The following is a 230,686-nucleotide window of genomic DNA, read 5'->3' as shown; positions in this document are numbered from 1 at the left end:
AAACCCGTACGACATCCCATCGGAGAAATGTCGATAATTTCAACGCCATCACCGTTTAAATGGTCGCGCATAAAGCCAGCAAACAGGTGCTCTAGCGTATGGATGCCACGCTCTGGCATGACTTCGATGTTCGGACGACAGAAGCGCAGGTCAAATACCGTGATATTGTCGCCATGAGGGGTTTTCATGGTTTTAGCGACCCGAACTGCGGGTGCGGCCATACGGGTATGGTCAACGGTAAAGCTGTCTAGTAACGGCATAATGCCACCTCCTCATAGAAAAAATTCATTTTTTCTCGTTTCCGAGAACTTTTCCTTTTTATGCGAGTCTGACTTACTGAAAGACGCGCATTTATTATCATCATCCCTATTAGAGATGTTTATTTGGCCACAGTTTCTGTGGCCTTTTCTTTTTAATGCGTCGCCAGATAGTCGTCAAAACTCATCGTATCTTCAGACTCAATCTGACGTTGACGCTGCCAGGAGTTCTCACTCGCAGCAGCCAATTGTTCTTCCGTCAACACCTGCAGCGGCTCACTGCTGAGCATTTTGCGGTATTCTTCCGCTAAATTCAGCCCCACGCTACCATTGCCTTCTTGCTTCATCAACGTTAATAGTCGACCAGAGAACGTCGTTTCTGGATCGTCAAAACCAACAAGCAGTTCATCACATACCTGCTGATAGTGCGGTTGATTGTTTTCAGCGTCCAGCACTTCTGCAACGCGACGTAAATCCGCAAACAGAGATTTCCCCACCTCAGCAATCGGCTGCTGGATGGTTTCACACCGCATCCCCACCGTTTGCCCAGGTTTACGCCCTTCCAGAATCACTCGGTTCCAGTTTTTACGCGTACACAGTAGCTCATCCGCGCTCATTTCCGGTGCATCTGCCAGCGCACACCAGATCAGGAATAAATCCAGGAAACGCACCTGACTTTCACTCACTCCTGTCGGAGAGAACGGGTTGATATCCAGCGAGCGCACTTCGATATATTCAATTCCGCCACGCAGCAATGCATCAGATGGCGTTTCACCCGCACGCGTCACACGTTTCGGACGAATCGGCGCATAGAGCTCATTCTCAATCTGCAAGACATTCGTATTCAATTGTAGATAACGACCATCCTTCTTCATACCAACCTGGGCATATTCCTCAGACGGCGTTTTTATCGCGCGCTTTAATGCGGCGACATAGGTATCAAGATCGTTAAACGTAATTCCCAGATTACTCTGTGATTTATTGGTGTAGCCTAGGTCACTAAGCCGTAGAGAGGTTGCATAAGGCAGATAAAGCATGCCTTTTTCCGTACGCTCAAACGGCAGTGCGGTTTCCCGCCCTTTTAGGAAAGAAGAACAGATCGCCGGAGAAGCACCGAACAGATAAGGGATCACCCAGCCAAAGCGGTAATAGTTGCGGATCAGCCTGAAGTATCCCGCAGAAATGGCTTTTTTCCCGCTCTCTGCATCAGCGACACCCTCTCGCGCTTGCCAGAATGACAGCGGAAGGGAGAAGTTATAATGCACGCCGGAAATAGTCTGCATCAACGCACCATAGCGGTTTTTCAGCCCTTCACGATAAAGTGTCTTGAAGCGCCCAACATTTGATGAGCCATACTGCGCCAGCTCGATATTTTGCTCGCTGTCGATAAAGCACGGCATGCTCAATGGCCACATCCGCTCATCGCCCAGATTGCGGGAAACGTGACGATGAATATCGCGCAGAAACGTCAGCAGGTGATCGACATCTTTGTCGACTGGCGTAATGAACTCCAACAGCGCTTCAGCAAAGTCTGTCGTGATCCACGGGTGTGCCAACGCCGAGCCCAATATTTCCGGGTGCCCTGTTGTAGCAAGATGTCCGTTTGCTGTTACGCGCAATGTTTCGCGTTCAATTCCACGCTGAATACCCTTCACTGCTAGTGGGTGTTTTTCCAGCCAAGAAAGTGCTTCTGAAATGTCCGGGATCAAATCGACCTCCCGTTGTTAAAATGTAATGGTTGTAAGCATAATTGAAACTCAGCAGCACTCACCAGTTCGCATTGCAATCTGGTTAAGGCCACCACGCCATCCCCTGCAACGTTATACCTGCCAATACGATATACCGCAGCGCTTTTCCAATACCGATGAAAACCGCCGATTGCATCCAGGGCATGCGTAGCCAACCCGCTAACACGCACAATAAATCGCCTACTACCGGCACCCAGCTAAATAACAACGCAGCGCAGCCATAGCGCTGTAACCAGCGCATGGCCACCGAATACCCAGCTTGTTGTTTTGGCTGAGGGAGTAAGCGCCCTATAAAAATATTTGTTAACCCGCCCAGCGTATTTCCTACCGTTGCCACAGCAATCAACAGATAGGGTTTTGCACTGTCAGCAAGTAATAACGTTACCAGCAGCACTTCCGAACTGCCAGGCAACAGTGTTGCACTGAGCAGGCTACTCCAGAAAAGAGAAAAAACAGCCCAGAATTCACTCACAATGTACGGACGTCAACCACGGCCATGTTAGCGCGTTTAGCGGCTTCAATGCCGTAGTCAGCATCTTCAAACACGATACAGTGTTCTGGTGCGACAGAAATCAATGTAGCGCAACGCAGAAAGGTATCGGGGAAAGGCTTATGCTGCATAACATCATCAGCCCCAACGATTGCATCAAAATAATCATGCAGCCCTAAATGCGTTAGCAATCTATCAGCCATGCCATGCGTGCTACCTGTGCCAACTGCCATCGGACGCCGTCCGCGATAGTGCTTAACAACATCAATCAGCGGCAGTGGTTTTACGGTATCCAGCAGCATCTCCTCAACCACAGCGGTTTTTTCCGCCGCGAGTTGGTGAGCATCAATATCAGCTTGATGACTGTCGATAATACGCTGTGCAATACGCCAGGTGGGCGAGCCGTTCAATGCGGTCATGGCACTGGCATCATATCTCATACCATATAGGGCAAGAACCTGATCCCACGCTTTATGGTGCGTTGGTTCGGTATCAAGCAGGGTGCCATCCATATCAAAGATCAGCCCTTGATAGCGATCGTACATCATGACTCCATGATCACTGAAAAGAGAGCTTACTTTATCGTAAAGTGAAAACGTTGTCGCTTATTCAATAACCTTATAAAAAACAGGTTATTACCTCCATAGGAGTAGACAACCTTCATTTATTCGTCGGCTCAATATCAATATAGGCAAGAGAGAGGCAAGAATTAATACACGGGAGTAATGAGAAAAATATCATTCTGATATCAGCAGAACAGAAGGCTGTGCCATCAGAGCGCGAAAATAGGGTAGAGAGCGGTTGCTAAAACAGAAATGGGGCATCGGAGGAAATTATCTGGCTTGCTTAGTACTTCAGGACGTTGCTAAAACAAGATTACTCTACGCTTATCGATTAACTAAGGTAAGAGTTTTATTTACATCAAAATATGGTGCATCCGGGAGGATTCGAACCTCCGACCGCTCGGTTCGTAGCCGAGTACTCTATCCAGCTGAGCTACGGATGCAGAGTGTGGTGCAGAAATAATGGGGTGAGCAATTAAACGAGATACTTAAGAATGGTGCATCCGGGAGGATTACTCGGCTTCGCCTCGCCCTTCGGGCCGTTGCTAAAGCAACGTTTTCCTCCCTTGTACTTATAGGCCGCGTAGGCTGATTATAAGAACAAGATAACAACCTTATCCATATCGAAATATGGTGCATCCGGGAGGATTCGAACCTCCGACCGCTCGGTTCGTAGCCGAGTACTCTATCCAGCTGAGCTACGGATGCATTGATAATTCTTCATCTGCGACAAAACTTGCTTTCACTAATACTACTTGCCTTGCAAAGGCAGTATTTAATGGTGCATCCGGGAGGATTCGAACCTCCGACCGCTCGGTTCGTAGCCGAGTACTCTATCCAGCTGAGCTACGGATGCATATTAAATGGCGGTGAGGGAGGGATTCGAACCCTCGATGCAGCTTTTGACCGCATACTCCCTTAGCAGGGGAGCGCCTTCAGCCTCTCGGCCACCTCACCTTACATTACCTGATTCGCTACTAAGAACTTCTTGTTAGTGCTCACCGGTACTGCGTGGCGCACATATTACTTTCCCAGACTTATAAGTCAAACAATTTTTCCCACCTTGTGTTCGTTTGAACAATTCGCATCCAAGACGCGCACTTTCACAACAAAAAGTCTATTTTATCGACAGAAAAACAGGCGGTTACCTTGCCAAAGGAAGCGCACAGTAAAAATGGATATATCGATAAATGTGTGGGGGAAAAGCGGGAAATAACAAGTGCGTCCCGCGAACACGAGACGCATTGTCAATCAATATGACGTTGGTTGAGATTTTTCGGCCTGAATACGCTGATAGATCTCTTCACGGTGGACAGAAACCTCTTTAGGTGCATTAACACCAATACGCACCTGGTTGCCTTTCACTCCTAATACGGTAACCGTTACCTCATCGCCGATCATGAGGGTTTCGCCAACTCGACGAGTCAAAATAAGCATTCTTTGCTCCTTGAAAGATTATAAAGAGTCGGGTCTCTCTGTCTCCCCGCCATTATCCATCATGTGCCGTGAAAACGTAAACCTAGACGATGGTATAACCACACCATCACACCCCGGTTTGTCACTACTTGTTAGTTTAGTCGATATCAGTAGCTTGTGCTTTTGTTATCACAACAACAGAACTGAGCATGTAAAGCTTCAGAATATCTGAAGGTAACACACTTTCTATCCTACTTGCCGGATCCTTTTCCGCAGACAAAAACGCCACAACCAGAAAGTTATGGCGTTTTTGTTGGATAACGCAAATAAAACGTTATCTGTCGTTTATAGCTTAGCAGCAACCCAAGATTCAACGCTTGCCAGCGCAGCAGGCAGTGCTGACACGTCTGAACCACCAGCCTGAGCCATATCTGGGCGACCACCGCCTTTACCGCCAACCTGCTGGGCAACAAACCCAATCAGTTCACCGGCTTTTACACGGTCAGTCAGATCTTTCGTTACACCAGAAATCAAGCTAACCCGGCCTTCTGCCGCCGTTCCGAGAACGATAACAGCAGATCCAAGCTGATTCTTCAGGTCGTCAACCATCGTGCGCAGCAGTTTAGGATCCACGTTGTCCAGTTGCGTGACCAGCAACTTCACACCGTTAACCTCTTTTGCTTTGCCAGACAGCGACGAGCTTTCCTGCGCCGCTTGTTGAGCCTTAAACTGCTGAAGCTCTTTCTCCAACGCGCGGGCACGATCCAGAACAGAGCGTACCTTATCCGTCAGGTTGTGACTATCCCCTTTCAGCAGTTGCGCAATGTCTTGCAAAACGTCGCTCTGGCGATGCAACGCAGACAACGCATTCTCACCCGTGGTCGCTTCAATACGACGCACGCCGGCAGCAGTGCCTGATTCAGAAATGATCTGGAACAGGCCAATATCACCGGTACGGCTTGCGTGCGTGCCCCCACAAAGCTCAATGGAGAAATCACCCATCGTCAGAACACGGACATGGTCATCGTACTTCTCGCCGAACAGCGCCATTGCGCCCTTCGCTCTCGCATCATCCAGCGCCATGACATCCGTTTGCACGGTAAGGTTACGGCGGATTTGCGCGTTGACGATATCTTCAACCTGACGAATCTGCTCAGGCTTCATCGCTTCCGTATGTGAGAAGTCAAAACGCAGATAGCTATCGTTAACCAGAGAGCCTTTCTGTGCGACGTGATCGCCCAAAACCTGACGCAGCGCGGCATGCAGCAAGTGCGTCGCAGAGTGGTTCAGACGAATGCGATCGCGGCGTTGGCTATCAACGTTTGCCTCGACACTGTCGTTAACACGCAGCGTACCCTGAGTCAGTTTACCGACGTGACCAATTGCCTGACCGTATTTCTGAGTATCCTGAACAGCAAAGCTGACGCCCGCATTTTTCAGTTCACCCTGGTCGCCAACCTGACCACCGGATTCACCATAGAATGGCGTTTCGTTCAGAATCACAACCGCTTCATCACCTGCCGCAATCTGATCAACCGCGTTTCCATGGTGATAAATCGCAATAACCTTCGCTTGCTGCTGCGTTTTTTCATAACCGCAGAACGGTGTGTTTTCATCCACACGGATGAGGCTGTTGTAATCTACGCCAAATCCGCTGGCTTCACGCGCGCGCTGGCGCTGCGCCGTCATTGCGGCTTCAAAGCCTTCTTCATCGACTTTCAGGCCGCGCTCGCGGCACACATCTGCCGTGAGGTCGACAGGGAAACCATAGGTGTCATACAGGCGGAAGGCGGTTTCACCATCCAGCGTATCCCCTTTCAGGTTTTTAATTTCTTCGTCCAGCAGAGACAAGCCGCGTTCCAGCGTGCGGGCAAACTGTTCTTCTTCCGTCTTCAGCGCCTGCTCAACCACAGACTGCTGTTTTTTCAATTCTTCAGCCGCTGGCCCCATGACGTGAATCAGCGGCGCAACGAGTTTGTAGAAGAAAGCATCCGTAGCGCCCAGCATATTACCGTGGCGCGCAGCGCGGCGGATAATACGGCGCAGAACATAACCACGGTTTTCATTAGATGGCATCACGCCATCGGCAATCAGGAACGCACAAGAGCGGATATGGTCAGCGATAACACGCAGCGATTTGTTGGTTAAATCCGTCGTTCCGACGGCTTTCGCTACCGCATCAATCAGCGTTTTGAACAAATCAATGTCATAGTTTGAATTGACGTGCTGCAAGACGGCAGAAACGCGCTCTAACCCCATGCCGGTATCGACGGAAGGTTTAGGCAGTGGCAGCATGGTGCCGTCAATCTGACGGTTGAACTGCATGAACACCAGGTTCCAGATTTCGATATAGCGATCGCCGTCTTCATCAGGGCTTCCCGGCGGGCCACCTGCGATGTGCTCACCGTGATCGTAGAAAATCTCGGTACATGGACCACACGGCCCCGTTTCACCCATCTGCCAGAAGTTATCAGAGGCGTAAGGTCCGCCTTTGTTATCACCAATACGAATAATTCTTTCGCGCGGCACGCCAACTTCATCAGCCCAAATGTCGTAGGCTTCATCATCCGTTGCGTACACCGTTACCCACAGTTTTTCTTTCGGCAGATTGAACCACTGAGGAGATGTCAGCAATTCCCATGCATAGCGAATCGCATCATGCTTGAAATAGTCACCGAAGCTGAAGTTACCCAGCATTTCAAAGAAGGTATGGTGGCGTGCGGTATAACCTACGTTTTCCAGGTCATTATGTTTACCACCGGCACGTACGCAGCGCTGCGAGGTCGTCGCTCGGGCATAGCTGCGTTTATCCAGACCGAGGAACACATCTTTGAACTGGTTCATACCCGCATTGGTGAATAACAATGTCGGATCGTTGTTCGGCACCAGAGAGCTGCTATCAACAACCTGGTGTCCCTTACTGTGGAAAAAATCGAGAAACGCTTGACGGATCTCAGCGGTGCTCTTGCTCATAATTGTCCTGGAATCAAGCTAGAAGAACAGATCGCGGGCAAGGTTAGTCCAGCATGCTGACGTTACCGAGCAACTCACGAACAAAAAAGTGGGAATAAGATAAATTTTCTTCGATGGGAAGTAAAATCCCGTGTGCGTTCAATCTGAAAAATTCGTATAAATTGACTGGATTTCTTCATGAAAGAAGCCACGATAAAGCAGATATCGCTGATGTTTGACTTTGTCTTTCCATTCATCGGACAGAGGATGCCCGAATTTTCGTTCCACAACCGATTTCGCCAGTGCACACCAATCGATATCACTCTCGTTTAATGCTGTGGCTAACGTTGTCTTATCGATTCCTTTCTGGCTTAGCTCCATTTTGATCCGCTGGGCACCATAGCCTTTGCGGCTCCGGCTGCTGATATAGCGGCGAGCATAGCGCTCGTCATCCAGCCAACCGTGTTCCTTGCAGTAAGCAATAGCCGCTTCCACATCTTCTGCCGCAGCTCGGGCTGTGGCTTCGTCTGCCTCATCTTCTGCTTTTGCGCTTTCTGACTTATATAAATACGCCGCACATTTGCGGCGTATTTCGGTTTCACTATAATCGCGAACAGAAAGCACATTCATCGCATAGCGTAATGGTTTATTCATCCATCTATCCGCTGAAGTGCCCTGTCACAATCCATTCAGCCACCATTAAAACTCTTCGTTGCCTTCACCAGCGAATTCATCTTCGTCATGGCTATTTCCAGCGGCGGCTGGCGTCAGTTCATTGCCTTTGTGCAGCAACATTTCACGCAATTTCTTGTCCAGTTCCGCAGCAATGGCCGGGTTCTCTTTCAGGAAATTACAGGCATTCGCTTTACCCTGACCAATCTTGTCGCCGTTATAGCTATACCAGGCACCGGCTTTTTCGATCAGCTTGTGTTTCACACCCAAATCAACCAGCTCACCGTGGATATTGATGCCTTCGCCGTACAGAATTTGGAATTCAGCCTGTTTGAACGGTGCTGCTACTTTATTTTTCACGACTTTCACGCGGGTTTCGCTGCCGACCACTTCTTCGCCTTCCTTGATAGCGCCAGTACGACGAATATCCAAACGAACAGAGGCGTAAAACTTCAGTGCGTTACCACCGGTAGTCGTTTCAGGGTTACCGAACATCACACCGATTTTCATACGGATCTGGTTAATGAAGATCAGCAGCGTATTGGCTTGCTTCAGGTTACCCGCCAGTTTACGCATAGCCTGACTCATCATACGAGCAGCAAGCCCCATGTGGGAATCACCGATTTCACCTTCAATTTCGGCTTTCGGCGTCAGTGCTGCAACGGAGTCGACGATGATAACGTCAACAGCGCCAGAGCGCGTTAGTGCATCACAGATCTCCAACGCTTGCTCGCCAGTATCCGGCTGAGAACACAGCAGGTTATCGATATCTACACCAAGCTTTTTCGCATAAATCGGGTCCAGCGCATGCTCAGCATCGATAAACGCACACGTTTTACCTTCGCGCTGAGCGGCAGCAATAACCTGTAAGGTCAGTGTTGTTTTACCGGAAGATTCTGGGCCATAAATCTCAACGATACGCCCCATCGGTAAACCACCGGCACCCAAAGCGATATCCAGAGATAAAGAGCCTGTAGAAATGGTTTCAACATCCATTGAGCGATCCTCGCCCAACCGCATGATAGAACCTTTACCAAATTGCTTTTCGATTTGACCCAGTGCTGCCGCAAGTGCCTTTTGTTTGTTCTCATCAATAGCCATTTCTGCTCCTGTCATGCGGCGTAAAGCTGCTCTCTCTACGCGGCTGCTTAATCATGAATTGCCGAATAATTACTGACATTATACTGTATGCGCATACAGCATCAAGGTTATTTTTTCAGAAACGTGTCGAGCAACGTTTGCAGCGCAAAATGAACAGATTGCAGGCGCACCGCGTTTCTGTCTCCACTGAACCGCATTGTCCGGGCGAATGCCCCACCCTGTTTGTCGGTGAAACCAAACCACACCGTGCCGACAGGCTTCTCTTCGGTCCCCCCGTCTGGCCCGGCGACGCCGCTTACCGATATGGCAAAATCGGCATCGGCGGCCTGTAAAGCCCCTGCGGCCATCTCATTAACGACAGCTTCACTCACCGCGCCATACCGTTCCAGTGTTTCTGCGTTCACATTCACCAGACGCTGCTTGGCCAGATTGCTGTATGTCACAAAGCCGTAGTCAAACCAGCCAGAACTACCTGCGATATCGGTAATAGACTTAGCCAGCCAGCCTCCGGTGCAGGATTCCGCACATGTCAGCGTGGCACCACGCGCCTTCAGTTTTTCGCCCACCAAAGCACTTAACCGCAGAATGTCAGCTTCCGTCATTGCCGCCTCATCTTAATCAAGGATTGTTGGGTCAGGGTAACACTTTTCCCTGAAAAAGACGCTCCGCTGCGCGGTATGCGAAGCGCATAGCAAAGAAGATGAAAAAGGAATGAAAACCGAAGAAGAGCGAATAAAACGCTGCCGAATAATCAGGGAGACAATAGCACGACGCTAATAGAGTAGTCGGCTGGCAGGAATACAGAGGGAATAGGAGTAATTAATAATGATTGAGCAATTTACATACAGCCAGCGCAACTGGTGCATCGCCAGTCCTGCTTATTTATAGCCTGAAAGAAATATCTGAAATAACACTCTTCGATAGGGACATTATTTTCTTCAAAGCTATCGGCCAGCCAGTCGATATTTTCCAGAATCCAATCATCTTCATCGAGTCCGTCCCGGTACATTTCATCATCAGGATCGATGATAGAATAGATCCCCATCGTTCCCATATGATTTTCTTTATATTTTTCCGGCAACGTGAAATCTTTTTCTTGATAAGATATTAACCAGTGACCATGGCAAAGCAGGTTGCCATTACGGCTCCACTTAGCAACAAATGGATTGCTCATATTTATTCCCACCAGCATAAAAGCTGATTATAAACGTATCACGAAACATTTATAAAGTAAATCACCTCACAATTCATATATTATTTATAGGACAGAGCGCATGGATAAATATCTATTACATCTTAGTAGGTATAAATCCATTAAGAATAAATTGATAAATATCAATTTATATAAAATAAAATATCAAAACAGAGAAATATAAATAAAAAAGCCCACTAAAAATAGTGGGCGGGGTACAACGATTATTGTTATGTAAAAACCCTAGTGTTTTGCGGCACGTCATTCGGCTTCTGTCTGATGCTTACAGTACCAAATGAACATTAGCTCAACATTAGGTGCGCAAAAATCCTAGTTATTGCTACGATAGTCTACGCCAGCACAATCCACGCACTCCCCTGCTTTGCTTCGCTGGCCGATATCAGTCAGAATGGCGGACATATGCCCATAAAGGGGTAACAATCCATTAGGGAGGATGACGGGTGTTTCCCTCTTTCTTAAGAAAAATCGCAGCGAAAAACGGTAGTTATGCTAATGAAATCAGCAACAGTATTACTATCAATCGCCCAACAGAACGCTTGTTTGATCTTTGGCGCAAGCCGGAAACATTGCCGATCCTGATGGGGCATTTTGCCCATATCGAGATACTGAACTATACCGACTCCAACTGGCGGATTAACACGCCGATTGGCGCACTCATTGAGTGGCAGGCACGTATTATTGACGAAAAAACAGGGGAGTATATCCACTGGCGTTCGCTGGAAGGGGCGCGGGTTCCCAATGAAGGCCGACTTTCTTTTCGACCTACTGAGTCGGAAGGCGGTACAGTCGTAACGCTGACGATTCGTTACAATCCACCGGGAGGCTTGATCGGGAAAAAGATCGGCCAAATGTTTGATATGTTTTCTCGCGACATGCTGACCAAGACACTCTATCGTTTCAAAAAATTAGCGGAAGACGAGTTGGTATAAGACGCCCTGGCGACGGGTCATCATTGACCATTTTCCTGAACTGACGAGCGCCCAATAAAGAGGTACGTAGAATGCTGGAATTGATTAAAACTGTTGGCCTTGGTCTAGTGCTAATCCTGCCACTTGCAAACCCACTGACAACGGTAGCGGTATTTTTGGCTATGTCCGGTAACATGAGTCAGGGGGAACGAAATCGTCAGATCTTTCAAGCATCGCTCTACATCTTCATTATTATGACTGTGGCGTACTACGCGGGACAGATCGTGATGCATACTTTTGGGATTTCCATTCCTGGGTTACGCATTGCTGGTGGGCTCATCGTAGCATTTATTGGCTTTCGCATGCTTTTTCCCCAGGAAAAGCCAGAACATTCGCCTGAAGTTAAAAGCAAAAAAGAAGAAATTAACGACAGTTTTTCCGCCAATGAAGTCAATATTGCCTTCGTTCCGCTGGCAATGCCCAGCACCGCAGGGCCAGGGACGATTGCCCTCATCATTAGCTCTGCCTCACAAATCAAGAGCGGCGTCGATATTACGCCATGGGTTATTACTGTTGCCCCTGTACTCACCTTCATATTAGTCAGCCTGATCGTCTGGCTCAGCCTAAAAAGTTCTGGCCTGATTATGCGTCTGATTGGGAAAAGCAGCATTGAAGCCATTTCGCGGCTGATGGGTTTTTTGCTGGTTTGTATGGGTGTGCAGTTCATCATTAATGGCACACTGGAGATCGTGCACTCCCTTCATTAAGCTGAATGAAGGCTGAGATATCAGTACACTGCCAGATAACCAAATTAACGTCTATAACTTTGAATGGCGAGAATGTATTCGACGGCCGTAAGAGATGTTCAACCCGTGCACATAACAACAAAGATGACTTTTTGCTTACCTAGCGGAAAATAGGTGCGGTCGATAATGAAAGTAAAAAAACAGTTCTCAGCCAATTTACGTTCACTCATTTTATCCCTCGCGATTATCAGCATGATGATTACGCTAACAAATGCCTATATCGCCGTTTATAACGTACAGAAGAAGCTCATTACCGATCAGATACTGAGTTCAAACCTTAACTATTCGTCCAAATTGGCTGCCACCACCGAAAGTTTTTTATCTTCCGCACAGCAGGAGCTGGCCTATAGCGCCACATGGATTGCGAATAATTTCAGTAATGATAATGTACTGCTGGAGAAAAGCGAGCAGGCATACCATATGAGCCAAAGCTTTAATTCTATTTTTGTTGCAGACGACCAGAACCGTATACGCGCGGTTTACCCAGCATCACTCAATCTGAGAGGAAGCACGCTGGCCTCAGATGCCAGCAAGCTGGCGTTGACGGAACAAAGGCCGTTAATCAGCCAGCCTTATGTCTCCATGACAGGGAATTTACTCGTATTGGTTTCCTCCCCCATAAAAGATAAACAAGGTAATTATCTTGGCTACATCGGCGGAACGATTTATTTAAAAAGTAAAAGTGTGCTCAATGAGTTTATGAATACCCATTTTTATAACGACTATTCCAGCGTCTATGTCATCGATAAAAACGGTATTGTTCTCTATCATCAGGATAAACAGTGGGTCGGCAAATCCATCAGCGATGAGAAAATCAAAGCTGCCTTTCAGAACAAAAAAAGTGGAACGCTCGCTATACCCGATATGCTAGGCGCTCCATCGCTGGCTGGCTTTGATACGGTTAAATCATCTGGCTGGGTGATCATTACCTTACACCCTTATCAAAATGTTATTGATTCAATTAACGGCGTCATGCGATCTGTCTTATATGAAGGTGCGCCCGTGATGGCATTAACACTTATTGCACTCACTCTGCTCGCTTTCTCTATTGCCAATCCCTTGCGCTTGCTGGCCGTTTCTGCCAGTAAAATGGAGGAGCCAGACGTCATTGAAAAAATCAAGAAAGTCCCTTCCTGGTATTTTGAGGTTGACCAGCTAAAGCGCGTCATTCTTTTCGGTACAGTGCTCTTGCACAAGCGGATTGGCAAACTGAGTTTGCTGGCGCATACCGATCCGCTCACCGGATTACTTAATCGCCGTGGTATCTATGAAAATGTTGAACTCATTCTGTCAAAGAGTAATCAGGTTGCGGCCATCGTGATCGATATCGATCATTTCAAACGCGTGAATGATACCTACGGGCACAATGTCGGTGATGACGTTATCAGGCTGTTGGCTAAAAACATAAAACAAGGATCGCGGGAATCCGATCTGATCGGTCGTACCGGAGGGGAGGAGTTCCTCGCGCTCTTGTCCGATACGGACATAAAGCAAGCAGCCGAAATTGCCGAACGGCTGCGTAAAAAAGTCGAAAAAATGCCGCTGCCCATTCCTGAAAACATCACAATTTCATTAGGCGTCACCTGTTTTATTCCGGGAGAGGAGCAGATCGATAGCGTTTTGAAAATCGCGGATGATGCCCTTTATCAGGCTAAGCATGAAGGCAGAAACCGAGTCGTTACCAAAATAGTCCCCGACAGTTCAATCAAGAGCGAGACAGAATAAGCACACTCAGCACCAATCCAGCTCGCTGAAAATCAGGCAAAAAAAAACCCGCACAAGGCGGGTAAGGTCATTCTAATGACAGGGATGGTTAACTACACAACACTCACAGAGATGTGAGGTACTGACAAGGGATGCAAGGACTATAGCAAGCCAAATGTATAGTATTGTCATCGGCAAGTAAGGTTAATCTACCGGTTGTAAAACAACATTGGCGAAATTTCCCAGCCGCCATATCTGGCTATTTCAGCCTGCTTTCCTTCGATTGCAATTAGGCTTTTTGGATTTTTATCAGCGCAGCCAGCAGCGCCACGGTGGTCAGAACGCTGGCAAGCCCCCCAACCATCAACCACCCCCCTTGATGCCATGCGGCCATCGCAACCGAGGAACCCGCCGCGCCGCCCAGAAACATCCCGCCCATGAATACGGTATTGATCCGGCCTCTGGCCGCTTCACCGAGTCCATAAATCACATGTTGATTGGCAATTAACGCACTTTGCACGCCGAGATCGAGCAGGACAACGCCGATAATCAGGCCAATGACGGAATCAAAACCGATGAATATTCCCCATGAGAGCAGCGTCAACAGCGATCCGGCAATCACAACCGGGCGGCTGCCGGCTCTATCAGCCAGTCTTCCCGCCAGTGGCGCCGCAAAAATGCCCACGACACCAATCACGCCGAACAGACCCGCAGCGGCAGCGCCCATGTGAAAGCGTCCACTTTCCAGATACAGAGCAAGCACGCTCCAGAACGCGCTGAACGATGCAAACAGCAGCGCCTGAATCAACGTGGCTTTACGCAACGTGCGTTCATCCTGCCACAGCGTTACCAGTGAATGCATCAGCTCACGGTAACGAACAGTTTGGTTCGATGGTGAAGCCGGTAACATTCTTCCCATTGCCCACGCGCCCGCCAGCGCCAGCGGCACGCTCAGCCAAAACATCGCCCGCCAGCCTGCGCTTTCCGCCACCAGGCCCGCAATCGTGCGACTAAGCAGAATCCCACTTAGCAACCCACTCATGACCGTTCCGACAATCGCACCGCGCTGCTTCGCATCGGCCAGTGCCGCCGCAGCCGGAACAATCTGCTGTGCAGCGGTGGCACCAAAACCAATAATCAACGAGGCACTTAACAAGGCAAAAGCCGATGTCGACAACGCAGCAAATGCAGAGGCCAACGCCAGCAGCAAAAATTGCCACACGATCAGCCGACGCCGATCGAACTTATCACCGAGCGGAACCAGCAGTAGCAGTCCCAAGGCGTAGCCCAACTGCGTCACGGTTGGGATCAGCGAAACCGCCCCGCTTGACGTAAAACTTTCGCCGATCACGCCCAGCATCGGCTGGTTGTAATAGATATTGGCAACAGAAATACCGCTGGCTGCCGCCATCGAGAAAATCAATACTTTGCTGGGAACCTGCCGCGCTCTGACATCGGCTTCGCTGGATAATGTGCTCATCATCATACCTATTTGTGTGTTTCCTGCCGGAAATCGGCAAACAATGAGCAGAGCATAAGACGTCATACTCATTCCCAGTAGAGAGGCAAGATGAATATCAGCTATTCCAAATAGGAATACGTCAGGAGAAAAGACGCTGAACGAAATCGGTAAAAATTCTGGCGCGAGCTGATGTCATGCGGCCTCCGGGGTAGACAGCCCACAGATCCATCTTACCCAGCGACCATGAATCCAGCGCGGTGACGACCTGCCCGCTCTCAAGCTCTGGAGCAAACATCCACTCGGAAGCGATGGTCAACCCTACACCGGACAGCACCGCTGCACGTACGCCTTCCGCCGCAGAAACACGGATACGCCCATTGGGGAATACCGTGGTCTGTGTTCCATCCCGAGAAAAAATCCAACGATCGGTTCTCTCTCCCTGCAAATAAATGACGGCAGGATGCGCAGCCAGTGCATCAGGAGAAGCAGGCATGCCATGAACGGCAAAATAATCGGGTGTCGCTAAGAGGCGCATGGAACACGAGGCCAAACGCTGGGCGATCAGGCTTGAATCCTTCATTTCACCCAAACGCAGTGCTACATCAATTCCTTCAGCAATCAGATCGATCGGACGATCGTCCAGAATGACATCAATATTTAGCTGCGGATGTTCTGCCATGAACTCATAGAGTCGCGGCATAATGTGCAGTCTGGCAAAGGTGACGGGTGCACAGATGCGTAGCCGCCCAGACAGCGCAGCGCTCCCGCTAACCACATGCTCTTGGGCATCCCTCAGTACCTTTAATGCGGGGGAGATTTGCTCATAAAAACTCTGCCCAGCTTCTGTCGGTGTCAGCCCTCGGGTAGAACGGAGCAGCAGAGGCGTTGCCAGCTGATTTTCAAGCTGCATAATCGCTTTGGAAACCGCAGGCTGCCCAATACCGAGCCTGCGAGACGCAGCGGAAAACGAACCCGTTTCAAAAACGCAGATAAAAGTTTCCAGCGCGCTCAGGCGATCCATGATTTCTCTTCCGAAAAAGGGGTTTCACTGCATCATACCGTAATCCGGCGAGGATAAGGCGGATCCACACTGCGCCCTTCCTTTCCCTGTTATCACCATCGTCAGGCACATTCACTTTACCGCCGACCGTATCAGGTATTACTCTGATGGCATGACTTGTCATGACCGGGCTAGCAAATTTTTGCTGACTTTTTCAAAATCTTACGAGGCGATGCATGAAACTTTTCATTTACGAACACTGCCCATTCTGTGTCAGAGCCAGAATGATTTTTGGTCTGAAAGATCTGCCTGTTGAGCAATCCGTCATTATGGAAGGCGACATCGACACGCCAACACGCATGGTGGGCCGCAAAGTGGTACCTATCCTGCAGAAAGAAGATGGCAGTTTCATGCCAGAAAGCATGGATATCGTCCACTATGTCGACAGCAAGCAAGCGCCATTAATCGCCGACAAACCAGTTGATGCCGAGATTGAAGCCTGGTGTAAATCCGTTTCCAGCGCGGTGTTTAACCTTGCGATCCCTCGCTTCACAAAAGCCGACTTCAAAGAGCTTTCCACGCCAGAGGCGCGTCATGCCTACATTCTGCGTGAAGAGAAAGCCTTCGGCGATCTGGATGCACTAATAGCAAAAACGCCAGAGCTGATTGCGGAAGTGGAGCAAAAACTCGATGCGCTGGAGCCGCGTCTGGCAAACGTCAGCGCCATTTCCACCACCGATTTTATTCTGTTCCCGATCTTACTATCGCTCACGATCGTGAAAGGCGTGCAGTTTGGCCCTAACGTCCACGCCTACCTTGAGCGTGTCTCAACAGCCAGCAAGGTTGCCTTGCTGACCGATAAGGCGCTGTAAAATAAAAATATATACCCTAAATAATTCGAGTTTCAGGAAGGCGGTAAGGGAAGGAATCCCGATGAGCTTACTCAAGTAAGTGATTCGGGTGACTGAACGCAGCCGACGCACATGCAACTTGAAGTATAACGGGTATAGAAACAACAAAGGAGCGGCTTATAGCGGCTCCTTATTTTTAACAACGTTCGGATAACGTGGTTCATTTACCAACGACGATCAGGATTATTGATCCTTGGGATTGAGCTCACATCCTTCTACATCGTGATCAGGCTCGATCACGGAATACGCCTGAGTATTTTTCGTTTTCTTTATCAGGAAAGGCTTCCTTGAAAAGTAACTCCCAATGTGAGCATCATCCACGAAACAGGCAATGATCTCTTTTTCATTCTCCGAGATAATACGCAGTGAATACGTCCAACTGCCATCTTTCTCCGTTGCGTCCGCCCAGCCTTTTTCCTGGCTAAAAACATAGTCACTGGTATCTTTCAGCAGCGTCCCCTTGGGAAAATGTCTCGGCCCAAAAGAACTGCGGAAAGTGGTCACATCCAAATGCTTCAGCACCGTCAGCACATCCGTTTTGGTTGCCGAAAAACCGGTCTGGGGCATTATCAATACTGAAAAAATCACGGCCAAAAATAGTTTCATTTACTGCCCCCCTGGGATAGAACATCCGTGCGTGTATTCTATTTTAAAAACATGATCTGCAATAGCGTTATGGGACACGGTTTCACCCCATAACGCGTGACCGATTTCAGCACGTTATTACGATGAAATAATGGCTAAACGCGAAGCAGAGAAACATCCTTACCTGATGTTATACCGCCCTCCTTTAGCGGACATTCATTTGGAAGGGATAGCGCATTCACTTCGGCCTTAATCAGAGCAAGCGCATCATGGCTTGCATAATCTGCCTGAATCCACCTTGCACGCTGTAAATAACCAGGATCCTCCAATATCTCAATAACAGACTGCTTAATCTGCTGTTCACTCGGCGTACTGGTTTGCAGGTTAATCCCACATTTGGCAAATACTACACGCGCAGCACCTTCCTGCTTATCTTCCCCAACACCGGCCACAATTAAGGGAACGCCATCTTTCAGCGCAGCATTAATCGAACCGTATCCGCCATTGCTGATGACGATCGACGCCCTTGGCAGCCAATCGTCATAAGAGAGGAAGCTCACCACTCTGGCATTTTCAGGCAAGGAGGCTTGCAGCGAATCAACCGAACGCCCCCCAGTGGTCGCCAGCACTCTGACAGGTAAGTCAGCTAATGCGCGCAGCGTTGGCCCAATGAGCTGCTGGAGATCGACATTCGCCAATGTGCCTTGTGAAACGATAATCAGTGGCCGCTTGTCGTCCGGTGCCCACCATTGCGGAACACGTTCTGCTGCCGCGTGGTGGGATAATGGCCCAATAAATCGTACACTTTGTGGCAAATCATCACGCCGATACTCAAGCTCAGTGGTGGATAACTGTAAGAAACGATCGCAACGGCCAATCAGTGTATCCATAAAAGGCTGTTCGAGAGGCTTTCCTCCCGACTGCACCATCGCATGATTAAACGCGTGCTGAACCTCGCTCATCAATCCCCGCGTTTCTTCATCGACCAGTTGTTCATGGCTCAGGTCAGGCGGCAACAATTTGGGAGGAATACGAGGCCCATAGAAAACAGAATCTCGCGTCGAATAGGACAATGGCGTAACACCTATTACGATGACGGGCGGCCGCTCTCTGGAGAACAGCAGCGGCAAGACACCATAAAAACAGTTTTCAACGATGAGCAAATCGGCGCGGGTCTTTGCCAATGCGTCACGTAGTTGGCTATCCAGCAGTGGAATCGGGGCCGCAAAGAAATCTTTCAGAGCCAGAGCCATCTGCGCGTTACCCGGCGGCAACATCGCGCGTTGGGGGAAATGCTGCTCAAGGTGCCGGTAGTCGAAATCAATGTCATCGCTAAAAGGGATAAACCCGACGCCAGCCGCTTCCGCCTGCTCACGAAACAACGCGCCGCTAAACAGCGTGACATCGTTCCCTTGCTCAACCAGATAGCGAGCGATAGTCAGTAAAGGGTAAACGTGCCCCGGCGTCGCCATCGCCGCCATAAGAATATGTGCCATGATACTTTTCCTTATGCTGCGTTATCGATGCAGGTATTCACACAAATCGGGGTGCCCTGAATATGCACGCGCTGGAGGTGGCGTGCAGAATGCGCCGTAAAGGCTTCACGGCCATGCAGCAGCGAGAAATTGTCGGCTATCACAACATCTCCCTGTAACCATTGATGCGCATAGTAATAACGGGGATCGTACAAATGCTGCCGTAACGTCTGGCTAAATGCGTTTTGCGTTTCCGGCGTAACATTGTGGTATTCGAGCGCATGCTGATTAAGGAAACGCTCCCCTTCGGTTGGCGGTTCGTTATAACGCATAATCTCACCCGTGCCGTTGGGATGCGGGATGACCAATGGAGACGTGACTTCACCACCGTAATGCACAACGGCTTTAATACGGTAAGTGATTGAAACACGCCGCCACTCATCGACTAATTGTGCATCAGCCTCTGCCAACAAACGCGTGGTATCGACAAACGTGGTACGCCCGCCTTGATCCTGCCCCGGCGCAGAAACGCAGTGAAACAGTTGAAATTCGGGGATGGTTGGTTTGTACATACCGTCCCAGTGCAGCGGCACATAGCTGTTATCAAAGATGTGATCCTTGGTATCCGCATGCTCCTTGACGTCCAGCACAGCCCCGAAAGGCCACATCATGATTTCCCCCCAGTGCCCGGCATACTCGGTCAACGTTTCAGGATCGGAAAACCCAGAAGAGAACCCACGCAGTACCAGAAGATGATATTCGCGGGCGAGCTCACGCAATGTATCAATCGGTAGTGTGGCAATGCTCTGCCCCACTTCAACTGGCGTCAGCAGCGCGCCAAAAGGGGAAAGCGATTCGATGCGACAGTTCATGCTATTTTCCATCGTGTATATTTCTTTATAAGATGACAATCTCGATGTCTCGGTGAACGATAACGCTTATGCCATATCAGGCTGCTTAACTAAGTAATGGCTAGGCGTACCGCGGATCTCCACAACCTCACCGTCCAACTGCTGTGCATCGGCATTCTTCATCAGCACAAACTGCCCATTAACATTGGCGGCCACACCATGCCAGGGCGTCAACCAATCGTCCTTCGTGGGCATCATATGAATACCTAGCTTCAGGCTGTCCGAAGGCTGAGGGTGAATAGACAACCGGATGGCATCTGGGAATTGTTCAGCAAGCAGATTGCCCCACGCCCAGCTGCGTTGAATAACGCCACACGCGCGTTTTTTGGCATCCTTCTGTAACGCCGCATTAGAGCCGGTATAGTCAGGCCGCAGGCTATCCTCATAGAGAAAGCGGGTTATTGAACGATAAAGCTGCAAGCCTTCTTCGCTCTGCATGAGCTGCGCCTTGATCTCCTCTTCTGATTCGGCGTAATCCTCAACCAACCGCTGGCGAAGATGATCATAGTCAGCAGTTAGTGGCGCCATATTCTCTACGTCCTTAAGATTAAAGACGCTGAGATGAACGGCACCCAACTCATGCAGTAAATTTTCAATCTCATCCTGATAGATGTTAATCGTTTCGTCGCTAGTCCCAATCAGGTCACCGAATACATGTCCATCCGAGCAAATACGGATGTGCGCTCCTGCCGGATAATAAAGCTGAATACGCTGGCATAGTGAATTCAGAAAGATCAGGGACAAACGCTCCGCCATATCCGGTACTCTACCCAGCACTTTATAAGGGTTCGGAGATTTAACTGGAAACGCAGGAAGAATGAGTTCAATTTGACGCCCCTTTTCAACAAACGCTCGAATTCTGGGTAATTGAACCTGAGTCACCTGGGACTCTTCTTCACTAATTGATTTAATCGACTGGGTAAATCTACGCCGATATTGAATTAACTCACTTAATATTAGCGATGAAACTAATTCATTATTCATCATATACAAAAAAACCTCATTACTTTACATTAATTTAAAAAAGGGAAATAAACTACATAGCAGTGGCGTAGAAACAATAGAATAAAATCTTTACGCGAATACAAAAAAAATACTGAATAACATATTCAGTATTTTTATTTACACTGCTAATGATTAAATTCGATCATAAATAAATATAACAAGGATTAAGAAAGTAATTATTAAAAATGAGGATAAGTAACGATACAGATTGATCTCTTCCCTTTTTTCAGTATCGTACGCCGCGTCCCTAATTATTTTTCCCCCCCGGCGAACTCCGCTTCCGCATTGTAGTGATAGCGCAGGTCGCTTCAAGCAGGTTATCGAACGCCCCGTAGCGGAACGGGGAGCGCTGCCCCAACGCATCCGTAATCGCCGTCAGGTTACCTTCCACATCGTAACCAAACTACGTCTCGCTGCCGTCTTCGCACACCACTTTCGACGGTGACTCGCGTACACCGTCATACTCCCAGCGCCGCACCTGCACGCCCGCATCATGCCCGGCTGCATTGTCATCACCACGCAGGATATCCGCGCACTCTGGCAAGACCTGCAAGCGCTGAGCATCGCGCCATTCGATGAACGTGCTGCCGCAAGCTGGCTGAACCGCTTTCCCGGCGGGCTGAGCATGGAGAGCGCACGATGAGCATAAGATACGCTTTCCAGCACGGCGACCTGCCGGAACTGACGCTGACGGGCCACGAACTGGCGCAGGCGGGTTTTACCGCCCATACCCTGTTCCGTATCCACCTTTACCGCAACGGGCTGATACTCACACGACTGGATGAGGATACTGATATTGCTGCGCTGATGGCGGAACTGGACGGCAACGAAGCGGAAGGCGCGGATTGGGTGGGGGATGACGGCACATTAACACTGGCAGGCGACTGGCTCACCCTGAGCGGGTTACTCGGCCAGCCGTTAATAATTGACGTGCTGCCCAGCAGAATAACGATTCGGGCAGAACAGGGGACTGTGCTGGCGTAATAATACCAACCGCTAAAAATAAAATAGCCGGAAGGATCGTCAGATCGCTTCCGGCTTTTATTACCTAACCTAGTTTAAACTCACCTATAACCATCGAGATAATGGACTTTCTTGTAGATGCTTTTCCAATAAGTCTTCATCGATGATTTTTTTCTCAATAACAGGACGGAGAATTTCCTCCAAAATTTCAAAGTCCTCTTGGCATCCCGTATTCTCTAAAAGAATTTCAAATGCGTTATCAACAAATGACATTTCACCACGAGAGTTAGCATCAATAATAAAATCAACTAGTTCTGATTTTATTCTCTTATTTTCAAAATATTCCTCATCATCGGAGGAATATTCTTTCTCGTAAGATGAAGCTAACTCTTCAGACAGATACACTAGACGGGAATTTAAATCATTAGTCATTCTATTATCTCATATGCGCCGGCGGGAATACCGTTTTTAATCAGTACTTCTCTATCTTTCTTAGCGTACCTTGCTGCTTTACCACTCAAGCCCCCTCCGTCGCTAACATCGATAATATTTTCATCAGGTATTTTTGATAAATCTACTTTTATCTTGCAACCATTCCTATTATAAAAATCGGCGGTTTTTTCTTTTTTTGTTGTTGATATTAATTGCGTATCTAATTTCCCATTACTCACATGCTCTTGTGCTGAATAATCAGCACACGGGTTTTTAGGCTGAATATCTTTACCTGCCTTAGCCTGAGCTTTTTGTTCTTCGGTCAATCCCCGATAAGTTGTCCCCGTATGCTTCTTATCAGTTTGGCTTCCTTCCTTCGGCGTCAGCCCCAGCGGATCTACCCATTCTAATGGGTTGTGGACGTACGCCTGCGGCCTTATCCCCCCACCCAGCCCTATAGGGTCATAGGGACGATCCTGATACAGTCGTATTTCTTAGCGCACTTAACCCATTGAAACAAAATGCTTTTCAGGCAGAGTTTTCGGCCCCCCCCCGTAACCCGCCCCCTGACACGCACTTTTGCCCGGACACGCTACCGCCATGCTGTGACTTCCCTGTCTGCCTGTGCCACATCATAACAGCGACGGCAGCCGCTGCCATTAGTCGTTTTATTAATGAACTGGGTTTTCTCGCGGCGCTAATGGCTAAACTCGACGATAACGAGACAGAAGGAGCGAACTGGGTAGGACAACGGCACGTTAACACTGGCAGGCCGCTGGCTCGAAGAGTCGGGATTTATCACCGGGATGCCCGTTACCGTCACAGTTGAGTGGGGAAAGATTACTATTGAGCCGCAGATTAATTTATAGCGATTGACCACTAATAAAATAAAAAAACCGGAAGGATCGCGTGATCGCTTCCGGCTAAAACTCAATCAATAAAGACAAAACTTTCTTCAGCTAAACAATTAGCCTTTCTGTATTCAGATTCCCATTCCCAATATCCATCAGGTTCATCTTGACTGACCCCATTCTTCCAATATAAATCACCATATGCTATCAACATAGCCCAATGGTACTCAATCTCATGACTACACAGCACAACTGACATATAGCTATTAGTAGCATTTTTTATTAATTGGCTAGAATGAACTAAGTAGTCACTTTCCTCTTTGGTCTTTCCAGTATATTTAAAAACCACAGCAATTATTACTTCGCACCAAGTATGATAATTAAATATAACTTCATCACCGGTTTCATTATCACAAAAAGTCAAATTATCAGATATATTCACATCGTCTATCATAATATTAGTCTCTATAATTTAAATCTGTCGAATAGTCTTGCTGCTTCATCAGAAAAGATAGCAAATTGGCTGCCTTTACTTGTCGGAACCTTTCCTCTTTTCACTGCACCTGGATTACCCAACATCGGACCACTCACAGCATCATGACTATGGGAAAGAGTCCCAGCTCTGCCTTGAGTCACAAAATCAGCCCATTCACCATTGGCTGAGCTGAAATCTTTGATATCAAGTTTTTTGAGTTCAGAATTCGGAATATCAAACTGGGCGATCGTAGGGTGATCGCGTAGTTTTGACCATTCTTCCGCTTGAACTTTGTCTGTTGTTACATAAAAGCCGCCTTGACCTGCTGGGTTAAAATCTAAGTTTGCCCGACCTTTTGAAGGATCTATAGGGCCTTGTATATTCCCGGCATGATAAAAGGTTGTGACGCCTTCTTTTTCCGTTAACCCGAGCGGATCAACCCAAATGAGCGGGTTATGAACATAGGCTTGTGGCCTTATTCCCCCACCCAGCCCTATCGGGTCTGGCGACAGGTACTGTCCGCTATCCGCATCATAGTAACGATGCCGGTTGTAGTAAAGCCCCGTTTCCGCGTCATACAGCTGTCCCTGATAGCGCAGCTCACAGTACACTTCCTCGTTCGCTGCATCGCCCAGGTAGCGCCGCAGCGGGATAGGCCGTCGCTCTTCACGGTGTGCCCCCCACAGCCCTTGCTCGCCACGCCAGCGGATTTCCCCTTCCTCGCTGCACAGCTCTCTCGCCGTTCCCGTCAGGTCGGTCACGATGTAGTGCAGTTGCGTGCTGTCGCCCTGTGCCTCCACCTGCGCCAGCGGCCGGAAACTACCCGGCTCGTACACCCACTGCACTTCCCTTGCGGCACTACCATCTGCATAGTACTGCTGCTGACCGATAAGCTGGTCACCGTCCCACCGATACGCCACCCGCGCGACCGCCAGCGCCGAAGGAGCCTGTCCCTCGCGCACCTTGCTGACTCTGCGACCAAACGCATCGTAACGATAGCGCCACCGCGCCCCGTCCGGCAGACTCACCCGTACCAGACGGTCCTGCACGTCCCAGTTAAAGTGCGTGTCCTTCGGCCTGAATCCCGGCCGCGTTTCCCGCTTCATCGCCAGACGCCCGCAGTCATCATACCGGTACTGCGTATGGCCCCGCTCCACCACTCGGCCTGCTGCATCGTACCGCGCCGACGCCTGCACCACCGCATCCTGCACCTTCAGCGTCTCACCCAGCCCCGGCGCTATCTGCGACATCTCGCACAGGTTCTGTTCGCTGTCGTAGCCAAACAGCCGCGCCTGACGCCGCCGTCCCTCATCGCGACGCTCTGCCGTCACCTGGCCTGCCCCGTTCAGCCGGAACGCCTGCTCGCCCCAGTGGCTGTCGCTGATACCCGTCAGACGGTCCAGCACATCGTACTGGTAACGGCGCTCCAGCACGTCATTCACCCGGCCGTCCGCCCCTTCGAGCGCCTGACGCCGGAAGAATATCGGCTGATGGCCGAGAAACCGGAAATCTCAAAAAGTGTGTGGAACTAAAAGCGGTCTACTTACAGCACAACGGCAAGCCCAACCCGCCCTCCGCCATCAACCTCAAAGGCCGCTGGCTCGAAGAGTGTGGCTTTATCACCGGGATGCCCGTTACCGTTACGGTGGAAAGGGGGAGGATTATTGTTGAGACGCAGATTAATTTGTAGCGATTGACCACTAATAAAATGAAAAAGCCGGAAGGATCGAGTGATCGCTTTCGGCTATAAAATAAAACCTATTATAGGTTTAATAAAAAATCATGTAATTACATTAAATTTCTTATTTCCACTGAGAGAATTCAAAAAAGATTGACAAAAAACGTCATCCTCATCAAAAGATATGATACCAAAACCGATATCACCATGAGGATATATCGCCAATTTTAACTTCAAATTAACCATAAAAAAAACCTGGCCTAACACACCTCCATGCCCCATAATTAACTTACAAACATCCATGAAATTATTATTATCAAAATGCAGACTTAATGAAGATGCTGACAACAGAGCATCACCATATAAGTAACTTTCAAAATCATCATTTAGTGATTTCAAATAACCATTAACCTTAGAATCATTATACAACCCTCCATATTCATTTATTATACTCTCATCACGTTCCCTTTCATCATCAAAAGATAAGGCTGACAGAGCAAAAAAACCCTCCCAATATGGAGAAAAAAAATCACTCACTATTTTTATAGACTCATCAATTAACGACAGTGAAAATGATGAGTTTCTTTCAAAACAACCAACCCATTTATTTGATGAACTAAATGAACTGAAATTAATATTAGTCAAATGAAAAGAATCACTTGTCAATTTTAATGATTTTTCCATCACTCATCCCCACGGTAATTTTTTTACTTGGGGTAGGTGCATTCTTTCCTATCCCAACCTTCCATTCTCCTAACTTATCACTATGAGTGGTATTACTTTTACTCCATATTTCTCCTGTATTTTGATTTTTATAATCCCCTCCCCTTATCTTTGTAAAATCCTCAGGATGTGATGATGGAGTTCGAACAATATCGCCAACCTCAGCAGAATTAACCTTTTTCTTTGGATTATCTAAATGGCTTGTACCTTTACATCCAGATGCAGCCAGTCCCAGCGGATCTACCCACTCTAATGGGTTGTGGACGTACGCCTGAGGTCGAATGCCACCGTGTAAACCTATAGGGTCTGGCGACAGGTACTGTCCGCTATCCGCATCATAGTAACGATGCCGGTTGTAGTAAAGCCCCGTTTCCGCGTCATACAGCTGTCCCTGATAGCGCAGCTCACAGTACACTTCCTCGTTCGCTGCATCGCCCAGGTAGCGCCGCAGCGGGATAGGCCGTCGCTCTTCACGGTGTGCCCCCCACAGCCCTTGCTCGCCACGCCAGCGGATTTCCCCTTCCTCGCTGCACAGCTCTCTCGCCGTTCCCGTCAGGTCGGTCACGATGTAGTGCAGTTGCGTGCTGTCGCCCTGTGCCTCCACCTGCGCCAGCGGCCGGAAACTACCCGGCTCGTACACCCACTGCACTTCCCTTGCGGCACTGCCATCTGCATAGTACTGCTGCTGACCGATAAGCTGGTCACCGTCCCACCGATACGCCACCCGCGCGACCGCCAGCGCCGAAGGAGCCTGTCCCTCGCGCACCTTGCTGACTCTGCGACCAAACGCATCGTAACGATAGCGCCACCGCGCCCCGTCCGGCAGACTCACCCGTACCAGACGGTCCTGCACGTCCCAGTTAAAGTGCGTGTCCTTCGGCCTGAATCCCGGCCGCGTTTCCCGCTTCATCGCCAGACGCCCGCAGTCATCATACCGGTACTGCGTATGGCCCCGCTCCACCACTCGGCCTGCTGCATCGTACCGCGCCGACGCCTGCACCACCGCATCCTGCACCTTCAGCGTCTCACCCAGCCCCGGCGCTATCTGCGACATCTCGCACAGGTTCTGTTCGCTGTCGTAGCCAAACAGCCGCGCCTGACGCCGCCGTCCCTCATCGCGACGCTCTGCCGTCACCTGGCCTGCCCCGTTCAGCCGGAACGCCTGCTCGCCCCAGTGGCTGTCGCTGATACCCGTCAGACGGTCCAGCACATCGTACTGGTAACGGCGCTCCAGCACGTCATTCACCCGGCCGTCCGCCCCTTCGAGCGCCTGACGCTGCAGCAGCCCCGTCGGGCTCCACTCGTGGCGCAATGCAAATCCGCTGCCGTTAGTGCGCCGCTGCTCTTCTCCCGCTGACGTGTGGCTGAACTGCAACGGCTGATGGGAACCAATGCCCAGCGACGACAGCCGCCCCGACTGCCACGCCAGTTGCAGCGGCGCCAGTATCCCTTCGACCACGGCACGCTGGCCGCCTGCATCGTAACCGCTCTGCACCGCCTCGCCGTTCACCGTTTCCGACGTCACCTGACCCGCCCGGTTATAGGCATATTCCACCACCGCATCCGGGCTGGCGGCTCTGGTCAGCCGGCCCGCCACGTCATACGCCAGTTCGGTAATGCCGTCGGTTTCCCCGTCCGCTTTCCGCGCCGTGATACGCGTTATCCGCCCTGCCGCATCGTGCTCGTAATGCAGCGCGCTGCTATCCGGCGCAGTACGCTGCACCAGACGGTCTGCCACATCGTACTGATACCGGTACACCCGCCCGTCGTAATGCCGCTCCTCATTCAGCCGACCGCTGGAGTCAAAGCCGTACGTCCAGTCCCGTCCATGACTGTTCGTTACTCCGGCGAACTCCGCTTCCGCGTTATAGTGATAGCGCACCGTCGCCCCCAGTGGGTCGGTCGCTTCCAGCAGATTATCAAACGCCCCGTAGCGGAACTGGTAACGTTGCCCCAGCGCATCCGTCACCGCCGTCAGGTTACCTTCCACATCGTAACCAAACTGCGTTTCGCTGCCGTCTTCGTACACCACTTTCGACGGTGACTCACGCACGCCGTCATACTCCCAGCGCCGCACCTGCACACCCGCTTCATGCCCGATATGCCGCTCCGTCAGGCGGTCAAGGTCGTCATACCGGAACATCACCGCCGGTGCATTATCCCGCTCAAGGCGGCTCAGCAGGCCACGGCGGTTATAGTGATAACACTGCAACACGCCATCCGGGCCTATCACCGTCGACAGTTGCCCTGTTTCACCGTAACGATACAGCCACTCGCGCCCTTCCGGGTCGTTCACTTCAACAACCTGCCCAGCAGCATTACGCTGGTAATGCCATTCGCTGCCCAGCGGGTCGATATAAGCCAGCAGTTGTCCGTTATCGTCATACGCGTAGTGATGTGTCGCGCCGTCGGGCAGGGTAACCTCGGTCACCAGCCCCCAGTCATTGCGCTGATACGCCGTGCGGCCCCCCAGCGGATCAGTCTCTGCCACCAGTTGGTTGTCCACCCACTCGAATTGGGTCTCACCACCGTCCGGCGTACGCTTTGACAGAATATTATTACGCTCATCGCGCACATAGCTGGTCACCCCACCAAATCCGCTGTGGTAATGACTGGTCAGAGTATCATCGTCATATTCAAAGTGCCCCGGCCAGTAGCCTTCCGAGGTTCTGTCACGTATTACACGGCCTTTTTTATCGTAGTCGTGCTCAACCCAAGTCAATGCTAAATCCGACCAGCGTACCAACCAACCTTCAGGAGAATAACGATAATCAAAGTTACGCCCCTCGTCTGCCCGTACGCTCAGTAAATATCCATTTCTGTCATAGGTATAGCTAGCCAGTGTTTTCAAAGGCTTGCGATTAGCATCACATAACGTTAAACAAGTAATGCGCTGACGACGGGTTTCCACATGAATCAAGCGCTTATCAGGCAAAGCCACCCAGCGTAATACGCCAAACTCCCAAATCAGCGAGATCTGGTTATCCTGGCGATCTTCTATGGATGTTAGGCATAATTCCATCCCTCTGGCGTGCTCAAACCGATAATGCAAACCACCTGCATATTGCAGAATCAACCGCCCCTGTTGGCGGGTCAATCGCCACTGTGGGTTAGATGGCGAACGGGTACATTCCCCCTCGACAGGCAAAACAAATATCGCCTGATTGAACTCACCGTCAGTCAGTGTCACCACACCTTCTTCAAGTATCAGGCTCATATCCCAATTACTACGCCATAGTGATCCTAATAAACCTGACTTCCTCTCACCACCAGACCGGTAATAACGCTTCATCGCCAGCGGTAAAATACCAGCTAGTTGGAAATCAGTACGCCACTCCACCATATACCCCGTGGCCATATCGACTGGTTCACCTTCACCTTGGCATTTATTTGATGTAGAGCAGGTCTTTCCATCTGCCGTGCTAGCCGTAGATGACGTATGGCCGGGAGTGCCATCAACATCTGATGGAGTTTTATCTGCAACTTTAATTTCAGGTTTTGCCGCCTTATCTTTACCTACCGCTGTTCCAGATTTTCTGGTAATAATTTTCCCAATAAACGTATTAACTTTCTGGATAATCCCATCAATAATTTCTTTAAATTTATTAATTAGTTTTTTAATAACCCCACAAATTGCCGAAAAGCTATCTTTTGCAAATGCAATAATCCAACTTTTTGCTGAACTTGTGGCGTTATTCACCATCAGTTCAATAGCCGTAATTATTTTATTGAGAAGATTTATAGCCTCTTTAGCCTCTTTATTAATTTTTTCCGCGAAGTCAGTTAACCATCGAACAATATTACCATTAGATATATTTCTAATTTCACGAACAGCCAACTGAACAGCTTGATTATCTAACGCACTTTTTTCTAATGCCTTCATTGCACGGAAAATAGATTTACCCGCAATTTTTAACGCATGTCCAGGACCAGGAATAACACCTACAACATTCAGTGCACCTTCAGCAAGGAAGTAGTTATCCTCTAGGTTATCTGGTTTTTTATAGGCGGCCCAACACCACTCACCAATAAAATAAACATCGGGTGCCTGACCAACAACAGGGATAAAACCGAGAATGATTTGACAAAGCAGCAAAACCGCTGTTTCTGTTGTCTGATCGGCAACCTCTGCCGACAAGCTATGGTGAATTTTATTAATTGCCCGTTTGAATTCACGATCCCCTGCATTAATTTGTTTTTTTAATGTTTGAAAACGGTCATAGGCTAGTTGATATTTATCTTCTACATTAGAAAAAAATCGTCCCCCCCATGTACTATCATCAACATTCACTTCATCATAGCGTTCACTGTCCTCGGTGTCGTACTCTACAATCCCTTTTTTATGCAGTAGCAAATAAAGTGTGAAATATTCCCCCGCTAACGCTGCATGAGCGGGATTAGATTGAAGGACTGGATTATTCTCTACGGTATCAGGGGAAGAAAAATCATCTGAACCTTCCTTAATATCAAGTTGATAAGTACTACACGCCATATTTTGGACTTTAAAGTAACCATTTTCATCCGTTTGTCCGTCGGTTTTATTCCCCTTGCTATCGGTTAAAACAAAAGGGGCATTTGGCACGGGATCCCCTGATGAGTAAACATACTGAACAAAGGTTTCACACGCACATTCTTTACATCCCCCTTGAATAATTTTATCCGTTGAAAACTCTTTTTTCGCTGCGGCACCACTTTGGTGTAATGAAGCCTGTTTATCCTGACTCATGAAATGACGTCCTTTTTATTTTATGCTTCGTCCAGGTGGTCAATGGCTGCCTGATACAGACGATCCATACGGCTTTGCGTGCCAATGTATTCAGGCTGTATCAGAATATTTTTTGCCCAGGGCTGATGCATGAATTCCGGCGAGAGTTCTGTCGCCAATGCCAGCCAGCGCACGATATCGCGGTCGTTGTTAAAGCCGTTGTTTTTCGCCTGTTCCGTCTGCTGATGGGTAAACGCCTGTAGTTCATCATCAGGCGCGTGTTGCCAGTCAGCATGGTAAGCACGCAGATGTTCCCTATAGCGCGCCAGATTGTGATGTCCGTAAGGCACCATGATGGCTTGCCATTGTTCGTCACTCAGTTGGCGCGGCAGGATGTCTGGAATAGAGTGTGGTTCGCGGGCAGTGAGATTTAAGGCACGTACCGCGCCGTCAGGGGAAATGTCGCAGAAGCTGGCTATTGGGCCATAGAGTGCACAGGCTTCTTGTGCGGAGCTGGCGGATAATAGCTGATTCACCACCTGCCAGTCCCCCACGCGCAGGATGGCATTCTCCCCAGAAGGTGAGGTCACCAGGCTCCACTGTCGCAGATGCTTTGTAACCTCAAGCAGTTGATCGAGCGGTGAATATGCCTGCATAAACCATTCCAGCTGTAGACCCATTCCCCAGCCAAGCTGGGTGACAATGTGTTCTTTCACCTGCGACCAGTTAGCGGCATGAAGCGGGATGCAGTAGGGTGACACCGAGGCATGAACGCGCCCTGCCTCACCCCAGTACAAGCGCGTCTGTTCCAGGCTGCCCCCCCAGCGTTCGGCCAGCCACGGCACAGCATCGTTCATCGACGCTTCGGCGATAACAAAACAGCCGCCCTGAGCGATACGCGTTTGCCAGACAGCGTCATCTTCCGGCGTCAATTCAAGGAAAGGTTGCGATACACTCACAGCGTGACCTCCGTTATGTCAGGTAACTCTCCCCGCATCCAACTGGGGCGATGGTAATTAAGTTGCACGCTCTCAATGCGTTCAGGTTCGGATTTAAAAATCCGAATACTGTCCGCAATCGAATAGCGCTCTGTCAGATGAATAAAGATCGGGTGCAAATAAAATTCACTACCGAGTACCCAGCGATGAGCGGACCAGGCTTCACACTCCGCTTCGCTGGCTTTGGGATAATATTTTCCTGCTAATGCAATGCCGCTAATAAAGCGTTCTTTTACTATTTCGATGTCCAGTGGAAAAACACATTTCGCGCTGACAAAAAGAAAGAGTTCATTTGCCAACCGGTGTAGGCGATTGTCATTAGCGAGAAGATAATATTGATAACGCGTTAAATTAATTTGATAGTCTTTCTTAATTTCGTTCTTATTTTCGTTATTCATTTCCTGTTGTGCGAATAGCTGATACTCCCCATGTTCGCTACTCACTATGGGTAAATACATATTATTCAGCGAGCCGAGAAAATCCGTTTGAGCAGCACGATCCAGAGTAGGCCACCAGGCCGATAAAACCTCTGGTGCATAGCTACGAAATAGCGCTCGTGTGCCATCAGGCCAAAGACAGGAAATGCGCTGCTGCCAAAAATCAGCCATCTGCTGCAATGTCAGTTCGCCATGCATGAGGATCACGCCACCATGCCGCTCCGGCTGTGTCTCAGTCAGCCAGTGCAGCAGTGTTTCTCCTGGTTTGCCTTCTTCTATTTTCACCACAAGAGGCGCCCACATCTGCCAGTTTTCGGCATCCTTGCCAAAATGCAGCTGCTGCCATATATCTGACGCCGCAGGTTGAAAAGCCTGCCAATATTCAGGTAATTTGGGATAGCTCAACGGCGAGATAATAGCGAACAACGGCGCATTAAACTGGCTGATTTCAAACAGGGTATAACCGTTTGCCATCATCGTTATTTGCCTGTAAATAAATGAAATGAAATTTAATACGATGAGCGTGTATTCATCACAGCAGCAACGACCCAATAATCACGTAGACTATCGGGTCGAGACATGCCGTTTATTTTTATAACGTAAAATGAATAATAAAACGGAGAGTCAAAATAAAACTAGACTGGCAATCCTTTTTCCCAACGATCCCGAACTTCAGCAGGTGACAGCGGTGGGAATTTAACGCCGCGATCCAGTAACAGCTGTTTTACCTTTAGTGCCCAAGGGTAGTGAGGCGATTTAGGAGACATAATGGATAAGCTGTCTTCAACACTCCAGGCTAAGCTAGCCCCCGTAGCCGAATAGGTATTAACATTAGCGCCCTGCTCAATCAGCCAATAGGAGATTTCATACTGGTTAAGATAAGCAGCATAGTGAGCGCTATTGGTTTTTTGCTCATCAGTTAAATTGACGTCAGCCCCACTCGCCACAAGTAATTTTATATCGGCCCAGCGTTCTTCGTTAATGGCACTAAATAGTGCTGGTTGTCCAAGGCGCCCAATTGCATTCGGATCGCCCCCCGCATCCAGAATAATGCGAAGCCAGTCTGGATCTTTAACACCAGATACTCGGTTCACCGCACTATCACCAGATCCATCTTTATAATTTGGATCGGCACCCAATTTAAGCGCCAGCGTGACGGCCTTTTTATCCTGCGTTTCATAAATCAGCCACAGCAGCGGCGTCACCCCTTCTTTGCCCTGAATATTCAGGTTAACGCCCTGCGACAGCTGATAACGCGCCGCTGCTTCGTCACCTTTTTGGATACTCTGCAATACCGCCACCACGGGTGGCTCAAAAAGTTCACTCGCCCGCATACTGTGTCCTCCTGCCTGACAAGCGGTTAACAATCCCAAAATAACGACGCCCAACCATTTTATACGTGCCAACCATTGCATTATATTCCCCTGAATGTATTGGTTATCTTCCCGATATCTTCCTTTTTCTGGCTTTCAATACCCGCGATAACCTGATCCATACCGTGCCGAGCAATCGGCGAGCCGCCAACTGCGGGAAGCGCCATCATATCACCGCTTGCTTTCGGCAAGCCCCCTCCCAATAGTTTTGCAACACCGATGGCTCCCCCAAGAACCGCACCAGCAGCGCCACCAATCAATGCCCCTGCGCCAGAGAGTAGGCCAGGAATCAAGGCCTTACCGTAGGTTTGCGCCATGGTTAATACCTCACCATCCACCGCCTGCGTCTTTATTAATGATGCGGTTTTCGCTAGGTCAGCGCCACCAACACGCGCCACTGTATTGGTATGCAAGCCAGCAGCATTAAAGGTATAGCCGGGTAACCCAGTCACACCAACCCCAGCAGATGCCAAACCACCACCTAATGAATGCCCGACAATTACAGGGGGTGGAGAAATCGCTTCCTTCACTTGCTTCGCTAAATACATCGCTTGCTTGTATTGTTCTGTCTCCAGCCCCATTCCTTGCCCTGCGTTGGTCAACCAGTCTTTCACTCCCGTCACCGCATTGTTCGTTCCCCGATAGGTCAGCATCGTTTCACCGTTAATCGCAGACTTGAACAAAGCAGAACCAAACCCTGAATCAGGGTCCATAAATTTTGCCCCTTTAAGGCTCGGTAATAGACTCGTATCCAGAATATCCAGCCCGACCGGCGCCTTAGGCAGTTTATCCAGCACGCCTCGTCGGAATTCATCGACCGAATACACATACTGGGCCGCCTCCGCACGTAAAATGCTGTCGTTGTTAAACGCCAGCCGCTTTGCTGCATCAGCTAGTCCCGGCAGCGTCGCTGCTTCAGTCGCCAACTTGGCACGCGCCAGATAGCGATCTTTACGTTGAGCAACGGAGAGCAGGTCATCAAGAATGGGCAGCTCGGCGACCGAAGCCCACTCCATTAACGTCGGCAATAGCATTGGCGTCAATGCCAACAGAGGCGCGCGACTTTTTGCCGATTGTTCGGCGCACGGTTTCACCGGGGATTGATAGGGTGAATCGCCAATGATCACATTCCCACTGCCAGCAGCAACCGAGCCGCCGCAGCCGATCGCATCACCAATACGCGCCGCCAGCTTTCCGTTGATGATGACCGTACCAGAACCCGCGGATATCGCACGGTTGTGCACACCGTGAGGCATATTGGGGCAAGGGCAGGCATGGAGCAAAACCCCATCGCCTTTACGGGCCGCTGGTTTGCCATTGATGATGACATCACCGCTGCCTTCGATAATCGGGGTGGCAGGGAAACAGCCGTGACCCGCACAGCTATCCCCTAAACGTGCAGCACCTGGCATAGTTCCTCCTTAACGTCTGTCTGGCGCATCCGGCAGCGTCGGCTTCGTAGGATCTTCTGGCGTAATGGATACTGGCGCAGTCCCTACACCCGCCGCACCGCCATCATTGATCTTCACAATCGTCCCAGAAATTGTGACACCCGCGCTATCAATCTTGATAAAGCCACCAGGTGCTTTGATGGTCAGAGCCTGCCCCGCTTCCAGCACGATATCCGCGGCTTTCAGATAGCTGTCCGTATTGACCAGAATACGCTGGTGCGCCCCAATCAGCGTCTCTTCAGAGCCAGACATCGTGGTCTGACGACTCCCTTCGATACGGGTAATTTCTCCCCCGCCGATAAAGCGCTTGAAGGAAGAGCCAATCTTCTGAATAAAACTCCGCCCAATCTCCTGATGATGATCCTGACCAATGTTCTCAAAATCATCTTTCCCTATCGTTCGATGGCGGTGGCGATCGACCCGCTGGAACTGATCCTGAGTCACGCTGAGGTGCTGATCGCGCCCCACGCTCTGTCGATGAATGTTGTTGATGACACCATCCATATCTTTCTGCGCGTGGTAATAAATTTGTTCACGCGTCGCCTCATCTTCAAACCGCAGTTCGTTGAAGCCACTGCCTTTATGGGTATCAGTACGCAGCGTGGTACGCGTTTTGTGTGCGGGTAAAACATACGGCGTCGGGTTGGTCGCGTGAAAGGTTCTGCCTGTCACAATCGGTTGATCCGGATCGCCTTCAAGGAAGCTGACGATCACTTCATGGCCGATGCGCGGGATCGCAATCATTCCGTACTGGCCGCCTGCCCAGCCTTGGCTGACACGCACCCAGCAGGAGCTCTGGTCGTTACTCGCGCCGTATCTGTCCCACGGGAATTGCAGTTTCACTCGACCGTACTGATCACAGTAAATCTCTTCTCCCGCCGGACCGACAACGGTGGCGATTTGCGGGCCGTCCACCATCGGTTTGTACGGCATAGCTGCACGCCACGTCGTCGTGCCTTTCACCACCGCAAAGCTGTTGCTCATGGTGGTCGGTTCGCCGCCGCTTTCCTCTTCCAGCGCCTGCGGCTGCTGCCCGACGTGCGTCACGCTCACCGTCTGCCACACTGCATTCAGCGTCGCATTCGGGTGCTCCGTCAGGGTAAACGTGTTGCCCGGCATCAGCCCCGCGCAGTTGGATTCCCCTTCGCTCGTCACCGCCCCTGAGCGCAGCGCATCCAGCCGGTAGCCGCTGAACGCCTTGCCGCTCGGGTCTTGCTTATAGCGCCCCGGATAGTCGTAGTGCTGATAGCTTTCGCGCTGGTGCTCTAGCTCACTGCTCATCTTCTTGTGCGACAGCCCGTAAGCCGGTGTCTTGAAGTTGTAGTCTTTCAGCTCGACTTCCGCCGTGCTGACCCGCTCCGCATAGTGAAAGCGACGGACATATTCGCCCTCGCTCAGCCCCTGCGTCGCCAGATTGAAGAACAGCTCGGGGCCTTTGGTCAGCGCACCCGCATCATCGGCAAACACCACCCGGTGTTTTCCCTCTTCGTATTCGTGGAAGAAGTACAGCCCTTCCTCGGCGGCCAGACGGGTGATAAAGGCTAAATCGCTTTCCCGATACTGCACGCAGTATTCGCGTGGCGCGTGCTCATGGCGCAGCGCAAAGGCGTAGTCGGTAATGCCCGCTTCTTCCAGCAGCGCACCGATAATCGCTTCCGGCTTTTGTGCCTGAAAGAGACGGGCGTTGGTGCGCAACCCCAGTCGCCACAGCGCCGGACGCACTTCCGCCTGATAGCGTGTGCGCCGGAATCCGGTATCGCCCTGCGTGAAGCCACTGATAATCCCGCTGACCCGACGTTTTAGCTCGCCCTCATACCAAATCATCAGCTCGCACGGTTGGTCCAGCACCGCGCCGAAATCGACATCCGGCAACGCGCTCGCCAGACTCAGCGACAGGCTGAAAGGCCGATTCAGCCCTTCATCCAGCCTGAAATCCACCACCGCAAAGGTGCCTGCCTCCAGAGCGCCGACCTTTACGGTGAACTGCAATCCTGTGCTATTTGCCACCTGCCTTCTCCTTTTTCCTTCGCCATGGCTACCGCACGCCCCCGCTCCCGTTGGAGCGGTACGTCGCTATCCTAATTAAAATGAAAACCTGCGTTGTGGTCTGAGCCTGCTCACATCACAACTCACGCCAAAGAAAAAAACAGAAAACCCGGGACAAGCCCGGGTTAGAAACAGAAAGATTACGCTTCGACCGGCGCACGCCAGTCATCAGAGCCGGAGGTACCGGCAACGGTGTGCTCCCAGTCAATTTTGCGGTAGGCCAGCGACACTTCAATCAGTTGGGTGTAGTCCAGCTTGGACGGGTCCTGACAGTGTGGCATTTTGCAGTCGATATCCACGATGGTGGCATCGGTCAGGATGGTAGAGAAGAAGTGCTCCTGCTTACCTTCCACCGAGGTGCGATACCACTTCAGGGTCGTGGTTGGCAACATTTCACCAGTAGACAGTGCGTTGTACAGCAGCGGGACCGCTTTGTTCAGTGCGACGGTGAATTTGAACGGCTTGTGCACACGCTGGCCGGATGGCTGACCGGACTGCGGGTCGGTTGGTACGGTAACCACGTGTTTGAATTCCTGCACCAGCATTTCATCTTCGTGGCCTTCCACATAGATGTTGCCGACAGAGTCAGAGGTGAAAGCACCCGCGGTGATGTTGCCCTGAGTTTTACCTTCGATGCTGATATAGCATGGAGTTGGCATAGTCTTGCTCCTTGTTGTTGAACGAGTTGAATAACTTCACGTTCTGTATAGCAATCCACATGCCAACTTTTATCTTGTTGTTTTTAATAAGAAATGACTTAACTAAAATTTTCCTTAAGCCAAATTTGAGCAAGAAGTTGCGCAGACCTCGCGAAAAAACGGCATCCATTGCGCAAAAAGTGATTTCAACCAGAAAGTGAGCAAAAAGTTGCGCAGAATGCGCAGTTATGCTGAAAGTTTGAGTTAGGTATTAATTAATTAAATATCTTGCCTATTAATAAAGCTATAATTAATAGAAATCAGTCTATTTTAGGTGATAAATAAATCACATGATTATTATGTGTATGCAAGCACTCACTCACATCAGGGCAAAAAACGCACACCTGAAAATTGAAATTATCGTAAAAAAAACGGGCGTTGCTATCACGCAACACCCGCCTGTTTATTGCCACTATAATCCGACCAGAACGCAACGATCTGCCAGTACTGCTTTAGCTATTTCTCACCAGCGAGTTACCATCGATGAGCCACCACCGTTATTCTGCTTTTCCCGATGACCAGTGCATCGCCAAGCGCTGCCCAGCTTTGATTTCATCGGGCTGCATGGTCGCTTCCAGATCGTTACGCGCATGAATGGCTTCACTCATCCCCTCCGTCGCTGCCATCGCGTACCAGGCGTAGGCATGAATACGATTGCGGGATGCGCCTAATCCATCCTGACGCATCATCCCCATACGATACTGAGCCATGCGATTACCGTCATTCGCCGCCAGACGATACTGCTTCATTGCTTCGACATAATCCTCTTTTCCGCCTTGCCCCAGCCGCAGCATCTCGCCATAGGCTAGTCGGGACTCAGTGTCTCCTGCTAATGCCGCTTTAGCATATTCTTCACGCGCACGCGCGAATTCGCTCGCTTTAAATAACCGCTCACCCAGTTCGCGTTGCGCCCGGATATAGCCCGCAGAGGAAGCCTGAACCAGATACTGTTCGCGCTTTTCATGCGTTGTCTGGCTCTGACTGAGCAAATAATCGGCCTCGCCCGATCCGCCAGATGCGGCGCGATCCAGCCAATAACGCGCCTTTTGCTCATCCCAAGGTAAGCGCTTACCTTCGCGGTATGTTTTGCCTAGCCAAAGCTGTGCTTCTGCATCACCTGATGACGCGGATTTTTGATACCAGTTCAACGCATTCTCGCCATCTTCGTGTCGGGCCATCCACAGCTGCGCTTGTGCCTGCCCCAACGTCGCCGCGCGGAAATACCAGCGTTCGGCCAGATCGCGACGGATCACCACGCCTTTACCTTGCTCATAGCGCTGCGCTAACTGGTATTGCGCATCCCGATTACCCAGTTCGGAGGCCTTCAGCAACCACGACACGGCATCTTTTTCTCCGCCCGCATGCGTTGCGTGCCACTGGGCGACAATCAACTGCGCGGGGGGATAACCATTTGCCGCAGCGGATTCAAAAGCACTCAGGCAGGCCGCCACCAGCTTTCCTTGATGCTGAACCTGACAGTCCATACCGAGCCGATGCCCCGCTTCGCCATTTCCCAGACGTGAAGATGTTGTCCACCACTGGCGAGCGAACGGGCTGTTCTTGGGCGCGCCCAGCCCGGCCTGATACCAGTCGCCTACCTGAAGCGCAGCGGCGGCTCGCATTTCCTGATTACCCGGAAGTTCAGACAGGCCAGACGCCTTCTGCATCCACTGCATCGCCTCGGTGTACTGCGAGCGCGTAGCTAGCGTCTTTGCCAGCTGATATTGCGCCTCACCGTTTCCCCGGTTCGCCGACACCACCAACTCCGATTCAGAGAGCGACGTCACGGGTGCCTGACATGACGCCAGCCAACAGGCTGACAGGACTATCACTAATTTTTTGTATTTCATCATGTGCTCAGCGGTTTTTCCCTTCACGACAATCAGCTGGCAGAATTACTCTGCTGCAAACGGAACAAGCGAACGTTGAAGGCGCGCAGTTCGTCTTCCATCGCGCGTAGCTCCGCTGGCGTCAGCGGCTGGCTCTTGGTTTTACGCGCCTCAAGCTCCCGCAGCCGTATCCCGAAGGGAACGTCCGACATCAGGTCTTTTTGCATATCGTAGAGCTTTGATTTCAGATAGGAAATCGTCACCGTCCGGCGCTGGCGTTCCAATTCCAGTAGTTGCTGTAACGTCTCGTTGACTCTGGCACGAGCCTGTTCGTAACCCAGCGTTTTCGGCTCATCACCCTGCTGACGTTCAAGCGCAATCTGCCATTGGCGCTCCATCTCCTTCACCGCAAGCGAATCGGGATAGAGTTGCTGCATCACGTTTTTCAATCCGTTGCCGTATTGATACAGATAGAAAGGCGAGGCATTTTTCACTTGTTCCAGTTGTGCCTGATAGCGGTTGATCAACTCGCCTTCCATGCCCTGCAATTTCTGCTCGCCCAGAGCAATACGTACCCGGCGAATGTCATTATGATCGGGGGCGGCAGGCAACGCGTAGGCTGGCTGTTGCAGTAACGCCAGTGCATCGGCTTTTTGTTCCTGCCAATACTGCCAGCCTGTAATGGCTGCGACAGGCAACGCGCAGGTCAGCAGTCCGGAGACAAACCAGAACCACGCAGGCTTCTGCTTTTTATGCGCCTCAATTTTCAATACCGTCGGTTTCATTTGCCCTTTCTCCCGTCCGATGAGAATGCTGCCCGCAGGCAGAGCAGCCTGACCCGAGCCTGATGAACCACCGCTTTGCACCGTCGCGCTGGGTTCCATGTCTGAATGAAAAAACACCATGGGTGGAATCTGCATATCCTGCTTTTTCAATTCTTGGTCGTCCGACACAATGACAATCTCAGTTTCATCAAACAAATGGGTATAGCCCTCAACGAAGTGCAGCAGATTCTCGACGCGAGGGATGCGGCTCAAACCCGAGTTATGCAGCTTTTCACTCATCAGTTGCAGCGCACGTTCGCAACGGTAAACCAGCCGCTTGTGTTCATGGCTAATAGCGTACTGCCGCACCACTTCGCTGATACGGGCAATAAACCAATCCAGCATCTCGATACGCGCCCGCTCCTGATGCAACGGTGGCCAGAAGTTATCCCACTGCGTCACGATCAGGTTCGCCAAAAACTCACAGCTTTCCGTGAACCCCGTCAATCCCGCCAGCCGTGAGCGGGCCAGCGTAAAGTAGATCGCGGTTTGGAGATCCACGCCCTGCTTTTCAAAGATGGTGGTGGCCATATCATGCACCAGCATCCAGTCCACATCAGGACGAGACGCGTGACTCAGCTTGTTAATTTCCGCCCGAAGTGCGTCAAACTCCGGCAGCATCCGTGGATCCCGGCCCACTTTCAGAGCCTGTTGTGCATCTTGCATATCACATCATCCAGCAATAGGGAGCCTGAGCAGGCTCCCGAGAGTTAATTAATAAAGTGAGTCAGGCAGCGTGAACTGGCTAAACAGACCACCGGCAAACGGGTTATGGCTGGCGTCGGTGTACACGCGATACGTCATCGCGCCGTTCTCCAGCGAGAAGCGCACGTCAAAGGTGTTCTCATTAACCTGCGTCAACTGGTCGCTATTGATTAACCGGAACATCGCCCACGGCCCGCTAAAGCTCAGACTGCGCGGTGAACGTTCACGATCGTCCGGCACCAGCGTCAGCTTGCTCTCGGCACCGTCGCGCATACTGTTTGGCCACACCAGTGGCGTTTTCTGGCGACGACCGTGGCTGTATTCCAGCAGTTGTCCGTCCAGATTCAACACGCTGCGGCGTTTATTCGCCGTCAGTTCCAGCGGTTCCAGAACAAAATGCACTTCTAGGCTGCCCTGCGCATTAAACAGGGTCTGGCGAATGCGGGTCGCGCGTTCAAGCTGTTTCACCAGCTCTGCCTGTAGGGGCGATGCCATGCCTTCTTCCAGCATGCCGCTTTCCATCATCGCCTTGAGGTTGGTTTGATAGAAGCTGTCCAACGTCCCGCCAGTCATGAAGAACATTTCCATTTCTGATAGCGGCACATCCTTGTTCGATGACGGGTCGAAGGGGTAACGATCCGCCAGCTTCTCATTGAATGGCGTGACGACTTTATCCAGCCATTCCTGATTCAGCGACGACATCGCCAGCCCGGTCACCAGACTCGCGCTCTCTCCGGCTAATTGCCCTACCCAGCGATCCAGCGGCGCGGGAAGACTGCGGGCATATTGCTGTAAGGCGAACACCGGATCGGCAAACTTATTCCCCTGCCGCGCCTGCACCGCTTTCAACGCCGCCTGCCCCGGATCGGTCGCGTTGACGATCTGATCGAGATAGTGATAGAGATCGGTCAGCTTCTGATTGACCTCTTGCACCAGCGGCCCCTGCTCACCGCGTCCGCTCAGCGCCGCATTGATGGTCATAAACGGACGACCAGTACGCGTGTTAATACTCTGCGCCGTGTCGTTATCATCATCAGATAGCTTACGGATACGAGTGTTATCACTCACCGTGGTCAGCACACGCTGGAAGGGCTGATCGTTGCCGGTAATATCAGTGAGAATATCGAGCGCCTGCTCCGGCGTATCGAGCGTCTGCACATCAATGTTCGCCAGCACTTTTTGCCACTGGTTGATGTAATCCGTAATGTAGCGGTCATTCACCTGACGCAGAATTTCCCGCCGATCGGCCTCGCTGAACTGTGCACGTTCACGCTGTCCCAGCACCCAGGCATCCAGCGCCGTCAGCTCTAACAGCGCTTTGTCCTGCTTGAGGTAATAATCGCTAAAGCCGGGATACGTCAGCAGCCGAGGCACGCTTCCTGCTTTGTCATTACGTAGGGAAAACACCGGATCAAAGGTCGGCCCGACTTCATCACGAATGGCTAAATCTGGCGGGAGCACCTGCGTCGCCTTCATCACCAGGCTCTGATAAACGCGCTGATACATCGGCAGCTTGCTCAGTTCCTGCTGGGCCAGCGTAATCGGCTGATTAAAGGGTGCAAAAGTGCTGATCGCTACCGCATCTTTTTGCTCACGTGCCTTGTGCCAATCGGTGTGCTCAAGGGCGTAATCCAGATGCTGCATCAGCTGTTCCTGCACGTTGCCCTGTCCGGGAAATGCCTTCTGCCAACGCTGCGCCATAAACTGTTCAACCAGCGATTTATTGCGCCCTGACGCATCATCCAGCATCCGCATCACGCGCAGAATCGTCAGCTTTTGCTCACTATTGGCCGGTGCCTGATTCAGATCTTCCAGCAGCCCTTGCATCACCGCAGGGAGAAAACGCTGGTTCAGCATTTGCAGATAGGTGCCTTCAACATGAGGCCCAATCTTGTCGCCCTGATACAGGCCAAGGTCGGCCAGCAGCGGCGTGCGCTCATGGTAATTACCAAAGGATAAGGTCGCATCGCGAATCAAATTCAGACGCGGCAACTGCTGATAGCCGTAGCCCTGCTGACCTTCCAGCTCATTGGTACCGATAAAAGCCTGAGCTTTCGTCAGGACGTTACGTCCGGCTTCTTCATTGACCCGGTAGAAATGGTGCCAGCTGCCAATCAGCGCCAGACTGGCGAGTAGCATACAGCCGACGCCGATACTCAGCCGACGTCGACGATACAGGCTATGCAGCCGGTTTTCGCCCGCTAGACTGGCCTCAGGGAAAATGACGTCAGGGAAAAGGCGCTGTACAAAGAACGTATTCGATTCACCGCGCAGCGCAGGGTTAATCGGCTCGGGCAGTTGATAACGTCGGGAAGCCGACTGCGCAAAGGCATCGAACGGCACCCCTTGTTGATAGACAGAGCTGACGTAGACGCCGCGAATCAGGAACGCGCGATCCTCGCCCGTCGCTAACGTTTCCGTCAGCACGTCCATCACGTAATCTTTCACGCCAGCCAGTTGGCGAACGAACGAGAACAGCGAATTGCGCACACTTCTGTCCGATTGCGTCAGCAGCATGTCTGGCAGGTTGTCATTCAGGTGCGTGACCCACTCGTCCCAGAAGCGTTCCAGCTCTTCTAACCAGCCTTTACTGTTGCTCGCCTGCGGAGTAAACGTGACCCCTAATACCGCCTGACGCGCTTCACGGTTCAACTGGCGATAAACCTTGTCGAAGCCGCTCAGCATATCCAACCGGGTCAGCGCGATATACACTGGTAAGCGTGTATTGATGTTGACGGAAATTTCCTGCAGGCGGGCGCGCATGACCTGCGCGTAGGCTTTGCGATCTGCGACGCCAGCCTGCGCCAGCCAGGAGATATCTAGCGTAAGTACCAGACCGTTGAGCGGCTGGCGGCGGCGGTTTTCACTGAGCCACTGTAGCAAGTGCTGCCACAGACGAGCATGACGCTGCCCGAGTGAATCGCCCTCCAGTTCAGGCTGGGCAAGTAGCTGTCCGCTGGGGTCCCAAATCACCGCGGATTCCCCGACCCAACTGCTCACCTGCTGGCCTGCCGCCACATCTCGCAGCTCCGCATCCAGCTTCGGATTCATTTTGTTTGCCGGATTGGCGCGATGGATCAGGCTGCTTTTGCCACTGCCCGCCAGACCAATCGTCAGATACCAGGGCATCGCATACAGTGCTTTTTTACCCAACTGGGTCTGAAACGCCTCTAGCCAGCGATCGAGAAACGTCTGCTGGCTATCGACAAACCCCTGTAAGGGATCCTGCTCAATCACCTGCTGTTCATGGCGTTCCGCCCGCATCTGCTGCACGCGACGCCAGACCAGCCAGGCGCTGTAGGAAAACGCCAGCCACAGCCAGACCAGCGTGAACACCACACGGCCCCAGATTCCCTGCAACGGACGGGACTCGCCCACCGTCAAACGCGGCCCCAGCCACCAGGCCAGAACTAACACGACAACCCACAGTAGCACGCCCAAAAGCAGCCAGGAGGGTTTCAGTTTAGGCAACTGCTTGCGTAGAAAGGTTATGATTGTTTTAAACATAAGTGACCATTCACTCCGAATGTCTTATTTTTTGCGGGATGCCGCCAACCGCTCCACGCGGCTGACCATTCCCGGTTCCCATTGCATCAGGCCCAATTGTTGGCTTTCCTGCCACATGTGCTGATAGTGCTGTGCTGCCAATGACTTCATCCCTTCTTCGGCGAGTAAATCCGCCAGTACTAACTCGGCATAAAAGCGATCGCGAGGCTCTTTCATGCGACGCATGCGCTCATCCAATAACACCATCGCCGCCCCGATGCCTTTTTCATCCCGACAGGCCGCCGCCTCTGTCACCAGATCGTCCTGTCGTGCACCGCCACCGCCGCGAACCGGCTGGCTGGACTGCAACCACTGACTACACTTCCCCGTCAGAAAAGGTGCGCCATCGCTGAACGCCAGCTCACGCAGCTCAGGCACACGCTGAATAAACGCAGAAAGCTCTTCGGCAATCGCATTGGCGACGGAAACGTGTCCCAGCCGTGAGGCCACCGAGGCGGACAACATGTGGCCATCAAACCAGTAAGGTGCCAGCACCAGACTTTGTTCTATGCGTTCCCACAGCGCCAAATCAGCCTGAGCCAGCGCACTTTGGTATTCATCCACGCGGTCTGACGAGACGGGGGCCAACTGAGTTTTATTTCCCTTGGACGACATCGGCGGTGTGGCAATGCCGGACCAGATAGCGTGGCGTCGCAGACGGTAACCCATCGGTGAATCGGGATGGCGCTCAACCAGCAGCGCCGCGACGTTCAGTTGGGTTTGCCGCCAGCTGCGCTCGTCGGATGAATTAATCTCCACCGAACTGACGGGCGTCGAAGCAGCCCTGGCGCTGGTTTCACTCCCACCAGAGCTACCGCTCTCTGCTGGGGTCGGTTTTGCCGTCTGATTCGCCTGTTCCTGCGCCTGCTGTCGCTGTCTAGCGCGCTTAACGCCCTGCACCAGCTCATCCATCAGCGCCGCTTTGTCGCTCGCCAGTTCGCCCCAGCGGGCCGCCACCTGCTCAGTTAATTGCTGTAATTGCTCCAGCTCTGCGCTGGATGCACTTTCTGCAATACGAGGAAGTACGCTCTCAAAACGCCGAACAATCTGGATCATCAACTTCTGTTTCTGAACCGGACTGGCAGGCCACGCGGTTACCCAGTAACTCTCCAGCCAGCTGTCCAGCAGCATCAGCGCGGTGGAAAACGGTGTTGCTTTAGCTGGGTGTTGTAAGCAGCGTAATAGCTGCACCAATACCCGCATGTCTTTGGTTTTGCTTTCCAGTAACGTCAGGCAATACCCCGCCACCACGTTAAGGTCGACCTGGTTATGCGCCAGCGAGCCAAGTTTGACCAGCTCCGTTTCTACTTTTTCCCAGAGCGGATCGTCAGCCAATACTGCCGCACGCAACCGCTCATCCGGTAACGAGGTTTGCAGGCGTTTACACCAAGGATGTGCATGCATAAACGCCTCCTTTACCAGTGACACTGCTGACGCAGCGGCGCTACTGCTTCGCCCAGCCCCGCGAGTTCGATACGCAGTGCGTGACCGTCCGTGCCGTTAAGCACCAGTTCGCGATGCCCAATCCAGCGCTTTAACGCATCAATCGCGGGCAAGCCGCGTCCCGATTCCAGCAGCAGCCCGCGATTGCGGATAAACCAACTGTCGGACACCGTTACGCCATCCAACTGTGCCGTGACGGACTCCCCTTTCCAGGGTTCGCTGAGCGTTAAGCGCAAGTGCGTAATATTGCTGGCGCAGCTAATCACCAGCGTATGACCATCAGCCAGTGCGCGGGTGAGCGTCATATCGCCGCTGTCCGCTTCACGTCCCAGTTGAAACGCTCCGCCAGCAGCCGCATTATCTCCCCGTGGGGACAGCGTACCGGTGCGCTCAGCTTCCCGGCCCAGCGCGTCATAGCAAGCGAGCCGGATCTCCGAAGCCGTTTCATTCTGGCACTGTTCCCATAATGACTGCCAGGCAGGATCGGGGGTCGCGGCGGTTGCCAACAGTAAGGGTGCCATCGTCAGAAACATCAATTTACCTCCAGCTTCTGGCATTTGTGGTCGAGGGTACGTTTAGGGATATTGAGGCTATCGGCCACCAGCAGGCGGTTGCCTTGAAACTGCCGTAAACGCGCCTCAATCACAGCGGCTTCATACCGCTGTGTGGCGATACGTAAATCGTGGATATGCTGATAACGATCCTGTTCCTCAGCTGTACTGCTCGTCAGCCGGTCACGCAATTCGGGGGGCAACGATGTCAGGGACAGCGCTTCACCGTCCAGCGTATGCGCACAGGCAACTTCCAGCAGGTTACGCAACTCCCGCACATTGCCGGGGAAATCGTATCCCACCAGTTGGCGCAGGAAAGCTCGGCTCAAGGATCCAACGTGTTTTTGTTGCTTATCGGCAAACTGACCGATGAAGTGTTCACACAGCAGGCGAATATCATCCGGCCGCTCACGCAGCGGCGCGACCTGCAACAGGCACTGGCAGAGGCGATGATAGAGATCCTGCCGGAATACCCCGTCAGACACCTGCTGTTCCAGCGGCTGATGCGTCGCCGCAATCAGACGAAAATCAGAATGAACCTCTCTTTCCGCACCGAGGGGACGGAAGCTGTGCGTTTCCAATACTCTTAACAACTTGGCCTGCATGGACTGCGGCATATCGCCGACTTCATCCAAAAACAGGGTTCCGCCGTTGGCCTGCTCGACCAGACCAATTTTGTTGCTTTGCGCACCGGAGAACGCCCCCTTCTGATAGCCAAATAGTTCGCTTTCAATCAGGTTTTCGGGGATCGCGGCACAGTTGATGGCAACAAAGGGTTTGTCGGCCCGTTCGGAACACTCATGCAGCAGGCGCGCCACCACTTCTTTCCCTGAACCGGTTTCGCCCTGGATCAGCACCGAAAGCCGGTGTTTTGCCGCCTGATAGATCTGCTGATGCAGCGCTTTAATGACGACAGAGCGACCAATTAGCGTGGCTTCTACCCGCTTTTTCTGCTCACGACGGCTCAGCCCTTCATCCTTAATCTGGCGGAGCGAATCTCTCAGTGCGACCTGTTCCCGCCGGGTGTGTGCCAACTCACGCAGTAGCATAAGCTGGCGGCAAAACACCTGTGCCAACTGTTCGCACTCACCCTGCTGATGCAGCGTTTGCAAGCGCGTTGGCATATCCAACAATGCCAGCACCGCCAGCGGCTTGCCGCTGTCCGACAGCAGCGGCAGCGCGTGAAGCCCGCAATTCGTCCCAACAGAGACCAGCATTTGCCGAAACTCGCGGTGCTCAATGCGAGCTCCACCATAGAGAGAATCCCAAGTACGTGCCTGATTCTTATGCAACGCATAAGCCAGCGGGTGGCTAAAATCATCCACTCCCAGATTCAACGCCACTGGCGTCTCATGCACTCGTCCTTGGCAGGTCAGCAGTCTGCCGCTGACATCCACCATACCCAGCAGCATCCCTTGAGGCTGCCAGGCGACCTGCATCGTCTCTAGCAGCCAGTCGCACAGACCGGCCTCATCATGCTGTCGGGTGAGTGCGAGCGCCAGTTCGAGGGCATGTTGCATACTCAGCCCTCCACCTCAGTCTGGAACTGGCCGGCTTCGACACGGAAATGAATACGGCTGACGGGTTGCCCCGCAGACAGTCGTTGCAGTAGCTGTAGCGAGACAGGTGGCAGCAATGCGCCATCAATCACCGACTCGAGCATACGAGCCCCGTTTTCGCTGCGGTTCGCCAACCGAAGAATCTCCTCCGGCACCTCATTCTCAATAATCACTTCTGCCCCAAAGCGCTGTTGCAACAGAGAAATCAGACGCGACAATTTGCCCTGCACGATCTCGACTAGGGTGGCATGTGCCAGTGGCAGATAAGGGATGACTTCCATGCGGGCTAACAGCGCAGGTTTGAAGAAGGCTGCCAGCTCAGGATAGAGCGCATCCAGCAACACATCCGCCTGATCGGCATAGTTCACGATAGTCTGGAAGCCGAGGTTGGACGTCAGGAAGAACACCACGTTGCGGCAGTCGATGACTCGGCCTTCACCATCAGCCAGTTCACCTTTATCAAACGCCTGATAGAACAGGTTCAGGACATCCGGGTGTGCCTTCTCCACCTCATCCAGCAGCACCACAGAATACGGTTTCTGGCGGATGGCTTCGGTCAATACACCGCCTTCACCAAACCCGACGTAACCGGGAGGTGAACCGATCAGGCGTGAAACCGTATGCTTTTCCTGATATTCGGACATATTGATGGTGGTCAGATAGTTGCGTCCGCCAAACATCAGGTCGGCAATCTGGAGCACGGTTTCCGTTTTACCGACACCGCTCGGCCCGACCAATAGGAAGGCCCCCAGCGGACGTCCCGGACGACGAAGATCCGCACGCGCGGTCAGCAGGTGTTTATGCAATTGAGCAATTGCCAACTGCTGCCCTTTAATTAAATCCCCCAGGAATTCAGGCAGGCGCGTGACGACATCCATTTCACTCTGTGAGATGCGATTCAGCGGCACGCCGGTCCACTCGGCAATAACGGCCGCAATCTGCGTTTTATCAACGTGAGGGGAAACCAGTACAGAGGCGTGTTGCAGTGCTTCCAGCGCCTGTTCACAGGCCGCCAGTTCTGCCGCCGCCGACACCGCATCAAAATCGACAGACTGCTCTTCATCCAGCAGCCCCGTGCGCAGTTCAATCACGCGCTGAACCTGTGTTTTCTGCTGCTGCCAATCGGCTTCCAGCTGTGCCAGTTGCACCGCACCAGCTTCGCGGGCGTCACGCAGTTCGGCTAAGCGTTCTTCGGTATTGCCCAGACCAATACGCGCCTGACGCTCAAGCTGGGTGATTTCCATTTCCTGCTGATGTAGGCGCGTCTGTAGCTGGCTGACCGCACGCGGTGGCGTCGTCAGATTAATGGCTACGCGCGCGCTGGCAGTATCCAGCACGTCGATTGCCTTATCGGGCAGTTGACGACCGGAGATGTAACGCGCCGACAGCTGCGCGGCCGCCTGAAGCGCGTCTTCATCAATCAGGACGCCGTGTGCTTTTTCATAGATACCGCGCAGCCCACGCAGGATAACCGTGGCTTCTTCCGCGTTTGGTTCACCGACTTTGACGAGCTGGAAACGGCGGGAGAGCGCGGCGTCTTTCTCGACGTATTTTTTGTACTCGCTCCAGGTCGTGGCCGCGATGGTGCGCAGTTCACCGCGCGCCAGTGCAGGCTTGAGCAGGTTGGAAACGTCTAACCCACCGGCCTGATTGCCTGCCCCGATGAGCGTATGCGCTTCATCGATAAACAGAATGATCGGGCGCGGCGCATCCTTCACTTCCTGCATCACGCCTTTGAAGCGTTTCTCAAATTCACCTTTAACCGAGGCACCGGCCTGCATCGCCCCCAGGTCGAGGGTAAGCAGTTCCACATCCCGTAATCTTTCCGGTACGGCACCCGCAACAATTCGCAGCGCCAGCCCTTCGATCAGCGCACTTTTACCGACGCCCGCTTCCCCGACCACGATCGGGTTGTTTTTACGACGGCGGGACAGAATGTCGATCATCAGATCGATTTCATGATCGCGGCACAGCACCGGATCCAGTTGCCCTTGTCGGGCAGACTCCGTCACGTTTTGGGTATAGCGAGAGAGTTGCGTGTTCGCCGCAGCAGCCTGTTCAGCCGTGGCGGATTGCACCGCGACTTCCGTTTCCACCGAATCCTTTACCCACTCATCAAACTGCTGGCGTAAAAGCTCACGGTTAATCTGCGCCAGCGGGCGGGATACCGCACCTGCCACATAGCGATTGGGCGTCAGCAGCAGGACCAGCAGCAAGATGCCGCTGCGCAGGCGTACGTGTTGAAACTCAGCCGAGGCCAGCAGCCAGCTATCCTGTAACCACTCCACCAGCAGAGGAGAGAATGAGGGATAGCCCGCGTCAAATTCTTTATCCATGGAGGAAGGCAACAGCAGCGAAGACAGCTCGTCCGCATCCACGCCCGCACGCTTGAGGATCTGGCGTACATCGCACAGCGGCGTTTCCAGCATTTTCATCAACAGGTGCTCAATACGGATTTCCGCACCCTGATGTTGAATACAGAGTGCCGCCGCTTCTTCCAGCATATGACGGCACACGGGGTTGAGTCGTTCAACCAGTGTCGGCAGTTCAATTCGAATCACGGTGTAGCTCCTGTTATTGTAATAATTCTCCCAGTTGACGCAGTACGTCCTGGGTTTGATGAGTTAGCTGATAGCGGTACAGGCCGAAGGCGGCCACCAGAACCACGCACACGCCGACAAACAGCGTGCGCAATGACACCTGTCTACGCAGCTGGTAGCGCGAAGCCTGCTGCCCCAGATTCAGGTGGAAAACCGTTGGCGAATTCGCAGGATCAGGGCGCAGGGTGTCATGCAGCTTGCTCACGACGCGGTTCAGTTCTTCACGCCCCTGTGTCATCACCCGATAGCGCCCTTCAAAACCCAGACAGAGACAAAGGTAGATAAACTCCAGAATGTCGCGATAGCGGGTTGGGTCGTCCAGCAGCTTCTCCAGCAGGACAAACACTTTTTCGCCCCCCCAGGTCTCATTGTGAAAACGGGTCAGCAGGGAGTGTGCCGACCACATGCTTTGCCCGCCCCACTCCCTCCCCATCACGGCTTCATCAATGAAGGTGCAGAGAATGTAGCGGAAAGACAAAATCACACCGTTTTCATAGCCATGAGAATGCAATTCCTGCTCAATGGCTTGAATTTCAGACACCACGCGCTGATAGAGATCCTCTACGCCCCCATAGGCAGAAAGTTGGCGGACCCGCTCTACCATGCCCAGCAGCGGCGTGACTGCATCCACCATCGGGTTAATACTTTGTCCACGCAGGCGGAACCAGTAGTCAGAGTCCATATCCATTTGTCGGGCATGGTCAAAAAGCAGATCGCCCAGTTGCTCATTTTTAATCACTTCGATGCTCATCTCTTCCTCTCCTGACTACTGACCACGAATAGCCCAAAGCTGCATATCCAGTTCCGGGAATTCGCCGGCAATGTGGAACGCCAGCGTGTTGCCAGACACCAGCACCTGCCAGGCAGGGCTTTGTCTATCCAGTTGGAAATAGCTGTAACCTGCGTGATAAGGCAACTGACGCGGCGCGACCGGCAGTGGCAGCAGCGGGATGCCAGGCAATTGCAGACTGATCAGTTCGCGGATCTTCTCGCTGGAGGCAATCTTCGTTTGTTGCAGCAGCTGTTTACGCAGATGCTCCTGTGGCATACGCGCACGTACCGCCAGTACAAACTCGGCGCTGGCCATCAATTCCGCATCGCCAACCATTGCCACCATCACGCCATACGGCTGTTTCTTCAGTTGGATGGAAACGGCGCGCGGCGACAGCACGGTGCTCAAGGCTTGACGCAGCGCCATCATCAGTGGCTCAAAACTGGCCTGCTGATGTTCGTGGCGATAGGCGGGGAACTCCGGCGGCAGACGCGACTCATCGGTAAACGTCATCAGTTCACCACACAGCTCAACCAGCGTTTCGTGCAGGCGTTCAGGGTGCAACGTGCCAAGGCGCGCCAGATGCGACAGTTTAGGCTGAGCGCGGTTAAGCAATTGCAGCATCATAAATTCGGCCACGTCCGCCACACCCTGTTGCCCCGGTGCGGCAATACGCTGCGCCAGACTGCGTGCGCGCTCTGCTACTAAACCGGCAGATTCACCCAAAAAGCGTTTTAAGGTGGGGATCGCGGTAACGCTGATGCTGCATGGCATAAAGTTAGGATCTAGGATCAAACCGCCGTCAGGGCGTTTATCCAGAATATTGGCAATCGCCAGCGAGGCATAGGCGCTGCGATCGTCACGATCGAGCATCAGGCGCAGGCTGACCTTGCCGACTTCCAGAGAAACGATGTCGCCGCCGTCGCTGTGCAGATCGCGCACGTCATGCCGGTGCGATTGCAGGCGGCTGGCGATCCCCTGTCCCGGTTGACCGACTTCACTGACGCCATTTACCGCCAGCGGCAACGCCAGATACACTTTCTGGTTTGCCAGCGCGACATCGGTAATCTCCAACGGCAGCGGCAGAGCATCATCACCCGGAATATTGAACACGGTGCCGTCAGGCATCACTCCGCTAGCGTTAACCAGCGCGATACGACCAAAATTGAGGTATTCCTCATTAATCGCCAGCGACTGCAAGCCATAGAAATAATCACTGAGGGCGCTGAGACGCGCGTGCAGTGCGTAATCGGTGTGTCTTTGCTGCTGTTGAAAATGCTGCGGTTTAATGAACAGGCCTTCCCGCCAGATAATGCGATTGCGACTCGACATAATTATTCTTCTTCTTGGTCTTTTTTGATTTCGACTTCATCCCTGCGCAGGTGCACGAGGATCTGATACGTCTGCCCGGTATTCTTTAGCTTGATAACTTTGCGCCACTCGGCGCTTTCCGAATCCGCATAGCGCGCCACCACGCCGAGGTAGTGCACCTTTTCATCCAGCGCTTCGGGCGGCAGATATTTGAACTGCCCTGGCAACAGCGTGTAGTCCTGATGGCTGAGGTAATTCTTGGCTAACGCTTTTTCGATATCCGTCGTGATCTGGTCGTAATCGGTGGCTAACAGACGCGAATCTTCCGCCAATAGAACCAGTTGGAATTCGATAGGGGCGGCTTCACCGCTATCGTTTGGGTTAACATCTGGCTCCGCCAGCAGGCTGAAACCCACGGTAGAAGGCTGATGATTGTTGCTGCCCACCTGAATATCGGGATTCGCCGCAACCTGCGCCATTTTTCCCAGCGTGGTACACCCCGACAGCAGGAACATCAGGGAACATAAGCACAGAGCCCGCAGCATTATTTTTGCTCCTGCTGTTGACGCACGGAGCGGTCATACGCCTGCACATACACCTGATGGAACAGTTTCTGGAATCCCTGCTGGCGCGGCGACGTTAATTCACGGTAGTAGTGCTGATACATCTGCCACGCCCAGCCGTCATCCGCTGCCAACGGTTCGCCGCTGCGGCGATAGTGCTCAAAACGGTTAAGCAACGCGACAGGCGAAAAGGCCTGAAGAATGTTTTCCAGCGCCACGGCGATCGCCTGCTGGTTCGCGATGTGATGCACTCGCACATTGTTCAACACTTCTTCCACCGCGGCGGGTGCAGACAGGTGCACAGGGCTTTTCCCTTCGGCAAACAGCACCGACAGCGTATCCGCATAGCCTAGCCCCAGACGCAGTGGGTTATCTTCAATCGGGCGTAAATGCGTGTCCGCCATCGCCGACTGTTCCGTCTGTAATGCCAGCAGGCCTTCAACCATCGCGCGCAGGCTTTTCCCCATTTCTTCCAGCATTTCACGTAGTCGCGCATCATCGCCCGGCTGAAGCGACAGCCCCAACCCACGCATCAGCGGAGCCAGAGAAGTACCATCGCTATACCCTTCCAGCCCTTCTCCCGCGTACGGTGTATTGATGGTCGGTAATTCGACAAATTTTTGATCCATGGTGTCCTCAGCAGAAGAAAAAGAAGAAAGAGAGGTCGTGAACGAGGCTCCGACCGTCTCACTGTCTGATGGCAATAGTGATTGGCTCTGTTCTTTCTGTAGCGCCCACAGCGGGTCATTCAACACGACCGTCGGGTCGGCGAGATCCGTAGAGCACCTTTTTTTATCTTCACTTAACCAGCCGCCCAGCACATCGTCCGTGTGTTGCCCTAATACCTGATCGATATCCTGTTCCGTGGTGGGATCGCCGATGTAAACGCCAAGCCGGAAAGGCCCAATCACCAGCTCATCGCCGTGCGACAAAATAACTTTGCGATCTCGCCCAATCGGCGACAGCGAGCCGTTAATAAAAGATTGACCGCTCAGATCGCACAAACTGAAATAACCATCGGTCATTTCGATATGTGCATGTGCAGGGACCACCGAGCCCAGCCTATCTCTTAGCTGCCACTGGTCTTTTTCCGACGCGCCCAGCGTGCCACCACGATGATCGAACTGGTGCTGCACCTGAGAATTGATATCGAGCTGCTCACTGTTGAGCACAACCAACGTGAGTGGATGGATTACGTTCACATTTACTCCTGCACACAAATCGTCACATAGGGATCCGCGGGTGGCTGCCCGAGAAAGCTGCTCCATCCCAATCGGCTGCTTTGCTCACTGCCCAGGCTTAAGCCCTTGGCTTCACCTTCCGCAAAGCCAAGACGCAGATCCCAGGCCAACTGATCGCGAAGAATGAAAGAGACAAAACGCACCAGCGGCTGAAAATGCTCGCCGTTGGGCAAAAAGCTGAGAAAGCGGCTAAAACTGAGATTGCCGACCTTGAGCAAAAATTTACCCGCGCAGTCATTTACTTTGTCACCGATAACAAAATCACCGCCCAGCATCATGTTTGCTTTGCCCAGACGGTTCTGCTGCCCTTCATCAATGGGCACGCGGCGGTGCTGCCAAGCCATAACAGCAACGTCATCTAGGTCAAAACAGTGAATAACCAAACCTGCGACCACTTCCGGGGAACGGCTGGGGCTGGCGAGTACCCCAGCGTAGGAAAGCATCTTGGCGCGGTTAACCGGCAGGCTATCGCGTACGGCATCATTCCCTAGCCCCACAAGTGCAAACATCAGACGGGAGAATCCATCTTCACCCTCATTTTGAAAGCGGACGTGATAGCGGTATTTCCGCCATGCGCGGTGCAATAACGTGAGTAAACGGTGATGAAAGAAATCGAGAAACACGCCCAGCTTCTGTTCGCCTTGCGCGTACTCCCAGGCTAGCTCTTCAAGGTAATAGCCAGGCATCGGTGACTGACTGCCGTGCAGACCCAAAAATGCAACCTCCAGTTCCTGACGTCCCTCATCATCGCGTCCCACCTGCAAGACATCGCTAGGGTGAAAACCGATGGAGGCCGTAGAACGGAAGCGCAGACGCTCCTGTTCAGGACGAAAATCCAGCGCTTGTTCCAAATCCACGCCTTCCATTTGGTTAAGTAACTCCACCAATTGGAAAAAATTAAAGCGAGAGACATCCTGACGGAACGTCACATCATTGAGTGTTGACCTATCTGTACCGGCCATCGGTAGCGCTCCTTGTTATCGATGTTGACCACTTCCAACAGGTGGAAAGCATTGACGCTGGCGTATAGCGAGAAGAAATGCGCCAGCACCGTGCTAAACAGATAGAGTTCTCCTTCACTGGAGAACGCGGATTGCCGTACTGACAGAATTGATTTCAAACCGCGAACCGGCATCCCCTGAACCAGACGATCGATAGGGGTGGTTTCGATAGAGTCGATACCCGCTAGACGCTTACGCGAGGCTTGCTCTGCCTGCTTATCGTGCAGCGCTGGGAAATCGTAAGTTCGCAGAATCTGTACCAGCGCATCACGCCGCAGCAGTGACACATAGTTCAAAGACAGGTTGGAGATCAGCGTCCAGTGCAGACTCCCATCCATCGCAGGACGCAGCGGTCGCGTCGGCCGAACCAGATTACGGAACGTTGCGAAAGACGGGGAATTCCCTGTTGGCACGCAGATCGCCCCAACAGACAACTGTGCTGCACGCGATCGATTGGTACAGGTCAACGTCACCGAGATCGATTCATCCAAATCAATCACTTCCTGCTCATCACCGCGGACAAAAGAGAGCATGTGATCAAAACCATTGCCGTTCACCGCTTCTCTTATCCGAATACGGTAATAGAGCGCCAGCCGCCCTTTGGCTCGCTCAATTTGGTGTTGAAAGCTCTCAAAAGGCTGGTACGTGCGCGGAATACCGCGAGCACGGCCTGAATTCCCTTCAACCCAACCCTCAACTTTATCCACAGAGAAAATTTCAAAGCTATCCGCGTCACGGTAGCTGGCCTTCAACGGATAATCCGTCTGGCGCCCGCTGAGGTTGATCGGTTCGCTATCATGCTGGAAGAGATTGATCGCAGGCACGCAGTTGAGCATGAACGAATCAGGACGGATCTTCAGTTCCGCCGGCAACGGACGATCAAAGCAGAAATGTAGGCGGAATTCGGTTACTGTCAGCGGGAGATCAGGCCATACTGCGCCAGCGAGTTGAAAAAAGAGAAAACTTTCAGGAAAACAAAAATATTCCTGCAAGATACGATAGCCCGAATAAACGTTACCGGGATACGGCAATAGCGCATCTTCACGCTCAAAGCCGACCGTCTTCAGCACATTGGCTTCCTGACGGAAGCGTTGCCCATCGACTTCTAGCTCAATATGCGACAGCTGGCTGGCGATCCAGAAATAGAGTTCGTAGGCCGTATAGGTATCACCGCCCAGATAAAAGCGCAGTTTGTCGAGTTGCAGATCGCTTAGCGATAGCGGGCCATGTAGCCCAATATCCAGCGTAATGGTAGAAAGATCGTTACCGCTTTGTACCTTGATCTCGCGGATATCCGCTGGGTAAATCCAGGCATCGTGACAGGTCTGAAAGTGGCAGACCACATCGTCAATCGGCAGGCTGTCGAGCTCACAGCCGCGTTCAACAAACGCGGGCTGCGCAATCGCGCCGGGGAGTACCGAAAACTGCATAATTGTCATGCTCGGTACGGGCCGCAGGTAATTAGGCCAAAGCATGCCCAGCAGACCGTGTGTCAGTTCCGGAAACTCATCCTCGATCTTCGCCCGCAGGCTTCCTGTCAAAAAGGCGAACCCTTCTAGCAGACGCTCGACGTCTGGATCTGTGGTTTGTTCTGACAAAAATCGGGCAAGCTCAGGGTGCGCCTTGGCGAATTCACGCCCTTGCAGGCGCAAGTAGGTCAGCTCATCCCTGAAAAAATGTTCCAGTGACATAATCAGATCATTCTGTAATGGCGGTGGCTATCCATATGGATATTGAAAGAGGCAACCTGCTCCAGATCTTCCAATCTGACCCGGGCGGTAACCTGAAACGACATCTCCATCGGATTCGATAAATAGTCCGACGTGTTGACGTCCACATGAACAATTCGAGGTTCAAAGCGACAGATGCACTGTCGGATCGCCTCCCGGATTTTCCCTCGAATATCCGCACCACCTTGCGTCGCGTCATTAAAATCAATCACGCCAAGCTCAGGTGCGCTGCGGCAATTTCCGGGCCGGGTGTTGAGCACATTGTCCAGTTGACGCTTAACAGACTCGATCAGTGCTTCAACGTCCGTTTCAGGGGAGGAACGACGCTCCTCCCCACGGATACGATCAAACAGACTTGCCGCGTTTCCCCTTTCCCAAGCAGAAAGAGACGGCATGAGTCTTATTCCTTATCCAAACGTCCTACCAGCGACAGCTCAAAATTCGCGCCCATGTACTTGAAGTGCGGGCGCACAGACATGGTGACCTGATACCAACCTGGTTCTCCTTCTACATCCAGCACTTTGATTTGTGCGGCACGTAGAGGACGACGGCTACGAACATCTGCCGGCGGGTTTTCCTGATCGGCGATGTACTGTTTAATCCAGGTATTCAACTCACGCTCAAGATCCTGACGCTCTTTCCATGAGCCAATCTGTTCACGCTGCAGCACTTTGATGTAGTGCGCCAGACGGTTGATGATGAACATGTACGGCAGTTGCGTACCCAGCTTGTAGTTGGTTTCCGCTTCTTTGCCTTCTTTGGTGTTTGGGAACACCTTCGGCTTCTGCACCGAGTTAGCCGAGAAGAAGGCCGCATTGTCGCTGTCTTTACGCATCGTCAGCGTGATAAAGCCTTCTTCGGCCATTTCATATTCGCGACGATCGGTGATCAGGACCTCAGTCGGGATCTTGGCCTGAAGTTGGCCCATGGCTTCATAAACATGCACGGGCAGGTCGGTAATCGCACCACCACTCTGCGGACCAATGATGTTCGGACACCAGCGATATTTCGCAAAGCTGTCCGTCAGCGCCGTTCCCATCAGATAGGCGGTATTGCCCCACAGATAGTGTTCGTGATTGGTGCTGATATCTTCCTTGTAGTTGAAGCCCTTAATCGGGTTCTCTACCGGGTCATAAGGCAGGCGAGCCAAGAAGCGCGGTGCCGTCAGCCCCAGATAGCGACCATCTTCGGACTCACGCAGTGAACGCCATTTCGTGTAAGCCGGGCCTTCGAAAACGGACTTCAGATCTTTGATAGAAGGCAGATCGGTGAAGCGATCCACGCCAAAGAAGGTCGGAGCAACGGAAGAGATGAACGGCGCATGCGCCATCGCGCCAACAGCGCTGACATACTGCATCAGCTTGATATCTGGTGAGCTTTGCGTCAGCGCATAGTCACCAATTACGCCACCGATAGGCTGGCCGCCGAACTGGCCGTAACCGCTGGAATATACGTGCTTATAGAAGCCAGACTGTGAGATTTCAGGGGCGAATTCGAAATCCTCCAACAGCTCTTCTTTCGTCGCATGCAACACCAACAGTTTGATGTTTTCACGGAAATCAGTGCGATCAACTAGAAGTTTCATAGAACGCCAGGAAGATTCCAGTTCCTGTAATTCTTTAGCATGCAGAATAACGTCAATCTGCTTGCTGAGCTTTTTGTCCAGTTCGACGATCATGCTATCGACCAGCGCTTTGTTCACGGGTTCTGCTGCGTTACCGCTATCAAGAATGTTAGCGACCAGCGCGGCAATACCCTGTTTAGCCACGCTGTAGCCTTCATCAACTGGGCTGATACGCGCTTGAGCCATGATGTCATCAAGCAGCGACCCAGAAGCGCTGGCAGCGCCTGCCTGAACCTGTTCTTCAATTATTGACATATTTATTTCCCTATTTCGTCAATTATTCGGCGGGTTTTACCAGATCGAGCTCTTTCAAAAGCTGCTCTCTGGCTTCTTCGCTGGACAACAGATCCTGCAAACGATTACGGAATGAGGGAATATTGCCGAGGGGGCCTTTCAGCGCGACCAATGCCTCACGTAAATCAAGCAGCTTACGCAGTTCAGGCACTTGCTGGGCGATGCGGTCAGGGGAGAAATCATTCAGACCACCGATACTCAATTTCACTGGCAGATCGTCCTGACTTTCTTCTTCAAGGCGATTGGGTACACTGAAATTCAGTTCCAGATTTGCTTCTTTCATCACGGAGGTAAAATTGTTTTTATCGATCGATACCGTCTGACGCTCTTCGATCGGCGTTTCCTCTGTGCGCCCTTTCATATTTCCCACGATCATCAGCGTCAACGGCAATTCTATTTCCGCCTGCTGACCACCAGTGGCCGGAACATATTTGATATTAATACGTTCCTTTGGTGCGACAGATGCACCATCAGTTCCTTTTGCCATGTGTCTATACCAACGTAAGGGCACTCGGGCCCGGAGAAGTAAAGCCGATTCCTACCAAAACTCCACCATAATCAATAAGAACGGCAGCGATTCGGCAAACAAATAGCACATTTGTTTTTCGACCAGCGAGATGAAATAAATTAAAATCGAATTAAAAAGCCATAATAAAACCGCAATAAAACAGTAATGTTACGATTTATATCGGTGTAAAAGAGTCACACCAAGAAGGAAGTTAAATACATTCACATTTTGAGTTTGGATCATACACACAACACAAACGCATGGTCAATGCTTATATAGCAGAGCAAGTAAACAAAACCACTAAAACAAAAAATACAATAAAAACAAAATCATAAATTAAAACCAAGTAAAAATAACCATAAGAAAACAGAATAAATCAGTGAGTTTCAATTAACGGAAAAGAAATATGTTTTGTGCCTTTTAATTTCGTTAATAACGAAATACTTAATACGCTAACAGAAATAAAAATCTATATTTACCTTGTTCATTTTAATTTAATAAGGAAATTTAATCTCTATTTTTTACTTTTGACAGAACAAATACCTATATCACTTAAAGAAACTATTTATTTGTTAAGGTATAAATATTAGATAATTTAGCAATCATTTATTTTTTAATTAAAATTTTCAGTTTTTTATACTACAAAATATAGCATAATAAGAATTGTTATCTAAATTATACAATTTATAATTATTTCATAACAAAAATTATCAACAATGGCAGTGAAATGAGCTTTTCAACGACGATTTCTGGTCAAAGAAATGGCCATTTTAGGCAGGAAAATATTCAGGCTACATGTGAGCGTAACAAAGGGGGGAGTGCCTTTATTATTTGATATTTGATGTACAACCAGACCTGTTGAAGTACGTACATGGCCTACGTTAATATTCATTTTCCCTAGGTTTTGTTAAACGGCATGACCCTCGGGCCTTCATTGATAAATGCATGTTCTACTAATCGGATGCACCACCTTTTTTGGTTTTCCGCTGGTCTACATTTTTCTTCGCACCAGAATCCATCTCACACAAATAATAACAGCATAAACTATATTAAATATAATTATTCGAATGATGAACATACTATAATAGCAGCTATTGATTCACTGACTAAAAAATGCAGAAATTACCCTTCCCATAAGGAAAAAGGATTTATGGGGCAGGATTATGGACAACATTAAGGAGTGAATAATGGCAAATTTGATCTATCTGAAACTCACCGGCATCAAACAAGGTCTAATCTCTGCGGGCTGTTCAAGTGCAGACTCGATTGGTAACAAGTATCAGATCGCTCATGAAGATGAGATTTTTGTTTATGAGTTAATGAATAGAATAACTCGACAGGATAATGTTGCTCTCAATCCCGTAGAAATAAGAAAGCCGATAGATAAAGCCACCCCACTTATTGCCCAGGCATTAGGCGATAACGAAAAACTAACCTGTGAATTTCTGTTTTACAGGACATCACAATCCGGTGGCAACGAACTCTATTTTAAAATGGTGCTGAGAGATGCGGTTATCAATGACATTCAGTTTTTCTATCCTAACTCATTGACACATAATGAAACCCAGCCACAGGAAAGTATTTCGTTCAAATTTGCATCAATCGAATGGGAGCATGTGGTAGCAAGAACCAGTTCTTTCCTCTTATGGACTGATTCGACTTACTAATACATAATTGATGGGCGATAGTGTTAAAATGTCTCTACGCCCTATCAAACACAATAAAATCGGGATAAAAAATGAATGATCAGGAAATGGAAAAAGAACTTTTAGAGAATGGTTTCTCTCAGAAAGATATTAACTTCATGAGAAAAATAATCTCTCGTGGTGAGGATAGTGAAGAGACACTACAAAATCTGACTCATACATTACGAGCACGGTTCTATAATGGATGCTTTTTGTTTATTGTTATAATTTCTGCATTTACCATTAATTTTATTTTTAATACACCGGTTGATTCAGTTGAATTCTTTGTTTATTTTTTTGTCATGATGCTTTCTCTTTTTTTAGTTTATCACATAGGGCCAATGAAGTTGGCGTATAAATCATATAGACTAATAAAGGCGAAGAAATATGAATGACCAAGAGATAGAAAAAGAGCTCTTAGAAAATGGTTTCACTCAGGGGGATGTTAATTTCATGAGGAAAATAATCTCTCGTGGTGAAAATAGTGAAGAGACATTATTGATGTTAACACACACGTTAAAAAGCAGATTTCACACTGGATGTTTTTTATGTATCGTTCTAATCACTATACTTATAACAACCCTGATTATAAAATATGACATTATTGTCATCTCGGTATATTTTTCATTCACACTTATTTTTGTTTTTCTCGTCTATTATATTACCCCAATGAAATTAGCATATAAATCCTACTCCTACCTAAAGAGAAAGGGTAAAATGGGCTAATCCAGCCCATAAAATTAAAAAGAATCATCTTTGTATATATCAGACATTATACGTATCTTATTTCCAGCCCCGACCATCTTCAACATCAACGATGCTCTACTCATCGTATTTATTTTTCTATAATAATCGCTGGGAATATATCGAAAAAGCCGCCAAGCATCAGGTTTCAGCGTTAATTTAACAATACCATAGAATGAGGTAACAAGATCGACTGAATGGTAAGCCAGCAAACCTGATTTTTTATCGAACCCCAAAAATTCTGCTGTACGTATATAGCCAGACTTCATAAATCCTACTGAATCCTCACGCCCAGTAAGATGGAAAATATTCTCACTAAGTGAACTTGCTCCATTTAGAGCAATATGTGCCCCAATAAATCGACCTAAATAACCAGTCGCAGCATAAGCTATTCCCACTCCAGAAAAAATCTGGGCACCACCAACAATCACACCGATTGCATTTATTGTATAACCAATTTCCTTCTCTCTTTTCTCCACGTTGATGGTAATAAATACCTTGGCTTTTTCAAGAGAAAACATTGTTCCCTGTTTTTCAATATTAGCACATTCTTCCTTTATGTTATTAATCGCAACCTGACATTCTGATGAACTACTGGCATTTCTAACAATGTCCAGATTCCCATTAGAAAAACGCCGAATTTCATCCTCAAATTTTGCTTTAAGAAAAAGATCGTTAATATGGCGGGATGATACAATTCTGGCCGTTTTCATTAGATCAAACGCGGCGGCCTGAGCCATAGCCAAAAAATATTGATTATTAACGCTATTTCTATTTAGGTAGTTGTCCATATTTCGCATCCTTGACGTTAAAGAACATTGATAACCATTAATACCATTCCCTTGGTTATCTGTTCTGCTAATCAGCTAACTTTCAGCCCTTCGGCTCAATCCGTTGCTTTCTCAATTCCTGACAAGCCAGTTGTTCGAACCCATTGCCGAGACTAACACCTTATTTTGCTACTCCAATCTTACCCTATGGTTGACAGCGGCATTAAGCAGAAATATCGCCCATTATAAGTTCAATAACATTGATTGTTCCCCGATTTTACTTAATCCTCATCTTATTGACCCTATACCTTTTCCAGGCAAACTTGCGAGCCGCCTCGCGCGTTCGAGCAATAGTGGAAAAATCGGATACGCATCCCTGTCTCAGTCTGGTAACGTCGCCATGACGTCAAATCGCAGCCATCAATGGTAAGATAGCGCATTCGCGGGTGATGTTTTTCATCTGCCAGCCAGTATACTTCTGGCATTCCATTTCAATGCTCAGGTGACGCGCCATCAGTAAGGTTTGCCATCAAACCCAGTGCCATCACCTGAACGAACAAAAGCGTTAAGACTGAGTAAAATCAATATGAAAGATTCTACCGACAAGGATTTCATTGCCCACACACCAATGATGCAGCAGTACTTTAGGTTAAAGGCTGAACATCCGGAAATCCTGCTGTTTTACCGCATGGGCGATTTTTACGAGCTGTTCTATGACGATGCCAAGCGGGCTTCCCAACTGCTGGATATTTCGCTGACGAAGCGCGGTGCCTCCGCTGGTGAACCGATACCGATGGCTGGCGTTCCTCACCATGCCGTTGAAAACTACCTTGCCAGATTGGTGCAAATGGGTGAATCCGTCGCTATCTGCGAACAGATTGGCGATCCAGCCACCAGCAAAGGTCCGGTAGAACGCAAAGTTGTACGTATCGTCACGCCAGGAACCATCAGCGACGAAGCGCTATTGCAGGAAAAGCAGGATAACCTGCTGGCAGCGATCTGGCAGGACGGACGGGGATTCGGTTATGCCACTCTGGACATCAGTTCTGGGCGCTTTCGTGTCAGTGAACCCGCCGATCGTGAAACCATGGCGGCCGAACTGCAGCGCACTAACCCAGCGGAATTACTCTACCCCGAATCCTTTGAGTCCATGGATTTGATAGAAACTCGTCATGGGCTTCGCCGCCGTCCGCTGTGGGAATTTGAACCTGATACGGCACGCCAGCAGCTCAATCTGCAATTTGGTACCCGCGATTTGACCGGCTTTGGCGTAGAGCAGGCGAAGCTTGCGCTACGGGCAGCCGGATGCCTGCTGCAATACGCGAAAGACACCCAGCGCACCTCGCTGCCGCATATTCGCGGCATTACGATGGAACGCCAGCAAGACGGCATCATCATGGATGCAGCCACCCGCCGTAACCTTGAACTAACGCAGAATCTGTCCGGCGGGGTGGAAAATACGCTGGCCGCTGTGCTGGACTGCACTGTGACGGCAATGGGCAGCCGAATGCTGAAGCGCTGGATTCATATGCCCAGCCGCGATATTGAGGCGCTCAAACAGCGCCAGCAGGCTATCAGCGCGTTGCAGGACATTACGCCCGATCTACAGCCCTCTCTGCGACAGGTCGGCGATCTGGAGCGTATTCTGGCGCGGCTCGCGTTGCGCACGGCACGCCCACGCGATCTGGCACGTATGCGCCATGCGTTCCAGCAGTTTCCCGATATTCGTGAACAACTTGCGCCGCTGGATACCGATTCCGTGCGTCGTCTGGTCAGCCTGATTGGGCAATTTGATGAGCTACGTGATTTATTGGAACGCGCGGTTGTCGAAGCACCGCCCGTGCTGGTACGTGACGGCGGTGTTATCGCACCGGGCTACCATGCAGAGCTGGATGAATGGCGCGCGCTGGCTGACGGTGCCAGCGATTATCTGGATCGTCTGGAAATTCGTGAACGTGAAAAGCTGGGGCTTGATACGCTGAAAGTCGGCTTCAACGGCGTGCACGGTTATTACATTCAGGTCAGCCGTGGTCAAAGCCATCTGGTGCCGATTCATTATGTGCGCCGCCAGACGCTAAAAAATGCCGAACGCTATATCATTCCCGAGCTAAAAGAGTACGAGGACAAGGTCCTGACCTCGAAGGGCAAAGCGCTGGCGCTGGAAAAAGCGCTCTACGATGAGCTCTTCGATCTGCTGCTGCCTCATCTAGCCGAGCTTCAGCAAAGTGCAGCCGCGTTGGCCGAACTGGATGTTCTGACGAATCTGGCCGAACGCGCCGATACGCTGAATTACGTCTGCCCGACGCTGAGTGATCAGCCTGGCATCAAAATCACAGGCGGTCGTCACCCTGTCGTCGAACAGGTGCTTCGTGAACCGTTTATCTCTAACCCTCTGTCACTGGCGCCACAGCGTCGCATGCTGATTATCACCGGCCCCAATATGGGTGGTAAAAGTACTTATATGCGTCAGGCCGCACTGATTGTGCTGATGGCGCATATCGGCTGCTTTGTGCCTGCGGATCAGGCTGTCATTGGCCCCGTCGACCGTATTTTCACTCGTGTGGGTGCCGCAGACGATCTGGCCTCTGGCCGCTCTACCTTCATGGTAGAAATGACGGAAACGGCGAATATCCTGCACAACGCCACGGAAAACAGTCTGGTACTGATGGACGAAATCGGCCGCGGAACCTCAACCTACGACGGCCTGTCGCTGGCATGGGCCTGCGCCGAGAATCTGGCGAACCGCATCAAAGCGATGACGCTGTTTGCAACGCACTACTTTGAACTGACTACCCTGCCAGAAAAAATGGAAGGGGTGGTGAATGTCCATTTAGATGCACGCGAACACGGCGATACCATCGCCTTCATGCACAGCGTACAAGATGGCGCAGCCAGCAAAAGTTATGGCCTTGCCGTCGCCGCACTAGCTGGTGTCCCGAAAGAAGTGATTAAGCGCGCACGCCAGAAACTGAAAGAGCTGGAAACGTTATCGAATAATGCGTCATCCAGTCATATTGACGGCGCGCAGCTGGCGCTGCTGAGCAATGATGAGCCGTCACCGGCGATTGAAGCGCTGGAAGCCATCGATCCTGATGCACTCACGCCACGTCAGGCACTGGACTGGCTGTATCAGCTAAAGAAAATGCTCTAACGTGTAATGATAGATACAAAAAAGGCACTGAAAATCAGTGCCTTTTCTTTTTAACGCTGTATCAATCTATCTGCGTATCGCAGTTTGCCCGCGCGTTCATACGTGCTTTATCGCTGCTGTTAGGGACCACCGCTTTCACCATCTGCCCTTCTTCCATTGATGGAATCACGGCAAAATGCGCGGTAAAGGAAACCAGTACCGGTTCACCTCCCGACGCCGTAGTACGAAGATACAGTCTTTCAAGCACGGCATTACTCGCTACCACAAACGTTTTCCCTGTCGCGCAGTCAGAGAAGGTCGCAGCATCCGCCAGATAGCGGTACATGCCTTTCATCGACATCGGCGTATCCGGCAATGCCTGCTCGGTTGCCGTCAGTTGGCGAGGGAGAGAAGAATTGATGGGCAAGCCTTGTTGATCCAGCATTTCAAGGGAGTTATCAACCGGGCGGAAGTAACGTTTTTCGCCCGCGCTATCTGTCAGCACCAGCTTGTCTGCGGTACGCCGCCATTGTCCATAGGAAGCAAACGTGTTGTCGCCCTCTCGCGTCGTTTGATACTGTTCACGCAGAACAAAAGTCCCGTCTTTTTCCAAAAACAGTGACGTATCAATCCCTCCGCAATCCGCACAGGGTAAAACGCCACGATAACTTTGCGCCATTGGTTTAAGGGGTTCTTCCTGAACTTGTGAACGGGTATGACACCCAATCAACCCAGAAACCCCTGCAATCAACAGCACACCGATAGCCAGTTTTTTCATCATTATTTTCCTGCCGTCTCTGCCCTGTTTTTATCGTTCTTACTCAACGATCTGGAATATATCCAATCCGTTATCATCCCTGAGTCTGAGGAATTTTCCACTCAGAAAATGCTATTTCCAGACTATTCTTATCGTCAGACAACCAGATCGTGCCTTCCTGTATCGTTGCCTGCAATGCCATGGTGCGTTGAACCAGTCCGGCAAGCTGAGCCAGCTGATTATCATCCAAAAAGCGGATAGCCAGGTTCTTGTACCCAGAAACCTTGCCCGATATTGCGCTCCACCAAACCTGTGCCGCACGCTCGCTATAGGCATACAACACGACGGAACGCGACTGATTGCAGGCTTTCTTGAGCCGTTTTTCATCCGGCAGACCTAGCTCAATCCACAGTTCCAGCTCCATCGTATCGTTACGTCGCCAGATTTCCGGCTCGTCATCTGCGCTGAGTCCTTTGGTAAAGCGCAGGTTTTCATCAGCATGGCAGATCCACGCTAAAAGCCGCAGCATCATACGCTGCTCAGTTTCAGACGGATGCTGCGCTATCGTCAGGTTCACGTCGTGAAAAAAATTCCGATCCATATCGGCAATATTGATTGCTGCTTTGTAAACCGTTGCTTTTAATGCCATCAGTGACCTCGTATTTATTCCCTCCTAGTTTACTTGAGTTAGCGCCATCCTCACAGTAAAGGTGATATCTGCCACGTAACCGATAGATTAGGCCTCTAAGGACTACTGATATCCTGTTAGTGCCTATGCTATAGTCGGTTTGATAAATAGAGTTTATCTTCGTAGGCTTACAACATCGCGCACCACAGCTAGTGATGATGCATGAATATCTACCGAGCTAAGCTTTCAAGGGAGGATATAGTGCAAGAATACTGTGAATTAGTACGTCGCTTATACGCAGAGATCGCCAGTGGCGATCTGGGCTATATACCCGATTCGCTGGGTTGTGTTTTGAAAACCCTGGATGGCATTGCCGCGAATGATGCGTTGCCATCCTCCGTCAGGGAACAGGCCGCTTTTGCCGCCGCTAACTTATTGGTGAGTGATTATGTCAATGAGTAATGAATATCAACCCATCAACTGTGATGATTACGATAGCCTGGAAGCCACTTGTCAGCAGAATTTGACGCTGACGCTGGAACTACGCAATGGTGAAGTTGTGACCGGTAAAGCCAATGATATGATCTCACGTAAGCAGGTCGAATATCTGGTGATTGAAGCCTCAGGCACAACGCGCGAGCTGCGTCTCGACCATATCGTCAGTTTCAGTCATCCTGAAATCGGGAAGGTCGTCGTCAGCGAATCCTGACAGACTTCTCCTTTCATTCAGCGGCAAACGCTGAACAAATGCTTCCAAAACGGACAACGCAGGTTGTCCGTTTTTATTTTGGGCCTGCCAACTTCAGCTTTTCCCTCAGTCTTTCTTTTCCCAAATCATGTGCCATATCGGCTGGTTCTCTTTCGCCTGCCCTTCTCGCGTGACAAATCGCCCCACCGCCGCAATCAGTTGCTCGTTGTAAAACACCAGCGGTGTACGGTCACGCCACCAGGGCGGAACATTCAGTTCCTGCCAGAGCTTTTTGATTTGCCGTCCGTGGGCTCTGCCAACAATATGCACGGTTCCACTGGTCGAAAAGCGAATACTCACCGACTCACCGTTTTCCGGTGCACGAATCGCCACACCGCTATCGGCCAGCGACAGCGTGCCCAGATTATCAGGTAGCGACAACGGGCATGACGGCGATTGCCACGGGATAATGCGGTCTTTGAGTGACGGCATCAGCGGCAGCAGATAGAGATACTGACGAAAACGGCGGACCTGCATCTGATTCAGTTGCAATACCGGCTCCGCATCCTGACGGCTTGTCGCAACCTCATCCCAGAGCCGTTGTAGCTGTTCACGCGCAGGCATCGTTGATCCTTGCTGCGCCAGCCAGCGCCGCAGTAGCGCAAAACGACGCACCGGGCTCAGCGGTATCAGACCGTCAATGCTCAACGCACCATCCGGCTGACATAGCGCCTGCAATGATTCCTCCAGCAGCTCATCGAGCAGTTGTTCCTGTTCGGCACAAAGCTGGGCGCTACGTGCCACAGCAGAGGGGAAATGCGGCCAGCGCTGCGTCAATCGCGGTAAGATCTGGCGACGTAGAAAATTACGGTCGAAACGCTCGTCCTGATTACTGTCATCTTCGATCCAGCCAAGCTGCTGCCGCTGTGCGTACGCTTCCAATTGGAGGCGAGAAATACCTAACAGCGGGCGCACAAGACGATGATGACCCAGCATACTTTGAGCCGCCATCGCAGATAACCCGGCAGGCCCGCTGCCGCGTTTAAGCGCCAGTAAAAAGGTTTCGCTTTGGTCATCCAGATGTTGCGCCGTCAGCAAGGCTTCGCCCTCTTGCAGATGCGCTTGCAAAGCCTGATAACGCGCCGTTCGGGCAGCGGCTTCGATACCGCCGTTCTGCGCCTCAACCTTCACCAGCAGCGAGGCAAACGGCACCTGCCAGCGTTCACACTGCCGACAACAATGTTCAGCCCAGCTATCGGCCAGCGGATTTAAACCATGATGAATATAAGCCGCACGAATGGGTAGCCCAGAACGCTGACGCAGGACCACCAGCAAATGCAAGAGCACGCTAGAGTCCAGACCGCCGCTGTAGGCCAGCAGGATCGACTCGCATCCGGCCGTTTGCGTCACGATCGTCTGGAGTAATCCATCATCAGGTTCGGTGCAATCCACGGTATCAGATCTCATACAGTTCTAAAGGCAAGCCGTCAGGATCGGAGAAAAAGGTGAAGCGCTGTTGCGTTTCAGGATCGATCCGTACGGGTTCACAGATAACGCCAGCCTGTTCCAGCGAGGCGACAGCTTGTTCAATGTCAGCCACCGCAAAAGCCAGATGGCGTAGTCCACAGGCTTCCGGACGGCTCACGCGCGCAGGTGGATGGGGGAAAGAAAAGAGCTCAATGGTATAGCGCCCATTCAGCGAGAGATCTCCTTTCCACGACTGCCGCGCTTCACGGTAAACCTCGTTATTCAACGTAAACCCCAGCACATCACAGTAAAACGCCTTGCTGCGTTCATAGTCAGAGGCAATAACCGCAATGTGATGGACATCGAGCAGCTTCAGCATGCTTCAAACCCTCATAGCAAAAAATCCGCTGTCATTTCTGACAACGGATTTTCAGAGTAACGCCAGAATCACCTGATTGATAATACATCAATCAGACAATCACCTTATCAGCAATAGCCACTGTACTTAACAGTAACCATAATTCATCAAACGCTGATAACGGCGGTTCAACAGCTCTTCTTCTGTCAGGCCGTCGAGGTCGAGCAGGTCGGCCAGCAGCTGTGCTTTCAGAGACTCTGCCATCGCTGGAACGTTACGGTGCGCCGAACCCAACGGCTCAGGGATCACGGTATCGATCAGTTTCAGCTCTTTCAGGCGCGGCGCAATGATGCCCATAGCTTCCGCCGCCAGCGGCGCTTTATCTGCACTCTTCCACAGGATAGACGCACAGCCTTCCGGTGAAATAACCGAGTAGGTGCTGTACTGCAGCATGTTGACCTTGTCACCCACGCCGATAGCCAACGCACCACCGGAACCACCCTCGCCGATAACGGTACAGATGATTGGCACACGCAGCGTCGACATTTCACGCAGGTTGCGCGCGATAGCCTCAGACTGACCGCGTTCTTCTGCGCCAACGCCCGGATAAGCGCCCGGCGTGTCGATGAAGGTGATGATCGGCATCTTGAAGCGATCGGCCATTTCCATCAGGCGCAGCGCTTTGCGATAGCCTTCCGGTGCAGGCATGCCGAAATTACGGCGAATCTTTTCTTTGGTTTCACGTCCTTTCTGATGACCAATGATCATCACCGGACGCCCATCCAAACGGGCAATCCCGCCGACAATGGCTTTATCATCGGCATAGGCACGATCGCCAGCCAGTTCATCAAAGTCGGTAAAGATGTGCTTAATGTAATCAAGCGTATAAGGACGTTGCGGATGGCGCGCTAATTGCGCAACCTGCCAGGCACCCAAATCGGCGAAGATTTTGCGCGTCAATTCAACGCTTTTCTCACGCAGGCGCTGGACTTCTTCGTCCAGATTAATATCTAATTTTTCGTCTTGACGGCTGACTGAGGTCAGCGAGTCAATTTTCGCTTCCAACTCTGCAATCGGCTGCTCAAAATCAAGAAAATTCAGACTCATAGTATTCCTATATTAGTCAAATTCCAGTTCCACCTGCTCATTACCCACTAATGCACGCAGCTCGTTCAGTAGCGCATCGGCAGGCGTTACACGCCATGCTGCGCCGAAACGTAGTCGGGCGCGCGCATCTTCACGCTGGTAATAGAGATGCACTGGGATCGTCCCCGATCGATGGGGTTCCAACGATTGACGGAGACGGTTTAATAGCTGGTCATCAATTTGCCTGTCAGTCAGCGAGATAGCAAGCCCACGCGCGTATTTTTCCCGCGCTTCACTGATATCCATTAACTCTCGGACGGTCATTTTAAGCCCGCCGCTGAAGTCATCAAAGCTGACCTGTCCACTGGCGATAAGGATACGGTCTTTCTCAAGTAAATGCTGATATTTTTCCAATGCATCGGTAAACAACATTATCTCAAGCCGACCAGAACGATCATCCAATGTACAGATACCAATACGGTTGCCCCGTTTGGTGACCATGACGCGAGCCGCTAACACCAGCCCAACGGCAGTGGTCATTTTGCCCCGATCCGTCGGATGCATATCTTTCAAACGCACGCCACCGGCATAGCGTTCAATTTCCTTAATATATTGCGTGATCGGGTGACCGGTCAGGTACAGCCCCAACGTCTCCCGCTCACCATCCAACACCACCTGCTCCGGCCACGGCGGCATGGTGCTGTAGGATTGCTCAACCTGCTCAGGCGCATCGGCCAGCACACCGAACATATCAACCTGACCGATGGCTTCCGCTTTAGCATGCTGGTCGGCAGCCTTCAGCGCATCAGGCAATGAATTCATCAGCGCGGCACGATGCGGCCCCAAACGGTCGAATGCCCCAGACATAATCAGCTTTTCCAGCACGCGGCGGTTCAGTTTCTTAATGTCGGTGCGCGCACAGAGATCAAACAGCTCTCTAAAATAGCCGCCCTGATTACGCGCTTCGATAATCGCCTCAATCGGGCCTTCACCGACGCCTTTAATCGCACCGATGCCGTAAACGATCTCACCCTCGTCGTTAACGTGGAAATGATACAGCCCGCTGTTAATGTCTGGAGGCAGAATTTTTAACCCCATCCGCCAGCATTCATCAACCAACCCTACAACTTTATCCGTGTTGTCCATATCGGCTGTCATCACCGCCGCCATGAATTCTGCCGGATAGTGCGCTTTCAGCCACAGCGTTTGGTAAGACACTAGCGCATAAGCAGCAGAGTGAGATTTATTAAAGCCGTAACCGGCGAATTTTTCCACCAGGTCGAAAATCTTAACCGCTAGTTCACCGTTCACACCGCGAGATTTGGCACCGTCTTCAAAACCACCACGCTGCTTCGCCATCTCGACCGGGTTCTTTTTCCCCATCGCACGACGCAGCATGTCCGCGCCGCCCAGCGTATAGCCCGCCAGAACCTGTGCGATCTGCATGACCTGTTCCTGATACAGGATAATGCCGTAGGTCGGCTCCAGCACAGGCTTGAGTGACTCGTGCTGCCATTCGATATCAGGATACGAGATCGCTTCACGACCATGCTTACGGTCAATAAAGTTATCTACCATGCCGGATTGCAGCGGGCCGGGGCGGAACAGCGCCACCAGTGCGATCATATCTTCAAAACAGTCGGGCTTAAGGCGTTTGATCAAGTCTTTCATGCCGCGCGATTCAAGCTGGAATACCGCGGTGGTTTCCGAGCGTTGCAGCATGTCGAAGCTTTTCTTATCTTCGAGCGGAATCGCCGCAATATCAATCGGCTCCAGCCCTTGCTTAGCGCGACGGGCGTTAATCATCCCCAGCGCCCAGTCGATGATGGTCAGCGTACGCAGGCCGAGGAAGTCGAACTTCACCAGTCCGGCATATTCCACGTCGTTCTTATCAAACTGGGTAACCGGGTGGTTCCCTTCCGCATCGCAATACAGCGGCGCGAAATCGGTAATCTTGGTGGGGGATATCACCACCCCGCCCGCATGTTTACCAGCGTTACGCGTTACCCCTTCGAGCTTGCGCGCCATATCGATGAGGGCCTTAACTTCCTCATCGGCTTCATAAATTTCCGGCAATTGCGGTTCGGCGGCAAACGCTTTTTCCAGCGTCATACCCGGATCGGGCGGCACCAGTTTTGAAATGCGATCGACAAAGCCATAAGGGTGCCCGAGCACGCGCCCGACGTCACGAATCACCGCTTTCGCCGCCATCGTACCGAAGGTGATAATCTGCGATACCGCATCACGCCCATACATTTCCGCGACGTGATCGATGACCTTGTCGCGTTTTTCCATACAGAAATCGACGTCGAAGTCAGGCATGGAGACACGTTCAGGGTTAAGGAAGCGTTCGAACAGCAGGTCGAATTCCAGCGGATCCAGATCGGTGATTTTCAGCGCGTAGGCCACTAACGAGCCCGCACCGGAACCACGTCCCGGCCCAACAGGCACATCGTTATCCTTCGACCACTGGATAAATTCCATTACGATCAGGAAGTAACCGGGGAACCCCATCTGGTTGATAACGCCCAGCTCAATATCCAGACGCTCATCATATTCAGGCCGACGCGCAGCGCGCACTTCCGGATCGGGGAACAGGAATTCGAGACGCTCCTCCAGCCCCTTTTTCGAGCACTGAACCAGAAAATCTTCCGTACTCATGTCGCCCGTCGGGAACTGCGGCAGGAAATATTCGCCCAGACGAATCGTTACGTTACAGCGCTTGGCAATCTCAACGCTGTTCGCCAGCGCTTCGGGGATATCCGCAAAGAGCTCGCACATTTCCTCTTCGGAACGCATGTACTGCTGCGGGCTGTAATTACGTGGACGTTTGGGGTCATCAAGCGTGTAGCCGTCGTGAATCGCTACGCGGATTTCGTGAGCGTCAAAATCATCGGTGCTGATAAAACACACTTCATTGGTCGCCACCACGGGTATCCCGTGCTTCGTCGCCAGCTCGACGGCCGCGTGCAAATAGCTTTCTTCATCGGGGCGGGACGTGCGGATCAGTTCCAGATAGTAACGCTGGGGGAAGTGTTCCTGATAGAAGGCCAGACACTGTTCGGCCTGCGTCTGGTTACCGCGCAGCAAAAATCGACCGACATCACCACGGCGACCGCCAGACAGTAAAATCAGCCCTTCCTGATGCTCAATCAGCCAATCCCGGTCAATCGTCGGCCCGGCAGGGCCATAACCGCGTTGATAAGCATGGGAAATCAGCAGCGTGAGATTCTGGTAGCCAGCATTATTCATTGCCAGGACGGTAAGATGCGCGAGCTCATCACCCAATTCGTCACTTTCGACACAGAAATCTGCGCCGATAATGGGCTTGATTCCTGCGCCATGCGCGCCGCCATAGAATTTAACCAGCCCACACAGGTTGGTAAAATCGGTAATCGCCAGCGCTGGCATGCCGAGTGCCGCCGCTTTTTTTACCAGCGGACCGACTTTGGCCAGCCCATCGATCATGGAATAGTCACTATGAACACGCAGGTGAACAAAACGTGGTTCGGCCATCTCCAGATCCCAGAATTTATCGATTAGTCAGCATGGCAACGACACGCTTACGTGCGCACGCCATACCGAGAGTTAATGATGATGTTTACGCCAGACCTAAAGCACGTTTGACTGGCGCGAAGCTCCGACGGTGAAACTCAGTGGCACCCAGTGCGGCCAGTTTCTCCAGATGAAAAGCCGTTGGATAACCTTTGTGTTGGGCAAAACCATAAGCGGGGAAGCGTTGATCCAATTCGACCATCTCACGATCGCGAGTCACTTTCGCCATAATCGAGGCCGCGCTGATTTCTGCCACACGGCTATCCCCTTTAACAACCGCCTGAGCGGACATCGGCAATGCCGGGCAACGGTTGCCGTCAATGAGAACAAAATCAGGCACGATAGCCAATCCAGCCACCGCACGCTGCATTGCCAGCATCGTAGCATGCAGGATATTCAGTTGATCAATCTCTTCCGGTTCCGCACGGCCAAGGCTCCACGCCAGCGCCTTCTCTTTGATTTCATCATAGAGCGACAGCCGACGTTTTTCACTCAGCTGTTTGGAATCCGCCAACCCGACAATTGGCCTGGTTGGATCAAGAATCACCGCAGCCGTTACGACCGCGCCAACCAGAGGGCCACGGCCCACTTCATCAACGCCAGCGATACAGGTCGCCTGCGGATAGATAAATATTTCACTCATGGTTTTATTGGATGGTTTTACTAACATGGCTTTACTAATTCCAGTACCGCCTGAGCCGCCTGCTCATCGGCGTTACAGCGAATCTGCTGATGCAAATCCACAAACGTCGTGCGTAGCTCAGCCATTTCTTCCGTATCGGCAAACAGCGGCAGTAGCGCAGCAGCCAGCTTATCCGGCGTACAATCGGTCTGTAGCAATTCCGTCACCAGCTCTCGCCCAGCCAGCAAATTCGGCAGCGAAACCCACGGCGTTTTGACCAAGCGCTGTGCCAGCCAGAAGGTAAAAGGCTTCATGCGATAACCGACAACCATCGGGCATTTCGCCAGCATGCACTCCAGCGCCGCCGTACCGGATGCCAATAGTGCCGCATCACTGGCAATCATGGCTTCACGCGCCTGCCCATCCAGCAGATGCACGCGCAGATCGGGCGCCACGCTACTTTTTATCCGCTCAAATTGTTCACGCCGCTTGCTGTTGACCAGCGGAACCACGATTTCCAGATCGGGAAAATGCTGGCGCAGTAGCACAGCCGTATTGAGAAAATCTGCGCTAAGCATTTCAACTTCTGCACCGCGACTTCCCGGCAGCAGAGCCAGACAATGCACATCAGGCGCAATACCCAACGTCGCACGTGCAGCCAGCTTATCGGGATGCAGCGGCATCGCATCAGCCATCGTATGGCCGATAAAGCGACAAGGGACATTGAAACGATCGTAAAACGCTTTTTCAAAAGGCAAAAAAGCCAGCACCAGATTGGTCGCTTTACCTATTTTGAAAACGCGTTTTTGCCGCCATGCCCATACGGACGGGCTGACGTAGTGAATAGTATTGATACCGCGCTGCTTGAGGTTCCCCTCTAGCGTGATATTGAAATCAGGTGCATCAATGCCCACGAAGACATCAGGTTGAAGTTCGCTAAAGCGCTGGGTTAAATCCCGCCGAATTTTCAATAGGCGAGGAAGCCGTTCAAGCACTTCCACAATACCCATGACAGCCAGCTCTTCCATCTCGTACCAGGCTTCACAGCCTTCGGCCTGCATACGCGGCCCGGCAACACCGACAAACCGCGCATCGGGCACCTTTTCTTTTAGCGCCCGGATCAGGCCTGCGCCAAGGATGTCGCCGGAAGTTTCCCCGGCGACCAGCCCAATAGTCAAAGGACGTGATGACATGGATTAACGAATGATGCCGCGAGTAGAACGGGCAAAGAAATCGGTAAACGCCTGCACCGCCGGGTATTCAGCCGCCAGCGCTTCAATTTCCGGTTTCACTTCGTCCAGCGTTTTACCGCTGCGGTAGAGAAGCTTGTACGCGTTACGGATCGCGTGCAGGGTTTCTTTTTCGAATCCACGACGCTTCAGGCCTTCAATATTCAGGCCAAACGGCGTGGCGTGGTTACCCTGAGCGATAACATAAGGCGGTACATCTTGCGCCACACCGGAGCATCCACCAACCATGACGTGAGCACCGATGATGCAGAACTGGTGTACAGCCGTCATCCCACCAATAATCGCAAAATCATCGACGGAAACGTGGCCGCCCAGCGTCGCGTTATTCGCCAGAATACAACGGCTACCCACTACGCAGTCATGTGCGATATGCGTGTTGATCATCAACAGGTTATCGCTACCGACTTTAGTCAACCCGCCGCCCTGTGTCGTGCCGCGGTGAATCGTGACGCTTTCACGGATGCGGTTACGATCGCCAATCTCAACGCGGGTCGGTTCCCCAGCATATTTGAGATCCTGATTCACTTCACCAATTGACGTGAACTGATAGATTTCGTTGTCGCGACCAATTTTAGTGACGCCATTGACGACGACATGTGATTTCAGCACCGTCCCCTCACCGATCTCAACCTGAGAACCGATATAGCAGAAAGGGCCAATATGAACGCCAGCACCAATAATGGCACCGTCTTCAACAATCGAACTAGGGTGAATAAAGGCGGTTTGATCAATCACGTTATCAGGACTCCCGACGGCGAGCACACATCATTGACGCTTCACAGGCCACTTCGCCATCAACTTTGGCAACACCTTTAAAGCGCGCAACGCCGCGACGCTCTTTGATGAATTCAACTTCAAGGATCATTTGATCGCCTGGCTGTACCGGGCGCTTAAAGCGCGCTTCGTCAACAGCGGCGAAATAATACAGCTCACCCGGTTCCAGTTTACCTACGCTTTTAAACGCAAGAATACCGGTAGCCTGAGCCATGGCTTCCAGAATCAACACGCCGGGAAAAATCGGTTTACCCGGGAAATGCCCCTGAAAGAAGGGTTCGTTGAAAGAGACGTTTTTCACCGCCCGCAGAAACTTCCCTTCTTCAAAATCCAGTACCCGATCAACCAGCAAAAACGGGAAACGGTGCGGTAATAATTCTAAAATCTCTTCAATATTCAGAGTATGAGTGTCAGTAGTCAAAATACTCTTCCTGTCCATAAAAAACTGATGCCATCAACAACACGGCCTGCGCAGACCCTAAATTAGGTGTCTTCAGGCAGGCCGCAAATAAAACGCGAGTGATTAAACGTTATCGACTTTTCGTTCAACGGCTTTCAACCGTTTGCTTATCTCATCAATATTCATCACCAGCGCTGCAGTTTTGCGCCACACTTTGTTGGGTTGCAAAGGAATGCCCGAAGAGTATACCCCAGGTTCTGTGATTGGTCGCATGACCATCCCCATTCCCGTTACCGTCACTTTATCGCAGATCTCCATGTGCCCGTTAATCACGCTGGCACCACCGATCATGCAATAACGACCAATTTTCAAGCTCCCCGCCATAATGACGCCACCCGCGACCGCGGTATTGTCGCCAATCACGACGTTGTGCGCAATCTGACATTGGTTATCAATGATAACACCATTGCCAATGACCGTATCATCCAACGCACCACGATCGATGGTTGTGCTCGCGCCAATCTCAACCCGATCGCCAATTCTGACCGTCCCCAACTGCGGGATCTTCACCCAGTTGCCGCGATCGTTGGCATAGCCAAAGCCGTCAGAACCGATCACCGTTCCCGACTGGATCAGGCAATGCTCACCCAGCTCAACGCGGTGATAAATCGTCACATTTGCCCATAAGCGAGTACCGGCACCAATGCGGGCATCTTTGCCGATAAAGCAGCCGGGGCCAATGACAACACCATCACCCAGCTGTGCACCAGATTCGATGACGGCATTTGCGCCAACGGACACGTTCTGGCCCAGCGTCGCGCCTGGCGAAATAACCGCACTCGGCGCAATATCGGTTGCTGGCTGCGGCGTCGTATCCAGCAGTTGCGCCATACGCGCATAGGTAAGATAGGGATTCTTCACTACCAGCGCCGCAACCTGACAGTAAGGTAAATCCGCTTCCGTCAGCACGACCACTGACGCTTGCGTCCCGGCCAGTTGCTCACGGTAACGACTGTCGGAAAGAAACGTAATTTGCCCAGTTTTTGCTGAATGCATAGAAGCAACACCGGTGATGACGATATCGCCATCACCGTGTAATTGTGCATCCAACTGTTGAGCTAACGCGTCCAGTCGAATTGAATACATGTATTATTTAACCTGTTTCAGCACATCGGCAGTAATGTCTTTAGCATTGGCGACATACGCAACGGCGTTAGCGTCAATCACAACATCATAACCTTCTTTGGTTGCAACGGCTTTCACCGCATCCTGAATACGGCTCAGGATTTTGTTACGTTCTTCAGTCTGACGGCGACGGTTGTCCTGCTCAAAAGCCTGCGCTTTAGTAGAGAACTGCTCGCGCTGCGCCATGACGTCTTTTTCCATTTTGCTGCGATCGCTCGCTTTCATGGTAGAGCCATCACGCTGCAGCTTCTGCATCTTGGTCTGTAAATCGTTTTCCATCGATTGCAGTTCAGAAGCACGGCCTTTGAATTCGTTTTCCAGCTGTTTGCCAACGGTTTCGCGCTGCGGCAGCTGTTGGAAAATGCTGGAGACGTTAACAACGGCAATTTTGTCAGCAGCCTGAACGCTGGCTGAAGCAGCCAATGCTAAACCGAGGCCTGCGGCACATAACCACTTTTTCACTATAAACTCCTCAACCTAACCTAATTTGTGTCTTAACACTTTAATTATGAGCATCGCGTCATGACATGAACGGTTTATGTTCAACCATTCATGTCCATGAACAACAATGCGACATTCCCTGCATACGACCTATTGACGTCACACTACCAAGTTTTGCCAATGTTAAACTGGAATTGTTCCGACTTGTCTCCATCGTACTTTTTAACCGGCTGGGCATAGGAGAAGACCAATGGCCCAAGCGGAGACATCCATTGTAACGCGATACCGCTGGAAACACGGAAGTTGCTCGCCTTGCTGTAATCCGGTACGCCTGCGTCAATCGTTTCCTGTGTATTTTTCCAGTTGGTATCCCATACCGTACCGCCATCCACAAAGAAGGAAGTACGTACGGAGCTCGCGTATTTATCACTAATGAACGGCGTCGGCACGATCAGTTCCGCACTCAGCACGGCCATCGCGTTACCGCCCACGGCATCGTCCAGATTGGTTTTATCAATCGGACAACCAGAATACGACGTTGCACCCACAGCACAGTTGTAATACGCCGCTTTAGGACCAATCGTATTCGACTGGAAGCCACGCACCGTGCTCGACCCACCGGCATAGAAGTTGTCGTAGAACGGCACTTCTTTACTCCCGATGCCATCGGCAAAACCTGCACGCGTACGGCCCATTACCACCCATTTACCGCTGTCGGTTAACGGATAGTAACTCGCCGAATCAAACGTCAGTTTGTAGTATTCGTTATCCGAACCCGGCACGGCGATCTTGGCATTCGCAGACGCACGCGTTCCTTTGGTTGGGAAGTAACCACGGTCCAGATTGTTATACGACCATCCAGTATTCAGGAAGAAATCGTTCGCTTTGAAATCTGCACTAGATTTATTGTTAGTACCAGCAACAACCTCTGGATTGACCCCCACGGAATCCAGATAACGCCACATCGCTACCTGCGGTCTCATATCCGACAGATCGTTATGTACATAATCCAGACCGACACGCAGTGAGTTATTCTCGTTAATCGGGAAGCCCAAGGTGCTGCCAACGCCATAGCTCACGTTGGTGTAGTCAGACAGATCGGCGTCAGACGCCTCAAACTTGTTATAGAAGACACGACCACCGAGGCTAACACCATCAACGGTAAAGTACGGGTCGGTCAGTGACAGTTCGACATACGTCTGGTAGTCATTTTTAGTCCCGCTGATGCCAACGGAGTTACCCGTTCCCAGCCAGTTGTCCTGCTGGACCCCAGCCTGGAAGCTCACGCCGCTTTCTGTACCGAAACCGACACCAAAGTTGAATGTACCCGTATTACGCTCTTTGACTTTATACGTTACATCAACCTGATCGGCCACGCCGGGAACGCGCTGCGTTTCTACATCAACGCTTTCAAAGTATCCCAGTCGGTTTAAACGCTCTTTGCCCTGCTCAACCAGATCGTTGCCTAACCAGGCACCTTCCATCTGACGCATTTCACGGCGCAGAACGGAGTCTTTAGACGTGTCGTTACCGTCAAAGCGGATATGACGCACATAGAAACGGTTACCGGCATCAACGTTGATGTTTAATTTCACCGTCTTGTCTGCGTCATTGATTTCCGGCTGAGTGACCACGCGTGGATAGGCATAACCATAACGACCCAGCAGTTTTTTGATGTCCTCTTCCATCCGGGTCACTTTCGTCCCGTTGTAGAGTTCACCCGGCTCAATCTTCGTTAATCCTTCGATTTCCGCAGAGTGACCAGCCAGATTACCTTTCACCGCTACGCCAGACAGCTTGTACTGCTCGCCTTCCGTCATATTGATGGTGATATAGATACCTTTTTTATCCGGCGTCAAGCTCACCTGCGTGGAATCGATGTTGAAACGCGCATAGCCGCGATCCAGATAGAAACTCCGTAGGGTTTCCAAGTCACCAGACAGTTTTTGTTTCTGGTATTTACGATCGCCCACCACGTTCCACCACGGCACTTCATCACGCAGTTGGAAACGGGAGATCAATTCGTCGGAGCTGAACGCTTTGTTACCGACAATATTAATCTGTTGGATCTTGGCGGAAACGCCTTCTGTGAAGACCAGTTTCAGGTCTACGCGGTTACGCGGCAGTGGCGTGACGACGGCTTTAACCGACGCACTGTACTTACCCACGCTGTAGTAGAAATCTTCCAGCCCTTTTTCGATGTTGGTGAGCGCAGTGCGGTCTAACGCTTCACCGACGCGCACGCCGGAGGCCTCCAGGTTTTCTTTCAGCATGTCGTCTTTGACTGACTTATTGCCAGAAAACGTGACGCTGGCGATGGTTGGACGTTCTTTCACCTGCACAATCAACGTTTCGCCATCGCGCAGGACACGAACATCTTCAAAATTTCCGGTCGCAAACAAGGCACGGATGGTGTTACCGATATCATCGTCACCGATGGTATCACCAACGCGGACAGGCATACTGAGTAATGCCGCCCCGACAGCAACCCTTTGCAGGCCCTCAAAATGAATATCCTTCACTACGAACCCGTCTGCACCGTATACGGTTGCGCTGCTAAACAGCAGCGACGCTATGAGCAACTTTTTGATCGCCATCGTTGTTATGCGTTTTTCCTAACCTAATCCCGCGCCTAGAGACGAGAGAAATCATTGAAAAGTGCGAGTCCCATTAACAACATCAGCAACACTGTACCAATGCGATAGCTAACGTCCTGCACACGCTCAGAAACCGGCCTGCCTTTCAATTTTTCAACCGCAAGAAAGAGCAGGTGTCCACCATCCAATACCGGCAGAGGGAATAGATTGATAATCCCCAAATTGACACTGATTAAGGCCAAAAACATGAGGTAATAAATCAATCCATAATCTGCTGACATTCCTGCGCCCTGAGCAATCGAAATGGGACCGCTCAGGTTGTTCAGCTTAACATCACCCATAACCAGTTTCCCTAACATACTGACGGTCAATTTCATCAGTTGCCAGGTTTTATCTGTTGCTTGGTAGATCGCGCTGAACGGCCCATACTGGCGCACAGTCCTGTATTCTTCAGGCAGTGGCGTCACGCTTGGCATTACGCCTGCCAGCCCTTCAACTCTGCCACTTCCCACAGATTTGCTGTCTGGCGTTAACATCAACGGCACCGTTGAGCCGTTGCGCTCCACCTCCAGAGCAATAGATTGCCCGGGGTTATCACGCACAGCGATGACAAAATCACGCCATTGCGCTAGCGCCTGCCCGTCGACTTTAACGATCCTATCTCCGACTTGCAAACCTGCTTTTTCCGCCGCCGAATCGGCTTGTACCTGATGCAATACCGGCTCGATTTGCGGACCACGCGGGATAATCCCGAGCGAAGCAGCAGGATCTTGCTTATCAGGCTCAAACTGCCACTCGCGCAAATCCAGCGTTTTCTGGACGACACGGTCGGAGCCTAAAGGTGCAGTTCCGATCACGACATCGCTATCGCCGATTTTACCGATCAGCGCCAGACGCGCGGTATCCCAATCAGGCGTTTCGATACCATCAACGGACTTTAGTTCCGTTCCCACCGACATTTCCGCCTGCGCCGCGATGGAGTTGGGCAGTATTTCACCCACGACTGGACGCACACCCGGTACGCCAATAATAAACACCAGCCAGTACGCCACAATCGCAAACAGAAAATTGGCAATCGGCCCAGCGCTGACAATAGCCGCACGTTGCCAAACCGTTTTACTGTTAAATGACTGGTGACGGAATTCTGGCGCGACCGTATCGACACGCTCATCCAGCATCTTCACGTAGCCGCCAAGTGGGATCAGCGCAATCACGAATTCTGTACCGGTACGATCGCGACGCCGCCATAGCGCACGTCCGAAACCGACTGAGAAGCGTTCGACCTTCACACCACAGCGGCGCGCTACCCAGAAATGTCCAAATTCATGGACAGTGACCAGCACACCCAGTGCGATGATAAACGCGGCAAGATTCCAGAGAAAACTCAGCATAAATAGCTCTACCGCTTTATTCTAAGCCACTTTAAACAGCAGCAGCATCAGGCAAGAGAACACAGGAACCGCAGCCGTCAGGCTGTCGATACGATCGAGCACGCCACCGTGCCCCGGAATCAAATGGCTACTGTCTTTGATGCCCGCCTCGCGTTTGAACATACTTTCCGTCAAATCACCCAACACCGAGGCCAGCGCAGCAGCAATAGAACAAATCAACAACGTTGCTGGCGCTACCGTTAACGGCGCATAAAGGCTAAACAGCACAGAGATAAGCGCCGAGGTTGCCAGACCACCGAGAAAGCCTTCCCAGGTTTTGCCCGGTGAGACTTTTGGCGCGAGTTTACGCTTACCAAACAGTTTACCGAACATGTAGGCACCGCTGTCAGCGCCCCACACTAGCAGCATGACGTACAGCAGCCACCAGGCACCAGCGAATGGATTAATCGCGTAATTATAATGGCGCAACGCGACCATGCCCCAGAAAAACGGCACGATCGTCATAATACCGAACAACAGTCGCAACATACGAGAATGACGCCAAAATGAGGCGGAAATTGGATAGAATAGCACCAACAGCAGCGCGACACCCCACCACACCAGTGATGACCAGAGCGCGATACTGATTTGCGGAATATGGACGGAATAATGGTAGGCCGGGAGTGATAACAGCATCAGCGCCAGCAAGAAACCACACAGGATCGCGAGCCACAGACGTTGACCATAAGAAGCAAACCCCGCAAGTTGACCCCATTCCCATGCCGCCAACATACAAACAGCCAGCGTAACAAGCGCGAATCCCAGAGGAGGCAGCAAGAAAAGTGCTGCAATCACAATTGGGATCAAAATAAAAGCAGTAATCAGGCGATACTTCAGCAAAAGTTCCCCCTAGGATGCATCAGCATCGATAGGTGTTGTTCCCCCGAAGCGGCGCTCGCGTTGTGCAAAAGCATTCAGCGCACCTTCAAAGACTTGTTCATCGAAATCAGGCCAGAGGACATCAGTAAAGTAAAGTTCAGCGTAAGCAATTTGCCACAGAAGAAAATTACTGATGCGGTGTTCCCCACCGGTTCTGATCACCAAATCAACCGGAGCTAGATCGTTCAGACAGATGTACTGACATAATGACGTTTCATTAATGCTATCAGGCAGCAGCATGCCTTCCTGCACCTGCTCTGCAAGTTGTCGTACTCCCTGAATAATATCCCAACGGCCGCCATAATTCGCGGCAATATTCAGTGTGAGTCCCTGATTCTTTTCTGTCAGCACTTCTGAACGACGGATTCGCTCTTGTAAACGAGGACTAAAGCGGCCAGTGTCACCAATCACACGTAAGCGAACATTGTGCTTGTGCAGGCTTTTCACTTCGCTGTCCAATGCCCGAACAAATAGCTCCATGAGTGCGGAAACTTCCTGCGCCGGTCGGTTCCAGTTTTCACTGCTAAATGCGTAAAGCGTCAATGCATCCAGCCCTTGGCTCACTGCAAAACTGACTGAACGTCGCACAGCCTTTACACCAGCCTGATGGCCAAAAATCCGCATTCTCCCCCGGCTTTTCGCCCAGCGACCATTGCCATCCATGATAATGGCAACATGCCGCGGCCCCGCGAATGGCAGATCGTTAGTATTCTTTTGATTATCGGACGGCATAACGCGTACTTATTTCCTCAAGCAAGAAATACAACAGTTCTTCCGTAACATCAGACCCCGTTAGCGCAAAAAAAGCCGTGAACGATCACAGCTTAGATTCACAGTCAATTAAACAAATTTCGCATAATCAACTATTGAGTGGCGCAGACTATACCACCTCCACCGCACATGAACAAATTGTGCCACAGGTCTATCAGGCTATCGCACGTTGTGTGTCAAAGTCTGTACTGCAGCCTGTCTGGCCCAGCGGTCAATGAACAAAACATCATCAACGCTGGCGGGTTCTGGTAATGTAAGCTGTTCAATGACATGCCGATTTACTGTCGCGATATCCGTAAAGCGAATCTGCGACTGTAAAAATGCCGCTACCGCAATTTCATTTGCAGCGTTCAATGCCGTCGTGGCCGACTGACCATGATTACAGGCATCAATTGCCAACTGTAAACAAGGATAGCGCGCATAGTCCGGTGCCAAAAATGTCAGCGCGCCAATTTGGCAAAAATCTAACGCTTTTGCACCCGAGGCCACGCGTTCAGGATAAGCCATCGCATGAGCAATCGGCGTACGCATATCAGGTGACCCCAACTGCGCCAGAACGCTGCCATCACGGTAACGCACCATCGAGTGAATCACCGACTGCGGATGAATAATCACTTCCATCTGTTCGGCAGAAGCATTAAACAGCCAGCGCGCTTCGATATATTCCAGCCCCTTGTTCATCATCGTGGCAGAATCAACCGAAATTTTTCGCCCCATGGACCAGTTTGGGTGCGCACATGCCTGATCTGGAGTCATGTCTGCCAGCATCGACATCGGTGTTTCACGAAATGGCCCACCAGAACCGGTCAGAACAATACGTTCGACACCATGCTGCGACAATGCAGCGTAGCCTAATTGACGCTGAATTTGCTCAGGTAAACTCTGAAAAATCGCATTATGTTCGCTATCAATCGGTAAAAGCTGTGCGCCACTTCGCGCCACAGCGTCCATAAAGAGACGTCCACAGGTAACCAGTGATTCTTTATTCGCTAACAAAACCTGTTTTCCGGCATGGATGGCCGCCAGCGTCGGCAATAGCCCTGCCGCCCCCACAATCGCGGCCATGACCTGATCGACGCCATCCAATGCAGCAAGTTCACACGCGGCCTGTTCTCCCGCCAGCACTTCCGTTTTGCAACCGTATTCCGCCAACTGCTGGCGCAAAGCTGTTGCTGAGGCTTCATCAGCCATTGAGGCATAGGCCGGTTGGAAAGTGAGACACTGCTCCAGCATCAGCTTGACGTTGTACCCGGCGGATAGCGCACGTACAGCAAATTTATCGGGATTGGCTTTAATCACTGCCAGAGAACTGACGCCAATAGAGCCAGTGGAACCAAGAATTGTCAGTTGCTTCATTAAAAATGCTCTGAATAACCGGATTTAATGACAGGAAGGTACACGAATCTGGGACGATTACCATGATATAAAAATAAAGCGCCGCCGAAAAAAGAGGGCAAGCCCATAGATTTCCTGCGACGCAATACTCAACGGGCTGATTAAAACTCCATCAGCTCCGCTTCTTTTTCTGCCAGTGCGACGTCTACTTTCTTGATGAAGTTGTCAGTCAGTTTCTGCACGTCGTCCTGAGCGCGACGTTCTTCATCTTCACTGATCGCTTTATCTTTCAGCAGCGCTTTCAGTTTGTCGTTAGCATCACGGCGCACGTTACGTACGGAGATACGGCCCTGCTCTGCTTCGCCACGAACTACTTTGATCAGGTCTTTACGACGCTCTTCCGTCAGCGGTGGCAGTGGAACACGGATTACGGTGCCAGCAGAAGACGGGTTCAGGCCGAGATCGGAGGCCATGATCGCTTTCTCAACCGCAGGGCCAAGCGAACGATCGAATACCGAAATCGCCAGCGTGCGGGAGTCTTCTACGACAACGTTAGCAACCTGACGCAGTGGCGTTGCGCTGCCATAGTATTCAATATGAATGCCATCGAGAATGCTAGGTGACGCACGGCCGGTACGGATTTTGCTGATCTGGTTTTTAAACGCTTCAACACATTTGTCCATGCGCGTTTCAGCATCTTTTCTGATTTCATTAGTCACGTTGTGAACCCTTGAAAACTGGTTGCCTGGCAGGCCATGTCAGTACATGACCCGGTGAATAATTAATGCCAGCGCGCGGCTGGCGTATAGAGCAATACTGAGAATATATTACCCTATAATCGGGATTAGCCGTTATTACTGACTAATCAACGTCCCTTCTTTTTCACCCATGACAACGCGACGCAGTGCGCCAGGCTTGTTCATGTTGAAAACACGGATTGGTAAATTATGGTCGCGCGCCAGCGTGAACGCGGCAAGATCCATGACTTTCAGCTCACGTTCTAACACGTCTTGATAAGTTAGCGTTTCATACATCGTCGCTGTAGGATCTTTCACTGGATCGGCAGAATAGACGCCATCGACTTTTGTCGCTTTCAATACGACATCCGCTTCAATCTCAATGCCGCGCAGGCAAGCCGCAGAATCTGTGGTGAAGAAAGGGTTGCCTGTTCCAGCGGAGAAAATCACTACGCGGTTATTACGCAGCAGGCTAATCGCTTCTGCCCAGCTGTAATTGTCACAGACGCCATTCAGGGGAATGGCAGACATCAGACGAGCGTTCACATAGGCACGGTGCAACGCATCACGCATTGCCAGACCATTCATGACGGTCGCCAGCATTCCCATGTGGTCGCCCACAACGCGGTTCATACCCGCTTTAGCCAGACCCGCGCCACGAAACAGGTTACCACCGCCGATAACCACACCGACCTGAATGCCTAACTCAACCAGTTCTTTCACTTCCTGAGCCATGCGATCCAGAATGCTCGCATCGATCCCAAAACCTTCAGTTCCCTGTAAAGCTTCGCCACTGAGCTTCAGCAGGATTCGTTGATAGACGGGTTTTGCATTGGTTGCCATGGTGTTCTTATCCTACAGGCTGTCGTCGTATTGGGGGGTTGTAAAAATCAAAACTATTCCACCCGGCCCCTATCTGAATGCAGGAAACCAAGTGAACTAAAACTCTTTGGGCTGGATAAAAAGGAACCGCCAACTGGCGGCTCTTTTTTTGCTATTAAGACTGCTTACTCATTGCTGCAACTTCAGCAGCAAAGTCAGTCTCAACTTTCTCAATACCTTCACCCACTTCGAAACGGATGAAGTTAGTCACGTCAGCGTTGTGCTCTTTCAGCAGTTGACCAACAGACTTGGCTGGATCCATAACGAAAGGCTGACCCGTCAGAGAAACTTCACCGGTGAATTTCTTCATACGGCCTTCAACCATTTTCTCTGCGATTTCTTTCGGCTTGCCAGACTGCATCGCGATTTCCAACTGAACCTGGTACTCTTTCTCTACCACTTCAGCAGACACGTCTTCTGGCTTAACGAATTCAGGCTTGCTTGCTGCAACGTGCATAGCCAGGTGTTTAACCAGCTCTTCGTCAGCGCCTTTAGCGGCAACCAGAACACCGATGCGCGCACCGTGTTGGTAGTTACCCAGAACTTCGCCTTCCAGAGCAGAAACGCGACGAATGTTGATGTTTTCACCAATTTTCGCAACCAGTGCAACACGCTCTTCTTCGAACTGTGCTTTCAACACGTCAACGTCAGTGATTTTGCCTGCAACCGCAGCGTCCAGCACTTTGTCAGCAAATGCCTGGAAACCACCGTCTTTAGCAACGAAGTCGGTCTGGCAGTTAACTTCCAGGATCACAGCGTAGTGACCGTCGATCTTAGTCTTGATCACGCCATCAGCAGCAACATTACCTGCTTTTTTCGCCGCTTTGATCGCGCCGGATTTACGCATGTTTTCGATTGCCAGCTCGATGTCACCGTTAGCTTCAACTAGCGCCTTCTTACATTCCATCATGCCCGCAGCGGTACGCTCACGCAGCTCTTTTACCAGGGATGCGGTAATTTCAGCCATTCTAAAATCCTCGGAAGATTTGTTCTGCCTGGTCGTCACGACCAAACAGCTTTAAAAGTGAAAAAGGGGCCATAAAAAGGCCCCTAACCAAACTAGTACTACCTGGTTAATAAGGGCTCAACGAGCCAGACTTATTATTCAGCTTCTACTAAGCCTTCTTCTGCCTGCACAGCCAGATCTTGAGAACGGCCTTCGCGGACAGCAGTAGCAACAGCGCTCAGGTACAGGTTAACTGCACGGATTGCGTCATCGTTACCAGGGATGATGTAGTCAACGCCATCTGGATCGGAGTTGGTATCAACCACTGAGAATACCGGAATACCCAGGTTGTTAGCTTCTTTGATTGCGATGTGCTCGTGATCGGCGTCGATAACGAACAGCGCGTCTGGCAGACCGCCCATATCTTTGATACCGCCCAGGCTGTTTTCCAGCTTGTCCAGTTCACGAGTGCGCATCAGCGCCTCTTTTTTGGTCAGCTTGTCGAACGTGCCGTCTTGAGATTGGGTTTCCAGATCTTTCAAACGTTTGATGGACTGACGAACGGTTTTCCAGTTAGTCAGCATACCGCCCAACCAACGATGGTTCACGTAGAACTGATCGCAGTTGTTGGCCGCATCTTTTACCGCTTCGCTTGCTGCGCGCTTGGTACCAACGAACAGAATTTTGCCTTTGCGAGAAGCAATTTTGCCCAGCTCAGCCAAAGCGTCGTTGAACATTGGTACAGTTTTTTCAAGGTTGATGATGTGAACTTTGTTACGTGCACCGAAAATGAATGGCTTCATTTTCGGGTTCCAGTAACGGGTCTGGTGACCAAAGTGTACGCCAGCCTTGAGCATATCGCGCATGGAAACAGTTGCCATGATTACCTCTATTAATTAAGTATGGGGTTATGCCTCCACATGTCCCATTGCGCCGACCCCATCCGGTGAAACACCTCAGGAGCACCCCGGCGAACGTGCCGACATGTGTGTGTTATTTACACAAAGTGAGTTTAGTCGATGTCGTTGAATATCGTATAACCGATATCCAGCCGGATCATCGGCGCGCTTTATACCATAAATCCCCCAGCGACACCAACATTTGTTATTCAATCGTCCACAAATCAGAATGATAGTTTGGCAAGCCAACGGCATGGCTGGTAACATAAGTTATTAGTTATCGCTCTTAATTTTTGTGCTTAACAGGCACCTGCGGACAATCATCAATGGCAATTTCAATTAAAACTCCTGAAGACATCGAAAAAATGCGCGTAGCTGGCCGTCTGGCTGCCGAAGTCCTGGAAATCATCGAACCCCACGTGGTACCGGGCGTGAGCACTGCCGAATTAGACAGAATCTGTCACGATCACATCACCAACAAGCAGCAGGCCATTTCTGCTTGTCTGGGCTACCACGGCTTCCCGAAATCCGTCTGCATCTCCATCAATGAAGTGGTGTGCCACGGCATTCCTAGCGAAGAACGCATTTTGAAAGACGGCGATATCGTCAATATCGACGTCACCGTAATCAAAGACGACTTCCACGGCGATACGTCAAAAATGTTTATCGTCGGCAAACCCACCATTTTGGGTGAGCGCCTCTGCCGCATCACGCAGGAAAGCCTTTATCTGGCGCTGAAAATGGTTAAGCCGGGCATTCGCCTGCGTACGTTGGGCAAAGCGATCCAGCAGTTTGCTGAAGGGAATAACTTCTCAGTGGTGCGTGAATATTGTGGTCACGGCATCGGCAAGGGCTTCCACGAAGAGCCACAGGTTCTGCACTACGATGCTGACGACGGTGGCGTGGTGCTACAGGCGGGAATGGCATTTACGATCGAGCCTATGCTCAATGCTGGTGATTACCGTATTCGTACGATGAAAGACGGCTGGACGGTAAAAACCAAAGATCGCAGCTTGTCGGCACAGTACGAGCATACTATTGTGGTAACCGATAACGGCTGCGAAATAATGACGTTGCGAAAGGATGACACAATCCCCAACATCATCACGCATGAACAGTAAACACGAAGCCGGCAGACGCCGGCTTTTTTTATGGCGTGCAGAAAGCACGCCCCCTACGGGCCGTCGCAAGCGACGTTGAAAAACGCGCTCTGCGTTTTTTTATGGGCTGCGCTATGACAGATAACCACTTTTCGCCAGACAGTACGCCACCTGACGCGTCCTCATCAAACAGCCCTACAGATCCCATTGCACCCGCGCAGTTGCCCGCGTCACCGCTGACCTACGCGGATGACATGCTGAATTGCCAAGTGCTAAAACAGCAGTTGGAGTTATTCCAGCTTTGGCTCGGTTCAGAATTCCGTTCCGGTGTCAGCGCAGAAAAGCTGATTGATGCCAGAACCTTGTTTATCGATCGTCTGTTGCAGCGGCTGTGGTATTTCTACGGTTTTGAAAATATTGCCCAAACGGCACTGGTCGCCGTAGGCGGATATGGCCGTGGTGAACTACACCCACTTTCCGATATCGACGTGCTAGTCTTAAGCCAGACGACGCTGAGTGAGGAACATTCCCTGCACGTCGGCCAATTCATCACCCTGCTATGGGATCTGAAACTGGAAGTCGGCCATAGCGTCAGAACGCTAAAAGAGTGCCTACAGGAAGGACACGCCGATATTTCCGTCGCAACCAATCTGATCGAATCGCGCATGATATGCGGCGACGTCGCTCTGTTTCTCACGCTGCAAAAGCACGTATTCAGTGATGAATTTTGGCCATCCTCCACTTTTTTTCCGGCCAAAATCGCCGAACAGCAGGAACGCCATCAACGCTATCACAGCACCAGCTATAATCTGGAGCCTGATATCAAGAGCAGCCCAGGTGGACTACGTGATATTCACACGCTGCTGTGGGTTGCAAGACGTCACTTCGGCGCGACCTCGCTCAACGAAATGGTGGGTTTCGGCTTTCTAACCGAAGCGGAGCGTAAAGAGCTGAACGAATGCCAAAGCTTTTTGTGGCGCATCCGCTTCGCCCTGCATTTGATCCTGCCACGTTACGACAACCGACTTCTGTTCGACAGGCAGTTGAACGTCGCACAGCTGCTGCAATATCAGGGCGAAGGCAACACGCCAGTCGAGCGCATGATGAAGGATTTCTACCGTATGACGCGTCGCGTCAGCGAGTTGAACCAGATGCTGTTGCAGCTCTTTGACGAAGCGATTCTCGCGTTGGATGCGAGTGAAAAGCCTCGTCCGATTGACGATGAGTTTCAGCTACGCGGCAATCTGCTAGATCTGCGCGATGAAAACCTGTTTATCAAAAAGCCGGAAGCCATCATGCGTATGTTCTACCTGATGGTCCGCAACCGCGATATCAGCGGCATTTACTCCACCACGTTGCGCCAGCTGCGCCATGCTCGTCGCCATCTCGCCAGCCCGCTTTGCACCATCCCAGAAGCGCGCCAGCTGTTCATGAATATTCTGCGCCATCCGCATGCGGTAAGTCGTGCGCTGTTGCCAATGCATCGCCACAGCGTGCTGTGGGCGTATATGCCGCTGTGGGGAAACATCGTCGGTCAGATGCAGTTCGATCTGTTTCACGCCTATACGGTGGATGAGCACACGATCCGCGTTCTGCTCAAGCTGGAAAGCTTCGCAGACGAGGATACGCGACCACAGCATCCGCTGTGCGTAGAGCTCTACCCTCGCCTGCCCCAGCCCGAATTATTGCTACTGGCTGCGTTGTTCCACGATATCGCGAAAGGCCGCGGGGGCGATCACTCTGAGCTGGGCGCGCAGGATGTGCTGGAGTTTGCCACATTGCACGGGCTGAACTCGCGCGAAGCGCAGTTGGTTTCCTGGCTGGTGCGCTGCCACTTGCTGATGTCCGTCACCGCACAGCGTCGTGACATTCAGGATCCCACCGTCATTCAGCAATTTGCTACAGAAGTGCAAAGCGAAACCCGTCTGCGCTATCTGGTCAGCCTGACAGTTGCGGATATCTGTGCCACCAATGAAACGCTGTGGAACAGTTGGAAACAGAGCCTGTTGCGTGAGCTCTATTTCGCTACCGAGAAGCAGCTGCGCCGCGGAATGCAAAATACCCCAGATTTACGCGAACGTGTCCGCCACCATCGGTTGCAGGCGCTGGCGCTACTGCGCATGGACAATATTGACGAAGAAGCGCTGCACCATATCTGGAGCCGCTGTCGAGCCGATTATTTCCTGCGCCACTCGCCAAACCAGCTAGCCTGGCACGCACGTCATCTGCTGGAGCACGACGTCAACAAACCGCTAGTGTTGATCAGTCATCAAGCCAGCCGTGGCGGTACAGAGATTTTTATCTGGAGCCCAGACAGGCCTTATCTTTTCGCGGCGGTTGCCGGTGAGTTAGATCGACGCAACCTCAGCGTGCACGATGCGCAGATTTTTACCAGCCGCGACGGCATGGCGATGGATACGTTCATCGTGCTGGAACCGGACGGCAGCCCACTGGCGCAGGATCGGCATGAAATGATACGCCACGCACTGGAACAGGCGCTGACACATCGGCACTATCAACACCCGCGCGTGCGCCGACCATCGCCCAAGCTACGCCATTTCAGCGTGCCAACCGAAGTTAACTTTCTGCCGACACATACGGACAGACGTAGCTACATGGAGCTCAGCGCACTCGATCAACCTGGGCTGCTGGCACGTATCGGTGAAATTTTTGCCGATCTCAACCTGTCGCTGCACGGCGCACGCATTTCCACAATCGGCGAGCGGGTAGAGGATCTTTTCATTCTGGCCGATAGCGACAGACGGGCATTAAAGCCAGATTTACGCCTTAAATTGCAAGAACGGTTGACAGAAGCCCTTAACCCAAACGATAAAGTACCATTGAGTTAATTTTTACAATCAGGAAAGAGAAATCAGGATGCACCAACAATTACAGAACATCATTGAGACGGCTTTCGAGCGCCGCGCTGAAATCACTCCGGCAAACGCAGACACCGTCACGCGTGAAGCCGTCACTCAGGCTATCAACCTGCTGGATAGCGGCGCCCTGCGCGTTGCAGAGAAAATCGACGGCCAATGGGTTACCCACCAGTGGTTGAAGAAAGCCGTGCTGCTCTCTTTCCGTATTAACGATAACCAACTTATCGAAGGCGGAGAAACACGCTTTTTCGACAAAGTACCCATGAAATTCGCTGACTATGATGAAGCGCGTTTCCAGCGTGAAGGCGTGCGCGTAGCACCGCCGGCCAGCGTGCGTCGCGGTGCCTATATCGCACGTAACACCGTGCTGATGCCGTCTTACGTCAACATCGGTGCTTACGTCGATGAAGGCACCATGGTCGATACGTGGGTAACCGTAGGTTCTTGTGCTCAGATCGGTAAAAACGTTCACCTGTCCGGCGGCGTCGGCATCGGTGGTGTTCTGGAGCCTTTACAGGCTAACCCTACCATCATCGAAGATAACTGCTTCATCGGTGCGCGTTCTGAAGTTGTGGAAGGCGTTGTCGTTGAGGAAGGTTCCGTCATCTCCATGGGCGTGTTCATCAGCCAAAGCACCCGTATTTACGATCGTGAAACTGGTGAAATTCACTATGGCCGCGTCCCGGCTGGCTCCGTTGTGGTTTCCGGCAACCTGCCGTCCAAAGATGGCAGCCACAGCCTGTACTGCGCAATCATTGTGAAGAAAGTGGATGCGAAAACCCGCGCGAAAGTGGGAATCAATGAGTTATTACGCTCCATCGACTAAACTAGAAACGGCGGGTTAATCACCCGCCGTTTTTTTATGCTCGAACGATAAGTTATTTATATGTTCCCTAAATACTTCGGTATGGCGGGTATAAACAGCGTAGGTTCTCGCTGGCATGATAATCAGGACTATCTAAAAACCGAGAAGGTGACGCTATGTATGACAATCTAAAAAGCCTGGGCATTACCAATCCCGATGATATCGATCGCTATAGCCTGCGTCAGGAAGCGAACAACGACATCCTGAAGATCTACTTCCGTAAAGATAAGGGCGAATTTTTCGCTAAAAGCGTGAAGTTCAAGTATCCGCGCCAGCGCAAAACCGTCGTGGCAGACAACTCAGGACAGGGCTACAAAGAGATCAACGAGATCAGCCCAAATCTGCGCTATGTGATTGATGAATTAGACAAGATCTGTCAGCAGGAACAGGTTGAAGTCGATCTGAAGCGCAAAATTCTTGACGATCTGCGTCATCTGGAAAGCGTGGTTTCCAACAAAATTACCGAAATCGAAGCGGATTTAGAGAAGCTGACCAAGAATCGCTAAACGCGATTATCTCAACAGGCCGCAAACGAAAACGGGAGCACGACAGGCTCCCGTTTGTCATTTCAGCACGGCATCACTGCGCATCAACCAAATCAGCCCATGCTTCAACCCACGGGCATGAAATCACTTCTGGCTCTGGATGCTCGACGGCATCAACGTCCAAAACATCACCCAGACGCTTAGCACCGATTTCCTGCAATAAGGCATCGAACAGATGACCGCCCGCGCAGAAGTTCGGATAACTGCTGTCACCCAGCGCAATCACGCCATAGCGCAGCGCGGGCTGGTAACCACCGTTTTCACGCAGTGCGGCGTAAAGCGGAACAATAGAATCAGGCAACTGGCCTTGTCCCGTCGTCGACGTGACAACTAAAACCGTCTGCTCGCGGTAGTCCAGCCAGGATTCCAGTGTCGCGTCTTCAAAGACCTTAACCTCGTGGCCACGATCCTTGAGGATATTTTCGGCTTCTTCGGCCACCAGCAATGCATTCCCGTAGACTGTACCAACAAAAATACCAATCTGCGCCATGCTTCTGACTCCCTTTTTAATTCGATATGTTTGATATAAAAGTAATACGGCAGTAATAAGACAGAGATTACTGCTCGACGAAATGCTCGCTATCCTGACCTGAGTCGGCAGGAAACTCAACCCCTTCAAACTCAGGGAGAATCCCCTTCCAGCCAAACTGTGTCATCACGCCCTGCCACGGCGCATCCCAACGCGCCTGCAACGTCAATGGCTGCCCGCTCACAGGATGATTCAGTTGCAACTCGCTGGCATGCAGCATGAGTCTGCCGCAGGAGAAGTGCGATTCCATGCCGCGATTGTGTCGCAGGTCGCCGTGCGCGGTATCGCCAATAATCGGATGGTGGATATGTGACATATGGCGGCGGAGTTGGTGCTTGCGCCCGGTCTGTGGCTTCAGCTCCATCAGACTGTAGCGGGCTGTGGGGTAACGGCCGATGGCGACCGGCATCTCGACCTGCGCCAAAGAACGGTAATGCGTGACGGCAGGCTGCGGCGCCTTATCAGGATTGGTAAACTTGTCGGCGATCTTGTCCAATTCTTCGGTGAGCGCATAGTCGATCACGCCATCATCCAGCACATAGCCTCGTACAACGGCATGATACATTTTCTGCATCTGGTGCGATTCAAACTGCTGGGATAACGTACGCGCCACCTCGCTGGACAGCGCGAGCAGTAACACGCCGGATGTCGGCCTGTCGAGGCGATGAACGGTATACACGTGCTGGCCGATCTGATCGCGCACGGTCTGCATCACCACGACTTTTTCTTTGCGATCCAGCCAGCTACGATGGACTAACCAGCCGCTGGGTTTATTGACGGCAACCAGATGCTCATCCTGATAAATAATCTCAAGCATCGTGCACTGCGCCATCCTGTACATCGGGGGTGAATAGCTCATCGAGCTGCTTGATACGCAACAAAACCGCCGCGGTCTCTTCTGGCGACCCTTCCAGCGCTTCTTCAAAATAAGGCAGTAAAACCAGCTCCGCGGGCAGTGCCAGCTCGCTGTCCAATAAGGCATGCATACGTGGCAAAAAGACCCACTGCAACCACTCTTCGGGTTTCATGGTATCGAGGCTGAAAGGCTCCGTGCTGTTAAACGCCTCCTCTTCCGGCGGGACAACCTGCCAGAAAGGGCTTTCCCTCAATGCGCGCTCAATATCGAATAATGACTGACGAACCTGGTTCTCTCTGCTCATGCGGTTTCTCGCCCTTGACGCCAACAGTAATGGCGGCAAAGCATAGCACTGATATCAACCTGACCCAATCGTCGTATTTGGGTCATGCAGTATCGGCAATAGCACCAGTTTCAAACCTTTACAGGCAAAAAATTGGGGGTACTGATTGCTCAGTACCCCCGGTTCGTTTTATAGCTATCCCGCTACACATTTGCATCCCTGCTCATCCGTGAAAACTTTTCCTTTTTGGTCGTCCTAACCCACAATCCTTGCTGGCGTCCCACTTTCTTCCTGACGTTTCCATCCTGTATCTTCCGTGATTCAATCCCTTTAGGCTCCTGCCCCACCGATATTCCTAATCGGCTCTCGGTCTCCTTCCTGGAGGTGTCCCTGATTTCATCCTGAAATCATGTTTCTTCCTGAAAACCGTTCTTCTTCCTGAAAACTGTTTATCTTCCTGAAAACAACGCTTCTTCCTGAAACGACTGTTTCTTCCTAAAACAGTGTTTATCCTTAAAACAGCGTTTCTTCCTAAAACAATGCCTCTTCCTGAAACAATGTTTCTTCCTGAAAACAACCCGAGTGCAGTAACGTTATTTTGTTACCTATAGTAACGGTTACACACACTGTAACCGGTTACTAACTTAAGTAATAAGATGTATTAATTGTCAGCTTTCAGCAAGGGGTAATTGACAGTGTTTCTCAACACCCCATCAGTGACACTGCGGATTTTTATTATAATTAACTAATTAATAATGAAAAAATTAAAATGAAACATATTTTCAACATTAAAGATAAGACATTTCTTACAGAGAATGTAAGAGATCTCTCACAAAGCCGAAAGTGAAATTCGATTAACCATTAGACCGCTAATGGATTAAGGCCAGAAAGAAACACCGCCAGCGTTGGCGCTAAGGTCTGACGCTTTTTCGTGCCGAATTCTTCCAGGATGATTTCCCCGGAAATATTACACAGCGACACCATGGTCAGCTCTGAATCAGTCGTTGCTAAAAACAGCGTCGGCGTGAGTTTAAGGCGCTTCTGCGTTAATAAATGGCCAATCAGATTCTCCTGCATCCGGGTGAAATCCTCTTCGCTCCATACCTGCAACAGCTGGCACGATAGCGAATCAAACTGCGCCGCCATATCCCCGGCATACTGCGCGGTGTAAAAAGCATGAATATCAGGATGCAGGCTGATTTCCAGCGCACGTTCCACACCATCCAATGCGGCTGAAGGAACAAAAGGCTGTGGCAACCAGTGAACCGTATCGTCATGATTTTCGACAATACACGGGGAAGGTATGCCGTAAAGTGCTTCACTGGCAGGCAAATGCCCCTTTTCCTGCTGCCAACAGGCAACATAGCGCTGGGTAAACGCCGCCAGTGCTGAAACAACCTCATGTTCCATAATTTTTCTCATCACTCTTTTAGTCAGGTTACACTATTCGCCATCACGCTTATCACATCAAGGTAACAGCATGTCCGTCTATGACAAGCATCAGGCCCTGAGCGGGCTGACACTGGGCAAACCCACTCCCTATCATGACCGCTATGATGCCGCACTTCTGCAACCCGTGCCACGTAGCCTGAACCGCGATCCACTCGGCATTTACCCTGACAGCCTGCCGTTTCATGGCGCGGATATCTGGACGCTCTATGAGCTTTCCTGGCTGAACAATCGCGGCGTGCCTCAGGTGGCCGTGGGTGAAATGCATCTCAATGCGGAAAGCCTGAATCTGATTGAATCAAAAAGTTTTAAGCTGTATCTGAACAGCTTTAATCAGACGGCATTCGACAGTTGGGAAAGCGTACGCGCAACGTTAGCCAAGGATCTGGCGCATTGCGCACAGGGAGATGTCAGCATCACGCTTTTCAAACTCAGCGAGCTTGAAGGCCAACCGATAGCAGGATTCACAGGCAAGTGCATCGACGATCAGGACATTCAGATCGACAGCTACGACTTCAGCGCCGACTATCTGGCGACCAACGAACAGGACGCGCCAATCGTTGAAGAAACGCTGGTCAGCCACCTGCTGAAATCCAACTGTTTGATCACCCATCAGCCCGACTGGGGCTCGGTACAGATTCACTACCGCGGCAAGCGCATCAACCGTGAAGCGCTGCTGCGCTACATTGTCTCGTTTCGTCATCATAACGAATTTCACGAACAGTGTGTGGAACGAATTTTTAACGACATCATGCGCTACTACCAGCCGGAAAAACTTAGCGTGTATGCCCGCTATACCCGACGCGGCGGGCTGGACATCAATCCGTGGCGCAGTAACACCGCGTTTAACGCGCCAAATGGACGCCTGCCGCGCCAGTAACTGGCCGATGAGTCGCAGGCTTGCACGGATATATGCGTGGCGTCACGCAAGTTAGGCCGATGCCTGCCGCCAACATTGGAAAAAATGATGGCAGCGCGTTAAGGTGGTGTGCCAGACAACAAAAGATCCATAACGTCTGAACGGTGCTCAAGTAGGTTTCATTTAGGCTCGCGGTATTTAACGCATGCGCGTTCCGCGTGGTGTCTTAAATGAATGACATTCGTGCCGTGCTGCTGAACGTCGAGCGTGTAACAACGGAACGTGCTCTCGGCAGCCAGCATGGCATCGCGAATTATATTGCGTTTCAAGGAGCAAAATTGATTACACATATCAGCCCATTGGGATCGATGGATTTGTTATCGCAGTTGGAAGTGGACATGCTGAAAAGCACAGCCAGCAGCGATCTCTACCGTTTGTTTCGCAACTGTTCCCTCGCCGTACTGAATTCCGGTAGCCAGACAGATAACAGCAAAGAGCTGCTGTCTCGTTATGAAGATTTTGATATCAACGTGCTGCGCCGCGAGCGCGGCGTCAAACTGGAATTGGTGAACCCGCCGGAAGACGCCTTCGTTGACGGCAACATCATTCGCGCCTTGCAGGCTAACCTGTTCGCCGTATTGCGCGACATTCTTTTCGTCAACGGCCAAATCGCCAGTGCAGGTCGCTATCAGAACCTGAATCTGGAAAATTCCGCCCATATCACCAATTTGGTGTTCTCTATCCTGCGTAATGCCAGAGCGCTCCACGTCGGGGAAGAGCCAAATATGGTGGTCTGCTGGGGCGGCCACTCGATTAATGAAATCGAATACCAGTATGCTCGCAAGGTGGGCAGCCAGCTCGGCCTGCGTGAACTGAATATCTGCACGGGCTGCGGTCCAGGCGCGATGGAAGCGCCAATGAAAGGTGCCGCCGTCGGTCACGCGCAGCAGCGCTATAAAGAAGGACGCTTCATCGGCATGACCGAACCGTCCATCATTGCCGCCGAGCCGCCTAATCCGCTGGTCAATGAACTGATTATCATGCCGGATATCGAAAAGCGTCTGGAAGCCTTTGTCCGTATCGGACACGGCATCATCATTTTCCCCGGCGGAGTCGGAACGGCAGAAGAGTTCCTCTATCTGCTGGGCATTATGATGAACCCAGAGAATAGCGAGCAGGTGCTGCCGATTATCCTGACCGGGCCGGAAGAAAGCGCAGACTATTTCCGCGTGCTGGACGAATTCATTGTTAGCACGCTGGGCCGTCAGGCGCGCCGTTACTACTCGATCATCATTAATGACGCCGCAGAAGTCGCCCGTCAGATGAAGAAAGCGATGCCACAGGTGAAAGAAAGCCGCCGCCACACGGGCGATGCTTACAGCTTTAACTGGTCACTGCGCATCGCACCCGACCTGCAACTGCCCTTTGAGCCGACACATGAAAATATGGCTGACCTCAACCTGCATCCGAATCAGCCGGCTGAAGAGCTGGCTGCCGCGCTGCGCCGGGCGTTCTCCGGCATTGTGGCTGGTAATGTGAAGGAAGTCGGCATTCAAGCAATTGAGCAACGTGGACCGTACAAAATTCACGGCGACCCGCAGATGATGAAAAGCATGGATACGCTGCTGCAAGGTTTTGTCGCACAGCAGCGCATGAAGCTGCCCGGCAGCGCCTATATTCCCTGCTACGAAATCTGCGCCTAACGGTTCAGCGCTCGGTCATACCTATGTGGGGAAGCTCTGCTTCCCCCTCTTATCACATCAGGAATTACGCGATGTCCGTCCATTTGCTGATTGTTGACGCGCTCAATCTGATACGTCGCATTCATGCGGTACAAGATTCACCCTGTATCACGGCATGCCAACATGCGCTGCATCAACTCATACAAAACAGCCAGCCTACGCACGCGGTGGCCGTCTTTGATGATGAAGATCGCGATACCAGCTGGCGTCACCAGCTCCTGCCGGACTACAAGGCAGGACGCACGCCAATGCCGGAGAATCTGAAGCAGGAACTCCCGCAGATTAAAGCGGCCTTTGCCGCCGTTGGCGTAGCCAGTTGGCATAGCCCCGGCAATGAAGCCGACGATCTTGCGGCTACGCTGGCCGTCAAGCTGTCATCCGCAGGTCATCAGGCAACGATCGTGTCGACTGACAAAGGATATTGCCAGCTACTGGCACCACACATTCAGATCAGGGATTACTTTCAGAAACGCTGGCTGGACCTGCCGTTTATCGAACAGGAATTTGGTGTGTCACCGCAGCAACTTACTGACTATTGGGGGCTGGCAGGCATTAGCAGCAGCAAGATTCCAGGCGTCGCAGGCATCGGCCCTAAAAGTGCCGCACAGCTTTTACAACAGGCGGGGAGTCTGGAGGCGCTGTATCAACAGTTGGATACCGTACCGGAAAAGTGGCGTAAGAAGCTGGAACAGTATAAGGAAATGGCGCTGATCAGTCGTCAAATCGCGACGCTGCGTACCGATTTAACGCTTAATGGCAATCTGCAGCAGCTGAGGCTGCCGGTGCAGAATAGCGCCCCGCCGCATTCTCACTAGCGGATAAATAAGGATGCGTACCTGAGTGACCCCAGATACGCATCAGCACGATACTACCGCTCGTCGCGACGGCCAGGAACCGCGCTCCAGAAACGACGAACATGCACCGTGATTTCTTCACGGTCATGGTACAAATGCTTGGCATGCACTTCGGCATTAATCCCATTTTCGCTCAGGCGCTCACGTAGCACGGCCAGATTCTGCGACACTTCTTCATAGCGCTTCTTCATCGGCAACTTCAGGTTGAATATCGCTTCACGACACCAGCCCTTGATTAGCCAATCGCTCATCAGGCTGGTGACTTTCGCCGGCTTCTCCACCATATCGCACACCAGCCAATACACGTTATTACGCGGTACTTCGAAGCGGAAACCATCCGCCTGATGGTGCATCACCTGTCCGGTATCCATCAGGCTCGGTGCCATTGGTCCGTTGTCTACCGCATAAACCATCATGCTGCGTTTAACCAGTTGGTAAGTCCAGCCGCCGGGGCAGGCACCTAAATCCACCGCGTACATGCCGCTGCCCAGACGCTCATCCCACTCGTCCGCAGGAATAAAGACGTGAAACGCTTCTTCCAGCTTAAGTGTCGAACGGCTTGGTGCATCGGGAGGGAACTTGAGGCGTGGAATACCCATATAAAACGGTGAATTGTTATTGCTATAAGAGTAACCGGCATAGCAGCAGCCGGGCGCAATAAACAACACATGCAGCACCGGACGATCCGCTTTTTCATAACCCAGCATAATCTTATTTTCGCGCAGCGCCGCACGCAGCGGCACAGTGAATTTGCGGCAAAACTTCATCAGCTCTTTGCTTTCATTGGTGTCGGGAACTTCGACGCGCAGCTCCCCCGCTCGCTCAATGGCTCCCGTTAGCATACCCACGATTGGCGTGATGCGGTCTTCCGGCGGCAGATCGCGCAGCAGTTCACCGCTCAGGAACATCTGGCGGGCAAAAATCAACTCATGAAACGGCAGCGTTTTTACCAGACGTTCGGCATCTTCATGCTGATAGCATTCAAACACGACATAGCCACTGTTCTCTTTTACTCGCGCGAAGCCAAAGGCATTATGCTCCGTGGCTTTTTCCGTTATTTCCGCCGCACACTCTTTCTCAAACCCAGAGCGACAATACAAAATGACTTTATTCATGGCGTTTAGCCTTTCTCTTCAGACGCAGTGCGCCAATCAATATTAATATCCACCCCACCAGAAAACAGGCTCCGCCAATCGGCGTCACATAAACCCACAGTTTCAGGTGAGAAAGCGCCAGACAGTACAAACTTCCGCTGAAGAGTACCGTTCCCAACGCCAGAAAAACGCTGCTCCAGTAAAACCACAGATTGGTTCGCTGTTGCATCGCAACCGATAGCGCCAAAATCGCCAGCGTGTGAAATGCCTGATATTCAAGGCCGGTATGTAGCCAGCCCAGCTCCGTTGTGCCCAGCGTTTTGCTGAGAACGTGAGAGCCAAACGCACCTAGCGCGACAAAAGTGAAGCCGCTGATAGCAGCAAACACCAGCATGAAACGACTATTCATCGTAGTTACCTATAATCGTTATTACCTATAAACGAGGTTGCTGACAAAGACCGACGTTTTCATTCTGCAAATAGATCTGTCATCAGTCTGAAACGTAGTTACCTACGTGGGTTATTCGGTCAATCCCTCTTCGACAACCAGTGACACGGCGTCAGCGCGTGCCGTTGTCATAGCGGAAGCGAAATTTTTCCTGTTCGCTGGCTGCCCGCGCCAGAATCCAATGGCGAAAGGCGGCTATTTTACCCAGTTCTGCCTGGCTGTCATGACATACCAGATAAAAAGCATTCCGGCTGACCAGCACATCGTTAAACGGACACACCAGTCGCCCGGCTTCGATTTCCGTTTGTGCCATCACATTATTCGCCAGCGCCACGCCCTGCCCGTGAATCGCCGCCTGCAACACCATCGCACTGTGGCTGAAAATCGGCCCTTGCTGCACGTTAATCTGCACGCCAAGCTGGCGCGTATAGGACAGCCAGTCACGACGCGACGCATCGTGCAGCAGCGTATGTGCCACCAAATCATCCGGCGTTTTTAACGGGTGATTCCCCGTCAGCAATACGGGCGAGCAAACCGGCAGCAGATATTCGGCATACAGCTTTTCAACCCGCAGCCCCGGCCAGTTTCCCCGACCGTAGAAAATCGCGACATCCACATCATCCGCCAGACGATCTTCATCGCGATCCACGGCCTGAATACGCACATCAATCCCTGGATAGTCGGAATTAAAACTTGAAAGACGCGGCACCAGCCAATGAATAGCAAAGCTAGGCAGCAGGCTGACCGTTAACGCACCTTTGGCGCTGCGGGATTGCAACTTACGGGTTGCCTCATTCAAAGAGGAGAAGATCTCTTTGATATCAAGATAGTAACTTTGCCCCTCTTCCGTCAGTAGCAGGGAGCGATTACGACGGCGGAATAATTTAAGCCCCAGGAAATCTTCCAGTGACTTAATCTGGTGGCTGACGGCAGCCTGCGTAACAAACAGTTCTTCTGCCGCTTTGGTAAAACTTAAATGGCGAGCCGCCGCATCAAAAACGCGCAATGCGTTGAGCGGAGGGAGACGTTTTGACATGAATGAAATCTTTTGGTTTACGCTAAATCAGCGATTTATCAGGCACATTCGTACCCAATAACGCTTAAGGTGCAGAAAGGCGACAATCGGAAATCGCCCCAGTCGCACCGCTGTCTACACGATCAAAATAATCGACAGCGACCAACCTCTCCACAACGAAAAAATGATGGGTACATCAATACCCTAAATAATTCGAGTTGCAAGAAGGCGGCAACCGCACGAGTCCCCAGGAGCTTACATGAGTAAGTGACTGGGGTGAGTAAGGGAGGCCAACACACATGCAGCTTGAAGTATGACGGGTATATTAGTTTTTGTAATCCGAGACATTATAATTTGTCCGTTGAGGATGTACCAGCAAATACCTATATTAGCGCAACTTCCTGGGCCGGAACGAAAAGTGCGGAGGGGTGACCTGAGGTGCTTTTGGCTTGTGGTTGTGATGTTGTGTTTGCTATTTGTTTGTCTGCCTTTTGCAGATGTGGTAGCGAGTCTACCCTATTCACTTCCTGTACATTTACCCTGTCTGTCCAAAGTGATTTTTTGTGTAGCACCGCAAATTGCGGTGCTTTTTTTTGCTTACGTTTCACACCTGAATGCCATAACACGCTTATCTAGCATCTGGCATAACTTAACAGGCAACGTGTGATGATATACCCGTCATACTTCAAGTTGCATGTGCGTTGGCTGCGTTCACTCACCCGAATCACTTACCTGAGTAAGCTCGTCGGGATTCCTTCTCTTGCCGCCTGCCTGAAACTCGAATTATTTAGGGTATGGGCAAACGGCACTATTTCCCTTTCGCCATTTCTTTCACATTATCACGGTTAATTTGCTGCTGCTGACCGTAGGCATCGGTATAGTTGATCATACCCGTCTCATCATCCACCTTCGGTTTCCCCTCTGCGACGATGGTACGACCGTCATTGGTATGCATGACGTAATTACTGGAACAGGCTGCCAGAGAAAACGCCATCACGATAGCGGCAAAAATAGAAATTTTATTCTTCATAGTTAATCCTCAATGAATTTAAATGTCTTCTAGTTAACTTTATTCATCAGGAAATCCTGAAAATTAACACTTTAAAGCGTAGCAATAGTTGCTTTTTTTTCCATAAAATCGCATTAGGCATAGTCCTAAACTTGTCTCTCTCGACAAAATGGGACAGGATCTGCCCTCCAAAAGAGGATGCTCATGACACCGTTTAACCCCGCCACTTTTCGCCAACAGTTTCCCGCTCTCCAGCATTCAGCTGTCTATCTTGATAGCGCCGCGACCGCACTGAAGCCGCAGCCCGTCATTGATGCGGTGCAGGCTTTCTATGGTAGCGAGAGTGGTACGGTGCATCGCAGCCAGCATCGCGGCGCGCAGGCGTTAACCCAGCGTTTTGAAGGCGCTCGTGAGCAAGTCGCCACGTTACTCCACGCCGACGATCCGCGTTCGATTGTCTGGACCAGAGGCACGACGGAAGCGATCAATATGGTCGCGCAGAGCTATGCCCGCCCTCGCCTTCAACCGGGCGACGAGATCGTCGTGAGCGAAGCGGAGCATCACGCGAACCTCATTCCGTGGCTGATGGTGGCGCAGCAAACGGGCGCAAATATCGTGAAGTTACCGATAGGCGCGGACTTTTTGCCGGATATCGAACAGCTCGCCACGCTGATCACACCAAAAACCCGCCTGCTGGCGCTGGGACAGATGTCAAACGTGACGGGCGGCCAGCCCGATCTGGCGCGGGCGATTACGCTGGCTCACCGCTATGGTGCGGTAGTAATGGTTGACGGTGCGCAGGGCATCGTTCACTGCCCGCCCGATGTACAGGCGCTGGATATCGATTTCTACGCGTTTTCCGGACACAAGCTTTATGCTCCAACCGGGATCGGCGTGCTGTACGGCAAAACCGCCTTGCTGGAAAGCATGATGCCGTGGCAAGGCGGCGGGAAAATGATGACGCAGGTTTCCTTTGACGGCTTCACACCACAGGCGATTCCACAGCGTTTTGAAGCGGGAACCCCACACATTGCTGGCGTGCTTGGCCTGTCTGCGGCACTAGACTGGCTGACCACGCTGGATTGGCACGCCGCAGAGCAGCACAGCCAGCAGTTAGCGCAGCTTGCCGAAACGTATTTAGCGCAGTTCCCCGGCTTTCGCAGCTTCCGTAGCCCACAGTCCAGCGTCCTGTCCTTTGATATTGCCGATGTGCACCACAGCGATCTGGTTACGCTGTTAGCTGAAAGCGGCATCGCACTGCGTGCTGGGCATCACTGTGCGCAGCCGCTGATGGACGCGCTCGGCGTCAGCGGCACGCTCCGCGCCTCGTTTGCCCCCTATAACAACCAACAGGATGTTGCTGCGCTGATCGCCGCAGTGGGCAGCGCCCTTGAATTATTGATCGACTAAACCATGACCCAGACAACTGACACCACGCACCCTTTTGGCCACCACACCACCGTCGCTGACCTGCTGGCGCGATTCGATGCCTGCCGCGCGTGGGAAGATCGCTATCGGCAGCTCATTTTGCTGGCAAAAGCGCTGCCAACGCTGCCCGAGGTGCTGAAAACCGAGGAAATTTCATTATCCGGCTGTGAAAATCGCGTCTGGCTGGGTTATCAACGTCAGGAAGACGGCAGGCTGCATTTTTACGGCGACAGCGACGGGCGCATTGTGCGGGGATTACTGGCGGTATTGTTAACCGCCGTTGAGGGAAAAACGCCAGAAGCGCTATTGCAGCACGATCCGCTGGCGCTATTCGATAGTCTGGGGCTACGCGCTCAGCTCAGCGCTTCACGTTCAAGCGGGCTGGCGGCGCTGGCCGCCAGAATCAAGGAAATTGCCGAACAAGAGGCTTCACTCAAGTAGAACCATTCAGGCTATTTATTTCTGCAACGCAGACGCTCTTTCCCTTTTCGCTACCATCTTCTTCAGCGCATGAGATACCGCAACAAACCCAAAGGTTGCGGTGACCATTGTCGCGGCGCCAAAGCCTGACGCGCAATCCATACGCATCACCCCATCGGCCGTACTGCGCGATGCACAAACGGAGCCGTCAGGCTGCGGATAAACCAGCGGTTCGCTGGAAAATACGCAGTCGATACCCAGTTTCCCTTTGCTGTTCTTCACCACGTTAAAATCGTGCTTGAGCCGTTCACGCAGCTTGGCGGCCAGCGGATCCTGAATGGTTTTCGCCAGATCGACCACCTCAATGCGGGTCGGATCGATCTGTCCACCCGCACCGCCAGTTGTCACTACAGGGATCTTATAGCGGCGACAGTAGGAGAGCAGCGCCGCCTTCGGGCGCACGCTGTCGATGGCGTCAATCACATAGCTGAAATTCTGGTCGAGCAGCTCGGCCACGTTCTCCGCGCTGATGAAATCATCCACGCAGGTGACGTGACATTCTGGGTTGATCGCCAGAATACGTTCAGCCATCACTTCCGTCTTCGACTGCCCAGTATGCTGACGCAGCGCGTGGATCTGCCGGTTGGTGTTACTGACACACACATCATCCATATCGATCAGCGTGATCGCGCCGATGCCGGTACGTGCCAACGCCTCGGCCGCCCAGGAGCCGACGCCACCAATGCCAATCACGCAAACGTGAGCCTGAGAAAACAGCGCCAGCGCCTGTTGACCATATAACCGCGCGGTGCCGCCGAAGCGTTGCAAATAGGCTTCGGATAATTGCGTACTCATTCAACCAACCTTACGAAAACAAAATCACAGGAAAATAAAACAGCGAGAAAAAACGGCTCAGGATAGCGCTAAACCCGCACGACATCTACCAGACAGCTCATGGCGTTCGGTCCCTGCGTCAGCGGCGACGTGCCGATATCCAGCGTCAGTACATTCGCATTTCCTGATTGTTCAACCGGATGCCACGTTTTCTGGCCGAAGCCGGGCTCAAACCAGGCACCGGTGGACATAATCACCACGCCCGGCGTGACGCCGTCGGTAATCTGTACGCCCGCCAGAATACGGCCACGCGCGTTTCTGACTTCCACCAGAGAGCGGTCGACGATATCCCGTTTGGCGGCATCCTGCGGGTGCATGTACAGCGTCTCTTTTCCTGCGGTTTTATTCGCAGCAACCTGCGGCGTGGCAGCCAACTGGCTGTGCAACCGGTCAGATGGCTGAATGGAAATAAAGTGCAGCGGCCATTCTTCCGAGCTTTTGGCTCCCAGCCATTCAACCGGAGGCTGCCACTCAGGATGCGGTGCAAAATCGGCATAGCCATAGCTGGCGATGGCCGAGCTGAACAGTTCAATTTTACCGCTTGGCGTACTCAGCGCATGCTGCTGCGGATCGCGGCGGAAATCCTCAAAGAACACAAACGGCTTTTCATCCATCGGGATTTCTACATGTCCCTGCTGCCAGAATGCCTCAAATGACGGCCAGCTGTCAGCGGCATCCCGCTGCCTTGCTCGACATTCGTCATACAGGTGTTCCAGCCATTGCTGCTCGCTGCGGTTTTGCGTGAATGCGTCGCCATAGCCCAGACGTTCCGCCAATTCGCTGAAAATATCCACGTCATTACGCGCCTGATGCTGCGGCGCAATCGCCTGATGCATGGCAAAGATAAAGCGATCGCGAGACGATCCGCCGATGTCATTACGCTCCAGCGTGGTAGTGACGGGCAGCACGATGTCGGCCATCTGTGCCGCAGGCGTCCAGACGATATCCTGCACAATCACCGTATCCGGCTTACGCCAGCCGTCCACCAGACGGTTCAACTGCTGGTGATGATGGAACGGATTACCGCCCGCCCAGTGAATCAGATGAATATCGGGATAAGTATGGGTTTCGCCCTGAAAGGTATAAGGCGTTCCCGGATGCAGTAGCATATCGGCAATACGCGCCACGGGAATCGCCAGCCCCGCGTTCGGGGTTGACGGAGACGCGGGTGCAGGCGTTGAAATACGCTCATTGCCGACGCTGTTCATCGAACCGTGACCAAAGGAGAATCCGCCGCCCGGCAACCCCACTTGTCCCAGCATGGAAGACAGCGCAATCATCATCCAATAAGGCTGTTCGCCACGGTGTGCGCGCTGCACGGAGTAAGAGCAGGTAATAAAGCTGCGTACGCCAATCAACTGCTGCGCCAGACGTCGGATGCGCTCGGCAGGAATACCCGTGATGTCGCTAGCCCATTCGGGGGTTTTCACCACGCCGTCGCCGCGACCATGCAAGTAGTCACTCAATTGCTCGTAGCCAACGCAGTAGCGTTGCAGGAAATCCTTATCGTCAGCGCCCAAACGCTGAATTTCATAGCCCAGCGCCAGCATCAGGGCGACATCGGTATTCGGGCGGATTGGAATCCACTCGGCATTCACAAATTCAGGACAATCATCGCGCATCGGGCTGATGTTAATGACCGGAATCCCTTTCGCCACCAGAGCTTCCAGCGCGGGCTTAAGCGTATGGTGCCCGGCACCGCCGGAGGCCACCTGAGCATTTTTCAGCGCCAGACCGCCAAACGCGAGGAAAATATCACAGTGTTCGGCGACGCTGCGCCATTCGGTTACCTTGCCCGTCAGCGGGTGGAAGGTGCCAATCACATACGGCAGGAAGAACTGCGCTGCGCCCCAGCTGTAATTGCCCTGTTGATCGACCGCGCCGCCGCCGGAAAAATAGAAGCGTCGTACCTGAGAACGCGCATGGTGATAGCGCCCGGCCGATGACCAACCGTAGGAACCGGCAAACATGCCGTCCGCACCGTAGCGATCGCGAATACGGCGATTCTCCTGCGCAACCAGATCGAGCGCGACGTCCCAATCCACCTCAACAAAGTCCTCCCGGCCGCGCAGCGTTCTGTCGCTGTTTTCGCGTTTCTGAAGCCAGGAACGACGCACCGAAGGCCGACGGATACGTCGGTCGGAATACACCAGCGGTACGATGGAATCGAGCATGGCGGACGGTGCCGGATCGTCGGCAAACGGCTCACATCGAATCAGTTTGCCGTCTTCAACCACAGCGGTAAACGCGCCCCAGTGCGCAAGATGTGGATAACGTTTAATCGCCATGACAACCTCAGGATAAGTAATTAGCAGGGTGGATAATAACCTGAATTATCCACGCCCCCAACAGCAAGAAGAGTGAATAGCTTATGCGTAATGTGACATTACTTATCCATATTAAAACGTTCGTTTAAAACACGCGTTAGGCTAGGGTTTAACCAGAAAATAAAGAGGTGGTTCAGGCCGTTTTATTATCTTTTCGTTATTCAAACCAGGAACGCAGCATGAAACCCATTACGCCACACAGCAACGGTAATGACGCTATTTCATTACTGCCCCGATGTTGACTTAATTCAGCCTTATTTCTCTTCCTCCTGAAGAGAACGGTTTTTTGTCACCCAAAACACATCACTCAAAACACGCCATTAAAAAAATAAAGGCGGAGCGCACAACGCTGCCCTCTGCATACGGATGGGAAATATGAAAAAAAATCTATTCTTATCAGCGTTGATTCTGACGTCTTCGCTATTCGGCCTTGCCGCACAGGCGGAAACCCTGACGCCCAAGCGCGGCGGCACGCTGAATTTTTTGGCCGAGCCTGAACCGCCTGTATTAACCAGCCTGGTTAGCACCAGCGGCGCGGTGATGAAGGTCAACGCCAAGGTCATTGAAGGCCTGTTGAATTATGATTTCGATATGAAACCGACCCCGCAGTTGGCGACCAGTTGGTCAGTTAGCCCGGACGGTAAACAATATACGTTCCATTTGCGTAAAGGCGTGAAATGGCATGATGGGCAAGACTTCACCTCTGCGGACGTCGCGTTTTCTATTCTGACCGTCAAAAAATACAACTCACGCGGTCAGGGAACGTTTGCCAACGTCACCGAAGTGAAAACCCCCGATCCGTATACCGCGATTCTTGAACTGTCAAAACCCGCACCTTATCTACTGAGCGCGTTCTCCGCCAACGAAGCGCCTATCGTGCCGAAACACTTATATGAAGGCACAAACATTCTGTCAAATCCTCACAATACCGCACCGATTGGTACCGGTCCGTTCGTCTTCAAAGAATGGGTTCGTGGCAGCCATATCCTGTATGAACGTAACCCGAACTACTGGGACACCCCCAAGCCTTACGTTGATAAACTGGTGGTGAAAATCATTCCCGATGCCGCCACTCGCACGATTGCGCTTGAAACCGGCGCGCTGGATCTGGGAAGCGACTCTCCCGTTCCGCTGAGTGAAATTGAACGCATCAAGAAAAACCCCAAGCTGGGCATTGAAACCAACGGCTACGGCTATAGCCCGACGCAAACTCGCATCGAGTTCAATCTGGATAACCCTTACCTGAAGAACCTGAAAGTTCGCCAGGCCATTGCGCACAGCATCAATATTGATGTGTTGAAAAACGTGGTGTGGTACGGCTACGCGGTAAGTTCACCGACACCCATTACGCCGGAGCTGGCGCAGTTCCATGATGCGACGCCCTCTCCTTATGGCTTCGATATTGCCAAAGCGAACCAGTTGCTGGATGAAGCTGGCTTCCCGCGTCAGGCAAACGGTATCCGCTTCAAGCTGGTACATGACTTCATGCCCTATGGCGATAGCTTCAAACGCGTAGCGGAATACCTCAAATCGTCACTCGCCAAAGTCGGCATCGACGTCACCATTCGCTCCCAGGATTTCGCCACCTTCGTTAAGCGCGTTTATACCGACCGCGACTTTGACTTCAACAACGGTTCCATCTCGAATCTGTTCGATCCAGCCGTAGGCGTACAGCGCCTGTACTGGTCAAAAACGTATCAACCGGGTGTGCCTTTCGGCAACGGCTCACATTACAGCAACCCGGAAGTAGACCGCCTGCTTGAGCAAGCCTCGGTGGAAACCAATCCTGAAAAACGCGTGGAGTTGTACAAGCAGTTCCAACGCATCATCGCCACGGATATTCCCGATTTGAACCTGCTCCAGATTAAGCGCCAGACGATTTACAACAAGCGCGTGCACAACGTCGTCACGGATATTCAGGGCGTCAACGGCAGCCTGGCCGACGTGTGGCTGGATCAGTAATCGTAATACAGCATTCCCCTGCGCTGGCAGGGGAACCCCATGAAGGTATGTGATGAATAAAGTAGAACGAATCGGGCGCGTACTGTGGCGAACTCTGCTTAATGCGCTGCCAACGGCCATTGGCATTGTCATTCTGGTGTTTTTCCTATTGCAGTTGGTACCGGGAGACGCCGTTGATGTGCTGGCTGGCGAGTCAGGCAATGCAACCGAAGCGACGATGGCACACCTGCGCGCTCAATTCGGTCTCGATCAACCCATACTGCAACAGCTCTCTGCTTATTTAGGCAATTTGGCGCAGTTCAGCCTCGGCTTTTCGCCTCGCTACAACGCGCCAGTAATGGATCTGATCCTATCACGGTTGCCGGGCACCCTATTCCTGATGCTGCTGTCGCAGGCCTTTGCCATCATCATCGGTATAACGCTGGGAACGATCATGGCAGTGTGGGCAGGCAAATGGCCCGACCGCTTGCTCTCCCTCATCGCGCTGCTGCTCTACTCCACGCCGGGATTCTGGATCGGCCTGATGACACTGATTCTGTTTTCCGTACATCTTGATTGGCTGCCAAGCGGCGGCAATATCACCATCGGCGCGAGCCTGACCGGTTGGGCGTATTTCAAGGATATGTTGCAGCACGCCATCCTTCCAGTCGTGGCGCTGAGCAGCTTTTTTATTGCCATTTATGCCCGTCTGACCCGCGCAGCCATGCTGGAGATCGCCCAGCAGGATTTCGTGCGCACTGCACATGCCAAAGGGCTGTCGCCGCTGTGGGTCACCGTCAGGCACATTCTGCGCTGCGCGCTGCTGCCTATCACTACCGTGGCGGGGATGCACTTCGGCAATCTGCTGGGTGGAGCAGCCGTGGTCGAGACTGTCTTTAGCTGGCCGGGACTGGGCCGTCTGGCGCTGGAAGCGGTGATGGCTCGCGACTTCAACGTCTTATTAGGCGTCCTGCTGCTTTCCGCCTTCTTAGTCATTTTGGCTAACGTGCTGGTGGACTTACTGCAATCCTGGCTCGATCCCCGAATTAAGGCGCGCTGATATGAATCACCTTTCTCCTGAAAATCTCACATCGAAGAAAGCCGCAGCGGACGGCGTTAGCTCAGCGGCAGCTCGCCCGTTAAAAACGCCTTTTCGCCTGTCGCCGGAGGTGCGTGCATTTATCCGCAATCCCGCGGGGATGGCTGGCCTGCTGTTGCTGATTACGGTATTTCTGATGGCCGCCTTCGCACCGTTACTGTATCCCGGCGATCCGCTGGATATGGTTGCTCAGCCTTTCTTGTGGCCGGGCGAGAATCCTGACTTCCCCTTAGGAACCGATTCGATGGGCCGGGATGTCGCCGCCGGCATCGTCCACGGTTCACAGGTTTCCTTGCAGATCGGCTTCTCGGCAGTCATTGTCAGCCTGTTAATTGGCACCGTCGTCGGTGCACTGGCGGGCTATTTCGGCGGTCGAGTTGATGACATGCTGGTTCATATCACCGAACTGTTCCAGACCTTCCCAACTTTTTTGCTGGTCGTGGTGCTGGTCGCCATCGGTTCACCGTCGGTTACGCTGATTTCACTGGCTATCGGGATTGCCTCGTGGCCAACGATTGCCCGTCTGGTACGGGCCGAGTTTCGTTCCCTGCGTGAAAGCGATTTTGTGTTAGCCGCACGCAGTCAGGGATTTTCCAGTCTGCGTATCATCTTTCAGGAAATGCTGCCGAACGCGCTGCCGTCGATCATCGTCACCACATCCGTCATGGTTGCCTCGGCCATTTTGATTGAATCTGCCCTCTCCTTCTTAGGCTTTGGCGATCCGAACCGCGTGAGCTGGGGCAGCATGATCGGCGCAGGCCGGGAATCGCTGCGTACCGCCTGGTTTCTTACCGCCCTGCCCGGCACCGCACTGGTCTTAACCGTACTGTCATTGAATCTGGTTGGCGACGCGTTGAATGATGCCCTGAATCCACGGTTACGGGGGAGAAGCGCATGAAGCCGCTGGTCGATATTCAAGATTTACACGTCGATTTTCCCGGTCATCAGGCCGTTCGAGGACTAAACCTGACGATTAACGCCGGAGAAACGCTGGCGCTGGTCGGTGAATCCGGCTGTGGTAAATCCGCGACGGCGCTGTCCCTGATGCGACTGGTCGCCGAACCGGGAAAAATCAGCGGTCGTATTCTGTTTGATGGACAGGATCTGCTGACCCTGCCGGATCGGCAGATGCGCCAACTGCGTGGCAATGCGCTGTCGATGATTTTTCAGGAGCCGATGACCTCGCTCAATCCGGTGCTTTCCATCGGGCAGCAGATTAGCGAAACGCTGCGATTGCATGAGGCGCTGACGCCTGCACAGGCACGGGCGCGCGCCATCGAATTGCTGGATCTGGTCAAGATCCCAGAACCCGCTCGCCGGGTGGATGACTATCCACATAACCTTTCTGGCGGACAGCGTCAGCGCGTCATGATCGCCATGGCGGTGGCGTGCCGACCGCGTCTGCTGATTGCCGATGAGCCGACCACGGCGCTGGACGTTACCATTCAGGCACAGATTCTGGCGCTGCTGGATAACCTGCGTCGTGAATTCTCGATGAGCCTGCTGCTGATTACCCACGATCTTGGGCTGGTGGCGCAATGGGCTGACCGCGTGGCGGTGATGTATGCCGGGCAAAAGGTAGAAGAAGCACAGGCGGCTGACCTGTTTCAGTCATCCACACACCGCTTCTCTCCCAAGCACAGCTATACACGCGGGCTGTTAGCGACATCGCTACACATGGATCAGGACAGGCACTACCGTACCCATCGGCTAGCGGAAATCCATCATGCGCCAACGGACGAAGGCTTTACGCTGCTGACACCGCCCACCTTGATTCACCGAGCCATCGATACAAACCAGCCGCCGCTGATCTCGCTGAAAAACATTCATACCCGCTATTCAACAGCGCAGGGCAAGGTGCTGGCCGTTGACGATGTGTCACTGACTATTTTACCCGGAGAAACCCTCGGTCTGGTGGGCGAATCCGGCTGTGGTAAATCCACCCTGTCCAAAACCATTCTGCGCCTGCTACCGCCGTCACACGGGCAGATCGTGTTCGATGGGCAAGACATCACCACGCTAAAAGAATCACGGCTGAAAGCGTTACGTCAGCGGGTGCAGATGATTTTTCAGGATCCGTACGCTTCGTTGAATCCACGCCACAGCATTCAGCATATTCTTGAAACGCCACTGATTGTGCACGGCCTTGGCGATCGTTCGCAGCGACAGCAGGCAATCAAAAATATCATCGATCGTGTCGGCCTGCCGCAAAGCAGCCTGAGTCGCTATCCCCATGAATTTTCCGGCGGGCAGCGCCAGCGTATCGGCATTGCCCGTGCGCTGGTGGTGCGCCCTTCACTGGTGATTTGCGATGAGCCAGTGTCCGCACTTGATGTCTCTATTCAGGCACAGATCCTCAATCTGTTAGTTGAGTTAAAAAACGAAATGGGCCTGTCGCTGCTGTTTATTTCCCACGATCTCGCCGTGGTGCGTTATATCGCCGATCGGGTCATGGTCATGCAAAACGGACGCTGTGTGGAAAGTGGCGATCACCACAGCATCTGGCATCAGCCACAACACCCGTACACCCGCAAGCTGATCGATGCCGTCCCCGGCGGCGGGCAGCGTGATGCGCTTGTGTCTCCACAGCCAATGAGCAGACAGGCGCATGGATAAGAACAGAGAACACATGATGAATACACCGACACCACCCGCTATTGACCAAACGGCGATGGAATTGGTCATTCAGGATTTTTTACCTGAGCTGATTGCGATTCGTCACCATATTCATCAACACCCAGAAATCGGTTTTGAAGAGTTTGCCACCGCGCAATTAGTGGCAGAAAAGCTGACGGCGTGGGGGCTTGCCGTCACGACGGGCATCGGTGGAACGGGCGTGGTCGCCACACTACATGGTCGTTATCCCGGTGAAGACAGCATCGGCCTGCGGGCAGATATGGACGCGCTGTATATCAATGAGAAAACGGACCTGCCCTATGCCTCGGTGCATGCTGGGAAAATGCATGCCTGCGGACATGATGGACACACCACCATGCTGCTGGGTGCCGCACGCTATTTGTCTCAACACCCCAACTTTGCTGGCACGGTACATTTTATTTTCCAGCCAGCGGAAGAAGGGTTGGGCGGCGGGCTTGCCATGCTCAATGACGGCCTGCTGACCGCGTTCCCCTGCAACCGACTCTTTGGTCTGCATAACAAACCCGGTATCGAAGTGGGCAAATTCGCGATTCGCAGCGGTCCAATGCTGGCAGCCAGCGATACCTGGCAGGTCACATTTCACGGCACGGGCGGACACGGCGGTTCAGGCGTCCACCTTTCTATCGACCCGACGCTGCCCGCCGCACAATTTATGCTTGGCTTACAAACCATCGTCAGCCGTAACGTTCCCGCGATGGACGCGGCGGTGCTCAGCATCGGTCACATTCAGGGCGGCGATATCCACGCCCCGAACGTTATCCCCGATAGCGTCACCCTTAAAGGAACCGGGCGGAGCTACTCGCCGAGCGTTCGCCACCTGCTGGAAACGCGCCTGCGAGAGCTGGCACACAGCACTGCACAAGGCTTTGGTGCAACGGCCGACGTGCACTATGAACGGCAATATCCCGCGCTAGTCAACGATACGCACGCCACGCAGTTAGCCGTTAATGCCGCCGCGCAGGTGGCCGGCCTCGAACAGGTTGAAACCGCGATGACGCCGCTACTGGGCGCAGAAGATTTTGCCTACATGCTGGAGCGGCGCCCCGGCGCATTCATGATGCTGGGTAACAGCGACAAAAAGGCGTCCAACGTGCATCACCTGCATACCCCGCACTACGACTTTAATGACGCGCTGATCCCACTAGGCATCCGCTATTGGGCAACATTGGTTTATCAAGAGCTGGGTTTTCAAGAACTGGCCTAGCGACAGCGCATTTTCTACGGCCTCACTATCACAACGCATGACGTCGGTGCCCCCGACGGCGAGCGTGAGCAAAAAGGATGAATCATGGTGGCGTTATTGAAAACCAAAGATCAAAGCAAAGAAAAAGAGGCAGACATTAAACAGCGCATCCTGCGTGAAGCCATCACGATCTTCGCCTGCAAAGGCAGTGAGCTAACGACGATTCGCGAAATAACGGAAGCCACCAACGTGAATGTGGCGTCGGTGAATTATTACTTTGGCTCGAAAGAAGGATTACTGCGTGCCGTGTTGGACAACGTCCTCGGCCCGTTAAATGACGAAAGAACGCGTCTGCTGGATGAGGTGGAAAAGGCGAATAATGGTGATGAACTGCCCGTTGCCGCGCTGCTGGATGCGCTATTGCGCCCGCTGGTTAAAACAGCTCGCACGCCCGACGGCGGACGTATTGTCGTTCGCCTATTACAGCATCTGCGGGCGACACCGGGTCTGGAGGTAACCGCCTTGCTTTCGGCCCAGTTCGATCACGTCGCTCACCGTTTCATCGATGCCTTTTCCCGTGCGCTGCCGGAGTTATCGCGCGCGGAGGTTATCTGGCGTTATGAATTTGCCCGTGGTGCCGCCATGCACGTGTTAACCGACGCCGACCCGCGTTCTGGCCGTCTGGCGTTGCTTTCCAAAGGGCTATGTGACAACCGCGATGACGATCGCGTGCTGTCGCATCTATTACGTTTTGTCGAGGCGGGTTTTACCGCCAAACCACTGACTGAGACATCACTTCAGTCCTGATTTTTAGTTATTCGCAACACGTTTACATTGACAGGAAACAGACATGAGCAGAGAAAAAATTGAAGGGTCATTCGTTGCCCTCATTACGCCTTTTAATGACGATGGCAGCGTGGATTTCGGCGCATTTGAGGCGTTATTAAAATTCCAGGAAGACAACGGCACCGCGGCCGTTTTGATTATGGGCTCAACGGGGGAAGTGTCCATGCTGTCCCCAGATGAGAGAAAGGCGATCATCCGCCGAACCGCGCAATACAGCACCAGCAAAATGAAGCTGTTCTACGGCTGTACTGGTAACAATACCGATACCACCATTGACTATGTTCGCTATGCGCATAACAACGGCGCAGACGGTGCCATTATCGCCGCCCCCGCCTATATCTGTGCCAGCGAGAGCGATATCGAAAGCTACTTTCTGGAAATTGCAGACGCGACCGATTTGCCGTTGGGGATTTATAACAACCCGCCGCGCGTAAAAACGGACCTGCACTGGACATCGCTGCTGCGTATTTTCCAACACCCGAACTACGTTATTCATAAAGAATCCACCACCCGCGTGGGTCAGGTGGCACAAGTTCTGGCAGGCAATCCCGATGTGTCGGTGATGTGCTGCGACTCCCCCAATCTGGGTCTGGTGGTGCCAACGATGTCGTTGGGAGGGCATGGGACGGCCAACATGACCGGCAATATTGCCCCAGCAGAACTGGCTGAAATTTCTCGTCCGTGGAAAAACGGTGGGGATGCAGAGCGCTTCCGTAAGGCCTATCAACATTTGCTGCCGCTGCTGCATTACACCTACTCGGCAATCAATCCCGTGGCGGTGAAATCATTGATGAAGGCGGTGGGTTTACCGGCAGGCAGCCTGCGCCGTCCGCTGCGGGGTTTACAGGGCGAAGCGTTGGATTCAGGTATTCGTATCGTGAATGAATTAGGGCTGAGCAGCAAATACGGCTTTAACAGCTGATTCTGTTCTGGTGCGTGGAGAGCAAGCGTTTCATCTCAGAAGTGGCTCATCTTTACACCACTTCTGAGATTTCAAACGAAAGAGATGACTACTGTGGATTGTTGACTAACAGCGATCCTGAAGCATTCGTCGGGCTGCTTTGCGCGTTCCTCAAAACCCAGACCCGGCCATAGTGGTTATAGAAGCCAGCCGAGTGACCCGCATCAGGCCCAATGCCCTGATACATATCGAAGTGTTGGCCTTTAATCGCCCCGCCGACATCCAGCGCAATCATCAGGCGCATTTCATACTTGCCAGTGAATTTACCTACGTTATCCAGCAGCGGCACTTCCATTAACAGAGCCGTACCTGCCGGGATCAGCGAACGGTCAGAAGCAACAGAGGCTTTCGCCACCAGCGGCACGGCGCTAGCCCCTTTGACGGGCGCAGACATCATTGGCTTAAAGAACACAAAGGAAGGATTCTGCTCAAACAGTTCACGCACTTCATATTCGGAATGCTGCTCCGCCCATTTGCGGATCGCCTGCATCGACATATCTTCACGCGCAACTTCACCACGATCGATCAGCACCTTACCAATACTGCGGTAGGCATGGCCGTTCTTGCCAGCATAGCCGAAGAACGTCAGCGGGCGTCCATCGCCAAAATCAATATAGGCGCTGCCCTGCACTTCCATCATGAAGTTATCGACCAGCGAATTAGTCCAGGCGAGAACCAGTCGCTCATCCAGCGCACCTGAATAAATGCCAGCACGATCTGGCAGTCGGCGGTTATTTTTGCCCTTTGACGGCATAGCATATAAAGGATGGCGGAATTCACCCTGACGGGTATGGCGCGCCTGCAATACCGGCGTGTAATAACCGGTGAACTGAACGTTACCAAAGTTATCGACGCCTTCCATCTGCCAGGCGTTCAGACCAAACTTGCTCAGCTCGCGGGTATCCGCACCTGACATCATCCAGTTTTCAATCGCCCGAAAGGTCGTATTATTGCGCGAATACAGATTAGGTGACGCCGACCGGATTTCAGAAACCTGAGTCATAAAATCCCGTGCGTTGACCGGTTTTCCTTTGGCATTAGGTTCATTCACCAATTCCAGAGGCTGGTTGAGGTGACCATCTTTATATTGCTGCCCGCGATCGGTTGGCCTGGATTGGCACCCCGCCAGAATGGCAATGACCACTGCGGTCAGCACGTATTTTCCCCACCGTCCCTTCATCTTTGCGCTCGCTTTTTACATCAAAAAATTTACCGTCGAACGATAACAAACGGCTATCGAGAAAGGAATGGGACAGCATATAAATCCACGGATCAAGTGTGTTCCGTTCGGCGCACGGCGCAACAAAAGTCAGGGGATTCTGCTTATCGCCATATTACGGTCACAAAACAACCTATCAGGTGGTAAATCAATCACCTGACAACCCAATGCCGCGCTTTTTATAGAAATAGGTTGCATCAATGCTCATGGAGAGTATAGTGCGCATCCACGGACGCGGGGTGGAGCAGCTTGGTAGCTCGTCGGGCTCATAACCCGAAGGTCGTCGGTTCAAATCCGGCCCCCGCAACCAATTGATGTGAGTCGTCCATCAAGAGAAGTGAAAGTAGTAAAGAGAGTTAATAGTAAAGTTAGTACGGACGCGGGGTGGAGCAGCCTGGTAGCTCGTCGGGCTCATAACCCGAAGGTCGTCGGTTCGAATCCGGCCCCCGCAACCAATTGATGTGAGTCGTCCATCAAGAGAAGTAAAGATAAGTCATACGGACGCGGGGTGGAGCAGCCTGGTAGCTCGTCGGGCTCATAACCCGAAGGTCGTCGGTTCGAATCCGGCCCCCGCAACCAACTAAGACTAAAACGATAAAGCACCTTAACTGGTGTTTTTTTGTTTTTTGCGTCATCTATTTTCCATGCAGTTCCTACACCACGTCCCAGACCGATTTATTCCCTCTGAACCGCGCCAGCAAGACGCGGTCACCGCACGTGCTACATCGACAACATCAACTACCGTTCGGCCTGACTGGCAAAGTAGGCTTTAATTCCTGCAAAAATGGATTCCGCAATTTGCTGCTGGAAATGGCTAGTGCGCAGCTTACGCTCTTCTTCCAGATTGCTGATAAATGCCGTCTCAACCAGAACAGACGGAATATCCGGCGCTTTCAGTACCGCAAATCCGGCCTGATCGACGCTGTTTTTATGCAGATGATTCACCCTACCCAGCCGGGTCAGGATCTCTTTACCAAACTTCAGACTGTCGCTGATGGTCACGGTCTGCACCAGATCGAACATAGTGTGATCCAGATAGCGATCGCCGCTCATGCTCACGCCACCGATCAAATCCGATTCGTTCTGGGTCTCTGCCAGAAATCTGGCAGCGGTACTGGTTGCCCCTTTCTTCGACAGCGCAAAAACCGACGATCCTCTTGCCGATCGATTGGTAAACGCATCCGCATGAATCGAAATGAACAGATCGGCACGCTGCTTGCGCGCTTTCGCCACCCGCACGCGCAGCGGAATGAATACATCTTCATTACGCGTCATATACGCTTTCATGTTGGATTCATTATCGATCAGCTTGCGCAGGCGGCGGGCGATTTGCAGCACGATGTCTTTCTCGCGCGTTTTATTCTTGCCAATCGCACCAGGATCTTCACCGCCGTGACCAGGGTCGAGCATGATAATCAGCGGACGATCCCGCCCAGCCTTCCCGGCTTTCGGCGCTTCTGCTGGCAGCGTACGTTCCAGATCGCCTTTGTTGTAATCCTCCAGCAGCGCCAGCAGCGGATCGTCTTCGTTGTCGTAGCGCCCTGCGGCAGGATACAAATCCAGCACCAGCCGGTGCTTGAATTCAGCCACCGGCCCCAGCGTAAAGACCTTGGTCGTCGCCTGCTGCTTGAGTTCCAACACCAAGCGCACCGTGGTTTTATCAAACTGTCCGATGCGCGCTTCTTTAATCAGCGGATCGTTATCTGACGTAAACTGGCTGGCTATCTCCTTCAGCACACTATTCAAATGAACATTTTCGATATCCACCACGATGCGTTCAGGATTACTCAGACTAAACTGTTTATATTTCAGCGGGTGATTGGACTCCAGCGTGACGCGGGTATAGGCGGAAGACGGCCAGACGCGCACGGCAACGACCTGTGTCGCCGCCGCTATCCCTACACCACTTACGCTTAACAGCCAGGTTGCTGCTGCGGTTTGTAATAGACGCCGTCGAGTCAAATGATGATTCGAATGAGACATGCCACTCCGATCTGATTGCTGTGCGCTATCCTGCGCTGTTGCATTGCCAATGCACTGGATAGGTCATTAAAAAATGGATAAAGGTAAAAATTGTCAAAAACTTTAACGAATCTGTCTCACTCTGTCATGCAAAAATCCTATTCATGCCCGTCATACTTCAAGCCGCATGTGCGTTGGCAATACTCGACTCATATCTGAGCCTCGCCCTGACGGGCCGCTGCAAGCAGCGTTCAACCGGCCAAGCCGGTTTGTCCTTGCTCACCCCAGTCACTTACTTATGTAAGCTCCTGGGGATTCGCGCGGTTGCCGCCTTCCTGCAACTCGAATTATTTAGGGCATGGTAGCAAGATGAAACAGAATCCTGACTTTTCTGGTTAATACTTCCTCTTGCCTTTTACGTCATAAAGAATAAAAATACAGAAATTACGAATAAAAATGCAAAGAGGGCTCGCAGTGAAGGAACGTAGTACAGAACTGGTTCAGGGCTTCCGCCATTCAGTTCCCTATATCAATGCCCACCGTGGCAAAACGTTTGTCATCATGTTAGGTGGTGAAGCCATCGAACATGCCAACTTCTCTAGCATCGTAAATGATATCGGGCTGCTACACAGTCTGGGGATCAAGCTGGTGGTAGTTTATGGCGCTCGTCCCCAGATCGACGCCAACCTGACAACGCACCACTACGAGCCCCACTACCATAAAAATACCCGCATCACCGACAGCGCCACATTGGAGCTAGTCAAGCAGGCTGCGGGGATGTTGCAACTGGATATCACCGCCCGGCTGTCGATGAGCCTGAACAATACACCGCTGCAAGGTGCCCACATTAATGTCGTCAGCGGTAACTTTATTATCGCGCAGCCGCTTGGCGTTGATGACGGTGTGGACTACTGCCACAGCGGCCGTATCCGCCGTATTGATGAAGAAGCCGTTCACCGCCAGCTGAATAGCGGTGCCATTGTGCTGCTCGGCCCGGTTGCAGTGTCAGTCACTGGTGAAAGTTTCAATTTAACCTCGGAAGAGGTCGCGACCCAGCTCGCTATTAAGCTGAAAGCGGAGAAGATGATCGGCTTCTGCTCCTCACAGGGCGTGACCAATGAAGAAGGCAACATCATTTCCGAGCTGTTCCCTGATGATGCACAGCAGCGTATTGATGCACTGGAACAGGCTGGCGATTACCATTCGGGTACGGTTCGATTCCTGCGCGGCGCGGTCAAGGCCTGCCGTAGCGGCGTACGCCGTAGCCACCTGATCAGCTATCAGGACGACGGTGCGCTGTTGCAGGAACTGTTCTCACGTGACGGAATCGGTACGCAGATCGTGATGGAAAGCGCCGAGCAGGTTCGCCGTGCGACCATCAATGACATTGGCGGTATTCTGGAACTGATTCGCCCGCTGGAAGAGCAAGGCATTCTGGTCAGACGCTCGCGCGAGCAGTTGGAAATGGAGATCGACAAATTCACTGTCGTGGTACGCGATAACCTGACTATCGCCTGCGCCGCGCTTTATCCGTTCCCAGAAGAGAGCATTGGCGAAATGGCCTGCGTCGCGGTTCACCCGGATTACCGCAGCTCATCACGCGGCGATATGCTGTTACTGCGCGTTGCCGCTCAGGCACGTCAGCAGGGTCTGCAAAAGCTGTTTGTACTAACGACGCACAGCATCCACTGGTTCCAGGAACGCGGCTTTTTACCCGCCGAAGTGGAAATGCTGCCGAAGAAAAAGCAGGCGCTGTACAACTACCAGCGTCGCTCGAAGATTCTGGTGCTGGATCTCTGAGTTATTCCACTCGATAACACTTCTCGTGGCCGATCGCAAAATCGGCCACGATCTTTCATCCGCTTATGGCTGCTTGCCAAACTCACCGCTCACGTTGTTCATTTCAATAAGCCATCAGACAGGGATATCATGCCAATTTGTCAACGCAATTCACACCCGCAGCGTATCGTACTTCCCTAACTGAATGGCATCTTACTAGCAGAAGAGCGCACCATTAATGCGCTAATTCTCTCTTCCAAGCCGCTATAGCGCTGCGTTGGCGTTTTCACCGCCCGGCAGAGAATGCGGACATCGGTATAGAGTGACAAACGCTGGCGTGCACGCGTGATGGCGGTATACACCAGTTCTCGCGTCAACACTGGTAAATAGTGGTTCGGCAGCACCAGCGCCGTATGATCGAACTCCGAACCCTGCGATTTATGCACCGTCATCGCATAGGCTGTGTCATGCGGCGGCAGACGGCTTGGCGTAACGTCTTTGGTTTCTCCATTCGGCAAGGGGAAAAATACGCGCAGCTCCCCGCTTCCCCCTATCATGGCGATACCGATATCACCATTGAACAGACCCAATGCGGCATCGTTACGTTCAATCATGACCGGTCGGCCAGGATACCAGCGGTTAAGCGGATTACGACTGCGCTGAATCAGTCCAGACTGATGCAAAGCCTGCTCAATACGCTGATTCAGCCCTGCTACGCCAAACGGCCCTTCACGCAACGCGCACAGCTGGCGATAACGTTGGAAAGCAAGCAGCACGGCACCCGGCGTTGCACCCGCCGCAACAAGCCGTAAATAATCACGATACCCTTCGACACACTGTGCCAGCATGGCCTGATACTCTTCAGCCTCGGTTAACGGGCTACACGTGATGTCGGCAAACTCACCGTTCAGCACGGCACGCACGCGAGCATCATCACCGCCGTTAACCGCCAGCGCCAATTGTCCAATACCGGAATGCGGATCGAAACGGTAGCTTCGGCGTAACAGACAGATACTGTCACTGACCGTCGGCGGCCCTTCAGGGCCGCTGTCATCCAGCGTACAGCCCGTCAGGCGTTGCAGTTGCTGCGCCCGCGCACGGCTATAGCCAGCTTCGGCAAAACGACAGATGTCACCTAACACCGCCCCCGCCTCGACGGACGCCAGTTGATCGCGGTCGCCCAGAAAGATAATTCTGGCGTGTGGCGGAAGCGCGGCAATCACATTCGCCATCATCGGCAGATCGACCATCGATGCCTCATCCACAATCAGCACATCCAAATGCAGCGGGTTGTCCTGATGGTGACGCAGGCGCTGGCTGTCCGTCACCGCCCCCAAAAGACGATGCAGCGTTGTCGCTTCCTGCGGAAACGCTTCCCGCAACCGAGGATCCACCGCCAGACGGTGCAGGGCCAGCCCCAACGACTCCGTGAGCCGCGCAGCCGCTTTCCCGGTCGGCGCAGCCAGTTGAATGCGTAACGCGTCTCCCGTATTCAGCTCAATCAGCGCCGCTAACAACTTAGCCACCGTCGTGGTTTTCCCCGTTCCCGGCCCGCCAGAAATAACCGCAATGCGGCGCGTCAACGCGACAGCCGCGGCCACCTTCTGCCAGTTAATCTCTTCGTCCGTGTCAGGAAACAGCCGATCCAAAACCGCCCGAATTGCAGGTTCATCGACGGGGATCGTATCGCGCTCGCTGGCGATAAACTGCGCCACGCGGCCTTCACTCTGCCAGCTGCGCTGTAAATACAGCTTTTCTCCTTGCAGCACCAGCGGCGTCGGCTTGCTGCCGTCGCTGACGGCATCGGACGCCAGTAAGCGCTGCTGCCATGCGGCAACCGTGTTTAGTCCTGTCCCCGCAAGCAACTGTTGCGCCAGTTCAGGCTCGCGGCCGTCAAACAGCATCTGCGCCTGCAAGTTCTCCAGCGGTAAACACACATGCCCCGCCCCCGAGTGCGCACTCAGGCAGGCGGCAGCCAACAGCAGATCGGGCTGCGTCTCATCCGCCAGCATTCTGGCGAACTGAACATCCAGCGGGCGCAGCAACCGCCGCGCCAGTGCCGTTTCAAGTAACGCAATCATGAGGGAATTCCTGTATCAGCATCGTCAGGCGTCTTTCCCTTGAAGAGCGCATCCAGCCCGAAAACAAATTCAGCCGAGGGGCGAAAAGTAAAGATACCATTGCCAGGGTGAGACGCTTCAACGCCGCGTAAAAACAGATAAAACACCCCGCCAAAATGGCGTTCATAGTCATAATCCGCAATGCGATGACGCAGATAGCGGTGCAAAGCCAGCGTGTAGAGCTGGTATTGCAAGTCGTAGCGGTGTTCGGCCATCGACTGCATCATGGCCGTTTGGGTGTACGCGCTGGCATCAGGACCGAGCCAGTTGGACTTATAGTCCAATAGGTAATAACGCCCTTCCCAGCGGAACACCAGATCGATAAACCCTTTCAGCATGCCTTTCACCTGCTGAAAAGAGAGCGCCGGACAGCGCGCGGATAGCGGATCGTGATGCTTTGCCAACCGATCGAGCTGCGCCGCCTGTATTGGCGCGTCAATCGGTATATAGAACTGTAATTCGGCCTGCTTATCTGCGTTATCCAGCGCTGACAGCATAATCCCTTGCTCGTTAAGCGACGTATGCAACAGCGTCTCCATCCACGTCTTCAATACCGGATGCCAGTGCGCTTCAAATCCCTGTAGCTGCAACTGCTCGGCCAGCCAGTCATCCTCAACGGGCTGAGTGAAATCCAGCGTTTCAAACAGGCTATGCAAAAACGTTCCCGGACTCGCGCCACGTGGAAACGTATGCGGCGTCAGCTGGGTTTCATCCGCTTCCTGACGCTCGCCTATCGCTTCAATATCCAGACGCGGCACCAGATCCTGTGCGCTTGCAGAACCATGTTGCTGAAGCCCCGAATAGCTGGTTACTCGCCAGCCGTCGCGCAGTTGACGTTCAATGTGACGAGCCCGCAGCTCTGCCAATTCTGGTCTATCCGGCTGCCAGCGCTGTTCTTCCGTTGCCTGTAGCGGTGTTAATGCGACACCGTCGCCAACCATGCCTTCCAGCTCGCTGACTAACGTGGCTGCCTCGGCTTCTTTACCCCGTTGGAGTAAATAGCCCAGCGCGCTCTGGTGCATATCGCTGCTGCCGTCTTTCTTACGTGACCGCTGAACGGGGGCGACGCCCACGCTACAGTGATAGATAGAACGGGTCAGCGCGACATACAGCAAACGCAAATCTTCCGCCAGCCGCTCTTCTTCCGCTAGCGCCTGGCTTTCTTCATTATTTTGCAGATCTAACACGGCATGATAGTTCTCTCGATCGTGATAAATTCCCTGATCCTGCACGCGGAAGTTACTGATGAAAGGCAGCCACACCAGCGGATACTCGAGCCCTTTCGATTTGTGGATCGTCACGATCTGCACCAAGTGACGATCGCTTTCCAGACGTAGCTGTTGATTCTCTGCCTGCGGATTAGGTTGGACAATCTGCTGTGATAGCCAGCGCACCAGCGCATGTTCGCTATCAAGCGTTGCGGAGGCATCCTGCAATAATTCACCGATATGCAGAATATCGGTAATCCGGCGTTCGCCCTCCGCACTCGCCAGCAGGTTCTCCGCCAGTTGATGTTGACTCATCAACGCCCGCAACATCGGCAGCACGCCGCGCTGACGCCACAGAGCACGGTAGCCCGCAAATTCATCCACCAGCGCATCCCATGCGGCTTCGCTTTGCCCTAATGCATCAACCTGTTCGGCATCCAGCCCCATCAAGGCCGTCGCCATGGCACTACGTAACGTGCGCTCTTGCTCAGGTGCCAGTACCGCCTGCAACAGCCACAACATATCGCTGGCTTCCGGCGTGCTGAATACGCTGTCTCGATTGGATAGATACACCGAAGGAATGGATAAACGGCTCAGCGCATCACGAATCAGCGAAGCTTCACGTCGGCTACGCACCAGCACGCTCATGTCAGATGCCCTGACCAAACGGCGGGAATCGTCGGTGACCAGCCAGGCTTCGCTACGCTGGCTAGCCGCCAGCCAGTCACGAATCTGCGCCGCACACTGGCGCGCCATCTGCTGCTGATAATCCCCTACGCCAATCGGTTCCGAACCCGTTAGCCAGAATTGCAGCGCAGGCTGCGGCTGCCCCGCGACCTCAAACACCAAACCGCGCTTAGATTCAGCCGGCTTGACTGGCAGAAAAGGGATATTTTGGAAAATAAAAGGATTTTCCAGACGTTCAAACAAGTGGTTAACGCCGCGTACCATCTGGTGCGACGAGCGCCAGTTCGTGCCCAACGTATAGTGTGCAGCCACTTCTCCGCGTGCGTGCATATAGGTAAAAATATCCGCACCGCGAAACGCATAAATAGCCTGCTTAGGGTCACCGATCAGCAGCAGCCCACACTGCGGCTGCCCGACGTACAGCCTTCGGAAAATACGGTACTGCTGGGGGTCAGTATCCTGAAACTCATCGATCATCGCCACCGGATAACGTTCGCGAATGGCGCTGGCAAGCTGTTCCCCACCCGGCTGTTGCAACGCAACATCAAGACGGCTCAGCAGATCGTCAAATCCCAGTTCTGCACGCTGCCGTTTTTCCTCACGCACCGAATCCCGGATCGCCGACAGCGCGCGGACAATGACTAAATCACGCAGCGACAGTGGCGCTTCAAGCAGCCGTTCGGTCTCCTCAAAGAGGGCATGAACAGGCGGCTCGCCTTTCTTCGTTTTCTCGATTAGCGTCTGCTGGGCAAATCTCACCAGATCTTTCGGCAGTTGATAATCCAGCGTCGGCTGCTCTGCCCACAACGTGACTTTCTGTAGCCAGTTGGGAAGATGCTTACTGCTGTAGCTGCGTTTATCAACGCCAGAAGCCACGATCAGCGATTCCAGATCCGCTGCTGACGCCAGCCAGCGTTGTTTGTATGCGTCGATCGTCGCCACGATATTTTCATGTCGACTCAGCAGCGTTTCATCTTCTTGTGGCGGCAAGCGGAACGCAGGCGCCTCACCGTGCAGATAAGGAGCCAGATCGGCCAGCAGGTTTTCCGGCCCTCTCCACTCCAGACCGACAATACGTGCGACCTCGACAGGCAGCGGATAGCAATAACGACGCCAGAAATCAGCACAGGCCTGACGGCGCAGCGGCTGTTCATCTTCTATCAGCACCTGTTCGAAAAGCACGCCGGATTCAAACGCATTGGTACTGAGCATACGCTGGCAGAAACCGTGGATCGTGTAGATCGCCGCCTCATCCATTTGTCGTTCGGCCGCCAGCAAGACATCCGCCGCATCGCGGTGGTCCGAAATCTCCGCCAGCAGTTGCACTAGCGAAGTATCTTTAGGCTTCTCCGCCTCTTCACCCTGTGCGCTTTTACGCAGGCAAGCGATGCGCAAAGCGTGGATTCTGGCACGAATACGTTCCCGCAGCTCTTCGGTCGCGGCCTCCGTAAAGGTCACAACCAGAATTTCCTCGACCAGCAACAGACGTGGATACGCGGCTTGCTTGCCCAGCCCCAGCAGCAGGCGCAGGTAAAGCGCAGCCAGCGTATAGGTTTTCCCCGTTCCGGCCGACGCCTCAATCAACCGCTCCCCCAGGAGCGGCAACGTCATGACGTCTAATGATTGCGGCGCGGCATTTTTCATTCAGCTGAAACCTTACCGACAGCTTCCGATGCTGCTGGCGCAGGGATCATCGTGGGCGCTTTCTCACGCGGTAACGTTTTCTGCAATGAAGACGCATCCGCGTAGGTATGCCATCCTTTCGGTGCGGCATAGTCGGCTTTACCATGATGACTACCGGAAACCTGCGACAGAATAGCCAGGCCTTCAGGCTTCAGCGCCTTCTGGAAGAAGTCTGCCAGTTGCGCCACCGTCAGCGGTTTGATTTGCTCGAGCAGTTTCTCGCGTGAATCAAAAGCGAAGTTTTCCTGATCCAGATCGCGACGCAGTCGGCTGGCCTCTTCGCCTAAGGTTTGCGGGCGCTGACTCAGTTCATTCATCACGCCTTGCTTATACTGCGTGAACTCTTCTTCACTCATTTCACGCAGTCGTTTTTGCGCTTTCAGGTAAAAATCTTCATAACGCTGATACAGATAAGCGGGTTGTTTGCTGTTGCTTTGCAGCAGAAAGGCGATGCCCATCTGTCGACCAACCGTCGTTGGGAAGGCAAACACCGCGTAACCCAGTTGCTCTTCGGTTCTCAGTTGGCTATAGAACCAGGGCTGAACGATCTGTCCCAGCACCGAGCTATACGCCATGCTTTCTGTTTCCGAATAACCCGTCGGGACATACACCGCCGCTAACGCAGAATCCGTGCTGCTTCCCGGACGTTGCAGATTAGCAAGCTGCGGCTTACTGACTTTGACATCATCGCTGCGTGACAGATTGTCGCCACCGGCCTTCAGATGCGTTTTCAGCGTATTCGCCAGCTCGGTGACTCGATCTGGAGTCAGATTGCCGACGACCAGCATTTCCGGCGTGGCTTTTTGCAGCAGGTCTTTGCGGTAGTTAACCACGTCCTTCAAACGTATATTATTCAGCAGATTACGACGTTCTGCGCGCTCAAAGTAAGGCAATTGCGATATCGCCTGAACCGGCTGTAACGCCTGTTCAAAGGCTTTTGATTTCTCTACCGCATCCAACTGCTGTATGTACCAGGATTTCGCCTGCTCCAGTTGTGCTTCCGTCGAGGTAAAGGAGGCGTAGCCATCCGCCAACATCAGCAGCAACCGTGGCAAATGCTGGGTATAGCCATTGGCGCTAATCACCAGACCATCATTGCTGCGGGTGGAGAAACTGATGCCGCCGATCGAAGCCTGATAGCTGAGTTCATCCAGCGCCAGACCTGCCAGATAATCGTTTAACGCAAACAGCACCTGATTACGGGCGGTACTGCGCGCTTCCTGATTACGCAGGAACAGCGTGATTTCCGCTTTCGGCTCATCAGCGAAGTAGTGGCTTGGCATATACAGCACACGCAGTCCTGGCTGATTCAGCAGGAGCGTCGGTTTGGTCATCGCCTTATCAGCTTTGATCAGGGAGAAATCATCCGGGATATAGGGGTTGATCGTCGGCAACGACAGTGACATTTTCTGCCCCAGCGTTTTCCATTTTGCGAATGTTGCTGACGGGATCTTATTCATCTCGTACGGCGCATCGACAAAGTAGGCCACTTTATTATGTGGCTCATTCGGACTGATGACCCAAACGCGCGCGTTCTGCGGCGTCATCTCATCCAGTCGAGCAGCGATAGCCTTCGGATCGTAGCGATCGGCAACATACTGGGCATCCAACGTATGTTCGACCGGCACACGCAGCATGGTATCAACCAACCATTCGATGTAGTCCATATCACGGCTGATGGACGGATAGCGGAAATCCAGATCCAGAACATGCGCGATCTCATCAAAATAACGCTGCTGAATCCCTTCTGTGCGGATTTGTTGCAAGTAACGGAATATCGCAGCGATCACTTCATCACGCTGTGCCAGACCTTTATCGGTCAGCGAGGCTGAAATAGCGAACATGCCGCCGTTACGGTCGATGATCGGCGAAGAACCTGCACCGATAGATTCAACCAGCCCTTCCTTTTGCAACCAGTCAGAGAGCGTATTCTGGCTGCGGTTGCCGATCAGATAGCTAATATAGGTATCCGTCTTGCTGCGAAACGCCTGGCTAATATCGCTGACGCGAAACTCAATGCGCAGCTGTTTTCTAGGCTGAGCAGGAACATAGTGAATCATTACGCCGCGCTGCTTTTCCGTCGCCACAGGAACGGTAACCGCAGGAACGCTGGCGTTGTGATTGGGAATGCGCCCGAATGTGTCGACCGCCAGTTTCGCCAGTTCAGGCAGAGGTTGATTGCTGTAAATCACCCCTTTCATCAGGTTGGCTGAGTAGTATTTCTGATAGAACTTCACCAGCTCATCATGCAGTTTACTGCCGGGTTTATCGCTCAGGGTTTCAAGGTTGCCCCCCGAAAAACGCGCGCTCGGGTGCGCCGGGTTCAGTGTCTCTGCCCCCACCTGCGCCATGCGGTGACCGTCACGCGAACGCGCCATCGTTAATTCCGCATTGACCGCATTACGTTCGCGATCGGCATTCACCGGGTCGAGCAGCGGCTCCGCAATTGCATCCGCCATCCGATCGACGGCGGGTCGCAGCGCATCATTTTCCACTTCCAGATAAAACGCCGTGCGGTAAGACGCCGTGCTGGCATTGTGGCTACCGCCATGCTTTTTCAAAAATTCGGACAGCGCCTCTGGCTCTGGGTAACGTTTCGACCCCATCAGCACCATATGTTCGAGGTAATGCGCCAATCCCAGTTGATTATTGGGATCGTCCAGTGAGCCAATAGGCAGCGCCAGTGATGCCAAAGATTTGGGTGCCTGTGGATCGGAAACCAGCAGAACGGTCATTCCGTTATCCAGTTTGATCGCCTGATATTGCCGCGGATCTTTTTCGCTTTTTCGAATCGTCTGAGCCAGCGGCTGCCAGCCCGTCTCAGCCCAACTCGCCGGAAGCCAGAATGTGAATAAAAGAAACCACCCGGTAATCCAGATCCACTGTTTACGCATGCAATTCTCCAACCTCATATCCATCACTTTTCACGTTGCAGTGCGTTATCTTCTCGCACCTCGAAATCTATTCGGGCATCATCCAAAGCAAGCCCATCAAGCCAGATTAAAGCGGAACGGTGGCAGTAGCCAGATTTGCGCCGCTTCAATCACCTCATTCATTCGCTTTTCATCCAACTCACGAATAATGCGTTGCAGGTAATAATCCTCACCTTCACCCCGCATTCCCATGTTGCCCTGCCAGGCTTGCAGTAACCGGGTCCGCGCTTTGTTCTGCGCGTCCTCATCCGCCCGCAGGCTATCGCTTTCACGATCATAACATTCAGCCAGCCAGGCGCTCCCTGCTTTATTTAGCAATAACAGCGGCTTGCTCATTCCCTGACGATATCCATCCAACATGACAGCCAGATGTTCTCTGGCCTGCGCTTCCGACAAGGCAGCAAAGCGCCACGCCGTGTCTTCCCGCCCATACAGTCGGCTTTCGCCCTGTCCGCCCGTTGCGCAGTAGGCCAGATGTTCCAACCACAGCGTAATGCCATCCTTCATAGAAAGCGTGCCCGGACGCCAGCGCAGCAAACCATCCGGCTGAACCTGATTCAGCCAGCCACTGACGCGCACGCCGTCAAGGAGGATATCCACTTCCCGACTCACCGACAGCGAAGGCGTTAATTCATCGCGTACACGCGCAGCCAACTGCGCCATCTCCTGCTGCTGTTCCTGCCAGTAAATTTCGCCGAACGCACCATAGGGCAGTTCACCCGCGGCTCTGGCACGGCGATACAGTTTTTCCGTATCGCCTTCATTAATCAAGGTATTAAGCAACTCGCTATTCAACTGATAGCGGTTAAGGCTATCAACCACAAAGGGCTCTTCATCCAACAGCTCATCGCTGTGCAGCATAAAACTCACGCCAAGCCGCAGTTGAAAAAAGGCTCGCACAGGATGGCGATAAAAACGCTTCAGATCGTCCAGACTCACATCCCTATCACTCGCTCTTTCGGACAAGGCTTCACGATCGAAATCAGGCTGAGCTTCCCCTTTTTGGTTCGCCGCCGCCAGCCACTCTGCCGCAAAGCTCAACGGCTGCGGTGCAGACAGGAAGTTATTCGCATCAAAAGGCATCCGGCTATGTTCGCGGCAAAGGTGCTTCACCACGCGCTCCGCGCTGCTATCGATATCCAGCGCTTCATCACCCGGCAGGACGTAACTTTGTGCAATATATTCCGTCAGTTCGCTGACCAATACGGAAGGATAGCGACGCGTATTATCCTGGATCGAGCGCCCGATATAGCTGATATAAAGTTTGTGCTGCGCCGACAGGAGCGCCTCAAGAAACAGATAGCGGTCATCATCACGTCGGCTACGATCGCCGCGCTTGATTTTCCTCCCCATCAGATCGAACCCGAGTGGCGGCAGCGTTCGGGGATAAACACCGTCATTCATACCCAACAAACACACGACCTTGAACGGGATGGAACGCATGGGCATCAGCGTACAAAAGTTGATCGAACCGGCCAGAAAACGCTGGCTGAGTCGCTCCTGATCGAGACGCCGCGACAGTTCATCACGTAACCGGGAGATCGGCACCTGTTGCGGATAATGCGCCATCGTGCCCATACCAATCACGTACTGCCACTGTTTTTCTACCAATGCCAGCGCCGCTTCAGTCTCGCTGTCAGCATCAAAGAAGGTTTCGATCAGCTCTCGGCACAGCGGTAACCAGTCAACAAGCACACGTGGCTGAGACAGACACTGACGCCAGTGGTGGATCTGCATCAGCAGTTCGGCCAGTTGACCAGCCAGTTCGGCAATCAGGCCGCTGGATTCATCGTAAGGCAATACGCCCTGCCAGTCGCCGACCTGGCTGTCCATCGCATAGCCCAACAGCATTCTCGTCAGGCCAAAACGCCATGTATGTTGCCCCGTTGGCGGTAGCATCAGATCGCGCACGTTGTCGTCATCCAATCCCCAGCGCACACCTGATTCCACTACCCACAGGCGCAGACGACGTAGCCCTTCTTCCTGAATACCGAAACGCGCAGCCAGCGCGGGCACTTCAAGCAATGCCAGAACCTGTTCTGCCGTAAAACGGCTCGTCGGTAAATCCAGCAGGCTGATTACCGCCTGCAATGCGGGATGCGCATGTCGCGCACGCTGATCGGAGATGGCAAAAGGCAGATAGCGGTTATCCGGCGCATTACCAAACACCGCCTGAATAAACGGCGTATAGCTGTCGATATCCGCCATCATCACAATGACGTCGCGCGGCATTAGCTCAGGATCGTCGGCCATCATGGCCAGCAGCCGATCGTGAAGCACTTCAACCTCACGCTGCGGGCTATGGCAGGCGTGAAAATCAATCGAATGATCGTCGAGTGCCAGCAGGCGTTTTTGCATGCTGGTGTTCTGCGTTTCGTGGCTGACGGCCACCACCGCATGGTCTTCCAGCTCAAGAATATCGCGCTGCAAGGTTTGCAGCAGATTTTCACCATCCGACTCAACAAAGGCGTCGATTTCCTGCACGCTATCCAACTCAGCCAGCAGATAAAGGTTATCGCGCCCCAGCTTTCCCCACGATGCCAGCAGAGGATTATTAATCGACTGTTTACCGTCGTCGTTGAACAACGTTTCTGCCTGTGAGGGATCGCGAAATAACGAGCGTGTTTCATCAGTCTGCTCGCCGTCAAAGCGATGTAGGCGACGGTGGCGGGCTTTTAGCTTCGCCAGAAATTTATAATCCTGAATGTCACTCCAGTAATGGCGACAGGGATTGGTAAATAGCAGATGCACGTCAATATGCTGCGCCAGCGCGTTCAACGCCTGTAAATAGATAGGGGGTAACGCCGAAATACCGCAGATAAAAACGCGTGGCGGCAGGCCTTTAGGGCACGATTTTGCCTGCTCTAACGCAGTAATAAAGCGTTGATACAGAATCGCATGGTGCCATTCGGGCTGCGCCAGTTCGCGAGTGTAGTCAACCAACGCACGCCACAGTGCCGATTGCCACAGCTGGTTGCCACCGAGATCGTCAACCTGTTTCCCTTCTTGCCATGCCTTGATCCACTCAGGGCGATAAATCAGATATTGATCGAAAAGATCCGCTACGCGTCCGGCAAGCTGATGCAGCTTGCGCTGGTTATCGTCATCCTGCAAATAGTGGTTAAGGGCCGCAAAATCAGGCTGTGCCAACAAATCGGGCAGCAAATGCATGAGCTTCCACGTCATCGCATCCTTGCTGAAAGCGCTTTCTTTTGGAATATCCGGCAGCACATAGCGACACATATTCCACAAAAAAACACCGGGCAGCGGGAATTGAATATTGGCAGCAATGCCGAAATGTCCAGCCAGTTCAATTTGCAGCCACTGCGCCATCCCCGGGCTTTGCACCAAAATCACTTCCTGCTGGAAGGGATCCGCAAGCGGCTGACGTTTTATCAGCTCAACCATCAGTCTTTTCAAGATATCTAACTGATTGGAGTGATAGATTCTAAACATTCTGGCTCCTGCTACCGCTGCTTACGATTGATAATTCATGGTTTACCCAAGTATGCCTACCCAACAGGTGATGACCGGCAAAACCAACGGTTTAGTGTAGCCTGATAGCGACGTGGCGTCATGACTCTTGCCGTTACCTGACGGCATTCTCCATTCTGTCGCTGCTCCGACACACTAAACTGCCAATTTTTACTCGCAAGAGACACAATATTATCCAGATCGGACGGGTGATACGGCATATCCGCTTCATAAGCCTCCAACTGTTGCATCGCAAACCGCCAGGCCTGACGCTGCTGCAACTGATGCTGAAATGATTGCTGCAAAATCTGGTGATATTGCAGTAGCCCCATCAGCGACACGGCGAACAGCAGTGCCGCCACCAGCGTCTCCGGCAGGCTGAAACCAGATTGACGACTCCTGAGCCTGTTGTTCATTGCGCTACTCCGTTGCATCACAGCGTGCGACACCTTTATCCGGGCAAAAGTCTAACCAGCCGTTACCCAATGGTTGAATCGCAATCTGGCCCGACGACAGTGCCGAAAAGGATACCCGTTGGTACAACGTCAACAGTCGCGCTGAAGCAGGAAGAGTTCCTTCGCCACGCAGTAATCCTTGCTCCCCATCCGAGGCCGCACGCAGGCACACTACGAGCTGTTCTGCCGACAGCCGCTGGCACTGCCAGCTTTCCGTTAACGTGTCCCAACGCTGCCCTCTTCCCCAGTTCAGCGAGGACAATGCCTGATTGAACGCTCGCAGATAGTGTCGCTCATCGTTCCCCACCTGAATGGCAGTATCAAGCTGGCGTTGCAAACCGGACATCAACAGTAGGCCGATAATGGCGATGAGCAGCACCATAGCTAGCGTCCCGCTTCCTTCCTGGTTGCTTTTTCTCATTGATTACGTCCGAGAATAAGGCGAGTGATATGTTGCCGAACCGCAGGACGTTTGACCCAATAACCAGCCAGTTGCAATTCATACAGCGCCACATTATTTTGCGCAGAAAGACGCTGTAGCCGGAACACCGTGAGCACCACTTCCTGCGGATCAAACAGTTTTTCCCATCTGTCGCCCTGACAGCCGTGCGCCCCGCTTTGAATTTCCAATGACCGACTGCGCAGGCGATAGCCAAAAGACTCGGCATCCTGTTGTTCCCCACCATCCCAAACCCCATTTCGGTTCAGATCGTAAGAAACATTCAGACAGCTATTTTCCGCCTCCCCCGGATACTTCCCTATGCTGATTGCCTTTCCCTGACAGGTTCCCGCACAAAAACCTGCCCGACGGATGTCTTTCTCAATTCCCATGGCGACCTGACTGAAGAGCTGCTCCAGCCGGAAAAGCTGTGCGCTGTCCTGACTTTGACTGCGCAACAGAGGATACAGCTGTGCCGCCGACAGCATAATCAGGCTACCTAAGCTCAGCGCTAACAGGATTTCTGGCAGAGTGAAGCCACGCTGCTTACTCCTCAACCTTGGTTGCCTCAATACGATTTGTTTCAGCATAGGGGAATCGCCAGGACAGCCTGCGACTCGCTGCACAGACGCATGCGCCCTCTCACCGAGATGATGAGGCGTAACTGACCCGCAGAATTCGACAGCGAGATGTGCCCAGCCTGTGCCGCGTTACGCAAGCCAAAGAACGTAAAAACGTTGCTTGTGAACTTTGCCAACACCACATCCTGCGTGCGGCGAACGAACTGTCCCGGATGGTTCTCACGGCACGAATCCTCTGCCTGCTTTTCATTCTGCCCTGCCACCATGCACCATAATTCTCCCTGCGGTATGAGCTTCGCTGTGCGGGTTTCGTTATGCCAGTAGGCATTCGCCTGAACCCGACTCAAAAAGTCCAGCAGTTGCTGGGCACTCTGCTCCAAACGAATTGCCTGCTGATACTGAATCCAGCCATGCAAGCCGCCACCCGCCATTAGCGCCACAATCGTCAGCACCACCAATAATTCAAGCAAGGTAAACCCCCGCTGTTGCCGATTTCTTATTTTCATGGTGTCAGGATAATGAGTCTTATCAGCAAAAACAGCGTGTTAACGACGTTCTACGCGGCGACCCGCAATGTTTTACTGCAACGATGTAACAACAGAAAAAGCGTGCGGAGAGGTAGGGAAAACGAGGGAAATAAAAAAGGCCGCATTACGCGGCCCTGAAAAACATGGGAGAGACTTAGATCGCAACCGGTGCTTTGATGGCAGGATGCGGATCGTATCCCTCAATTTCAAAGTCCTCGAAGCGGTAGTCGAACAGCGTATCCGGGCGGCGCTTAATCACCAGTTTAGGCAGCGCGCGCGGTTCACGGCTCAACTGTAAATTCGTCTGTTCCAGATGGTTGTTGTACAAATGCGTGTCGCCGCCAGTCCAGACGAAATCACCAACGTCGAGATCGCACTGCTGCGCCACCATATGCACCAGCAGCGCATAGCTGGCGATATTGAACGGCAGGCCGAGGAAGATATCGCACGAGCGCTGATAAAGCTGGCAAGAGAGTTTGCCATCCGCCACGTAGAACTGGAAAAACGCGTGGCACGGTGCCAGCGCCATTTTGTCCAGCTCACCCACGTTCCAGGCAGACACGATAATACGGCGAGAATCTGGATCCTGTCTCAACTGGGTCAGGACATTCTTCAACTGGTCGATCTCACGACCGTCTGCGGCTCCCCATGAACGCCACTGTTTACCGTAAACCGGCCCCAAATTACCGTTCTCATCCGCCCATTCGTCCCAAATACTGACTTTGTTTTCATGCAGATAAGCAACATTGGTATCGCCGTTCAGGAACCAGAGCAGTTCATGGATAATCGAACGCAGGTGGCATTTTTTGGTGGTAACCAGCGGAAACCCGTCCTGCAAGTTGAAACGCATCTGATGGCCGAAAATAGAACGCGTGCCCGTGCCAGTGCGGTCGGCTTTCGGCGTGCCTTCTTCAAGCACTTTCTTCATCAGATCCAGATACTGTTTCATACTACCTCATCACAAAAATTAAAGAAGGACAGCGGATTATTGCTGTGCAGGCTGACGGCGATAGGCCCAGACCATCATCAGAATACCGGCGATCACCATCGGCAGTGACAGGATTTGTCCCATGCTGAACAGGTCGCCGAACAGCCCCAGCTGTGCATCCGGCTGACGGAAGAATTCAGTAATAATTCGGAACGTGCCGTAACCGATCAGGAAAAGCCCTGAGACGCTGCCCATCGGCCGAGGTTTACGGATAAAGAGATTCAGAATGATAAACAGTGCCACACCTTCCAGCATCATTTGATACAGCTGGGAAGGATGACGCGGCAGCATGCCATACTGATTGAAAATCGCCTGCCACTGCGGATTGCTGACGGCCAGCATCATATCTTCACCACGCGAGCCAGGAAACAGCATCGCCCACGGTGTATCCGTCGTCACGCGTCCCCACAGTTCGCCGTTGATGAAATTGCCCAACCGGCCTGCGCCAAGCCCAAAAGGAATCAAAGGAGCAATAAAATCAGCGACCTGGAAGAAATGGCGTTTGGTGCGATGAGCGAACCACAGCATGACGCAGATCACGCCCATTAAGCCGCCGTGGAACGACATGCCGCCATCCCAGACTTTGAAAAGGTAGAGCGGGTTTTCAAGAAATGACGGGAAGGCATAAAACAGGACATAGCCCAGACGCCCGCCGACGAAGACGCCAAGGAACCCCATATACAGCAGGTTTTCGACTTCATCTTTGGTCCAACCGCTACCCGGTTTATTCGCCCGACGCACCGCCAACCACATGGCAAATACAAAACCCACCAGATACATCAGCCCATACCAGTGCAGCGCCAGCGGGCCAATTGAGAAAATCACGGGATCAAACTGAGGAAACGCCAGATAGCTTGTCGTCATCATTCACCACATATTTTATTGTGTTATCCCTGCTTTCGGGATCGTCATTGATAGGCAAAAGGCAGGAGAATGAATCCGTTCCTGCGAACCGCGGTGGCGAATCATAGCATACGCACCCGCGCTCATTGCTCGCTGAGGGGAAAAGTTCTGTAAAACATTTATACTCGTCATACTTCAAGTTGCGTGTGCGTTGTTCAAAACGTTAACGTTTTGTCCTGAAACTTGAATTATTTAGAGTATGTTCATAACTAAGGAGCGCACCGCGACGAATTAGCGCCCGCCGCGAATCAAGCCGCCCAATCCACGCTCTTCCATGAAAATCGCCGCCCACTGCCGGACTTCCGTCGCGCTCTGTGCATTCAGCAATTGCTTCACCAACGACTGCGATTCAGCCAGCGTAATTTGGCGCAGCAGATATTTAATTCGCGCCACGCTGCGCCCGTTCATACTGAACGAGCGATAACCCAGTCCGGTCAGCAGCAATGCGCCGAGCGCTTCTCCCGCCATTTCACCGCACACGGAAAGCGGAATGTTATGTCGCTCGCACTCGACGGCGATCATATTCAACGCCTGCAACATGGAAGGATGCAGACTGTCATAAAGCGATGCCACGTGGGCGTTGTTACGATCTACTGCCAGCAAATACTGCGTCAGATCGTTGGTGCCAACCGAAACAAAATCGATGCGAGAAGCCAGATGGGGGAGCAGGAACAGCATCGACGGGACTTCAATCATGATCCCAATTCGCGGCTTGGGCTGCGGGAAGCCCAGTAATTCCTCCACTTCGCCTGCGGCCTGATCGATCAGGCGACGTGCTTCACTGATTTCATCCAGACTGCTGATCATCGGCAATAGGATGTTGAGATTGCCACTATGCGCGTTGGCACGCAGCATGGCGCGCACCTGAATCAGAAAGATTTCAGGCTGATCGAGCGTAATACGAATGCCGCGCCAGCCGAGACACGGGTTCTCTTCGCTGATAGGCAGATAAGGCAGCGGCTTATCCGCGCCGATATCCAACGTGCGCAACATCACAGGGCGCGTTGGGTAAAGCGCCAACATGCTTTGATATTGCGCCATCTGCTCATCTTCGGACGGAAAGCCGCTTTGCAGCATAAAAGGAATTTCCGTGCGGTACAGCCCCACGCCATCGACCTGATTGATAAAGCGTTTTTCGTGCTCAGCGCTTAGCCCCGCATTCAGCATGACCTGAATGCGCTCGCCGCTTTTCAGCACGGCAGGCTGCTCCATTTCACCTTCAGCCAGACGGGTCAGCTCGTTTTCTTCCGTCAGCAGGCGCTGGTATTCCTGTACCAGCACGGGTTCGGGATCGACCAGCAACTCGCCGCGATAGCCGTCGATGATCAGCAGGCGCTGATGCAGCATGTCAGGCTGAATGTCCGCGCCGACTAGCGTCGGAATGCCCATGGCACGGACGAGAATTGCCGCATGCGAATTGGCTGCACCGTCATAGACAACAACACCCGCCAACCGCTCCGGCGGCAGTTCCGCCAAAAGCGTAGCCGTTAATTCATCCGCCACAAGAATAAAGCGCTCAGGCCATTGCCCCATGATTTGCGCGTTATCGTCGAGGTGGAACAGCAGCCGTTGCCCCAACGCGCGTAGATCGCCGGCGCGTTCGCGCAAGTAAGTATCCTGCAAATTGGTAAACTGCGCGGCAAAACGTTCGATCACCAGCTTGACGGCCCACTCGGCAGCATTACCTGCATCCACTTCCTGAAAGAGTTCACGCTTTAGCCGCGCATCATTCAGCAAGTGCGAATACAAATCGAAAATCGCCGCGCTCTCTTTCTGCGCGCTGGCGCTAAACCGCTTGCTGAAGCGACGGAATTCCGCCGTTGCCTCTTCCAGCGCCTGCGTTAAGCGGGAGCGTTCGCGCTCACTGTCCAGACTCGACGCAGGGAAAACCTGTTCCAGAGAGGGCTGGGTACAATCCTGCCAGCCGGGGGCAATCGCCACACCCGGTGCAGCCACCAGCGCCTTAACGCGCGTCTGGCGGTATTGACCGAAGAGCGTTTTTATCTGCGAAAGAGAGAGAATAGCGGCCATCTGCGTGGCCAGCGTCACCATGAACGATTCTTCGTTTTTATCAAACTGACGATGTTCACGCTGTTGCACTACCAATACGCCCAGCAGGTGGCGGCGGTAGATAATGGGAACGCCAAGAAAAGATCGGAAATGTTGCTCTTTCACCGCGGGGATATATTTGAAACTGGGATGGGCGCGAGCATCGGCCAGATTGATAGGCTCAGCACGTTGCCCGACCAGCCCGACAATACCTTGCCCAAACGCCAGCGTAACCGTGCGCCCGCGCGGCTTTTTTTAACCCGCGCGTTGCCATCAGGTAATAGCATTGACGATCGTGATCGGCCAGATAAATGGAACAGACTTCCGTGTCCATAGCCTGACAGGTCTCATTGACCAGAATGTCCAGCGCATCACTAAGTCGGGCCGTTGCCGCAACGTTTTCGACAATTTCTCGCAAGCGCGTGAGCATAATGTGCCTGAATTACCCTCTTTTTCGCCGAGGACCGGATGGCGTAACCACCCGAGCCGCAACACTCTCCTGAAGCAGTATCACCGGGTTGATAAATTCCTTCATCACGCGACGATACACATCTCGCTTAAAAGAAACGACCTGACGTACCGGATACCAGTAACTCACCCAGCGCCAGCCATCAAATTCCGGCGTGCCGCTGCTCTGCATATTGATATCCGACTCATTACACATCAACTGTAGCAAAAACCATTTCTGCTTTTGGCCGATACAGACCGGTTTTGTATCCCAACGCACCAAACGCTTTGGTAATTTATAGCGTAACCAGTTACGGGTAGATGCCAATACGCGCACATCCTTTTTTCTTAACCCGACTTCTTCAAACAGTTCGCGGTACATCGCCTGCTCAGCACTTTCACCGGGGTTAATCCCCCCCTGCGGAAACTGCCAGGAGTGCTGACCATAGCGCCGGGCCCACATCACCTGCCCCTGCCGATTACAAATTACAATACCAACGTTTGGGCGGTAGCCATCATCATCGATCACCGGACTACCTCGATAAACATCAATGCAAAGATGACCTGATTGTTTCACACTCCCGTCAGGCGGTAAACCACTGCTTAGAAAGCATGTGATACGAATAAAAGTAAGATAACCCACAGATAAGATCAAAGTTATAAACATGTGAAGACCAGAATCGGCAATTTATTCACTTTTTCTGTGGACATCTTTGTGCAGAACCCATGAAGAAGTGAGTAAAACTCATTTTTCATGAAGAAAAAATATTAATGCGAATTAAAAAATAGTGCTTTTTATTCATGAAATTACAAACCATTTTACTTGAAATTTCGACCCCTTATTTTTTGTTCAAATGGCGTACAACGCAAGATTGGCGAAAGATCGCACTATGCCGATTTTATCCACAGGGAATGCCTCAAAGTCAGGCAATAAATAGGCAAAAACAGCAAAGAGGCTGGGCGTCAAGGCTGTAAATCGAACCAGTAATTCATGTTTATGTGGGTTATCCAAGAAATCTGTGGATAACCTAGTGTAAGATCCTGTTTATTGTCAGTGGCTATACGTGCACAGTTTGCAAAACGGTGTTAAGTGATCGCCATCACACTAAAAAAAAGCGCTACGAATCATGCTATTATTGTTTTTCTCCACAGTCGTCTAGGCTGTGCGTTGGTATTCTCCACGTATTGTATTTTTTTTGAGCGGAAAAACATCGGGCTATACGCTATGAATTCACCCACGGTTCACACGACTGCGCCACCAAGTGAGCACACGTTGCTGGAACGCGCTCAATCTCTCGCGGGTTATAATCTCGCGGAATTAGCGGACATCGCTCTTCTGCCTCTTCCTGCCAACCTGAAACGTGATAAAGGCTGGATTGGGGTCTTACTGGAACGTTTTCTGGGTGCAAGCGCAGGTAGCAAGCCCGAGCAGGATTTCCCCGGCATCGGCGTTGAGCTAAAAACCATCCCAATTGATGAACAGGGCAAACCGCTGGAAACGACATTCGTCTGTGTCGCCCCGTTAACAGGCAATAGCGGCGTAACGTGGGAAAGCAGCCACGTGCGACGCAAGCTTGCTCGGGTACTGTGGATTCCAGTGGAAGGTTCACGCCACATTCCGCTGGGGGAACGCCGTATTGGCACGCCGCTGATCTGGAGCCCCAATGAAGAAGAAGAGGAACAGCTGCGCTGCGATTGGGAAGAGTTGATGGACTTGATCGTACTTGGTCGGGTAGAAAGCATCACCGCCCGACATGGCGAAGTACTGCAATTACGCCCCAAGGCAGCAAATAGCCGGGCCTTAACGGAGGCAATTGGCGAGTTTGGTCAACCGGTTCTAACCTTACCGCGCGGGTTTTATCTGAAAAAAACGTTTACCGCACCGCTACTGGCGCGACACTTTATGAAACTCAGCAACTAAGTTTCATTAGCACCATGTGGCATTAGCGCGATGTTCTGTGAGTCGTATGCTTCATCAGCACCACGCTTCATCGTACACTAGCCTGATACGCCGCACTCCATACGCCACAACCGTGCGACAAGGGAATCGACCTGGGAAAATCCTGACGCCGACCCAGAGCAAAAGGGAGCCAACACACGAGCCGCATGCGAAGTATGACAGTTATATATCTATGACATCACACTTTCGCTTGCCTACGCACTAAGCTGGCAGAGTATAATATCGTTTACGTTTCGTTTAAGGTGTATTGATATAATGTTTGATTGGATTGTTGATCCGAACGCATGGTTAGCATTGGGAACGCTGACTATTCTGGAAATCGTTCTTGGGATCGATAACATTATTTTCCTATCTCTGGTTGTCGCCAAACTGCCTAAAGCCCAACAAAACAAAGCTCGCCGCATCGGACTGCTGGGTGCAATGTTGATGCGTTTGGGACTGCTCGCCTCCATTGCCTGGGTCATGCGTCTGACCGACCCGCTGTTTGCCGTACTCGATAATGAAATTTCTACACGCGACCTGATTCTGTTCTTCGGGGGACTCTTCCTGATCTGGAAGTCGAGTATGGAAATTCATGAAACTGTCGAGGGGGGTTCAGCAGACCATACTTCCAAGGTGTACTCCTTCTTTGGCGCGATTGTGCAGATCATGATGCTGGATATTATCTTCAGCCTGGATTCGGTTATCACCGCCGTCGGCCTGTCTGACCATCTGTTTATTATGATGGCTGCGGTCATTATTGCCGTTCTTGTGATGATGTTCTCTGCACGCCCTATCGGCGAGTTTGTCGAACGCCATCCGTCCGTCAAAATGCTGGCCTTGTCGTTCCTGATCCTGGTCGGGTTCACCCTGATTCTGGAAAGTTTCGACGTCCACGTACCGAAAGGCTATATCTACTTTGCGATGTTCTTCTCGATGTCCGTCGAGGCACTGAATCTGTTGCGCAGTAAAAAAGAGAAAACGTCGCACTGATCGCCGTCTCGCCTCGTCTTTCTCGCTAAAGACCTATAATCAGGCGGCGATCGGCTGCCTGATTACACAACATTAATTCCCTCCAAACACATTTTTTCCATTATTCCTACGTTATCCCCCGCAGCCATTTGCTAGACTCACCTTAGATTTTGACATTTATGAACGGGTTAATATGATGAAAGTACGGATGAAAATGGCAATTACACTGGCGTTATTATTCACTCTGGCAGGTTGTTCCAGTGACTACGTGATGGCGACAAAAGAGGGGCAAATGCTCCTGACACAGGGAAAACCCGTGCTGGATAAAGATACCGGGCTGCTCAGCTATACCGATGAACAAGGTAATCAGAAACAAATCAACCGCGATCAAGTCTCCCAGATCGTGCAGCGCTAACGGCAACGTTAGCCTGATATTTCTCTCATCAAGCGATGCTCTTCGGCAAAATCCTGCTGAAGGGCAACAGAAGAGACTTCCCCACTTGCCACGGCTTCGTTTATAGTCGAATTCAGGTGTGTTTTCCCAAACTCATTGGAATCGCAGCAAATCATGCGGAAATGACGGGAAATGCGCCTGCTATTTTCAGACATAAGGAAGCTGGCAATGCAATATCACCGAATTCCCCATAGTTCTTTAGAAGTGAGCGTGCTGGGTCTTGGTACGATGACCTTTGGCGAACAGAACAGCGAAGCAGACGCTCATGCCCAGTTAGATCACGCCATTGCCGCGGGTGTTAACCTGATTGACACAGCAGAAATGTACGCCGTTCCTCCACGCCCGGAAACACAAGGGTTAACCGAGAGCTATATCGGCTCCTGGCTGAAATCCCGTGGCGGACGTGAAAAACTGATTGTGGCCAGTAAAGTTTCCGGCCCCGTGCGCGGAAACGATCACAGCATCCGTCCACAGCAGGCGCTGGATAGAAAAAACATCCGTGCAGCGCTGGATGCCAGCCTTCAACGCCTGAACACCGACTATATCGATCTCTATCAGTTGCATTGGCCACAGCGCCAGACCAACTGCTTTGGCAAGCTGAGCTATCAATATACGGATGACAAACCGCAATATACTGAAGACAAATCGGTCGTGACACTGCTGGAAACGCTGGAAGCGCTGAATGAGCAGGTGCGTGCCGGTAAGATCCGCTACGTCGGCGTCTCCAACGAAACGCCGTGGGGTGTGATGCGCTATCTGCATCTGGCGGAAAAACACGATCTGCCGCGTATCGTGTCGATTCAGAACCCCTACAGCTTGCTGAACCGCAGTTTTGAAGTCGGCTTGGCGGAAATCAGCCAGCATGAAGGCGTGGAACTTCTCGCCTATTCGTCACTGGCGTTCGGTACGCTGACGGGTAAATATCTGAACGGCGCGAAACCGGCCAATGCGCGTAACACGTTGTTTAGCCGCTTTACTCGCTATACTGGCCCGCAGGCTCAGGCGGCGGTTGCTGAATACGTAGCGCTGGCGCAAAAGTACGGTCTGGATCCGGCGCAAATGGCACTGGCGTTTGTGCGTCAGCAGCCGTTCGTCGCCAGTACGCTGCTGGGCGCGACCACACTGGAACAGCTGCAAATCAACATCGACAGCCAGAACCTGGCGCTGGACGGCGAGATCCTTGACGAGCTGGAAGCGATCCACCGTCGTTTCACGTTTCCAGCACCATAAACGCAAAAAACCGGGCATCGCCCGGTTTTCTTTAATGCGTTGTACAGAACGTTGAACGATTACTTCAGCGTCTGCAACAGACTCTTACGCTGGTTTTCCAGCGATGTGACGCGGCTACATACGTCATTACCGAAGCGCTGGAACTCCAGTTCCTGATTGTTCCACTCGGCCTGAATCGCTTTCTGCAAGCCACCGAGGTTGCCCATCATCGCCTGTAGCGGGTTGCCGCCGCTGGACATCTGTTTTACGCCCATCTCGTTCAGGCTGTCCTGCAAGACGCCGCCCATGCTTTGCTGTACGAGCTGTTTGCCATCTTGCTCAACTTGCTTAATCGCCTGATGGTGGAACGTCAGGCCATCGCTGCGGTGTTCGATAATTCGGTTCATCTGCTGCTTGAGCTGTTTATCCAGCGTAGTCAGACGATTGCGCACATTGCTGTCGCTGCCAAGCTCTTGCACGATGACGTTATCCAGCGCGACTCGCGCTTTTTCAAGATGCTGCTGCGCACCCTGATCGATCCACGGCAGCTGCTGGCGTAAATCCGCCTGATAGGCTTTGGCTTTCTGGCGCTGTTCGGCGTTCAGGGTCAGCGGTGTACCGTTACGGACGATATCGCCCTGCGGGGAAAGCTGTAAATTGCCGCTGGCACCCACGACCTGTACGTGTTGCGGACTGATAACAATGTCGTCCTGCGGATTCACGTTGCACTGGTAGGCCGCCTGCGCTTGCCAGGACAGCAACATCAATAAACCCAAGGTTATTTTACGCGACATATTTTCTCCTGAAGAAAACAACGGCAGTGGCGGGAGAGCGACAATCCGCCCTTTGATGAGGCGGATAACGCCTGAGCCAGAATCAGCTCAGGCATGCCTTGATAAGACCAAGGATTACAGCAGGTGTTCTGGCAGATCCCACCAGATATCGAACAGGTTGCTGACTTTCACGTCCGTCAGTTTCTGCTCTTCCAACCAGCGGCTCACCAGTTGGCGATGCTCTTCGGTGCAGTGACCGATTTTTTGCAGACAGATCAGGCCTTCCCAGAGCAAATAACCGCTGCCTTCGAATGCCAGTCCTTGTGGTTCAATGACGTCGTCAACGAACTTATCCATCAGCTTATCGATATCTTCGACGCTAGTGCCTTCTGGAAAGCGGAAGCTGACAGAAAAACCTAATTCCTGAAACTCATCAATGTGAAGTTTTTTACGTAAACGACGGCTACGAGCTTGTGCCATTTTATTTTATCCTCTCAAACATCAGATCCCACACGCCATGCCCCAAACGCTGGCCGCGTGCTTCAAATTTCGTCAGCGGACGGGACTCCGGCCGCTCAACGTACTCATTATTATTGGAAAGATTACGGTACTCGGTGACAGAGGTCATCACTTCGAGCATATGTTGCGCATAAGGTTCCCAGTCTGTTGCCATGTGGAACACGCCGCCGACTTTCAGCTTACTCTGTACCAGTTGGACGAAAGGCACCTGAACGATACGGCGTTTATTATGGCGGGCTTTGTGCCACGGATCGGGGAAGAAGAGTTGAACCATAGACAGTGAGCCATCCGGGATCATATTCATCAGCACTTCGATCGCATCGTGACACATCACGCGCAGATTGCTGATTCCCGCTTCCTGTGCGGCAGCGAGACATGCCCCCACGCCCGGCAGGTGAACTTCGATACCGAGGAAATTCTGCTCGGGATGCTGTGCGGCCATCGTCACCAGCGAGGCGCCCATCCCAAAACCGATCTCCAGCACCACAGGGGCGTCACGGCCAAATAGCGCGTTAAAATCTACCTGCTCGGTCTGATATTCCACGCCCATCACCGGCCAGTAGTTATCCAGCGCCAGCTGCTGCCCGTTGGTCAAGCGCCCTTGACGGCGGACAAAACTGCGGATACGACGCATCGGGCGCCCATTTTCATCAAATTCCGGTGAAATGACGTTGTTAATCATAAAGAGTGCTTACTTGCTGTCCGATTTCGTTAAGGAAACGCGCATTATGCAAGGATACCGTGGTTTAGCAAGCCCACTGCCTCGGAAAGTTCCGGTTTACAGCACATTCACTCTGTGCTGGAATCGCTATCAAACTTTTTACCTGCCGGATAGTGACCCCATTTTATGATGCAAGCGCAACAGTTCGCCCATCAGGTGCTGGACTGGTACCAACGCTATGGCCGCAAAACCCTGCCGTGGCAGCTTGAGAAAACTCCCTATAAAGTATGGCTATCCGAAGTGATGTTGCAACAAACGCAGGTCACCACGGTTATCCCCTATTTCCAACGCTTTATGGAACGCTTTCCGAACGTCAGTGCACTGGCGGCAGCACCGCTGGATGAAGTGCTCCACTTGTGGACCGGGCTGGGCTACTACGCCCGTGCGCGTAATCTACACAAAGCGGCACAGACCATCGTGTCACGTCACGGCGGCGAATTCCCCACCACCTTTGATGAAGTCGCGGCGTTGCCGGGCGTCGGGCGTTCCACCGCCGGCGCGGTGCTGTCGCTCGCTCTCGGTCAGCATTACCCGATTCTCGACGGTAATGTGAAGCGCGTGCTGGCACGCTGCTACGCCGTTGACGGCTGGCCGGGCAAGAAAGAGGTCGAAAAGAAACTGTGGGCGCGGAGTGAAGACGTCACGCCAGCAGAGGGCGTCAGCCAGTTTAATCAGGCGATGATGGATCTCGGTGCGATAGTCTGCACCCGCAGCCGCCCCAAGTGCGAGCTGTGCCCGCTGAGCACCGGCTGCATTGCCTACGCCAACCACAGCTGGGCGCAATACCCCGGCAAGAAACCGAAGCAGACGCTGCCAGAGAAAACTGGCTGGTTCCTGCTGATGCAACAGGGTTCTCAAGTCTGGCTGCAACAGCGCCCCGCCGTCGGCCTGTGGGGCGGGCTATTTTGCTTCCCGCAGTTCAGCGAACGTCGGGAATTGGAACTCTGGCTGCAACAACGTGGTCTGAATCCTGATGGATTGCAACAGCTTGTCGCGTTCCGCCACACATTCAGCCATTTTCATCTGGATATCGTTCCGCTCTGGCTGGACGTATCGCAGACCGATCGCTCACAAAACAGGTCCTGCATGGATGACGGTGCAGGTCTCTGGTATAACTTAGCGCAGCCGCCGTCTGTCGGACTGGCCGCCCCGGTAGAACGCCTGCTGAGGGAGTTGGCTCACCCGCAGTCAACACGTTTGAATGCCTGCGCAATTGATGAGGAAGAAGCATGAGCAGAACGATTTTTTGTACTTTTTTACAACGCGACGCCGAAGGGCAGGATTTCCAGCTCTATCCCGGCGATCTGGGCAAGCGCATCTATAACGAAATCTCTAAAGAAGCCTGGGCGCAATGGCAAACCAAGCAAACCATGCTGATCAACGAGAAAAAGCTCAGCATGATGAATGTTGACGACCGTAAGCTACTGGAACAGGAAATGATCAAGTTCCTGTTTGAAGGGAAGGACGTACACATCGAAGGCTATACGCCTCCGAGCCACTGAGATTGCGGGCTTTCGGGCCCGCTTACGTCCCCATTCCGACACGGCTTGTTATATGAAGAAAATGTTAGCGCTGCTGGTGATTGCACCACTGCTGGTTTCCTGTTCGGGAAACAAAGGGAATGCCGACAACGAAGAGTTTCTCAAGGATACCAACGCCTTCGATATTTTGATGGGGCAATTTGCTCACAACATCGAAAATATCTGGGGGATGAATGAAGTTCTGATCGCTGGCCCAAAAGACTACGTCAAATACACCGATCAATATCAGACGCGTAGCCACATCAACTTTGATGCCGGTTCAATCACTATCGAAACCATTTCGGCAACCAACTCCGTTGCCAGCCTGCGTCAGGCGATTATCACGACCCTGCTGATGGGCGATGACGCCAGTAACACCGACCTGTATTCCGACGCTAACGATATTCAAATCAGCCGCGAGCCGCTGCTGTATGGACAGGTACTGGATAACACCGGACAGCCGATCCGCTGGGAAGGCCGTGCCGCCAGCTTCGCAGATTATCTGCTCCAGAACCGTCTGCAAAAACGTACCTCCGGCCTGCACGTAATCTGGTCGGTCACGATGCAGCTCGTCCCTAACCATCTGGACAAGCGTGCACACAAATACCTGCCGCTGGTGCGTAAGGCTTCCGAGCGTTACGGCATTGAAGAGTCGCTGATTCTGGCGATTATGCAGACAGAGTCCAGCTTCAACCCTTACGCCGTCAGCCATTCCGATGCACTGGGTCTGATGCAGGTGGTGCAGCACAGCGCAGGACGCGACGTCTTCAAGATGAAAGGGAAATGGGGACAGCCGAGCCGCAGCTATCTGTTCGATCCAGAACAAAACATCGACGCGGGTACCGCCTATCTGTCGATTCTGAAGAACAGCTATCTGGCCGGTATTGAAAACCCAACGTCGAAACGCTACGCCGTCATCACCGCATATAACGGTGGCGCAGGCAGCGTGTTGCGCGTCTTCTCCAGCGATCGCGAGCGCGCTGTGGGCATTATCAACAACATGTCACCGGGCGATGTCTACCAAACGCTGACGACGAAGCATCCGTCTGGCGAATCACGCCGCTATCTGTACAAAGTGAACACGGCACAGAAAAATTACCGCCGCTAATTCATGCGCACCACAGAACGCCGCGCTACCGAGTTTACTCCGGTAGCGCGGTTTCATCAGACCAGATATCTACAATAACGTTGTTGATAAACACGATGACCGCGATTCCTTTACCGTTTATTACCGCACTTCTGCTGGTTATTTTGTTTTTTCGCATCCAGTTTCTGGCTATTCAAAATAAAGAGACTAAAACGCGCAATACCAAAGCAGAGGCGATACTCATCGGCGTGAGCTGTCTTGCTCTGACAGTGGTAGCGTTACGCTGGGGCGGCCATGTTGCCTTACCCTCATTTATCCAACCTGCCATTGCCGCATCCATTCCGCCACTGTTATGGCTTTGCCTGTTCCCCTATGGAGAAAAGGTCTCAGATGCCTTAAACCGCAACCGTCGACGATCTCTCCGGCATCTGTTACCGCCCTTACTCATCCTTGGCGCAAGCGCCATCCAAAACAGAACAACCGTTCCACTCATCGATCTGATGCTGGTAAGTGTTTACTTCGGCTATGGGGCAACGCTGATTTACAGCGCTCACCGTCTGCAAACGTCATTGCCCAAGTGGAAAAGCGCACCGTTTATCGCCGGACTGTATGTGCTTATCTCCGGCGCTATCGATATCGTCATCGCACTGGATATCGCCTTCTACAGCGGCAATAGCGCAGCGACCATCATCACCGTATTCCACATCATCATGCTGGCGATATTGACCCTGCTTATCGTCACGTACTCTGCACAACACACGCAGGCTGAGCTTAGCGTTACACATGACCAGAAACCGGAAGCGCTACCAGCTACCGATGATGAACACCAACTGGCGAAAACGTTAGATGACTTCATTCGCACGCATGCGTTATACACCGACCCCAGCATGACACTTCAGCGCCTGAGCCGGCGCATGGGAATACCGCTAAGACGCCTGTCCGAAACCATCAACCGCGTGCACGGTCGTAATTTCTCGCAGGTGATGAACGAATACCGAATTGAGGAGGCTAAACGCCTCCTCAGCCAAACGGATGCACGAATCACGGATATCATGCTGGAAAGCGGGTTTCAGACTAAATCAAACTTCAACCGCGAGTTTTTGCGACTCACGGGGATGAGCCCCAGCGTCTGGCGTAGTCAGCACCCACTTCGGGCACAGGCTACGGCTTCCGCCACGCCGCCTGAAGAAAATCGCTAATGTCCTTCACAACGCCCTGCTGAATCTGCTCACGCGGACGTGCGCCGCCATCGAGACAAATCATGCCATCCCCTGGGTTCTCGGCATTAATGATCTCAATGGCACCCGGCTTACAAATCTGCATGAAGCTAAAATGCGTCGCATCGGCAATTTCCTTATAGGCTGAATGCGCTGGTGACAGCTTCTGTGCCAAATCGTGAGATTCCAGCTCGGCAGGCAGTTCCTCATTAGGATACCCCGCCGCAACGATCAAAACAGGAATGTGTATTGCCGCAAGACTCTCCGCGGTAAACCCTCGCGCCAGCCCCATATCCAGCGATACCACCGCACTGACACGCGGATCCGCCAATGGCTTATCAAGCTGCGCACGTAATGACGCATTCTTTGCGATATGCATCTTTTCATAGGCTTTGCAGGACGCCAGCCCAACATGCGTCAGACAATCACGCTCAAATTGCTGCGTGCTAAAACGCCCGCCCGCTAACTCCAATACCGTCCATCCCCCCAGCGAATGGCCAACAGCGGCAATACGCTGCGCATCAACACGCCCCGTTTTTTCTGGGGCAGCGAGTAAAGCGGTAATAACGCGGCTAATATCGTTGGGCCGTAGCCATAACTCCTGAGCCTTCTCAACCCGCATATCTTTAGTGGTCGTTCCTGGGTGATTAGGCGCGGCAACAATATAGCCTTGCTTGACCAACGCCTGTGCCAGCCAGAGTTGATTAAACCAGCTCCCGCCATAGCCGTGTGAAACCACAATCAGGGGATATTCACCGGACTCAGGCACGGCATTTTTGCTTACGGCGATACCGGGAAATACAGGATTCTCACCGATTATCGCAGTCTGTTGTGATGATGAAACCGGATAAAATACGGCAGCTTCCAGCGGCCTATTATTGGCCTCATCAGCCAGCGTTATTTGTTGAAACCCAATGCCAACATTCGCCATAACGGCAAAGCTGAGTAGCAAATTCGTTATCAATCCTATCGTGATGCGCCATGTCATACCTATTTCTCCGAAGTTTCTGCACTGTGAAAAATAGCAGTTATAACAATGACTTTCTTCCCTGTGCGACCTAAAACGCTATTTAGTACCTCTGTTTAGGACACAAAAAACTACGGCCAGCATGTGCTGGCCGCATTCCCTGATATTGGCGCAATTTACCTGCCTTCTTCCTGCTTTAGGACATCGGCTAGGTATAGAGCCAAAAAAGTCTGTTAACGCTTAATTTTTTTGAATTGCTGTGTAGTAGCCGTTAACGCGGTTTCTGTCGGCAGCCGCTCCATAGAGCTGGCACCGTAAAAACCATCGCACTGCGGGCAGTGATCCATAATGAACTGTGCGTCCTGCGGTGTTGAAATCGGTCCGCCGTGACACAGCACAATCACATCCTTACGGATGGACTTCGCCTCATCTGCCCAGTGATTAATCAACGGAACGCAATCCGCCAGATTAAGCGCCGTTTCCGCCCCAATATTACCGCCAGTGGTTAACCCCATGTGCGGCACAATAATATCCGCCCCCGCTTTCGTCATCGCGACGGCATCTGCCGCACTGAACACGTAAGGCGTGGTCAGCATATCTTTTTCGTGCGCCAGGCGAATCATGTCCACTTCCAGCGCGTACCCCATTCCGGTTTCTTCCAGATTGGCGCGGAAATTACCGTCAATCAGCCCAACGGTTGGGAAGTTCTGCACGCCAGAGAAACCCAGCGCTTTCAGGTCATCCAGAAATTTATCAAACTGACAGAAAGGATCGGTTCCGTTTACGCCTGCCAGCACCGGCGTGTGCTTCACAACCGGCAGCACTTCTTTCGCCATATCCACGACGATCTCATTCGCGTTGCCGTAAGCCAACAGGCCAGCCAGCGAACCTCTCCCCGCCATGCGATAGCGCCCAGAGTTGTAGATCACGATCAGATCGATGCCGCCCGATTCTTCACATTTCGCGGAAAGCCCCGTTCCCGCACCACCGCCGATAATCGGCTCGCGACGCGCGATCATGTCGCGAAATTTTGCCAGCAGTTCCTGACGATTAATGCCTGACATCATGCTTCTCCCTTCTTATTTCACTAACGCCCGAAACGCATCGACTGCGGCATGGGCAAATAAAGGATCGTTAATATGGAAAGGCAGACGAATAATCTGTCGTCTTGCCGTTTGCTGAACGACGCTCTCCAACGTGCTGATAAACGCGTCACGTGCTTCCGGGTGCCAGAATGCCTGATCCGGCGCATCCAGCGCGGAGAAGCCGCCTTCTGGGATCAGGAAGCGCACGTCGCCTTCACAGCGGTTGAGTTTCTCCCCAATCCAGCGCGCCATCACGATATTTTCATCTATCGTGGTACGCATCAGGGTGACCTGCGCGTTGTGGTTGTAGAACAGGCGATGCGCGTATTTCTCCGGCACGCTGGCGGGCGCGCCAAAATTCACCATATCCAGCGCGCCGCAAGACGCCACGTAAGGCACCTGCGTCTTGGCTATCGCATCAAACCGTTCCGGCCCGCAGGCCAGCACGCCATCAAACAGTAAATCGCACACCTCTGTCGTGGTAAGGTCGAGCACGCCAGTGAGCAAATGGCTGTCCACCAGCTTTTCCATCGCTTTCCCACCGCTACCCGTCGCGTGAAAGACCAGACAGTCAAACTCTGCCTCCAGCAATGCGCTGGCTTCCTGAATGCACGGCGTCGTAACCCCAAACATGGTCAGGCCAATCGCGGGTTTATCGTCATGATGCTCCTGAATATGAAACTTCACGGCACCGGCAATCTGGTGCGCGGCGTTGCCGAGAACCTGACGAGAAATACGGTTCAGGCCCGCCACATCGGTAACGGAATACATCATGCTGATATCGCTGGCGCCGATGTAGCCGGAAATATCGCCGGAGGCCATCGTCGAGACCATCAGCTTCGGCATACCAATCGGTAAAGCCTGCATCGCGGGCGTAATCAGTGCCGTACCACCAGAACCGCCAAGCCCGAGCAGCCCAGCAGTATCATCGCGAGACAGCATGAAGTGCTCAAATGCAACGGCCATGGCGCTAATAGCCAGCCCTCTGTCATGGCAAAACACCGCCGATACGCCCTGCGGATGGTACGATGCCACCGTTGCTGCGCTGATATCTGTCGCATCTGACACCTGTGAATCCGTTGACGGCGGTGTCGTTGACAGATCGATCGTGACCGTTTTTAAGCCTGTAGCGGCAATCAGATCGCGGACGTAAATCTGTTCTTTTCCTTTAGTATCAGCGGTACTTGCAATATAAACGCTGCCAACTTCACTTCCCACTTGGTATCCCTCCCACCGTTAGCGAAACAATTAACAGATTGATATAAATGAAAATTATAAAAACTAAAAACAGGCTAGATTAATTCGCCGCCATATTGAGACTTGAGTATCAGAAAGACAAACCATTAAATACCCAAATGAGACAAAAGTCTCAAAATGTTATGAATGACATTACATTAACAGTAAGAAAGCTTGACGTGGCACTAGAATCACGCAATTTGCTATAGTTCAGGCGACAACGCCGTACTGCCCGATAGCGTCCGGCCCGAAAATTCAATGAGGTCTATGTGATTGAACGGGATGAAAAACTGACATCAACACGGGCGAAAACCCGTCGTTTACTAATTGATACCGCCATGAATATGTTCGATCAAGGCATATTCCCTTCCATTACCGATGTTGCTGCTGCGGCTCAGCTTTCACGCGCGACGGCTTACCGCTATTTTCCGACGCAAAGTGCGTTAGTCTCCGCCGTTGTCGGCGAAAGCCTTGGTCCGATTCTGGCGTGGCACCCGACACAGCCGGACGCCAGTGAACGCGTGTCTGAACTGCTGCACTTTGCTTACCCAAGAATGCTGGAGCATGAAGGTGCGCTGCGTGCAGCGTTACATCTTTCACTGCAACAATGGGCCGATCGTCGCTCCAATCGCCTGCATACGGATACGCTGACACGCGGCAATCGCAAACGTCTGCTCAAAATTGCCACCGAACCGCTGGAAGGAAAAATCACGCCGGAAGCACAACAGCGGGTGATTTATGCCTTATCGCTTATTTATGGCTCGGAGGTTTTCCTGGTGCTGAAAGATATCTGGCATTTGGAAGAGGACGGCATTCAGGATGTCACGCAGTGGGTCGCCAAAGCCATTCTACGGCAGGCGGAAGAAGACGCAGCACAGGCCGATTCGCAGAAAACCTAACGAACACATTTATGCTGCGTCCCGCTCTGTCGCCGGATACGCAGCAACGGAAGCACATTCTTTGCCAAGGGAATATATGATGCTGAAAAGTAAGCGCGCGATTGTCACTGGCGGTGGCCGCGACTTTGGACAAGCGGTATCCGTCTGGCTGGCTCGCGAAGGGGTGAAGGTCGATCTTTGCGCCCGCAAACTGGCCGATGCACAGGCCAGCGTCGACATCATTCATCAGGAGGGTGGTACAGCGCGTGCGTATCAGTGCGATATTGCCAGTCCTGATTCGGTTAAAGCCTTTTCCGCACAGTTGCTGGAAGACAGTACGCCCGTCGATATTCTGGTACTCAGCGCGGCACAATGGCTGGAAGGTGGATTGGGAGAAGAAGACACCGATGCGGATATCGTCAGCACCGTCAACTCCGGCCTGACCGGTTCTATTCTGCTCACCAAAGCACTGTTGCCGAGCTTACGTCGTTCACAAGGTGCCGATATTCTGGCGATGGTTTCCGTCTGCGGCCTCCCGCAGTTCCACGACTCTATCGCCCACCCCGCGTTCTTCGCTGCCAAGCACGGCATGAGCGGTTTTAGCCGGAATCTGGCGCATCATGTCGCACAGGAAAATATCCGCGTGACGGGGTTTTATCCGCCAGATTTTGAGGTCACCGGCTTGGATGACAACCCCGCTGGCGGGGAAAAAATGGGCGAGCATCTGCTGAACGCCCGCTCGATATGGGAAACCATGCGTTTCGTGCTCGTCCAGCCGCGCAGTTGCCATATCAACGCCATCCATTTTCAGGGGCCGACGCGCGCAGATATCGGCGTGTAACCCATCACCTTTTGCGCTTCATCCCGCTCCGGTCTTTATCACATAACCGGAGCGGTGAAGGGTGTTCCCCGCCTGACACACCGCGATCCCCCACGCCATCACGCTCTGACACACTTTCCTGCTATCCATTTTTTGCCACAGCACACAGGAAAAGGTAGCATCGCTGCCGTTGTTTTCTGCCATGCGGCTTACCGCGCTCAACGCATCATAAAAAAAACGTCGCAGACAAAAACGTAATCATTTGAATTTTAAATAATAATAGAAAACGCGTCACCACGAGATGCGTGACAGACAGGAAAACACCGAGTAAATGACACAACATTCCTCAACCAATAGCGAGCATCATGCTTCTCAGCAGCGTCTCCACGAAAAGGGTTATCACCAAAGTCTCGGCAACCGCCACGTACAGATGATCGCAATTGGCGGTTCCATCGGCACCGGACTGTTTCTTGGTGCGGGGGCTCGTCTGCAAATGGCAGGGCCAGCTCTGGCGCTGGTCTATCTGGTTTGCGGCATTTTCTCTTTTTTCATTCTGCGCGCGCTGGGCGAGCTGATCGTTCATCGCCCCACCAGCGGTAGCTTCGTGTCGTACTCGCGTGAGTTTCTTGGTGAAAAAGCCTCCTACGTCGCAGGCTGGATGTACTTCCTCAACTGGGCGATGACCGGGATTGTCGACATCACCGCCGTCGCGCTCTACATGCACTACTGGGGCACCTTTGCCGATGTACCACAGTGGCTGTTTGCACTGAGTGCGCTATCCATCGTCACGCTGATGAACCTGATCGGCGTGAAGTGGTTTGCTGAAATGGAGTTCTGGTTTGCGCTGATTAAGGTCGCGGCTATCGCCATTTTTCTGGTAGTCGGCACGGTCTATCTCGGCACAGGCAGCCCGCTGGACGGCAACACGCCCGGCCTGCACCTGATTACCGATAACGGCGGCCTGTTCCCACACGGCATTCTGCCTGCGCTGGTGCTGGTTCAGGGGGTGATATTTGCCTTTGCCGGTATCGAGATCATCGGGACGACGGCAGGTGAATGTAAAAACCCAGAGCAGGTGCTGCCGAAAGCGGTCAACAGCGTCATCTGGCGTATTGGCCTGTTCTACGTCGGCTCCGTTGCGCTGTTGGTCTGCCTGCTGCCGTGGAACGCCTATCAGGCCGGACAAAGCCCGTTCGTGACCTTCTTCAGCAAGCTGGGCGTTCCTTATATCGGCACGATCATGAATATCGTGGTGCTGTCCGCCGCGCTGTCCAGCCTGAACTCCGGTCTGTACTCGACGGGACGCATTCTGCGCTCGCTGTCGCTGGGTGGTTCGGCGCCCGCTTTCCTGTCGAAAATGAGCGGCCAGTCCGTGCCCTATACCGGCATTTTGGTCACGGTCGGCATCCACATTATCGGCGTGGTACTGAACTACGTGGTGCCATCGCAGGTGTTTGAGATCGTCCTGAATATCGCCTCGCTCGGCATTATCTGCTCCTGGGCGTTCATCATTCTGTGTCAGATGCAGCTGCGTAAAGCGATTCGTCAGGGGAAAGCCAAACCGGTAGCGTTCAGAATGCCCGGTGCGCCCGTGACATCCTGGCTGACGCTGGCTTTTCTGGTGAGCGTATTGGGATTGATGGCGTTTGATTACCCGAACGGCACCTGGACGATTGCAACGGTTCCAGTGCTGGCAATCATGTTGATTATCGGCTGGCGCGGGCTGAAAAAGCAGCGTGAAGCGGTGAAACTCGCCAACCAGCAGGAATCTGATTTGCGTTAAGAGACCAATATCTTAGGGCAGAAAAAACGCAGGCTCGTTTCCGAGCCTGCGTTTCTTAGCCTACCCACATCCGTAATTACTGTTCTACTACGTAACCATACAGACGCTTGCTGCCATCTTCTTCCGCGACGCTATAGACACCCTGCAATTCTGGGGAGAAGCCGGGCAGCAGGTTAATTCCCGCTTCCAGCGCCAGAAAATAGCGCTGTACCGCCCCGCCCCAGGTTTCACCCGGCACGACACACAGTACGCCCGGTGGATACGGCAATGCGCCTTCTGCCGCGATACGCCCTTCCGCTTCGTCGATAGGAATCAGTTCGATATTTCCGCGCACAAATTCTCTATTAGCATCTTGTGGCAGCATCACCACTGACGGAAACTCGGTTTTACGGAACATCGCCTTTTGCAGATCTTTCACGTTGTGCTGAGCGTAAAAATCATGCATTTCCTGACACAGCCGACGCAGTCGGTAACCACGATAACGCTCTTTGTATTTCTGATACAGGCTGGGCAGCACTTCGCTCAGCGGTGCATCGCGGGCGATCAGCGTTTCGAAATGCACCAGCGCATTCACCAGCTCCTGCATTTTTGCTGAGTCTTCCGCTGGCGTTAACAGGAACAGGATTGAGTTCATGTCGCATTTTTCAGGGATGATGCCGTGCTCGCGCAGATAGTTGGCGAGAATCGTCGCCGGAATACCAAATTCAGTATAATCGCCGCTAATCGCATCAATTCCCGGCGTCGTCAGCAGTAACTTACAAGGATCGATAAAATATTGATCCTCCGCGTACCCTTCAAACGCGTGCCATTTCTCGCCCGGTTCAAAGTTGAAGAAACGCACGTCCTGTGCGATCGTCTCCGTATCGTGATCCTGCCAGAGCACACCGCCCACCGTCACAGGCACGAACGGTTTGATAAGCGAACAGCGCGTTAGCAGCTGTTTACGCGCCTCAATGCCCAGTTTGACGCAGTCCATCCACATCCGACGCCCACTTGCCCCTTCGTGCATTTTGGCATTGACGTCTAGCGCAGCGAACAGCGGGTAAAACGGGCTGGTCGAAGCATGCAGCATAAAGGCATTATTCAGCTGCTTATGGTTGCAGAAACGACGCTGGCCTTTGATGTGTGTGTCTTTTTTGTGGATCTGCGAGGTCTGGGAGAAGCCAGCCTGCTGCTTATGCACCGACTGAGTCACGAAAATGCCCGGATCGTTTTCATTCAGATCCAACAACAGCGGCGAGCACTGCTCCATCATCGGGATAAATTGCTCGTAGCCGACCCAGGCGGAGTCAAACAGAATGTAGTCACACAGGTGCCCGATGCTATCGACCACCTGACGCGCGTTATAAATCGTGCCGTCATAGGTGCCGAGCTGGATGACGGCCAAACGGAATGGGCGCGCCTCGTTGGCGCGTTCCGGCGCAACTTCCGCAATCAGCTTGCGCAGGTAGGCCTCATCAAAACAGTGCGCATCCACGCCGCCGATAAAACCGAACGGATTGCGCACGGTTTCCAGATAGACCGGCGTCGCCCCCGCCTGAATCAGCGCACCGTGATGGTTGGATTTATGGTTGTTACGGTCAAATAGCACCAGATCGCCACGCGCCAGCAGCGCGTTCGTCACCACTTTGTTCGCCGAGGAGGTGCCGTTCAACACGAAATAGGTTTTATCGGCATTAAACACGCGCGCAGCATGCTTCTGCGCCTTCTTCGCCGCGCCTTCATGGATCAGCAAATCACCCAGTTTAACGTCCGCGTTACAGATGTCCGAACGAAACACGTTCTCACCGTAAAACTCAAAAAACTGACGCCCCGCCGGATGCTTGCGGAAGAACTGGCCGCCCTGATGCCCCGGACAGGCAAACGTCGTGTTTTTCATGTTGACGTACTTGGTCAGCGTATCGAAAAACGGCGGCAGTAGCGCATCCTGATAGGCTTTCGCTGCACGTTCCAGCACGTTCGCGTGCTCGCCTTCGTCATCGAGAACCAGCCATTCGCTTCCCGCAGGCAGAACATCTAACTCTTTATCTTCATCAGGCTCTTCGACAAACGCCGGAATATTAAAACCGGTGTGCTGCAATATCGACAGAATGCCGCTACGGGCTTCCTCAATAGAAACCACGACCGCCGCCACATCAGTGAAGTCAGTCTGACTCAACGCGACAATCTCGCGCGTCGTGATTAAACGGGTGGCAACCGCTGCATTCGCCGCAATTTTTAACTGTTTCATGTAACCAAACCCAAACGGTTAAAGGTAAGTGTACGTGCCTGAAAGACACCGTTCAGGGATAACAATCCCGACCAATCACAATGCCAATCAATAACGACAAGCGTATGATCCCTACAGGTAAACTGTAGGCTAAGAATGGAAAAACTGGAGCCAGCACCATCCGATAGACATCAGTAAAAGCAGAGCTGACTCTATTTTTACTCATGCCTAACAGTGAGCGAACGAATGCCTCACCGCATGGTGAAGGGGAGTAATCGACGGGATGAGGAGCAAACGGTATAGTGGTGGTAAGAAGGAACACGCAGTGACGTCATCAACGAGCTGGCGCAAGCGTGCTGCACCATGAGCAATGAATCTGACATATCGGCGATCCTCTTTTAGCTATACGCTAACTACGCTTAAAGGGGCGTTCAGGTGAACGAGACGTTAAAAAACGCGCAATAGTGGCATTATTCTTCATCAAATTCAACAATCCAGCCCGCCCTCAAGGTGGTAAAAGTGCAACGAAACATGCCACACGCATCAGGAAGAAACATTACCACGCTAAGCATGCTGAAAGGATCGCCAGAAACTGGCTAGCAAATAATACAATTGCCTGAAAATAGCGCAGGCGCTCCGCTTTGTGACAGAAACCCGTTGACGCCGTGCGGTCAATACGGTTTAATGCGCCCCGTTGCCCGGATAGCTCAGTCGGTAGAGCAGAGGATTGAAAATCCTCGTGTCCTTGGTTCGATTCCGAGTCCGGGCACCACTTGCATCAAAGCACGCTGGTTAAGAATGAGAAGCTTAACGGGCGGTTAATACAGGGTTCGGTCATAAAATCGTTCCTGTGCAGAGATAGTCGAAAGGCTGCACTGTGAATAAGAACTGAAATCCTCAAGATAGGGAATCTGTTGGCGCAGATTCCCTTTTCTCGTTCGCGTATGGTTACAGTGAATTACATTACTGTCAAGTCATGTAAAACGGGTTGTGCATAAATATCCGTATGTAACGCCAGCTCTTTTTCCAGCGTCCGCCCCACGATCTCCATATTCAGTTCGACATATTCCATTGTTGTGCTCACATTCCGATGTCCCAGTAGATCCTTGACCAGCAGCAGATTACGCTCCGGCGCTTTCATCAACTCCGTCGCTAACGTATGACGGAAACGATGTGCTGACACCAGAAACCCACAATCCCGGGATAATCTGTTGAAAAAAGATCGGATGGTTTGCTGTGCTCTCTTTTCATCGTACTGATATTCATCTTTATGCCGGCGAGATTTCATAAAGCGGGTGACATCAAACAAAATATCGGAGGGTTCAGCCCCAGCCAGTTTTGCTCGCGCCAGTAGTGATGCCAACCTCGCACGCAGCTGGCGAACAGCAGGAACACGCCATTCTCGATGCGTTTTGCTGCCCTCCAGACGCAGCTCAATGTATCCCTCATCAAGATTGATATCCTGCAGCCGAATATGCAGCAATTGATTCTGCCTCATCCCTGTGTAGCGGAGCGTATCGAGTACCGTGAGCCAGTACCAGGCTGGATAAAGTGCGCATCGCTGCCCCCAGGTTGCATGAGGCTCTTCCGCGTCTATTCGCTGCATGAGTAGATAAATAGCGGTGAGTTGTTCACGCGTCAGCGTCTTCTTCTTCTTTTTTTCTTTTTGAACAACCGTATCGTTAAAGGGGTTTTTGTCCTGCTCTATTAAATTTCGCTCTATCGAGAAATTAAATATTGCCCGCATATGTGCCACTTTGTTATTCCATGTATGCGTCGATAAGTTTCGTTCTTTTAATAGATTTCTACGCCATTTCAACACATCCCGGTGTGTTATTTGGGTAGGTAAAACTGACTCACCAATAAATCGACTAAAGGCATTCACTACCTTCCGATAACTAATTTCTGTCGCCCCACGTAAATTATGTGAAAAAAAATACTCATCAACGATTTCGTCCCAGGTCATTGACTTATCTGACATATAAATTCCTTTCTAATAAAGAGCACAAAATGCACCGTTGCTGTGTGCAGGCTAAACATTAGCCCGCTAATGAGATTGCCCATACATCAAGGCAGAATCAATAATGTGCTCTCGTCAGGAATACGATTCCCTCGGTAAAGTGATGACGCTTTAACCAGATAACCGTTAATGTTTTGATACGAACCAGTTCCGGATGGAGTGCTGTATATTCTGGCCTGCAGGAAGCGCTTGCCATCAGCAACACGGTGGACACCCAGGCGCTCAAACGATGACTGTAATGCATTACGCTTCCCTTTATTTCCACACTCCTTCTGAAACTGATAGAATATCTCAGGCACACACACGAAGACGAACCCGGCAACAATGTGAGCACGTGCGCCTTCTTCATTTATTCTTATTTTCCCGTCAATTAGACCTGCTGATAACCACTCCAGGAATATCGCGCCTTTATTATTATCTTCTCGAGTGTTTTCGTTATTTTCTGACGGAGAAATAGCGGATGTTTCAGTCCCAGTCAGCGGAGCAATTTCATTCTCCTTTTGGCTATTTATTTCACTCGGGACAGGGATATCTATAGCGGGAGCCTCTTCAACTCCCGGCACTGGCGACTCCCCTATGCCAGAAAAAAGACTCAGAAGCGCCTGAGTATCATTCTGAGTCGGTTCCGGAGCCTGACCTGTCATGGGTTGTTTTTCAGCAACTGAGGCTGAACCCTCTGGTACCTCTGAATCCAGCACCGAAACCAGCTCAGGCTGGAGTAATGGATCATCTTTCTGCAGTGTGGCTTCAGGGGCTGGAAGCGAAGGTGACACATGACCGTTCACAGCAACGGCTGAACTACTACCAGGCAGTGCTGATGTCAGAGCTGAAGCGACTAAAGGCTCCGGTGGCAAAATCGCTGTCTCAGCGCTCGCCAGCGGTGCCGGTGGCAGCATACCGGTTAGCGGCGGCGCACCACATTTTTCAGCGGCCGACTGTAACAGTTCATCAATCAGCGCGATCGTTGCGGGTCTCCCCTGCATACGTTGAGCAAGGCAATCGAACGCATCAGGAATGCCCGATAACCAGGGAAGTACAGATAATGGCAGTAACTGACCGGCCAGCAACGATACTCTCCCCTGCGCATAGGATGGAGGCAATTTATCGATACAATGTCGAAAGCGAAATGGCCTCCCCGGAATAGTAAATCCTGGCATCCAGCATTCCCCACCATCCAGCTCCCCTTCCCACTCACAAAGCAAGGGTAAGTGATAAAACAAGGCCGACCAGAAGACCACCGCATTCCAGAGCAATCCCTGCGCCGCTTGTTCCTCTGGCGGGATACCCGGCGGCAAGGTTCTCCCCTTGGCTAACCTGACAGCATACGCAGCGAACTGCACAGTCAAATCACCAAACGCGCCAGCATACGCCCAGCCCCCCTCTTTCGACGCCGGCAGGTTCTGAACACGACTGAGTAATGAAAATAAGGGGGTCAGATAACATTGGCGATAGAATGCCGCCGGCAACGCATGATTGTCGTTGAGCTGCTGGAGAAAATTTTGCCGCTTTGGAGACGCAATTAACGCATCAATGGGAAGAGGGATATGATATCTAGGTGGGCAGGCTGATTCAGGCGAAATGGCTTCACTTCGGGGAACATTATCCGTCCCAACAATAAAACGTTTTATTCGATTGAACATGATTGCCTCCGACCAGTAAGCGGCACAGTCTTGAGCGGCTCACAGATCAGAGGCAAGAAGAAACTCTTTTTGCATTTTAAAAATTATTTGGATTAACCGTTGCTCGACATAACAGTGTCAGATAGAAACTCTACTAATGCCAGGTCGTCTAATTATTATAAATAATGACATAAATACCTTTACTTTTTTTTGCGATAAGTTTTTTTCGTAAACAGGTGCTCAAAGCATTCGCAACAATCGATTTCCATTCCACTAATGAAACCAACTGTTTGATATTATCATATCTATCATATAACTCAGTGGCTAATGCGACAGTAACAATATCAGTATTTGGGGGGTAAAAAATAATTCTTGATTGAACAAATGCCAATGCTGCGCGATATAAAACCTTACCATGGTGCAATTCAAAACCCACTTTAACTTCATTCTTATTTATTTCAGCATATCGCCGAGCACCATAGGCGGCTAAGGAAATCGGGAGGCTATTCACCGGTTCGGAGTTTTTTTTCCTCAAAATAGTTTCATCATACTTTTTAATGTTTTTTATTCTATCCATGTCGAATTTCTTGTGGCTTACCCTTATATATCCTTTACAGAATATACATTCCCTACATGGATTCAAAGTGTATGGGACAAATGCATCACATTTATCACATTTCTTTAATTCGAGAATGGCGCTCTCTCCGGACTCCACTGACAAGCCACCACTCAAATTACAAGAGTAAAAAGTAAACTGAGAATTTTTACCCCAGAAAAAAACCGGATATTTAAAATTAGAAGCAAGATAATCCAGCCATAGCGATTCATACCCATCTAAATCATTAAGTTCAACAAGCCATACGTTCCAAATTTCGTGCCAACTCAAATTAATGCTTTCTATGTCCAATGGGCTGAAACCAATTTGGTTGCGCATGATATTACTTACCAGTGAAGTAAAATAGTATTCTTTCAGTTTTTCCCTATTACCTTCTATGGATAATACTTGAGTTTGAAACATTCCTGCTGACTTCCCTCCCATAGAGCTTGGGTCATAAACTGCAATAGCTAATGTTGTAGCTCGTGAATATGCACAAAAAAGTTCAGTATCCACCATTTTCCCCGCATCTAATATAATAATAACAGGGGACTCTAGGCCACGATAGCGAGATATTAATTCAGACTTAATTTCATATTCTGAAAAAATAATTTCATATGACAAAGGTAAATTAAATCTATATAAAGCAACAATATCATCTTTCTTTACACCTTCAAGAATAAGCTTATTTATCAACTCGCTCAATGACCAGTCTTCGCTAAGAACAATTTCCTCTAACGCTTCAGGCTCATTTTCCCTAAGAGAGTGTAACTGATAAGACACAGGCCTCACTGATAACAACCTTTCAGTTATTACCTTAGGTGTTCGAAGAGCTATAGTTAGTAAAAATGGAGACTCCACCTCCAATAAATCACATAGCTGGCGTAAATCAATACCAGATTCAAATGGAAACAATTGCGTTTCATCACAAAAGGCGATGATCTTTTTTCCTGAAAACCAGTCAACAAGATATTTACACCATTCTGGACGTAGAGCTTGGCATTCATCTATAACAAGTACATCATAGTTTTCACTCATACCTCGTTCGAAAGCCGTTTTTATATCATCTAAACATCCTGTTTTATACCAATCCTCATTCCGATTTTCATTTGTGATACCTAATTGACGGCGTGCTATTGCACATAAGCTATGCCATGTTAAAACAGTACATTCAGCGTGGTTAAAATTTAACTGTTTTGTTAAGTACTCAGCTAATAAACTGTTAAAGGTCAGAACAAGTACTCGCATCCCACGGCTTACCATTTCTCGGGTAATCGTAATACCAATCAATGTTTTCCCCGTACCTGGCCACCCTGTTATAAGCATTCGTGAGTGCTTACAGGCTGTAACAACAACTTCATTCTGCTCATTTGTTAACGGTAGCCAAATTTTATTATCAAAAAACACTCTAGTCCCCCACTTAGGAGTACCATCATATTGCGGACAAAGAGTATTTATTAACTGTTTTTCTTTTACATCTGACATCCTTCGTATATTGAGAGTATTCTTCCAATAACTCATAATCTCGACAACTCTCTGACCAAGTGACGGAATCTGCCCCTTGTCAATTGCTATCGATTGTCTTGGAGTCATACTAATATCAACTAATGCAGCACTAACAATCTGATTATCAAAGTCACTGTCGGGGTAGACCAAACCATATCCAATTTTTATCCGTAGTTCTTCATTACTCCCTAACCACCTTGCCAGTCCATGGACATTATGACGAGTCTGATGAATAGGCGAGGTTTTCTTACCAGTTACTAAATGCACAAATTCAATTCCATCGATCCTATACCTACCACTCTTGACTTCAAGAGCAAGTACTCCTAATTCCTTGTGGATTATTAAAAAATCGATTTCACCAGTAGGTGCAAAACTGGGATCTATTTCTTTTACGGCTGAACATAGCCAAGGCAAGCTATGTATCACAGTAAAGTCATCAGAAAGCTGAGCCTCAATTAACTTATAAAGTACCACCTCTCCATAGCTTTCAGTTACCTGAGGACCAAATGAAGGGATCATATTTGCCATTTAACTGGTTTCCTTGTCACTTTCTGTCTTCGCAGCCATGTTTCATATCATTTTCATACAAAAAACTGTAATTTAATCAACCATACTCGGAAAAGATTAGATTTTCATACCTTGTTACGAGTGCATAATGTTACTCAAGGTACAGCAGCCCATCTTGTATGCCATAGCATATGCCACTAGGGCGTGTCCCTTAACCTATCTACTCGCTAAAAAGCGCTGCAAAAATCATTTTCAAAAGGCGGTTTGCAGTTAAAAATTGAGTGAAAATGGACGTTCGTTATCTCTTAAAAGCATTTTTTGCATCGTTATAATGATGCTGAACTGTACAAAAAATAGTTACGGGACACGCCCTAATACTATGCCATGATGCAGAGAATACAATTGACCATCTTAAGATTAGACACCTACTTTTAGTTAAGAAAGTCCGTTTTTGGCACTGACTTGGCAACCAGATCTAGTTGGTTCGCAACTAACATCCGCATCAAATTAAGTTCGAGTCAGTAAAATTTATTCAGCATGGCCTTGTTCTTCAGGAAAAACAGTGTTGTCGATAATTGGCATATCATCAGCAATCCCTGATTCCCCCTTGCAAGTGAGTTGCTCCTCTGCAATCTCGTCAGGATCTTCCTGTTCACAGAGCAGCTTCAATAGTTCATTTCGAACTAAAAGCTTCCTGGCGCGGGTTGTGGCCACATACAGCAAATTGGTTTCATCCGTTCTGGCGGCTTCAGACAGCAACGGGTCGGTAATATCCGCGAAATCGTCGTTCAGGATTACCGTATCCCATTCAAGCCCTTTGCTACGATGCGCTGTTGATACCACCACATCGGCATCTTTTTCATTCGTCGTCGCCTGACGGCGTAAAACCTGTAATTTTTGCGGGAGCGGGAAATATTTATCCAGTAAACCGATCGCCTGATTCATTTCGACGTCGCTGGTTGCCTTGGCGATCGATTTATACTCTTCGAAATCCCTGTATTCACGGCTAAGACGTGGTGTACGCATCCGTTCTGGCATATCGACTGAAAACCAGTACAAATCTTCCAGTTCTTCTGTTTTATAGCCTTCAATCCCCCCGACCCAGTACACGCGCTTCTCTTTCATGCTCTCGTAAAGCGCAGCACCAATGACGCCGGCAACCGTACGACTGAGCACCGTGTAACGCGAAACGTCCGCAGGCAGCCGATCAACCACATCGTCATTACCGCCATTGCCAATCACTGGGTGTGTTTCCTCCTGGCGCGCCAACAGTACATTCGCCATTTCGGCAACCGCGGGGCCAAATCGAAAACTCTGCGTCAGCCACAAACGGTCGGCACCTTCAAGTGCTGGCGAATTCAGCGCGTTATCGGCCCCACGAAAACGATAAATTTGCTGATGGCGATCGCCAACCAGGACGACATTACAATTTTGAGTAAGTACCAGCGAACTGATGACAGGATTGGCATCCTGCGCCTCATCAAACAGGATCGTGTCCCAACGTTTTGACAAATCGGGTGCTGATAACTGGAACAATTTCAGATAGGTATCATGCGTGACAGGAAACGTCGAATCGATGCGACTCATCTCATGCCACAGAAACTGAGCCGCCCCCAATATCTTGTCAGCATCCAGTCCATCGCGATCATTCTCATCCGGAAGATGCTCATAACTGAGTATCGGGGAAGCGCTACACAGGAAATGGTTCAACGTAGCCAACGCCATTCTGACCAGCGGCCAGTGGCGGGTATTCAGTTTCCGGCCGACGTCGGTAATGCGCAAGTTGGGTGTTAATCTCGGCTTTAGATGCTTGCCAAATTTCATCCATGCCAGTTGATGAGAGGTCTTACATTCGACGTTGAAGGGAAATTTACGTTCAGCTTCATCACGGACGGCTCTGTTATAGGCGAGATAAAGCATTCTACGGTCAGGATTGGCTTGAGCGTAGCGAACCAGCGTTGTCGTTTTACCCGTGCCAGCAAAAGCATTAACGACCAGATGTCGCCCTTTCCAGTTGATAACAGCTGATTGCTCTGGCGTATCCGAGTAAGCCATGTCTGTAACCCCATGGTGAAAAATCATGCTCGTACAGTGCGGGAAAGGTAGCCCTATCACCATTAAAAACCAATTATCCACTCTGGAAATTTTTAGCTATGGGAAAAGGGTTTTTTCATGTTTTTTACCGCTATGCGCTATATAAAAATTTCTCTATTTTTTTATAAAGGGCATAAGGTAAGAAAGATGACAGAAGAAATAGCCAGTGTATTGGCAAATGCAGCAATTCCTTCATCAACCACATTCATTCCATATCGCTACAGCGATGATGATAAAATGGCGTTAGAAATCATCACTGATGCGGCGAAGACCTCCGTTATATCAGCCCAGGCAATCAAATTCCTTCAGTTAATAAATACTATTCCTAACGCACTACATCTTGATGGGTATAGTAACGATAAAACTTTGAATGAAACCGCATTGCTTAGCATTAACATAGGTGAATCACCAAAAATAATCGAAGTCATATCAACAAAAGAGAACAATTTAGCCGTGAAAGAAATTATCACTTTGAAAAAAATAATAGATAATGCGGTACAGAATCAGGCAGATTACATCACTGCATTCATACCATTAAAATAGAAAAAGGCCGTGAAATCACGGCCTTTCATAAAATTCACTTGATCTTCAACATCAAGTCAACAAACGATTTTGAGACTTTTTCCGGATCATCCGTCCACATCAACGTATAATTACTTTCCTTTAGTTTCTGAATAAACGTCTGTATATCCTTAGCACTCCCATTTGTATGTAGATATAGCTTTCGCAATGTTTTTTCTCGCGGATGATGATCCTCAGGCAGTTTTTTCACACCAATCAGAATCGTTTTTTTAGCATCATCAACAATATCGCTGATCTTGTTATGTACTTGTGGCCAAACGGTCCTGAGTGTTTCAATTTTCTTTTGCTCAGCCAGTTGCTGAGGGATGCCTTTATTTAATTCATCTAAAAGATGCTGAAAACTGAAGTTGCCTTTCCCTGGCGTCAATTGGAGTTCATCCGTCATCGCCTTTTCTTGTTCGGCATTAAGATAAACCGTAAAGTCCCCTTGCCTTCGGCTACCGTATAATTTTAACGTTAACAACGTATTAATGTTTCTCAAAAAGACAAATAGATGCTCTCCAGATGATTTTTTATCTTCTGGAGAGAAGAACACCATAAAAACAAAGTGTCCACGCCCAATGATCAGCTCAAAAGCGATTGTAGGTTCGTGCCTCACCCACGCCGATGAGTAAATCGCATGCAATTGATTAAAATTAAATTTCACGCTCACATTTCGCATCCTTCCATTGATATCATCTTACACAGTCAGTATCCATTTTAGATGAAGTCGCGCTAGAGGGTCTCTGAGCAAGCACTAATTATTTTTAATTACCATAGACTTAATGCCTATGCAGTCCCCCTAAGTAGCCCACATAAACAAACGATTTTTCAATCTTGACTTTTCCAAAAAAAAATGAAAGCATGAAAAAAGGTCGACTATTAGCCATGGTCCCTTATACCGTTGCCATTTTTTTCATATGCGCAAACGGACGTGAGGCTAAACATTGTTCGTCGGTTTTACCGAGTTGATTGCGCATATTGGAGAAAATGCTATGAAAAAATCATTGTTCAACCCAGCTGCTTGTTTAGCAAACACTATACTTGATCTTTCCGGTAGGGACTTTTCTCGCCCTGACGGAGAAATACTTAGCGCCGATGCTGCAAAAACATCGTTAATCGACATTATCAGTGAGTCTGCCGGTTATAAAGGCGGAGCTCACTTCTACGAGTATTTGAAATTTGCACAGCAGAAAGACCTTAGTCATCTCCCTGCGCAACTCATTTCTCTAGCTAAACAAATTGAAGATGAAGTTGTACAGCGCTATGGACATAGACACGCGTTGGCTTTTCGGGCTTTAACATCCGAAAAGGTCAACCTGAAAGTAGCATACCATCCGTCAGGTAATCTGACATTGATGTACAAAAATCCCGAAATGCCTCTTTATGACGATGCTCGCGGTAGTAACTTATTTACAAACGACGATCCAGCCAGCTTTTATAAAAGCGCAATTTGTCTTTTTGAATTTCTTTTGGCTGCAGGTCGAAAAGTAACATTTGAGAATTTGCCTGAATTGCCCAAGCTTGAGGGTATTTTACTACCACTTCCTGATGATGTAAAAATGAGCATTCGAGCATGGATACATAGACTCTACATCCAAAACCCTGAATTAGACCAAAAAACCCACAAAGAAAACAATGAAAAAATTCGTGAAGAGCTTCTAAAAAACAACCTTAAATTCAAGGGAAAAATATACCCTTCCAATGCACCATCTATATTTAGTTTATATGCGGAAGGCATACTAGTGCCTAGAGTATACTTTGAAGAAGCATCATTGGTTGGCCATAGCCTACTACCTTTTAAATAACGTCACCAATAGCTATATAGATGTATTAGCTCAGAAGTACTTCTACAGAAATGCTTCTAAATCGTGTCCATAGCAGAAAGCACCCCTCCGGGGTGCTTTCTGTTTTTAAGCTGCCAGTTGATGAACTTCCCCCATTGGCTGGCTAATGTTGTTTAATAGCGATACCACATACTCTGATTCCTCTCGTATCCACTCAATTGCATCATTCATCACATCACAGTAATCCGATGCATTCGGCCGTTCAGGATCATTGACCTCCGTATCCCCCGTAAAACTCTTCATTACAGCACCATTTCGATAATGAACATCTGAGCGGAAAGTCACTGGTACATAAATTCCCGCGGCTATCGCATCGACATGCTGGGTCAGAAAGTCATCTTCAAACTCCATGATATCGATGTCATCAATGGACTGTTGAGACATGTACAAACGTATTTCACCAGCGCTGCCACGCCAACGCCGTATCTGTTTTTCCTCAAGTGTGCAGTTGCTGACAAACTGCGTCAGCGTTTCTGCACACTGATGAGAAACATCACGCAACGATCGCTCCAGGTGATCCATAAATCGAAACCAGTAGCGTTCACTCTGTCGAAACTGAGCCAACGTGATGTATTCCTCGGATGCATTGTCACGTTGCCCAGAAGCTTCACGAAACATCACCTCATCCAGTTCGTAGAGTGGCATGATGTCAGCACGCAGCAGTTGGTCGGTACGACCACTGATTTGCGGGTGAATCCGAGGAAGATACAAATACCCATGCTCTACTCCGTTACCGTTAGCCAGCCAGTTCGTGGCGTTTATCCACAACGTCAGGACTTTCCGGCTGCGCTCACGCTTAGCATCGTCTGTATCAAGGCGTTCCAGCATGGTTTCCATCACGGCCGTCAGCTGCTCGTTTTCAAACAACGTTTGCGTATTAACGTAAGTAATACCGGCGTCATCATCCAACTGCCAGCATATGTCGTCATAATCCGGCGCATAGCCTAATGTCCGCTGATACGCCTGCTGAATATATTCATGAATAATGCACATCGTGTACTCCTGTCAAAATAGTGATGGCAGGAGGCCCGGCAGGGCGTTCCCCCTGCCGGGTAAAGTAATCAGTCAGGCAACCAGACGTAATGCTGGCGCCGATGAGTGGTCATCACGTTGCAGACGTCGACGTTCGTCGCGCAGCCAGGCTATCGCCTGCTGCACAACGTCACCGTAGTCTGCTGCGGTCAGCCGGCCCACATTCCCGACCTCTTTCTGAACGGAAAAACGACCGATGATGGCACCATTGTGATAATGAATCCGGCTCTCCAGCGCAACAGGGTGTATCTCACAGCGGCAAACCCGTTTGACATACTCAACGGGGTCTGTCGTGCTCATGCACTCAGGGTCTATCGCCCTCAGGTTCACCGTAATAAACCCGAGATCCGTATCAAACCGTCGAACAACACACTCATCAACGTCACAACGCCGCTTCAATGTCGCCAACTGTGCCACACAATGTTCTCCCGTCTGCGCTAACGCACGACTTAACCAAGACTCAAACCGAGACCAGTGCTGTATCGTTTGCGCCAGCTGCGAACGGAGGATGACATCATCAGTATGTCGATCGCTTTGAGCCGTCAGTCGGATAAAGTCGTCGTCAGACAAATCCAGCAAGGCAGACGGCTCACCAGGTAACAGGCAATCAACCCGACCACTGCTCTCCGGAGACGTCCGCGGCAACAATCGTATATTGCCACTGGCTGTGGCCAGCGCATCCAGTCCCAAAATCCACAGGGTCAGAATGCGTTCACTCAGTTGACAACGAGCCCGCAGCTGACGATTTCCGGGGATCTGATCGAGCATAAACTGCATGATCGGTAACAGCCGATTGCTGTGAAACACGATATCCGTATTCATGTAGTCCTGCAGATCGTTACTGATATCAATCTGCCACTCATCCGGATGGAGAAAGAGGTTCATCTCCTTCAGGTATACCTGTTGAATAAACTGCTCTGTTAGCATGATGCTCCTTACAAATAAAGTAAGGGCGCTTCCCCTTCCGGGAGAAACGCCCGGTTGGGGTTAAATTGTTATATCAAGCGACGTTCTGTTGCGTTTGCCGCTCCTGCTCATGAGCCCACTTACGTTCCCAGCCAAACATCATCCAGAAAGGCGTACGCCAGGTCTGGCGGAGCTCCATACTCAGGCTGTTCCCGACAATCACAATCGCAGGTATGCCACATAAAGCCAGTTGTACATACGCCATCATCGCCGCGACAGGATCGATATCGACGCAGACAGCAGCCATCTGTTTCTGTGGATTGAAGCCCGCTTCAAGCATGGCTTGCGCCATCGCGACAATCAGCCCACCGGCTCCGCATGCAGGGTCTGAGACAGTAATGAAATCCCGTTCCCCGCTGGTCAGTGCAGGCAAACCATCAGCCAGTTGCATTTTCGCCATCATGTAACCAATAGAGTAAGGGGTGAAATACTGTCCCCGGCGCTGATCGCCTAGCTCAAGCTCCATAAAAACCGAGCCGAGAAAATCTGACGCACTGAACTCCATTCCCTCAACTAGCGTGCTGAACAGTAACGGGAAACGGTTCTGATCGGCTTTCTTGTAACGTTTGATCCGCCGCATGTAGTCATCTTCGATTTCCTGCACAAAATGGCACCTGTTATGTAACGCCGCTGCCGACATGTGAATAAAATCGCTGAAGACCGTCCAACGGTTCTCATACGGTGCAATTTCCTGAAACTGGCGGATAAACGTTGCCCGATGCGGATTGGGACGTCCCTGGTTTCTGACCCAGGGGAGCGCGGCGAGATTTCCCGGATCATCTGGGTCACCTCCTTCTTCCTCATCGTTAGCTGCAACCTCATCGACCGATTCGGCAGACGGTGGCGGTAGCAACAACGTGCCAAGCTCCGGAGCCTCCAGAACTACGTCGCTATCATCGATGTCGCTGGCGACACGATGAACAGCCAGGCTTCCGGGATTCAGAGAGAAACGCGCCAATGCATCAGCAACGCTATTCAACTCTGGCGTGAACAATGCCGTCGGCATATCACACCGAGGCCAGTCATAAATCCGTGCCAACGCATTTACCGCATTACTCGGTGAAATGTTGTAGCGCAAGTGCTGATTCACCACGCTGTCACACACTAACGTCGTATCATCCAGTTGCTGGCCATAATGCGTCGTTAACAGATGAGCAGCCTCTCTCTGCCAGTATTGAACCTCATCAAGAGGCAAGGTGACCAACCGCTGACGCTGAGTTTCCAACCAGTCGACAGCCTTCCCCGCCTCAGATGCCGATTTAAACAGTATCCACGGATCTGAGCCCCGTTCCCCTGTCCACATCGGGTCGCCGGCAAGAAGTATACCTGCCCGAGCCGCAAGCAACGCACGCCCGATATCAGCGATGAGTGCTTCTTGCAGATGTGAGTTTATGTCAGGTAAACCATTCGGTAACGTAAAGCGGCCAAGCCGGCTTGGATGGCCTGTTGCACGAACCAGCAGTGCGGCCAGACTCTCTCCGTCTGACTCAGGTAATTCAATGCGATCACTGTCGGGCAGATAAACCGCCGGACGTTGTGCATTGAACAGAACAGGAACCCCGGACGCAGACTGCCACTGCCCTACCCGATCCATTCCTGGTACGGGAGACGGTGGCCACGGCCAGCCGAGTTGCAGCATGTCGGATAATCCCTCGCACTGTTCAACGTTGATAACCCGAAACAGTGAAAGTGACGGTTTGTAGCGGACGATGGTGGTCGGTCGCTGCCCCGGAGTGATTCTTCCGCCCAGAGAGCGTAAATCATCACCCGTCAGCCAACGATTTGATACCAGGCCGTTTTGCAACGCCGATTGCCAGAGCAATAACGCGTTAATGCCGGTGAAACGTTGTCCGCTTAATGCGTGCTCCGGTATCCCCTGGCGAATAACACTCTGTCTCCACGGCGTTTTACCCGCGTTGACACTCTGCATCAGACGTTCTGTTAACAGCCGGCAAATATCACCGGCATCCCTCAATGTGAAAGTTTTCATCATGGTCTCCATCAAACGGGACCATCCCCTGAGGGATGGCTCCCTCAGGGAAAAATCAGAGTACAGTGGTGAACAGTTGCAGAATTGCGTGGCCCGCAATAACGGCTTGCTGGCACAACTGCACAAACTGCTCATGATGCAGATAGGCCCAGACAACAGAGGATGTAATTATCCCTGTCGCCGACATAGCGATCAGAAACTGGTTACGCCGGCGGCGAAACAGTGCTTCTTTCTCTGCGACTTGCGTATGTAAAAACAGCCCTAGCGTTTGCAGTTCCGCGAAACGGCTAAACTCCTCACGTCTTAGCGCATCACAGGCCGCATCAAAACGTTCCAGCTCTATCGGGTGCTGATCCTCAAGAAATCGGCGATAACCACCATCGCGTATCGTTTTGTAATGACGGTCAAACTCAGCCTGCAACCAGCTATAAAAATGACTGCGCGTGCGCTCAATAGCTCCTGACTCTCGCGTTAGCGACTTCATTGCGCCTTGCGTTGCCAGGGCCGATTCTTGGTGTTCATTAGTGGTCAGTAAACTCATGGTATGGACTCCGAAAAAAAAGACGGGTCCACCCCTGCGGGTGTCCCCGTCAGGGTTAGTAAGGTGCTGTGTTAGCCGGTCACGGTCAGGCTGATATGAATAACATCATTCTCATAGCGCAGATAAAACTGCTGCCACAACGATGTCGATTCATTGCCGTCACCGGTTAAACAAAAATAGCCGGTCGTTATTTCTGAGCGAGTGCTCGCAGCCAGTGCTTTTAATGCATGACGAATCAGACGATGTAGCCGTTCAGTCTCGCATGCCGGCTCGGGCGTAAACGCGACGAGTCTTTCCCAAGCGCTGTCATCAATGGCAACGGCCGGAGAAGAATGCGACCTGTCCATCATGCTGCTTCATCATTCTGAGCAGTTGACGAAATCGTCACGACAGCGGGCATCCTTTCAGGTTTACGTTGGCGAACATTACGTAATAACTTCTTGTGCATGGCCAATGCGGTATCAACCGCTTCATCCTCGCTATCCATATAACGTTCACCGTAAAACGGTTCAGCTGCCTCCTCGCCGAAATACAGCAGTTCGACACCAGGCTTATAGCTGTGCCGGTGTTGCAGTACGATTGCTCGGCCACAGCACTGGTGATCGTCAGCAAGCAGCCACTTCCCTGTATAAATTATTCGATGAGCTGACGATTCCATCGGCTCTGAACGCTGTCGCCAGGTCTGATAAAGCCAGACAAGCGCTCGCGCAGACAATTTGCTCGTCCAGCGCACGATGAACCACAGCCCTGTAAACAGAACAATCAGTATGTGTAAAGGCATTGGCATAACCCCTCCTTTCAATGCGTTAATCCGCGAAGTGCGAGGACAACAGCTAAAAGCACCAGAGAACCGGCGACTTTCAGCAACGTGAGATAACCAAGCAGCTTCAGCAGTGCATTGCGATCGCGCCGAAAACATTCACGACGTATGAGCTGACACAATGCGTCTTCCTGCTCTGGTGTAAACGAAGCATCCTGAGTGGGAGCTTCTTGAGTGATATGAGACATGAACTCTCCTTTTTGGTGATAAAAAAAGGGAGAGTCATCCCGTAGCGGGAGAAGGCTCTCCCCGTGGGGTAACGTCTGATTAGACGAAAGTATTTAATTTATGTGGTTATAACCAGCCGCGTTCAGCAAACGACACCATTTCACCGTGGCCAACCACTATGTGATCTAGTAGGCGTGTTTCAATCAGATCTAGTGCGTTAACCAGATCCTCGGTGATTTGTCGATCGGCATTACTGGGTTCAGCATTACCAGACGGATGGTTATGCGCACAAATGACCGCGGCCGCATTCAGAGAAATGGCACGACGAACAATTTCACGTGGATGGACTTCAACGTTTGCAATCGAGCCGGCAAAAAGGGACTCACAGGCAATTAAACGCTCCTTACGATCTAGGAACATAACAACAAAAACTTCTCGTTCCATGTGCTCCAATTTGAGACGCAAGTAAGCTTTAATATCTTCAGGGGACGTCATGACTTCCCGTTTCCTGACTCTCCGTTCAAGCAGTGCCAATGCCATATTGATGACACGTGCCTCACGCTCGGTATAAGCCGTAGTACTGGGGGGTGTTAATTCGCGCATAAAAGACCTTTTACGGGCGAATGCTTTCCCCCTAGTGGCGGAAAACATTGCCACTGGGGGGAAAGGTAAAATTATCGTAAGTCGATAATTAACGTAAAACAGACTGTCAGTGCATCAAACAACCTTCAAGCAAAGGCTTACACTCAGTGTTGGGAACGAGCCGTACACACTGGTCACTCAAAACGAGTCTTATAACTTTTGACTCGCTAAGGTACTTAATGTGCGCAGCCTCATCAGAAAAACCCGAACGAGTATACTTAACGTCGGTGACACCATAGTGAAAATAGGTGTCCCAGACCCCCTTGCCAGCTTTCTTTCCCTGTGAAATAACATCATCAAAATAATGTCTGTAATTCTCGGGAATAAAGCCCAACTCAAAGGTTTCGCCTAGACACTCTGCGATTTCGAAAATCAGATAATCATGGCCTGTAGTGCCACTATGATCAGGAACACAGTTGATATCAGACTGCTTGAATGTACTCATCTCCATCAATTTGCCTTCTATTGCAGAAATCACACAAAGCAGCTCAACGACAGAATGACGATTACGATAAAGATGATTAAGTAAAGTATTCATAGATAAATCCTCTCTTCAATTTGAAAAGGGATTTATCCCCCATAGGAGAAAAATCCCCATATGGGTTAGGTAACAAAAAATACATCAAAAACTGTATTCAGTGGGCCCGACTGAGGTACGTGATATAACCATCAAAATCGCTGTTGCCATCCAGGCCGGAAGAGAATTCCCAGCGAGTATGCTTACCTTCCTGGACGCCATTCTGAAAGGCTTTGTCCCAAAACTCATGGGCAACTTTGTTTCCCAGTGAAATCACATCATTCAAGTAATGACTGTAATTATCAGGGATAAAATTCAGCCCAACGGTTTCGCCAAGACATTCTGCGATTTCGAAAATCTGATAGTCATTGTCTGTAAAACCATCCTCATCAGGGGAACAGTTGATCCGAAGTGCCTCGAATGCACCAACCTCCATCAATTTTCCTTCTATGTCAGAAATCACACACAGCAGGTCAACGACAGAATGACGATTACGAGCAAGACGGTTAAGTAAAGTATTCATAATGGATAAATCCTTTTTTCAATTTGAAAAGGGATTTATCTCCACGTGGGGATAAATCCCCGTGTGGGTTAAGTTAAACAGCGTCAGGCAAACCTCAGCCAGCATGGCTGTTCTTATTCAGGTTACGAGATGCACATTCGATGATGTCACCCAATACCATAAGCAATTGCGGCATGGTCAAAGGTGTACCTTCCGCGATAATCCCGAGCTTCACTGCGCCTTCGCCAATTGCATTGGCGAAAAGAGCACGCTGATGAAGAAGATCATCAACAGATTCGGTAGCCAAATCACGATAACTGCTGTTGTCTGAACCGAACTCCGGCGTTATTGCATTCGCTTCCGCATGAGTGCGAGCGTAACGCAGCAAATCGTCGAATGCGTCCTGGATTTGCTTGCCTTCTGTGTCCGATATCATTGGCAATCGGTTATCTTTGAAATCGAGTAGCACCCCATGAAGGGCGCATAACGTCACCATTAACCCGAATGCATCCGTTGTTACTTGGACTCGGAACCGGGATGCGTAAACATTATAAAGTTTATCACCGTCAGGAACGGCATATACCGGGGTTTCCAGATCGTCGGTCACCTGAGGGTGCCAGTCATTCCAGCTACCACTGCTAACATGGAGCTTAGACTGCCAGACCTCAATAATGTACTGAACGAATACGTCGTAAGTCTCTTTCGACATGAAGGAGTAGAAAGTTTCAAAGGCTGACGCTTTGTTAGTCTGAGTCATGGATAAATCCTCTTCTAAATTCAATGTGAAAGGGATCTATCCCCAACGGGATAGATCCCGCATGGGTTAAGTCACGATATGGCAGTCGGTCAGTAGAACGTCCGGCCTTCATACCAATTGCGCTCGACATCTACACTGAGCACGTAAAGGTAGTAGTCAATGAGCCAAATGCTCGCATCAGGGCTCTCATGAACACGGGCAGCATCCTTCAGGCCTTTATTAAAATAGTGCTGCCACAGGGCAGCATTAATAGAAATGCCGAGCTCAAGAATATCTGTGAAGTATTTGTCAAAAAACGTGCGCGGTAGCAGTTCCAGATTGATAATTTCACCGGCCTGCCGTGCAACCCACGCTATGCTTTTTTCATCAGGAGTCATACAAGCTAAATCGTCCCACTCGATCATGTCATCAATTCTGATACGCATGAACGAAGCAGCTGTCATCAGTTCGGACTCAAGACGTATCAGCGCTGTCGCTTCCATCAATACAGACTCAATATCAGAGACAATCCTGATGAGGTCTGTTGTGGAACGTTGTAAAAATTCATCATCACGTCGCAGGATCGCCAGGCGCGAGACGAAAGGTTTCGTGTTGAAATCGTGCATCGATAAATCCTTTTTTCGGTTCAAAACGAAAAGGGATTTATCTCCACTGGGGATAAATCCCCATGTGGGTTAATTAAGGCGTAAAACTTCTTACCAACATTGTTATGTCAAAATCCCGACTAGCGGGAACTTTGATGCTGTAGCCAGTACCTTCCGTAGGATGCATGCGATGTCTGAAAAAGTGGTAATACCGTTTCCAGAAGAAACAATATCTGACTTCACAGGTGTGCATGTACTGCCACACTTCACCGAAATTTTCTGCAATTGTTGGTTTTGGCAGGTTTCGATTTGCTGAATGCTGCCCAAGAGTAGCCCACATGGCATGCCATTCAATGCTGTCACGTGGAACAAGGTCTATTCCCATATCATCTCTGTTCATTGATAAATCCGCTTCTGAATTAAGTTGAAATGGATTTATCCCCTCTGGGGGTAAATCCCCATGTGGGTATGAGTATCATCCTCCAGTGTCACTGATACCGATAACGCAGCGTTGCTAACTGTTTTGCTAGCAATTGCGCAACCTTGATTGCCTCGTGACGCTGTGGAAACGTATTATCGGCGCAGGCATGAGAGTCGAACTGGTAAGATTTTGAGCCTAACCAACCGGTAGAGCTTTCTATCTGGTAGCTCCATTCCGAACCGCTTCGAAAAACCAGCGCACGGAATCTCATATGTCCAGAGCGATTAGGTATCCACTCACCAATAAATGCATCGTTACGCTGTGTGTTTTTCTTCAGCAACGCAGACAGACGCTCAGTAAAATTACTCGTACGACGTAAGACCATTTGCATGATGTTCTCCTGATGAAACGGGAGAACATCGACCCAGACGGGAAGATGTTTTTCCCGTTGGATTGCTGGCTTAAAGTCGGTGTTAGAAAGAGTCTTCCGGATATGCCTGTTCTGTCGAAACCGTAACAGGTTCAACAGAAGTATCCATCGGTTCATCTTGTTGAGGCTTATGCTGAAAACCGCCGAGTCTGCTCAAATAAAAAAAACAGAAGACGATGACAGCACTTCCACAAATGAGTAACAGCTGAAGGAAACTGTAGGTCTTATAAATATGTTGTCGCGTTTTCACTTTTTTCTTCAGTGAAAGCAACAACTGACCTGCCCAGTATCCATCACGATATGCAGTAGAAGAGTTCATTGTGGTTGCTCCAAAATAAAATATTTGGAAAACCACCCCCTGCTATCGGGAAGTAGCTTCCCGGAGGGATTGATTGATGGTTAGTAAAATCGGACCTTCATCACCACGCTCGCAACGGCGTTTAAACTACCTGGTGATATCTGCTTCCAAAGGCTGGCAGATTTACCACACGCAACTGAGCGTGTTCTTCCTTGCAGGCTACAGAAGTGTTCTTTTGTGACTACCCGAAGGCGATCCTCACGAGTCACCGGATCATTAGTGGTCGTCAGAGACGACAGGTTAGCCCGTTCAACATACTCAAAGATGGAATTGAATTCAATATATTCTCAACTATTCCTGAGTCATTAAATTATTCGTATCTGATACGAATAAAGCATTGAACTGTTTGCAGGAAGAATATTTAATCGTATCTGATACGAATAAGAGGAGGGAGTATGCGTATTTCAAGAAATCAACGTGATGTCTTGTTTCTGCTGTATGCAATTGAGCAGAAAAAAGGCCATCAACACTTTGTAACAGCTACAGCCTTATTCTCTATGATAAGTAGAAACCGTAGCGTGACATTATATCAAAATCATTTAAGAACGTCCTGTCATACTCTACATAAAAATGGTTTTGTTGAACAGTATAGAGACGAACAATTAAAATTGTCCTATGCGTTAACAGAACAAGGAAGATTGGCAGCCTTGACGATTTACAATGAAACTGCCAAAAATCCTTCTTGAAATTCTCTCACTGAGAGGGATCAACTTTATTATAAACGCGGGCAACATAACGACCACGACCATCCCCGTGCCCCAAATCCATGGAAACTAATGCATCAGCCTCTTCTTTACTAAATCCATTTTTAAGATGTAGCTTTGTTGCATCTTGGGTATAAGCATATCTAAGGCTATGAGGTGCATATTTTCCGACAAGCCCCGCTTCCCTAACGATATTACGATACTGTTCAATTGCCAAATGCAACGCAGGACGATTAATCAACCGCCCGTTATTTTCGCTCGTAATATGTATTGCATTATTCACTGCATTGATTAACGTGTCCCTTTCAATAATTGTCGTATCTCTTGGCCTCCCCCCTTTCGTGCCGTAAACGATCCGGACTTTCTCATTACCATTTTGTAATGCCTTTTGCCATGTTTTAAGAGACTTAACTGATTGAATAGTTTCTTCAGTCCGTAAACCAAGAAGGCGGGATAATTCCATTGCAGCTGCTGCACCTTTATCTGCAGCACTCACCTTTTCTAAAATCCCTTGATATACATTATCTGGAATAGCGACTTTTGAACCGTCACGACTCACGCCAGAAATACCCAATGCCTGATTACTCAGTTTTTCGTTTTCTGGGTTAGCCATAATGGTCTTACCGGCTGCACGCAGAATGGATCGTATTGCTGACATTTCATTTTGCAACGTCCTGATTGAAATTTTCTCTTCCTGACGACTTCTGATATACATTTCAATATGACGAGGCTTAATATTCTTTGCATCCCTAATCTGCACATTCAAGCGCTTTAACCTTTCCGCAAAACGATCGGCTATTTTCATACGGTCATTAAGTGTTTTAAAACTACCGCCACCGTCCCGCGCTAACGTCACAAGATTCTTGTTTAACTTAGCCATATAGCCCTCCAGTTCTAATGAAGTGAGTTACGTATTCCGTCAGTGTGAACGGAATACGTAACTCACCGGCACCCTTCTAAAAGAGAGCAAAAATAGGTACTTCATCCCCGACGACACGGTTTGATTTTGCGCATCCTGCGTCTCAGCAGACATCTGTGCATCGGGGGCGAAATGTTGAATTGTTGCAAGGCACCCTGGGTGTTACCCATTCGCGGCTTACGCCGGGCTGACTTTCGTCAGTCTACCTCCACACGCCAGTTGTTGCTGGCGTCGCCATCGATGTCGTGCTGATTACCTCCTCTATCTAATAGAAATGTCTTCATGATGATGTTTTTCATACATTCGGACTGTTTGTTAAATGAACGACCATTAAACGGTTAGTAAAACGTCTTTATACGTACTAAAAACCGTTACTACGTGTTGGTCAGATGGTAGAAGAATCGTCTATCGGGCAGTGCGTAAGCTCTGACCGTATTACGCGCTCGCGCGTCACTTGGTATTCGCGTTGCTCATGCACAAGTGACGCCGCGCAGCTTTGACCTTCCATTGCGACTCCCGTAAGCGGCCAAATGTACCAAATGGCCTTATACGTGCGTGCAAAGGTCGGACGGTGCTCTAGACGTATTCGTATCTTGAATCGTGCGTAAAACAGAAAACTTCGAACAACATCAAATTGTTGCTGAAGCTATCGGGCTGAGCTCGCTAAGACGAGTCAGTATTTGAGTGGATAAACGGACCTTCATCACCACGCTCGCAACGGCGTTTAAACTACCTGGTGATATCTGCTTCCAAAGGCTGGCAGATTTACCACACGCAACTGAGCGTGTTCTTCCTTGCAGGCTACAGAAGTGTTCACAGCCACCCTAAGGCGATCCTCACAGGCTGACGGATCATTGGTGATCGTCCGAGTGGACGATGGTACAGCGAAAAGGATATTAACAATGCGATTCGGGATCGTCAAATAGTTACCCACATACCCACCGACAAAGTCGGCTCGACACTCGCCGACCGCTTCCGTTCGTCCGCGCCTTTGGTGGGCGCAGACTCACTGGCTTATTTGTCCGTGGATATATGGATAACAAACAAAACAATCAAATAGAAACTTCAGAGTAAAGAAAACTATGGGATTATTCTAACCATCTATCTTGAAATCAAAATTTAGAATATAACTAAATAATGCAATGCGAGCATGAGTTTCGACTTCATTAAAAAACCTGACATCCTTCATTGAAAATGAGGACAGCATTTTGTCTATCCGAAGAATATCTCCAGCATGAGTAATGCTACTCCGTTTTTTATAGAATTCTCCGATGAGTTTTTTGAATGAAAGCCCATCAAATTCCTGTTGGGTACGATAAACACCCTTTACATCATTCTGAACCTTAAAATTTTCTTCAGAGTATTTATTCATAAAATCATTAAAACGACGAGTTATTGAATAAACAGGTTGTTTGCATGACTCACACTTCTTAGATTCAAACCCATTTCTTTCACCTTCAAAGTCTACCAAATTCTCAATTGAAGATATGTAACCAACAACCCCCATGCTAGCCGAAATTAAGATAATCTGTCTCATTTTATTTTGAAGAAATAACGAAGAGTTTATTCTTGACCGCGATAAATCATCTAATCTAAAGTAATTATCAAGCAACAGTTCTGATTGACTCTGAATTTCGATAAACGCTAAGCCTGGATTCATTCTTTCAAGGATTCGAGTATCACTTTTTTCCATAGGGGAAGAGTGTGGTTCTTTTTCAACCGGTGTAAAACCCTGGATTATTTTCTGTGGCAAAGGCTTCGCCCCCATACCGTCAGTATCCAATTCACAAGATTGATTAGTGCAAATATGTAGAAGTGCAATTAACTCCTGAAGTAAATCAAGGTGACCATAAGCCTGTCCGAATACGTTTTTAAACTCCCATTCTTTATTCATCATATATTTATCATTGAATTCAATATCAACATATTTATGATCAGGGGTAGGGCCTGATTTATCACTCTCCAATATTTGAAAAACATCTTTATATCGATAATACCCCAGAAATACACAACTAACTTTCAGTGTTGAACGATAAAAAACATCACTCACCATCACCTCCGCCGTTTAATAAAAACCATCTCAGCCTATTCATTACTAAATAACTTTTCGTATTGATACTTCACTTCTCATCATGCTTTGTTCTAACTTCCCTTCTCGTAGGCCGGAAACGTATTCGCGCCGCTCACAATGAATACATATCGTATGATACATGCATATAAAATGTGTAATACGAAGAATACCATCGCATCATCATTTTCAGGTAACAGATCCGGATTCTGGCAGTCCCGGAAGTCATTGAAGAATGACAGTGCTTGCGGCTATGCTCGCTGGCAATAAAACAACAGTGAACAGGAACGTGCGGGATGTATCTTGACGAACCGGTCAGTAAATGGCCTCCACTCCGGGTTACGTGGAGTAAAGACCCGGATGGAAGGGACTGGGCATTTGACGGTGATCCCCCTGAGTGGGCAGCTCCGGTCGGGAAGCTACGCCTGGGGAGCGCATTAACCGCTGAAATACATGCGCATCTGATCTATGCCAGAAAAATCGACTGTGTCGAGGAACTCAGGGAGGGGGCCATTGATGATAAGATTGAAGACGTCATCAATCACTGGAAAGACGGAGACGCGCTGACTCCGCCCGTGTTACGGATCGTTGAAATAAATGGTGTTAAAAAAATCGATATTGCAGACGGTAATCACCGATTTAATGTGGCGCACCTCACCGGTGAAATAAAGATAACTTTTCTTGCATCGCCTGTGGATTCGGCGAGCCTGGAGGCGCTGATCCCGTCATTAGTCTGGAAGCCTTAAGCCAGGACTTCGGGCGAACGCCAGGCCTGTTAATGCCAGATGTCCTGCATGAAGCATGTCACTTTAAATTTCACTGCTTTGGACCTCATTTTTCATCGGAATCCGAAAACTGATAAAGCAGGAAATCTCAGGCAGGCTACGTCTGATAAACTTCCTGAGCAGAGTATTCACACGGAGATACCTTTATTTATGAGTGCCGAAGAGCCAGATGAGTGCTGGGTTTGTGCTGTTTGTATTACAGAAGAATTTTTACGAAACAGTATTGAGAAGGAGGGAATCCAGCAGACTTGTCATTACTGCGCGCAGATCTACGCCTGTTTCTCTTTGGAGGCAGTAAGCAACCTGACAGAAAAGGCGATTAAAGCACATTTTTACCGGACGCCCACTGAACCGAACGAGATGGAGTATGCCCGACTTCGTCATACTGATGATTATGACTGGTTCCGCGACGGGGAAGATATCGTGCAGCTTATTGGAGATTTGCTCCAGACACGCCGTAAGATTGCAGACGATATTCAACAACTCCTCGAATATAGACATTCTGATTTTGATTCCGACATCATCGGACTGGAGACCGAGTTTGCACGGGGTGCCTGTTATGCTGAACATCGCAAGATAAGTACCGGCCGTCTCGATTCCATGTGGAGACAATTTGTTACCTCGTTAAATTCAGAGTCACGTTTCATCAACCATGCCGTCAACACCACCCTCGACAGCATATTTCGTGGTGTGGAGACAATGCGTGCCCACGGTGAAGTACCGGTGACCATTGAGGCCGGTCCAGGTACTGCGATCCCGTCACTGTACCGCGCCCGCTGGAGTCGTAATCATACTGAGCTAGAGCAAATGCTTGTGTCTCCGGACAGGGAGTTAGGCCCGCCGCCGCCTCATCTCAGTGGTGAAAACCGTATGAGCGCCAGAGGTATTTCGGTCTTTTATGGTGCCAGTTCAGTCGATACGGCCATTTCTGAAATTCGCCCTCCGGTGGGCTGCAATGCGGTTTGCGCCAAGTTCAGTCTTATCCGCTCGCTCAGGCTGCTGAACCTGCCAGCGCTTGAAAGTGTTCTGGATAACGGAAGCCTGCTCGATCCGGAGTATATAAAAAGACGTGAACAGGCTGCGTTCCTCTCTACGCTGACCAGAAGGATTGTCGATCCTGTACTGCCTGGTGAAGAAGACTTCCGTTATATCCCGACTCAGGTTATAGCAGAATACCTGGCGGACTCTTCCCGATTTGACCTTGACGGCATCCTCTATCCCTCCGTACAGCTGCCGGGGGCTGGGCTGGAGGAGCGATACAACGTTGTATTGTTCCATAAGGCCTCCCGTGTCCGCCTGATGACACTGCCGGCAAAGGAGGACTGCATGATCAGATATGGCCATCAGTATGACGAAGATGAATGGGAGCCAGATATCTGTGTTACAGAGATTATATCTTCTCAGGATACCGGTGCGCCGGATGCCGACGGGCGTGAAATTTCCGACCTTTCACTTCAGGACGATCGCCGGGAGCCTGCTCTGGAGATAGATCTCCACTCTGTCAGCGTTCACGGTATACGGGCTGCCCGGTTTGAATATTCCACAGACTCCGTCAGGCGGAGCACATACAGCTATACCCCGCGTTCTGAACCAGCCGGTTCCGTCGTTCCGCCATGGGACTTCGCCTCTGGTCAGGACGATTTTCCGTTCTAACTCTGAAATTCCTCGCTTTCCCGGCCCAGTTATTGCTGCGCGATCAGGCGTGAATATCTGCAGATAGGTAGTGTACGGCGGGCGTCGTGACGGCATGGTAGAGGCTCTTATCACCACACAAGGCCATACATATGAATACGCAACATGAAATCCGCAAACTCTGGCAGACCAGAGAAGCGCAGCAGCGAACCGGCGAGGAGGCCATCCGTCTGGCTGACGACGCCTGGGCACAGGGACTGCGTTTGTCCCGCCATCAGCACACGCATTACCAGTTGGTGATGGATCTGGTGCGCCGGGATATCCGGGCATAATCACGGGGGAGCTGGGCGGCGGCCCAAAAAAAGGCCGCCGAAGCGACCTGTGAGTGGAGTGGAAGGGTTAGGCGAGGAACGGTTTCAGGTGTGCATCCGTCAGCGACGCCAGTACCTCAGCCACGTGTTTCAGCGGGGTCGGGTGATTGAATTCGGAGCTTCCTGCGTAGCCCTTGGAGTAGACATTCAGCTCGCAGCGGTCGTCAATGAACGTAAAGCCCCGTTGCATCTCCCCGCCGTCTTCAGGAAAGGCCATCGCGTGATACCCCGTGTCTTTTTTGGCCACAATTTGCCGTTTCTCCAGCGTGGGGTAACACAGGCCGCTCAGCGCCTCCTGGGCAGCAGCCTTTGCGGCAATCTGTGCGCCAGCCGGCGTCAGCGTGATGACGGCAAGCCAGGCCCCGTACGCGTAATCAGCCGGTTTGGTGATGGCGACGGTACAAAATTTCCCTTCATGCCGGACGTCGTGCAGATCCGCAGTAATCGTGACTTTATTCATTAATGCCCTGATTTCATTTATATTTTTATAATACCGGTAGTAGGATTCGTCGTCGAAGGCGTTGAAGGAGTTGAAGATCTGCTCCCAGGCGGCCTTCACGACATCGGGGGAAGACGACGCCACTTCGGCAAACAGCGCAAACCACAGCGTCATGCCCTTTACCGTACGCGGAGTGCCTTTGATCACCTGATTGGCGCGAACCATGATATAGGGCGTATTGCGTACCAGAATATCTTCCAGCTGCTCGTCGGAGCTGATAGTAAGCAGCTTGGCCATCTCCAGGCTGTGACCGGTCGTGATGTGCGATTCGTACGGCAGTTCGATGAGTTCGGCGCCGAGGTTTCTGGCCATCATCTCATCCAGCGCGGCCACATGCTTGCTCATCATCCCGAACATCTTGATGCGATCGGTGAGGTACTGCTCGGCGAGTTCGCGCAGAATAACCGACTTGGGTTTGCTCCACAGAATAGACAAATGGGTGAGCGTGATATCAAATTCTCGGCTAAAGCCACGCACGGTGTAATCGATAGTTTCTTTCTCGTGTACCATGTGGTACTCCTAATTTTGTCAGAATTGACGGGCGCTGGCTGGACCATCAACTTTCCAGGCTTATGGCCAGCCAGCAATTTCACCTTAGCGTCACAAGTCTTAATGATTGATGACGCTATGATGTATTGATGATGCTATTGGTATATTGTCATTTATGCAACCTGTTACTGCCCTTCCTCCCTGTTATTTTCCATTTCCGGTCAGACATCATGTCATCGTCATAACGATGAGGCGTTCCCCTGCTTGGTGATGCCGTGGCGATTTTTTGTTCATGTTTCCGCTACGGATCCGGTTTCTGCTAGACCCGGATCTGCGCAATCCGACCGCCGTCGGAGGCGTCCGCCTAGCGCCGTCATCCCGTCCAACCACTTGAAATACGGCAGATATTAGGCGTCAGTCGGGCACCCGCGCTACTCAGCGCGGCAGGGCGGACGGGCGTCCCCCTCTGCCGCTGCGGGCGTGTCCTGCTTCCGAAAACCGCGTATACTGAAATAAGTCGGATCCGTTGAAACGGGCGGTCCGGTAATTAAGCTGGGTGATTGCGTCATAGGTGACTATCAGATAAGGGACATTCACGGCAGCAATAATAAGCCGGGGAATATTCAGGCCGGTAACGGACGCAGGGTGGTGCGCCGTCAAGGGCGACACAACATAATAACGCGGGGTGATTATTACCCTAAGGGGTTAGGTATGGGGAGTGAGGACGTTATCGACGCGCTCATTGCTGATGGCCACCAAACCGTTACGCTGTACACCGGTTGGCTGGCTACCGATGACGACCGCCCCGTTCGGCAGTTTTTCCTTCTTGACGAGCGCGGTGATGTGGTTGCCAAAAAGCTGTGTATGCCTGGCTGCTACCGCTGGTCGTTAGTGCTCTGGCCGCCTGCCACATCACACCTTACGGCTTTTCATGAAGTCTGGGCGTTGGATCTCTTGGCAAGAGACAAAGCAAAAACGCAACTTTTTCTCTTTAGTTAACACCAGGGCAGGATTTATCTCGCTCAACCGACAACAGGCAGCATTCCACGCGAGGCATTCGATGATTGCCCCCCAATACGGCGGCTGCGGGGCTTGCCCTGCACTTCTTGGGCGAGATAGATTTCGGTTTACCTTTCTTTATAATCAGAAGGAAAACGTGGATGGGTAGTGTTAAAGAACTTCTCTTTGAAGCACAGGAAGCGCAGCGTGACGAATGGATTGCGGAACACTATCCAGAGGCAGAGGAAGGCACTGAGGCATTTGATGCTGCCGGTCTGGCGCATGATTGGATGCTCGATGCCCTGGTCGAAGATGCAGAGAGGCAGTGGTTCCAGGATTCCCTTAACGATCTTGACGACCGCTATCGCCATGCCGTCGGTGAACTGAATGAGCTGAATGCGCTGATGATTTCAGCACAAAGTAACATCGCGTTGCGCCTGGCTTATGCTCATACCGTAACAGTGATGGAGGCCTTTCTGATGTACTCTGCGCGGGCACTGCTGAGTGATCCTGCTCATTTGGAGCGCTTTGATTCCCGTGTGGCTCCTCGCTTCAGGAAGTCACTTGCGCAGTATAAGACCGAGGTGTTGCGTAATACGCAGAAGCAAGCGGACGGAACGCCTTCGGATGGAACAAATCTGGAATGCCGAACCGCTCAGTTATTTGTCAGTCGTCAGACGTTCCATAATCTGGCGCAGATGAACACGTACTTCCGATTGGTACTTAAAACTCCCCCTGAGTGGCCCATTGATCCTCTGGTGAACATTGTTGCTACCAGACAGCATCTAGTGCATCGAAATGGTGTCAGTAACGATGATGAGCCGGTATCTATCAACAGTTGGCATCTGGCACAAGCGATTGAAGCGGTTCGTTTATTTATTGATGCGGTGGCGCTTACGCTGCGTCAGGAAACCGGAGCTGATAGCGTCTTGCCCGTTGTTCACCCTAAAAATACATTCTAAATTCGGCTGATGAGTCAACAAACAAACGAGGTGCTGAACAGCATGTCAGAACAACAGTCTTTATCACAGCAGGGGATCAGCCTACTGATACTCTGCCAGCAACTACAGTCTGAGAAAGATGGTATCAAACGCCCCTTGCCCCATAAGGTTGGCGTTCAGGCTGATGAGGTGCTGGATGATTTTGCGCGCCAGATCCAAAACGTCTGTGTTTCACTGTCACAGCTGGATAACCTGCTGGTTATGCAGCGCCAGCTTGCCGATCTCGGTCGCCAGTTGGAGCAGGCAGGGAAACTCACTGTGTCGGCAGGGGATAGCTACGCCGATACGGCCATCGCGTGGTTTACGCAGCAGTGTGCTACCGCGGCTGCTCAAACATCATGACCGGTTCTTTGCTGCCCGCCCCCTACCCGATGGGGGCTACGCCCCAACTGCCGGTTGCTATCGATTACCCGTCCGCCCTGGCACTGCGCCAGGTTGCGGCTATCCACGACAGCGCCCCAAAATACCTGCTGGCGCCGGAAATCAGCGCCCTGCTTCACTATATTCCCGATCTGTACCGCAAAACCCTGTTCGCCACGCTGTGGAACACCGGTGCCCGCATCAATGAAATACTGGCGCTGACGCGGGGGGATTTTGTGCTGGCGCCGCCATACCCGTTCGTGCAGTTGGCCACACTCAAGCAACGCAGCGAAAAGGCGTCCAGAGGTGCCGGACGTCTGCCTGCCGGAATTACCACGAACCGCGTGGTGCCGCTGTCCGATCCGCAGTACGTGTCGCAGTTGGAGATGATGATTGCGACACTGAAAATTCCGCTGGAGCGGCGCAATAAACGAAGCGGCAGAACGGAGAAGGCGCGTATCTGGGAGATCACCGACCGTACCGTCCGCACCTGGCTGACCGAAGCGGTGGAGGCCGCGGCGGCCGACGGGGTAACGTTCTCCGTACCGGTGACGCCCCATACGTTCCGCCACTCCTACGCGATGCACATGTTGTACGCCGGCATACCGCTGAAAGTACTGCAGAGTCTGATGGGGCATAAGAGCATTAGCTCGACGGAGGTGTATACGAAGGTGTTTGCGCTTGATGTAGCGGCGCGTCATCGGGTGCAGTTTCAGATGTCGGGCAGTGATGCTGTCACGTTACTGAAAAACACCAACGCTGACATTAACAAAAGGCAACTCAATTCCTTTTAATTTGATGGATTTGCGCTCTTCATTAGACTAAAATGTAACCATGAAGTATTCCATAGAGAAGGACATCCGTATGCCTAGCACAGCAAAAAATCGAGCCTATCAGCGTGGACTGAAAGCTGCTGGGATCTGGCTACACTTCAAAAACACGTTAAAACACTGGGATGCTGCGTGTATTGCATTGGCAACACGTTTTCATTTACCTACCTGGGCCGGGCATATCCCTGTCGCTGGGCTTTGTGTTTTGTCCGCTACCGCGATCCTTTTTGGTGGATTTATTATTGCAGGGGTTGCGCTCTTTCTCTGGGCTTTCATCCTTTTGAGTCCCCAAAAAGGAATAATCGGTGAAAAAGCGCTCGACGATAGCAACTACTGGTGGTGGTGGAAAAGTAAATAGCCGAGAGCTGTTCTCTCCTCGGCTATATCCCTATTTATACCCTACCAGCAGCCTTCTGTTTCACGGCATTACTTGCCGCATCCCCTGCACTTCCCCCTGCTTTTTGTGCATCCTGGGTACCACTGCGCATCGCACTCGCTAAATCACCGATACGTACGCCAGCCCACGACAACGCGCCAACCCATACGGTGGGAAGAACAATAAACATTGTTCCCATCACAAAGCTCATGACCATATCGTCAGAAGTGTTCTGAAAACCTGCCAAATTAAACCGACTATGGGTATCAGAACTGTACAGTGCTTCAAGTAACCAACTGTCGAGCCAGCGCGCTAATTCCCACCAGAACGTCAGGAAATTCAGTGCGAATATAACGAATGTCAAAGTAACTACGACCTTGAAGTCATAAACACCAAAAGCGAGAATCAACGGTAACATGACATACGTGGCCATCAGCAGAATAGCTTGAACCATTGGTAGAGCCTGACGCATGGCATCAAATGCCGGAAATGCCCCCAGGCTTCCCAACGCGCCGCCGGCAATGGCACCAAACCGATTGACGGTATTCATCGTAGTGAAGTCCGCATTACCCCCGTAACCAGCGTAAACCTGCCCTCCCTGAGAGATATTTAGGCTCTGAGGACTCACCAAACGCCTGATCACCGCTTCTTTATAGTCAGCAGTGCTTTTCCCCATCATTTTCAGTGCGGCAGAAAGACGCAGCCACATGCCCGGATCAGCTTGATTGACTACTCTATCCTGCAAGCCGGTATCCGCTGTGGACCACCATTCATTACAGGTAGGATAACCACCGCGCCCCGTATTCGGCCGACCACTGTCCCTGGCATCGCTCCAGGGAAAATTTGACCGCGGCATTTTTGAGTTCAGTTCACCATAATAGCGGGAACGAAATGTTGAGCTGCCTAGCCATTCGATGTCCTTCAGCACATCCTTATCCGTTGTGGCCCCCTGATCCTGTTGTTTCCACGTGTATAGCGCGAGCGCATAGCAGTCGTTGGTAAAGTCCTGCAACTCTTCAGCCAGAGCCGGATTGCTGATGTTGGTCCTCTGCACCTCAAAACGAACCTGGCGCAAATCCGGCCGACACGGAATGGTTGCGACCGCAGCCTGCGTTACGCCTTTTGACAGGCGGTGTACGACAGCCCACCAAAAGGGTACCGCGGCTGTCTGATCGCCGAGGCTAGACACCACGCTGGAATATCCACTGTCATCCGGAGACTGTGTTGTCCAAGTCCCACACATTTTTGCCCGGGATGTATCGTACTGCATGGTACTCAGGCTCAGATTAATCAACGGAACGCAGCAGGCCAGCATCACAAAGAACGCACCGTACAACGCGTTCTCGATACGTGGCAGTGACAGCATCCCTTTATTGCCTTCATCCTCACCTTCTTCCCGAACTTTCATCCAGATGCCAACGACCTTGAATGCCAGCGGCGCAGCAAAAAGCCCGGTACCAATCAGGATGTTCCACAGGCCATTATTAATGACCCAACCTAACAGCGTCAGAAAGTACTCGAGATAGCTGTTCGTGGTCATCGCATCGTTCCTGTATCGAGATACATGGCATACTCACACGCGAACAAAAACATCACGCTCACGATGCCCATTCGCTTTAGCGATGCTCTATACTCCGGCTTGCATCCTGGGGCATGCCAGATTTTCCAGAATCCCCATCCCAGCACGCTATACAGCGTCAACCGCCAGACCAACCAGCCAATGCTCGTTCGCTGCATCCAGTGGCGTAGCGCTAAGAATTCATCCGGATAGGACACGCCAATACTCGCAATCAGAAATGCAATAAACATAACGCCAGAGCCGAATGCCAGCACGAGCAGCAACACTTTGGTTCCCTGGCGTAGTCGTTTCAGGGGGGGATGAGGTCGTGTCTCTTTAGATTCAGACATAGTTAGTTACTCTGAGCAGGAGTAGTCATCTGATTGAAGCGTGCATCCGTATTGTCCTGGATTTGCTTCTGCGGGTTGGTTTCTACACGACTATTTTCCCGTTCGATGATCGTCAGCACCGAGTTACGTGCCAGCTCGCGCTTAAGCTCCATCTCGTTCTTCAGGGCATTAATTTCCCGATCGAGTGATTCAATACGCCGGGTCCCCTCATCAACTGCGGCTTCCTGAGCCGCGGCATTGGGCTCAGACATTCCGGTCATCAGCATACGGCGCATCAGTAATGCTGTCTCGACCGTATCCGCCATCGCCAGTTCGCTGGCCAGCCGACCCGTTAACGCAGCGTTATCCGGGTCGCGTTGTAATGCTCGGATAACGCCACTGGTGATAGTCAGGCTACCGGCTTTCAATTTGGCCAGATTCGCAGCCGTTGGTTTCTCTACCCCATTAACCATTTTCACCAATTGTTCAAGATTGGCTTTCGTCGCATCCTCCAACATGGGGGCAAATCCCGTTCCCGCCTGGGTCGTGCCGGGTTGCTGAGCCTCATCCCCACTGGTGCATTCAGAGGCTACCTTACACGTCCGCATTGAGCGATCGCCAAGTACCTGGACAACAGCCTTTGCGGCTTCCTCCGCATTGGGGAATTTTTGACAAACGGAGCCCGTGCAATTGCTGGTACTGACGGAAGATGTACTCAACACCGGCTGGCTGTTCATCATGTTATAACCCGCGGCCGCCAAATCATGCGTTGGACGAATAGCAGGTTGCCCTTTCCCCCCACGTCGTTGGCCACCAATCCAGTTTTGGCCATTATTGCCGGTGAGTTTCTGGGAATCGTTATCCGTTTGGATGGCATCCGCTTTTCCGCTGTTGACCAATTGCTTGTATTCATCGGCCTGTGCTGATTGGGTCCATTTACTGGAATCCGAAAAATCCATCATCCGTTTGGTCATGTTTTGGCAGTTAAACATGGCCTTATCAAACGCGACATTTGCCTGGAGAACGCCATTAGTCAGCATGTCATAGAGCCCCGGGCTCGCTCGTTGAATAATGGCGCCAGGTAAACTGGACACTGCACCGGTCGCCCCCTGAATGACTTCCCCCATCAGGTTTTTGAATCCTGATGTCACCCCATTCAACTGATTGCCAACCGTGGTTTTCAGGTCAAAATTGCCGCACTGCAGATCAGAGCTCCAACCGAGATCGACACCCAGCTTCTCCATACTGATACGCGTCGCCGGCTGTGAAATCACAGAGCCTCCTCCAAGCGTATAAAAGAGTTTGTCTGATACTGCACCACTGACATCAGCCCCATACCCCGGTGAACCGCTGTTTGCCTGAGGCAAATTGACGTTGAACTGATCGGCGAGAACGCACGGCGCAATCAATTGCAGGCCTATAGCCAGAACGCAAAACTTCATTCTCATCGTTATTCCTTAAAAATTCGTAACAGATAACAACCGCTGACCGCGGCGTTGGCAGCAACTGTAGGGTTGCCAGAGGGTATAGGCGGCACTGCCATTTTCAGCTGACATGTGGTCACCATCAGGAAATACGGCACATGAAGACGTGAGCTGTGGCGACAAGCGCTGCCACTTGTGATTGTTGGTGTTTTCCACGACAGGTTCGGGAGGCCAGTACCCATCACGCCGGGAGCCTGTCAGGGGCTGATAGACGTGCAGTTGGCCAGAACGCGTAATAATGTCCGCCACGCGCTGGGCGACCACAGCTGACGCTTTATCGTCATCGGTATGCTGGATAAATCCAGAGCGGGGATAAACATTCCCCCACATAATCCCTGATGTCATGCTACCGACTTCACGCTGGCCAGGAATTAGCGCCTCCGGATACAGCGATTCAGGAATTCCCGTTCGCCAGGCGAGAGAATCCAGCGTGCTCAGAAAATACGGCATGAACGGCGTCGCGACGCTGTCGCAGGAATAGCCGGGAATTTGTCCGCCGATGAGGGTTGAAGCGGGATGGCCGATCGCATCCGCATACTTAAATTTGATGTTGGATTTTCTTCGGCCAGGATCTTTAATGTCTGCTGCGTTCCCACCGCCTGCTGCGACCCCGCTTAATCCACTGGTAATGGTACTCTCCAACCCTCCCGCCCCCTGGCTGACCGGGGACATTTCAGTCCAGGGATTCCCCCCTGGAACCATATAGGTAGAAACCACAGCATCAGGAATAAAGTGAGTGACTTTGACGGACGTGCGAATAGTACAGCCGAATTTAGTGCAAAATAGCCAGTAACAAATACCACTGACACGCCAGCTGATACACCCAGGAGAAATAGCACTGGCAACAATTTGCGCTGTGTTAACGGCAGCAATAGCAGCAGGCTCACATGCTGTCGTGAGCATAATGCCAACTGCAATCGGTCGTAACCGGGTTCGCCATCGACTCATGGTCGTCCCCTTTCCTGCATTTTATACGCAAGCGCTTTGGCAACATCAGCCGTGCCGTACACCACGTCGCGATCGTCAAAAACAACAGCAGGATATTTGCGCACACCGATTTCCCATGCATGCACAACGCCACGATAGGCCGTTTGCAGATCATTCTCATGCTGTTGCCACTGCGGAGAACGCATGACAACCTGAGCTTGCGCTGTCGCTTGTTCCATCGATGCTGAAAACTCGCCAAACACGGAACGTTGCAACCGTTCCGGCGCATCCAGCCAGACTATCTGAGTCTCGGGTGTAAGATTGGTAGGAGGATGTTGCTGGTCGGTATAGACAACGGGGTTAGCCAATAATGGCACAGGTAAAAACAGGAGAAGAAAAGCACTGATTTTGCCATTCATCACCACACTCCTTTAGGTTAATAAATACCCATCAGGTTGCAGCAAGCGGAGAAGATAAGCAGCGATAAACTCTTTTTAGATAGATAAAAATTTTTAGCCTAAGCTGGAGCATTTTTTCTTTTATTAATCGGCTAAAGGCAACGTAAGGCATATTGCATTTAATACCAAACCGTTACTATATCAGACATGCCTTTTATATTTTTATTCAAAAAATTATATTAAATAAGAAAGTCCAATCACATACGAAAAAATCAGGATACAGAGTCATGAGTTTACCAATAATTAATATACTCAAAGAGCCTTACGTTCGATGGAATATGAGACTTATGAGACCAGATGAGATAGGGGTCATTATACCAGATGGTCCAGGCCCTAACGTCAGAGAGGGATTAAAATGCAACATAACAGACCCCGTTAGTGCAGCAATATATGCAATTAATGAAGCGGGAACAGATAACGGGCTAACAATACATATAGAAAACATGGTTAAAAAACATGGCTCATGGGCACGTTCAATGCCGCCAGTTACCCCTAAGGACATTGCTCGTTATCAATCACACTACCCTAATTGCGATCTGGCAAGCGTATCAAATACCATAAAAGAAGTAGGTTCTGTTCTTAGTGAGGGACAATACCTTTTCCATGGTGGTTTTTGGCCTACAGCACATGGAAAAAATGCACAGTTCGTTACTACACGCCCCTTATCAACAACTCTTTCACCTAACGTCGCATTTGCTGAAACCCTACATGGGGGGAAAGCTTACGACGCAGGAAGAATTGATATATTGGTATTAAAGGTTAAAAACCCTTGCACAAAAATCTTTGCGTTCAAACACAAAGGCACGAACCTTGGTCACGAAATGGAGATTTTATTTGCGTCAGGGGCAACATTGAAATATATACGAGAACAGTACATCGAAGACATAACAGTGGGAAAATGTCTACCAGGTTCATTTCATACGCAAACAAAAATGGTTCCTGCGTATATTGTTGAAGTTGAAATTTCGTAGTTCCACAACCCCAGTTTTACCTGGGGTTGTATTCATTTATTACCAACTTTATTGATACTGCTAGTTGCAACCTCTTTGAGGTACAACACCAGGTAAACTGCATCCACTGCATCTGGAACAGAAATGTACCACCGTGGATGATCGTAATCATCTGGATCTGGCCAGCTCGTTGTGCCGGCAACAGAAATCAGGATATCCACACAAGGGCCGATACCGTGTCCACCATCAAAATGCAGCGCTACCGCACCTCGAGTACCGACTCGGTGAGGATGGCACGTTACATTGCACTGCATAGGCAAACGCTGACGAATAGCATCACGTAGCTGTTGCAGTTCGCTGTCATTTTTCAGGGAAATCCCCGCCTCACCTTGCGGTTTCAGACTAAAAAGCATGGGAAAATGGCCACTCTCCGTTTGGATCGTCGGCGTAGGGTATTTCAATGTCATCATGCTACAACTTTCTCCTGCTCAACCAAGCCACGGGCTTTATCTAATGCTGTGGCGACCCGCATTGCCGCTTCCAGCTCCGAACAATGGAATTCATTCATCAAACGACGTCGTTCCACTTTTTCTTCTTTTTCTGTCATACCGAGTGCCAGGTACAAACTGGGGGGAACGGCACGGCGGTAAGTGTCAAGGTAGTTGGCACCCTTGGTTAATTTAAGCCGCCTGTTTTTCCCGTTCCGGATTCAACGTTACCGGGCCTTCCGGCTGCCAGTTTCTTGTCTTCCCTGACCAGCGCTCAGGATGCGCTTTCTGTGCCTGACTATACAGTTCATCCCGCTGGGTCAGCAGAGCTCTGTCTTCACCACGATGTCGTTCTGCCGGCGTCACATAGCGTATTCCACTGTGACGATGCTCTTCGTTATACCAGCGGATAAATTGATTCACCCAGTGACGGGCATCCTCCAGCCTTCGGAACCCTGATGACGGCCACTGTGGGACATATTTCAGCGTCCGGAACAGCGACTCTGCATACGCATTATCATTACTGACTCGCGGTCTGCTGTGAGACGCTGTGATATTCAGTTCATGTAGTTTCATCCGCAGCGTCTGCGATTTCATCGCCGCACCATTATCAGCATGTAACACCAGGGGCTGACGCCAGCAGCCTTCCCGTATCACGCTACGTTGCATCAGTGCCGCTGCCTGTTCACCACTTTCCGTCTCATACACCTCATAACCGGTGATTTTTCGGCTGTACAGGTCGAGTATCATATACAGATAAAACCAGCGACCACGCACTACAGAGGGTAGCCAGGTGATGTCCCACGACCACACCTGACAAGGCCCAGACGCTATAAAGGTTGTCGGTGCTGATACCTTCTGCTGCCGTGCCTGACGTCCTCTGCGATGGACTTCACCTGAGCGACGCAACACCCGATAGAATGTTGACTCACTGGCCAGGTAAATACCCCTGTCGGCCAGACGCGGCACGATTTGTGAGGGGGGAAGGCTGGCATATTCCGGTTCATGACAGACACCCCGTATCCGGTTTTCTTCCTCCGGACTCAGCCGATTAAACGGCACGGGTCTTACCGCCTCAGCTCGCCGGTCACGGGGAAAGTACTGCCAGCGTCGCCAGGTACGCAGGCTGATGTTGACTTCACGGCAGGCAATGGCCAGTCGCGCTCCCGAGGTTACCGCTTCATTTATCCAGAGAATAAACTGCTGTCGCTCACCTTCAGGTGTCAGTCGTCCCCGTCGGTTTCCCCGTAGTAGTCTGTGAGCTTTTTTCGCAATACCAGTATGGCTGCCGCCTCCGCAAGGGCTTTTTCTTTACGGAGAAGTTCTCTCTTTAGCTGTTTGTTTTCTTTCTGACTCTGCTTGAGGGCTGCTTTATCATCGGGATTTTCAGTCTGCATAAAACCTTGTTTCCAATGAACAAGTTGCTCCGGGTAGAGTCCTTTCTTACGGCAGTATTCCGCGATTTCTGCCTCACTGAGTGTGGCGGTTTCGACTATCACGGCAAAGCGCGCATCTGCTGACCACTGGTCTGTTGTTTTCTCTGCTCTGGGCACGGGTTTTCCCTCTGATCTAGCCTGATTTCGCCAGTTATAGAGGGTAGCTTCGGATATTCCTTCCATCTGTGCAACAGCAGCCACGGTCATATTGTAGGGCGGCAGCAGTTTTGCCAGTATTCCGGATTTTCGTTCAGGGGAAATACGTTTCATTTGTCACTCCATCACCCTCGCGTTTATTTTCAGAGGGGGTGACAACTATGCTGACACTGAGGGACGGAACAACGCCTGGACGTTCTTCGATAATACGACCCCCTCGGTGTAGCATTTATCCAGTTTGCTGGCCGACATCAGCACCGATTTCTGTTCATCCGTCAGGGATTTGAAACGGCTGATATCATCGACTTCTTTTTTCGGCATCACCAGGCATAGCCACCACTCCGCCATATTCAACATTTTTCCGGCCGCGTCAGGGAAATCCTCCAGGTTTTGCGTCGCCAGCCAGAGCCAGGCCCCCAACTTCCTCCACATTTTGACGATCTTGGTCATATATGGCGCCAACAGCGGGTTAACCGTTGCAATGTGCGCCTCATCAACAGCGAAAACGATATCCCGTTTCTTGTACTGATCACGCTCGGCAATATTGTTGATAGTGTTCGTCAGTGACACCATGGTCAGTGCCATCTGCGCTTCATACCCTTCACGCGCAAAATACCCCAGATCAATCAGCGTGACGTCAGCTTCTGGCCAGAGCTGCCCTTCACGGTTAAACAGTTCTGCTTCAAAACTCCCTTCCTGTGTGAAGATACTTAGCGATTCAGCCATCTCAGCGGCTTTAGTACGACGCTGCTCATTGCGCTCACTATCCATGGAAATATCAAGTAGTGCGCGTTGCAGATCGGACGGCAGCATCTGTTTAGAAGCGGTATAAGAGGCTTTCGCGGCCATCACCAGCGCTTCACGGATCATTGCGCGATCGGCTCGTTTAAGCTCGGCTTCTTCCTTCGCATCACCACCGGTGATCATCATGCGGGCTGAAATCTCCATTTCCCCCAGGATGTCTCGTTTTTCTTTCTTGTCCTGTTGACTGTCATCTTGCTCTTCGCTATCTGCGTCCAGCTCAGGCAAGGCATCAGCGTCAATCGCCAAAGGCACATCACTATTCAACAACTGATACGCATCACCAAACAACGGAAGACTCAATCCATTACCCGGTTTGATACTGACCTTATTCACCGTCAGACCAAGGCTTTCAAAATAATCGGCCAGCAGCCCAAATGAGTTGCCGGCTTCAGCAATGAACAACCGGGGGCGGTGTATGGCCATCACCTGCGATAACATCGCGCACATCGTTGCCGACTTCCCGGCACCGGTCGGTCCGAATATCAGCTTATGGGCATTTTGGCTGCGATCGCCTTTATTTAGCGGGTCGAATGACAATACGTCACCACCTCGATTGAAAAAGCTGATCCCAGGATTACCCGTCCCCATTTCACGACCTGTCACGGGTAACAATCCTGCCAGATGCTGTACCCACGTTAGCCGGGTATACCAGTGTTTCTTATCCGTCTCCGGGTTAAAACACATGGGTAATGCACGTAAATAGGTGTTCAATGGCGCAACATCATACTCCGGCCGCACCGGCTGCAAGCCGGCTCCCAGCAATACGGTCGTCAGTTCAACTCGTTTATGATTGAGCGTTTCCACATCATCGGCGCGTAACAAGAAGGTCAGTCCAGCACGGTACAACTTGTGCCGATTTCCCAGATACTCTTTGACGGTTTTAACATCCTGGCGAACGCGACCTGACTCGGTGTTCTCGCCTACTGCGTTCTTCGATAACCGGGTAAAATCGGCTTCCAGTTTATCTTGCGGCTGTACCACTATAGTCATACACAGTGTGGTACCTTCCGGAAAGAGATCCATCAACGCATTGATCTTCTCTCCCCGGAGCATTTCCCCTGTAATCGCTCCGGGCTTTGGCGGGCGCCGTAGTTTCTCGACCGGCAACGCACAATGCGCCTGATTATCAAACCACCACACGCCGTTCTCGAGATCCGAACGTGGCGGATTGAACCACAGCGTTTCCGTAAAATCATTGAGTACTGGCATGGTGCCATCAGGCGTATCGCGTCGGTCAAAATAGGCAGCCTGGCGATATAACGTGTCTTTATCCACCCATTCCGGTGAGGGATTAAAATGACGCAGCAACCAGCCATGCACCTGATAGCCATTCTGCCGCACACACATTACACCGGCACCGGACAATGCGCTGGTCACACGTTCACAGACCTGATTGAGCATCGCGATTGGCGGCATTGGGTCTCGGTTGTTTTTACCAATCCAGCGATAGATCACCATACGCGTACGGCGCTGCTGTCCACGCCAGGGTTGGCCAGTAATTTTAGTATCCGTAAACAACCCTTCCGAACGAGCAATCCCCCGTAAATGACGCTCCGTTTCCTTCAGCCAGGCCTCCGAAAAAGGCGTGCCCTGTGCATGGGGTTTAACATAGCCCCTCAGGTGATCGACATAAGTATCGACATTGTTCTCATCCTGACAAAAGAACTGCACAACCCAGGGGTTTTCATCAAGTTCTTCAAAGCTGTCCTGTATCGCATCCTCGACCGTATCGCGGATTTGTTCCAGTCGCTCTTCCGTACGTCCTTCTGTCGCAACGGGAGAGACTTCATATACCGCTCCGACAGAAATGCCGTCATCCAACAGCAGACACTTATCGTTATCTAAGAATTCAACCCACGGCAGGTAATCGATGATTGAGGGATTAGCATGATTCAGCCTGACCTCATCCTGCACCGTCATCTTCCCGGGCCGCGGCAGCGACGGGCGCCCAGCGACCTGGAGTGGAATACCTTCAGCCAAACTGCCAATCGTGTCATCAGGTCCCCTGGTTTCACGAGAGCGGGATATCCGTTTTTTATCAAACAGTGAGAACATTACAGCGCCTCCACTCGTTCACCCGGCATCGCGTACTGGGTCTGGCTATAGAAGGGAAAGACTGTGCTGTAACCAGGAACCGGCGTGTTGCCCTCTGCCAGATGAGGGAAAATGTATATCACCATGTCTGGATTCGGCAGACGGGGAAACTGTTGGCTGATTTCACTCTCCTGAGTTCGACTGTAGCTACGATCGTCATGTAAAGACGCTTGAAGCTCCCCGGTACTCAGCGGGCGGCGTAATGCATCTCTGGCCTGGGCAGAACGTCGAGTCGTTCCCTCGCCATCTGCGCCATTCCATAATTCCAGCATGGAGTGCTCCCCAGCTGGCAGCATTTCTTCTTTTGAGGTCGAACACCCGCTCAATAACACCATTACGAACAGTGTTGTCATAACTTGGAATTTAGGCATGTTTTTCTCCAGAACGTCGGAATAAATGAAAATGACCGGCAATGAGTGAAAATGACCGACACATCGAGTGGCGGGATAATTCAGCAACCGTCATCCGTACGGAGTGCCAGTCATTAAGATGGCCCTGTTCGATGGCCATCAGGAATGGATCGGCCTGTTTCTCCAGAAAACAGGCCAGTTCAAAGCGTTTGAGTGAGGTGGGCAGTAGTTGTCTAACAAAAAAACAACCCTCCTGCACCGGAATACAATGGCTGCCGACGTCAAGAAACAGATCGTCGTTAGCCCAGTACAGGGAGGCTTGTGCTGATTCAGCAAGACTTTTGGCCAACAGCTCAGAATCGGACTGACAATAGTGAATATCTATACGGAGCCGATCAATTGCGGATGTTGTGCTAAAGATCCAGATATTTTCCCAGCAGGCGTGAACAGCTTCCATCTCGCCTCCTCAATCCAAACCACGTTGACTGCGACCATCAGCCGGCAACGAGAAGTCGTACCGAACCTTGCGCCCTTTTTCTTCGTAATCAATCGCCAACTGCCTGGTAATATGCACAGCTAGTCGCATGCCTGGCGGGACATAAATCGCATCGAATGTCTGGCCATAGCGTTGTTTCACCCAGTCAGTCGTCTCATTCAGGCCACCGGCCAGCGCCTTACCGAGAACCGCCTGCCCAGCATCACCCGTCAGTGAGGACGTCATTCCACCGTAACCATTTGTTTGCGTCGTTTGCTGATTCTGGCTCAGCGCGCTGGCAGCCCCTGAGCCAGCTGAGAGGGCAAAAATAGTGGGTAGATAGGTGGATGCGTTAGACTTTCGCTCACCACTGATGCACGGGATCCCAGCTTCATCAGAAATCCAGCCAATACCACCGCTGGAACCACTCGCGCCCTGATTGCTGCTGCCATTATTACTATTACTGTTGCCATTAGCGTCAGCTCGCGGCAACGTGCGAACCGTGCCATCGGCAAACACAAACGTAATATTGTTGACCTGACCACGGACACACGACAACGTCCAGTCACCACTGGCTGTGCCTGATACGATCGCACCTTCAACATCCGGTAAATCGATACCATTTGCTGTCAAGTTGTCTTTACCAATTAAGACCTTGAAGGGATAAGGGTCAGTTACGGTACCGTTAATAGGAACACGACCCAGTAGCGCCGTCATTGCCCGACTACCGATCAGGGTAGAATTCTCAGGTAAGGTGTAAACAGGCTCAGCTGTAACCTCACTTTTTTCGTTCGAGTACCCCTTCACCTGCTGCTCATACGCCGCCTTCTGGCGCGTCAGTTCATTATCGTTCAGGAAAGAGGTCGGAAATTGGGGGAGCGCAGGCATACCCGAACTGGACGTCTTATTCGGGTCGGCTGGCTTCTGGTCTTTTGGCTGTACCCATATCAGACCATCTGCACCTTGCGACATCGTGCCACTGGTACCATTTCCCATACCGTCCAGCCCTAATCCGAGAGGGATATCGCCGTGCCCGGAGGGTTCCTGGTAGCTACTTCCTCCACTAATATGGCCTCCGGGATTACTCATCGAATTAGCCAGTGTATCGGTAAGTTCCTGGATTTTATTCTGTAGACGTAATTGTTCATCTTGTAAGCGTTTTTGCTTCGTATCGTAAGACTGCTGCACGCCAGAAACGGCTTCGTTCACTTGCCCGGATACGTCAGTACTGCGGCGGGTAAGTGCCTCATTTTGTTTTTTTAGATCCTCATTTTGCTGACTGAGTTTACCTAAATCACTGCGCACCTGATTCAACGAACCGACCAGCGTGCGTAGCGTATCCTCAGGGGTATCACCGGCGACACCTAACGCCTTCATTTCATCCTGAGACAGTCCCAATGTTGTCGTTGAGGTATCAGGAGTATTCTGTATTTGAGCGGGTCCCTGGCAACTTTTTACGCCAATCAATGCGCCGATGGCCAGCACCGATGGCACTATTACTTTTACCAGCGTATTGGACTTAATTTGCATGCCCGCGCTCCTTCTTGCTGGCTTTGGCTGATGTCGGGTTCACTTTAACGACCGACTCTGCGACGAATGCGAGTTCAGGGCGGTTATCGGTGACCAGATACAATGTTGTCGTGTCTTCTGGTGTACCTACTGGCCCAACCCAACGATGCTGGAATGTGGCAGAAACAAACTGCCCCTGAAGAACCCGAGGATCGAGAACGATCTTTCGGCTTGAGGTGTTGCGAACGCGTAGCGCCACAACAGATCGCCCCCCGACGCCCCAGGCTGACAGAGTGGTGATATCAAGCGGTTCAGAGGGATATAGCGTTGTGATCTTTCCTGACAACCGAGGATTAACAGGATGAATACCGCCCACAGGCTCTACTGCACGTAATGGTCCATAAAGTGTTTGCGCGGCAAAACGAGTTAAAACAACAGGCAACGGAGCGTTATAGCGAGGTGCCTTAGACTCTTTTGCGTCTGATTTCGTTTCCGAAGTCGAAGATGAGCTACTACGTCCGGATGATTTGTCCGGGCGATCGCTATTATCAACCGTCGTCACGTCACCGCTGTACACCAGACGAACGGGCTCTGTCGGGCCATTCGGTGACGCAGTCACGTCGAGCAGAATAATCTCGCCGCTTTCCAGATCCTGTAACTGCAACCGCGTTTGAGGAAATGCACTGTCCGCTTTGAGATAAACCGCCCCACCTGTCGATTGCACGCGTAACTTGTCATTCAGTGCCGGAGGGAAACCGACACGAACGTTTTTATCCGCAAAAATAACGCGTTCTTGCCCTACCTTTAATGGGATCTGCAGGGGGATGCGTTCCCATTTAATTAATTCATCAGCGGCAACATGCAATGACGCTGTAATGAACAATCCCAGTAAACCGCTCTGACAAAATCTCCGTGCTGTGAAAGGTTTCATTCTCACTGCATAATCCCCTTTTTCTCTGGCTGTGGCTGATGTGATATTTCCAGACGCTGTGGCATCGCGTCATAACAATCCAGAGCCAAACCAAATGGGTTACGTTCTGCATCCCCATCCCAACGAACGACTTTCAGTGGGTAACGCACGAGTACCCGCTTAACGGGTTCGGTGTGGTAATACTCATCGGTCACCAAATCTAAACGGACAACCCAGTTATCACGGCTGATAACATCCACGCTCTCCGCGCTGTATCCCCGCCCGGGGATCTCGTAAACCACACGAACACGGTCAAGCAACTCGTTACCCAATGAGCGTTTTTTCGCGTCTGCATTCAGAAAATCCAGACAAGATGGTGTCAGGTACGGGGATAGGCTGAATATCTTGCTGGGATAGTCCTGTTCACCATTTTTGGGCCATGCGTTTAGTTGCTGGAAAATGTAAAACGCAAAGCTATAGACTGTCGGTGCTGGCACTTCCCACCAGGGCTTGGTACTACCAGCCCGGAGATCGGGAGGATTGTGAACCGTCAAATTGCTAGGCGCCCGCATCCAGCCGAGTATCGTGACCAGTAACATGGCAACCAGAACACCACAGGCAATGCGTAATGTCAGAATATGCTGGTCGCGATTTCTCACCGCGTTACGGTAGATGCTCATGATCGTCCCTTAGCGCGGCTACGGCGTAATGACCATCCCTGAGAGTGGATAATCAACGTCTCATCCCCTACACCAATATGTCGTTTTTTTTCCTCCAACTTCTGCCAGATATAGTTCTCAGGTTTACCGCGTTTAATACTCGAAACCCACTTCCCTCCAAAACCAATGACTAGTAAAGGAGTCAGTAAAATTCCCGTTGGGATGATGACCCACCCCACAAAAGGAACAAGGATGATGGACCACAAAAGACCAGCAAAAGAACCAAGTAAAGCCGTAAGCCCCAACTCTGGAGTGGTAAAGCCACGAAATACAATGGCTTCAGTATTCAAACGATCAGGCAAAAAAGGGATAGTTTGCATACTGCCACCTTACAAAAGGATATTGGCAGATTTACCTGCAAGCCAGATGATAACGACGAGCAACACGATTCCCACAACGACAATAGCAACGAATTTTTCCCAACCGGCACGTCCATCGCGAACTTCAGAGAAGGTTTTACCAGCGGCAGTCCCAACATTGAGGAACATAACGGCAGCAAGTATTAATCCCCCTAGGACAAGACCATCTTGTAAATAGCCCTTCGCTTGCCCCATAATTCCAGATCCGCCACTGGATTGGGGCGCTTCAACAGTAGGCAACGCAGCAAAAGCAGACTGGCATACCAATCCAATATAAAACAGAAATGAGATAAAACGACGGGACATAGACATGGAGAAACTCCTCTGTATAGAAAAAATTAACTGGCAAACATCCAAATACTGATAACCAACAAGATCGCGGTTCTTACTGCAAATCTACCCATCGCAGCATCTCTGACTTTCTCATTAGCCCAGCCGTTCCAGATATCGCCCAACGCCCAGGCAGCCCACAGAAACAACGCGGCTAGCAGAAAGCCGATACAGATGAGGCTGAGTATTTGGGGATCGAAACCAGATGCCGATTTAAAGGCAGAAGACTGTGCGGCGGTCATAGACATATCAGGGGCTCTCCCGACGGTAGTTCCCCGCAATAGAACTGGCTTCCCGAGGCTGCGCCCGGGATGGAGCCAAATAGGTATCGATGCCCGCTCTGATGGCATTCAAATCAGCAGTAATGCGTTGATAGTCAAAGTGGTATCGGGCACGATCGGCAGGGTCAGATTGCGCAGCGACAACGCGAGCTCGTTCCAGCGAGGCTTGAACCTGATCGAGTAAGCGCTGCGTGCTGGCTAGCTCGTCTTTTTCTGATGCATTTGCTGCATGGGTAAACAGCAGTGAAGCACAGAGCAAACAAGCAAGCCGGACTGAGGGAGAAAACATGCACACCTCACAGTAAGTTGACGGTGTGCATAGGATGCGGAGTCAAGGAAGGTTAGTCAGCGATAAACCCTTTATACTGAATTGAAAATTTAACCAAGCTTCCCCTGCTTAATAGGGGAAAGTAGAGGGAAAATATGTCTTTATACTGTATAGATACAAAAGGTAATACTCATCACTCATTCACACCAACCGCAGACGACTTTGAGGATATTGATAGTACATGCGATTCACGATATGCATTAGCCTTAGATTTTTGCAAAAAATCTAAGGAAATGACTGTAAGTCTAGTTGTTGTAGCTGATGAAGAAAATAAACCTATCGCCTATTGCTCCTTTTTATATTGGATAAGTTCATCAACTCCCACAGAGATAATCTTAAATTTTCAAATAGATTATGTTTATGTCAGAGACAGGGCGGGATTCCACTTTGTCGATGAATTAACCAAAGATAACCTCGCTACGAAAATCTCCTGACCATCCGGCACATTGTCGTTTGCCCGCTATGCTATCTTTTTTACCTTCATGCTGTTTCAGAACACTCAACGCGACTCGATTGAACAGCGCCATATGCGCCGCTCCTTCCGGGTCTTTCAGGTTCATCTCATCCTCTCTGAAAACCACATCCAATACCCAATGCAGTTGATTTTCTATACACCAATGCTCGCGTATCATTTGTGACGCTACCCGTGCGTCTACCGCCAACGAACTGACATACCAACGCGACTCTCTGTGTACCACCTTTCCCCGCTCACCACGTTCACTCACCACTTCTATTAACGTACGAATTGTCGGCCAGCGTTGTTTTAACTCCTCGGGAAGGTCCGCATCTATCTGCATCACCTGACGATATTCCGTCCGCCCATGCGCCTGATTATTTTCACTGTGCGTCGCCAGCCCTTCATCGTCATAACATGAAGAAAAACGCTGTTTAACAAATTCATACAGCTTTTTTTGGTTCCCTTTAATGCCGACGATAAACTCGCCTTTACGCTGACAGATAAGCTGCAATGTCTCCACCTGACAATGAAGAGCATCCAGCGTGACGGTGGCATTTTCCAGCGACAGACATTCAATAAGCTGGCGGGCCACTGGTCCTTCTTTACCTTTTCTTTCAGTAAGTTGTTGATACAACGCAATACCATTGCCAATGTCGTAAGCGCTGACGACATGCAGGGCTTGCGCTAAAAAGCCGTTGCCCGTTCCGCGAAGTGTTTTACCGTCAATTGCTATCTGTTTTCTGCCATTACCACTGCGACGTTCATTAATCCAGCTTAACAGTGCCGACATCAGGGACTGGCTATCTAATGCCTTGATAATATTGGCGATACAATGACGTTTTGGAATACCATTAGCAAAAGGAGAATGCTGTCTCAGCCACGGGAGTTGGCACTCACCGAATTGCTGTATGGCTTTCCAACCCGATGCGCCGCTGAGCACGGCAGCAAAGGTGAGGAAAATGACGTCCATCAATTCATGCTTTTTATTCGTCTCGCAGCGAGGGTCGGGTATTTCATTGATATAATTAAAGATGGTCATTGTCTTTCACTGAGTGTTGGGGGGAGATAAAACTCAGATCAATGAAATCGAAATAAGTTCTCTATTTCAATAAGTAAAGTGGGATCCCACCCTGAGCCTTGTTTAGACCATACAGAAGTATAAATGCTTTCGCACAAATAGTTGGACGTGTTTTACGTGCTATTCCCGAAGAGGAAATAGAAGCCTTTGAAGTAGATAATAACGCTCTCATTATTTATCATCAAGATATTGGCCTTGATGCTATGTGGTCATCTTTCCAAAAAGAAGTTGATCGGGGCACTCAGCAACGAATTAAAGACTATAATTTTTCTGATTACGAGTATGAAGAAAAAGACAGATCTTTAGCAGGCGTATTCATTGATAACAGCTTTATAAGTGATCAAGACTCTTATCTAAAAGATATTGACTTTAATGAACTGTTTGAACAAAAAAGGGCCGAAATTGAAGCCAGAGCAAACCAAAAAATTGATAAGTTAAGAGATAATGTTACTGATGGCGAACTCGATGAAGACGACCTTGCATTAATTAAGGCGCAAATGATCGCAAAAGAAACTCGCAAAGTTTCAAATGACGATATTGATCCTAATCTCATATCTAAGAGACCAGAGCTATATCGTAAAAGAATGCGTGAAACATTAACAAAGCGCTCTCGTGATGAAGCTACAAATATTTTAAGTGACTTAAAATTAGATCCAAAGGGAACCGAGTTGACAAAAATTCTGTCAAGGCACATGTCAAGGCACATAAGAACCTTAAGGACAGATACAACCAACGATGGTACACTTGTAATCTATATAAATGCCAAATTGCATCACCGATTTGGCCCTGTAAATGAAAGGGATAATGATGCTTTAACGATGTCTGTTAATTATCTCCCTAGTATATTCAAAGAGTTAAGGAGCATGTTGTCATGCTAAGCATCAAAAGTGTGAACCAGCTCATAGATAAAATAGTTTCTGTACACCTCTCAAAAGGTGTGCAGCCTCATGAACTTGCAGAAGCTGCATTTAGCCCAAACTACGACGAAATTGTCATTAAGAAAACTCGAAGTGGTCTAAAGGTCTATGTCTCCTTCTTCGAGGATGAAGATGGACGAAGAACTAACCATACGATGTTGTATACATATAATTCAAAAAAAATATTGCAGCGCGTAGAACAAAAAGTTAATAACGGTAATTTCAAAATTCAATGGGATAGAACTGAAAATTTATCTCACCTTATTAATGAGCTTTCATTTAAATTATCTCGTGATTATACGCTTGATTTTATTAATGCTCTGATGTCTACCCTTCCGGTTGAACTCAGAAAAAAATGCCTTGAAAAATCAGTTGGTTCCACAAGATAAATTTTATAAAACCGGCTAACAAGCCGGTTTTATACCTTCCCAATTCCTTTTTTAAGTAGCTAACCAATATATCAGTCAGCGCCTACACAGAAATGTCAGCCAACGATCTACTGGCCTCACAAATCAGGAATAAACCCTTCTTCACGCAGAACCTTAATCACCCCGCGAATAAGATATGAGTTCGAAAACTTCGCCGTATAGGAACGAGCTCCCTCTTCCACTGGTTGGAGCAGTCCCCGGTCAATCAATTTACCGAGCTGATAAGTCACCTGCGCTGGTTTTAGATCAGGTAAAGCGGTACGGAGATCACCCGCTTTTATCGTCCCTAGCTCTACAGCGCGTTTCAGAACTTTGGATTCCAACGGGTTTATTAGCCCTCTTTCAGATGAAAAGTCGATCGCCGGATACAGTATTTTCGTACTCAAAAAAGCATGGTTTGTCAGTTGATCGACTTTCTTCAACTCAGATGAAATTCCCGAAAGTACATATAAACACCATTCTTCTAAGCCCCGCTCTGTTCCCTTATCCGCTAACGAAAGCATGGCGTAATAACGCTCACGATCATTACAGAATACCGCTGTCGGATTAAGAACCCGGCCACCTGCCTGAACATTAAAACCATACTTGATCAATAACGCATAGGTTAGCAATCTGACCGTTCTGCCATTACCGTTACCGAATGGGTGTATCCAGCCAAAACGGTGATGCACCAGTGCAATTTTCATCAGATCATATTTTGGTTTATCAGCACGGTTAATAAAGCCGGTCAGTTCTGACATATAGTTAGGAACGTGGATATGGTCCGGCGGTAAATGGTCAGACTGAGCGATGCTGACGTTATGTTGTCGATAGGCACCGGGCGTTCTGTCGCCTTCCTGTTGCAACCCGACAACCGCCAGACTATGTAGCTCGCGGATAAAATATTCCGTTATCTCATCACCATTATTTAGATGCTCGTCGATGAATTCCATCGCGGCTTCAATATTGTTGATTTCTTTGAGCTGATCCGTCGAACTCTGTGTTCCTTCGACTTTGCTTTCCACATAGTCGGCAAGTGTCGTGTGGTTTCCCTCAATCCTCGCAGAACCCAGACTCTCGAGCATGTGGAAAACGGCTTTCAATTGCGCAAACAGGATAGGGTGAACATCCGTTTCCAGTCTCAGATGCCGGAGTAACTCCAGCTCTGTCAGAGCGTCGACTAAAGGGGAGTCAAAACTGGGGTTCAGAAGCGAAAGTTCAAAGTGATTAAATTGAGCCATGATATGTAATTATCTCAAATAGAGTATGAGAACATCTCAAAATAATAGCAAAAATACCAATATAATCCATATATTATAGATCACATCATTTATAATTATCTCAAAAGTTACGAATCCTACATATCAAGTCTACGTTTAAAAGATATTCAACACAGAGAGGTATCGGCTGTTGCCTGCATAGGAGATGAAACCACGTTTTTAGTGCCATTAACCGCTAAAACACCGATTCATCGTGACAACCATCACAAAAACAAAACGATTTTTTATGGGGGCTTTCATGGGGGCGCAGCTTGATCGTGTTTCCAACAAAACAATAATAAACAGCAAGTTAACCGTGAGTATGATCCCGAGTCCGGCGCCACCTTTCCTTTTTTATGCTTCCTTATCAATCCCTATGTGTATGTAATTCAATAAGTTGGCGTAAAAATCTTTTCCGATGCGTTTTGATTTATCCCTTCGTATCGGGGAATTTGTGGGTCAGGTTGCGGGTCATTCAGTTCGATGAACGGGAGTGACCCTCATATGTTAACTGACAGCAAAGTCCGATCCGCGAAACCTCTCGCAAAATCTTACAAACTCACCGATTCGCAAGGCCTGTACCTCACGGTATCGCCCAGCGGCGCTGAGCTATGGTATTTCCGCTATCGCCTCGGCGGTAAAGAAAACCGTCTGGCCTTTGGCCCCTACCCTCAAACTACACTGGCAGAAGCCCGCGAAAAGCGCGATGCAGCGCGTAAGCTGCTGGCGTCCGGAATCAGTCCCCCTCAGCTTCGCAAAGCGAACAACCCCACCGTTGATGAATCCCGCACCTTTCAGTATGTCGCTCAGGCGTGGCACACCAGCAGCCTCAAGCTCTGGTCAGACGCGCACGCCGATAAAATTCTCACCAGCCTGAAACGCTACGTTTTCCCCTCCATTGGTGCGATGGATATCGCGCAGGTTGAAACCCGCCATCTGGCGCAGTTGGTTAAGGCGATTGACGACAAAGGCGTGCATGACGTCGCCGGACGGGTACGCTAAAGAAAAAGATCTGCAGAACACAGGAAAAAACCCGCAGCGATATTTTAGATTACATAAAAAATTTTTTTAACAGTAAATATCGGCATAGCGTAAGTGATAAAACTTCACCAACGGAATATGAACATCAATACTATCAACGAGTCGGAAACATCTAAGTTATCCATAGATTTCCATCTATTTTGTTTTTGGTAATCGTTGGAATTTATATTCATGAAATAAATATTAATTTTACATGATGATTTTTATTTAATACATAACAACCCCATCTAAACACTTGATAGATAGGGCTATTAACAGAAAAATTAGCGAATGATATCCATCACTTCATTTAAATACTTAGGCGTAACTGCGATCGCCCCTCCTTTATATGTTCCGGATTTATCCATTATCGTTTTATTGAATCCATACCCAACTAAATTTTCTCTAGAAAGAAACTCAAGATGTCGTACCATGTCGATATACTGATACTCTTTTATTGTTATAACCTTAGTTTGAATTAATCCAGAAAAGAAAAGCTCATCCATTTCAGGGCATATATTAATTATATTACATATCGCATCTTTTATAACATATACGTACATGTATTTATTCTGAAACTCATTAGAACGTTCAATAATTGAATCATAATCAATATCAGGATTAATAGTAGCACCTAATACTTTAGTTAATTCATTAAACATACCACTTAAGTCTTTTTTGTTGTCAATATCTGCTGATTGCAGCATAGCCAATGGTATAGGTAGCTCATGTTTACGAAGACCCGAGTGACAAACAGGTACGACAGGAATTTTTCTTATCCAAGACGCCCCAGCTTCAAAATTAATCCATGGCCGTTTAATTGATTTTGGGCTGCATAAAGATATCTGGATGGCACTTTGATTCAAAGCTGCATCTATCATATCTAACCATCTCCCACCTGCTGGAAGGCTTTAACCATCGGATGAAACGAAAGTATCCAGCATACCCAAATATGATTTTTTTATTTCATCAGAAAGAATTTGAGCAAGCTCTTTCTCTTCAGTTATATGACTAATAAAAACTATTTTCTTACTCATTATTCACCTATAAAATTATTTAAAAAAATCGCTGTGCTATCAAATTTCTCTTGTATAAAAAAATCAATAAATACCAGCGTAGAACCGCACTTACCATCAAATAGATGATGCTCCGAATGGAACAGTCATCTCGATTGGGCTGAAGCGGGCGTCACACACAAACCAATCTGCGTACCTTGTTGACCCTTGACACTCACACGGCTGACGCCGCATCTATTTGGTACCATAAATTGGGCTACCAAGAAGCAGGCAACATTCCACAGTTTGCTCGCAGCTCTGCAGGTACACTAGATGGCACAATCTTTTTTATAAATTGTTCTAATATATACCTTAAATTATTCGATTTGCAGGACAAAAACGGCAAGGCGTTTTTGAACAGCGCTTGCGCTGACCCCGAAGGGGTGAGGCCATAAGGCCGAATAATGCGGCAAGAGGGGCGTTGTTTAAAAAATGTCAGGCTTATCACTGTGTACCCCACCAGCGCCAGCAACAGAATTTTGATAAAGAGGGCGAGCGGCATCAACCCCTTTTCTGTTACCATCACGCGTTGAAAAACTAGCAATATATATGTGAATATATATCGATTTATATCACCGCTTTCAATCACGCTTTCACAGTGAACTACGAACTATGCGCAGGAGAAATCATGAGCCTTCACCTCTGGCTGGCTTATACAGGCATTATCATCGCCCTGATTGCCATTCCGGGCCCATCCGCCTTAATCAGCATGTCGCACGGTTTACGCTACGGCGCTTCACGTGCAACCGCAACTGTATTAGGCGGCGTCAGCGCGGCAATGATTTTGATGTCCTGTTCAGCATTGGGGCTAGGTGCCATCCTCGCTGCGTCAACCACTGCCTTCATGGTATTAAAAATTATTGGTGCGGTTTATCTCATCTGGTTAGGCATCGCATCATGGCGTTCCAAGGATATGAGTACCACGGAGCATGACATGCAGGAAGCCTCAGCTCCGGGCTGGTTTCCCTTATTCCGCAAAGGCTTTCTGGTTGGGATAAGTAATCCGAAAGATCTGCTGTTTTTCGCCGCGCTCTTCCCTAATTTTATCGATACCAGCGCTCCGCACGCTTTGCAGCTCATCATTTTGGCGGTAACTTGGGCTGTCTTCGATTTCAGTATCATGTTTATCTATGCCTGCACAGGCCGCCGTTTATCGGGCCTTTTCTCCAACCCACGTCGCATCAAGCTGTTTAATCGCTCGACGGGCGGGATCTTCATTCTGGCAGGCACGACGTTGGCTGCGTCAACGCGTTAACTGACTGGCTTCTGCTGCTTTCAGGCTGGCAGGAGCCACACCGTTACAATGCTGTAACGAAATCAGCAAGCCCTTCTCGTCTATCCGATAGCGACTGCGAGATCGCTTCTCTATGTTATAGTGCATTGTCCCGTCTCCGTCTCTGTTAGGATCTGAAACAAGAAAGGCGACAGAGATACTGAAAACGAGCAAACCAAACAACACCGCCAGACACACACGAAACGATAACTGACAAATCATGACCGACGTAAAATCAGGTACACGCAACACAGTATCAACCGCCCCTCAAGCTTCTCGTCTTAACCGCTTTTCCATCGCGCCGATGCTAGATTGGTGAGATTTTGGCTGCAGCCCTTATCTGGCAAGGGCTGAACTTGTCATGGGGCAGATATGGGGCAGGTATCTTAAATTTTTGTCGTTTTTGCCCGTTTTTTGTGCTGCTTTTATCTATTTACTGCTGCTTAAAGTTTGAATTCATGTTCTGGAGTTGAACTGCCGAACAGCTTGGTATGTACCTCCGTCAGCATTTTTTTCAAAGCCCCCAGCATAAAGGACTTAAATTTGTCCTGCCCCAAAGTCCGGTCATAGACGTTGGTTGGTAAAAAACGTTTCATCTCATTATGAAATGCTGCACCTGCGACAATCTCATCCAGCGAAGCAATCCGGCTTTCCAGCATAAACTGGTAGTCAGGAATTTTGTAGTCAGCCAGCTTTAAGCGGATGAGCTCAGGATTAAGCCGGGCGTTCTGCTGCTGCAGCCAGACCAAATCCCATAAATCGCGATGCCGAATGTAGCGTTGAGTGGCAGGTAGAGAAATCAGCTTATCCGCCATCACTTCGTCCAGTGTTTCGGTAAACACCAGGGTGTCTTCGTAACCATCAGGTAAGAAGTCATAGTTGTTGCGAAGAGGCAAAGCTTCTTTGGTGTAAGCTGGCACATTCGCCACTTCAAGCTTAATTTTTTGCTTTGGCATATCCTTCTGGCCTGGGGCTGTGGTGATGTTAATTTGCCATTTATCAATCCGCAGTTCGGCGTACTCTTTTTCTTGTTTCAGCGACGCAGGCTCTTTCACCGTGACTTCCAGGCCATAACGTTTACCAATATAGTCTTCAATACAGGTTTTCATCTCTGCCAGCCTGGCCGATGAAAAATCGACACCACCGGCAAAATCCAGATCTTCGCTGAAGCGGTTGCCGCCATGACAAAGTCTTAATGAGGTTCCGCCTTGAAACACCAACTCATTGAGCAAACCTGCCTGGTCAAGACAGTACAAAATATCGTAGTGCAGTAACTCTTTTTCAATCACGGGCCGCATGGCGGCAACTTCAGCCTGTTGCATTGCCTTAGCCACTAAGGCATTAAAATCAGCCGGATCAATCTTCATTCAGCATTTCCTTCTGGACCAGGTGAGTATTGCGGCCAACCCGTTTTTGGTCGCGCCATGCCGCTTGCTTTGTAGCCATCCGCAGTGGCCGGTTGATGGAGATGAAACTCTGAATAATTTCACTGACCGGCCGCTTGGTATGTGTGAATTCAATGGTTCCATAGTTAGTTTTGTATTCACCTTTGCGCCCTGTGGTCATCACGGTCAGCCTGTCCATCGGGATTTGCGAAATCACACCATAACTGGAGAGCGCTGATTCCAGGCTGACGTAATTGTATTCACCACGCCGCAGGGTTTTGGCAATCAGTTCCAGAGTGTCTGGGCCTTTTTTATGATGTGACAAAGCAAAGAGGTAGACGCCACGGGCAGCCCTTTCCAGAATGTTCTGTCGTACCAAACGTTCAAGCCCGGCATGCAAGGTGCGTTTGCTATCTTCAGAAAAGATTTTCTCCAGATCGCGCTGACCAAATACATAACGTCCTTGCTGGTCTAGCTCACTTAAACGCTGGATCGCTGTAGTCTGTTGCATAGTTTATATCTGCGCGTGAAATACACTTACTCATAGTATAAGTGTCCACTTGTGTATATTCAACTTATTAAGTAGACAGTTATTACATGTATTAAGTGGTTTATTGACAACTTAAAAGCCCGTGAAATTCACGGGCTGTGTTGTAGGCTTGCTTAGCTTAGTGGATACAATGTTTTATCTGAGCGCCTTACCGGGCAGGCAGGGCGCTTACAGCCCTTGGATTAATAGCTGCCAAACGTCTCGACTCCTTCTCACGTTGTTGATCAATGTACGCCGCCAAATCTGCCAGATGTACCAAATAGTCATTTTTCTGACTGGTTCTAAAGGCTGGAACTGGTAACTGGCCTGCATTGGCTCTGATTCTGGCGGTTTGATGCGACAGGCCAAAGTACTCACCACAAATATCTTTTAACGGCACTACAGGTTTCTCAAATTGTGCCAGCAGCATAAAAATTGTCTGCATAAGGTTACCTCTGAATATGACAAAAAAACTGGGAAAACTGGGAAACGAATTAGTCATTCTCAAGTTCTGCCAGATCGTTTTTGATCCGCTCAGGCCACAAGGCAAAATATCGCGCTGACTTTTTGCCCTGCACTAGTTTTAGTGTTAAACGTTCCATTTCGTTGAACTGTAGCCAACCACGCTGAGCTAATAACATCAGTTGCGAGCGGTACTGCGGCCTTAGATTTAATGCCTGCTTTAGCTCGTCCGGTTTGACTAACCATTGTTCTTCGTCTTGTTGAAGTCTGCTGTAGCCGACGCTGGAGTTCAGCTGGCTATCTAATGGTTTAATCCGGGTGCGCCAGCTTTGTATGGTCTGTTTTAGCTGGCAGAATAGCCGGTAATCTTCCGTATCCAGGCCATGACCTCGGTTTTTCAGCCATAATTTGAAGCAGTGGCCGACCGCATCAGTAGCTTGGTACTCCGACCATGGCAATAAATTAAATTGGCATGCCATGCTAAGCGCCACCTGGATCAGCGCAAAACGCCGGATCACTCTCAAAACTTGAGGGCTGGCTTTGTGGCCAACCAAAGCTTCCGTATCTTCTTTGAGTAGTTCGGCACGATAGCTCAATAGCTGCGACACTTTGCGGCTGAGCTCTGCCTCGTCATAACTGACCAAGCGGCGTACCCAGGAAGGGAATAGGGTGCCATGATAAAGTCTGCAGCGACGTTGCAATTCATCTGCCAGCAGATCGGGCCGGGCAAAACTATGCAGTTCGTCAAAAACGCCGAATTTTCCAGACACTGGTATTTCGACAACTCTGGTGAGTTGTCCATCCAGTGGTTGTTTACCCAGCTCTGCCAAGCGTTCAGGCAGAGTCACCTCGCCGTTTGACAACGCGATCGTTCTCCAAAGCTCACCAGCGGCCAATTGCCCGGTTTCATTCGCGCGCAGCTTAGGACGGCCATTCGTAATCGAATAGACTGCACTATCGATATCTTCAGCCTTGGCCTGTGATAACTCATCCAAAAATAGCGGTATATCATGGTGTAGCGCTGCGGCTGCAGCCAAACCATTTGCCGTGCTCAGCCAGGTCCGCATTAAGGATTCATCACCCACCACAGAGGTTGCCAACTTAGTGATGGTCGATTTACCTGAACCAGATCCGCCAGTGATATGAATAATCACATTCTCTACCCCTGATACCCTTAGCAATGGCGCGCTCAAAGCGACCCCGCAGGCAAAAATTAGCATGGGGTTGGCAATGCACAGTTTGCCGATTTCTTCGTGCCATTGCTCCAGTGTTCCCGCTGATTTCAGCTCCAAATCCGGACTTTTGCTCAACAAGTATAACTTGGTTGTTGTGCGCGCTGCACTCCAACCATGGCTGACAAAACCTTGGTGATGCCAACCTGTTCTTTCAACACAAACTGCGGGTTCGGCATGTTGCAGTTCATGCAGTAAATAGCGTTGTAGTCGCTGCCATGCTTGGGCGTTCGGTTCCAGTTGATAGCCTGAATCAATTAACATCTCACGAACCTGTCTGTTGTTATCCCCTTGCAAATGTTTAATTAATACAATGTCCTGTAGGTAAATCCCATCAAGGTTTTTCCACTCTATCAATACTCCATAACTACGTTTTTGATCGGCGGAACGGGTGCGAGCTATCACTTTGATAGGCCCACCTACCTTGAGCCATCGCTCAGCTTCTTTTACCTCTAGCGCATCGGTCTGCAATCTGAATTCCATACCTGTACCTCCGCTATAAGTTATTCAAATACTGCTGAATTTCAGACAGTTTGAATCTAACGGAGCGCCCGGTGGGGCTGACTCTGATTGGTGCTGGTAATTGACCTGAGGCAACCAAACGCCTGATCGTGGACTGAGATAGTGACGTCAGTTGAGCAACTTCGGCCATTGTTAGTAGAGTTTCATTCTTTGTTTCAGCCATACATTCCTCCAATGTTTATGATTTGGCAGGAGTATTCTGAATGCGCAGCACAGAAAACCTCGGCGCTGTAATTGCCCTTTTTGGATAAAATGAAAAAATAAAAAGTCTTTATAAAACAGTTATTTAATTATTTTCTTTGAATTTCAGGTTTTACAGCATCAATTCTTGGTTATTAGCGAATTATTTTTTGATGCTGTGATAAGGCAAAACTTTCACATGTGAAAGTTCCTGCCCCTTTATGACAGCTCACCAAAAATGATAATTTTTGATAACGACCCGAGATTTAGGTCGAGATGGAAGAGTTTTGGCTGTTTTAGCCATCCAAATAAGCACAATTGCGCTCAGCGTTGCCAGTGCAGCAACCCAATGCAGAACCAAAAAAACTACAAAGCCAAGGGACAACAGGCATAAACCTAGAGGCCGCCTGGCAACAAAGGCGAGGGCAGGCCAGCACCACAAGGTGGGGGCAAAGCAAATCAGCCACCAGCTAAACTTGGTATTCTGGTAACAGGCTAAACCAATAACAACGATGAGCATCAAAAAAATAGTTTTAATAAAGTGCATACATAAATCCTTTCATTCCATAGTCAGGTCAAGGCTACCATCAGATTTAAAAATGCAACTCTCAGTCATTGTCTGCTGATCGGTCCTGAGCCTGGTGTTTTTGGTAGCTATAAATTGACCAGATAAACACCACAGTAAAAAATCCAAGCAGCAGCGCCATTCCACAAAAAAAGCCTGCAGACATATCCCAGCCCCTCAAAAGCCAAATTTCAGAAAGCATGTATCATGTCTGGTTTTTGATCAATAAATTATTGAAAATATTTAACTTTGTTCTGTCTGTACAGAGTCTGGTTTTGAATCGGTTTGCTTAACTGAAGACAGTTGAGAGCGGCTAAAAATGAGAAGGGATTTTGGAATCACCCCGCGAGCACCTGGCCAGATCCCAGCCAATTTCTTTCCACATAACTATCTATCTGGAATCTTGCCGCACAAATTCCACAGTAGTGGAATATCGATGTCGATCAATCAGCCCTGGATGGCCGGAGCAGAAAGTGCCATATTCCTATCTATCTGGAATCTGGCATCGGTTTTTACACATAGGAAGAGAGAACACCAAGCAGGCCATCAGACAGGTCAAATAGCTCAGAATCCGTTAAGCGCGAAAAGGCATAAGCTTCGCCGCAGTAGTCAAAGCCAGCCGTGTCCGACGCTTTAAATATGCCATGGGGCACTGAGTCCTCATCACCCAGCCACATCCTCAAGCGAAAATCGACAATATAGCCGTCGACAGAAAGCCAAAAATGAGGCGCAACAATATCGCCTGTGGTCGCCTTAACATAACCAGAATGGCCAGAAACTCTGTACCTTGTGCGCGTAAGCGCCTCATGCAGCACCCACGACAGCTCAAAGCACTCCGCGCTGATATACGCTAGTGGCAGTAGAGCAATTTCCAGCTCGGTGGGGTCGGAGTTAATCATTATCATGTCTGTTTTTTGAAATCTAAAAATAGGATTTCAATTTTCGTCCTGCTCTTTGTAAAGACAAATAAGCCGAAAAGCTTTGTAATGCAGATGGATATATCGCTGTTTTATTTCAGATGCAGACATTTCTAATCTCAAGTCAGATTAAACAAAATCCAATTTACATCTGGAGACCTCCAGTGCTTGTTAGACGGATTAACCCATGTTTAAATACAAGCTCGAACCGCCGAATAAGCGTTAAGCACAAAGCGCTACTAAAGAGTTTTCATGGACGATAAAGTTTCAAAAATTCAAGAAATTAGAGTGCTCCTTTCATTCATTCGCCACGCAGATAGCGAAGGAAACATTGACTTCAAAGAAACCCTGATATTTTCAGACCTACACAAAATTGTCCCTAATGGGAATTGGCTCGATTTACTTCTTTACAGGCTAAATTCTGCACAAATCATACATTATGAAGAAATTGGTGACGATGGTTTTTCATCAATAACATTTGGAGGTATAACAGGTACAACATGCGAGTATTTAGCCGTTCTTGTAGAATCAGTAGAATCCGAATATAACTCTCTTGAGCAACGCATCACAGAGATCTTAACATTCAATCCAAATCAGTTATCAAAGAAAATATCAGATACAAAGAAAAAATTAGATGAAGTGGAATCTCTCATTAAAGGAAACGAGCTCCTCAAGCCTATGGAATCACCGCTTCGCGAAATTCAACAACACTTTAAAAGCGTAAGTACTGTATCGAGTGAATACGAGGATATTTATAAAAACATTATTAGGCCAGTCCAAGAAGAGGGCCGATCTGGTGTGAAGGCAACAGTTCGTTGGGCTGTAATTAGTATAGTAATTTCCACTGCGCTGTCTTGGTCTATCAGTAATATTGAAAAAATATTTGCTCTCATCAATCTAACCTAACAGATGTTATTAAATAATGGGAGTATTGTTCCGTGTATTGATTCTACGAAAAAAGAGAGCCTATTTTTTATCACGGGACGATTGGCCAAAGAAGCGTTGAATGCTTTTAGTAGAGGATAAGCATGGCAAGCATTAATCAAGTAAGGGAAGTGCTTAGGGGTTTAAACCCAGAGGTTGAGCGAAAGGTTAAAGGCCAATATCCGGTAAGGTTTAGAGGTATTTCTTTCAACATAAAGGATTCAGATGTGGATGCGTATTTGCAACATCGCGATTCGATTAAGCACCCAGAAGAGACTGCTTTTTTTATACCTGGACATTATGAACATGTCATTGAAATTCAGGGGAGAGGGCCTGGTGTATACAGATTATTCCGGGATGACGAAGATATTAAAATCCAGCACAGTAATGGATTTGTGATTCAACTGAGCGGAATATCATCGAACTATGCAATTTCTTTATGCGATTCTGAACATATAGAAAAGGATGTTCTGAGAAACATTTCCATGAATAGCCAAAGATATCGTGGTCGTGATAATGTTACACTTTCCGAGCTTCTTTCGAGAGTAATAACAGTTAAAGTTATTGCGCCTGAACCACATAATTTTCATAAAAATATAAAGCAACTCAAAGCTATTGCTGAAGCAGGAATTTATCATATTGCTTATGGGAATGGTGTTGGTGTGACTCTTTCTAGTTCTTGGGATAGGTCATCATACTGGCTTGATACTAGGCAAAGAGAGTCTGTACAGTTTCCCTTAAGAACATACCACTCAGAACTCGTTGCTTATTATCAGTTAGCTTTGGGTAGCGAAAGCTTGATCTTGTCATACCTAGCGCTGTACAAGATTCTTGAGTACTTTTTTACGTCAGCTTCGGAAGATGTATTACATCAAAAAATAAAGGAAGAATTGGTTACGCCAGATTTCTCTCACTCAAAAGTCAATAAGTTACGTGAGCTTATAAAAACAGTTCGTACATTTGATCAAAAAATGGATGAACGGAAAATGCTTGTTACTGTACTGGAAAAATATTTGGATAAGGCCGAACTAAGTCAGTGGATCAATGACTACGAAAAGAAACGACCCGGCAATTATACCTCTGAGCGAGATATATTTGGTGAGAATCAGAAGGTAGATACTAACGACAGCCAGTTATTCCCAACTATCTCTAAGAGAATTTATCACATAAGAAACGCTCTTGTTCATAATAAGGAAGGCGAAATTTCACGGTTCATACCTTTTTCTGGACAGGAAAAAATACTATTCAATGAAACTCCACTGCTATTGTATATTGCCGAGGAACTTATCCTTAAAACTGGCAAAGACATAGCATTCTAAATTGCAGCCACAAAAATTCTACACTCGGAGAAATTAGTAGCTATGCTTCTAATTTTCCGGTTAGCAAGGCAGTTAGGCCATCTGATGGAATCTCGATGTTGAAATTCATAAAAAATAATATTGCAATAATCGTTAGTCTGGCAGTACTTGTACTTGCGGTGGTTTTCTTCACTGGGATGTACTTCATTACCTTCAATGGGGGCGCATCTACAGAGCATAGTGACTGGGGGGATTTTGGTAGCTATGTTAGTGGCACAATAGGTGTTTTGGCTGCATGCTTAGCGGTAATTTGGTTAATGATTTCTGTTCATTTACAGAAAATTGAGCTTCGAGAACTAAAAGCTCAACTAGCAGAATCAGAGAATGAACAAAAAAAGCAAACTCATATTGGTGCTCTTTCTGCGGTATTGAACGCAAGTGTTCAAACGCTTGCCCAGTATCAAAATATTTTGATTGCATTAAATAGTGGCGAAGCGCATCTGCATCCAATGGATGACGAAATTTCAATTCACTTACGAATGGATGAGGAGTTTGCAAAGATGACATTTTATCAGAAACAGATGGAAAGTTATCTTCAGGACAAATATCCTGAAAAACAGTCTGTTCTTAAAGATGATATTGATTCGCCGTTTTAAGTTGCCCTAACAAGCGACAGCAAAAATGTTCCCATTAGGCGCTTGACTCGCAATAATTTGCTAGCGTTTATTGTGGGCATTACAGTTAACGTCTGTTTCACGCTCAAATTGGTGATCCCTATGTCGGTAGTAAATCACTGACTTCCAGCTCTATTGTGATCTCATACTGCTTAAAAACTTCCCGCTTTTCCCACTTTAAAAATCAAGTCTGGCTCTTACCCTGTTGCAACCGTTCAAACTTCGCATGCACCCGGTTTGGAAAAAGGTCGGTGTAGATTTGCCATAGGATGTTGATATTCCTGTGGCCTGTGACCTGGGCGACTTCGTCAATGACAAAACCGGCTTCGAATAAACGGCAGGCGCCTTCGCGGCGCAGGTCGTGCCAGCGTAAATCTTCAATGCCAAGCTCTTTTCTGACCCGCTGAAAACCGGCGGTGACGCTTTTGCCGTTGTAGGGAAAAATCAGCTCATCTGTTTTAGGCTGGCGTTGTAAGATCTCCCAGGCTTCGCCCAATAACGGCACCAGCATATGGTTACCGGCTTTTTTCCTTGGGTCTTTGCGGTCTTCTACCATCACGGCTTTGTTTTTTTTATCAACGCCAGACCATTTGATTTTGCACACTTCGCTGATCCGCATACAGCTTAAAATGGCAAAGTTGAGTATTTCGGTAAAAGGGATTTTGGCCGTGACATGCTCCTGGCGTTTTTCTAAACCCTTGATGATGCGCTCTAACTCGTCACTCACTGGCCGTCTGGTGCGTTTTTGTGCCTTACCTACCAGTTTTAGATCATTGAGGGTTTTACGGCCTTCGATAATCAGTTTGTTGTCGACAGCAATATTAAACACCGGCTTGGCTGCAGCAAACACAGAACTCAGGTAGCTAATATCATGTGCAATAGTGGCCGCTGAAGCTCCGGCTTTGCATCTGGCCTGGCAATGGTCGACCAAATCTTTGATAGTCAGTTCATCGGCCTGAATCGCCGCCAGATCACAGTCTGCCACTAAGTTCAGGCAATAGGCTTTGGTGCGGCCTATGGTTGGAGCTATTGCCGAGTGGTTGCGGTACATCGCAATCAGTTCACGGATAGTTGGCACCGGCTCCACTGCGCCAGGGATGCCATCACGCTCAATCATGGTTACCATCTGCATGCCCCAGCTCTTCGCGTCTGACTGTCTGCCAAAGGTGCGCGATTCGCGGTATACTACCGCCTCGCCTTTATGTTCCCGGACGGTACAGCGATAGCGTAATTCGCCTTTGCTGGTTTTGCGTTTTTCAATGGTATAACCGGCCATGACTAACCTCTTGGAATTTACCTGCCCCATGGAATTGTGGGGCAGATATGGGGCAGGTGCAACCAATAAATGACTGGAAACGACATAAAATGACTCAGAAACAGAACAAAGAAAACTCAGTAAAAACAGGCTCTGTAGCTGATTCTCACAGTAAAACCATCGACCACCGTTTTTCCATTGCCCCTATGCTAGATTGGACCGATCGTCATTGCCGTTACTTCCTTCGTCAGCTGACTAGCCAGACGCTGCTGTATACCGAAATGGTGACAACAGGTGCGATTCTGCATGGCAAAGGTGACTATCTGGCCTACAGCGAAGAAGAGCATCCGCTAGCGCTACAGCTCGGCGGTAGCGATCCGCAAGCGCTGGCGCAGTGTGCTAAACTGGCAGAGCAGCGCGGCTATGATGAAGTTAACCTGAACGTCGGCTGTCCGTCTGACCGCGTACAGAATGGTCGTTTCGGTGCCTGCCTGATGGGTGAAGCGGCGCTGGTAGCAGACTGCATCAAAGCGATGAAATACAGCACCTCCATTCCGATTACGATGAAAACCCGCATCGGCATTGACGATCAAGACAGCTATGAATTCCTTTGCGACTTTATTCAAACTGTCGCCGAACGCGGCGAATGCGATACCTTTATCGTCCACGCGCGCAAAGCGTGGCTATCGGGTCTGAGTCCGAAAGAGAATCGGGAAATTCCACCGTTAGATTACCCGCGCGTTTACCAGCTCAAGCGTGATTTTCCGGCACTCACCATCGCCATCAACGGCGGCGTTAAAACGCTGGAAGAAGCCAAAACGCATTTACAGCATCTGGACGGCGTGATGATGGGGCGTGAAGCCTACCAAAACCCCGGAATTCTGGCACAGGTTGACCGTGAACTGTTTGGCATCGACGCGACCACGCCGGATCTGGCTGGGATAGTTCGGGCTATGTATCCTTATATCGAGCGCGAACTCTCTGGCGGTGCATCATTAGGCCATATCACGCGCCATATGCTCGGTATGTTTCAGGGCATTCCCGGCGCTCGCCAGTGGCGACGTTATCTGAGCGAAAACGCCCACAAACCCGGTGCCGATGCAGCGGTGGTAGAGCGTGCGCTAGCGCTGGTTAATTTGGTTTAAAAAACACTAACAGTTAGCATTTTCCATCAACACTCTGTCATTTCTCTTCCTCGTGCCGCCGGTAAATCAATCACTTACCAGCGGCATATCTTGGCACGATTCTTGTTATAGCTTATGTAGCACGCAGAGCTTTTCCTCTGCGGTTTAACAGGTACAGGAGCACACCATGTTGGAAATTTTCTTCATTATTGGTTTTTTTATCATGCTGATGTTAACGGGCGTGTCACTGCTGGGCGTGATTGCAGCTCTGTTTGTGGCATCTCTTTTTATGCTGATTGGTGGGCTGTTTACCCTAGCGATAAAAGTGCTGCCGTGGCTGATTTTAGCCGTCGTGGCGGTGTGGCTATGGCGCAAATTTAGCGGGCGCCCCGTCTACAACTCGCACCGTCATACCTATCGAAAATACACTTATCGTCAGCGTAAAGGGAATGACTGGTAATACCAGAAAGATAAAAATCTGAATTACGCGTGAAAATGACAGGCAAGGCAGTGTTTAATACCAACTTGTTTTAATACGGTTTTTAGTACAAAAGTGTGCGCCAACAGATATTTTTTCCCTGATGTGGCTGCTAGGATGACGCCACTGTTTGACACCCCAGTGTCGTTTACAGGGTAAGCAAACACTGTGGCAAAAAGCCACACGATTTCATCGTCGTCAGGGAAATAATAGCCGCACAGCGGTACCTTCGTGACGATCGCCACGCTGTACCCTACATACAGTCTGATGAAATTAGCGTAATGGCCGAGGCCTCCCAATGGGAGGCCTTCTGCTTTTCAGAAACAGACATTAAGGAATCAGCAGACAGGAGCCCTGCGTACTACGGCTTTCCAGCGCCCGATGAGCGGCTTGCGCATCCGCTAGCGCAAATTTCTGGTTCTGCGGCACATCAACCGTAATCGCTCCGCTGGCGATCAGTGAAAAGAGTTCATTGCTGGCCTGTTCGAGTTCTGCACGGTTCGTCACGTAACCAAACAGCGACGGACGCGTGACGTACAGCGAGCCTTTCTGGTTCAAAATCCCCAGATTGACGCCGGTCACTGGCCCCGACGCATTGCCGAAGCTGACCATCAATCCGCGACGACGCAGGCTATCGAGCGAGGCTTCCCAGGTATCTTTCCCGACCGAGTCATAGACGACGTCCACCTTCTGCCCATCGGTCAGTTCCGCGACGCGCTGCGCAATATTCTCGGTACGGTAATTAATGGTCGCCCAGGCACCCGCCTGTTTTGCCCGCTCCGCCTTCTCGTCGGAACCCACTGTCCCGATCAGCTTCGCCCCTAGCGCCTTCGCCCACTGACAGGCAATCAACCCAACGCCACCCGCCGCCGCATGGAACAGGAAGACTTCATTTGGCTTGATTTCATACGTCTGGCGCAGCAGATAGTAAACCGTCAGCCCTTTCAGGAAAGAGGCCGCTGCCTGCTCAAAGCTGATGGCATCCGGCAGCAGCGCAACCTTCTCCGCTACCACGTTATGCACTTCGCTATACGCCCCCAGCCCAGACTGCGCATACACGACGCGATCGCCGACTTTCAGCACGCTAACCCCTGCTCCGACTTTCGTCACGACGCCCGCCGCTTCGGTTCCCAGACCGGAAGGTAGGTCAGGCACTGGATACAGGCCGCTGCGAATATAGGTATCGATAAAATTAATGCCGATGGCGCGATTCTCAACCTGAACCTCTCCCGCAGCGGGGTCGGCAGGCGTGAAATCCACATATTGCAGAACCTCTGGGCCACCATAAGCCCGGAACTGGACGCGTTTTGCCATGTTATCTCCTTAATCGTGACAGGTTCGTTGTCTCTCTATAATACGTATACCCTAAATAATTCAAGTTTCAGGCAGGCGGCAAGCGAAGGAGTCCGATGAACTTACTTGAGTAAGTGATTCGGGTGACAAATCTGCCGGGAGCAGATTTGAACGCTGCTTGCAGCGGCCCTTCAGGGCGAGGCCCACGACGGGCCGAGTATTTAAGCGAAGCCAACGCACATGCAACTTGAAGTATGACGGGTATCTTGTGTTATTTCGGACGTGTGGCATATACAATGCCCCCTAATCCAATGGCAAATCAACCGGTAAAGAACCCGTTTCATGGCAGAGAAAAGACCCACCAATAAATCGAATGAACCCCGTGACCGCCAGATGGAAGGTCTGAAACTTCCGCCACATTCGCTGGAAGCGGAGCAATCGGTATTGGGTGGCTTGATGCTCGACAATGAACGCTGGGATAATGTCGCCGAGCGTGTTGTTGCTAACGATTTCTATAACCGCGCCCACCGTCTGATCTTCACAGAGATGCATCGGCTGCTGGAAATGAGCAAACCGATCGATCTGATCACGCTGTCCGAATCGCTCGAACTGCAAGGTTCATTGGAATCCGCCGGTGGCTTCGCCTATCTGGCTGAGCTGGCAAAGAACACCCC

Annotated in this window: 214 protein-coding genes, 8 tRNA genes and 5 pseudogenes (2 of these 227 running past the window's edge); 68 read left to right on the top strand and 159 right to left on the bottom strand. The window is 50.8% G+C overall.

The annotated features are described in order from the left end of the window. From luxS to JFY74_05350, 14 genes are all read right to left on the bottom strand, one after another. Positions 1–260: the 5' portion of an S-ribosylhomocysteine lyase gene (gene luxS, locus JFY74_05415; protein ID QQG29492.1), read on the bottom strand. 256 nt of this gene lie to the left of the window's left edge; the window shows 260 of its 516 coding nt (coding positions 1–260); its start codon is at positions 258–260; its stop codon lies beyond the left edge, outside the window. 152 nt (positions 261–412) lie between these two features. Next, entirely contained in the window at positions 413–1,966 is a 1,554-nt protein-coding gene (locus JFY74_05410; protein QQG29491.1) for a glutamate--cysteine ligase, read from the bottom strand. An 82-nt stretch (positions 1,967–2,048) separates the two neighbouring features. Further along, positions 2,049–2,477 (bottom strand): DedA family protein, encoded by a 429-nt coding sequence (locus JFY74_05405; protein QQG29490.1) that lies wholly within the window; start codon positions 2,475–2,477, stop codon positions 2,049–2,051. After that, positions 2,474–3,040, bottom strand: a complete 567-nt coding sequence (gene yqaB, locus JFY74_05400; protein QQG29489.1) for a fructose-1-phosphate/6-phosphogluconate phosphatase — start codon at positions 3,038–3,040, stop codon at positions 2,474–2,476. The genes JFY74_05405 and yqaB overlap by 4 nt, the downstream gene beginning before the upstream one ends. 384 nt (positions 3,041–3,424) lie before the next feature. Then, positions 3,425–3,501, bottom strand: a tRNA-Arg gene (locus JFY74_05395). Between the two features lie 188 nt (positions 3,502–3,689). Further along, positions 3,690–3,766: transfer RNA gene (locus JFY74_05390), tRNA-Arg, on the bottom strand. Positions 3,767–3,837: 71 nt separating this feature from the next. Then, positions 3,838–3,914: transfer RNA gene (locus JFY74_05385), tRNA-Arg, on the bottom strand. A gap of 8 nt (positions 3,915–3,922) precedes the next feature. Next, positions 3,923–4,015, bottom strand: a tRNA-Ser gene (locus JFY74_05380). 294 nt (positions 4,016–4,309) lie between these two features. Next, positions 4,310–4,495, bottom strand: a complete 186-nt coding sequence (csrA, locus tag JFY74_05375; GenBank protein ID QQG29488.1) for a carbon storage regulator CsrA — start codon at positions 4,493–4,495, stop codon at positions 4,310–4,312. 324 nt (positions 4,496–4,819) lie between these two features. After that, on the bottom strand, positions 4,820–7,447 hold the full coding sequence (gene alaS, locus JFY74_05370; protein QQG29487.1) for an alanine--tRNA ligase: 2,628 nt from the start codon (positions 7,445–7,447) through the stop codon (positions 4,820–4,822). A gap of 138 nt (positions 7,448–7,585) precedes the next feature. Further along, positions 7,586–8,080: a recombination regulator RecX gene (gene recX / locus JFY74_05365; GenBank protein ID QQG29486.1), complete on the bottom strand. Its 495-nt coding sequence runs from the start codon at positions 8,078–8,080 to the stop codon at positions 7,586–7,588. 45 nt (positions 8,081–8,125) lie between these two features. Further along, positions 8,126–9,199, bottom strand: a complete 1,074-nt coding sequence (gene recA, locus JFY74_05360) for a recombinase RecA (GenBank protein QQG29485.1) — start codon at positions 9,197–9,199, stop codon at positions 8,126–8,128. Positions 9,200–9,306: 107 nt separating this feature from the next. Beyond that, positions 9,307–9,801 (bottom strand): nicotinamide-nucleotide amidase, encoded by a 495-nt coding sequence (pncC, locus tag JFY74_05355; protein ID QQG29484.1) that lies wholly within the window; start codon positions 9,799–9,801, stop codon positions 9,307–9,309. A gap of 236 nt (positions 9,802–10,037) precedes the next feature. Next, positions 10,038–10,373, bottom strand: a complete 336-nt coding sequence (locus JFY74_05350; GenBank protein QQG29483.1) for a hypothetical protein — start codon at positions 10,371–10,373, stop codon at positions 10,038–10,040. Between the two features lie 479 nt (positions 10,374–10,852). Here JFY74_05350 and JFY74_05345 point away from each other — a divergent pair, with 479 nt between their 5' ends. The 3 genes from JFY74_05345 (at position 10,853) to JFY74_05335 (ending at position 13,851) form a co-directional block, all read left to right on the top strand. Beyond that, positions 10,853–11,341 (top strand): SRPBCC family protein, encoded by a 489-nt coding sequence (locus JFY74_05345; protein ID QQG29482.1) that lies wholly within the window; start codon positions 10,853–10,855, stop codon positions 11,339–11,341. A 71-nt stretch (positions 11,342–11,412) separates the two neighbouring features. Then, positions 11,413–12,087: a MarC family NAAT transporter gene (locus tag JFY74_05340; GenBank protein ID QQG29481.1), complete on the top strand. Its 675-nt coding sequence runs from the start codon at positions 11,413–11,415 to the stop codon at positions 12,085–12,087. 165 nt (positions 12,088–12,252) lie between these two features. Further along, positions 12,253–13,851 (top strand): GGDEF domain-containing protein, encoded by a 1,599-nt coding sequence (locus JFY74_05335; GenBank protein ID QQG29480.1) that lies wholly within the window; start codon positions 12,253–12,255, stop codon positions 13,849–13,851. Positions 13,852–14,119: 268 nt separating this feature from the next. On the opposite strand, the gene JFY74_05330 is transcribed toward JFY74_05335, so the two are convergent. Together JFY74_05330 and JFY74_05325 are read right to left on the bottom strand one after the other, a co-directional pair. Beyond that, on the bottom strand, positions 14,120–15,316 hold the full coding sequence (locus tag JFY74_05330) for an MFS transporter (GenBank protein ID QQG30455.1): 1,197 nt from the start codon (positions 15,314–15,316) through the stop codon (positions 14,120–14,122). A 115-nt stretch (positions 15,317–15,431) separates the two neighbouring features. After that, positions 15,432–16,313: a LysR family transcriptional regulator gene (locus JFY74_05325; protein ID QQG29479.1), complete on the bottom strand. Its 882-nt coding sequence runs from the start codon at positions 16,311–16,313 to the stop codon at positions 15,432–15,434. 215 nt (positions 16,314–16,528) lie between these two features. On the opposite strand from JFY74_05325, the gene grxB reads away from it, so the two are divergent. Next, positions 16,529–17,164 (top strand): glutaredoxin 2, encoded by a 636-nt coding sequence (gene grxB / locus JFY74_05320; GenBank protein QQG29478.1) that lies wholly within the window; start codon positions 16,529–16,531, stop codon positions 17,162–17,164. A 222-nt stretch (positions 17,165–17,386) separates the two neighbouring features. Here the strand turns inward: grxB and JFY74_05315 are convergent, their stop codons facing one another. From JFY74_05315 to JFY74_05295, 5 genes are all read right to left on the bottom strand, one after another. Then, positions 17,387–17,809: a bacteriocin immunity protein gene (locus JFY74_05315; protein ID QQG29477.1), complete on the bottom strand. Its 423-nt coding sequence runs from the start codon at positions 17,807–17,809 to the stop codon at positions 17,387–17,389. A 134-nt stretch (positions 17,810–17,943) separates the two neighbouring features. Beyond that, positions 17,944–19,284: a glycosyltransferase gene (locus tag JFY74_05310; GenBank protein QQG29476.1), complete on the bottom strand. Its 1,341-nt coding sequence runs from the start codon at positions 19,282–19,284 to the stop codon at positions 17,944–17,946. A gap of 11 nt (positions 19,285–19,295) precedes the next feature. Continuing rightward, positions 19,296–20,147, bottom strand: coding sequence for a TauD/TfdA family dioxygenase (locus JFY74_05305; protein ID QQG29475.1), 852 nt, complete (start codon positions 20,145–20,147; stop codon positions 19,296–19,298). A gap of 54 nt (positions 20,148–20,201) precedes the next feature. Then, positions 20,202–21,167 (bottom strand): isocyanide synthase family protein, encoded by a 966-nt coding sequence (locus JFY74_05300; GenBank protein QQG29474.1) that lies wholly within the window; start codon positions 21,165–21,167, stop codon positions 20,202–20,204. A 259-nt stretch (positions 21,168–21,426) separates the two neighbouring features. Beyond that, complete coding sequence (locus tag JFY74_05295) at positions 21,427–21,570, bottom strand: RHS repeat protein (GenBank protein QQG29473.1); 144 nt, start codon at positions 21,568–21,570, stop codon at positions 21,427–21,429. Positions 21,571–21,672: 102 nt separating this feature from the next. On the opposite strand from JFY74_05295, the gene JFY74_05290 reads away from it, so the two are divergent. Further along, positions 21,673–21,822, top strand: coding sequence for a hypothetical protein (locus tag JFY74_05290; protein QQG29472.1), 150 nt, complete (start codon positions 21,673–21,675; stop codon positions 21,820–21,822). Then, entirely contained in the window at positions 21,819–22,163 is a 345-nt protein-coding gene (locus JFY74_05285; protein QQG29471.1) for a SymE family type I addiction module toxin, read from the top strand. Before JFY74_05290 ends, JFY74_05285 begins: the two co-directional genes overlap by 4 nt. Positions 22,164–22,247: 84 nt before the next feature. Here JFY74_05285 and JFY74_05280 read toward each other — a convergent pair whose 3' ends face one another. Together JFY74_05280 and JFY74_05275 are read right to left on the bottom strand one after the other, a co-directional pair. Next, entirely contained in the window at positions 22,248–22,574 is a 327-nt protein-coding gene (locus JFY74_05280) for a hypothetical protein (protein ID QQG29470.1), read from the bottom strand. Further along, entirely contained in the window at positions 22,571–22,900 is a 330-nt protein-coding gene (locus tag JFY74_05275) for a hypothetical protein (protein ID QQG29469.1), read from the bottom strand. Before JFY74_05275 ends, JFY74_05280 begins: the two co-directional genes overlap by 4 nt. Before the next feature lie 438 nt (positions 22,901–23,338). Here JFY74_05275 and JFY74_05270 point away from each other — a divergent pair, with 438 nt between their 5' ends. Beyond that, positions 23,339–23,443, top strand: a complete 105-nt coding sequence (locus JFY74_05270) for a SymE family type I addiction module toxin (protein ID QQG30454.1) — start codon at positions 23,339–23,341, stop codon at positions 23,441–23,443. Between the two features lie 61 nt (positions 23,444–23,504). Here JFY74_05270 and JFY74_05265 read toward each other — a convergent pair whose 3' ends face one another. Together JFY74_05265 and JFY74_05260 are read right to left on the bottom strand one after the other, a co-directional pair. Further along, the gene (locus JFY74_05265) at positions 23,505–23,879 is read right to left on the bottom strand and encodes a hypothetical protein (GenBank protein ID QQG29468.1); all 375 of its coding nucleotides are present in this window, start codon (positions 23,877–23,879) and stop codon (positions 23,505–23,507) included. Positions 23,880–24,319: 440 nt separating this feature from the next. Continuing rightward, positions 24,320–25,375, bottom strand: a pseudogene (locus tag JFY74_05260) (RHS domain-containing protein). A gap of 47 nt (positions 25,376–25,422) precedes the next feature. Here JFY74_05260 and JFY74_05255 point away from each other — a divergent pair. Continuing rightward, entirely contained in the window at positions 25,423–25,590 is a 168-nt protein-coding gene (locus tag JFY74_05255) for a type I toxin-antitoxin system SymE family toxin (protein ID QQG29467.1), read from the top strand. 90 nt (positions 25,591–25,680) lie between these two features. Here JFY74_05255 and JFY74_05250 read toward each other — a convergent pair whose 3' ends face one another. From JFY74_05250 to tssB, 24 genes are all read right to left on the bottom strand, one after another. Beyond that, the gene (locus JFY74_05250) at positions 25,681–26,262 is read right to left on the bottom strand and encodes a hypothetical protein (protein QQG29466.1); all 582 of its coding nucleotides are present in this window, start codon (positions 26,260–26,262) and stop codon (positions 25,681–25,683) included. Then, complete coding sequence (locus JFY74_05245) at positions 26,234–31,027, bottom strand: RHS repeat protein (protein QQG29465.1); 4,794 nt, start codon at positions 31,025–31,027, stop codon at positions 26,234–26,236. Before JFY74_05245 ends, JFY74_05250 begins: the two co-directional genes overlap by 29 nt. 20 nt (positions 31,028–31,047) lie before the next feature. Beyond that, positions 31,048–31,965 (bottom strand): DUF4123 domain-containing protein, encoded by a 918-nt coding sequence (locus JFY74_05240; protein ID QQG29464.1) that lies wholly within the window; start codon positions 31,963–31,965, stop codon positions 31,048–31,050. Further along, the gene (locus tag JFY74_05235) at positions 31,962–32,918 is read right to left on the bottom strand and encodes a DUF4123 domain-containing protein (protein ID QQG30453.1); all 957 of its coding nucleotides are present in this window, start codon (positions 32,916–32,918) and stop codon (positions 31,962–31,964) included. The genes JFY74_05240 and JFY74_05235 overlap by 4 nt, the downstream gene beginning before the upstream one ends. Before the next feature lie 158 nt (positions 32,919–33,076). Then, on the bottom strand, positions 33,077–33,775 hold the full coding sequence (locus tag JFY74_05230; GenBank protein ID QQG30452.1) for a hypothetical protein: 699 nt from the start codon (positions 33,773–33,775) through the stop codon (positions 33,077–33,079). Between the two features lie 80 nt (positions 33,776–33,855). Then, positions 33,856–35,226: a PAAR domain-containing protein gene (locus JFY74_05225; protein QQG29463.1), complete on the bottom strand. Its 1,371-nt coding sequence runs from the start codon at positions 35,224–35,226 to the stop codon at positions 33,856–33,858. A 9-nt stretch (positions 35,227–35,235) separates the two neighbouring features. Beyond that, a complete protein-coding gene (locus JFY74_05220; GenBank protein QQG29462.1) occupies positions 35,236–37,272 on the bottom strand; it encodes a type VI secretion system tip protein VgrG in 2,037 nt (678 codons plus the stop codon). Between the two features lie 179 nt (positions 37,273–37,451). Then, complete coding sequence (locus tag JFY74_05215; protein QQG29461.1) at positions 37,452–37,970, bottom strand: Hcp family type VI secretion system effector; 519 nt, start codon at positions 37,968–37,970, stop codon at positions 37,452–37,454. A gap of 536 nt (positions 37,971–38,506) precedes the next feature. After that, a complete protein-coding gene (locus JFY74_05210) occupies positions 38,507–39,862 on the bottom strand; it encodes a sel1 repeat family protein (protein ID QQG29460.1) in 1,356 nt (451 codons plus the stop codon). Positions 39,863–39,891: 29 nt separating this feature from the next. Continuing rightward, positions 39,892–41,328, bottom strand: coding sequence for a type VI secretion system ImpA family N-terminal domain-containing protein (locus JFY74_05205; GenBank protein QQG29459.1), 1,437 nt, complete (start codon positions 41,326–41,328; stop codon positions 39,892–39,894). A 48-nt stretch (positions 41,329–41,376) separates the two neighbouring features. Next, a complete protein-coding gene (gene tssM, locus JFY74_05200; protein ID QQG29458.1) occupies positions 41,377–44,874 on the bottom strand; it encodes a type VI secretion system membrane subunit TssM in 3,498 nt (1,165 codons plus the stop codon). Between the two features lie 24 nt (positions 44,875–44,898). Beyond that, entirely contained in the window at positions 44,899–46,317 is a 1,419-nt protein-coding gene (tssA, locus tag JFY74_05195; GenBank protein ID QQG29457.1) for a type VI secretion system protein TssA, read from the bottom strand. An 11-nt stretch (positions 46,318–46,328) separates the two neighbouring features. After that, positions 46,329–46,889: a type VI secretion system-associated protein TagO gene (tagO, locus tag JFY74_05190; GenBank protein QQG29456.1), complete on the bottom strand. Its 561-nt coding sequence runs from the start codon at positions 46,887–46,889 to the stop codon at positions 46,329–46,331. Then, complete coding sequence (locus tag JFY74_05185; GenBank protein QQG29455.1) at positions 46,889–48,427, bottom strand: sigma-54-dependent Fis family transcriptional regulator; 1,539 nt, start codon at positions 48,425–48,427, stop codon at positions 46,889–46,891. Before JFY74_05185 ends, tagO begins: the two co-directional genes overlap by 1 nt. Positions 48,428–48,429: 2 nt before the next feature. Beyond that, positions 48,430–51,027 carry a type VI secretion system ATPase TssH gene (tssH, locus tag JFY74_05180; protein ID QQG29454.1) on the bottom strand — a complete coding sequence of 866 codons (2,598 nt, stop codon included), beginning with the start codon at positions 51,025–51,027 and terminating at the stop codon, positions 48,430–48,432. A 13-nt stretch (positions 51,028–51,040) separates the two neighbouring features. Then, entirely contained in the window at positions 51,041–51,817 is a 777-nt protein-coding gene (gene icmH, locus JFY74_05175) for a type IVB secretion system protein IcmH/DotU (protein ID QQG29453.1), read from the bottom strand. A gap of 15 nt (positions 51,818–51,832) precedes the next feature. Beyond that, positions 51,833–53,170 (bottom strand): type VI secretion system baseplate subunit TssK, encoded by a 1,338-nt coding sequence (gene tssK / locus JFY74_05170; GenBank protein ID QQG29452.1) that lies wholly within the window; start codon positions 53,168–53,170, stop codon positions 51,833–51,835. Between the two features lie 2 nt (positions 53,171–53,172). Beyond that, positions 53,173–53,694, bottom strand: coding sequence for a type VI secretion system lipoprotein TssJ (gene tssJ, locus JFY74_05165; GenBank protein QQG29451.1), 522 nt, complete (start codon positions 53,692–53,694; stop codon positions 53,173–53,175). Then, a complete protein-coding gene (gene tagH / locus JFY74_05160) occupies positions 53,694–54,914 on the bottom strand; it encodes a type VI secretion system-associated FHA domain protein TagH (GenBank protein QQG29450.1) in 1,221 nt (406 codons plus the stop codon). Before tagH ends, tssJ begins: the two co-directional genes overlap by 1 nt. Positions 54,915–54,916: 2 nt before the next feature. Next, positions 54,917–55,915, bottom strand: coding sequence for a type VI secretion system baseplate subunit TssG (tssG, locus tag JFY74_05155; protein QQG29449.1), 999 nt, complete (start codon positions 55,913–55,915; stop codon positions 54,917–54,919). Then, positions 55,879–57,645: a type VI secretion system baseplate subunit TssF gene (gene tssF, locus JFY74_05150; GenBank protein ID QQG29448.1), complete on the bottom strand. Its 1,767-nt coding sequence runs from the start codon at positions 57,643–57,645 to the stop codon at positions 55,879–55,881. Before tssF ends, tssG begins: the two co-directional genes overlap by 37 nt. Before the next feature lie 2 nt (positions 57,646–57,647). Then, positions 57,648–58,079, bottom strand: a complete 432-nt coding sequence (gene tssE / locus JFY74_05145; protein QQG29447.1) for a type VI secretion system baseplate subunit TssE — start codon at positions 58,077–58,079, stop codon at positions 57,648–57,650. Between the two features lie 5 nt (positions 58,080–58,084). Then, positions 58,085–59,563 carry a type VI secretion system contractile sheath large subunit gene (gene tssC / locus JFY74_05140; GenBank protein ID QQG29446.1) on the bottom strand — a complete coding sequence of 493 codons (1,479 nt, stop codon included), beginning with the start codon at positions 59,561–59,563 and terminating at the stop codon, positions 58,085–58,087. 22 nt (positions 59,564–59,585) lie between these two features. After that, entirely contained in the window at positions 59,586–60,089 is a 504-nt protein-coding gene (gene tssB, locus JFY74_05135) for a type VI secretion system contractile sheath small subunit (protein ID QQG29445.1), read from the bottom strand. Positions 60,090–61,297: 1,208 nt separating this feature from the next. Between tssB and JFY74_05130 the strand changes: the two genes are divergently transcribed. Next, complete coding sequence (locus JFY74_05130) at positions 61,298–61,777, top strand: Hcp family type VI secretion system effector (GenBank protein QQG29444.1); 480 nt, start codon at positions 61,298–61,300, stop codon at positions 61,775–61,777. Positions 61,778–61,848: 71 nt separating this feature from the next. Then, complete coding sequence (locus JFY74_05125) at positions 61,849–62,190, top strand: hypothetical protein (GenBank protein ID QQG29443.1); 342 nt, start codon at positions 61,849–61,851, stop codon at positions 62,188–62,190. A 345-nt stretch (positions 62,191–62,535) separates the two neighbouring features. Here the strand turns inward: JFY74_05125 and JFY74_05120 are convergent, their stop codons facing one another. Further along, positions 62,536–63,330, bottom strand: coding sequence for a DUF4225 domain-containing protein (locus JFY74_05120; protein QQG29442.1), 795 nt, complete (start codon positions 63,328–63,330; stop codon positions 62,536–62,538). Positions 63,331–63,895: 565 nt separating this feature from the next. On the opposite strand from JFY74_05120, the gene mutS reads away from it, so the two are divergent. Beyond that, positions 63,896–66,460, top strand: a complete 2,565-nt coding sequence (mutS, locus tag JFY74_05115) for a DNA mismatch repair protein MutS (protein QQG29441.1) — start codon at positions 63,896–63,898, stop codon at positions 66,458–66,460. Positions 66,461–66,521: 61 nt separating this feature from the next. Here the strand turns inward: mutS and nlpE are convergent, their stop codons facing one another. After that, complete coding sequence (gene nlpE / locus JFY74_05110) at positions 66,522–67,217, bottom strand: envelope stress response activation lipoprotein NlpE (protein ID QQG30451.1); 696 nt, start codon at positions 67,215–67,217, stop codon at positions 66,522–66,524. A 73-nt stretch (positions 67,218–67,290) separates the two neighbouring features. Continuing rightward, entirely contained in the window at positions 67,291–67,845 is a 555-nt protein-coding gene (locus JFY74_05105; protein QQG29440.1) for a YaeQ family protein, read from the bottom strand. A 240-nt stretch (positions 67,846–68,085) separates the two neighbouring features. Here JFY74_05105 and JFY74_05100 point away from each other — a divergent pair, with 240 nt between their 5' ends. After that, positions 68,086–68,286: a YaeP family protein gene (locus JFY74_05100; protein ID QQG29439.1), complete on the top strand. Its 201-nt coding sequence runs from the start codon at positions 68,086–68,088 to the stop codon at positions 68,284–68,286. Further along, entirely contained in the window at positions 68,273–68,533 is a 261-nt protein-coding gene (rof, locus tag JFY74_05095) for a Rho-binding antiterminator (GenBank protein ID QQG29438.1), read from the top strand. Before JFY74_05100 ends, rof begins: the two co-directional genes overlap by 14 nt. 105 nt (positions 68,534–68,638) lie before the next feature. On the opposite strand, the gene tilS is transcribed toward rof, so the two are convergent. From tilS to rpsB, 19 genes are all read right to left on the bottom strand, one after another. Beyond that, positions 68,639–69,979, bottom strand: coding sequence for a tRNA lysidine(34) synthetase TilS (tilS, locus tag JFY74_05090; GenBank protein ID QQG29437.1), 1,341 nt, complete (start codon positions 69,977–69,979; stop codon positions 68,639–68,641). Further along, positions 69,969–70,358, bottom strand: a complete 390-nt coding sequence (locus tag JFY74_05085; GenBank protein QQG29436.1) for a VOC family protein — start codon at positions 70,356–70,358, stop codon at positions 69,969–69,971. The genes tilS and JFY74_05085 overlap by 11 nt, the downstream gene beginning before the upstream one ends. A 126-nt stretch (positions 70,359–70,484) precedes the next feature. Further along, entirely contained in the window at positions 70,485–71,444 is a 960-nt protein-coding gene (accA, locus tag JFY74_05080) for an acetyl-CoA carboxylase carboxyl transferase subunit alpha (GenBank protein QQG29435.1), read from the bottom strand. Positions 71,445–71,456: 12 nt separating this feature from the next. Beyond that, complete coding sequence (gene dnaE / locus JFY74_05075) at positions 71,457–74,939, bottom strand: DNA polymerase III subunit alpha (protein QQG29434.1); 3,483 nt, start codon at positions 74,937–74,939, stop codon at positions 71,457–71,459. 85 nt (positions 74,940–75,024) lie between these two features. Then, a complete protein-coding gene (gene rnhB / locus JFY74_05070; GenBank protein QQG30450.1) occupies positions 75,025–75,621 on the bottom strand; it encodes a ribonuclease HII in 597 nt (198 codons plus the stop codon). A gap of 20 nt (positions 75,622–75,641) precedes the next feature. Then, on the bottom strand, positions 75,642–76,793 hold the full coding sequence (gene lpxB, locus JFY74_05065; protein ID QQG29433.1) for a lipid-A-disaccharide synthase: 1,152 nt from the start codon (positions 76,791–76,793) through the stop codon (positions 75,642–75,644). Between the two features lie 3 nt (positions 76,794–76,796). Continuing rightward, complete coding sequence (lpxA, locus tag JFY74_05060) at positions 76,797–77,585, bottom strand: acyl-ACP--UDP-N-acetylglucosamine O-acyltransferase (protein QQG29432.1); 789 nt, start codon at positions 77,583–77,585, stop codon at positions 76,797–76,799. A 4-nt stretch (positions 77,586–77,589) separates the two neighbouring features. Then, complete coding sequence (gene fabZ / locus JFY74_05055; protein ID QQG29431.1) at positions 77,590–78,063, bottom strand: 3-hydroxyacyl-ACP dehydratase FabZ; 474 nt, start codon at positions 78,061–78,063, stop codon at positions 77,590–77,592. Positions 78,064–78,147: 84 nt separating this feature from the next. Then, on the bottom strand, positions 78,148–79,170 hold the full coding sequence (lpxD, locus tag JFY74_05050) for a UDP-3-O-(3-hydroxymyristoyl)glucosamine N-acyltransferase (protein QQG29430.1): 1,023 nt from the start codon (positions 79,168–79,170) through the stop codon (positions 78,148–78,150). A 3-nt stretch (positions 79,171–79,173) separates the two neighbouring features. Continuing rightward, positions 79,174–79,671: a molecular chaperone Skp gene (skp, locus tag JFY74_05045; GenBank protein ID QQG29429.1), complete on the bottom strand. Its 498-nt coding sequence runs from the start codon at positions 79,669–79,671 to the stop codon at positions 79,174–79,176. Between the two features lie 143 nt (positions 79,672–79,814). After that, positions 79,815–82,247, bottom strand: coding sequence for an outer membrane protein assembly factor BamA (gene bamA, locus JFY74_05040; protein QQG29428.1), 2,433 nt, complete (start codon positions 82,245–82,247; stop codon positions 79,815–79,817). 35 nt (positions 82,248–82,282) lie between these two features. Continuing rightward, a complete protein-coding gene (gene rseP, locus JFY74_05035; protein ID QQG29427.1) occupies positions 82,283–83,638 on the bottom strand; it encodes a sigma E protease regulator RseP in 1,356 nt (451 codons plus the stop codon). 21 nt (positions 83,639–83,659) lie between these two features. Then, a complete protein-coding gene (gene cdsA, locus JFY74_05030) occupies positions 83,660–84,517 on the bottom strand; it encodes a phosphatidate cytidylyltransferase (GenBank protein ID QQG29426.1) in 858 nt (285 codons plus the stop codon). Positions 84,518–84,526: 9 nt separating this feature from the next. After that, on the bottom strand, positions 84,527–85,288 hold the full coding sequence (gene ispU / locus JFY74_05025; protein QQG29425.1) for a (2E,6E)-farnesyl-diphosphate-specific ditrans,polycis-undecaprenyl-diphosphate synthase: 762 nt from the start codon (positions 85,286–85,288) through the stop codon (positions 84,527–84,529). Between the two features lie 198 nt (positions 85,289–85,486). Beyond that, positions 85,487–86,683, bottom strand: a complete 1,197-nt coding sequence (gene ispC / locus JFY74_05020) for a 1-deoxy-D-xylulose-5-phosphate reductoisomerase (GenBank protein QQG29424.1) — start codon at positions 86,681–86,683, stop codon at positions 85,487–85,489. A gap of 140 nt (positions 86,684–86,823) precedes the next feature. Then, on the bottom strand, positions 86,824–87,381 hold the full coding sequence (gene frr, locus JFY74_05015) for a ribosome recycling factor (protein ID QQG29423.1): 558 nt from the start codon (positions 87,379–87,381) through the stop codon (positions 86,824–86,826). Positions 87,382–87,516: 135 nt separating this feature from the next. Then, entirely contained in the window at positions 87,517–88,242 is a 726-nt protein-coding gene (gene pyrH, locus JFY74_05010) for a UMP kinase (protein ID QQG29422.1), read from the bottom strand. A gap of 154 nt (positions 88,243–88,396) precedes the next feature. Continuing rightward, complete coding sequence (gene tsf / locus JFY74_05005) at positions 88,397–89,248, bottom strand: elongation factor Ts (protein ID QQG29421.1); 852 nt, start codon at positions 89,246–89,248, stop codon at positions 88,397–88,399. 134 nt (positions 89,249–89,382) lie between these two features. Then, complete coding sequence (rpsB, locus tag JFY74_05000; protein ID QQG29420.1) at positions 89,383–90,108, bottom strand: 30S ribosomal protein S2; 726 nt, start codon at positions 90,106–90,108, stop codon at positions 89,383–89,385. A 344-nt stretch (positions 90,109–90,452) separates the two neighbouring features. On the opposite strand from rpsB, the gene map reads away from it, so the two are divergent. The 4 genes from map to JFY74_04980 all read left to right on the top strand — a co-directional run bounded on the left by map (position 90,453) and on the right by JFY74_04980 (position 95,476). Next, positions 90,453–91,247, top strand: a complete 795-nt coding sequence (gene map / locus JFY74_04995) for a type I methionyl aminopeptidase (protein QQG29419.1) — start codon at positions 90,453–90,455, stop codon at positions 91,245–91,247. Between the two features lie 113 nt (positions 91,248–91,360). Beyond that, positions 91,361–94,075 carry a bifunctional uridylyltransferase/uridylyl-removing protein GlnD gene (gene glnD / locus JFY74_04990; GenBank protein ID QQG29418.1) on the top strand — a complete coding sequence of 905 codons (2,715 nt, stop codon included), beginning with the start codon at positions 91,361–91,363 and terminating at the stop codon, positions 94,073–94,075. A gap of 28 nt (positions 94,076–94,103) precedes the next feature. Continuing rightward, complete coding sequence (dapD, locus tag JFY74_04985) at positions 94,104–94,931, top strand: 2,3,4,5-tetrahydropyridine-2,6-dicarboxylate N-succinyltransferase (protein QQG29417.1); 828 nt, start codon at positions 94,104–94,106, stop codon at positions 94,929–94,931. A gap of 155 nt (positions 94,932–95,086) precedes the next feature. Then, positions 95,087–95,476 carry a DUF3461 family protein gene (locus JFY74_04980; protein ID QQG29416.1) on the top strand — a complete coding sequence of 130 codons (390 nt, stop codon included), beginning with the start codon at positions 95,087–95,089 and terminating at the stop codon, positions 95,474–95,476. Positions 95,477–95,549: 73 nt separating this feature from the next. Here the strand turns inward: JFY74_04980 and JFY74_04975 are convergent, their stop codons facing one another. The 4 genes from JFY74_04975 to syd form a co-directional block, all read right to left on the bottom strand. Beyond that, on the bottom strand, positions 95,550–96,005 hold the full coding sequence (locus JFY74_04975) for a flavodoxin (protein ID QQG29415.1): 456 nt from the start codon (positions 96,003–96,005) through the stop codon (positions 95,550–95,552). A gap of 67 nt (positions 96,006–96,072) precedes the next feature. Further along, positions 96,073–96,861 carry a tRNA pseudouridine(65) synthase TruC gene (gene truC, locus JFY74_04970; protein QQG29414.1) on the bottom strand — a complete coding sequence of 263 codons (789 nt, stop codon included), beginning with the start codon at positions 96,859–96,861 and terminating at the stop codon, positions 96,073–96,075. Beyond that, entirely contained in the window at positions 96,854–97,204 is a 351-nt protein-coding gene (locus JFY74_04965) for a YqcC family protein (GenBank protein ID QQG29413.1), read from the bottom strand. The genes truC and JFY74_04965 overlap by 8 nt, the downstream gene beginning before the upstream one ends. Positions 97,205–98,044: 840 nt before the next feature. Continuing rightward, positions 98,045–98,593 (bottom strand): SecY-interacting protein, encoded by a 549-nt coding sequence (gene syd, locus JFY74_04960; GenBank protein ID QQG29412.1) that lies wholly within the window; start codon positions 98,591–98,593, stop codon positions 98,045–98,047. A 70-nt stretch (positions 98,594–98,663) separates the two neighbouring features. On the opposite strand from syd, the gene queF reads away from it, so the two are divergent. The 3 genes from queF to xni all read left to right on the top strand — a co-directional run bounded on the left by queF (position 98,664) and on the right by xni (position 102,048). Further along, entirely contained in the window at positions 98,664–99,512 is an 849-nt protein-coding gene (gene queF, locus JFY74_04955; GenBank protein ID QQG29411.1) for an NADPH-dependent 7-cyano-7-deazaguanine reductase QueF, read from the top strand. Positions 99,513–99,829: 317 nt separating this feature from the next. Further along, positions 99,830–101,194, top strand: a complete 1,365-nt coding sequence (locus JFY74_04950) for an LOG family protein (protein QQG30449.1) — start codon at positions 99,830–99,832, stop codon at positions 101,192–101,194. A gap of 71 nt (positions 101,195–101,265) precedes the next feature. Then, positions 101,266–102,048 (top strand): flap endonuclease Xni, encoded by a 783-nt coding sequence (xni, locus tag JFY74_04945; GenBank protein ID QQG29410.1) that lies wholly within the window; start codon positions 101,266–101,268, stop codon positions 102,046–102,048. A 53-nt stretch (positions 102,049–102,101) separates the two neighbouring features. Here the strand turns inward: xni and rlmM are convergent, their stop codons facing one another. The 4 genes from rlmM to JFY74_04925 all read right to left on the bottom strand — a co-directional run bounded on the left by rlmM (position 102,102) and on the right by JFY74_04925 (position 105,674). Next, on the bottom strand, positions 102,102–103,202 hold the full coding sequence (gene rlmM / locus JFY74_04940; protein QQG29409.1) for a 23S rRNA (cytidine(2498)-2'-O)-methyltransferase RlmM: 1,101 nt from the start codon (positions 103,200–103,202) through the stop codon (positions 102,102–102,104). Beyond that, on the bottom strand, positions 103,195–103,590 hold the full coding sequence (locus tag JFY74_04935) for a DUF423 domain-containing protein (protein ID QQG29408.1): 396 nt from the start codon (positions 103,588–103,590) through the stop codon (positions 103,195–103,197). Before JFY74_04935 ends, rlmM begins: the two co-directional genes overlap by 8 nt. A gap of 151 nt (positions 103,591–103,741) precedes the next feature. Continuing rightward, a complete protein-coding gene (locus tag JFY74_04930; GenBank protein QQG29407.1) occupies positions 103,742–104,665 on the bottom strand; it encodes a transcriptional regulator GcvA in 924 nt (307 codons plus the stop codon). 787 nt (positions 104,666–105,452) lie between these two features. Continuing rightward, on the bottom strand, positions 105,453–105,674 hold the full coding sequence (locus JFY74_04925; GenBank protein QQG29406.1) for a YgdI/YgdR family lipoprotein: 222 nt from the start codon (positions 105,672–105,674) through the stop codon (positions 105,453–105,455). Positions 105,675–105,857: 183 nt separating this feature from the next. Between JFY74_04925 and csdA the strand changes: the two genes are divergently transcribed. Beyond that, the gene (gene csdA / locus JFY74_04920; protein ID QQG29405.1) at positions 105,858–107,063 is read left to right on the top strand and encodes a cysteine desulfurase CsdA; all 1,206 of its coding nucleotides are present in this window, start codon (positions 105,858–105,860) and stop codon (positions 107,061–107,063) included. A gap of 3 nt (positions 107,064–107,066) precedes the next feature. After that, positions 107,067–107,522: a cysteine desulfurase sulfur acceptor subunit CsdE gene (gene csdE / locus JFY74_04915; GenBank protein QQG29404.1), complete on the top strand. Its 456-nt coding sequence runs from the start codon at positions 107,067–107,069 to the stop codon at positions 107,520–107,522. Between the two features lie 15 nt (positions 107,523–107,537). Here the strand turns inward: csdE and tcdA are convergent, their stop codons facing one another. Together tcdA and JFY74_04905 are read right to left on the bottom strand one after the other, a co-directional pair. Beyond that, positions 107,538–108,356: a tRNA cyclic N6-threonylcarbamoyladenosine(37) synthase TcdA gene (gene tcdA, locus JFY74_04910; protein ID QQG29403.1), complete on the bottom strand. Its 819-nt coding sequence runs from the start codon at positions 108,354–108,356 to the stop codon at positions 107,538–107,540. A gap of 68 nt (positions 108,357–108,424) precedes the next feature. Continuing rightward, positions 108,425–110,683: a molybdopterin-dependent oxidoreductase gene (locus tag JFY74_04905; protein QQG29402.1), complete on the bottom strand. Its 2,259-nt coding sequence runs from the start codon at positions 110,681–110,683 to the stop codon at positions 108,425–108,427. 414 nt (positions 110,684–111,097) lie between these two features. Here JFY74_04905 and JFY74_04900 point away from each other — a divergent pair, with 414 nt between their 5' ends. The 7 genes from JFY74_04900 (at position 111,098) to JFY74_04870 (ending at position 119,371) form a co-directional block, all read left to right on the top strand. Then, positions 111,098–112,684, top strand: coding sequence for an ABC transporter substrate-binding protein (locus JFY74_04900; GenBank protein QQG29401.1), 1,587 nt, complete (start codon positions 111,098–111,100; stop codon positions 112,682–112,684). 52 nt (positions 112,685–112,736) lie between these two features. Next, the gene (locus JFY74_04895) at positions 112,737–113,723 is read left to right on the top strand and encodes an ABC transporter permease (protein ID QQG29400.1); all 987 of its coding nucleotides are present in this window, start codon (positions 112,737–112,739) and stop codon (positions 113,721–113,723) included. Between the two features lies 1 nt (position 113,724). Further along, positions 113,725–114,660 (top strand): ABC transporter permease, encoded by a 936-nt coding sequence (locus JFY74_04890; protein QQG29399.1) that lies wholly within the window; start codon positions 113,725–113,727, stop codon positions 114,658–114,660. Further along, positions 114,657–116,378, top strand: a complete 1,722-nt coding sequence (locus tag JFY74_04885) for an ABC transporter ATP-binding protein (GenBank protein ID QQG29398.1) — start codon at positions 114,657–114,659, stop codon at positions 116,376–116,378. Before JFY74_04890 ends, JFY74_04885 begins: the two co-directional genes overlap by 4 nt. Beyond that, the gene (locus JFY74_04880) at positions 116,371–117,624 is read left to right on the top strand and encodes an amidohydrolase (protein ID QQG29397.1); all 1,254 of its coding nucleotides are present in this window, start codon (positions 116,371–116,373) and stop codon (positions 117,622–117,624) included. Before JFY74_04885 ends, JFY74_04880 begins: the two co-directional genes overlap by 8 nt. Before the next feature lie 84 nt (positions 117,625–117,708). Further along, the gene (locus JFY74_04875; GenBank protein ID QQG29396.1) at positions 117,709–118,410 is read left to right on the top strand and encodes a TetR family transcriptional regulator; all 702 of its coding nucleotides are present in this window, start codon (positions 117,709–117,711) and stop codon (positions 118,408–118,410) included. A gap of 43 nt (positions 118,411–118,453) precedes the next feature. After that, a complete protein-coding gene (locus tag JFY74_04870; protein ID QQG29395.1) occupies positions 118,454–119,371 on the top strand; it encodes a 4-hydroxy-tetrahydrodipicolinate synthase in 918 nt (305 codons plus the stop codon). An 88-nt stretch (positions 119,372–119,459) separates the two neighbouring features. On the opposite strand, the gene mltA is transcribed toward JFY74_04870, so the two are convergent. Next, positions 119,460–120,590 carry a murein transglycosylase A gene (gene mltA, locus JFY74_04865; GenBank protein ID QQG29394.1) on the bottom strand — a complete coding sequence of 377 codons (1,131 nt, stop codon included), beginning with the start codon at positions 120,588–120,590 and terminating at the stop codon, positions 119,460–119,462. A 272-nt stretch (positions 120,591–120,862) separates the two neighbouring features. On the opposite strand from mltA, the gene JFY74_04860 reads away from it, so the two are divergent. The 3 genes from JFY74_04860 to JFY74_04850 all read left to right on the top strand — a co-directional run bounded on the left by JFY74_04860 (position 120,863) and on the right by JFY74_04850 (position 121,208). After that, a tRNA-Met gene (locus JFY74_04860) sits at positions 120,863–120,939 on the top strand. 68 nt (positions 120,940–121,007) lie between these two features. Beyond that, positions 121,008–121,084: transfer RNA gene (locus JFY74_04855), tRNA-Met, on the top strand. A gap of 47 nt (positions 121,085–121,131) precedes the next feature. Continuing rightward, positions 121,132–121,208 (top strand) — tRNA-Met (locus tag JFY74_04850). A gap of 159 nt (positions 121,209–121,367) precedes the next feature. On the opposite strand, the gene JFY74_04845 is transcribed toward JFY74_04850, so the two are convergent. Then, complete coding sequence (locus JFY74_04845) at positions 121,368–122,612, bottom strand: N-acetylmuramoyl-L-alanine amidase (GenBank protein ID QQG29393.1); 1,245 nt, start codon at positions 122,610–122,612, stop codon at positions 121,368–121,370. 435 nt (positions 122,613–123,047) lie between these two features. Here JFY74_04845 and argA point away from each other — a divergent pair, with 435 nt between their 5' ends. Further along, positions 123,048–124,391, top strand: a complete 1,344-nt coding sequence (gene argA / locus JFY74_04840) for an amino-acid N-acetyltransferase (protein ID QQG29392.1) — start codon at positions 123,048–123,050, stop codon at positions 124,389–124,391. A 176-nt stretch (positions 124,392–124,567) separates the two neighbouring features. Here argA and recD read toward each other — a convergent pair whose 3' ends face one another. From recD to rppH, 12 genes and pseudogenes are all read right to left on the bottom strand, one after another. After that, positions 124,568–126,451: an exodeoxyribonuclease V subunit alpha gene (gene recD / locus JFY74_04835; GenBank protein QQG29391.1), complete on the bottom strand. Its 1,884-nt coding sequence runs from the start codon at positions 126,449–126,451 to the stop codon at positions 124,568–124,570. Beyond that, entirely contained in the window at positions 126,448–130,029 is a 3,582-nt protein-coding gene (recB, locus tag JFY74_04830; protein ID QQG29390.1) for an exodeoxyribonuclease V subunit beta, read from the bottom strand. Before recB ends, recD begins: the two co-directional genes overlap by 4 nt. Beyond that, on the bottom strand, positions 130,026–132,962 hold the full coding sequence (ptrA, locus tag JFY74_04825; protein QQG29389.1) for a pitrilysin: 2,937 nt from the start codon (positions 132,960–132,962) through the stop codon (positions 130,026–130,028). The genes recB and ptrA overlap by 4 nt, the downstream gene beginning before the upstream one ends. A 96-nt stretch (positions 132,963–133,058) precedes the next feature. Further along, complete coding sequence (gene recC, locus JFY74_04820) at positions 133,059–136,457, bottom strand: exodeoxyribonuclease V subunit gamma (protein QQG29388.1); 3,399 nt, start codon at positions 136,455–136,457, stop codon at positions 133,059–133,061. A 56-nt stretch (positions 136,458–136,513) separates the two neighbouring features. After that, the gene (locus JFY74_04815) at positions 136,514–136,909 is read right to left on the bottom strand and encodes a prepilin-type N-terminal cleavage/methylation domain-containing protein (protein QQG30448.1); all 396 of its coding nucleotides are present in this window, start codon (positions 136,907–136,909) and stop codon (positions 136,514–136,516) included. After that, the gene (locus tag JFY74_04810; protein ID QQG30447.1) at positions 136,896–137,312 is read right to left on the bottom strand and encodes a YgdB family protein; all 417 of its coding nucleotides are present in this window, start codon (positions 137,310–137,312) and stop codon (positions 136,896–136,898) included. The genes JFY74_04815 and JFY74_04810 overlap by 14 nt, the downstream gene beginning before the upstream one ends. Before the next feature lie 35 nt (positions 137,313–137,347). Continuing rightward, positions 137,348–137,959, bottom strand: coding sequence for a prepilin peptidase-dependent protein (locus tag JFY74_04805; GenBank protein QQG29387.1), 612 nt, complete (start codon positions 137,957–137,959; stop codon positions 137,348–137,350). Continuing rightward, a complete protein-coding gene (locus JFY74_04800; protein QQG29386.1) occupies positions 137,953–138,456 on the bottom strand; it encodes a prepilin peptidase-dependent protein in 504 nt (167 codons plus the stop codon). Before JFY74_04800 ends, JFY74_04805 begins: the two co-directional genes overlap by 7 nt. Before the next feature lie 175 nt (positions 138,457–138,631). Then, entirely contained in the window at positions 138,632–139,426 is a 795-nt protein-coding gene (gene thyA, locus JFY74_04795) for a thymidylate synthase (protein ID QQG29385.1), read from the bottom strand. Between the two features lie 36 nt (positions 139,427–139,462). Continuing rightward, complete coding sequence (gene lgt, locus JFY74_04790; GenBank protein QQG29384.1) at positions 139,463–140,329, bottom strand: prolipoprotein diacylglyceryl transferase; 867 nt, start codon at positions 140,327–140,329, stop codon at positions 139,463–139,465. A 270-nt stretch (positions 140,330–140,599) separates the two neighbouring features. Next, a pseudogene (gene ptsP, locus JFY74_04785) lies at positions 140,600–142,847 on the bottom strand (phosphoenolpyruvate--protein phosphotransferase). A 12-nt stretch (positions 142,848–142,859) separates the two neighbouring features. Continuing rightward, positions 142,860–143,393 carry an RNA pyrophosphohydrolase gene (gene rppH, locus JFY74_04780; protein ID QQG29383.1) on the bottom strand — a complete coding sequence of 178 codons (534 nt, stop codon included), beginning with the start codon at positions 143,391–143,393 and terminating at the stop codon, positions 142,860–142,862. Positions 143,394–144,089: 696 nt separating this feature from the next. Between rppH and mutH the strand changes: the two genes are divergently transcribed. The 4 genes from mutH (at position 144,090) to JFY74_04760 (ending at position 147,459) form a co-directional block, all read left to right on the top strand. Continuing rightward, on the top strand, positions 144,090–144,785 hold the full coding sequence (gene mutH / locus JFY74_04775) for a DNA mismatch repair endonuclease MutH (protein ID QQG29382.1): 696 nt from the start codon (positions 144,090–144,092) through the stop codon (positions 144,783–144,785). A 294-nt stretch (positions 144,786–145,079) separates the two neighbouring features. Next, on the top strand, positions 145,080–145,796 hold the full coding sequence (locus JFY74_04770; GenBank protein QQG29381.1) for a TerC family protein: 717 nt from the start codon (positions 145,080–145,082) through the stop codon (positions 145,794–145,796). A 175-nt stretch (positions 145,797–145,971) separates the two neighbouring features. Then, positions 145,972–146,190: a YgdI/YgdR family lipoprotein gene (locus JFY74_04765; protein ID QQG30446.1), complete on the top strand. Its 219-nt coding sequence runs from the start codon at positions 145,972–145,974 to the stop codon at positions 146,188–146,190. A gap of 207 nt (positions 146,191–146,397) precedes the next feature. After that, positions 146,398–147,459: an NADP(H)-dependent aldo-keto reductase gene (locus JFY74_04760; protein QQG29380.1), complete on the top strand. Its 1,062-nt coding sequence runs from the start codon at positions 146,398–146,400 to the stop codon at positions 147,457–147,459. Positions 147,460–147,518: 59 nt separating this feature from the next. On the opposite strand, the gene JFY74_04755 is transcribed toward JFY74_04760, so the two are convergent. The 3 genes from JFY74_04755 to trmB form a co-directional block, all read right to left on the bottom strand. Further along, positions 147,519–148,232, bottom strand: coding sequence for a DUF2884 domain-containing protein (locus JFY74_04755; protein QQG29379.1), 714 nt, complete (start codon positions 148,230–148,232; stop codon positions 147,519–147,521). 114 nt (positions 148,233–148,346) lie between these two features. Next, positions 148,347–148,691: a YggL family protein gene (locus JFY74_04750; GenBank protein ID QQG29378.1), complete on the bottom strand. Its 345-nt coding sequence runs from the start codon at positions 148,689–148,691 to the stop codon at positions 148,347–148,349. 1 nt (position 148,692) lies between these two features. Further along, positions 148,693–149,412: a tRNA (guanosine(46)-N7)-methyltransferase TrmB gene (gene trmB / locus JFY74_04745; GenBank protein ID QQG29377.1), complete on the bottom strand. Its 720-nt coding sequence runs from the start codon at positions 149,410–149,412 to the stop codon at positions 148,693–148,695. Between the two features lie 165 nt (positions 149,413–149,577). Between trmB and mutY the strand changes: the two genes are divergently transcribed. The 4 genes from mutY to JFY74_04725 all read left to right on the top strand — a co-directional run bounded on the left by mutY (position 149,578) and on the right by JFY74_04725 (position 153,257). After that, positions 149,578–150,684: an A/G-specific adenine glycosylase gene (mutY, locus tag JFY74_04740; protein QQG29376.1), complete on the top strand. Its 1,107-nt coding sequence runs from the start codon at positions 149,578–149,580 to the stop codon at positions 150,682–150,684. Continuing rightward, complete coding sequence (locus JFY74_04735; GenBank protein QQG29375.1) at positions 150,681–150,953, top strand: oxidative damage protection protein; 273 nt, start codon at positions 150,681–150,683, stop codon at positions 150,951–150,953. Before mutY ends, JFY74_04735 begins: the two co-directional genes overlap by 4 nt. Before the next feature lie 52 nt (positions 150,954–151,005). Next, complete coding sequence (gene mltC / locus JFY74_04730) at positions 151,006–152,079, top strand: membrane-bound lytic murein transglycosylase MltC (protein ID QQG29374.1); 1,074 nt, start codon at positions 151,006–151,008, stop codon at positions 152,077–152,079. Between the two features lie 95 nt (positions 152,080–152,174). Next, positions 152,175–153,257 carry a helix-turn-helix transcriptional regulator gene (locus JFY74_04725; protein ID QQG29373.1) on the top strand — a complete coding sequence of 361 codons (1,083 nt, stop codon included), beginning with the start codon at positions 152,175–152,177 and terminating at the stop codon, positions 153,255–153,257. Here the strand turns inward: JFY74_04725 and JFY74_04720 are convergent. From JFY74_04720 to JFY74_04710, 3 genes are all read right to left on the bottom strand, one after another. Then, positions 153,220–154,263, bottom strand: a complete 1,044-nt coding sequence (locus JFY74_04720; protein QQG29372.1) for an alpha/beta fold hydrolase — start codon at positions 154,261–154,263, stop codon at positions 153,220–153,222. The two genes, JFY74_04725 and JFY74_04720, sit on opposite strands and share 38 nt — an antisense overlap. 212 nt (positions 154,264–154,475) lie before the next feature. Next, positions 154,476–155,309 (bottom strand): phosphoenolpyruvate hydrolase family protein, encoded by an 834-nt coding sequence (locus JFY74_04715; protein QQG29371.1) that lies wholly within the window; start codon positions 155,307–155,309, stop codon positions 154,476–154,478. A 12-nt stretch (positions 155,310–155,321) separates the two neighbouring features. Beyond that, positions 155,322–156,545, bottom strand: coding sequence for a Tm-1-like ATP-binding domain-containing protein (locus tag JFY74_04710; GenBank protein ID QQG29370.1), 1,224 nt, complete (start codon positions 156,543–156,545; stop codon positions 155,322–155,324). A 287-nt stretch (positions 156,546–156,832) separates the two neighbouring features. On the opposite strand from JFY74_04710, the gene JFY74_04705 reads away from it, so the two are divergent. Then, positions 156,833–157,462 (top strand): TetR/AcrR family transcriptional regulator, encoded by a 630-nt coding sequence (locus JFY74_04705; GenBank protein QQG29369.1) that lies wholly within the window; start codon positions 156,833–156,835, stop codon positions 157,460–157,462. Positions 157,463–157,541: 79 nt separating this feature from the next. Then, positions 157,542–158,282: an SDR family NAD(P)-dependent oxidoreductase gene (locus JFY74_04700; GenBank protein ID QQG29368.1), complete on the top strand. Its 741-nt coding sequence runs from the start codon at positions 157,542–157,544 to the stop codon at positions 158,280–158,282. An 18-nt stretch (positions 158,283–158,300) separates the two neighbouring features. Here the strand turns inward: JFY74_04700 and JFY74_04695 are convergent, their stop codons facing one another. Continuing rightward, positions 158,301–158,465 (bottom strand): hypothetical protein, encoded by a 165-nt coding sequence (locus JFY74_04695; GenBank protein QQG29367.1) that lies wholly within the window; start codon positions 158,463–158,465, stop codon positions 158,301–158,303. 127 nt (positions 158,466–158,592) lie between these two features. Here JFY74_04695 and ansP point away from each other — a divergent pair, with 127 nt between their 5' ends. Next, entirely contained in the window at positions 158,593–160,044 is a 1,452-nt protein-coding gene (ansP, locus tag JFY74_04690) for an L-asparagine permease (GenBank protein QQG29366.1), read from the top strand. A 76-nt stretch (positions 160,045–160,120) separates the two neighbouring features. On the opposite strand, the gene JFY74_04685 is transcribed toward ansP, so the two are convergent. Beyond that, entirely contained in the window at positions 160,121–162,274 is a 2,154-nt protein-coding gene (locus tag JFY74_04685) for an ornithine decarboxylase (protein ID QQG29365.1), read from the bottom strand. A gap of 675 nt (positions 162,275–162,949) precedes the next feature. Between JFY74_04685 and JFY74_04680 the strand changes: the two genes are divergently transcribed. Continuing rightward, positions 162,950–163,025: transfer RNA gene (locus JFY74_04680), tRNA-Phe, on the top strand. A gap of 186 nt (positions 163,026–163,211) precedes the next feature. On the opposite strand, the gene JFY74_04675 is transcribed toward JFY74_04680, so the two are convergent. From JFY74_04675 to JFY74_04660, 4 genes and pseudogenes are all read right to left on the bottom strand, one after another. Next, the gene (locus JFY74_04675; GenBank protein ID QQG29364.1) at positions 163,212–164,234 is read right to left on the bottom strand and encodes a site-specific integrase; all 1,023 of its coding nucleotides are present in this window, start codon (positions 164,232–164,234) and stop codon (positions 163,212–163,214) included. Positions 164,235–164,320: 86 nt separating this feature from the next. Then, on the bottom strand, positions 164,321–165,913 hold the full coding sequence (locus tag JFY74_04670; protein ID QQG29363.1) for a TraI domain-containing protein: 1,593 nt from the start codon (positions 165,911–165,913) through the stop codon (positions 164,321–164,323). Positions 165,914–166,061: 148 nt separating this feature from the next. Next, positions 166,062–168,521, bottom strand: coding sequence for an AAA family ATPase (locus JFY74_04665; protein ID QQG29362.1), 2,460 nt, complete (start codon positions 168,519–168,521; stop codon positions 166,062–166,064). 624 nt (positions 168,522–169,145) lie between these two features. Next, positions 169,146–170,555, bottom strand: a pseudogene (locus JFY74_04660) (UvrD-helicase domain-containing protein). A gap of 117 nt (positions 170,556–170,672) precedes the next feature. Between JFY74_04660 and JFY74_04655 the strand changes: the two are divergent. Beyond that, entirely contained in the window at positions 170,673–171,137 is a 465-nt protein-coding gene (locus JFY74_04655; protein ID QQG29361.1) for a hypothetical protein, read from the top strand. Positions 171,138–171,171: 34 nt separating this feature from the next. On the opposite strand, the gene JFY74_04650 is transcribed toward JFY74_04655, so the two are convergent. Beyond that, positions 171,172–171,828: a hypothetical protein gene (locus tag JFY74_04650; protein ID QQG29360.1), complete on the bottom strand. Its 657-nt coding sequence runs from the start codon at positions 171,826–171,828 to the stop codon at positions 171,172–171,174. Between the two features lie 322 nt (positions 171,829–172,150). Here JFY74_04650 and JFY74_04645 point away from each other — a divergent pair, with 322 nt between their 5' ends. Continuing rightward, entirely contained in the window at positions 172,151–172,963 is an 813-nt protein-coding gene (locus JFY74_04645; protein QQG29359.1) for a hypothetical protein, read from the top strand. Between the two features lie 105 nt (positions 172,964–173,068). Here JFY74_04645 and JFY74_04640 read toward each other — a convergent pair whose 3' ends face one another. From JFY74_04640 to JFY74_04570, 15 genes are all read right to left on the bottom strand, one after another. Next, the gene (locus tag JFY74_04640) at positions 173,069–173,995 is read right to left on the bottom strand and encodes a hypothetical protein (protein ID QQG29358.1); all 927 of its coding nucleotides are present in this window, start codon (positions 173,993–173,995) and stop codon (positions 173,069–173,071) included. 72 nt (positions 173,996–174,067) lie between these two features. Next, a complete protein-coding gene (locus JFY74_04635) occupies positions 174,068–174,961 on the bottom strand; it encodes a hypothetical protein (GenBank protein ID QQG29357.1) in 894 nt (297 codons plus the stop codon). Between the two features lie 73 nt (positions 174,962–175,034). Then, positions 175,035–176,990, bottom strand: a complete 1,956-nt coding sequence (locus tag JFY74_04630; protein QQG29356.1) for a DUF1738 domain-containing protein — start codon at positions 176,988–176,990, stop codon at positions 175,035–175,037. 55 nt (positions 176,991–177,045) lie between these two features. Then, on the bottom strand, positions 177,046–177,531 hold the full coding sequence (locus JFY74_04625) for a hypothetical protein (GenBank protein QQG29355.1): 486 nt from the start codon (positions 177,529–177,531) through the stop codon (positions 177,046–177,048). Between the two features lie 71 nt (positions 177,532–177,602). Continuing rightward, on the bottom strand, positions 177,603–177,881 hold the full coding sequence (locus JFY74_04620; protein ID QQG29354.1) for a hypothetical protein: 279 nt from the start codon (positions 177,879–177,881) through the stop codon (positions 177,603–177,605). Beyond that, the gene (locus tag JFY74_04615; GenBank protein QQG29353.1) at positions 177,878–178,318 is read right to left on the bottom strand and encodes a hypothetical protein; all 441 of its coding nucleotides are present in this window, start codon (positions 178,316–178,318) and stop codon (positions 177,878–177,880) included. The genes JFY74_04620 and JFY74_04615 overlap by 4 nt, the downstream gene beginning before the upstream one ends. 11 nt (positions 178,319–178,329) lie before the next feature. Further along, positions 178,330–178,539 carry a hypothetical protein gene (locus JFY74_04610; protein QQG29352.1) on the bottom strand — a complete coding sequence of 70 codons (210 nt, stop codon included), beginning with the start codon at positions 178,537–178,539 and terminating at the stop codon, positions 178,330–178,332. Positions 178,540–178,645: 106 nt separating this feature from the next. Next, positions 178,646–179,122, bottom strand: coding sequence for a DNA repair protein RadC (gene radC / locus JFY74_04605; protein ID QQG29351.1), 477 nt, complete (start codon positions 179,120–179,122; stop codon positions 178,646–178,648). Positions 179,123–179,228: 106 nt separating this feature from the next. Continuing rightward, positions 179,229–179,699 carry a hypothetical protein gene (locus tag JFY74_04600; GenBank protein QQG29350.1) on the bottom strand — a complete coding sequence of 157 codons (471 nt, stop codon included), beginning with the start codon at positions 179,697–179,699 and terminating at the stop codon, positions 179,229–179,231. 97 nt (positions 179,700–179,796) lie between these two features. Further along, positions 179,797–180,201, bottom strand: a complete 405-nt coding sequence (locus tag JFY74_04595; GenBank protein ID QQG29349.1) for a hypothetical protein — start codon at positions 180,199–180,201, stop codon at positions 179,797–179,799. A 94-nt stretch (positions 180,202–180,295) separates the two neighbouring features. Continuing rightward, on the bottom strand, positions 180,296–180,937 hold the full coding sequence (locus tag JFY74_04590) for an antirestriction protein (protein ID QQG29348.1): 642 nt from the start codon (positions 180,935–180,937) through the stop codon (positions 180,296–180,298). A gap of 89 nt (positions 180,938–181,026) precedes the next feature. Continuing rightward, positions 181,027–181,542, bottom strand: coding sequence for a hypothetical protein (locus JFY74_04585; GenBank protein QQG29347.1), 516 nt, complete (start codon positions 181,540–181,542; stop codon positions 181,027–181,029). Between the two features lie 73 nt (positions 181,543–181,615). Then, positions 181,616–181,921 carry a hypothetical protein gene (locus JFY74_04580; protein ID QQG29346.1) on the bottom strand — a complete coding sequence of 102 codons (306 nt, stop codon included), beginning with the start codon at positions 181,919–181,921 and terminating at the stop codon, positions 181,616–181,618. Positions 181,922–182,009: 88 nt separating this feature from the next. Next, a complete protein-coding gene (locus JFY74_04575) occupies positions 182,010–182,333 on the bottom strand; it encodes a hypothetical protein (GenBank protein QQG29345.1) in 324 nt (107 codons plus the stop codon). Positions 182,334–182,415: 82 nt separating this feature from the next. Continuing rightward, positions 182,416–182,691, bottom strand: coding sequence for a hypothetical protein (locus tag JFY74_04570; GenBank protein ID QQG29344.1), 276 nt, complete (start codon positions 182,689–182,691; stop codon positions 182,416–182,418). Positions 182,692–183,125: 434 nt separating this feature from the next. Here JFY74_04570 and JFY74_04565 point away from each other — a divergent pair, with 434 nt between their 5' ends. Next, a complete protein-coding gene (locus JFY74_04565; protein ID QQG29343.1) occupies positions 183,126–183,416 on the top strand; it encodes a chromosome segregation protein ParM in 291 nt (96 codons plus the stop codon). Positions 183,417–183,423: 7 nt separating this feature from the next. On the opposite strand, the gene JFY74_04560 is transcribed toward JFY74_04565, so the two are convergent. Together JFY74_04560 and JFY74_04555 are read right to left on the bottom strand one after the other, a co-directional pair. Beyond that, positions 183,424–184,314 carry an integrase domain-containing protein gene (locus JFY74_04560; protein ID QQG29342.1) on the bottom strand — a complete coding sequence of 297 codons (891 nt, stop codon included), beginning with the start codon at positions 184,312–184,314 and terminating at the stop codon, positions 183,424–183,426. Positions 184,315–185,446: 1,132 nt separating this feature from the next. After that, positions 185,447–186,403: a hypothetical protein gene (locus JFY74_04555; protein ID QQG29341.1), complete on the bottom strand. Its 957-nt coding sequence runs from the start codon at positions 186,401–186,403 to the stop codon at positions 185,447–185,449. Between the two features lie 314 nt (positions 186,404–186,717). Between JFY74_04555 and JFY74_04550 the strand changes: the two genes are divergently transcribed. The 3 genes from JFY74_04550 (at position 186,718) to JFY74_04540 (ending at position 189,170) form a co-directional block, all read left to right on the top strand. Further along, positions 186,718–187,167, top strand: coding sequence for a hypothetical protein (locus tag JFY74_04550; protein QQG29340.1), 450 nt, complete (start codon positions 186,718–186,720; stop codon positions 187,165–187,167). A 189-nt stretch (positions 187,168–187,356) separates the two neighbouring features. Then, entirely contained in the window at positions 187,357–188,859 is a 1,503-nt protein-coding gene (locus JFY74_04545; GenBank protein ID QQG30445.1) for an RES family NAD+ phosphorylase, read from the top strand. A 131-nt stretch (positions 188,860–188,990) separates the two neighbouring features. After that, positions 188,991–189,170: a hypothetical protein gene (locus JFY74_04540; GenBank protein QQG29339.1), complete on the top strand. Its 180-nt coding sequence runs from the start codon at positions 188,991–188,993 to the stop codon at positions 189,168–189,170. A gap of 67 nt (positions 189,171–189,237) precedes the next feature. Here the strand turns inward: JFY74_04540 and JFY74_04535 are convergent, their stop codons facing one another. Further along, positions 189,238–190,218 carry a hypothetical protein gene (locus JFY74_04535; GenBank protein QQG29338.1) on the bottom strand — a complete coding sequence of 327 codons (981 nt, stop codon included), beginning with the start codon at positions 190,216–190,218 and terminating at the stop codon, positions 189,238–189,240. A 690-nt stretch (positions 190,219–190,908) separates the two neighbouring features. On the opposite strand from JFY74_04535, the gene JFY74_04530 reads away from it, so the two are divergent. The 5 genes from JFY74_04530 (at position 190,909) to JFY74_04510 (ending at position 193,745) form a co-directional block, all read left to right on the top strand. Continuing rightward, the gene (locus JFY74_04530; protein QQG29337.1) at positions 190,909–191,196 is read left to right on the top strand and encodes a hypothetical protein; all 288 of its coding nucleotides are present in this window, start codon (positions 190,909–190,911) and stop codon (positions 191,194–191,196) included. Between the two features lie 161 nt (positions 191,197–191,357). After that, positions 191,358–192,158, top strand: a complete 801-nt coding sequence (locus JFY74_04525; protein ID QQG29336.1) for a hypothetical protein — start codon at positions 191,358–191,360, stop codon at positions 192,156–192,158. Positions 192,159–192,200: 42 nt separating this feature from the next. Further along, positions 192,201–192,539, top strand: coding sequence for a hypothetical protein (locus JFY74_04520; protein ID QQG29335.1), 339 nt, complete (start codon positions 192,201–192,203; stop codon positions 192,537–192,539). Beyond that, a complete protein-coding gene (locus JFY74_04515) occupies positions 192,536–193,351 on the top strand; it encodes a phage integrase family protein (GenBank protein QQG29334.1) in 816 nt (271 codons plus the stop codon). The genes JFY74_04520 and JFY74_04515 overlap by 4 nt, the downstream gene beginning before the upstream one ends. A 70-nt stretch (positions 193,352–193,421) precedes the next feature. Further along, positions 193,422–193,745, top strand: coding sequence for a hypothetical protein (locus JFY74_04510; GenBank protein ID QQG29333.1), 324 nt, complete (start codon positions 193,422–193,424; stop codon positions 193,743–193,745). A 34-nt stretch (positions 193,746–193,779) separates the two neighbouring features. Here the strand turns inward: JFY74_04510 and JFY74_04505 are convergent, their stop codons facing one another. From JFY74_04505 to JFY74_04485, 5 genes are read right to left on the bottom strand one after another with little or no spacing between them, the layout of a single operon-like run. Beyond that, complete coding sequence (locus JFY74_04505) at positions 193,780–195,303, bottom strand: conjugal transfer protein TraG N-terminal domain-containing protein (GenBank protein QQG29332.1); 1,524 nt, start codon at positions 195,301–195,303, stop codon at positions 193,780–193,782. Continuing rightward, positions 195,300–195,671: a hypothetical protein gene (locus JFY74_04500; GenBank protein ID QQG29331.1), complete on the bottom strand. Its 372-nt coding sequence runs from the start codon at positions 195,669–195,671 to the stop codon at positions 195,300–195,302. The genes JFY74_04505 and JFY74_04500 overlap by 4 nt, the downstream gene beginning before the upstream one ends. Before the next feature lie 2 nt (positions 195,672–195,673). Then, positions 195,674–197,098: an integrating conjugative element protein gene (locus JFY74_04495; GenBank protein QQG29330.1), complete on the bottom strand. Its 1,425-nt coding sequence runs from the start codon at positions 197,096–197,098 to the stop codon at positions 195,674–195,676. Positions 197,099–197,107: 9 nt separating this feature from the next. Further along, on the bottom strand, positions 197,108–198,082 hold the full coding sequence (locus JFY74_04490; protein ID QQG29329.1) for a TIGR03756 family integrating conjugative element protein: 975 nt from the start codon (positions 198,080–198,082) through the stop codon (positions 197,108–197,110). Continuing rightward, on the bottom strand, positions 198,079–198,480 hold the full coding sequence (locus JFY74_04485; GenBank protein ID QQG29328.1) for a TIGR03757 family integrating conjugative element protein: 402 nt from the start codon (positions 198,478–198,480) through the stop codon (positions 198,079–198,081). Before JFY74_04485 ends, JFY74_04490 begins: the two co-directional genes overlap by 4 nt. Positions 198,481–198,746: 266 nt before the next feature. Here JFY74_04485 and JFY74_04480 point away from each other — a divergent pair, with 266 nt between their 5' ends. After that, positions 198,747–199,490 (top strand): hypothetical protein, encoded by a 744-nt coding sequence (locus tag JFY74_04480; protein QQG29327.1) that lies wholly within the window; start codon positions 198,747–198,749, stop codon positions 199,488–199,490. Positions 199,491–199,522: 32 nt separating this feature from the next. Here JFY74_04480 and JFY74_04475 read toward each other — a convergent pair whose 3' ends face one another. The 14 genes and pseudogenes from JFY74_04475 to JFY74_04410 form a co-directional block, all read right to left on the bottom strand. After that, positions 199,523–199,939: an acetyltransferase gene (locus JFY74_04475; GenBank protein QQG29326.1), complete on the bottom strand. Its 417-nt coding sequence runs from the start codon at positions 199,937–199,939 to the stop codon at positions 199,523–199,525. Continuing rightward, positions 199,936–200,076, bottom strand: a complete 141-nt coding sequence (locus JFY74_04470; GenBank protein ID QQG29325.1) for a hypothetical protein — start codon at positions 200,074–200,076, stop codon at positions 199,936–199,938. The genes JFY74_04475 and JFY74_04470 overlap by 4 nt, the downstream gene beginning before the upstream one ends. A 73-nt stretch (positions 200,077–200,149) precedes the next feature. Then, a protein-coding gene (locus JFY74_04465) for an IS3 family transposase (protein ID QQG29324.1) occupies positions 200,150–201,663 on the bottom strand; the annotation gives its coding sequence in 2 pieces (ribosomal slippage) (positions 200,150–201,216 and positions 201,216–201,663; 1,515 coding nt in all). A gap of 63 nt (positions 201,664–201,726) precedes the next feature. Next, positions 201,727–204,408 (bottom strand): annotated as a pseudogene (locus tag JFY74_04460) (conjugative transfer ATPase). Then, a complete protein-coding gene (locus tag JFY74_04455) occupies positions 204,408–204,818 on the bottom strand; it encodes a TIGR03751 family conjugal transfer lipoprotein (protein ID QQG29323.1) in 411 nt (136 codons plus the stop codon). The pseudogene JFY74_04460 and the gene JFY74_04455 overlap by 1 nt, the downstream one beginning before the upstream one ends. Then, positions 204,811–205,254: a hypothetical protein gene (locus JFY74_04450; protein ID QQG29322.1), complete on the bottom strand. Its 444-nt coding sequence runs from the start codon at positions 205,252–205,254 to the stop codon at positions 204,811–204,813. Before JFY74_04450 ends, JFY74_04455 begins: the two co-directional genes overlap by 8 nt. Before the next feature lie 9 nt (positions 205,255–205,263). Further along, positions 205,264–206,802, bottom strand: a complete 1,539-nt coding sequence (locus JFY74_04445; GenBank protein ID QQG29321.1) for a TIGR03752 family integrating conjugative element protein — start codon at positions 206,800–206,802, stop codon at positions 205,264–205,266. Further along, positions 206,792–207,712, bottom strand: coding sequence for a TIGR03749 family integrating conjugative element protein (locus JFY74_04440; protein ID QQG29320.1), 921 nt, complete (start codon positions 207,710–207,712; stop codon positions 206,792–206,794). The genes JFY74_04445 and JFY74_04440 overlap by 11 nt, the downstream gene beginning before the upstream one ends. Positions 207,713–207,714: 2 nt before the next feature. Then, positions 207,715–208,371 (bottom strand): TIGR03746 family integrating conjugative element protein, encoded by a 657-nt coding sequence (locus JFY74_04435; GenBank protein QQG29319.1) that lies wholly within the window; start codon positions 208,369–208,371, stop codon positions 207,715–207,717. Further along, entirely contained in the window at positions 208,368–208,730 is a 363-nt protein-coding gene (locus JFY74_04430) for a TIGR03750 family conjugal transfer protein (GenBank protein ID QQG29318.1), read from the bottom strand. Before JFY74_04430 ends, JFY74_04435 begins: the two co-directional genes overlap by 4 nt. 9 nt (positions 208,731–208,739) lie before the next feature. Next, the gene (locus tag JFY74_04425; GenBank protein ID QQG29317.1) at positions 208,740–209,081 is read right to left on the bottom strand and encodes a TIGR03745 family integrating conjugative element membrane protein; all 342 of its coding nucleotides are present in this window, start codon (positions 209,079–209,081) and stop codon (positions 208,740–208,742) included. A gap of 26 nt (positions 209,082–209,107) precedes the next feature. Next, complete coding sequence (locus JFY74_04420; protein QQG29316.1) at positions 209,108–209,347, bottom strand: TIGR03758 family integrating conjugative element protein; 240 nt, start codon at positions 209,345–209,347, stop codon at positions 209,108–209,110. A gap of 1 nt (position 209,348) precedes the next feature. Then, positions 209,349–209,669 (bottom strand): hypothetical protein, encoded by a 321-nt coding sequence (locus tag JFY74_04415; GenBank protein ID QQG29315.1) that lies wholly within the window; start codon positions 209,667–209,669, stop codon positions 209,349–209,351. A gap of 437 nt (positions 209,670–210,106) precedes the next feature. After that, on the bottom strand, positions 210,107–211,204 hold the full coding sequence (locus tag JFY74_04410) for an ISAs1 family transposase (protein QQG29314.1): 1,098 nt from the start codon (positions 211,202–211,204) through the stop codon (positions 210,107–210,109). Between the two features lie 98 nt (positions 211,205–211,302). On the opposite strand from JFY74_04410, the gene JFY74_04405 reads away from it, so the two are divergent. Together JFY74_04405 and JFY74_04400 are read left to right on the top strand one after the other, a co-directional pair. After that, complete coding sequence (locus tag JFY74_04405) at positions 211,303–212,121, top strand: helicase (GenBank protein ID QQG29313.1); 819 nt, start codon at positions 211,303–211,305, stop codon at positions 212,119–212,121. Continuing rightward, a complete protein-coding gene (locus tag JFY74_04400) occupies positions 212,115–212,549 on the top strand; it encodes a hypothetical protein (protein QQG29312.1) in 435 nt (144 codons plus the stop codon). Before JFY74_04405 ends, JFY74_04400 begins: the two co-directional genes overlap by 7 nt. A 116-nt stretch (positions 212,550–212,665) precedes the next feature. Here the strand turns inward: JFY74_04400 and JFY74_04395 are convergent, their stop codons facing one another. Further along, positions 212,666–213,808 (bottom strand): Fic family protein, encoded by a 1,143-nt coding sequence (locus JFY74_04395; GenBank protein QQG29311.1) that lies wholly within the window; start codon positions 213,806–213,808, stop codon positions 212,666–212,668. A 522-nt stretch (positions 213,809–214,330) separates the two neighbouring features. On the opposite strand from JFY74_04395, the pseudogene JFY74_04390 reads away from it, so the two are divergent. Beyond that, positions 214,331–214,825: pseudogene (locus JFY74_04390) on the top strand (integrase arm-type DNA-binding domain-containing protein). 11 nt (positions 214,826–214,836) lie between these two features. Then, the gene (locus JFY74_04385) at positions 214,837–214,983 is read left to right on the top strand and encodes a hypothetical protein (protein QQG30444.1); all 147 of its coding nucleotides are present in this window, start codon (positions 214,837–214,839) and stop codon (positions 214,981–214,983) included. Positions 214,984–215,130: 147 nt separating this feature from the next. Here the strand turns inward: JFY74_04385 and JFY74_04380 are convergent, their stop codons facing one another. Next, entirely contained in the window at positions 215,131–215,727 is a 597-nt protein-coding gene (locus JFY74_04380) for a hypothetical protein (GenBank protein QQG29310.1), read from the bottom strand. 391 nt (positions 215,728–216,118) lie between these two features. Further along, positions 216,119–216,490 carry a hypothetical protein gene (locus JFY74_04375; protein ID QQG29309.1) on the bottom strand — a complete coding sequence of 124 codons (372 nt, stop codon included), beginning with the start codon at positions 216,488–216,490 and terminating at the stop codon, positions 216,119–216,121. 39 nt (positions 216,491–216,529) lie between these two features. Between JFY74_04375 and JFY74_04370 the strand changes: the two genes are divergently transcribed. Beyond that, complete coding sequence (locus tag JFY74_04370; protein QQG29308.1) at positions 216,530–217,156, top strand: LysE family transporter; 627 nt, start codon at positions 216,530–216,532, stop codon at positions 217,154–217,156. On the opposite strand, the gene JFY74_04365 is transcribed toward JFY74_04370, so the two are convergent. From JFY74_04365 to JFY74_04330, 8 genes are all read right to left on the bottom strand, one after another. Continuing rightward, positions 217,145–217,282, bottom strand: coding sequence for a hypothetical protein (locus JFY74_04365; protein ID QQG29307.1), 138 nt, complete (start codon positions 217,280–217,282; stop codon positions 217,145–217,147). The genes JFY74_04370 and JFY74_04365 overlap by 12 nt on opposite strands. Positions 217,283–217,617: 335 nt before the next feature. After that, positions 217,618–218,541 carry a nucleotidyl transferase AbiEii/AbiGii toxin family protein gene (locus tag JFY74_04360; protein QQG29306.1) on the bottom strand — a complete coding sequence of 308 codons (924 nt, stop codon included), beginning with the start codon at positions 218,539–218,541 and terminating at the stop codon, positions 217,618–217,620. Further along, on the bottom strand, positions 218,531–219,070 hold the full coding sequence (locus JFY74_04355) for a type IV toxin-antitoxin system AbiEi family antitoxin domain-containing protein (GenBank protein ID QQG29305.1): 540 nt from the start codon (positions 219,068–219,070) through the stop codon (positions 218,531–218,533). Before JFY74_04355 ends, JFY74_04360 begins: the two co-directional genes overlap by 11 nt. 187 nt (positions 219,071–219,257) lie before the next feature. Beyond that, complete coding sequence (locus JFY74_04350; protein ID QQG29304.1) at positions 219,258–219,533, bottom strand: pyocin activator PrtN family protein; 276 nt, start codon at positions 219,531–219,533, stop codon at positions 219,258–219,260. A gap of 49 nt (positions 219,534–219,582) precedes the next feature. Further along, positions 219,583–221,265: a DUF927 domain-containing protein gene (locus JFY74_04345; GenBank protein ID QQG29303.1), complete on the bottom strand. Its 1,683-nt coding sequence runs from the start codon at positions 221,263–221,265 to the stop codon at positions 219,583–219,585. Positions 221,266–221,278: 13 nt separating this feature from the next. Beyond that, a complete protein-coding gene (locus tag JFY74_04340; GenBank protein ID QQG29302.1) occupies positions 221,279–221,467 on the bottom strand; it encodes a helix-turn-helix domain-containing protein in 189 nt (62 codons plus the stop codon). A gap of 246 nt (positions 221,468–221,713) precedes the next feature. Further along, entirely contained in the window at positions 221,714–222,031 is a 318-nt protein-coding gene (locus JFY74_04335) for a hypothetical protein (protein ID QQG29301.1), read from the bottom strand. Positions 222,032–222,561: 530 nt separating this feature from the next. After that, entirely contained in the window at positions 222,562–222,954 is a 393-nt protein-coding gene (locus JFY74_04330; protein QQG29300.1) for a hypothetical protein, read from the bottom strand. Positions 222,955–223,218: 264 nt separating this feature from the next. Between JFY74_04330 and JFY74_04325 the strand changes: the two genes are divergently transcribed. From JFY74_04325 to JFY74_04315, 3 genes are all read left to right on the top strand, one after another. Then, entirely contained in the window at positions 223,219–223,872 is a 654-nt protein-coding gene (locus JFY74_04325) for a hypothetical protein (protein ID QQG29299.1), read from the top strand. Positions 223,873–223,994: 122 nt separating this feature from the next. Continuing rightward, a complete protein-coding gene (locus tag JFY74_04320; protein ID QQG29298.1) occupies positions 223,995–225,209 on the top strand; it encodes a hypothetical protein in 1,215 nt (404 codons plus the stop codon). Between the two features lie 95 nt (positions 225,210–225,304). After that, the gene (locus JFY74_04315) at positions 225,305–225,844 is read left to right on the top strand and encodes a hypothetical protein (GenBank protein QQG29297.1); all 540 of its coding nucleotides are present in this window, start codon (positions 225,305–225,307) and stop codon (positions 225,842–225,844) included. Positions 225,845–226,046: 202 nt separating this feature from the next. Here JFY74_04315 and JFY74_04310 read toward each other — a convergent pair whose 3' ends face one another. Continuing rightward, a complete protein-coding gene (locus tag JFY74_04310) occupies positions 226,047–227,138 on the bottom strand; it encodes a site-specific integrase (GenBank protein ID QQG29296.1) in 1,092 nt (363 codons plus the stop codon). An 89-nt stretch (positions 227,139–227,227) separates the two neighbouring features. Between JFY74_04310 and dusA the strand changes: the two genes are divergently transcribed. Together dusA and pspG are read left to right on the top strand one after the other, a co-directional pair. Next, entirely contained in the window at positions 227,228–228,262 is a 1,035-nt protein-coding gene (dusA, locus tag JFY74_04305) for a tRNA dihydrouridine(20/20a) synthase DusA (GenBank protein ID QQG29295.1), read from the top strand. A 166-nt stretch (positions 228,263–228,428) separates the two neighbouring features. Further along, positions 228,429–228,701 carry an envelope stress response protein PspG gene (gene pspG, locus JFY74_04300; GenBank protein QQG29294.1) on the top strand — a complete coding sequence of 91 codons (273 nt, stop codon included), beginning with the start codon at positions 228,429–228,431 and terminating at the stop codon, positions 228,699–228,701. Positions 228,702–228,724: 23 nt separating this feature from the next. Here pspG and JFY74_04295 read toward each other — a convergent pair whose 3' ends face one another. Next, the gene (locus JFY74_04295; protein QQG29293.1) at positions 228,725–228,964 is read right to left on the bottom strand and encodes a hypothetical protein; all 240 of its coding nucleotides are present in this window, start codon (positions 228,962–228,964) and stop codon (positions 228,725–228,727) included. 85 nt (positions 228,965–229,049) lie between these two features. Beyond that, positions 229,050–230,033: a quinone oxidoreductase gene (locus JFY74_04290; protein QQG29292.1), complete on the bottom strand. Its 984-nt coding sequence runs from the start codon at positions 230,031–230,033 to the stop codon at positions 229,050–229,052. 321 nt (positions 230,034–230,354) lie between these two features. On the opposite strand from JFY74_04290, the gene dnaB reads away from it, so the two are divergent. Beyond that, positions 230,355–230,686, top strand: partial view of a replicative DNA helicase gene (dnaB, locus tag JFY74_04285; GenBank protein ID QQG29291.1) — the 5' portion only. 1,075 nt of this gene lie beyond the right edge of the window; the window shows 332 of its 1,407 coding nt (coding positions 1–332); it begins with the start codon at positions 230,355–230,357; its stop codon lies off the right edge, out of view.

The sequence above is a fragment of the Pectobacterium carotovorum genome (genome assembly GCA_016415585.1).
GTDB classification, from domain to species: Bacteria; Pseudomonadota; Gammaproteobacteria; order Enterobacterales; family Enterobacteriaceae; genus Pectobacterium; species Pectobacterium carotovorum_K.
Note: the sequence above shows the minus strand (reverse complement) of the source record. Positions and strands in the feature narration are given on the sequence as shown.

Coding starts and splice junctions, on each gene's coding strand:
- JFY74_04765 (QQG30446.1), top strand. CDS start 145,972: ATGAAAGTACGGATGAAAATGGCAATTACACTGGCGTTATTATTCACT.
- JFY74_04535 (QQG29338.1), bottom strand. CDS start 190,218: ATGGTACACGAGAAAGAAACTATCGATTACACCGTGCGTGGCTTTAGC.
- JFY74_04845 (QQG29393.1), bottom strand. CDS start 122,612: ATGTCTCATTCGAATCATCATTTGACTCGACGGCGTCTATTACAAACC.
- JFY74_04875 (QQG29396.1), top strand. CDS start 117,709: ATGGTGGCGTTATTGAAAACCAAAGATCAAAGCAAAGAAAAAGAGGCA.
- JFY74_05130 (QQG29444.1), top strand. CDS start 61,298: ATGGCAAATTTGATCTATCTGAAACTCACCGGCATCAAACAAGGTCTA.
- JFY74_04870 (QQG29395.1), top strand. CDS start 118,454: ATGAGCAGAGAAAAAATTGAAGGGTCATTCGTTGCCCTCATTACGCCT.
- icmH (QQG29453.1), bottom strand. CDS start 51,817: ATGAGCATCGAAGTGATTAAAAATGAGCAACTGGGCGATCTGCTTTTT.
- JFY74_04445 (QQG29321.1), bottom strand. CDS start 206,802: ATGCAAATTAAGTCCAATACGCTGGTAAAAGTAATAGTGCCATCGGTG.
- tssM (QQG29458.1), bottom strand. CDS start 44,874: ATGTTTAAAACAATCATAACCTTTCTACGCAAGCAGTTGCCTAAACTG.
- pyrH (QQG29422.1), bottom strand. CDS start 88,242: ATGGCAACCAATGCAAAACCCGTCTATCAACGAATCCTGCTGAAGCTC.
- queF (QQG29411.1), top strand. CDS start 98,664: ATGTCCGTCTATGACAAGCATCAGGCCCTGAGCGGGCTGACACTGGGC.
- JFY74_04575 (QQG29345.1), bottom strand. CDS start 182,333: ATGCAAATGGTCTTACGTCGTACGAGTAATTTTACTGAGCGTCTGTCT.
- yqaB (QQG29489.1), bottom strand. CDS start 3,040: ATGTACGATCGCTATCAAGGGCTGATCTTTGATATGGATGGCACCCTG.
- tssG (QQG29449.1), bottom strand. CDS start 55,915: ATGGCCGGTACAGATAGGTCAACACTCAATGATGTGACGTTCCGTCAG.
- JFY74_05245 (QQG29465.1), bottom strand. CDS start 31,027: ATGAGTCAGGATAAACAGGCTTCATTACACCAAAGTGGTGCCGCAGCG.
- JFY74_04735 (QQG29375.1), top strand. CDS start 150,681: ATGAGCAGAACGATTTTTTGTACTTTTTTACAACGCGACGCCGAAGGG.
- ansP (QQG29366.1), top strand. CDS start 158,593: ATGACACAACATTCCTCAACCAATAGCGAGCATCATGCTTCTCAGCAG.
- ispU (QQG29425.1), bottom strand. CDS start 85,288: ATGCCGTCCGATAATCAAAAGAATACTAACGATCTGCCATTCGCGGGG.
- dnaE (QQG29434.1), bottom strand. CDS start 74,939: ATGGCCGAACCACGTTTTGTTCACCTGCGTGTTCATAGTGACTATTCC.
- csdE (QQG29404.1), top strand. CDS start 107,067: ATGACCCAGACAACTGACACCACGCACCCTTTTGGCCACCACACCACC.
- JFY74_04325 (QQG29299.1), top strand. CDS start 223,219: ATGGACGATAAAGTTTCAAAAATTCAAGAAATTAGAGTGCTCCTTTCA.
- JFY74_04545 (QQG30445.1), top strand. CDS start 187,357: ATGAGTGCCGAAGAGCCAGATGAGTGCTGGGTTTGTGCTGTTTGTATT.
- JFY74_04625 (QQG29355.1), bottom strand. CDS start 177,531: ATGAGTTTACTGACCACTAATGAACACCAAGAATCGGCCCTGGCAACG.
- JFY74_04770 (QQG29381.1), top strand. CDS start 145,080: ATGTTTGATTGGATTGTTGATCCGAACGCATGGTTAGCATTGGGAACG.
- JFY74_04450 (QQG29322.1), bottom strand. CDS start 205,254: ATGGAAGCTGTTCACGCCTGCTGGGAAAATATCTGGATCTTTAGCACA.
- JFY74_04685 (QQG29365.1), bottom strand. CDS start 162,274: ATGAAACAGTTAAAAATTGCGGCGAATGCAGCGGTTGCCACCCGTTTA.
- JFY74_04585 (QQG29347.1), bottom strand. CDS start 181,542: ATGCACGATTTCAACACGAAACCTTTCGTCTCGCGCCTGGCGATCCTG.
- JFY74_04525 (QQG29336.1), top strand. CDS start 191,358: ATGGGTAGTGTTAAAGAACTTCTCTTTGAAGCACAGGAAGCGCAGCGT.
- JFY74_04370 (QQG29308.1), top strand. CDS start 216,530: ATGAGCCTTCACCTCTGGCTGGCTTATACAGGCATTATCATCGCCCTG.
- trmB (QQG29377.1), bottom strand. CDS start 149,412: ATGATTAACAACGTCATTTCACCGGAATTTGATGAAAATGGGCGCCCG.
- JFY74_05335 (QQG29480.1), top strand. CDS start 12,253: ATGAAAGTAAAAAAACAGTTCTCAGCCAATTTACGTTCACTCATTTTA.
- JFY74_04905 (QQG29402.1), bottom strand. CDS start 110,683: ATGGCGATTAAACGTTATCCACATCTTGCGCACTGGGGCGCGTTTACC.
- JFY74_04975 (QQG29415.1), bottom strand. CDS start 96,005: ATGGCGCAGATTGGTATTTTTGTTGGTACAGTCTACGGGAATGCATTG.
- tssB (QQG29445.1), bottom strand. CDS start 60,089: ATGGCAAAAGGAACTGATGGTGCATCTGTCGCACCAAAGGAACGTATT.
- JFY74_04615 (QQG29353.1), bottom strand. CDS start 178,318: ATGCCAATGCCTTTACACATACTGATTGTTCTGTTTACAGGGCTGTGG.
- tilS (QQG29437.1), bottom strand. CDS start 69,979: ATGAGATCTGATACCGTGGATTGCACCGAACCTGATGATGGATTACTC.
- JFY74_05265 (QQG29468.1), bottom strand. CDS start 23,879: ATGATAGACGATGTGAATATATCTGATAATTTGACTTTTTGTGATAAT.
- JFY74_04380 (QQG29310.1), bottom strand. CDS start 215,727: ATGATAGATGCAGCTTTGAATCAAAGTGCCATCCAGATATCTTTATGC.
- recB (QQG29390.1), bottom strand. CDS start 130,029: ATGAAAAATGCCGCGCCGCAATCATTAGACGTCATGACGTTGCCGCTC.
- JFY74_05290 (QQG29472.1), top strand. CDS start 21,673: ATGCCCGGCTGCATTGTCATCACCACGCAGGATATCCGCGCACTCTGG.
- JFY74_04645 (QQG29359.1), top strand. CDS start 172,151: ATGAAAAAATCATTGTTCAACCCAGCTGCTTGTTTAGCAAACACTATA.
- JFY74_04635 (QQG29357.1), bottom strand. CDS start 174,961: ATGCTAACAGAGCAGTTTATTCAACAGGTATACCTGAAGGAGATGAAC.
- JFY74_04895 (QQG29400.1), top strand. CDS start 112,737: ATGAATAAAGTAGAACGAATCGGGCGCGTACTGTGGCGAACTCTGCTT.
- JFY74_04570 (QQG29344.1), bottom strand. CDS start 182,691: ATGAACTCTTCTACTGCATATCGTGATGGATACTGGGCAGGTCAGTTG.
- JFY74_05340 (QQG29481.1), top strand. CDS start 11,413: ATGCTGGAATTGATTAAAACTGTTGGCCTTGGTCTAGTGCTAATCCTG.
- JFY74_05310 (QQG29476.1), bottom strand. CDS start 19,284: ATGGCACATATTCTTATGGCGGCGATGGCGACGCCGGGGCACGTTTAC.
- JFY74_04290 (QQG29292.1), bottom strand. CDS start 230,033: ATGGCAAAACGCGTCCAGTTCCGGGCTTATGGTGGCCCAGAGGTTCTG.
- JFY74_04310 (QQG29296.1), bottom strand. CDS start 227,138: ATGGCCGGTTATACCATTGAAAAACGCAAAACCAGCAAAGGCGAATTA.
- JFY74_04400 (QQG29312.1), top strand. CDS start 212,115: ATGCTAAGCATCAAAAGTGTGAACCAGCTCATAGATAAAATAGTTTCT.
- JFY74_05105 (QQG29440.1), bottom strand. CDS start 67,845: ATGGCATTAAAAGCAACGGTTTACAAAGCAGCAATCAATATTGCCGAT.
- tssF (QQG29448.1), bottom strand. CDS start 57,645: ATGTCACTGGAACATTTTTTCAGGGATGAGCTGACCTACTTGCGCCTG.
- JFY74_04885 (QQG29398.1), top strand. CDS start 114,657: ATGAAGCCGCTGGTCGATATTCAAGATTTACACGTCGATTTTCCCGGT.
- JFY74_04420 (QQG29316.1), bottom strand. CDS start 209,347: ATGTCTATGACCGCCGCACAGTCTTCTGCCTTTAAATCGGCATCTGGT.
- truC (QQG29414.1), bottom strand. CDS start 96,861: ATGCTTGAGATTATTTATCAGGATGAGCATCTGGTTGCCGTCAATAAA.
- JFY74_04520 (QQG29335.1), top strand. CDS start 192,201: ATGTCAGAACAACAGTCTTTATCACAGCAGGGGATCAGCCTACTGATA.
- JFY74_04360 (QQG29306.1), bottom strand. CDS start 218,541: ATGAAGATTGATCCGGCTGATTTTAATGCCTTAGTGGCTAAGGCAATG.
- JFY74_05215 (QQG29461.1), bottom strand. CDS start 37,970: ATGCCAACTCCATGCTATATCAGCATCGAAGGTAAAACTCAGGGCAAC.
- JFY74_04345 (QQG29303.1), bottom strand. CDS start 221,265: ATGGAATTCAGATTGCAGACCGATGCGCTAGAGGTAAAAGAAGCTGAG.
- map (QQG29419.1), top strand. CDS start 90,453: ATGGCAATTTCAATTAAAACTCCTGAAGACATCGAAAAAATGCGCGTA.
- JFY74_04355 (QQG29305.1), bottom strand. CDS start 219,070: ATGCAACAGACTACAGCGATCCAGCGTTTAAGTGAGCTAGACCAGCAA.
- JFY74_04720 (QQG29372.1), bottom strand. CDS start 154,263: ATGACATGGCGCATCACGATAGGATTGATAACGAATTTGCTACTCAGC.
- JFY74_04455 (QQG29323.1), bottom strand. CDS start 204,818: ATGCCTAAATTCCAAGTTATGACAACACTGTTCGTAATGGTGTTATTG.
- JFY74_04550 (QQG29340.1), top strand. CDS start 186,718: ATGTATCTTGACGAACCGGTCAGTAAATGGCCTCCACTCCGGGTTACG.
- JFY74_04935 (QQG29408.1), bottom strand. CDS start 103,590: ATGAATAGTCGTTTCATGCTGGTGTTTGCTGCTATCAGCGGCTTCACT.
- JFY74_04725 (QQG29373.1), top strand. CDS start 152,175: ATGACCGCGATTCCTTTACCGTTTATTACCGCACTTCTGCTGGTTATT.
- JFY74_05225 (QQG29463.1), bottom strand. CDS start 35,226: ATGCCAGGTGCTGCACGTTTAGGGGATAGCTGTGCGGGTCACGGCTGT.
- recX (QQG29486.1), bottom strand. CDS start 8,080: ATGAATAAACCATTACGCTATGCGATGAATGTGCTTTCTGTTCGCGAT.
- JFY74_04440 (QQG29320.1), bottom strand. CDS start 207,712: ATGAAACCTTTCACAGCACGGAGATTTTGTCAGAGCGGTTTACTGGGA.
- tssJ (QQG29451.1), bottom strand. CDS start 53,694: ATGCTGCGGGCTCTGTGCTTATGTTCCCTGATGTTCCTGCTGTCGGGG.
- dapD (QQG29417.1), top strand. CDS start 94,104: ATGCACCAACAATTACAGAACATCATTGAGACGGCTTTCGAGCGCCGC.
- JFY74_04435 (QQG29319.1), bottom strand. CDS start 208,371: ATGAGCATCTACCGTAACGCGGTGAGAAATCGCGACCAGCATATTCTG.
- JFY74_04655 (QQG29361.1), top strand. CDS start 170,673: ATGTTTTTTACCGCTATGCGCTATATAAAAATTTCTCTATTTTTTTAT.
- JFY74_04530 (QQG29337.1), top strand. CDS start 190,909: ATGGGGAGTGAGGACGTTATCGACGCGCTCATTGCTGATGGCCACCAA.
- tsf (QQG29421.1), bottom strand. CDS start 89,248: ATGGCTGAAATTACCGCATCCCTGGTAAAAGAGCTGCGTGAGCGTACC.
- JFY74_04965 (QQG29413.1), bottom strand. CDS start 97,204: ATGAGCAGAGAGAACCAGGTTCGTCAGTCATTATTCGATATTGAGCGC.
- grxB (QQG29478.1), top strand. CDS start 16,529: ATGAAACTTTTCATTTACGAACACTGCCCATTCTGTGTCAGAGCCAGA.
- ptrA (QQG29389.1), bottom strand. CDS start 132,962: ATGCGTAAACAGTGGATCTGGATTACCGGGTGGTTTCTTTTATTCACA.
- JFY74_04755 (QQG29379.1), bottom strand. CDS start 148,232: ATGTCGCGTAAAATAACCTTGGGTTTATTGATGTTGCTGTCCTGGCAA.
- radC (QQG29351.1), bottom strand. CDS start 179,122: ATGCGCGAATTAACACCCCCCAGTACTACGGCTTATACCGAGCGTGAG.
- csrA (QQG29488.1), bottom strand. CDS start 4,495: ATGCTTATTTTGACTCGTCGAGTTGGCGAAACCCTCATGATCGGCGAT.
- JFY74_04480 (QQG29327.1), top strand. CDS start 198,747: ATGAGTTTACCAATAATTAATATACTCAAAGAGCCTTACGTTCGATGG.
- JFY74_05285 (QQG29471.1), top strand. CDS start 21,819: ATGAGCATAAGATACGCTTTCCAGCACGGCGACCTGCCGGAACTGACG.
- tagO (QQG29456.1), bottom strand. CDS start 46,889: ATGTTTCTGACGATGGCACCCTTACTGTTGGCAACCGCCGCGACCCCC.
- JFY74_04540 (QQG29339.1), top strand. CDS start 188,991: ATGAATACGCAACATGAAATCCGCAAACTCTGGCAGACCAGAGAAGCG.
- JFY74_04515 (QQG29334.1), top strand. CDS start 192,536: ATGACCGGTTCTTTGCTGCCCGCCCCCTACCCGATGGGGGCTACGCCC.
- recC (QQG29388.1), bottom strand. CDS start 136,457: ATGTTTAGAATCTATCACTCCAATCAGTTAGATATCTTGAAAAGACTG.
- JFY74_04505 (QQG29332.1), bottom strand. CDS start 195,303: ATGACCACGAACAGCTATCTCGAGTACTTTCTGACGCTGTTAGGTTGG.
- JFY74_05210 (QQG29460.1), bottom strand. CDS start 39,862: ATGATGAAATACAAAAAATTAGTGATAGTCCTGTCAGCCTGTTGGCTG.
- JFY74_04475 (QQG29326.1), bottom strand. CDS start 199,939: ATGATGACATTGAAATACCCTACGCCGACGATCCAAACGGAGAGTGGC.
- glnD (QQG29418.1), top strand. CDS start 91,361: ATGACAGATAACCACTTTTCGCCAGACAGTACGCCACCTGACGCGTCC.
- JFY74_04410 (QQG29314.1), bottom strand. CDS start 211,204: ATGACCATCTTTAATTATATCAATGAAATACCCGACCCTCGCTGCGAG.
- nlpE (QQG30451.1), bottom strand. CDS start 67,217: ATGAAAAAACTGGCTATCGGTGTGCTGTTGATTGCAGGGGTTTCTGGG.
- JFY74_04715 (QQG29371.1), bottom strand. CDS start 155,309: ATGATGTCAGGCATTAATCGTCAGGAACTGCTGGCAAAATTTCGCGAC.
- mutY (QQG29376.1), top strand. CDS start 149,578: ATGATGCAAGCGCAACAGTTCGCCCATCAGGTGCTGGACTGGTACCAA.
- JFY74_04425 (QQG29317.1), bottom strand. CDS start 209,081: ATGTCTATGTCCCGTCGTTTTATCTCATTTCTGTTTTATATTGGATTG.
- JFY74_04365 (QQG29307.1), bottom strand. CDS start 217,282: ATGCACTATAACATAGAGAAGCGATCTCGCAGTCGCTATCGGATAGAC.
- JFY74_04330 (QQG29300.1), bottom strand. CDS start 222,954: ATGATAATGATTAACTCCGACCCCACCGAGCTGGAAATTGCTCTACTG.
- JFY74_05305 (QQG29475.1), bottom strand. CDS start 20,147: ATGGAAAATAGCATGAACTGTCGCATCGAATCGCTTTCCCCTTTTGGC.
- JFY74_05085 (QQG29436.1), bottom strand. CDS start 70,358: ATGCTGAAGCTGCTCGATGTCCATCACATTGCGGTTATTGCCTCTGAC.
- csdA (QQG29405.1), top strand. CDS start 105,858: ATGACACCGTTTAACCCCGCCACTTTTCGCCAACAGTTTCCCGCTCTC.
- rof (QQG29438.1), top strand. CDS start 68,273: ATGTCAATGAGTAATGAATATCAACCCATCAACTGTGATGATTACGAT.
- JFY74_04500 (QQG29331.1), bottom strand. CDS start 195,671: ATGTCTGAATCTAAAGAGACACGACCTCATCCCCCCCTGAAACGACTA.
- bamA (QQG29428.1), bottom strand. CDS start 82,247: ATGGCGATCAAAAAGTTGCTCATAGCGTCGCTGCTGTTTAGCAGCGCA.
- pncC (QQG29484.1), bottom strand. CDS start 9,801: ATGACGGAAGCTGACATTCTGCGGTTAAGTGCTTTGGTGGGCGAAAAA.
- JFY74_04670 (QQG29363.1), bottom strand. CDS start 165,913: ATGTTCAATCGAATAAAACGTTTTATTGTTGGGACGGATAATGTTCCC.
- JFY74_04750 (QQG29378.1), bottom strand. CDS start 148,691: ATGGCACAAGCTCGTAGCCGTCGTTTACGTAAAAAACTTCACATTGAT.
- JFY74_05185 (QQG29455.1), bottom strand. CDS start 48,427: ATGCAACATGCCCTCGAACTGGCGCTCGCACTCACCCGACAGCATGAT.
- JFY74_04900 (QQG29401.1), top strand. CDS start 111,098: ATGAAAAAAAATCTATTCTTATCAGCGTTGATTCTGACGTCTTCGCTA.
- JFY74_04630 (QQG29356.1), bottom strand. CDS start 176,990: ATGAAAACTTTCACATTGAGGGATGCCGGTGATATTTGCCGGCTGTTA.
- JFY74_04395 (QQG29311.1), bottom strand. CDS start 213,808: ATGGCTCAATTTAATCACTTTGAACTTTCGCTTCTGAACCCCAGTTTT.
- JFY74_04675 (QQG29364.1), bottom strand. CDS start 164,234: ATGTCAGATAAGTCAATGACCTGGGACGAAATCGTTGATGAGTATTTT.
- JFY74_04815 (QQG30448.1), bottom strand. CDS start 136,909: ATGCAACGGAGTAGCGCAATGAACAACAGGCTCAGGAGTCGTCAATCT.
- ispC (QQG29424.1), bottom strand. CDS start 86,683: ATGAAGCAACTGACAATTCTTGGTTCCACTGGCTCTATTGGCGTCAGT.
- lpxD (QQG29430.1), bottom strand. CDS start 79,170: ATGTATTCAATTCGACTGGACGCGTTAGCTCAACAGTTGGATGCACAA.
- JFY74_05350 (QQG29483.1), bottom strand. CDS start 10,373: ATGAGCAATCCATTTGTTGCTAAGTGGAGCCGTAATGGCAACCTGCTT.
- recA (QQG29485.1), bottom strand. CDS start 9,199: ATGGCTATTGATGAGAACAAACAAAAGGCACTTGCGGCAGCACTGGGT.
- JFY74_05120 (QQG29442.1), bottom strand. CDS start 63,330: ATGGACAACTACCTAAATAGAAATAGCGTTAATAATCAATATTTTTTG.
- rseP (QQG29427.1), bottom strand. CDS start 83,638: ATGCTGAGTTTTCTCTGGAATCTTGCCGCGTTTATCATCGCACTGGGT.
- JFY74_04595 (QQG29349.1), bottom strand. CDS start 180,201: ATGAATACTTTACTTAACCGTCTTGCTCGTAATCGTCATTCTGTCGTT.
- JFY74_04620 (QQG29354.1), bottom strand. CDS start 177,881: ATGATGGACAGGTCGCATTCTTCTCCGGCCGTTGCCATTGATGACAGC.
- JFY74_04560 (QQG29342.1), bottom strand. CDS start 184,314: ATGGCTAAGTTAAACAAGAATCTTGTGACGTTAGCGCGGGACGGTGGC.
- thyA (QQG29385.1), bottom strand. CDS start 139,426: ATGAAACAGTATCTGGATCTGATGAAGAAAGTGCTTGAAGAAGGCACG.
- JFY74_05125 (QQG29443.1), top strand. CDS start 61,849: ATGAATGATCAGGAAATGGAAAAAGAACTTTTAGAGAATGGTTTCTCT.
- JFY74_04315 (QQG29297.1), top strand. CDS start 225,305: ATGTTGAAATTCATAAAAAATAATATTGCAATAATCGTTAGTCTGGCA.
- JFY74_04590 (QQG29348.1), bottom strand. CDS start 180,937: ATGACTCAGACTAACAAAGCGTCAGCCTTTGAAACTTTCTACTCCTTC.
- JFY74_05230 (QQG30452.1), bottom strand. CDS start 33,775: ATGCGGGCGAGTGAACTTTTTGAGCCACCCGTGGTGGCGGTATTGCAG.
- JFY74_04925 (QQG29406.1), bottom strand. CDS start 105,674: ATGAAGAATAAAATTTCTATTTTTGCCGCTATCGTGATGGCGTTTTCT.
- fabZ (QQG29431.1), bottom strand. CDS start 78,063: ATGGACAGGAAGAGTATTTTGACTACTGACACTCATACTCTGAATATT.
- JFY74_04350 (QQG29304.1), bottom strand. CDS start 219,533: ATGCAGACAATTTTTATGCTGCTGGCACAATTTGAGAAACCTGTAGTG.
- dusA (QQG29295.1), top strand. CDS start 227,228: ATGACTCAGAAACAGAACAAAGAAAACTCAGTAAAAACAGGCTCTGTA.
- tssE (QQG29447.1), bottom strand. CDS start 58,079: ATGCCGTCTCTTTCTGCTTGGGAAAGGGGAAACGCGGCAAGTCTGTTT.
- JFY74_04930 (QQG29407.1), bottom strand. CDS start 104,665: ATGTCAAAACGTCTCCCTCCGCTCAACGCATTGCGCGTTTTTGATGCG.
- JFY74_04430 (QQG29318.1), bottom strand. CDS start 208,730: ATGCAAACTATCCCTTTTTTGCCTGATCGTTTGAATACTGAAGCCATT.
- JFY74_05280 (QQG29470.1), bottom strand. CDS start 22,574: ATGACTAATGATTTAAATTCCCGTCTAGTGTATCTGTCTGAAGAGTTA.
- pspG (QQG29294.1), top strand. CDS start 228,429: ATGTTGGAAATTTTCTTCATTATTGGTTTTTTTATCATGCTGATGTTA.
- mltA (QQG29394.1), bottom strand. CDS start 120,590: ATGAAGGGACGGTGGGGAAAATACGTGCTGACCGCAGTGGTCATTGCC.
- JFY74_04510 (QQG29333.1), top strand. CDS start 193,422: ATGCCTAGCACAGCAAAAAATCGAGCCTATCAGCGTGGACTGAAAGCT.
- JFY74_05325 (QQG29479.1), bottom strand. CDS start 16,313: ATGGATCGCCTGAGCGCGCTGGAAACTTTTATCTGCGTTTTTGAAACG.
- JFY74_04495 (QQG29330.1), bottom strand. CDS start 197,098: ATGAGAATGAAGTTTTGCGTTCTGGCTATAGGCCTGCAATTGATTGCG.
- alaS (QQG29487.1), bottom strand. CDS start 7,447: ATGAGCAAGAGCACCGCTGAGATCCGTCAAGCGTTTCTCGATTTTTTC.
- syd (QQG29412.1), bottom strand. CDS start 98,593: ATGGAACATGAGGTTGTTTCAGCACTGGCGGCGTTTACCCAGCGCTAT.
- lgt (QQG29384.1), bottom strand. CDS start 140,329: ATGACGACAAGCTATCTGGCGTTTCCTCAGTTTGATCCCGTGATTTTC.
- tcdA (QQG29403.1), bottom strand. CDS start 108,356: ATGAGTACGCAATTATCCGAAGCCTATTTGCAACGCTTCGGCGGCACC.
- JFY74_04610 (QQG29352.1), bottom strand. CDS start 178,539: ATGTCTCATATCACTCAAGAAGCTCCCACTCAGGATGCTTCGTTTACA.
- mutH (QQG29382.1), top strand. CDS start 144,090: ATGAATTCACCCACGGTTCACACGACTGCGCCACCAAGTGAGCACACG.
- JFY74_05315 (QQG29477.1), bottom strand. CDS start 17,809: ATGAAACTATTTTTGGCCGTGATTTTTTCAGTATTGATAATGCCCCAG.
- JFY74_04700 (QQG29368.1), top strand. CDS start 157,542: ATGCTGAAAAGTAAGCGCGCGATTGTCACTGGCGGTGGCCGCGACTTT.
- JFY74_05205 (QQG29459.1), bottom strand. CDS start 41,328: ATGCAAGATGCACAACAGGCTCTGAAAGTGGGCCGGGATCCACGGATG.
- JFY74_04805 (QQG29387.1), bottom strand. CDS start 137,959: ATGCTGAAACAAATCGTATTGAGGCAACCAAGGTTGAGGAGTAAGCAG.
- JFY74_04600 (QQG29350.1), bottom strand. CDS start 179,699: ATGAATACTTTACTTAATCATCTTTATCGTAATCGTCATTCTGTCGTT.
- mutS (QQG29441.1), top strand. CDS start 63,896: ATGAAAGATTCTACCGACAAGGATTTCATTGCCCACACACCAATGATG.
- accA (QQG29435.1), bottom strand. CDS start 71,444: ATGAGTCTGAATTTTCTTGATTTTGAGCAGCCGATTGCAGAGTTGGAA.
- JFY74_04340 (QQG29302.1), bottom strand. CDS start 221,467: ATGGCTGAAACAAAGAATGAAACTCTACTAACAATGGCCGAAGTTGCT.
- mltC (QQG29374.1), top strand. CDS start 151,006: ATGAAGAAAATGTTAGCGCTGCTGGTGATTGCACCACTGCTGGTTTCC.
- JFY74_05250 (QQG29466.1), bottom strand. CDS start 26,262: ATGGAAAAATCATTAAAATTGACAAGTGATTCTTTTCATTTGACTAAT.
- rnhB (QQG30450.1), bottom strand. CDS start 75,621: ATGAGTGAAATATTTATCTATCCGCAGGCGACCTGTATCGCTGGCGTT.
- JFY74_04665 (QQG29362.1), bottom strand. CDS start 168,521: ATGGCAAATATGATCCCTTCATTTGGTCCTCAGGTAACTGAAAGCTAT.
- JFY74_05330 (QQG30455.1), bottom strand. CDS start 15,316: ATGATGATGAGCACATTATCCAGCGAAGCCGATGTCAGAGCGCGGCAG.
- xni (QQG29410.1), top strand. CDS start 101,266: ATGTCCGTCCATTTGCTGATTGTTGACGCGCTCAATCTGATACGTCGC.
- JFY74_04320 (QQG29298.1), top strand. CDS start 223,995: ATGGCAAGCATTAATCAAGTAAGGGAAGTGCTTAGGGGTTTAAACCCA.
- JFY74_04565 (QQG29343.1), top strand. CDS start 183,126: ATGCGTATTTCAAGAAATCAACGTGATGTCTTGTTTCTGCTGTATGCA.
- JFY74_04800 (QQG29386.1), bottom strand. CDS start 138,456: ATGAAAATAAGAAATCGGCAACAGCGGGGGTTTACCTTGCTTGAATTA.
- lpxB (QQG29433.1), bottom strand. CDS start 76,793: ATGTCATCACGTCCTTTGACTATTGGGCTGGTCGCCGGGGAAACTTCC.
- JFY74_04695 (QQG29367.1), bottom strand. CDS start 158,465: ATGGCAGAAAACAACGGCAGCGATGCTACCTTTTCCTGTGTGCTGTGG.
- recD (QQG29391.1), bottom strand. CDS start 126,451: ATGATTGCGTTACTTGAAACGGCACTGGCGCGGCGGTTGCTGCGCCCG.
- JFY74_05235 (QQG30453.1), bottom strand. CDS start 32,918: ATGATGGCAAACGGTTATACCCTGTTTGAAATCAGCCAGTTTAATGCG.
- JFY74_04485 (QQG29328.1), bottom strand. CDS start 198,480: ATGAATGGCAAAATCAGTGCTTTTCTTCTCCTGTTTTTACCTGTGCCA.
- JFY74_04760 (QQG29380.1), top strand. CDS start 146,398: ATGCAATATCACCGAATTCCCCATAGTTCTTTAGAAGTGAGCGTGCTG.
- tssC (QQG29446.1), bottom strand. CDS start 59,563: ATGTCAATAATTGAAGAACAGGTTCAGGCAGGCGCTGCCAGCGCTTCT.
- JFY74_04980 (QQG29416.1), top strand. CDS start 95,087: ATGTATGACAATCTAAAAAGCCTGGGCATTACCAATCCCGATGATATC.
- rlmM (QQG29409.1), bottom strand. CDS start 103,202: ATGAATAAAGTCATTTTGTATTGTCGCTCTGGGTTTGAGAAAGAGTGT.
- JFY74_04890 (QQG29399.1), top strand. CDS start 113,725: ATGAATCACCTTTCTCCTGAAAATCTCACATCGAAGAAAGCCGCAGCG.
- JFY74_04810 (QQG30447.1), bottom strand. CDS start 137,312: ATGGTGCTGCTCATCGCCATTATCGGCCTACTGTTGATGTCCGGTTTG.
- JFY74_04880 (QQG29397.1), top strand. CDS start 116,371: ATGGATAAGAACAGAGAACACATGATGAATACACCGACACCACCCGCT.
- argA (QQG29392.1), top strand. CDS start 123,048: ATGCAAAGAGGGCTCGCAGTGAAGGAACGTAGTACAGAACTGGTTCAG.
- JFY74_04335 (QQG29301.1), bottom strand. CDS start 222,031: ATGCACTTTATTAAAACTATTTTTTTGATGCTCATCGTTGTTATTGGT.
- JFY74_04415 (QQG29315.1), bottom strand. CDS start 209,669: ATGTTTTCTCCCTCAGTCCGGCTTGCTTGTTTGCTCTGTGCTTCACTG.
- JFY74_04580 (QQG29346.1), bottom strand. CDS start 181,921: ATGAACAGAGATGATATGGGAATAGACCTTGTTCCACGTGACAGCATT.
- tssA (QQG29457.1), bottom strand. CDS start 46,317: ATGCATGCACATCCTTGGTGTAAACGCCTGCAAACCTCGTTACCGGAT.
- rpsB (QQG29420.1), bottom strand. CDS start 90,108: ATGGCAACTGTTTCCATGCGCGATATGCTCAAGGCTGGCGTACACTTT.
- JFY74_04490 (QQG29329.1), bottom strand. CDS start 198,082: ATGAGTCGATGGCGAACCCGGTTACGACCGATTGCAGTTGGCATTATG.
- JFY74_04470 (QQG29325.1), bottom strand. CDS start 200,076: ATGACAGAAAAAGAAGAAAAAGTGGAACGACGTCGTTTGATGAATGAA.
- JFY74_04640 (QQG29358.1), bottom strand. CDS start 173,995: ATGTGCATTATTCATGAATATATTCAGCAGGCGTATCAGCGGACATTA.
- tssK (QQG29452.1), bottom strand. CDS start 53,170: ATGTCGAGTCGCAATCGCATTATCTGGCGGGAAGGCCTGTTCATTAAA.